This is a genomic window from Endozoicomonas sp. PH6C (assembly GCF_059322965.1).
This window is the reverse complement of record NZ_CP185342.1, coordinates 4,043,416-4,274,101: the sequence shown is the minus strand read 5'-3', so window position 1 is coordinate 4,274,101 and position 230,686 is coordinate 4,043,416. Positions and strand designations below refer to the sequence as shown.

General features: G+C 47.4%; 181 protein-coding genes, 10 tRNA genes and 1 other RNA gene (2 of these 192 running past the window's edge). 134 read left to right on the top strand and 58 right to left on the bottom strand.

What is annotated here, in order from left to right; all coding sequences use genetic code 11:
* The 4 genes from ACOMG9_RS16645 to ACOMG9_RS16630 all read right to left on the bottom strand — a co-directional run.
* Positions 1–843, bottom strand: a protein-coding gene (locus ACOMG9_RS16645; RefSeq protein WP_448215008.1) for an IS3 family transposase whose coding sequence is annotated in 2 segments (ribosomal slippage) — positions 1–390 and positions 390–843 — 1,566 coding nt in all; it reaches 722 nt to the left of the window's first position. Because the reading frame shifts where the segments join, the coding sequence is not laid out codon by codon here.
* Between the two features lie 296 nt (positions 844–1,139).
* The gene (locus ACOMG9_RS16640) at positions 1,140–2,399 is read right to left on the bottom strand and encodes a hypothetical protein (protein WP_448217699.1); all 1,260 of its coding nucleotides are present in this window, start codon (positions 2,397–2,399) and stop codon (positions 1,140–1,142) included.
* A gap of 223 nt (positions 2,400–2,622) precedes the next feature.
* Complete coding sequence (locus ACOMG9_RS16635) at positions 2,623–4,866, bottom strand: PABP-interacting PAM2 motif-containing protein (RefSeq protein WP_494529115.1); 2,244 nt, start codon at positions 4,864–4,866, stop codon at positions 2,623–2,625.
* A gap of 54 nt (positions 4,867–4,920) precedes the next feature.
* Positions 4,921–7,158 (bottom strand): hypothetical protein, encoded by a 2,238-nt coding sequence (locus tag ACOMG9_RS16630; RefSeq protein ID WP_448217697.1) that lies wholly within the window; start codon positions 7,156–7,158, stop codon positions 4,921–4,923.
* Between the two features lie 386 nt (positions 7,159–7,544).
* Here ACOMG9_RS16630 and ACOMG9_RS16625 point away from each other — a divergent pair, with 386 nt between their 5' ends.
* Entirely contained in the window at positions 7,545–8,075 is a 531-nt protein-coding gene (locus tag ACOMG9_RS16625; RefSeq protein WP_448217696.1) for a hypothetical protein, read from the top strand.
* Between the two features lie 13 nt (positions 8,076–8,088).
* Here ACOMG9_RS16625 and ACOMG9_RS16620 read toward each other — a convergent pair.
* The 9 genes from ACOMG9_RS16620 to hpaR all read right to left on the bottom strand — a co-directional run bounded on the left by ACOMG9_RS16620 (position 8,089) and on the right by hpaR (position 23,839).
* Positions 8,089–8,165: transfer RNA gene (locus tag ACOMG9_RS16620), tRNA-Pro, on the bottom strand.
* A gap of 126 nt (positions 8,166–8,291) precedes the next feature.
* Positions 8,292–8,630, bottom strand: coding sequence for a hypothetical protein (locus ACOMG9_RS16615; RefSeq protein WP_422134551.1), 339 nt, complete (start codon positions 8,628–8,630; stop codon positions 8,292–8,294).
* Between the two features lie 71 nt (positions 8,631–8,701).
* Positions 8,702–11,998 (bottom strand): PAS domain S-box protein, encoded by a 3,297-nt coding sequence (locus tag ACOMG9_RS16610; RefSeq protein WP_494529114.1) that lies wholly within the window; start codon positions 11,996–11,998, stop codon positions 8,702–8,704.
* An 81-nt stretch (positions 11,999–12,079) separates the two neighbouring features.
* Positions 12,080–17,254 (bottom strand): hypothetical protein, encoded by a 5,175-nt coding sequence (locus ACOMG9_RS16605; RefSeq protein ID WP_494529113.1) that lies wholly within the window; start codon positions 17,252–17,254, stop codon positions 12,080–12,082.
* A 483-nt stretch (positions 17,255–17,737) separates the two neighbouring features.
* Positions 17,738–18,844 (bottom strand): acyl-CoA desaturase, encoded by a 1,107-nt coding sequence (locus ACOMG9_RS16600; protein ID WP_422134548.1) that lies wholly within the window; start codon positions 18,842–18,844, stop codon positions 17,738–17,740.
* A 99-nt stretch (positions 18,845–18,943) separates the two neighbouring features.
* Positions 18,944–19,918, bottom strand: a complete 975-nt coding sequence (gene hutG / locus ACOMG9_RS16595; protein ID WP_448217693.1) for a formimidoylglutamase — start codon at positions 19,916–19,918, stop codon at positions 18,944–18,946.
* Positions 19,919–20,953: 1,035 nt separating this feature from the next.
* Positions 20,954–22,480 carry a Na+/H+ antiporter NhaC family protein gene (locus tag ACOMG9_RS16590; protein ID WP_422134546.1) on the bottom strand — a complete coding sequence of 509 codons (1,527 nt, stop codon included), beginning with the start codon at positions 22,478–22,480 and terminating at the stop codon, positions 20,954–20,956.
* 276 nt (positions 22,481–22,756) lie between these two features.
* Positions 22,757–23,185 (bottom strand): cupin domain-containing protein, encoded by a 429-nt coding sequence (locus ACOMG9_RS16585; protein ID WP_448217692.1) that lies wholly within the window; start codon positions 23,183–23,185, stop codon positions 22,757–22,759.
* A gap of 231 nt (positions 23,186–23,416) precedes the next feature.
* Positions 23,417–23,839, bottom strand: coding sequence for a homoprotocatechuate degradation operon regulator HpaR (gene hpaR, locus ACOMG9_RS16580; RefSeq protein ID WP_422134544.1), 423 nt, complete (start codon positions 23,837–23,839; stop codon positions 23,417–23,419).
* Between the two features lie 421 nt (positions 23,840–24,260).
* On the opposite strand from hpaR, the gene mmsB reads away from it, so the two are divergent.
* Complete coding sequence (gene mmsB / locus ACOMG9_RS16575) at positions 24,261–25,160, top strand: 3-hydroxyisobutyrate dehydrogenase (RefSeq protein ID WP_422138491.1); 900 nt, start codon at positions 24,261–24,263, stop codon at positions 25,158–25,160.
* On the opposite strand, the gene ACOMG9_RS16570 is transcribed toward mmsB, so the two are convergent.
* Together ACOMG9_RS16570 and ACOMG9_RS16565 are read right to left on the bottom strand one after the other, a co-directional pair.
* The gene (locus tag ACOMG9_RS16570) at positions 25,161–26,012 is read right to left on the bottom strand and encodes a CvfB family protein (RefSeq protein ID WP_494529112.1); all 852 of its coding nucleotides are present in this window, start codon (positions 26,010–26,012) and stop codon (positions 25,161–25,163) included.
* A gap of 29 nt (positions 26,013–26,041) precedes the next feature.
* Positions 26,042–26,521 (bottom strand): GNAT family N-acetyltransferase, encoded by a 480-nt coding sequence (locus tag ACOMG9_RS16565; RefSeq protein WP_422138489.1) that lies wholly within the window; start codon positions 26,519–26,521, stop codon positions 26,042–26,044.
* A gap of 211 nt (positions 26,522–26,732) precedes the next feature.
* On the opposite strand from ACOMG9_RS16565, the gene ACOMG9_RS16560 reads away from it, so the two are divergent.
* From ACOMG9_RS16560 to ACOMG9_RS16520, 9 genes are all read left to right on the top strand, one after another.
* Positions 26,733–28,517 (top strand): hypothetical protein, encoded by a 1,785-nt coding sequence (locus ACOMG9_RS16560; RefSeq protein WP_494529111.1) that lies wholly within the window; start codon positions 26,733–26,735, stop codon positions 28,515–28,517.
* A gap of 234 nt (positions 28,518–28,751) precedes the next feature.
* Entirely contained in the window at positions 28,752–29,474 is a 723-nt protein-coding gene (locus ACOMG9_RS16555) for a sulfite exporter TauE/SafE family protein (RefSeq protein ID WP_448217689.1), read from the top strand.
* A 382-nt stretch (positions 29,475–29,856) separates the two neighbouring features.
* Positions 29,857–30,888, top strand: coding sequence for a methionine ABC transporter ATP-binding protein (locus tag ACOMG9_RS16550; protein WP_494530394.1), 1,032 nt, complete (start codon positions 29,857–29,859; stop codon positions 30,886–30,888).
* Entirely contained in the window at positions 30,878–31,534 is a 657-nt protein-coding gene (locus ACOMG9_RS16545; RefSeq protein ID WP_422134538.1) for a methionine ABC transporter permease, read from the top strand. Before ACOMG9_RS16550 ends, ACOMG9_RS16545 begins: the two co-directional genes overlap by 11 nt.
* 79 nt (positions 31,535–31,613) lie before the next feature.
* On the top strand, positions 31,614–32,432 hold the full coding sequence (locus ACOMG9_RS16540) for a MetQ/NlpA family ABC transporter substrate-binding protein (RefSeq protein WP_422138486.1): 819 nt from the start codon (positions 31,614–31,616) through the stop codon (positions 32,430–32,432).
* Between the two features lie 286 nt (positions 32,433–32,718).
* Complete coding sequence (locus ACOMG9_RS16535) at positions 32,719–33,354, top strand: glutathione S-transferase N-terminal domain-containing protein (protein ID WP_422134536.1); 636 nt, start codon at positions 32,719–32,721, stop codon at positions 33,352–33,354.
* A gap of 165 nt (positions 33,355–33,519) precedes the next feature.
* Entirely contained in the window at positions 33,520–33,684 is a 165-nt protein-coding gene (locus ACOMG9_RS16530) for a hypothetical protein (protein WP_494529110.1), read from the top strand.
* The gene (locus tag ACOMG9_RS16525; protein WP_422134535.1) at positions 33,681–34,145 is read left to right on the top strand and encodes a ClpXP protease specificity-enhancing factor; all 465 of its coding nucleotides are present in this window, start codon (positions 33,681–33,683) and stop codon (positions 34,143–34,145) included. The genes ACOMG9_RS16530 and ACOMG9_RS16525 overlap by 4 nt, the downstream gene beginning before the upstream one ends.
* Before the next feature lie 260 nt (positions 34,146–34,405).
* Positions 34,406–35,008 (top strand): NADPH-dependent FMN reductase, encoded by a 603-nt coding sequence (locus tag ACOMG9_RS16520; RefSeq protein WP_448217688.1) that lies wholly within the window; start codon positions 34,406–34,408, stop codon positions 35,006–35,008.
* Between the two features lie 326 nt (positions 35,009–35,334).
* On the opposite strand, the gene ACOMG9_RS16515 is transcribed toward ACOMG9_RS16520, so the two are convergent.
* The 5 genes from ACOMG9_RS16515 to ACOMG9_RS16495 form a co-directional block, all read right to left on the bottom strand.
* Positions 35,335–35,937, bottom strand: a complete 603-nt coding sequence (locus ACOMG9_RS16515) for a glutamine amidotransferase-related protein (protein ID WP_448217687.1) — start codon at positions 35,935–35,937, stop codon at positions 35,335–35,337.
* Positions 35,938–36,074: 137 nt separating this feature from the next.
* Complete coding sequence (locus ACOMG9_RS16510; RefSeq protein ID WP_494529109.1) at positions 36,075–36,647, bottom strand: BON domain-containing protein; 573 nt, start codon at positions 36,645–36,647, stop codon at positions 36,075–36,077.
* A 71-nt stretch (positions 36,648–36,718) separates the two neighbouring features.
* On the bottom strand, positions 36,719–37,303 hold the full coding sequence (locus ACOMG9_RS16505; protein ID WP_448217686.1) for a phosphoheptose isomerase: 585 nt from the start codon (positions 37,301–37,303) through the stop codon (positions 36,719–36,721).
* A gap of 236 nt (positions 37,304–37,539) precedes the next feature.
* Positions 37,540–37,926: a YraN family protein gene (locus ACOMG9_RS16500; RefSeq protein ID WP_422134530.1), complete on the bottom strand. Its 387-nt coding sequence runs from the start codon at positions 37,924–37,926 to the stop codon at positions 37,540–37,542.
* Positions 37,898–39,772, bottom strand: coding sequence for a penicillin-binding protein activator (locus ACOMG9_RS16495; protein ID WP_448217685.1), 1,875 nt, complete (start codon positions 39,770–39,772; stop codon positions 37,898–37,900). Before ACOMG9_RS16495 ends, ACOMG9_RS16500 begins: the two co-directional genes overlap by 29 nt.
* A 210-nt stretch (positions 39,773–39,982) precedes the next feature.
* Between ACOMG9_RS16495 and rsmI the strand changes: the two genes are divergently transcribed.
* The 24 genes from rsmI (at position 39,983) to ACOMG9_RS16375 (ending at position 69,414) form a co-directional block, all read left to right on the top strand.
* A complete protein-coding gene (gene rsmI, locus ACOMG9_RS16490; RefSeq protein ID WP_422409359.1) occupies positions 39,983–40,819 on the top strand; it encodes a 16S rRNA (cytidine(1402)-2'-O)-methyltransferase in 837 nt (278 codons plus the stop codon).
* Positions 40,820–40,898: 79 nt separating this feature from the next.
* An RNA gene (gene rnpB, locus ACOMG9_RS16485) (RNase P RNA component class A) lies at positions 40,899–41,277 on the top strand.
* A gap of 435 nt (positions 41,278–41,712) precedes the next feature.
* The gene (mraZ, locus tag ACOMG9_RS16480; RefSeq protein ID WP_422134527.1) at positions 41,713–42,168 is read left to right on the top strand and encodes a division/cell wall cluster transcriptional repressor MraZ; all 456 of its coding nucleotides are present in this window, start codon (positions 41,713–41,715) and stop codon (positions 42,166–42,168) included.
* 24 nt (positions 42,169–42,192) lie between these two features.
* On the top strand, positions 42,193–43,125 hold the full coding sequence (rsmH, locus tag ACOMG9_RS16475; RefSeq protein WP_422134526.1) for a 16S rRNA (cytosine(1402)-N(4))-methyltransferase RsmH: 933 nt from the start codon (positions 42,193–42,195) through the stop codon (positions 43,123–43,125).
* Positions 43,126–43,138: 13 nt separating this feature from the next.
* Positions 43,139–43,435 (top strand): cell division protein FtsL, encoded by a 297-nt coding sequence (gene ftsL / locus ACOMG9_RS16470; protein WP_448217684.1) that lies wholly within the window; start codon positions 43,139–43,141, stop codon positions 43,433–43,435.
* Complete coding sequence (locus ACOMG9_RS16465) at positions 43,432–45,213, top strand: peptidoglycan D,D-transpeptidase FtsI family protein (protein ID WP_448217683.1); 1,782 nt, start codon at positions 43,432–43,434, stop codon at positions 45,211–45,213. Before ftsL ends, ACOMG9_RS16465 begins: the two co-directional genes overlap by 4 nt.
* Positions 45,210–46,736, top strand: a complete 1,527-nt coding sequence (locus tag ACOMG9_RS16460) for a UDP-N-acetylmuramoyl-L-alanyl-D-glutamate--2,6-diaminopimelate ligase (protein ID WP_494529108.1) — start codon at positions 45,210–45,212, stop codon at positions 46,734–46,736. Before ACOMG9_RS16465 ends, ACOMG9_RS16460 begins: the two co-directional genes overlap by 4 nt.
* The gene (locus tag ACOMG9_RS16455) at positions 46,733–48,190 is read left to right on the top strand and encodes a UDP-N-acetylmuramoyl-tripeptide--D-alanyl-D-alanine ligase (protein ID WP_448217681.1); all 1,458 of its coding nucleotides are present in this window, start codon (positions 46,733–46,735) and stop codon (positions 48,188–48,190) included. Before ACOMG9_RS16460 ends, ACOMG9_RS16455 begins: the two co-directional genes overlap by 4 nt.
* Positions 48,190–49,272 (top strand): phospho-N-acetylmuramoyl-pentapeptide-transferase, encoded by a 1,083-nt coding sequence (mraY, locus tag ACOMG9_RS16450; protein WP_422134521.1) that lies wholly within the window; start codon positions 48,190–48,192, stop codon positions 49,270–49,272. The genes ACOMG9_RS16455 and mraY overlap by 1 nt, the downstream gene beginning before the upstream one ends.
* Positions 49,273–49,298: 26 nt before the next feature.
* On the top strand, positions 49,299–50,654 hold the full coding sequence (gene murD / locus ACOMG9_RS16445) for a UDP-N-acetylmuramoyl-L-alanine--D-glutamate ligase (RefSeq protein WP_494529107.1): 1,356 nt from the start codon (positions 49,299–49,301) through the stop codon (positions 50,652–50,654).
* Complete coding sequence (gene ftsW, locus ACOMG9_RS16440) at positions 50,651–51,838, top strand: putative lipid II flippase FtsW (protein WP_448217679.1); 1,188 nt, start codon at positions 50,651–50,653, stop codon at positions 51,836–51,838. Before murD ends, ftsW begins: the two co-directional genes overlap by 4 nt.
* Entirely contained in the window at positions 51,835–52,923 is a 1,089-nt protein-coding gene (murG, locus tag ACOMG9_RS16435) for an undecaprenyldiphospho-muramoylpentapeptide beta-N-acetylglucosaminyltransferase (protein ID WP_422134518.1), read from the top strand. Before ftsW ends, murG begins: the two co-directional genes overlap by 4 nt.
* Positions 52,913–54,385 (top strand): UDP-N-acetylmuramate--L-alanine ligase, encoded by a 1,473-nt coding sequence (gene murC / locus ACOMG9_RS16430; protein WP_422138480.1) that lies wholly within the window; start codon positions 52,913–52,915, stop codon positions 54,383–54,385. The genes murG and murC overlap by 11 nt, the downstream gene beginning before the upstream one ends.
* A 2-nt stretch (positions 54,386–54,387) precedes the next feature.
* Positions 54,388–55,416 carry a D-alanine--D-alanine ligase gene (locus tag ACOMG9_RS16425; RefSeq protein ID WP_448217677.1) on the top strand — a complete coding sequence of 343 codons (1,029 nt, stop codon included), beginning with the start codon at positions 54,388–54,390 and terminating at the stop codon, positions 55,414–55,416.
* The gene (locus ACOMG9_RS16420; protein ID WP_448217676.1) at positions 55,388–56,161 is read left to right on the top strand and encodes a cell division protein FtsQ/DivIB; all 774 of its coding nucleotides are present in this window, start codon (positions 55,388–55,390) and stop codon (positions 56,159–56,161) included. The genes ACOMG9_RS16425 and ACOMG9_RS16420 overlap by 29 nt, the downstream gene beginning before the upstream one ends.
* A gap of 85 nt (positions 56,162–56,246) precedes the next feature.
* The gene (gene ftsA / locus ACOMG9_RS16415; RefSeq protein ID WP_494529106.1) at positions 56,247–57,497 is read left to right on the top strand and encodes a cell division protein FtsA; all 1,251 of its coding nucleotides are present in this window, start codon (positions 56,247–56,249) and stop codon (positions 57,495–57,497) included.
* 175 nt (positions 57,498–57,672) lie between these two features.
* Entirely contained in the window at positions 57,673–58,866 is a 1,194-nt protein-coding gene (gene ftsZ, locus ACOMG9_RS16410; RefSeq protein ID WP_422134514.1) for a cell division protein FtsZ, read from the top strand.
* Positions 58,867–58,959: 93 nt separating this feature from the next.
* A complete protein-coding gene (gene lpxC, locus ACOMG9_RS16405; protein WP_422138477.1) occupies positions 58,960–59,874 on the top strand; it encodes a UDP-3-O-acyl-N-acetylglucosamine deacetylase in 915 nt (304 codons plus the stop codon).
* A gap of 348 nt (positions 59,875–60,222) precedes the next feature.
* Positions 60,223–61,158 carry a M23 family metallopeptidase gene (locus ACOMG9_RS16400; protein ID WP_422134512.1) on the top strand — a complete coding sequence of 312 codons (936 nt, stop codon included), beginning with the start codon at positions 60,223–60,225 and terminating at the stop codon, positions 61,156–61,158.
* A 446-nt stretch (positions 61,159–61,604) separates the two neighbouring features.
* A complete protein-coding gene (secA, locus tag ACOMG9_RS16395) occupies positions 61,605–64,334 on the top strand; it encodes a preprotein translocase subunit SecA (RefSeq protein WP_448217675.1) in 2,730 nt (909 codons plus the stop codon).
* A 136-nt stretch (positions 64,335–64,470) separates the two neighbouring features.
* Positions 64,471–65,748 (top strand): 3-phosphoshikimate 1-carboxyvinyltransferase, encoded by a 1,278-nt coding sequence (gene aroA / locus ACOMG9_RS16390; protein ID WP_448217674.1) that lies wholly within the window; start codon positions 64,471–64,473, stop codon positions 65,746–65,748.
* 178 nt (positions 65,749–65,926) lie between these two features.
* The gene (argJ, locus tag ACOMG9_RS16385) at positions 65,927–67,144 is read left to right on the top strand and encodes a bifunctional glutamate N-acetyltransferase/amino-acid acetyltransferase ArgJ (protein ID WP_422138474.1); all 1,218 of its coding nucleotides are present in this window, start codon (positions 65,927–65,929) and stop codon (positions 67,142–67,144) included.
* Between the two features lie 17 nt (positions 67,145–67,161).
* On the top strand, positions 67,162–68,142 hold the full coding sequence (locus ACOMG9_RS16380; RefSeq protein WP_422138473.1) for a Nudix family hydrolase: 981 nt from the start codon (positions 67,162–67,164) through the stop codon (positions 68,140–68,142).
* 51 nt (positions 68,143–68,193) lie between these two features.
* Positions 68,194–69,414, top strand: a complete 1,221-nt coding sequence (locus ACOMG9_RS16375; RefSeq protein ID WP_494529105.1) for a hypothetical protein — start codon at positions 68,194–68,196, stop codon at positions 69,412–69,414.
* On the opposite strand, the gene yacG is transcribed toward ACOMG9_RS16375, so the two are convergent.
* Together yacG and ACOMG9_RS16365 are read right to left on the bottom strand one after the other, a co-directional pair.
* A complete protein-coding gene (gene yacG / locus ACOMG9_RS16370; RefSeq protein WP_422134506.1) occupies positions 69,403–69,600 on the bottom strand; it encodes a DNA gyrase inhibitor YacG in 198 nt (65 codons plus the stop codon). The two genes, ACOMG9_RS16375 and yacG, sit on opposite strands and share 12 nt — an antisense overlap.
* Before the next feature lie 52 nt (positions 69,601–69,652).
* Positions 69,653–70,573, bottom strand: a complete 921-nt coding sequence (locus ACOMG9_RS16365) for an outer membrane protein assembly factor BamD (protein ID WP_422134505.1) — start codon at positions 70,571–70,573, stop codon at positions 69,653–69,655.
* Positions 70,574–70,919: 346 nt separating this feature from the next.
* Here ACOMG9_RS16365 and rluD point away from each other — a divergent pair, with 346 nt between their 5' ends.
* Both rluD and pgeF read left to right on the top strand, forming a co-directional pair.
* Positions 70,920–71,876, top strand: a complete 957-nt coding sequence (rluD, locus tag ACOMG9_RS16360; protein ID WP_448217671.1) for a 23S rRNA pseudouridine(1911/1915/1917) synthase RluD — start codon at positions 70,920–70,922, stop codon at positions 71,874–71,876.
* 64 nt (positions 71,877–71,940) lie between these two features.
* The gene (gene pgeF, locus ACOMG9_RS16355) at positions 71,941–72,681 is read left to right on the top strand and encodes a peptidoglycan editing factor PgeF (protein WP_494529104.1); all 741 of its coding nucleotides are present in this window, start codon (positions 71,941–71,943) and stop codon (positions 72,679–72,681) included.
* A 42-nt stretch (positions 72,682–72,723) separates the two neighbouring features.
* Here the strand turns inward: pgeF and ACOMG9_RS16350 are convergent, their stop codons facing one another.
* The gene (locus ACOMG9_RS16350) at positions 72,724–74,364 is read right to left on the bottom strand and encodes an alkaline phosphatase D family protein (protein ID WP_448217669.1); all 1,641 of its coding nucleotides are present in this window, start codon (positions 74,362–74,364) and stop codon (positions 72,724–72,726) included.
* Between the two features lie 216 nt (positions 74,365–74,580).
* Here ACOMG9_RS16350 and ACOMG9_RS16345 point away from each other — a divergent pair, with 216 nt between their 5' ends.
* Positions 74,581–76,347 carry an MOSC domain-containing protein gene (locus ACOMG9_RS16345; RefSeq protein WP_494529103.1) on the top strand — a complete coding sequence of 589 codons (1,767 nt, stop codon included), beginning with the start codon at positions 74,581–74,583 and terminating at the stop codon, positions 76,345–76,347.
* A gap of 39 nt (positions 76,348–76,386) precedes the next feature.
* Here ACOMG9_RS16345 and ACOMG9_RS16340 read toward each other — a convergent pair whose 3' ends face one another.
* The gene (locus tag ACOMG9_RS16340) at positions 76,387–77,139 is read right to left on the bottom strand and encodes a hypothetical protein (protein WP_448217667.1); all 753 of its coding nucleotides are present in this window, start codon (positions 77,137–77,139) and stop codon (positions 76,387–76,389) included.
* A 173-nt stretch (positions 77,140–77,312) separates the two neighbouring features.
* Here ACOMG9_RS16340 and clpB point away from each other — a divergent pair, with 173 nt between their 5' ends.
* The 4 genes from clpB (at position 77,313) to ACOMG9_RS16320 (ending at position 85,010) form a co-directional block, all read left to right on the top strand.
* Complete coding sequence (gene clpB, locus ACOMG9_RS16335) at positions 77,313–79,883, top strand: ATP-dependent chaperone ClpB (protein WP_448217666.1); 2,571 nt, start codon at positions 77,313–77,315, stop codon at positions 79,881–79,883.
* Positions 79,884–80,126: 243 nt separating this feature from the next.
* Complete coding sequence (locus tag ACOMG9_RS16330) at positions 80,127–80,930, top strand: Cof-type HAD-IIB family hydrolase (RefSeq protein WP_422138467.1); 804 nt, start codon at positions 80,127–80,129, stop codon at positions 80,928–80,930.
* Between the two features lie 284 nt (positions 80,931–81,214).
* A complete protein-coding gene (locus ACOMG9_RS16325; protein ID WP_448217665.1) occupies positions 81,215–82,945 on the top strand; it encodes a hypothetical protein in 1,731 nt (576 codons plus the stop codon).
* 535 nt (positions 82,946–83,480) lie between these two features.
* On the top strand, positions 83,481–85,010 hold the full coding sequence (locus ACOMG9_RS16320) for a hypothetical protein (RefSeq protein WP_494529102.1): 1,530 nt from the start codon (positions 83,481–83,483) through the stop codon (positions 85,008–85,010).
* A gap of 127 nt (positions 85,011–85,137) precedes the next feature.
* Here ACOMG9_RS16320 and rnt read toward each other — a convergent pair whose 3' ends face one another.
* Together rnt and pyrC are read right to left on the bottom strand one after the other, a co-directional pair.
* The gene (gene rnt, locus ACOMG9_RS16315; RefSeq protein ID WP_317146564.1) at positions 85,138–85,737 is read right to left on the bottom strand and encodes a ribonuclease T; all 600 of its coding nucleotides are present in this window, start codon (positions 85,735–85,737) and stop codon (positions 85,138–85,140) included.
* 92 nt (positions 85,738–85,829) lie between these two features.
* The gene (gene pyrC, locus ACOMG9_RS16310; protein ID WP_448217663.1) at positions 85,830–86,882 is read right to left on the bottom strand and encodes a dihydroorotase; all 1,053 of its coding nucleotides are present in this window, start codon (positions 86,880–86,882) and stop codon (positions 85,830–85,832) included.
* Between the two features lie 556 nt (positions 86,883–87,438).
* Between pyrC and ACOMG9_RS16305 the strand changes: the two genes are divergently transcribed.
* Positions 87,439–88,653: an argininosuccinate synthase gene (locus ACOMG9_RS16305; RefSeq protein WP_448217662.1), complete on the top strand. Its 1,215-nt coding sequence runs from the start codon at positions 87,439–87,441 to the stop codon at positions 88,651–88,653.
* Between the two features lie 261 nt (positions 88,654–88,914).
* Here ACOMG9_RS16305 and ACOMG9_RS16300 read toward each other — a convergent pair whose 3' ends face one another.
* Complete coding sequence (locus ACOMG9_RS16300; RefSeq protein WP_448217661.1) at positions 88,915–91,371, bottom strand: hypothetical protein; 2,457 nt, start codon at positions 91,369–91,371, stop codon at positions 88,915–88,917.
* Between the two features lie 554 nt (positions 91,372–91,925).
* On the opposite strand from ACOMG9_RS16300, the gene ACOMG9_RS16295 reads away from it, so the two are divergent.
* Entirely contained in the window at positions 91,926–94,484 is a 2,559-nt protein-coding gene (locus tag ACOMG9_RS16295) for a hypothetical protein (protein WP_494529101.1), read from the top strand.
* 210 nt (positions 94,485–94,694) lie between these two features.
* On the opposite strand, the gene ACOMG9_RS16290 is transcribed toward ACOMG9_RS16295, so the two are convergent.
* The 6 genes from ACOMG9_RS16290 to purM all read right to left on the bottom strand — a co-directional run bounded on the left by ACOMG9_RS16290 (position 94,695) and on the right by purM (position 100,502).
* Positions 94,695–95,951 (bottom strand): hypothetical protein, encoded by a 1,257-nt coding sequence (locus ACOMG9_RS16290; RefSeq protein ID WP_448217659.1) that lies wholly within the window; start codon positions 95,949–95,951, stop codon positions 94,695–94,697.
* 98 nt (positions 95,952–96,049) lie between these two features.
* The gene (gene mltC, locus ACOMG9_RS16285; protein ID WP_448217658.1) at positions 96,050–97,225 is read right to left on the bottom strand and encodes a membrane-bound lytic murein transglycosylase MltC; all 1,176 of its coding nucleotides are present in this window, start codon (positions 97,223–97,225) and stop codon (positions 96,050–96,052) included.
* Positions 97,226–97,254: 29 nt separating this feature from the next.
* Positions 97,255–97,662, bottom strand: coding sequence for a lactoylglutathione lyase (gloA, locus tag ACOMG9_RS16280; protein ID WP_448217657.1), 408 nt, complete (start codon positions 97,660–97,662; stop codon positions 97,255–97,257).
* A 162-nt stretch (positions 97,663–97,824) separates the two neighbouring features.
* Positions 97,825–98,577, bottom strand: a complete 753-nt coding sequence (locus tag ACOMG9_RS16275) for a DUF3108 domain-containing protein (RefSeq protein ID WP_448217656.1) — start codon at positions 98,575–98,577, stop codon at positions 97,825–97,827.
* 123 nt (positions 98,578–98,700) lie between these two features.
* Positions 98,701–99,366 carry a phosphoribosylglycinamide formyltransferase gene (gene purN, locus ACOMG9_RS16270; RefSeq protein WP_448217655.1) on the bottom strand — a complete coding sequence of 222 codons (666 nt, stop codon included), beginning with the start codon at positions 99,364–99,366 and terminating at the stop codon, positions 98,701–98,703.
* Positions 99,367–99,446: 80 nt separating this feature from the next.
* Entirely contained in the window at positions 99,447–100,502 is a 1,056-nt protein-coding gene (purM, locus tag ACOMG9_RS16265; protein WP_422475859.1) for a phosphoribosylformylglycinamidine cyclo-ligase, read from the bottom strand.
* A gap of 327 nt (positions 100,503–100,829) precedes the next feature.
* On the opposite strand from purM, the gene ACOMG9_RS16260 reads away from it, so the two are divergent.
* From ACOMG9_RS16260 to ACOMG9_RS16240, 5 genes are all read left to right on the top strand, one after another.
* Positions 100,830–101,903: a DUF2066 domain-containing protein gene (locus tag ACOMG9_RS16260; protein WP_448217654.1), complete on the top strand. Its 1,074-nt coding sequence runs from the start codon at positions 100,830–100,832 to the stop codon at positions 101,901–101,903.
* Positions 101,904–101,980: 77 nt separating this feature from the next.
* The gene (locus ACOMG9_RS16255) at positions 101,981–103,048 is read left to right on the top strand and encodes an AI-2E family transporter (protein WP_448217653.1); all 1,068 of its coding nucleotides are present in this window, start codon (positions 101,981–101,983) and stop codon (positions 103,046–103,048) included.
* 66 nt (positions 103,049–103,114) lie between these two features.
* Entirely contained in the window at positions 103,115–103,255 is a 141-nt protein-coding gene (locus ACOMG9_RS16250) for a hypothetical protein (protein WP_448217652.1), read from the top strand.
* The gene (gene hda, locus ACOMG9_RS16245; protein WP_422134481.1) at positions 103,255–103,971 is read left to right on the top strand and encodes a DnaA regulatory inactivator Hda; all 717 of its coding nucleotides are present in this window, start codon (positions 103,255–103,257) and stop codon (positions 103,969–103,971) included. The genes ACOMG9_RS16250 and hda overlap by 1 nt, the downstream gene beginning before the upstream one ends.
* A gap of 14 nt (positions 103,972–103,985) precedes the next feature.
* A complete protein-coding gene (locus ACOMG9_RS16240) occupies positions 103,986–106,043 on the top strand; it encodes an AsmA family protein (protein ID WP_448217651.1) in 2,058 nt (685 codons plus the stop codon).
* Between the two features lie 82 nt (positions 106,044–106,125).
* Here ACOMG9_RS16240 and ACOMG9_RS16235 read toward each other — a convergent pair whose 3' ends face one another.
* Both ACOMG9_RS16235 and arsC read right to left on the bottom strand, forming a co-directional pair.
* Positions 106,126–106,494: a DUF2069 domain-containing protein gene (locus ACOMG9_RS16235; protein WP_422134479.1), complete on the bottom strand. Its 369-nt coding sequence runs from the start codon at positions 106,492–106,494 to the stop codon at positions 106,126–106,128.
* Between the two features lie 2 nt (positions 106,495–106,496).
* Positions 106,497–106,841 carry an arsenate reductase (glutaredoxin) gene (arsC, locus tag ACOMG9_RS16230; RefSeq protein ID WP_448217650.1) on the bottom strand — a complete coding sequence of 115 codons (345 nt, stop codon included), beginning with the start codon at positions 106,839–106,841 and terminating at the stop codon, positions 106,497–106,499.
* Positions 106,842–107,237: 396 nt separating this feature from the next.
* On the opposite strand from arsC, the gene ACOMG9_RS16225 reads away from it, so the two are divergent.
* The 3 genes from ACOMG9_RS16225 to ACOMG9_RS16215 all read left to right on the top strand — a co-directional run bounded on the left by ACOMG9_RS16225 (position 107,238) and on the right by ACOMG9_RS16215 (position 109,476).
* Positions 107,238–108,494: a YihY family inner membrane protein gene (locus tag ACOMG9_RS16225; protein WP_448217649.1), complete on the top strand. Its 1,257-nt coding sequence runs from the start codon at positions 107,238–107,240 to the stop codon at positions 108,492–108,494.
* Positions 108,495–108,737: 243 nt separating this feature from the next.
* On the top strand, positions 108,738–109,211 hold the full coding sequence (locus ACOMG9_RS16220; protein WP_422134476.1) for a TlpA family protein disulfide reductase: 474 nt from the start codon (positions 108,738–108,740) through the stop codon (positions 109,209–109,211).
* The gene (locus ACOMG9_RS16215; RefSeq protein WP_422134475.1) at positions 109,204–109,476 is read left to right on the top strand and encodes an acylphosphatase; all 273 of its coding nucleotides are present in this window, start codon (positions 109,204–109,206) and stop codon (positions 109,474–109,476) included. Before ACOMG9_RS16220 ends, ACOMG9_RS16215 begins: the two co-directional genes overlap by 8 nt.
* Before the next feature lie 32 nt (positions 109,477–109,508).
* Here the strand turns inward: ACOMG9_RS16215 and ACOMG9_RS16210 are convergent, their stop codons facing one another.
* Together ACOMG9_RS16210 and ACOMG9_RS16205 are read right to left on the bottom strand one after the other, a co-directional pair.
* A complete protein-coding gene (locus ACOMG9_RS16210; RefSeq protein ID WP_494529100.1) occupies positions 109,509–110,009 on the bottom strand; it encodes a lytic transglycosylase domain-containing protein in 501 nt (166 codons plus the stop codon).
* Between the two features lie 103 nt (positions 110,010–110,112).
* Positions 110,113–111,828 (bottom strand): proline--tRNA ligase, encoded by a 1,716-nt coding sequence (locus tag ACOMG9_RS16205; protein WP_422411393.1) that lies wholly within the window; start codon positions 111,826–111,828, stop codon positions 110,113–110,115.
* A 157-nt stretch (positions 111,829–111,985) separates the two neighbouring features.
* Between ACOMG9_RS16205 and ACOMG9_RS16200 the strand changes: the two genes are divergently transcribed.
* Positions 111,986–112,402: an HIT domain-containing protein gene (locus tag ACOMG9_RS16200; RefSeq protein WP_448217646.1), complete on the top strand. Its 417-nt coding sequence runs from the start codon at positions 111,986–111,988 to the stop codon at positions 112,400–112,402.
* Positions 112,399–112,617: a SlyX family protein gene (locus ACOMG9_RS16195; protein WP_494529099.1), complete on the top strand. Its 219-nt coding sequence runs from the start codon at positions 112,399–112,401 to the stop codon at positions 112,615–112,617. The genes ACOMG9_RS16200 and ACOMG9_RS16195 overlap by 4 nt, the downstream gene beginning before the upstream one ends.
* Before the next feature lie 58 nt (positions 112,618–112,675).
* On the opposite strand, the gene ACOMG9_RS16190 is transcribed toward ACOMG9_RS16195, so the two are convergent.
* Entirely contained in the window at positions 112,676–113,269 is a 594-nt protein-coding gene (locus ACOMG9_RS16190) for a cold-shock protein (protein ID WP_422134470.1), read from the bottom strand.
* 532 nt (positions 113,270–113,801) lie between these two features.
* Here ACOMG9_RS16190 and ACOMG9_RS16185 point away from each other — a divergent pair.
* Positions 113,802–114,143 (top strand): HU family DNA-binding protein, encoded by a 342-nt coding sequence (locus ACOMG9_RS16185; protein WP_317142335.1) that lies wholly within the window; start codon positions 113,802–113,804, stop codon positions 114,141–114,143.
* A 198-nt stretch (positions 114,144–114,341) separates the two neighbouring features.
* On the opposite strand, the gene ACOMG9_RS16180 is transcribed toward ACOMG9_RS16185, so the two are convergent.
* A complete protein-coding gene (locus tag ACOMG9_RS16180) occupies positions 114,342–115,565 on the bottom strand; it encodes an OprD family outer membrane porin (protein ID WP_448217644.1) in 1,224 nt (407 codons plus the stop codon).
* Between the two features lie 687 nt (positions 115,566–116,252).
* Between ACOMG9_RS16180 and ACOMG9_RS16175 the strand changes: the two genes are divergently transcribed.
* From ACOMG9_RS16175 to ACOMG9_RS16155, 5 genes are all read left to right on the top strand, one after another.
* Positions 116,253–116,738 carry a hypothetical protein gene (locus ACOMG9_RS16175; RefSeq protein ID WP_422411400.1) on the top strand — a complete coding sequence of 162 codons (486 nt, stop codon included), beginning with the start codon at positions 116,253–116,255 and terminating at the stop codon, positions 116,736–116,738.
* Between the two features lie 2 nt (positions 116,739–116,740).
* Positions 116,741–118,237, top strand: a complete 1,497-nt coding sequence (locus tag ACOMG9_RS16170; protein WP_448217643.1) for a coiled-coil domain-containing protein — start codon at positions 116,741–116,743, stop codon at positions 118,235–118,237.
* A 177-nt stretch (positions 118,238–118,414) separates the two neighbouring features.
* Positions 118,415–118,675 (top strand): FmdB family zinc ribbon protein, encoded by a 261-nt coding sequence (locus tag ACOMG9_RS16165; RefSeq protein ID WP_448217642.1) that lies wholly within the window; start codon positions 118,415–118,417, stop codon positions 118,673–118,675.
* Positions 118,676–118,797: 122 nt separating this feature from the next.
* On the top strand, positions 118,798–120,579 hold the full coding sequence (gene aspS, locus ACOMG9_RS16160) for an aspartate--tRNA ligase (RefSeq protein WP_448217641.1): 1,782 nt from the start codon (positions 118,798–118,800) through the stop codon (positions 120,577–120,579).
* Between the two features lie 98 nt (positions 120,580–120,677).
* Positions 120,678–121,424 (top strand): YebC/PmpR family DNA-binding transcriptional regulator, encoded by a 747-nt coding sequence (locus tag ACOMG9_RS16155; RefSeq protein WP_422134464.1) that lies wholly within the window; start codon positions 120,678–120,680, stop codon positions 121,422–121,424.
* Here ACOMG9_RS16155 and ACOMG9_RS16150 read toward each other — a convergent pair.
* On the bottom strand, positions 121,421–121,678 hold the full coding sequence (locus ACOMG9_RS16150) for a hypothetical protein (protein ID WP_448217640.1): 258 nt from the start codon (positions 121,676–121,678) through the stop codon (positions 121,421–121,423). The genes ACOMG9_RS16155 and ACOMG9_RS16150 overlap by 4 nt on opposite strands.
* Before the next feature lie 267 nt (positions 121,679–121,945).
* On the opposite strand from ACOMG9_RS16150, the gene ruvC reads away from it, so the two are divergent.
* On the top strand, positions 121,946–122,479 hold the full coding sequence (gene ruvC / locus ACOMG9_RS16145; RefSeq protein WP_448217639.1) for a crossover junction endodeoxyribonuclease RuvC: 534 nt from the start codon (positions 121,946–121,948) through the stop codon (positions 122,477–122,479).
* A gap of 152 nt (positions 122,480–122,631) precedes the next feature.
* Here the strand turns inward: ruvC and ACOMG9_RS16140 are convergent, their stop codons facing one another.
* The gene (locus ACOMG9_RS16140; protein ID WP_448217638.1) at positions 122,632–123,177 is read right to left on the bottom strand and encodes a carboxymuconolactone decarboxylase family protein; all 546 of its coding nucleotides are present in this window, start codon (positions 123,175–123,177) and stop codon (positions 122,632–122,634) included.
* Between the two features lie 138 nt (positions 123,178–123,315).
* Here ACOMG9_RS16140 and ruvA point away from each other — a divergent pair, with 138 nt between their 5' ends.
* Positions 123,316–123,927: a Holliday junction branch migration protein RuvA gene (ruvA, locus tag ACOMG9_RS16135; protein WP_448217637.1), complete on the top strand. Its 612-nt coding sequence runs from the start codon at positions 123,316–123,318 to the stop codon at positions 123,925–123,927.
* A gap of 64 nt (positions 123,928–123,991) precedes the next feature.
* Here the strand turns inward: ruvA and rarD are convergent, their stop codons facing one another.
* Positions 123,992–124,867, bottom strand: a complete 876-nt coding sequence (rarD, locus tag ACOMG9_RS16130) for an EamA family transporter RarD (protein ID WP_422134460.1) — start codon at positions 124,865–124,867, stop codon at positions 123,992–123,994.
* Between the two features lie 224 nt (positions 124,868–125,091).
* Here rarD and ruvB point away from each other — a divergent pair, with 224 nt between their 5' ends.
* The 11 genes from ruvB to queC all read left to right on the top strand — a co-directional run bounded on the left by ruvB (position 125,092) and on the right by queC (position 134,187).
* On the top strand, positions 125,092–126,102 hold the full coding sequence (gene ruvB / locus ACOMG9_RS16125) for a Holliday junction branch migration DNA helicase RuvB (protein WP_448217636.1): 1,011 nt from the start codon (positions 125,092–125,094) through the stop codon (positions 126,100–126,102).
* A gap of 60 nt (positions 126,103–126,162) precedes the next feature.
* Positions 126,163–126,627, top strand: coding sequence for a hypothetical protein (locus tag ACOMG9_RS16120; protein WP_494529098.1), 465 nt, complete (start codon positions 126,163–126,165; stop codon positions 126,625–126,627).
* A 63-nt stretch (positions 126,628–126,690) separates the two neighbouring features.
* Positions 126,691–127,104, top strand: coding sequence for a tol-pal system-associated acyl-CoA thioesterase (ybgC, locus tag ACOMG9_RS16115; protein WP_448217634.1), 414 nt, complete (start codon positions 126,691–126,693; stop codon positions 127,102–127,104).
* 142 nt (positions 127,105–127,246) lie between these two features.
* Positions 127,247–127,921, top strand: a complete 675-nt coding sequence (tolQ, locus tag ACOMG9_RS16110) for a protein TolQ (RefSeq protein ID WP_448217633.1) — start codon at positions 127,247–127,249, stop codon at positions 127,919–127,921.
* A gap of 18 nt (positions 127,922–127,939) precedes the next feature.
* Positions 127,940–128,386, top strand: coding sequence for a protein TolR (gene tolR / locus ACOMG9_RS16105; RefSeq protein WP_422134455.1), 447 nt, complete (start codon positions 127,940–127,942; stop codon positions 128,384–128,386).
* A 79-nt stretch (positions 128,387–128,465) separates the two neighbouring features.
* Entirely contained in the window at positions 128,466–129,287 is an 822-nt protein-coding gene (gene tolA / locus ACOMG9_RS16100) for a cell envelope integrity protein TolA (RefSeq protein WP_422134454.1), read from the top strand.
* Positions 129,284–130,753, top strand: a complete 1,470-nt coding sequence (gene tolB / locus ACOMG9_RS16095) for a Tol-Pal system beta propeller repeat protein TolB (RefSeq protein ID WP_422134453.1) — start codon at positions 129,284–129,286, stop codon at positions 130,751–130,753. The genes tolA and tolB overlap by 4 nt, the downstream gene beginning before the upstream one ends.
* Before the next feature lie 288 nt (positions 130,754–131,041).
* Positions 131,042–131,602: an OmpA family protein gene (locus ACOMG9_RS16090; RefSeq protein ID WP_422134452.1), complete on the top strand. Its 561-nt coding sequence runs from the start codon at positions 131,042–131,044 to the stop codon at positions 131,600–131,602.
* A 119-nt stretch (positions 131,603–131,721) separates the two neighbouring features.
* Entirely contained in the window at positions 131,722–132,519 is a 798-nt protein-coding gene (ybgF, locus tag ACOMG9_RS16085; RefSeq protein ID WP_422138446.1) for a tol-pal system protein YbgF, read from the top strand.
* Positions 132,520–132,687: 168 nt separating this feature from the next.
* Complete coding sequence (gene queE / locus ACOMG9_RS16080; RefSeq protein WP_422134450.1) at positions 132,688–133,338, top strand: 7-carboxy-7-deazaguanine synthase QueE; 651 nt, start codon at positions 132,688–132,690, stop codon at positions 133,336–133,338.
* A gap of 171 nt (positions 133,339–133,509) precedes the next feature.
* The gene (gene queC / locus ACOMG9_RS16075; protein WP_422134449.1) at positions 133,510–134,187 is read left to right on the top strand and encodes a 7-cyano-7-deazaguanine synthase QueC; all 678 of its coding nucleotides are present in this window, start codon (positions 133,510–133,512) and stop codon (positions 134,185–134,187) included.
* Between the two features lie 90 nt (positions 134,188–134,277).
* Here the strand turns inward: queC and ACOMG9_RS16070 are convergent, their stop codons facing one another.
* Positions 134,278–135,639 (bottom strand): esterase-like activity of phytase family protein, encoded by a 1,362-nt coding sequence (locus tag ACOMG9_RS16070; protein WP_448217632.1) that lies wholly within the window; start codon positions 135,637–135,639, stop codon positions 134,278–134,280.
* 234 nt (positions 135,640–135,873) lie between these two features.
* Here ACOMG9_RS16070 and ACOMG9_RS16065 point away from each other — a divergent pair.
* Together ACOMG9_RS16065 and nadA are read left to right on the top strand one after the other, a co-directional pair.
* Positions 135,874–135,949 (top strand) — tRNA-Lys (locus ACOMG9_RS16065).
* A 101-nt stretch (positions 135,950–136,050) separates the two neighbouring features.
* The gene (gene nadA / locus ACOMG9_RS16060; protein WP_448217631.1) at positions 136,051–137,097 is read left to right on the top strand and encodes a quinolinate synthase NadA; all 1,047 of its coding nucleotides are present in this window, start codon (positions 136,051–136,053) and stop codon (positions 137,095–137,097) included.
* Between the two features lie 33 nt (positions 137,098–137,130).
* Here nadA and ACOMG9_RS16055 read toward each other — a convergent pair whose 3' ends face one another.
* Positions 137,131–138,585, bottom strand: a complete 1,455-nt coding sequence (locus tag ACOMG9_RS16055) for a M48 family metalloprotease (RefSeq protein WP_422134446.1) — start codon at positions 138,583–138,585, stop codon at positions 137,131–137,133.
* A gap of 387 nt (positions 138,586–138,972) precedes the next feature.
* On the opposite strand from ACOMG9_RS16055, the gene ACOMG9_RS16050 reads away from it, so the two are divergent.
* Both ACOMG9_RS16050 and ACOMG9_RS16045 read left to right on the top strand, forming a co-directional pair.
* Positions 138,973–139,215 carry a sulfurtransferase TusA family protein gene (locus tag ACOMG9_RS16050; RefSeq protein WP_422134445.1) on the top strand — a complete coding sequence of 81 codons (243 nt, stop codon included), beginning with the start codon at positions 138,973–138,975 and terminating at the stop codon, positions 139,213–139,215.
* A gap of 80 nt (positions 139,216–139,295) precedes the next feature.
* Complete coding sequence (locus tag ACOMG9_RS16045; RefSeq protein ID WP_422134444.1) at positions 139,296–140,363, top strand: AI-2E family transporter; 1,068 nt, start codon at positions 139,296–139,298, stop codon at positions 140,361–140,363.
* A 90-nt stretch (positions 140,364–140,453) separates the two neighbouring features.
* Here ACOMG9_RS16045 and ACOMG9_RS16040 read toward each other — a convergent pair whose 3' ends face one another.
* Positions 140,454–140,921 carry a peroxiredoxin gene (locus tag ACOMG9_RS16040; protein WP_422134443.1) on the bottom strand — a complete coding sequence of 156 codons (468 nt, stop codon included), beginning with the start codon at positions 140,919–140,921 and terminating at the stop codon, positions 140,454–140,456.
* 286 nt (positions 140,922–141,207) lie between these two features.
* On the opposite strand from ACOMG9_RS16040, the gene dapA reads away from it, so the two are divergent.
* The 4 genes from dapA (at position 141,208) to ACOMG9_RS16020 (ending at position 145,913) form a co-directional block, all read left to right on the top strand.
* Positions 141,208–142,083: a 4-hydroxy-tetrahydrodipicolinate synthase gene (gene dapA / locus ACOMG9_RS16035; protein WP_422134442.1), complete on the top strand. Its 876-nt coding sequence runs from the start codon at positions 141,208–141,210 to the stop codon at positions 142,081–142,083.
* A 114-nt stretch (positions 142,084–142,197) separates the two neighbouring features.
* Positions 142,198–143,340, top strand: a complete 1,143-nt coding sequence (locus ACOMG9_RS16030; RefSeq protein WP_448217630.1) for an NlpB/DapX family lipoprotein — start codon at positions 142,198–142,200, stop codon at positions 143,338–143,340.
* A 135-nt stretch (positions 143,341–143,475) separates the two neighbouring features.
* Positions 143,476–144,579 carry a phosphoribosylaminoimidazolesuccinocarboxamide synthase gene (locus ACOMG9_RS16025; RefSeq protein ID WP_448217629.1) on the top strand — a complete coding sequence of 368 codons (1,104 nt, stop codon included), beginning with the start codon at positions 143,476–143,478 and terminating at the stop codon, positions 144,577–144,579.
* Positions 144,580–145,052: 473 nt separating this feature from the next.
* Positions 145,053–145,913, top strand: coding sequence for a tetratricopeptide repeat protein (locus ACOMG9_RS16020; RefSeq protein WP_448217628.1), 861 nt, complete (start codon positions 145,053–145,055; stop codon positions 145,911–145,913).
* 78 nt (positions 145,914–145,991) lie between these two features.
* On the opposite strand, the gene rdgC is transcribed toward ACOMG9_RS16020, so the two are convergent.
* A complete protein-coding gene (gene rdgC, locus ACOMG9_RS16015) occupies positions 145,992–146,915 on the bottom strand; it encodes a recombination-associated protein RdgC (RefSeq protein WP_422138438.1) in 924 nt (307 codons plus the stop codon).
* Between the two features lie 254 nt (positions 146,916–147,169).
* Between rdgC and ACOMG9_RS16010 the strand changes: the two genes are divergently transcribed.
* The 8 genes from ACOMG9_RS16010 to ACOMG9_RS15975 all read left to right on the top strand — a co-directional run bounded on the left by ACOMG9_RS16010 (position 147,170) and on the right by ACOMG9_RS15975 (position 148,241).
* Positions 147,170–147,245, top strand: a tRNA-Val gene (locus ACOMG9_RS16010).
* A 47-nt stretch (positions 147,246–147,292) separates the two neighbouring features.
* A tRNA-Asp gene (locus ACOMG9_RS16005) sits at positions 147,293–147,369 on the top strand.
* Between the two features lie 127 nt (positions 147,370–147,496).
* A tRNA-Val gene (locus tag ACOMG9_RS16000) sits at positions 147,497–147,572 on the top strand.
* Between the two features lie 48 nt (positions 147,573–147,620).
* Positions 147,621–147,697 (top strand) — tRNA-Asp (locus ACOMG9_RS15995).
* Between the two features lie 70 nt (positions 147,698–147,767).
* Positions 147,768–147,843 (top strand) — tRNA-Val (locus tag ACOMG9_RS15990).
* A gap of 49 nt (positions 147,844–147,892) precedes the next feature.
* Positions 147,893–147,969, top strand: a tRNA-Asp gene (locus ACOMG9_RS15985).
* A gap of 70 nt (positions 147,970–148,039) precedes the next feature.
* Positions 148,040–148,115, top strand: a tRNA-Val gene (locus tag ACOMG9_RS15980).
* A gap of 49 nt (positions 148,116–148,164) precedes the next feature.
* A tRNA-Asp gene (locus ACOMG9_RS15975) sits at positions 148,165–148,241 on the top strand.
* A gap of 101 nt (positions 148,242–148,342) precedes the next feature.
* Here the strand turns inward: ACOMG9_RS15975 and ACOMG9_RS15970 are convergent.
* On the bottom strand, positions 148,343–148,483 hold the full coding sequence (locus tag ACOMG9_RS15970; protein ID WP_448217626.1) for a type II toxin-antitoxin system RelE family toxin: 141 nt from the start codon (positions 148,481–148,483) through the stop codon (positions 148,343–148,345).
* Positions 148,473–148,727, bottom strand: coding sequence for a type II toxin-antitoxin system Phd/YefM family antitoxin (locus tag ACOMG9_RS15965; RefSeq protein ID WP_422134437.1), 255 nt, complete (start codon positions 148,725–148,727; stop codon positions 148,473–148,475). The genes ACOMG9_RS15970 and ACOMG9_RS15965 overlap by 11 nt, the downstream gene beginning before the upstream one ends.
* A gap of 21 nt (positions 148,728–148,748) precedes the next feature.
* On the opposite strand from ACOMG9_RS15965, the gene ACOMG9_RS15960 reads away from it, so the two are divergent.
* Positions 148,749–149,363: a phage terminase large subunit family protein gene (locus ACOMG9_RS15960; RefSeq protein WP_448218651.1), complete on the top strand. Its 615-nt coding sequence runs from the start codon at positions 148,749–148,751 to the stop codon at positions 149,361–149,363.
* On the opposite strand, the gene ACOMG9_RS15955 is transcribed toward ACOMG9_RS15960, so the two are convergent.
* Entirely contained in the window at positions 149,360–149,743 is a 384-nt protein-coding gene (locus ACOMG9_RS15955) for a DUF2237 family protein (RefSeq protein ID WP_494529097.1), read from the bottom strand. The two genes, ACOMG9_RS15960 and ACOMG9_RS15955, sit on opposite strands and share 4 nt — an antisense overlap.
* A gap of 203 nt (positions 149,744–149,946) precedes the next feature.
* Positions 149,947–150,969: a competence protein CoiA family protein gene (locus ACOMG9_RS15950; RefSeq protein WP_494529096.1), complete on the bottom strand. Its 1,023-nt coding sequence runs from the start codon at positions 150,967–150,969 to the stop codon at positions 149,947–149,949.
* Positions 150,970–151,095: 126 nt separating this feature from the next.
* On the opposite strand from ACOMG9_RS15950, the gene ACOMG9_RS15945 reads away from it, so the two are divergent.
* Positions 151,096–152,112 carry a hypothetical protein gene (locus ACOMG9_RS15945; protein WP_448217623.1) on the top strand — a complete coding sequence of 339 codons (1,017 nt, stop codon included), beginning with the start codon at positions 151,096–151,098 and terminating at the stop codon, positions 152,110–152,112.
* A 332-nt stretch (positions 152,113–152,444) separates the two neighbouring features.
* Positions 152,445–153,809 carry an AAA family ATPase gene (locus tag ACOMG9_RS15940; RefSeq protein WP_494529095.1) on the top strand — a complete coding sequence of 455 codons (1,365 nt, stop codon included), beginning with the start codon at positions 152,445–152,447 and terminating at the stop codon, positions 153,807–153,809.
* Between the two features lie 565 nt (positions 153,810–154,374).
* Here ACOMG9_RS15940 and ACOMG9_RS15935 read toward each other — a convergent pair.
* Positions 154,375–154,809, bottom strand: a complete 435-nt coding sequence (locus ACOMG9_RS15935) for an RNA recognition motif domain-containing protein (RefSeq protein ID WP_422134428.1) — start codon at positions 154,807–154,809, stop codon at positions 154,375–154,377.
* A 127-nt stretch (positions 154,810–154,936) separates the two neighbouring features.
* Here ACOMG9_RS15935 and ACOMG9_RS15930 point away from each other — a divergent pair, with 127 nt between their 5' ends.
* Positions 154,937–155,860, top strand: a complete 924-nt coding sequence (locus tag ACOMG9_RS15930; RefSeq protein ID WP_448217620.1) for a 1-aminocyclopropane-1-carboxylate deaminase/D-cysteine desulfhydrase — start codon at positions 154,937–154,939, stop codon at positions 155,858–155,860.
* Here ACOMG9_RS15930 and ACOMG9_RS15925 read toward each other — a convergent pair.
* Together ACOMG9_RS15925 and ACOMG9_RS15920 are read right to left on the bottom strand one after the other, a co-directional pair.
* Positions 155,853–156,362: a DUF2780 domain-containing protein gene (locus ACOMG9_RS15925; RefSeq protein WP_448217619.1), complete on the bottom strand. Its 510-nt coding sequence runs from the start codon at positions 156,360–156,362 to the stop codon at positions 155,853–155,855. The genes ACOMG9_RS15930 and ACOMG9_RS15925 overlap by 8 nt on opposite strands.
* A gap of 104 nt (positions 156,363–156,466) precedes the next feature.
* Positions 156,467–157,396 (bottom strand): DUF1853 family protein, encoded by a 930-nt coding sequence (locus ACOMG9_RS15920; protein WP_448217618.1) that lies wholly within the window; start codon positions 157,394–157,396, stop codon positions 156,467–156,469.
* 208 nt (positions 157,397–157,604) lie between these two features.
* Here ACOMG9_RS15920 and ACOMG9_RS15915 point away from each other — a divergent pair, with 208 nt between their 5' ends.
* The gene (locus tag ACOMG9_RS15915; protein WP_448217617.1) at positions 157,605–158,489 is read left to right on the top strand and encodes an NAD(+) kinase; all 885 of its coding nucleotides are present in this window, start codon (positions 157,605–157,607) and stop codon (positions 158,487–158,489) included.
* Positions 158,490–158,534: 45 nt separating this feature from the next.
* Positions 158,535–159,404 carry a rhomboid family intramembrane serine protease gene (locus ACOMG9_RS15910; protein WP_448217616.1) on the top strand — a complete coding sequence of 290 codons (870 nt, stop codon included), beginning with the start codon at positions 158,535–158,537 and terminating at the stop codon, positions 159,402–159,404.
* Between the two features lie 297 nt (positions 159,405–159,701).
* Here the strand turns inward: ACOMG9_RS15910 and ACOMG9_RS15905 are convergent, their stop codons facing one another.
* A complete protein-coding gene (locus ACOMG9_RS15905; RefSeq protein ID WP_448217615.1) occupies positions 159,702–160,169 on the bottom strand; it encodes a hypothetical protein in 468 nt (155 codons plus the stop codon).
* Between the two features lie 310 nt (positions 160,170–160,479).
* On the opposite strand from ACOMG9_RS15905, the gene ACOMG9_RS15900 reads away from it, so the two are divergent.
* Positions 160,480–161,181, top strand: a complete 702-nt coding sequence (locus tag ACOMG9_RS15900; protein ID WP_494529094.1) for a virulence RhuM family protein — start codon at positions 160,480–160,482, stop codon at positions 161,179–161,181.
* Positions 161,182–161,195: 14 nt separating this feature from the next.
* On the opposite strand, the gene ACOMG9_RS15895 is transcribed toward ACOMG9_RS15900, so the two are convergent.
* Entirely contained in the window at positions 161,196–162,962 is a 1,767-nt protein-coding gene (locus tag ACOMG9_RS15895) for a trans-sulfuration enzyme family protein (RefSeq protein ID WP_494529093.1), read from the bottom strand.
* A 269-nt stretch (positions 162,963–163,231) separates the two neighbouring features.
* Between ACOMG9_RS15895 and ACOMG9_RS15890 the strand changes: the two genes are divergently transcribed.
* From ACOMG9_RS15890 to ACOMG9_RS15855, 8 genes are all read left to right on the top strand, one after another.
* Positions 163,232–163,486: a DUF1315 family protein gene (locus ACOMG9_RS15890; protein ID WP_494529092.1), complete on the top strand. Its 255-nt coding sequence runs from the start codon at positions 163,232–163,234 to the stop codon at positions 163,484–163,486.
* Between the two features lie 10 nt (positions 163,487–163,496).
* A complete protein-coding gene (locus tag ACOMG9_RS15885) occupies positions 163,497–164,336 on the top strand; it encodes a DUF2797 domain-containing protein (protein ID WP_448217612.1) in 840 nt (279 codons plus the stop codon).
* Between the two features lie 87 nt (positions 164,337–164,423).
* The gene (gene pepN / locus ACOMG9_RS15880; RefSeq protein ID WP_494529091.1) at positions 164,424–167,060 is read left to right on the top strand and encodes an aminopeptidase N; all 2,637 of its coding nucleotides are present in this window, start codon (positions 164,424–164,426) and stop codon (positions 167,058–167,060) included.
* Between the two features lie 204 nt (positions 167,061–167,264).
* Positions 167,265–168,374 carry a hypothetical protein gene (locus ACOMG9_RS15875; protein ID WP_448217610.1) on the top strand — a complete coding sequence of 370 codons (1,110 nt, stop codon included), beginning with the start codon at positions 167,265–167,267 and terminating at the stop codon, positions 168,372–168,374.
* Between the two features lie 280 nt (positions 168,375–168,654).
* On the top strand, positions 168,655–169,884 hold the full coding sequence (locus ACOMG9_RS15870) for a hypothetical protein (RefSeq protein ID WP_448217609.1): 1,230 nt from the start codon (positions 168,655–168,657) through the stop codon (positions 169,882–169,884).
* 89 nt (positions 169,885–169,973) lie between these two features.
* Positions 169,974–171,068, top strand: a complete 1,095-nt coding sequence (locus tag ACOMG9_RS15865; protein WP_448217608.1) for a ShET2/EspL2 family type III secretion system effector toxin — start codon at positions 169,974–169,976, stop codon at positions 171,066–171,068.
* A gap of 272 nt (positions 171,069–171,340) precedes the next feature.
* Entirely contained in the window at positions 171,341–172,135 is a 795-nt protein-coding gene (locus ACOMG9_RS15860; RefSeq protein ID WP_448217607.1) for a hypothetical protein, read from the top strand.
* On the top strand, positions 172,120–172,557 hold the full coding sequence (locus ACOMG9_RS15855) for a hypothetical protein (protein WP_448217606.1): 438 nt from the start codon (positions 172,120–172,122) through the stop codon (positions 172,555–172,557). Before ACOMG9_RS15860 ends, ACOMG9_RS15855 begins: the two co-directional genes overlap by 16 nt.
* Positions 172,558–172,665: 108 nt before the next feature.
* Here ACOMG9_RS15855 and ACOMG9_RS15850 read toward each other — a convergent pair whose 3' ends face one another.
* Positions 172,666–173,118 carry a hypothetical protein gene (locus ACOMG9_RS15850; protein WP_448217605.1) on the bottom strand — a complete coding sequence of 151 codons (453 nt, stop codon included), beginning with the start codon at positions 173,116–173,118 and terminating at the stop codon, positions 172,666–172,668.
* Between the two features lie 527 nt (positions 173,119–173,645).
* On the opposite strand from ACOMG9_RS15850, the gene ACOMG9_RS15845 reads away from it, so the two are divergent.
* From ACOMG9_RS15845 to ACOMG9_RS15820, 6 genes are all read left to right on the top strand, one after another.
* A complete protein-coding gene (locus ACOMG9_RS15845; protein ID WP_448217604.1) occupies positions 173,646–174,668 on the top strand; it encodes a hypothetical protein in 1,023 nt (340 codons plus the stop codon).
* Complete coding sequence (locus ACOMG9_RS15840) at positions 174,665–174,826, top strand: hypothetical protein (RefSeq protein ID WP_494529090.1); 162 nt, start codon at positions 174,665–174,667, stop codon at positions 174,824–174,826. Before ACOMG9_RS15845 ends, ACOMG9_RS15840 begins: the two co-directional genes overlap by 4 nt.
* A 97-nt stretch (positions 174,827–174,923) precedes the next feature.
* On the top strand, positions 174,924–176,063 hold the full coding sequence (locus tag ACOMG9_RS15835; protein ID WP_448217603.1) for a hypothetical protein: 1,140 nt from the start codon (positions 174,924–174,926) through the stop codon (positions 176,061–176,063).
* Entirely contained in the window at positions 176,017–176,148 is a 132-nt protein-coding gene (locus tag ACOMG9_RS15830) for an aminopeptidase N C-terminal domain-containing protein (protein ID WP_448217602.1), read from the top strand. The genes ACOMG9_RS15835 and ACOMG9_RS15830 overlap by 47 nt, the downstream gene beginning before the upstream one ends.
* 207 nt (positions 176,149–176,355) lie before the next feature.
* Positions 176,356–177,411, top strand: coding sequence for a ShET2/EspL2 family type III secretion system effector toxin (locus tag ACOMG9_RS15825; RefSeq protein ID WP_494529089.1), 1,056 nt, complete (start codon positions 176,356–176,358; stop codon positions 177,409–177,411).
* Between the two features lie 64 nt (positions 177,412–177,475).
* Positions 177,476–178,516, top strand: coding sequence for a ShET2/EspL2 family type III secretion system effector toxin (locus tag ACOMG9_RS15820; protein ID WP_494529088.1), 1,041 nt, complete (start codon positions 177,476–177,478; stop codon positions 178,514–178,516).
* 154 nt (positions 178,517–178,670) lie between these two features.
* Here ACOMG9_RS15820 and ACOMG9_RS15815 read toward each other — a convergent pair whose 3' ends face one another.
* Entirely contained in the window at positions 178,671–179,858 is a 1,188-nt protein-coding gene (locus ACOMG9_RS15815) for an RING finger protein (protein WP_448217599.1), read from the bottom strand.
* 459 nt (positions 179,859–180,317) lie between these two features.
* On the opposite strand from ACOMG9_RS15815, the gene ACOMG9_RS15810 reads away from it, so the two are divergent.
* The 10 genes from ACOMG9_RS15810 to ACOMG9_RS15765 all read left to right on the top strand — a co-directional run bounded on the left by ACOMG9_RS15810 (position 180,318) and on the right by ACOMG9_RS15765 (position 201,475).
* Positions 180,318–181,979, top strand: coding sequence for an F-box/WD repeat-containing protein (locus ACOMG9_RS15810; RefSeq protein ID WP_494529087.1), 1,662 nt, complete (start codon positions 180,318–180,320; stop codon positions 181,977–181,979).
* Positions 181,980–182,242: 263 nt separating this feature from the next.
* Positions 182,243–184,054, top strand: a complete 1,812-nt coding sequence (locus tag ACOMG9_RS15805; RefSeq protein ID WP_448217596.1) for an F-box/WD repeat-containing protein — start codon at positions 182,243–182,245, stop codon at positions 184,052–184,054.
* Between the two features lie 1,703 nt (positions 184,055–185,757).
* A complete protein-coding gene (locus tag ACOMG9_RS15800) occupies positions 185,758–187,557 on the top strand; it encodes an F-box/WD repeat-containing protein (protein ID WP_494529086.1) in 1,800 nt (599 codons plus the stop codon).
* A 166-nt stretch (positions 187,558–187,723) separates the two neighbouring features.
* Complete coding sequence (locus tag ACOMG9_RS15795; protein ID WP_494529085.1) at positions 187,724–189,526, top strand: F-box/WD repeat-containing protein; 1,803 nt, start codon at positions 187,724–187,726, stop codon at positions 189,524–189,526.
* Between the two features lie 166 nt (positions 189,527–189,692).
* The gene (locus ACOMG9_RS15790) at positions 189,693–191,498 is read left to right on the top strand and encodes an F-box/WD repeat-containing protein (RefSeq protein ID WP_494529084.1); all 1,806 of its coding nucleotides are present in this window, start codon (positions 189,693–189,695) and stop codon (positions 191,496–191,498) included.
* Between the two features lie 176 nt (positions 191,499–191,674).
* Complete coding sequence (locus tag ACOMG9_RS15785) at positions 191,675–193,492, top strand: F-box/WD repeat-containing protein (protein WP_494529083.1); 1,818 nt, start codon at positions 191,675–191,677, stop codon at positions 193,490–193,492.
* 178 nt (positions 193,493–193,670) lie between these two features.
* Positions 193,671–195,488, top strand: coding sequence for an F-box/WD repeat-containing protein (locus tag ACOMG9_RS15780; RefSeq protein ID WP_448217592.1), 1,818 nt, complete (start codon positions 193,671–193,673; stop codon positions 195,486–195,488).
* 262 nt (positions 195,489–195,750) lie between these two features.
* Positions 195,751–197,571, top strand: a complete 1,821-nt coding sequence (locus ACOMG9_RS15775) for an F-box/WD repeat-containing protein (protein ID WP_448217591.1) — start codon at positions 195,751–195,753, stop codon at positions 197,569–197,571.
* A gap of 103 nt (positions 197,572–197,674) precedes the next feature.
* The gene (locus ACOMG9_RS15770; RefSeq protein WP_448217590.1) at positions 197,675–199,468 is read left to right on the top strand and encodes a WD40 repeat domain-containing protein; all 1,794 of its coding nucleotides are present in this window, start codon (positions 197,675–197,677) and stop codon (positions 199,466–199,468) included.
* A gap of 162 nt (positions 199,469–199,630) precedes the next feature.
* Entirely contained in the window at positions 199,631–201,475 is a 1,845-nt protein-coding gene (locus tag ACOMG9_RS15765; RefSeq protein ID WP_448217589.1) for an F-box/WD repeat-containing protein, read from the top strand.
* Positions 201,476–201,608: 133 nt separating this feature from the next.
* Here the strand turns inward: ACOMG9_RS15765 and ACOMG9_RS15760 are convergent, their stop codons facing one another.
* The gene (locus ACOMG9_RS15760; RefSeq protein WP_448217588.1) at positions 201,609–202,220 is read right to left on the bottom strand and encodes a hypothetical protein; all 612 of its coding nucleotides are present in this window, start codon (positions 202,218–202,220) and stop codon (positions 201,609–201,611) included.
* Positions 202,221–202,814: 594 nt separating this feature from the next.
* Between ACOMG9_RS15760 and ACOMG9_RS15755 the strand changes: the two genes are divergently transcribed.
* From ACOMG9_RS15755 to ACOMG9_RS15690, 14 genes are all read left to right on the top strand, one after another.
* Positions 202,815–204,605: an F-box/WD repeat-containing protein gene (locus ACOMG9_RS15755; protein ID WP_448217586.1), complete on the top strand. Its 1,791-nt coding sequence runs from the start codon at positions 202,815–202,817 to the stop codon at positions 204,603–204,605.
* Positions 204,606–204,771: 166 nt separating this feature from the next.
* Positions 204,772–206,613 carry an F-box/WD repeat-containing protein gene (locus ACOMG9_RS15750; RefSeq protein ID WP_448217585.1) on the top strand — a complete coding sequence of 614 codons (1,842 nt, stop codon included), beginning with the start codon at positions 204,772–204,774 and terminating at the stop codon, positions 206,611–206,613.
* Positions 206,614–206,629: 16 nt separating this feature from the next.
* Positions 206,630–208,438, top strand: coding sequence for an F-box/WD repeat-containing protein (locus tag ACOMG9_RS15745; protein ID WP_448217584.1), 1,809 nt, complete (start codon positions 206,630–206,632; stop codon positions 208,436–208,438).
* Positions 208,439–208,752: 314 nt separating this feature from the next.
* Positions 208,753–210,585 (top strand): F-box/WD repeat-containing protein, encoded by a 1,833-nt coding sequence (locus tag ACOMG9_RS15740; protein WP_494529082.1) that lies wholly within the window; start codon positions 208,753–208,755, stop codon positions 210,583–210,585.
* The gene (locus tag ACOMG9_RS15735) at positions 210,575–212,380 is read left to right on the top strand and encodes an F-box/WD repeat-containing protein (RefSeq protein WP_448217582.1); all 1,806 of its coding nucleotides are present in this window, start codon (positions 210,575–210,577) and stop codon (positions 212,378–212,380) included. The genes ACOMG9_RS15740 and ACOMG9_RS15735 overlap by 11 nt, the downstream gene beginning before the upstream one ends.
* Before the next feature lie 177 nt (positions 212,381–212,557).
* Positions 212,558–214,363, top strand: coding sequence for an F-box/WD repeat-containing protein (locus ACOMG9_RS15730; RefSeq protein ID WP_448217581.1), 1,806 nt, complete (start codon positions 212,558–212,560; stop codon positions 214,361–214,363).
* A 340-nt stretch (positions 214,364–214,703) separates the two neighbouring features.
* Positions 214,704–216,509, top strand: a complete 1,806-nt coding sequence (locus ACOMG9_RS15725) for an F-box/WD repeat-containing protein (protein ID WP_448217580.1) — start codon at positions 214,704–214,706, stop codon at positions 216,507–216,509.
* 178 nt (positions 216,510–216,687) lie between these two features.
* On the top strand, positions 216,688–218,490 hold the full coding sequence (locus ACOMG9_RS15720; RefSeq protein WP_448217579.1) for an F-box/WD repeat-containing protein: 1,803 nt from the start codon (positions 216,688–216,690) through the stop codon (positions 218,488–218,490).
* Positions 218,491–218,668: 178 nt separating this feature from the next.
* On the top strand, positions 218,669–220,471 hold the full coding sequence (locus ACOMG9_RS15715) for an F-box/WD repeat-containing protein (protein ID WP_448217578.1): 1,803 nt from the start codon (positions 218,669–218,671) through the stop codon (positions 220,469–220,471).
* 384 nt (positions 220,472–220,855) lie between these two features.
* A complete protein-coding gene (locus ACOMG9_RS15710) occupies positions 220,856–222,529 on the top strand; it encodes an F-box/WD repeat-containing protein (RefSeq protein ID WP_494529081.1) in 1,674 nt (557 codons plus the stop codon).
* Between the two features lie 386 nt (positions 222,530–222,915).
* Positions 222,916–224,715, top strand: a complete 1,800-nt coding sequence (locus ACOMG9_RS15705) for an F-box/WD repeat-containing protein (protein WP_448217575.1) — start codon at positions 222,916–222,918, stop codon at positions 224,713–224,715.
* Between the two features lie 176 nt (positions 224,716–224,891).
* Entirely contained in the window at positions 224,892–226,691 is a 1,800-nt protein-coding gene (locus tag ACOMG9_RS15700; RefSeq protein WP_448217574.1) for an F-box/WD repeat-containing protein, read from the top strand.
* 501 nt (positions 226,692–227,192) lie between these two features.
* Positions 227,193–228,995, top strand: a complete 1,803-nt coding sequence (locus tag ACOMG9_RS15695) for an F-box/WD repeat-containing protein (protein WP_448217573.1) — start codon at positions 227,193–227,195, stop codon at positions 228,993–228,995.
* A gap of 180 nt (positions 228,996–229,175) precedes the next feature.
* A protein-coding gene (locus tag ACOMG9_RS15690; RefSeq protein WP_448217572.1) for an F-box/WD repeat-containing protein crosses the window boundary here: on the top strand, positions 229,176–230,686 show its 5' portion. The gene runs 301 nt beyond the window's last position; the window shows 1,511 of its 1,812 coding nt (coding positions 1–1,511); it begins with the start codon at positions 229,176–229,178; its stop codon lies beyond the right edge, outside the window.

Genomic DNA, 230,686 nt, shown 5'->3' with positions numbered 1-230,686 from the left:
GACCATACTTTTTCAACACACGGTAAAAGCTAGATTCAGAAGCAACGTATACTCCCTTGTCTGCAAGGGCTGGCACGATCTGCGATGGTGGCAGGCTCGCATACTCATCTTCATTACTGATAGTCAGAATACGTTGCTCCTCTTCCTCAGTCAGTTTGTTAGAGGGTACCGGGCGCAAGGCATCCGGGCGTTTGTCCGTTAACACTGCACCATTGTCATCGCGCCAGCGATTCAGTGTTTTCAGGGATATTTCCAATTGTTCAGCAGCCTTCCAGCGAGAAGCGCCGTTTGCTATAGCCTCATCAAACCATGTCAGCAGTTGGCGGCGCTTATCGACAGGTGTCAGTTGTCCTCGCTGTCTATCCCGTAGAAGGCATCGAGCTTTTTTGATAGCACCAGCAGGGCTGCAGCTTCTGCCAACGCCTTGTCTTTACGGCGAAGCTCTTTTTCAAGGCTCTGATTGCGCTTACGCTCTTGTTTTAATTGCTTGCTTTCCTGGTCTGCACGCTGAGAAGCCTGAACAGCACCTGAAATACAAGCGTGCTTCCACTCCTTGACTTGTTGAGGATAAAGCCCTTTTTTACGGCAGTATTCACTTAACTCTGTTTCTGACAAAGCAGCGGTTTCGACGACCACGGCAAACTTGCTTTCAGCAGACCATTGTTCTGATTTTTGTTCGTTCCCTGGCACAGGTAATCCTTTGTCCCGTAGTTTTTTACGCCAATTATACAGGGTTTGTTCGCTGATACCTTCCTCTCTGGCAACATCCGGCACAGAGCGATTGTGTGGTGGTAACAGTTTTTTCAAAACAGCTGATTTACGTTCCTCTGAAAAACGAGGCATATTCAACGTCCATCGCCCACTGTCTAGCTTTTATTGGTTAATCAGTGAGCGGGACAACTATCCTGACACAGCGGGCTGTTAACCGTACGACCATGGCTAAATGATTGGGCGGTTAGAGCCTCTTAGGAATAAAGCAGCCTGTTGCTACTGGCTATGACGCTTAATTGGCATTGGCTGCTAGTTCGAGAGGTATGAAAAAGTGTTCCCTGTGCCTGCAGGGGTGGACCGCCATGCCTCTCAGAATGACACGTTTATATTTGCTCTCATGTCATGCACCTTAAAAAGGGCTCTGCTGATTAGCCAGGAGATAGCTTCAACTGCTCCAATTCACATTCATCCAACTGATACAATTCACTGCATCGTTTCAGCAGCCTTTCAGCCAGTTCATGTTTACCCATCACTCGCCAGAGATTGATCAGAGCCAGATCAATGTCACGGTTTTCAGAGGGGATGCACAGAATGTCTTCACTGGCACTGAGTTGCTTGCCGCTCATGTTCAGCAGAAGTCTCTCAGTCTGTTGATGTTTGCCCATCAGTGACCAGAGTCTCACCAGAGCCAGATCAGTGTCACTCTGTTCAGAGGGGGTGCACAGAATGTCTTCACTGGCATTGGCTTGCTTGCCGCTCATGTTGAACAGCAGCCTTTCAGCCAGTTGATATTTGCCCACTAGCCCCCAGTGTCGCACCAGTTTCAGATCGATGTCATGATGCCCGGAGGGTTCGCTGTCTTCACTTGCATTTTCGTGCCTGTCACTCATTTTTAGTAGCAGTCTTTCAGCCTGCTCATATTTGCTCATCACTTGCCATATTCGCACCAGAGCCATATTAACGGTAGGGATGTGCTTACTCAGTCTTTGCACAGAGGGAGCGTGTGGTTTTGACCGCAACCTTCTGGTCAGCTCTGAATTTATGTTCAGAAGAAGTGTTTCAGTCAGTGTGTGTTTGTCCATAGACTGCCAAAGTCGTGCAATAGTAATATCTGCGTTGAAATTCCCTGAAGGTTCGCACAGGGTCCTGTCATTGGCATTGGGCTTTATGTTTCTCAATGCTAACAGTCGTGCTTCAGCGTTAAAGTACTCTCCAAGTGCCTCTTCACAACGACTCAGGGTCAGATCAAGGTTATGAATGGTCGAAGCCCCGAACTCAGTGAATGATCCAGTCAACCTGAGTTCTTCCAGAAGAGAGCAGGCTTCTATCTGTTTTTTGCGGGTTTGCTCTTTTAGTGACCTTGCCAGCCCAATGACTATGTTTTGGTAGTGGAACAGACTCAGTATGTCCTGATCTTCGTTTAATATGATCTGGAACACTTTTTCTGCATTTGTGAAATTTTGTTTTTTTAGTTCTTCGAAAGCTTTATCGATCCTCTCTCTGGTGGCTTCAGGGTAGGAGGGCCTGGCACTTTGCTGGACTCTGGTATTTGAGGATCTGTTCGAATGTTCATGAACACGCTCATTAATTGATGAAGATTCCGGGTTTAAATTGGATCGGCTCTTTTTTGTTGTTTTTGTTGCACTACTGGCCGCAGCGCCAGTTTTTGGTTTTATTACATACCTCATATCAATAGAACTTCCATGGAAAAGTTAATCTGTTGGACAGTAAACGGTTGTGAAAGTTCATGTTTATCTATTTATCTTGTCAGATTTTTTTTCTTATGAGCGGGGTAGCGGATTCGTTGCCTGGTCAAAAATCAGCGAGACAAAAGGCGATGAAGCTCGTTATCACCATGAGTCGGAAGAGCTATAAAACTCATACCTCCAGATAATCAGCGGGGACAGAGGTTCATGTTTGCTTTGTGAGACTTTTCATCTTAGCCAGGGCAACGGCTTCTTTGATTCGCCAATGATCGGTTTTATCTTTATGTTGCCGGATGGGTTCAAGGGATCGGGCTCTATTGAACAATGCTTTCCATACTTGCTCACTGGCACCCATCATTCTGAGACAATGCGCTTTTTGTGACACCGCACTTGCATTTGTAGGGCTCTTCGCCAACGCTGATTCTACAAGCTCAAGAGCGTGTTTGAGGCTATCACTTCCTGATTCAGGGCCACTCTTTATTATTTGCTCACGTGCCAGGATGAAATAATGGATCGAAGTCAACAGCAGTGTGTTGGTATTTTCCGGATACCGGGCAATCATGTCCATAAATCCTGCTTGCCCGAGATGAAAGTTCAAGAGTGACAATTCACATTCAGTTGAATGATAGAGTTGACAACAACTCTCAATCAGTCTCATGGCCTGTTGAGATTTGCCCACTATTTCCCAGTGATGTGCCAGAGTAAGATCAATATCATGATGCCCGGAGGGCTTGCACAGCTCTTCCTCACTGGCATCAGGGCACTTGCCACTCATGTTCAGCAGCAGTCTTTCAGCCCATTTATGTTTATTGCCTTCCATCAGCTCCCAGAGTCGTACCAGAGCCAGATCAGTCTCGTTATTTCCAGAGGGTTTGCACAGGACTTCCTCAGTGGCATCAGGGGGCTTGTTACTCATGTTCAGCAGCAGTCTTTCCGCCCATTCATGTTTGCCATCTATCGTCTCCCATAGGCGTGCCAGAGTCAGGTCAACTTTATGATTTCCAGAGGGCTTGCAAAGGACTTCTGTATCGGCATCAGGGTGCTTGCCACTCATGTTCAGCAACAGTTTTTCACAGCATTTATCCTTGTCCATTATTCGCCAGAGTATTGCCAGAGCCATATCAACAAGATATTTTCCAGAGACCTTGCACAGGACTTCCTCACTGGCATCAGGGTGCTTGCCACTCATGTTCAGCAGCAGTTTTTCAGCCAGTTTATATTTGCCCATCACTTCCCAGTGTCGTGCCAGGGTCAGATTGATGTCGTCATTCTCAGAGGGGTTGCACAGGACTTCCTCACTGGCATCAGGGTGTTTGCCACTCATGTTCAGCAGTAGCTTTTCAGCCAGTTTATTTTTGTCCATCAACTGCCAGAGTCGCACCAGTGCCAGATCGGTGTCATGCTTGGTGGTCTGACACAGACTGTCCTCATCGGCATTGATGCGCTTGCCACTCATGTTCAGCAGCAGTTTTTCAGCCAGTTTGTACTTGCCCATTATTTCCCAAATTCGCACCAGGGACAGGTTGGTGACATGATCCTCACAGGGCCTGCACAGAGTGTCTTCACTGGCATTGGGGTGCTTGTTACTCATTTCCAGCAGCAGTTTTTCACTTCGTTCATGTTTGCCCTGCGCCTGTAAGAGTCGCACCAGAGCAATATTGGCGTTATGGAGGAATTTACCCAATTTTTTTTTAGCGTTGGCGGATGGGCACGACCGACGCTTTTGAGTCAGCTCTGCTACGACCTTTAGTAGCAGTCCATCGGCCAGCTTGATTTTGTTCATAGTCTCCCATAGCAGGGCCAGGGCAATATCAACGGTGTAGTTGCCAGAGGGCTCACACAGTGCCCTCTCGTTGGCTTGAGGCTTTTTGTTGCTCAGCATTAAAAGTCGTTTTTCAGCCCTGAGGTGCCTCCCCAGCGCCTGTTCGCATTGGCTCAGGGTCAGCTCAAGGTGGGTAACGGTCGACGCTCCGAATGGATAGAATGTTTCATTTGATCTGAGCTCTTCCAGAAGTGAGCAGGCTTCTAACTGTTTTTCGCGGTTTTGTTCTTTTAGCGACCTTGCAAGCCCCAGCAGTACCTCATGTCGCTGGTATTGATTCAGTGACTTCATACAGTTTTTCAAGATGGTACGAAACGCTTTTTCTGCCGTTGCGTATTTGCGGTCTTTGTATTCTTGGTAAGCATTATCAATCATGTCTGAATAAGGGCCAGAACCTTTCTTCTGACTGAGTTGTTGAGACCTCAGGGAAGAAGGTTTCTGGTTTACCGTTGTATGCCGGTCTCTGATATTTGCGGGTGAATTCCAATGTTGCTCAGCACTCTGAACACGTGGAATGAACGCTGGCGCCTCGGGGTTCAATTTAGATTGTGGCTTTGATGTTATGGAATCTGCAAGGGCCGAACTTGTATTGGCTGTGGCGCTGGTTGGAGTCAGTCCGTGATTCATAGCGATATAACTCTCATGGAAACATGCTTTTTGACTGTTCACAGGGACAGAAGTTCATTTTAACTCTGCGCGACCTCGCACCTTCCGAAGAGCTGCGGTTTCTGCACTTTGCCAATGATCGGTTTTATCTTTATGCTCTCGACTGGGTTCAAGGCGACGGGCTCTTTGGAACAATCCTTTCCATACTTGCTGATCGGCGCTCATCATTCTCAGACAGTGCGCTTTTTGCGACACCGCGCCCGCATTTGTGGGACACTTCTGCAATGCTGATTCTGCGAACTCAAGAGCCGTTTTGAGAGTATCTTTTCCTGATTCCGGGCCACCCTCTGTTATCTGCACACATGCCAGGATGAAATAATGGATCGAAGTCGTCAGCAGTGTATTGGCATTTTTCGGATACCGGGTAATCATTTCCATAAATCCTGCTTGCCCGACATGGAAGTTCAACAGTAACAATTCACATTCAAGCGAATGATAGAGTCCACTGCAACGTTCAATCAGTTTCCTGCCCCGTTGAATTTTGCCCACTGCTTTCCAGTGACGCGCCAGAGCCAGATCAATATCATGATTCCCGGAGGGCTTGCACAGGTCTTCCTCACTGGCATCAGGGCTCTTGTTACTCATGTTCAGCAGCAGTCTTTCAGCCCGTTCATGTGTGCTCTCTGTCAGCTCCCAGAGTCGCGCCAGAGCCAGATCAATTTCTTTATTTCCACAAGGCTTGCACAGGGCTTCCTCAGTGGCGTCAGGGGGCTTGCCACTCATGTTAAGCAGCAGTCTTTCAGCCCATTCATGTTTGCCATCTGTCATCTCCCAGAGTCGCATCAGAGCCAGGTCAATTTTATGATCTCCTGTGGGCCTGCAAAGGACTTCCGCATTGGCATCAGGGTCCTTGCCACTGATGTTCAGCAACAGTTTTTCACTCCATTCAATGTTGCCCATCACTCGCCAGAGTATTGCCAGAGCCAGATCAATAGCAAACTTTCCAGAGATTTTGCAGAGGTGTTTCTCACTGGCATCAGGGTGCTTGCCACTGACGTTCAGCAGCAGTTTTTCAGCCAGTTTATATTTGCCCATCACCTCCCAGTGTCGTGCCAGGGGCAGATTGAGGTTTTCATGCTCACAGGGGCTGCACAGGACTTCCTCACTGGCTTCAGGATCCTTGCCAGCCATTTTCAGCAGCAGTTTTTCAGCCAGTTTATGTTTGTCCATCAACTGCCAGAGTCGTACCAGTACCAGATCAATGTCATGCTTTGTGGGCTGACACAGACGGTCCTCATTGGCATCGGCGCGCTTGCCACTCATATTCAACAGCAGTTTTTCCGCCAGTTTATATTTGCCCATTACCTCCCATATTTGCACCAGGCTCAGGTTGATGTCCAGATGCTCACAGGGCCTGCATAGAATGTCTTCGCTGGCATTGGGGGGCTTGCCACTCATCTCCAGAAGCAGGTTTTCAGCCCCTTGCTGTTTGCCCATCCGCTCCCAGAGTAGTACCAGAGTCATATTTGCGTCGTGGAGGTATTTGCAAAATTTATTGGCAGCGCGAGCGGATAGACGTGACTGAAGTTTTTGAGTCAGTTCTGCCAGGATTTTCAGTAGCAGTGTTTCAGCCAGCTTGCGTTTGTTCATAATCTCCCATAGCCGGGCCAGTGCAATATCAACGGTATAATCCCCGGAAGGCTGACACAGTGCCCACTCGTTGGCATTGGGCTTTTTGTTGCTCAGAATTAAAAGTCGTGTTTCAGCCTTGAGGTACCTTCCCAGCGTCTGTTCGCATTGGCTCAGGGTCAGCTCAAGGTAGGGTATGGTCGAAGCTCCGGATTGAGAGAATGTTCCATTTGATCTGAGTTCTTCCAGAAGAGAACAGGCTTCTAACTGTTTTTCTTGGGTTTGTTCTTTTAGCGACCTTGCAAGCCCCATCAGTACAGAATGGCGCTGAAATTGACTCAGTGTCTCCTCAGAGTTTTTGAGGAGGGTCCGAAATGCTTTTTCTGCCGTTGTGAATTTGTGTTTTCTGAGTTCTTTGTAAGCATCATCAATCATGCCTGAATAAGCGTTATGATGTTTTTTTCTGTGTTGTTGAAACGTCGGCGTAGAAAGGTCCTGGCTTGCAGTTGCTTGCCGGTCTCTGATATTGGCGGGTGGATTCCAATGTTGCTGAGTACTCTGAGTACGTGGAATAAATGCTGGCGCCTCAGGGTTCAATGTAGATTTTGGCTTTGATGTTGTGGAATCTGCAGGGCTCGTGCTTGTATCGGCTGTGGTGTTGATTGGGGTTAAACCGTGACTCATAGCTATAACTTCCATGGAAATCTTTGCTTTTCGACAGTCAATGGACATAAAAGTTCACAGTTATTCAACACGGCTATCTTTCTTGGCATGCTTTCTTTGGCAGCATGAGAAAAGCTGCGCAGCGGTTTGATCACTTGTTGGCGGGATTGAAAGCGGACTGGTCAGGAATAATAAATTATTTGAATCTGAAAATGCAGTGAATGGAACTATCGTTTATTTTTATGGTCTTAATTTATAGGAAGCAAATTTAATTCTTTCGACAGATTATCAATCCCAAATATCCAATGGATTTTGTCAGTTGCACTATCGCAAATGTCAGGGAAACTGATTCTCTTTAAAGATAAAGTAATTTGAACGATTCATAGTTTAAAAAAAGGAGGTATCTTATGAATGTAAATAGTCAAGCAGTCGGTCATCCAACTGTTGAACAAGGCAGACAAGCAGAACCAGAAACGGGTTCAAGTGTTGGTCAATTCCTGACGAGGTCCGTAAAAGAATTATCCATCAGAAATATTCTCTGGGATGTTGATCATTATAATAAATACTCCAATGATGGAAAGTTTTATATACGACAACGAATGGCGGTAGTCCCTCCATTGACTGTTTCCGCTTTCTGTTTTTCTGTTGCGAAATATATGTCATGTAGTAATTTAGGGATTGCGGTAGCAACTGCAGCTGGGTGGTTAGCTGGCTCTCAGATAAGTCACTCGATCGGGAAAGAGTTTTTTAAGGAACTTGATCGATTAGAATCTGAAGCTATTCGAAATGCAGTAGTTGCTTTTCAACCTCAGCGGGACTTCATCGATGAAGACTTAGAGAATCCTCCACCATCCTATGAAGAATGTGTGCCTGATAACACAGTTCGTCAAAGAGTAAATCGCTCTGATGGTTCAAGCTCACAAACAAACGTGGAATAGTGTCCGGAAAAACTGGTCGGAGCGAGAGGATTCGAACCTCCGACCCCCACAACCCCATTGTGGTGCGCTACCAGGCTGCGCTACGCTCCGACTTTCGCTTTGGGGTTTCTGAAAGTGCCCCGCTGACGAAGTCGTATATTAACCTGTCGACCTTATTTTGCAAGGGGTATCTGCGACGGATTCGCTCCAGCCGCGTGTCGGCAGCCCGTCCTCTGCTCAGTGCAGGGTTTCGTCTTTGATGCTATGAAATCTGGCCAGTACTTCGTGCATCATTCTCATTTTCTTCATAATGCCCTCAATCGTGGCTCTCTGGTTTTCAGGTTCCATAATGGGCAGACTTTCAATTTCGTCATTTAATTCGATCAGATAGGGCAGAAAGCGGTTAGCGGAGGCACTGAAGCCTGAGTCCTTCTGAAAAATGGCAGAAAAGTTGCCTTTCTCTTGTTTTTGCAGAATCTCCAGCTGTTCATCGGCATTGAGTGCCAATGTGTAGATGTCTTTCAGGGTGAGAGTCAGTTTGGCCTGAATTTCCTGAATAATTGAAGTTGAATTCATGGGTTACTCGATGGGATTAATAATGGCGCAGTATAGGTTAATACTGAGCTCTGTTGTAGTGATTTGCACCTTCAGACCGGGCTCTCTGAAGACTGGCTCTGCAGTTGCTCGTAGAACTTTTCCAGCTCGTCCACATCACAGGCCTCGGCAATTTGCAGAAGGTACTGGCAATAGGTCTGTAAATGTGCTTCTTTGAACTCATCCGTTATGGACGTCAGTTCTTGTATATCACCGAATTCAAGCACCCGGGAGACCTTTCTCAGCAATGCTTTTTTATGAGTCTCATCCAGTTGCGGCAGTTCAGAAACTTCTGCTTTATCGGCGGCTACGCGAGACTTCCTGATATCCAGATTCAAAAGGCTGGCCACTACTTGTAGCAGGTAATTCACCTTGAAGGGTTTGGCCAGCACGCCGTCAAATCCTGCCTGCTTGAGTCTTGTCTGGATGTCAGAGCCTGCGCTGGCGGTCACAGCGATCACTTTCAGGTTTTTCAGCTCGGGATTCAGACGGATATGTTTGAGTGCTTCCATTCCATCCATTTTGGGCATTCTGATGTCCATCATAACCAGCTCCGGTTTCTGGATTTCCAGGCGAGCCAGAGCTTCCAGTCCATCACTGGCCTGCAGGGTTTTGAAGCCGGCTTCTTCCATGATGACTTTAAGCAGGTCACGGTTTATTTCCAGATCATCAACAATCAGTGCGGTGTAGGTCTGATTGTCAGCCAGTATCAGTTCCACCTGGTCGGAAGAAAAAACATTATCGGTATCCAGCGCCGGAACTTCTTTCAACGGGATCGAAAACCTGAAGCTGCTACCCTGGCCGACATGGCTGGTAACAGTCAGGTCATCTCCCATGGCTTTAACCAGGTGGCGACTAATGGCCAGACCCAATCCGGTGCCTCCTGACTTCAGGCTTTCATCCAACTGTCTGAAGGGGTCAAAGATAATTTCAAAATTATCCGGATCAATGCCTACGCCGGTATCTTTCACTGAAAAGCAGAGTCGTTCATCCACCGCATCAATGCGGATTTCAACGGAGCCTTCTTCGGTATATTTAATGGCGTTGCCCAGAAGGTTGGTCAAAATTTGCCTTAGCTTGACATCATCAACTTCTATCCACTCCGGAACCTGCTCATCAATGGTCAATATTAACTGTAAATCTTTATGCTCTGCCCTTGGGACAAAAAACTCCCGGGTTTCCAACAGCAACCGTCTGAGGTTAATTGATACCGGGTGCAGGTCCACACCCTGAGTCTCAATTTTAGTAAGATCAAGAATGTCGTTAATCAGGGTTAGCAGATGCTGGCCACACCGCTCAAGAATGGCCAGCTTCCGGTGCTGTCCGGGGTTCAGTCCTCCTGACCGCTGTAACACCTGCGCATAGCCAATGACACCATTCAATGGTGTTCGTAACTCATGACTCATGCACGACAGGAACAGGCTTTTTGAGCGACTGGCGGTAATCGCTTCGTCCCTTGCTCTCAGCAGGGCCAGCTCAATCTGTTTGCTTTCCGTGATATCCCGGATGACAACGTATATAAGAATACCGTCGCGGGTAATCAGTGGATTACTGGTTAACTCTGCTGGAAAGGTGCGCCCACGTCGGTCAACGGCTTCTGTCTCCCGACGAAACAGTTGTGTTCGCTTCCAGGCTCTTTCTAGCAGAGGGCTGATCAAAGGATGGTTCTCCCGGGATTGAGGAGGAACAAGCAGAGAAAGGGGCATATTGATAAGGTCATCGCGAAGGAAGCCCAGTAGTTCGACAGCTCTGGTATTGACCATGACGATAATGCCATCCGGATTCAGGATGATCATGGCATCTGGTGCAGAATCCAGCAAAGCCTTGAATTTAAGGGTATCACTAACCCGTTCAGTGACATCATTGGCCAGTCCTTCAATCACTCTTTGCTGTCCGGAAGTCATGGCGTTCCAGAACAGTTCAATCCTTCGGGACTGTCCCTGTTTATTCTGGATATCCAGTTCAAAAGCTTCTACCGGCTCTCCTCTCAGTGCTTTCTCAAAATTGACTTTGTAGTTGCAATTGCCCGGATCGTGACTCAAAAAGTTCTCCAGTGGGCCGGAAAACTCTTCACTGCGATAGCCCAGGACCGATTTCACCGAACGACTGATATGAACAATTTTGCCGTCAGTGTTGAGCTGGAAATAAAAGTAGCGTCCTTTCAACCCCTGAACGATATGCCCCATATTGTTGGCTCTGGCCTGGTGCAGGGCAAGGTCCCTGGCATCAAGCCACTGAGTCAGTTTTACAAATGAACGGGCCAGGGAGCCGGCTTCGTCCCTGGAATGGGTGTCGGGCAGTTCAACAAGCTTATGATGCTCGATAAAGTTATCCATGCAGGATTTCAGGGTAATCAGGGGGTTGGTGATTTTTTTGGAGGCATAGCAGATGCCACCCAGAATCAAGAGCAGGGAGATCAGCATAATAGCAATGTCCAGCAAGGCTATGTCGAGCACTCCCTGGAGAGCATGTTGTCGACTGACTGAGGTATAGAGCCACCACTGGGAAGAAGACACCGGGGCACCGAAGAACCAGTATTCTTTTTGATACTGAGGGTTTGGCAGCCAGGCCCGGAAGGTCTCGGCCCGCCCGGAATCAATCCACTCCTCGATCTTGTTGCCGAACCCTTCGATACCATAAACTTCACCGGTCTGGCGCAGGTTTTTATGGCCAAAGCGGTTCGCCTGAATGCTGTCGCTGTAGAGGTAGTCACCGCTGCGGTCGACCATATTGAATTTCCAGAGGTTGATCCCGATATTGCGTCCTTCAAACAGCTTTGGATTGATGACATCGTGAACCATACGATTGATATCAACATCCAGTTTAAGCAGATGCCCATCGCCCTTTTGAGAGCTCGGGACAATAAAACTGACCAGTCTCTTGCCGGTTTTGGCATCCCGATAGAGCTTGCTCCAGTAGTCATTCTGTTTGAGCAGCTGCAGCCAGTTGCTGCCCAGTTCGGTGGGCGGCATTGCGGGCAGTTGGGTGGGTTCTGCCTTGTTTTTGCGTTTATTGATACACGCTGAAGTCGCTATATTTTTAGTGTCAATCCAGCAGACTCTGGTCAGGAAGGGGCTGGAAGCGAGAATACTGTGTAGCAACGGGTAGGTCGGGTAGCTTTCAGTCTGTAATAAACGAATCTGGGCTTTAGCCTGGGACATGATCTCCTGAGTGTAGGCATCAAGGTTACGGGCAAAGTGCACAATGTTGTTGCGCATCTGTATCTCTATCTCATGGGAGGACTCCTTGAAAGAGGTATAGATGTGCAAGGCACTCAGCAGGTTATAGAAGAGTGTGACGGGCACTACGGTGAAAAGAATGATTTTTTTTCGAATAGAGGGTTTGACCACGCCCTGCCTCAAGCAAAATCTTAGCAACCTGTTCAGAATAGCCAAGGGAGATGAAGTTGGCGGCTAAATGTTTCGTTTCCATCAACCGTCTGAGACGTTATGCACGACCAGAGTCATAATAATCACCAGCCAGCGAACCCAGTAAATTCCTTCAAGTACACTGGGTGCCCTTGTTGCCATCAGACTTCCATAGTCCCCGGGCAGGTAATCTTCAGGGATCTCAATGCCATCATTGTCAGAGTAATCGCTCCTGAATGCGGACAGGGGAGGCGGGGATTCAGGCTCGGTTTTTATGTCAATGAGAGAGATAACAGGCTGTTGTTCAGAAGAGGAGTCCTTCGTTTTAAGGCTTACCGCTGGAGCTAATGTCTTCGGTTGCGGTGTTCGCACAACAGGCTGCCAGTGATTGCCAGCGTTTATGAAATTGTCTGCGATCAGTGGCGCTTGCAGATTGCCATGGAACAGTGTGATGGTGCCCCGATCATCAAGCCATTCTGCGATCTGCGAGGAGTCATGGCTGGGCACCGGCATCGCCCCAAGGGCGGGGTTGCCAGCCATTGCCGGTATAAACATGGCACCCAGCGGGTTTTGAAAGTTGTGAACGGCAGGAGTAACAATCATGACGTTCAGCGGCGTATTCGCTGCGCGTAGCAAAGGCATCAGAAGGTGTTCTACGACATTGTTATCCCCCCACATATGTTGTCCCGGCTGAATAGGCGTAAGACCCTGAAGCATCTGTAAGCCAGCCTGAGTGGGGTTGTCCATGAGATCGTCAAGGGCCTGGGCTCCCAGTCCGAGAAACAAAATATAAGGCGTTAACCTGGAGCCATCCTGATGCCATTGGTTGCTCAGATGCTGAACCAGGTCATTAATCAGTTGTATTTGTTGGGTTTGACCGGCAAAAACCGCTAATTGGTTAATCAGGTCCGCTAACAATAGATCAAGAGCGGTATTGTTACCTGAATGGGTGATCAGCTGATTCAAGAGGGACCATAGTTCATCGCTATCCATGGTGTCGAGTGTGTCCAGGGTCTCCTGGTAGCTCGCAGGCAGATGTTCACGAAGGTGTCTGGGTAAATGGCTCAGGAATCCTTTGAGCGTATTCTTGAGCAGGGGAGTATCATTAAAGAGCAGGTGTCTCAGCTGGAACAGAAGATGATGGCTGATTACATTGTTTTTTAAAGCCAGAAAGATAATGTTTCGAAACAGGCCGTCAATAATTTGAGAATTCATGCCATCAGGTCGGGTTAATACCAGTTTTCTCAGCAGGGCGATGATATGGTCAATGAGCTTACTGGCAGTTTCAGGCCTCATATTCAACAAGTGAACCAGGCTGTTGTAGAGGCAGAAGTGGTCTGGAGCTACGTTTACAGTTTGCCATCGTTGTGATTTCAGGGCATTGATAGCCTCTTGTTCCAGCTGATTCAGGTTCGCCTGTAATGCAGCCTGCCGGGCTCTGAGCCGGGTCAGTTCTGCCAGTGATAATTCCGTGACTCCCCGTTGTTCCAGCTCTATGTATTCATGGGGGGTCAGGGGAAGGTTTTCCGGTTTGGTTCGCTTAAAAGGGTGGAACGACTGCGAAGTCAGGGGGGGGGGTAATTGATCCCGCAACATCTGGTTATCGGTGAGAGTTTTTCTTCTGTCTCTTTTACTTTTGACGGATTCAGGCAGTTTGAGGGTGAACCATCGATCTTCATCGCTAACACTTAAAATCCTGAGGAGATAGTCGTAATTTCTGTTCTCAACAATCCATTGGTTTAATTGTGCAAGGGGGATGCTCACCTGTTTAACCTGACTCAATTTTTCGGACTCGTGAGGACTAGGGCTTGACTGAATCACGATGATTCTGGGCGGTGAGGGTGGAGGTGCGGAGTGATAGGTGGCACCGGATATCGTTTCATCAATAGATGAGGAAAAGTCAATAATCACCAGAGGTTTTGGCTCGCGACTCTGATTTCTATGCTCCATGACTTCCTTGATCGCTTGAATCAGCGTGTCCCTGTGGGTGTAACTTGGAAATTGCACTTTGTCATGGCTGGATATTAGTCTGAGCTCTCTGGCCAGGTAGTGACGTTCATAAACCCGGGGTCTTAAACGCAATCTGACGGTTTCCGGCAGTGGGTAAACCGCAGAAATGGGAAAGGAAGTATTAAGATTATTCAACGCTTTGGCCCAGCTCTGGGATTTCAGTCGGCTATAGGCCTCAGGAAAGGTCGTGGCTTCCGCCTGCACGACGTCCATAGGGTAAACACCCCATTTTTTCATCAGCTCGGCAAGGCCTTTTCGGCTAAGGCTAATGGCCCCGTTTCCTGTTGTCAGTAATTCACTGGCCGGGGACGGCTGTGTCAGCTCTACCCGTTTTGATTGTTGGCTGACAGGAGAACTGCTTCTTTTTACAGGCGCATTGTCCGGTTCATCGATGACCATATAATCCCGTTCCTGCTCTGTGGCAGAAGCGCATTCATCAGTAAACAGAGGAATACGGGGATCGGATAAAATTTCCCGGATGAGTACCTCAAGCAGGGAGTCGTTGGCCAATAGCGGTATTTTATCTTCGAAAGCTTGCTCTCCTAGTGCGCGGTGCAGGGTGGCTTGTATTTTTTCTGAATACTTCTGATTGACCTGTTGTATCCACTCATCTTTTTTGATGGTATCAAGCTGTTTCTGCTCGCCTTTTGACAGGGGTGGCTGGTGACGGTTTACCAGGTGCGACCAAAAAAGTTGTTGTAGTTTGCTGAATCCCTTTTTGAAAGCTTTCAGGCTGTCTTCATAAATTTCATTGGCACGAACCGCTTGTAATTCAAATAATTTATTAGCCGGCAAGCCTGGCCATTGATTCCTATGCAGGCTTTGGAGTCGACTTGAGTAAAAGTGGTTGACTCTTCGAATGAGGTAGTCTCTTTCGATTCTTTTTAACTCGCCTTCATGTTTTTTTCTTTGTTCTTGCTCATGCTCGGGTATCCTGCCGGCCATGATATGCCAGTTGATAAGTCGGCTTAATTTTGCTTCATCGACCAATGTGCGGTCGGCCGCTACCGAATTGACCAGTGTTCTCAGAAAGTCGCTGGCCACCTTACTGGGCTCACTATCATTCGTCTGATTGGCTTCGAGTTCAGAGAAGCGACTTTCCAGCGCTTTTGAAAAATCATCCCGGTATTTTTTGTCCACGATACGCAACCACCAGTCCTGTTGATAGTCAACGGGTAGATAGAGCTGATGATTGAACTGTTCAGGTCGCATCTCTCTGGTCAGTTTTAAAAGGTAATGGTGAAGCTTTAGCTTGAGATTATTTCTCGAGCTATTGTTTCGATACTGAATCACACTCTCAGCCGTAATTTCATCGGGATCAAAGAACAGTCGGTCCAATGGCAGTTTACCGGCATCAAACTGTGGAACGGGGCCCTGACGCAGGTAGTCCATATAACGTCGACTGAGTTCCGGGCTGGATTGCCACTCATCCAGAAGCATCACACGCGTTCGGTCTACCAGCTCTGGCATGATCTCATACGCCATATCGCCGGCGTGATAGGCAATGTTTGCCAGCGATTTAACAATCAGCTGTTTGGCATCAGCCCAGTTTTTAATCTTCTCTTGATACCCCTGGTAGGGGTTGTAGCCCAGGATGTAGGTGAGCAATGCAGCTTCAGGGCCGCCATCGAAAAGCAATTGATCAAATAACACCAGAGAGCAGGGATGAAAATCCGTTAGATCAGCCTGAGTGATCACGTCACGAAGGTATAGGTTGTTTCTTTTCCACTCCTTACGGTATGAAAAGCCAACGGCAAAGTTATCGGGTTTGGCATCGCAGCAGATTCTGTGGGCACAATCTTCGTTGCCCAGTTTAACCAGGTTTTTATAGATGGCGGCGATTACAGCATGCAGAATGCGGCTAACCGCTTCTGCGTATCCCATCTCGTGAACTTCACCAATGCTGCCCTGGGATTTGATTGACATGGCAATTTCATCAGGGCCAAAGTCCAGCAAACCTTCGATGAAATTTTGGGCCAGTTCATCTTTTTTCAGGTGACGCTGGATCATGTAGATGGTAAAACCCTCTCTGGCTCTGATCCTCAGAAGCCGGGTGGGCTCGAGGTTGACACCCAATTCCTTGTAAAGCTTCAGTGCTGCTTCGTGGGTTAGCAGAAAATTGTCAGCGTCCCTCTTGTTCGTGTAACCGGGGAAACGTCGCAAAGCCAGGCCGGGCAGAACATCGAGGGTAAAAACAACAGAAAACTGGCCTCTTCCAATCACTCGGGCATCGGCATGTCCTATAGACTTGTATGCTGATGAAACGTCTACGCTCATTTCGTCCTCGACATTAAGGAATTCAGCATGGATATTTTGTTCAAAGACCTGAAGGAACCTCTGATAGTCAACATCTCTGAGTGTGGAAGTATAGGGAGCGCCTGATAATTCTTGCTCAACAGGATTATTGAAAATGCTTCTCGGGTCATAAAAGTGGCTCGCTGTCCTCAGGTCATGGATGCTCTTTTCGTCTTCCTGAGTCTCAAACTCTACGCAGACCTCACAGGTTGAGTTTTGACTGTTGATGTAGTGACAGAAAAAGGTTTGGTCGGGTTTGTGTTCTGGCTTGAGCATGGCTGCAGTGTGAGTTGCATCATAGGGCACAAGAATAAACGTTCTCTGCTTGGGCCTGGGGTCTCCGGTTCTGTGGTTCTGTACCCTCATTCTGACACTGAGCAAAGTCTCATCGTCCAGATTAAACGTAATGGGACTACCGCTCGCACTCAGTTGCCTGAAGGTAGAAAGTCCCATTCTTTGAAATGGCGGGCCATTGACCAGAGTATGGTTCTGGTAGTCAATGCGCCAGGAAATAAAGTGTTGGCTGCTACCCAAAAATGGGTTGCTTGCAGACAAGGAATGAAGTTCGAAAGCGTCAGGAGACTTGGGTGATCCCAGCAAAGGGCTACCCACAGGAGTAGAACTCAGTTCAGGGTCGATGAGCATATATTCTGTGCGATCAATACGAGAGCGCAGTATATGCACCCGCCAATATTGATTACGGGTGGTAGAGGTCTCTCTCGAGCTCTGGGCAATATCTCCCAGCATTTTGAAATAATGTTCATACTTTTTGACCTGTTCGACATTTTCCAGAAGGCTGCCCGAGGAAGCTGAAGCTAACGTCGAAGAGAAAAGAAGGAAAACTACGAATTTGGTATATTTGTTCCAATAATTACGGGACAGAAACAGGTTAAGGAAGAGCACATAAACCGTGATCTTTCCCAGAATAGCCATGGATCCCGAAAATAATTTAGTCAATTTACCGCAGATAGTTCAGTCGTTATTTATTGATGCCTGGCCTTTAGCTTGCCTTTAGAAAGTTTCCCTTCGGTTCTGCTACCTAATGCCACGTGTATCCTTGAACGGTCAAAAATTTATATTTATGAACACTCCAGATTAGACCAGTCTTTCACCGAATAGGATTGTAAATGTTTAATTTATTTTTTGGTTCGTTACTCAAGTGACTTTTTAGCAAACTTTTAAATACTTTAACGAAACTCACGGAATTCTCCGTCCGTAGCTTCTTATCGGGAGCTTAGCCACCTTTGGCAGTCTGGATGGAAATGGTTTATGGAGGACCGAAGCCTGCAAGGGCTTTGAAGAGAGGTTGGAAAGTGGTGAGGTGTCAGTGCACCGGGCTTGTCGAAGGTTGTGGCACTCTGCTTCAACAAACCTGGCGCGAGCTAACGCCTGGATGGCACTGGTATATTTTGATGATCAGGTTAACAGACCTGCACGAGCCAGTTGCCAGCGTTTTTGCTGTTCCTGCATGGACGATTTCATCTCTTCATATTGCTTATGAAGCTCTGAGCTTTCCCAGTTCTGTTTCAGCTCCCGGGCTTTGTGTTCAACCCACTTCTGACGAAGTTTGTTCCAGTCATGCCAGGTGCTGCTCACCAGTTCATACTGTTCTTCCAGCTTTTGCAGGGCAATCTGGCAGGTCAGTTTCTGGCTGGCATATTTGTACTGCATATCGATCCGGGCTTTTTCAATCCGATAATCACTGACCCGCTTCAGTTTGCCAGTCAGGCCGATTTTCGAGAAGCCGAAGATCAGCCACTTGGTGGGATCAAAATGCCACCAGCGTATGCCGTTGCGGTAATCATACTGAAAAATATGGTGGTAGTTGTGATAACCCTCACCCCAGGTCACCAGAGCCAGGATGCCGTTATCCCGGGCGGTATTTTTATCGGTGTAAGGGCGCTTGCCCCAGATATGAGCCAGAGAGTTGATAAAGAAAGTGAAGTGATGACTCAGCACCAGTCTCAATACCCCGCCCAGAAGAAGCATGGCAATAATATCGCCCATCAGCAATCCTGCCAGTGTTGGTATAAACAGGTTCATCAACAGTACCAGTGGCACATAGTATTTATGCTGCCAGACTACAATGGGGTCTCTTTGCAGGTCCTTGATATTAGAAAAATCACCGGCTTTTGGGTCATAGTCACGAAGCATCCAGCCAATGTGGGAGAACCAGAAACCACGACTTGCAGAGTAAGGGTCTTTGTCGTGATCGTCGACAAAGGCGTGGTGGCGGCGATGACCAGAAGCCCAGTTCATGATGCTGTTCTGAATCGCCATGGCACCCCAGATTGCAAACCAGAGGCGCACTGACCAGTGAGCTTCATAGGCCTTGTGAGACCAGAGGCGATGGTAGCCAGCAGTGATAGCAGTGCCATTAAACATCAGGATTAAGCCGGCAACGATCCATTCACGGAGTTCAAAGCCATGGGTAATACCGTACCAGGGAACAAGGGTGACCATGGCAAAAAACGTTAGCGAAAAAAGTAACGTGGTCACCCAAATGCGACGGGGTTTCTCCATTATGCGCTCATAAAGTCTTTGTCTAGGAGTCTTGATTCTCGCACAATGTTGCCAAGCTGTTAAGGCGTAATAGTCGCTGTGATCCCTGGTGCATACTTTTTATTCGTTGGGTTGATCGGTGAGTTGATTAATCAACCAGGCAGCCAGTCTGGCTGTGCGCAGGTCTTGATCAAATTCAGGGTTGTATTCAGCAATATCCATTACCCTGACTTTTGCGCAGTCCTTGATGGTCTGCAGAAGGGTTGCTGTCAGGTCCAGTGGAATGCCCCTTACAGCCGGAGCACTGACCCCCGGAGCCTGGTAAGAGGGAAAGGCATCCAGATCAATGGTTAAATAAACATGATCCACCATAGAGGTGAAACAAGTGAGTTCTTCGATCAGAAAATCGAGGTTATCCCGATGAATCTGATCATCGGTGATGTAAGCCACATTGAGCGCATCGGCCCGTTCGAACAACGCCTGAATGTTACTGCTGCGGCTGATACCAAGACACAGACAGTGAAAATCGAGATTCTGATGCTCGCAGAACTGAGCCATCTGCCAGAAGGGGGTTCCGGAACTGGCGCCTTTCTCTGGCTTTCTCAGATCAAAGTGGGCATTAAAATTGATCACGCCAATATTCAATCCTTTGGGGGTCTTGTGATCCTGGGTCAGAAAGTCTGCCAGACCTTTAAAGCTTCCCCAGGCTATTTCGTGTCCCCCCCCCAGACCAACAGGCAGCAAGCCTTCCTTGAGGGCTTTCACCAGTGTTTGACTGAATTGATTCTGTGCACCCTCCAGATCGCCATCCTGACAGTGGACGTTACCCAGCTCATAAAGTCCATCGTCCCGGTTCCAGGGGAGATTGGCGAGGCATTTTCGAATCAGGTCCGGGCCATTGGCGGCACCCACCCTGCCATGATTGCGCCTGACGCCTTCATCACAGGCGAGCCCCAGCAATGCCAGGCCGCTGGAGCCTGAGTGTTCTGAGAAGGGTTTAATCTTCTGGTGCCAGCGTTGTGTCTGCTGCGGGTCGCCATCGTAATCTACCCATCCGTTCCAGATTTCGGGTTCTACAGGTTTTAACTCAGACATGAGAAGTAGGCACTCTTACTGTGAAATACCGCCCCTTAGGGCTTCAGCAGCATTCAGTGATCCGGGGAGGCGGTAATACCGGTTCAAAGCTGTTTTTGTCTCAGGCTCCCGGCATCATCTGGTTTCACCGTTACGAAGCGCGAGCGAAAGTTTTTCTCCGAAGAGGCAGGCTACCAGCACCATGGGTATGTCTGACTCTCGAGGTTTTTCAACTGGAGGGAGTCGTGGTTTGTTCAGAAAATAAAAAGCTACTCGCAATAATGTAGCAACTGTGGCGCTGTTCTCCACTGATTTCGTGCCTTCTTCACGGCTCTCACATTAAACAATCTTCAAGAATTGTAACTTCAAACTCATCTGACACACCCGGATTGTCGGAAGGAGACAGTCGTACATTACTACGGTCATTTTGATTCCTGTCCAAGAATTGCAACTTTATACCAAACGGAACCAATACGAATTCGAAGCGTTTGAGCTTCAACATCGAAGCTTTCGATCTTAATCCGTGTGCTCAGATACCTCCCACCACACCTGTGTGCCATAAAATGCAGATCATCCAGTTTAAAAATGGTTGCCGTCTCACAAGAACATGATTCATAAGATAAGGGAGACGTAACTTTGTAGACCTGGTATGCGTATACAGGTAATGATATAAGAAAAACTGATGCCAAAAAGAGCTTTCTTAAACTCATCTAACACACCTGAATTGCTAGCAGCCTGTCGGACTTAAGACGGTCCTACTCGGTAACTGCTCCTGCGTTTCTCTAGCTCCTGCATCCATGCAGTCGTCGGTAACTGCTCCTGCGTTTCTCTAGCTCCTGCATCCATGCAGTCGTCGGTAACTGCTCCTGCGTTTCTCTAGCTCCTGCATCCATGCAGTCGTGCGGTTGCGATAAATTGGTCTAAAAATTTCTCGCAATCCTCGCTACGGTCGCTCAAGTTCGACAGCTAGGTTGATGAGCGCCTGGAATGAACGTTTACCTGCCGGATTTCGACGCATGAGCTCTCTGCAGGGTTGCTTTGCTGACTGTAAAAGACTTATGCAAAAAAATAGGCGGTTGCTGTCCATAAACAAGCCGCTAGTGAAGCAGCAAATATTGCCGGAATGATCTGAGACTTAACATGATCCATCAGGTCACAGCCAGTGGTCATCGAGCTTAATATGGTTGTGTCAGATATAGGTGAACATTGATCTCCGAACACACTTCCGTTCAATACTGTGGCGAAACATACCATCATAAACAGCTTTGGATTTGCTAATGACTGTGATTGCGCGATGGCCCAGGCAAGAGGCATGGTAAGGGGGAAGGTGATTGCATAGGTTCCCCAGCTGGTACCCGTTGAAAAGGCAATGATCATAGTCATCAGCTGTAAAATTACCGGCAATAACCAATAGGGAAGCTGCTCGCCGAGTAGCGACACGACATATGATCCTCCGCCAACTTCCTTGCTGATACTGCCAATGATCACCGCAAGCATCAGGATGACCGAAGCAACCACCACACCTTTTAACCCATCACCAAAACCTTCAACGACATGGGTTAATGACATACCTTTAGCGATGGCAATGGAAGCAGAGAGCAATAAAGCGACTCCGAAGGCCCAGTTAACTTTTGGAGTGCCCAGGTAGATGAACGTTAAGACAGCGATAGCAATCAGACTGACCAGAGGAATAATGAATTCCAGAACATTCGGCCTGTAATTTTCGGGGACTTTCGGTGTTTGTAGTTCGGTGGTGCTGAGGGGGGTTGCACCTGGAGCGTCCAGCTGACCGGTTTCCAGAGCCCTTCTATGTGCCTTTTTCATGAGGGAACCGGAAAAACAAGTAATATTCAGACACAGTAAAAGTGTTCCGGTAACGGCCAAAATACTATAAAAGCTGAAAGGCACACTGCTAAAGAAAAAAGCTAAACGATCCGCTTCCGTTGCCAGAAATGATACACCGGGCACAAAAATTAATGCCTGCACGTAAGTAGGCCACGCGTTGAATGCCAGTACAGAAGCAATGGGAGAAGCCGTTGAGTCGACAATGTAACTCATTTCTTCATGGCTGACTTTCGCTTTATCAGCAATCGGACGTATAGTAGTACCTACCAGTACGGTACTTATTGTCCCCCCCTGGAAAAAGAGAACACCCAGTAGCCAGGCGACTATTTTTGCGGAACGTTCACCCTTTACAAAGTGTTTGGTCATAAAGGTGGCAAATGCCTGTGCAGCGCCCGTTTTGGACCAAACCCCCAAGAGGCCGCCAAGAAGCCATAAATACAGCAATAGTATTGATGCAGTGCCTTTTTTAGCCAGGTTGGGAATAATCACTTTGTCAGTCAAATCGTATTGACCGAGCATAATTGCACCAACAATGATGCCACCCAATAAGGCTGTTAGTGGCTCTCTGGTGATCAGGCACAAGGCTATTGTTACTAATCCGGGAAGAAGCGACCAAAAGCCATAATGAAAAGTCGGCTCGAGCAATTCGTGATTGCCTTCATATTTGTGGCTAACATTAACTGCAGCCAAAACCCCTAACACAAAGATTATCAACGCAAAAACATTATAATTCTTCATTGACTATACCTTTTTTGCTAAAAGAGCTCAGATGGATTCAAGCAATAAGTGCAATAGCCTGCTCAGTTTAGACCTTAGCCGGGTTCGTCTATCGAGAAACTTTTCTGGCATAATTTCTGGTGTGGCTCTTGTGTTCAGCTTACAGGGGGCGGCAGAAGCGATCGCTCTAGCCGGTTGCGGAATCGGGTCAATCAGTGCAAGAAACGTCGCGCTGCCGGAGGATCGTCATTTGAGTGGTTTGCAGGCAGCGGCTGCTTCAGCGCGAGAACTCACAGGTTATTGTTCTTCTTCTTTAAACACCGTTATAGCCTGGCCTTCATCACCGGCATAAACAACAACGATTTCTGCAGGCTCATCCGATGTGTTCACTCCGTAATGCCACTCATCTACCATCTCAACCAGCGCATCACCGGCTTTCAAGTTCAGTTGCTTGCCATCAGACAATCGAATCACCGTTAATTCACCTTTAACCAGGTAGCCTGCATTGATAACAGGGTGCTTGTGAATGGGCAGTCTTGAGCGTGGGGCGATGGTAATACGCAGTACACGGACTTCAGGGTTCTCAAGGGTGACACTTTTCAGAAGGGTACCATCCCAGCTGGTTGTGCTGTGAGCCAGCACTTCAGTAGAAGACTTGCCAGCAGAAAAAGTGAAAGAACTACTAAGAGTCAGAAATAGAACCGCGCTTCTGAAAACGGTTTTCATTATGATTTTACTCTGGGGAAGTTTAATAATTTTACATCAAATAAAGATGAATTCTGACCTGTTCAGGTGCAGGGGGGTTGGCAATTTTAATTATCCTTATGCAGGCACAGTAGTCTATTTGTTGGTATTGATCAGTGCGGTATCGACAGGGGGGATTTGTAGCCCTAAGGACATAACTGACAGGCTTATTCAGCCGATATCCTGCCGATCACAAAATTAAAATAACAGATCTCAGTTGGTCAACAGACTGACTTCATCAAGCAGTTCTTTCAGTCGCTCCATTTTTTCCTGACTTAAACCCTCGGTTAGACGGCTATAACTGTTTTCCACCATAGGGGTCATCTCGTCCAACAGTTTCCTGGCTTTAGGAGTAGCTTTGACCAAAATACGTCTATGGTCTTCTGATGATTTGCGGCGGCTGACATAATCCTGTTGCTCAAGACGCTGGATAATGCCTGTCAGACTCGGGCTCAGAATGCAGCAGGCATCAGCCAGCTGTTTGGTCTCCATCTCGTCGGTGTCGTTCAGAACCCGCATCACGCGCCATTGCTGTTCGGTAATGGAGTGTTCTTGCAGCATGGGACGGAAGAAGCTCATGGCAGCCTCTCTGGCCTTAAGCAATTTGAGTGGTAGAGAATCTTCGTACTTGCGCATCGTGTTCAGTTTACAGCTAATAACTATGATTGGCGGATTGTGTGCATCTTGTTCAGGATAATCAAGACAATGATGTAATTAATTACACCGTATTTATCCGTACTCGAAAAAATCTACAGGTAATCATAGTCGTTTCTCTAAAGGGGGATGTGGCCGGAGTGTTCGCTTTCATGGGGGGTGTCGGAAATATACAGGATTGTACACGTGCGGATGAGTATATTCTGAAGTACAGGCTCCTGGCCTGATAATGTGAAAAATAATCAATGGGTGTGCAGTTCTGGACGATACTGATATATTGAAGCAGACTTCAGGTCGTTAAATACCTGGGTTTTAGTTTCAATCGGAATCCTGCATATTATATGGGTATCACTCTTTTTGATTGCGCTGACATGACAACAACAAACACTCGGGAGTGCTGATCATGGCAACGGTAGCCTTTATCGGTCTTGGTAATATGGGAGCGCCCATGGCGGCTAATCTGATCAGGGGCGGTCACGATGTGAGTGTATTTGACCTTGTTCCCGAGGCAGTGAGTTCTCTGGCCACTCTGGGAGCAAGAGCAGCAGCCAGTGCAGAGCAGGCATGTTCCGGAGCCGGGTTTGTTATTTCTATGTTGCCCGCCAGTAAGCATGTAGAAAGTCTCTACCTGGATCAGGGTTTGCTGGATTCCGCTCCCACTTCTGCCATTCTTGTCGACACCAGTACCATTGATGCGGACACCGCCAGAAAGTTATCGGCTGCTGCTGCCGGGAGAGGGAGGTCAATGATTGATGCGCCTGTGTCCGGTGGCGTTGCTGGTGCGACTGAAGGTACTCTGTCGTTTATGTGCGGAGCCGCCGACCCTGAAGTGTTTGAAAAGGTGAAACCGATACTTCTGGACATGGGTAAGAATGTTTTTCTGGCCGGTGGACCAGGAGCTGGTCAAGTGGCCAAAGCCTGCAATAACATGTTGTTGTCCATCTCAATGATTGGTACCTCGGAGGCGCTTAATCTTGGAACCAAAAATGGCCTTGACCCAGAGGTACTTTCTAACATCATGCTGGCCAGTTCAGGAAAAAACTGGGTACTGGAGGTTTATAATCCATGTCCTGGTCTGATGGAAAACGCTCCGGCCTCCAGGAATTATGAGCCGGGATTTATGAGCGAGCTGATGTTGAAAGATCTTGGGTTGGCAATGGCGGCTGCCACTAGCAGTGAGGCTATGACCCCTTTGGGTGGCCTTGCTTATGAGCTGTATAACCGCCATGTTTCCGGGGGAATGGGCAAGAAAGATTTTTCCAGTATCTTCCGGGCCATAGAAAGCTTGCAGCCAGAAAGTTAATCACTGGCTGCTGCGGATACCGGATGTTTCAATTTTAATAAGACGCTGCTTGTACAGCCCACCCAGTGCCATTTTAAAGGCACGTTTGCTGGCTCCGAAGACCCGTTTGATTTCAGCAGGATCGGTTTTATCGTTCAGAGGAAGAAAACCTCCGGCAACTGCCAGTTTGTCCATAATCTGTTGACTGAGAGAGTCCAGCGCCTGTTGATCAAAGTCGGGCTTTTTCAGACAGAGGTCTATTTTTCCATCCGGTCTGATACGCTTGATATAACCCTGTACTTTATCACCCGGTTTGACTGAGTCGTTTGCTTCCTGGCTGAAAAGCAGTCCCTGGTGTCTGTTATTAATAATGGCCATATAGCCAAGGTCGGTTTTATCGTAAATCAAAAGGGATACAGGTTGGCTGTTCTGGTACTCTCCTGCTGAGCGATCAATGAACTTATGCAGCCTTGAGGATCCTACGATGCGTCTTGTTTCTTCGTCCTGGTAGAGATAGACAATATAGTGTCCACCTTCGCGCATACGGGTTTTTTGTTCACGAAAGGGGACCAGCAGATCCTTGCCCAGATTCCAGTCCAGAAAGGCTCCAATCGGATTGACTTCTTTGACTTTCAGCGCTGCAAACTCACCAACACAGGCCAGTGGTGTTTCTGTCGTTGCGATCAAATGGTCGTCGGAGTCAAGGTAGACAAAGACATCCAGTTCATCTCCAATATTGCAGTCTGCAGGGACATGCCTTTTGGGTAGCAGGATTTCATCAAACTGTCTGCCATCCAGAAATACGCCGAAGCCTGCTTTACCGACGACTTTCAGGCGATTTTTCTGGCCAACTTTAACGTATTTTCCGGACATATCTGTGCCTTTGAGCGAAAGGTGAGAAGTCAGAGTTTTTTCTCCCAGAACAGGGCGTGTCCGAGCTGTTCATCCAGTTCGAAACCCGAGAAGCCAAGCTTTCGGTAAGCAGCCTGTGCTACATGATTCCCTTCCACAACTTCCAGCGTGATTTTGCAGCACTCTTTTTCTCTGGCGATCTGTTCAATTTTTTCGAAAAGTTTTCTGCAAAGGCTTTGACCTCTGAATGACTCATTAACGACCACATCATGGATATTGATCAGAGGTTTGCAGGCGAAAGTAGAAAATCCTTCCAGACAGTTGGCCAGAGCGGCTGGTTGTCCATCAACCAGACAAAGCACCGAAAATGTGAAAGGACGTTTTGACAGTTCCTGAATCAGATGTTCTCTGGTGAAGCTGCTTAGTGGCATTCCTCCACCCATGGGGTCTCTGGCGTAGTGGTCGAGCAATTCAATAATGGCCTGACCATGATCAGGGTTTGAATAATCGGCTACGAAAATATCGGGCATGAAAATGACTTCTGGTAGATAAAGCTAAACAATCAGGAAAAGTATTCTTGCATAACGGGCCTTGAATGGATAGCAGTCTGACAGGGTTCCGAGTCATCTTATCAAGTAACAGTGAAGAGTAACTTCTGTGGCTTATGGCCCGGAACTTTTTATTCTCTACCGGGTCAAAATTATAACGATTAGCGAGAAATCTAACATGGAGGTTAGAATTATGAACCCTTCCTGTGTAGCCGGGGCAAGCGGATACCCGGTGTCTTTAAGGCCTGAAAATACTGCGCCAAGTCGCGTTGGTGCTATCTGGTGCACCATCACCGGCGCATTCAGATGTGTTGGCTGCACGAGTGATGATGCTGTGTTGCCCGGTAACCAGAGATATTCAGCAGGTCCTCCAACGGATTTGAAGGACAGAGACGTTAAGGGAATATCTTCAAACCCCCTGGATTTACCAGGCACTGATGACCATGCAAAGGCGTTTAAAGAAGTTGTTCGCAGAATTAAGACAGACCAACAATCATTGATCATGGAAAAGGTTAATGCCATTACCAAAGATCATCTCAAACAAATTGTCCAGTGTTGTCGCAAGCCAGAACAAATCACTGATGAACACCTCAGCTTTTTTAAAACTGATACCTTTGCCTATGCAGCGCTCCGTGCATTTCGGGAAAAGAAAATCAGCGGCAATGATTTTGCAACCCTGGTCACCCTGCAGGGCGTTTACCTGGAAGGTATCCGGAATATAAAATCATTTGAAATTGTTCATCACAAGCTGTTTGACGGTAACAGAAACGCTAATGAAGCCAACTGGGGCATCATTGCGCTTTCACTAGAAAGGTCAAAGTGGTTTTTTAACGGTTCTTCTTTTGATGTGAGTTCCATCATCGAGAAAATGAAGCGTTTGCTTGAAAAAGCACCTCCGGTTGAGGCAAGTTTCTGGAGCTGCACGTATCCGGATTCCTCAGATAAAGACAAAGGGCTGCGTACGATGTATAAAGTCCTGTCAAACAGAAACTTCAACGTTTTATTAGTTGACTGGTGGTGGACTGGTTGGGTGATATGCCCATCCATCACGTTGCGACAGGCTTTTATTGACAGTTTTTGTCAGGAAGAAGCCCATAAAATCAATCCAGTGATCGGGGCCAGTTCGCTTGAAGATATCAGAACCGGCGGGCTGAAAGGATTCAGAGACATGGCTATTCCGTTTCCTGGTCACCCTTTGCCAAAAACTGCTGACCACATAGTTGCTCGATGGATTCTCGAGTTTATGCAGCATGATTTTTATCATGCAGTGCGAGCCAGCATGTTAAAAAATGTGGATATCCATTTAATCATTGCTATTGCCGATGTTGTGAAAAAGATCAAAGCATCCTTCAACAATGAGTACCACAGGGTAACCCGGCTTTTTCAGCAGCGGGAAGAAGAATTTGAACACTCTATTTCCAACCAGCTACAGAAACAACGGGGCAGAATGAGAAAAGATTGGCAGAAGAGTGAAGAGGTGGTCAGTATAAAAAATACACTCGAATATCTGAAACGGACCAGAAAAGCCCTGGGCCAGTTTGCATTTAACCTTGAAGATCTGGATACCCATAAACCAACGTGGGATATAAGTTCGTATAATTATGATAAAGAACGATGCAGAGAGCACTTGTCAAATATTCTGCTTCAATTGAACAGCGGTTCGGGAAAACCCTGGAGTGAGTTACTGAGTGAAACCGATGCTGGTATTGTCGGTCAGTGCATTATTCCGATGATTTCCGGTAATTTGTCTAATCCCCTGGAGTTGTATAATCATTTCTGCCGCAAGATTGATTCGGAAATAAGTTCTGGTTCCAAAAAGCATCTCTCAAAAGAAGAGAAACAGAAATACCTGGCCAGAAGTAAAAAGTTGATTGAACCGCTGAATCCATCGGTTAAACTGGATCAGTCGCAATGGCCAGTTTTTCTTCGGGAAACAATGAAAAATGGAGTGCATATTCCAGACTCTGAGCTTGATTAATGAATAAATGAAATTATGCAATTTGTTGATTTTTTTTGATTGAACATACAATCAATTAAAACATCTGGTACGGTCAGCGCCTGACCCAGTGACTTTCATACAGGCAGTTGTTTGGATAGTAAACGTCTAATGTCGTGCTAAACCCCTTATGGGTATAAATGACAGTGGATTCTGCACATAACAAACGGTTATATTTATATCCCCTATCGGTATATTTGATATTTCTGTGATGTTATGGATCTGAGCCTGTACCCGCAATTAATAGCCATGGCCGTTGTTTTCCTGGGAGCTTTGATCCAGGGCATGATTGGTTTTGGTATGGCAGTGGTAGCCGCTCCCATTCTCTTTGTTGTTGCGCCATCTCTGGTGCCGGGCACTCTGATCTGCATGGCAATGTTGCTGTCTCTGTTGACGGTCAGAAAGTATCGGGGGGCACTGGATCTGGCAGAGATGAAGTATGCTGTGGCTGGCAGGGTTCCGGGCTCACTGCTGGGAGCTTATCTTCTGGTAGTGGCCTCCAGAGAGCATATGAGCCTTTTTATAGGTGTGGCTGTTCTTATGGCTGTCATTGTGAGTCTGTTTTCTGTAAAAGTTCGGGCAAGCAGGTCCAGTTTGTTTGTTGCCGGTGTTATTTCTGGCATCACAGGTACAACATCATCTATTGGCGGACCTCCGATAGCTCTGGTCATGCAGAATGAAACCGGGGACAAAATTCGGGCCAGCATGTCCATTTATTTTGTTTTTAGCAGTGCGATCTCACTGATATTTCTATCAGCGGGTGGCATGGTGGGGCTCGATGACTTTAAGGATGCCCTGATGCTGGTTCCACCCGTATTGTTGGGGAGTAAAATTGCTTCCCATCTATCTCACCGGATTGATCAAAGAATGATTCGCCATGCCTTGCTGGTTCTTTGCAGCATTGCCGGTGTCAGTGCTATTGCTTCCGGTGTTCGATAATCGATCTTTTCAGGTCGTGCAGAGCCTGCGTGTTCTGCTGGTAGCGGCTGGTTGACTTTAGTTTTGGTGTCTATTACGATTCTGAGGATGCGCTGATTTGTCTTGGCTTGCGGGCGCTATAGAAATACCGCTAAAAGAAGGGTTTATGAACGAATTCATGAAAAACCACTCTGTTTAGCACAGGGTGGTTTTTTTTTGCCCTTGAAAAAGAGGTCGTTTAATCGATCTGAAGGCTGAAACTTTCGAGTGGGCAGTAGATACCTGATCAGGTATTTATAACCAGCTCTCACGCAACCCGCCAAGGCAGAAGAACTGATTGAACTGACTGAGTATAACTCAGGCAGTCATGCACTGATTGTATCTGAATCAGGCAGGAGTGATGATGATAGAACTGAAAAACCTTACCAAGGTGTTTAAAGCAGGAGGCAAGGAGGTCAGGGCTCTGGATGACATTAATCTCAGTGTCTCGGAAGGGTCAATCTACGGTGTGATTGGCTCAAGTGGTGCTGGCAAGAGTACGCTGATTCGCTGTGTCAATATGTTGGAGCACCCCAGCTCGGGTCAGGTCATAGTGGACGGTCAGGATCTTACTCATCTGGCCGGAAAGGGCCTGCGCCTGGCTCGTCACAATATAGGGATGATTTTCCAGCACTTCAATCTACTGTCGAGCCGAACGGTTTATCAGAATATTGCTCTGCCACTGGAACTGGCCGGTGCCAGTAAGCCTGAAATAGAAACGGCGGTGGCTCCTCTGCTGGATTTGACCGGTTTGAAAGAAAAGCGGGACAGCTATCCATCCCAGCTTTCAGGAGGGCAGAAACAGAGGGTGGCTATTGCCCGTGCCCTGGCCAGTAAGCCCAGAGTTCTCCTGTGTGATGAAGCTACCTCGGCACTGGATCCTCAGACTACGCGATCGATTCTGGCACTTTTGAAGGATATTAATCGTGAGTTGAAAATCACTGTGTTGATTATTACTCACGAGATGGATGTTGTTAAAACCATTTGTGATCGGGTTGCGATACTAAGCCATGGTCAGCTGATTGAAGAAAATGATGTCGAATCTTTTTTCCTGAATCCAGAAACGGAACTGGCGAGAGAGTTTGTCCGCAGTGCTATCCACGAAAAGCCGGCGGCTGAAGTGGAAAGTCGTTTTCAATCAGAGCCAAAAGAAGGCTCAAGGCCGGTTGTGCGGATTACCTTTGTCGGGCAGCGGGTAGTGGAGCCTCTGATTACCCGGGCGGCGAAGCAGTTTGGTACTGATTTTGTCATTCTGCAAGCTGACATTGAAACCGTTCATGGTAAGTCCATGGGGTTTCTGATGGTAGAAATTATGGGCGAGGAGTCAGACGTTGAGGCTTCCATGCAATTTCTTAAAGACAATGTGCAGGTGGAGGTAGTGGGCTATGTCAGCTGATTCCTGGCTTCTCCTGGGGAAGGCGCTTTGGGAAACCCTTTACATGACAGTAGTTTCTGGCGGACTCAGTTTCCTCTTTGGTATTCCGTTGGGTGTGTTGCTATATATTACCAAGCCCGGACGTATTAAAGAAAATGCAGCTTTAAACTCAGTGCTGGGTGCCGTCGTTAACGCTACACGTTCTGTGCCGTTTATTATACTGCTGGTAGCGATTATTCCTCTGACTCGCCTGCTGGTAGGAACCTCTATCGGGACAACGGCCGCGATTGTGCCGCTGACCCTGGCAGCTATCCCTTTTGTTGCCCGTATTGCTGAAGGTGCTATCAATGAGGTGCCTTCTGGACTGGTGGAGGCAGCCCAATCCATGGGCGCAACGCCTTTGCAGATTGTCAGTCGGGTATTGTTGCCCGAAGCACGTCCCGGGCTGATTAATGGTATGACCATTACTCTGGTGACCCTGGTCAGTTATTCGGCCATGGCGGGAGCCATTGGCGGTGGTGGTCTTGGTGACCTGGGTATCCGCTATGGCTACCAGCGTTTTGATGGCGTCATCATGCTCGCCACTGTGGTGGTGCTTATTGTGCTGGTTCAGTTGATACAGAGCATTGGCGACCGTTTGCAAAATTATTACGACAGAACTCGCTGAGTGTTTGTGAATTAAACCATTGAATGGGACAGGTTGTTTCAGTGCTTTGTCCCGAACTGGTTGAATGGAGAAGTGAAGAATGTTTGCAGTCAATAAATTAAAAGCACTTGCAGGCGCAGTGCTTATGGTCGCCAGTGTTCTGCTGGCGGGGTGTGGCTCTGAGAATTCCCCGGAAGGTCCTTTGAAGGTAGGCGTTATGGCAGGTCCGGAGGCTGACGTTATGAAAGTGGCCGCTGACATTGCTAAAAAAGATCATGGAGTGGATGTTGAATTGGTCGAATTTTCTGATTACGTCTCTCCCAATGTGGCTCTGGCAGATGGTTCTATTGATGCTAATGCCTTCCAGCACAAACCTTATCTGGACAGCATGATTCGTGATCGTGGTTTCAAGCTGGCGGCTGTAGGTAATACTTTTGTGTATCCGATTGGCGCATACTCCAGAAAAATCAAGGATATCAGCGAGCTCAAAGATGGAGCCAAAGTGGCTATTCCAAACGATCCAAGTAATGAAGGCCGTACACTGATCCTGCTGGATAACAAGGGCTTCATTAAACTCAAAGACGTCAGTAATCTTGAGGCGACACCGGCTGATATTGTTGAAAATCCTAAAAACCTTCAGTTCATTGAGTTGGATGCTGCCCAACTGCCTCGCTCTCTGGATGATGTTGACCTGGCTTTCATCAATTCAACCTACTCTGTGCCTGCAGGTCTGCTGCCAGGGCGAGATGCACTGCTGGTTGAAGGTAAGGACTCACCTTATGTCAATCTGATTGTGGCACGTGAGGATAATAAAGGGGATCCTCGCATTCAGACTCTGGTTGAGTCTTACCATACTCCGGCAGTGGAAGAAAAAGCCAGGGAGTTGTTTAAAGGCAGTGCAGTTCCTGGCTGGAAGTAATTTGTTTTCCTCAAAAGATCTTGAGTAGCTTGTGAGAAAGCCCGCTGATTTCAGAGGGCTTTAGCTTGTTTGTTCGGATTTTTAGGGTTGTTCTCTGGGTTATTTGCTCTTGTTTTACGAAAGTTTCCGTGGTGCCTATTCCGCAGGGCGTAAAGTTTGCTAAGATAACCCGTTATTTTCTTGTGTCGGCCCGTCAAGTCAGCGCTGCTCATCCGAATTATGGGATCGAATGAGTAAGCTGGCTCGCTCGGGAGCTCTTTTCCTTTGCATGAGGCGGGGGTACTTCATGGCTGTAGTTGCCAAAAAGTCATCCATGATTTTTTTCTCGGATCCATCTGACCACTACTGTCACAGGGTTCGTATTGTTCTGGCCGAAAAAGGGGTCGCGGTAGATATTCAGGATGTGAACCCTGAAAATCTGCCTCAGGAACTGTCTGATCTCAACCCGTATAATAGCCTTCCAACTCTGGTTGATCGTGAGCTGGTGCTTTATGAGCCGAGCGTCATGATGGAGTATCTGGATGAGCGTTTTCCTCATCCACCACTGTTGCCGGTTTATCCGGTCAGCCGTGCCCAGAGCCGTCTGATGATGCACCGCATCCAGAAAGATTGGTGCAGCCTGGTAGATGCTATTACGGATCCAAAAACCAAAGAGACGCCTGCGGCCCGTGCTCGTAAAGAGCTTCGTGAAAGCCTGTTGTCCGTAGCGCCTATTTTTGCTGAAAAGCCATTCTTTATGAGTGATGAGTTCACCCTGGTGGACTGCTGTGTAGCCCCAATTCTCTGGAGGCTCCCCGCGATGGGCATTGAACTGCCCAAGCAGGGGCAGGCGATCCTGGATTATGCTGAACGTTTGTTCGAGCGCGAATCCTTCAAAGAAAGCCTGTCTGAAATTGAAAAAGAGATGCGTGAAACTCTTTGATTTAAACTAGACCCTGGCAGTCTGGCTGCCAGGGCTAAATAATCTGGCCAAGCAGTCATGAGCTGAGAGTATGTTCGAATCTTTGACTGTCAGACGATTGTTCCAGGCAGCCGATGCTCTTGGCAGATTAGAAGTGTTTTCTCTGTTTCAGGGGCTGTCGCAAAAATGGTGCACTTCGCCGATACGGTGTTAAAAAGTGACCTGCTTTGCTTGCTGCTTTTCGAAACCCTTATCCACGGAGAGGGTCAGGGGACTTCTTCTATAGTGGCTATTGATGGCTCCTGGGTCAGACAGTTGTCCGGAGTTAGTCTGGATGGAGACATATTATGACAATGACCAGCAGTCGCCCTTATATTGCCAGAGCAATCTACGACTGGATTCTTGAAAATGACTGCACCCCATACATTCTGGTGGATACTGCCCGTAAAGGGGTAGAGGTGCCCAGAGAGTATGTTAAGGATAATCAAATAGTCCTCAATATTTCCCCGGCAGCAGTGCGTGCCATGCATATGGGAAATGATGTTATTACCTTTGATGGTCGCTTTGGTGGTGAGGCATTGACCATAGTGGTTCCTGTTGAATCGTTGATGGCCATCTATGCCCGTGAGAACGGTCAGGGTATGGTATTTGAAGTTGAGCCTGTTGCCGAGTCGGAAGAGCATGTGTCTCCTCATTTTGAGCTGGAGGCTGTGTCGGGTCCGGAGTCTCAGGAAGCCTCCGTTGAAAAAGAAGAGCGGTCCGAAAAAACTCCCCGTAAGCCTGGCAAGCCGAATCTGAAAGTTGTTAAGTAAGTCGGGGCTTAAAACTCTGCGGTTTATTTTTTGGTTTGGTTTTTCTGACCAGGCTGGCTTCGCTTTAGCAGGGTGTTCTGGTTATTATTTCCCGGTGTTTGGTAATCGGAATAGTTATACCAGTCGTGCTTTCTAACTCCCGTGATGAGCGTGAGGCGTCATAGCCTTAGCTATGGCGACGTCGCCAACGCAGGATTAAGGCTCAAATCTTCAGCGCAACAGGGAGTTAGAAAGTTCGATTGGTATTAGAAGAGGTGTTGATGAACCTGACTATTATTAGCGGAAGCCACCGTAAGGAATCCCAGAGTGCTCGTATCAGTCATGTGCTCAAACTGCGTGCACAGGCACTGGCGCTGTTTGATCAGGTAGATATTCTTGATCTGGCAGAAAATCCTCTGCCATTGTGGGATGAGTCCATCTTTTCTGGCAATAAAGAGTGGAAGTCCCTTTTGGCTCCCTGGAAAGCCAGATTAAACGACAGTGATGCGATTATAGTGGTGTCGCCGGAGTGGAATGGCATGGTTCCTTCAGGTCTGAAAAACTTTTTCCTGATCTTCGGGGCGCAGCAGTTAGGACATAAGCCAGGCCTGATCACAGCTGTGTCTGCTGAGCAGGGCGGTTCTTATCCCGTTATGGAGTTGCGCTCAAGCAGCTATAAAAATTGTCGTCTCTGCTACATTCCAGATCACCTTATTGTACGAAATGTGGCTTCTGTTATGACGGGTGAAGATGCAGAAGCTGATCGCCAAATGCAAGAGCGTATGGATTACAGTCTTGTTGTCCTGAAAGAGTATGCTCTTGCGTTGAAAGGTGTGCGTGAAAGCGGTGTTATTGATCACAAGACTTTCCGGAACGGTATGTGAGTTTCATTCAGAGTGCGTTCATTGCGCTCTTCCCCCTCCTCTTCGGTGGTTATTCTCTCGTCTGAAAATGTGCGCTTGATAGGCTGAGAAATCCCGGATTTTTGGTTGCAGGTCTGAAATCCTTTTCTAAGCTATGGTCATGGTTATGCAGGAGTGTTTTATGAAGCGCAGCAGTCTGCTTCTCATTCTGGCTATCATCGTTCTCCTGATCGGACGATCAAGCCCTGTTACCAAAGATAGTCGTTCAATTACGACGAAAGACGCTCCTCGTATGAATCTTATGGATTCTTTTTCGGAACTCTGCAGTAGTCTCTTGGTTGAACTCACTAGCCTTTATTCTGCTTGGACGCCCATCTCATAAAGTTTAAAAAAAGCTGCTTGCCGTTATCGCCGGACACTTCAGGGTGAAACTGTACGCCAAGTATCGGGCGGTCATTGATGCTGATCGCTTCTACGTCGTAAAACTCCGACTCTGCCAGGATCCTTGTGTTCGCTCCTGCCTGAATGCCCTCGCAATGATCCTCTTTAAAGAGAGGGGGTGCTGGAAGGTCTTCAAAAAGGCCATGCTTTTCAAGAATAATGATGCTGTCTTGATCTCGTCTTTCCTGTCCCCTGAAGACTTGGCCACCATGTATCAGGGCGATTGCCTGATGACCAAGGCATATACCGAGGGTGGGTGGGAGAGGTTCCCGAAGGAATTCAAATTGTTGCATTAACGCCTCTGTTTTCTCAGGGCTGTCAGTAAACAGGAATGGACCGCCGGAAATAATGACGGCTGTTGCCTGTTTGAAATTGAATTGATTGGCGCTTTTCAAAGCAATAGTTTTGGAAGCTGTGCCCAGACTGGAAAGGGTCTTTTTTATCTCGGGAGTTGTGTTACTGCCGCAATCAATAACGATGACCTGGTTGGTTTTGATCTGATTCATCATACTCTCGGGAAATAAGGATGAGCGTTTATCAGGGGCTTTATACCAATTGAACTTTCTGACTCCCTATTGCGCTGAAGATGTCACTGGGAAGAAATAAAGGAAGAGGGAGCAAGGCGCAAGGCTTTCCCCTCATTCGATTACTGAATATATTCAAAGACTTTGACTATTTTCTGAACACCGCCAGTGTTTCTGGCAATATCCACTGCTGCCTGTGCCTGTCTGGGAGTAGTCAGTCCCATCAGGTAGACAGTGCCTTTTTCTGTATTGATCTTGATGCGGTCTGCAGAAACTTCTTCACTCTGGATCAGGTTCGCTTTCACCTTGGTGGTCAGCCAGGAGTCATTGCTCTGTTCAAGCAGGCTGGCATTACTGCCCAGAGTGAGTTCGTTGTAGACCTTGTCAACTTCTTTCACATTCCCGGCGGTTTCTTCTGCGAGGCGCTTAAGTTCATTACTGGATACCTGTCCGATTAAAAGCACTGTGCCATTGAAGCTGATGATTTTAATCCGGCTGTCTTTAAACCGTTCATCGGCTTTATTAATGTTAACGGCGGCTATGGTTTCGATGGTCTGGTCGTCTATCAAGTTGCCCCATGAGCGTTCAGTGGGGTCTGTTCGGATGGGGTCTTCATTGACGCTGCCGACAATGGTCGCACAGCCCCCCAGCAGAAAGAGTGAGCTAGTTAAAATCAGAGCGTTTAAACGCTTCACCTTGTTACCTCCTGGTGGGGGATGAATTAAACGTAGTCAGTCTTATAGTCAAAATAGTCTTTCATCGAGACTTACTCTCCGGAAAACAGGAACTCATCGATCAGGTCACACAGGCAATGAACGACCAGTTTATGAACTTCCCGAATACGTGGAGAGCTATTATCCGGAACCCGGATTTCAATATCTTCCGGATGCAGTAATCTCGCCATATCGCCACCGCTTTTACCCGTCAGGGCAATGACCTGGATATCGCGATCATGAGCGGCCTGAATAGCTTGAACGATATTGGGACAATTGCCCGATGTCGAGATCGCTAAAAGAATGTCGCCTTGTTGCCCCAATGCCCTGATTTGTTTTGAGAAAACTTCGTGAAAGCTGGTGTCATTAGCGATTGAGCTTAATATCAAATTGTCGGCGCACAGAGACATGGCTGGTAATGAAGGTCTTTCTCGTTCATAACGATTGAGCAGCGCGGAAACAAAATGCTGGGCATCTCCTGCGGAGCCGCCGTTTCCGCAGGCCAGGATTTTTCCTTCGTTAAGAAGGGTTTGCACCATAAGCTCGGATGCCTGGGCGATCAGGGGAGGTAAACAGTCAGCGGCACGAATTTTGGCGTCAATGCTGTCTGAAAAATGTTGTGTAATGCGCTCATGCATGTCTCAAAATCCCGAATAGTTCGACGCCGTGCGTTTCGCAACTGGCATTTTCTTTCGCTATGGGCATTAGAAAACCGTGAAAGCCTCATGAGTTCATGGCTAGCCAGGTACTTAATAGATCAGTTAGTTTACCGTGATTTTTTTTTCATTACCCCTTTTAAATACCATCATCCATTGGGGAAGTTAAGAGCGAGTGATGTTTACGCATTTTATCAGTTGTCAGGTTGCATACAGGTTTAAAAAATACCTTTGATCCATTCTATAGGCTTTTCGGAGTTTGCGTCATCATGGATGGATGCATTTTTGAGCAAAAGTGCATCGAAGCGGCAAAGCCTGTGCTGGTGGTTCGAGTGCAGGGCGAGAAAGTGATTGGCTGCTTTTCTGATTTTATTTTGCTTGCGGTAGGTAATGGACTCGGCAGCTGAACCAAATTGTGACTGTGATCTGAATCGGACTTCTACAAAAACCAGTGTTTCTTTTTCGAGCATGATCAGATCTATCTCTCCTGCTTTGCAGGCATAGTTTCTATTGACCAGCTTCATGCCCCGGGCTTTGAGGTATTCCAAAGCCCGGTTTTCTGCGCAAAGCCCCTTATTATTGAGAAGCTTTAATTGCCAGAACATCAGCTTTCCTTTGAATCGAAACAGGCAGTGCTCTCAGTCGACCATCCCGGAAGATTTGCCAGGAAAGCTCCCTCACCACATGGTGTTTGTTGTTAATGCTAAGCATGCCTGTCAGTCCTTCCAGACGACTGCCTGGCAGACTGGCAAGTTGTTGCAGGCGGGGATACAACTTAAAAGCGTCAGCTCCCATGGCGTAAAGACTGCCATACTGGCCTTTTGAGCTGCTCCAGGTGGCTTTTATATTGGACTCGAGACTGCTTTTCTGGCCAGGCAGGTACCAGGTCATTACAGGGATTCTGAGGTTGTTCAGATCCTGATCTCTGCCAGGGTCGACTCTACCGGAGTATGCGCTGGAAGTGGCATAAACAGGCAGCTTGCCAGCGAACTGGTAAGAGAGGGCAGGCTTGAGCTGGCGAGCTTCCTTGGGGTGGGAAGGCATGTAGATCATGTCAATATCGTGTCTTCTGCGGGGAGTAAAGCCCAGTGGCTCTCTCAGAACTCTGCTCAACTCTTTGGCACGTTTCTGGCTTTCGTCAACCAGCAGCGCCTGACCAGCCAGTTGGCTGAATTCGGTCTTGTTGTTGAATTTAGTAACACCGGCCACCTCGCCACCGAGTTTTGTCCATTCGGACACAAAGCTGTTGGAGGCTCTGTCACCCCATGAAGTCTCCGGGCGAAGTATCAGTACACGATGGTGTCCATCCAGAATGCCGCGACGGGCCACAGCTCTGCCTTCATCTTCGATGGATAGACCGTACTCGAAGAAGCTGTTGTTTTGTCCGGGGTTGCTCCTGCTGTCTTCGAGGTTGTTCAGTGCAAGAATTGTAAGGTTGTCGGGCGTATTTTCTTTTAACAGGCCGACGTTAGTTTTATCCAAAGGACCGATGATCAGTTTGGCACCTTCATTTTTGGCTTGGTTAGCCAGCTCGACAACGTTCTTGCCGTGAGTGTCCAGTATGCTCACTTCGGGTAGGGTCTCATCAGCAAGATTCTGGTGATAAGCAGCGAGAAAGCCGTCGCGAATGGCTCTGCCTGCAGAGGCCAGTGGGCCGCTGACAGGAAGAAGAAGAGCAATTTTGTCGGGCTGCTGAGTGCTGGCTGTCTGAAGCGCACTGATGTCTTTCGGCAGGTAGGTTGTTGCAGGGTGGCCAGGCCAGCGAGTTCGCCAGTGGCTCAAGTCGGCCAGTTGCTCGCTCACGGATTTGCCCGGGCGGTAAATCAGGGCAAGTTGCAGCCAGCCTTTCATGGTTCTGTTGTTAGTCTGACTGTCCAGGCTGATCAGGCGCTCTTCAGGTGCGTTAAGCAGGGTTTCCCAGAAGGCGTTGCGGCTCTTGGGTTGTTGGTCGAGTTCACTTATGTTGGACAGCATGCTCCATTCATCCAGCGCTGCAACGTACTCCCCGAAGCGGTTATACGCGCGTGCTTTGAGGATATGGCTTTGATCCAGAAGCCCGGTATTGCTGCTGTTAATGACGACAGCTCGATCCAGCCAGACAAATATTTCCCGGTTCTGCCCTGCCTGCTCAGCAATGCGGGCTCTTGCCACGGCCATTTCTGCTTTCAGAGTCTCGGGTAGCTCTTCATAATTCAGGCTGTTCAGAATGGTTTTTGCCCTGCCCATCTGGTTGTTGATCAATTGCCCGGCGGCCTTGATTTTGAGTCTTGCACTCTCCGGAAATGAGCTGCGTTCGGCTCGTTCCAGCAGTTGGTCTGCTCCTTCCGGGGCCAGTTCGTGGGTGGGTGCAGGCAGTTCAGCAACTTTGCTGGGCTGTAATGAGCACCCCGTAAGCACTGCGCTGATCAGCAGTGTATTGATGAGAATGCGTTTGGAAAGGTTCTGGCTCATAAAATCGGAGTCAACGACCGAACTGTTTTTGATCTCCCTATTCTACCTCAACAGGGTCATTGCGTCAGCCTGATGGACGTGGTTTGAGAAATCAGTTAGCTAAGGATTCTGTCAACGACGATATGATAAGAGTAAACTCATGGTCGTTTGATTCTTAATACTTCCCTTGCTATGAACGACCTTCATACTGGATAAATTGGCTGGCAGGATATGTCTGAAAGTGCACTTTTTGTTGTTTCGACCCCCATTGGTAATCTCGATGATATGACACCAAGAGCCATTGAGGTGCTGAAGCAGGTGTCAGTGATTGCGGCGGAAGATACCCGACACAGTCGCAAGTTACTCAATCACTTCGGGATCGATACCCCCATGATTCCCTGTCATGAGCATAATGAACGGCATCAGGCAGAGGTGTTGCTGGCTCGATTGCAGCAGGGTGATTCTGTGGCATTAATCAGTGATGCCGGAACGCCCCTGATTTCAGACCCGGGTTTTGTATTGGTGCGAATGGTCAGGGAGCAGGGTATTAAAGTGGTGCCTGTGCCAGGTGCCTGTGCGCTTGTGGCGGCTCTCTCGGTCAGTGGTTTGCCAACAGACAGGTTCTACTTTGAAGGCTTTCTACCGGCCAAATCCTCTGGTAGGAAGAAAAGGCTCGAAGCGCTGGGTGCGATGACCAATACCTGGGCTGTGTACGAATCTACACACCGAATTCTCGATAGCCTTGCTGATTTTCGGGAAGTGTTGGGTGGAGACCGGTACGTTGTGTTGGCCAGGGAGTTGACCAAAACATTTGAGACGGTGCTGGCGGGCAAGGTAGAAGCGTTGGAGAAAATACTGCAGGAAGACTCCAATCAGTGTCGTGGCGAGTTTGTGGTTTTGGTAGAGGGGGCTGAGGAGCAGAAGCAAGAGGCTGTTGATCCTGAAACCGCTAAATTACTGCAACGGCTGCTGCAGGAGTTGCCCGCTAAAAAAGCCGCTGCCGTGATTGCAGATGTTTCCGGGTATCGCAAGAAGCAGCTCTATGAGCTGTCACTCGCAATGAAATAAGTTGTAATTGATTCAGATAATAAGTTTGTGAAATGAACGAATTGCAGTGAGGGGAATCATTCGGTAGTATTCGCCGCCTCGAGTTGGCCGGGCAGTCGCTGTCAGTTACTGTTTCAGTATCTGGTGGAGGAAAGTCCGGGCTCCAAAGGGTACGGCGCCAGGTAACGCCTGGGGGGCGAGAGCCTACGGAAAGTGCAGCAGAGAGCAGACCGCCTAAGTCACCATGCGGTGACCGGTAAGGGTGAAAGGGTGTGGTAAGAGCGCACCGCGTGACTGGTAACAGTTCACGGCATGGTAAACCCCGCCTGGAGCAAGACCAAATAGGAATCCTGAAGGTGTGACCCGCACTGGATTCGGGTAGGTTGCTTGAGGTGTCTGGTGACAGGCATCCCAGATGAATGATTGCCCAGACCTGTCTTCAGGTTGGACAGAACCCGGCTTACAGGCCAACTCGAGATTTACTTTTTCTTCCGCTATCCATTACCCGAATCTAACCGGAAACGGCTTTTTCAGGTGTCACTGACCGGTCAGCAGATCGCTGGTGCTTTGGGTATCAAAATCGTCAATTGTCTGAAATTTTTACAATTTTTTTCGGGCGCTTTTCCTGCTTCATGGGCTTAAACAGCTCTCCTCTTCAAGCTGCTCATTTTTATGCACTTTTTTAATGCAGGGCACTGTGTGTGAGGTCTCTGGAGGAGTCAATTATTTGACCCATCAGACAGATTCTGACCTTGACGTGGGTTTTTCAGGTTTCTATAGTGTGCTTCAGTGGAGTAAAGTGGATAAATGTGGAGTTAAGTGTGCATTACGTGGAGAAAAGGGATGTCGGTTAACACGTTTTCTCTTCGGACTGTGGCCTGCCATTCTGGCTGAATTGACTAGAGGGAAGCGGTTTGTTTCGTGGGGTTAATGCCATCAACCTCGATGCCAAAGGGCGTCTTGCAATACCTACCCGTTATCGGCAGGTGTTGAAAGATCGTTGTGAGGGCAGTCTGGTGGCGACCATTGATACCGATGAGCCCTGTCTCCTGATTTATCCACAGGATGAGTGGGAGGCTATTCAGGCAAAGATTGAAGCCCTGCCCAGTTTTCATCCGATGACACGCCGAATACAAAGACTTCTTATTGGTCACGCTACCGACATTGATATGGATGGCAGTGGACGAGTTTTAGTGCCTCCCTTGCTCAGGGATTATGCGGGTATGGATAAGCGCTGCATTTTGCTGGGACAAGGCAAAAAATTTGAACTGTGGGATGAAGCCTGCTGGAACCAGAGACGAGATGATTATCTTCACGAAGCCAGTGGGTCCGCTGAAGTGCCCGCTGAGCTCCAGTCTTTGTCCCTCTGATGGGTATTTGCCCGGACAAGATAGATGACATTGCAAGAGCAATCAGATCAGCATATTACTGTGCTGCTAGAAGAAGCGGTTGAAGCTTTGGTTACAGATCCTGACGGGCTCTATGTCGACGGGACATTTGGTCGTGGCGGTCACAGTCGTGCAGTCCTGGAAAAGCTGTCTGACAGAGGCAGGCTGGTAGGCATCGACAAGGACCCGAGAGCGATCGCTGCAGCCCGGGAGCTGGCTGAAACGGATAGCCGTTTTTCCATTTATCATGGCTCTTTTGCTGATTTGGAAGAGGCCCTTGATGGTCAGAAAGTAGAAGGTGTTCTGCTTGATCTGGGGGTTTCTTCGCCGCAGTTGGACAACGCCGAGCGAGGTTTCAGCTTCATGCAGGATGGTCCGTTGGATATGCGGATGAATACCACGCAGGGAGAAAGTGCAGCTGACTGGATTAATCGTGCGCAAGAGCAAGAAATCAGCAAGGTGATCTGGGAACTCGGCGAAGATCGTTTTTCGCGCAGAATTGCTCGGGCCATCGTCAGGGAAAGGGAAGGAGAGCCTATTACGACCACGAAACGTCTGGCAGGAATTATTGCTTCTGCCAGCCCTTCCAGAGAGAAGAACAAGCATCCGGCTACCCGTGCTTTTCAGGCCATTCGCATCCATATCAATCGCGAACTGGATGATCTGGTGGATTGTCTGGATGCTGCATTGGAAGAGCTCAAACCAGGTGGGCGTCTGGTGGTTATCAGTTTTCACTCACTGGAAGACAGGATTGCCAAAAGGTTTATCAGAAAGCAGTCCAGAGGCGATGAGTTGCCGCGCTGGATTCCGGTGACGGAAGATCAGCTTAACAAACGAATGCGGCCCGTCGGTAAAGCGATCAAGCCCGGCGAGCAAGAGGTCAAAGCTAATCCAAGAGCGAGGAGTGCCGTCATGCGAATTGCTGAGAAGCTAATCTGACAAGGCTGTAAAAATGGACAGACAACCGCTGCAGGCTTTGTTTCGCAAATCTGGTTTAGTCAGTGTGATGTTGCTGGCCGGTGTTCTTGTGTCGGGGGTGGCTGTGAGCTTTGTCAAGCATGAAAACAGACTGCTTCACAATGAACTTCAACAGGCGTTTGAGCAGAGAAACAAAGCCCAGGTTGAATGGGGGAAGTTGCTTCTGGAGCACAGTTCCCTGACCAGTCCGGGGCGAGTGGAAAGAATTGCAAGGGATGAATTGAACATGGAAGTGCCTGATGCTGGAAGTATAAAAATGGTGATGCCGTGAAGACTGCAGCAAGACCGGCCAGTGCCAGCAGGAAAAAACAGGCTGGCGAGGAAAAGGCTCTGCCTTACCGCTGGCGAGTAAAGCTTTTGCAGATCTTGTTTATAATGGCTGGCCTGGTGATTGGTTATCGTCTCGTAGATCTTCAGGTTTTAAATCGTCATTTTCTTCAGAGCGAAGGTGATAAACGCGCTGTTCGCCATGAGTCCATACCGGCTCATCGGGGCGTCATATTTGATCGAAACGGTAAGATTTTGGCGGTAAGTGCCCCTGTGATGACCGTATGGGCTGACCCTCAGGACTTGATCAAGGCACCAGAGCACTGGCATAAGCTGGCATTTGCGCTCAAGGTTGATGAAAGCTGGCTGGCAAAAAAGATAACAAGCAACGCAGCAAAGGAATTTATCTATCTTAAACGTCAGATGACACCGGAGCAGAGTGAGAAAGTCGAAGCTCTGAAAGTGCCCGGCGTGCATATTCTTGACGAACAGCGACGTTACTACCCTATGGGTGAAGTGACATCGCATCTGGTGGGCATTACCGGTATTGATGATAAAGGTCAGGAAGGGCTGGAGCTGGGATATGATCATTGGTTAACCGGCTCCGAGGGAACTCGCAGGCTGCTGAAAGATCGCCGGGGTCGCCTTGCCAGAGAGGCCGAACTCGTGAAAAGCGCCCAACCCGGTAAGGAATTGATGCTCAGTATTGATTCCAGGCTCCAGTATATGGCTTATCGTGAGCTGAAAAGTGCTGTAGAAAAGGCCAAAGCCACAGCGGGCTCGCTGGTGATGATGGATGTCCAGACCGGAGAGATTCTGGCTATGGTCAATCAGCCGTCCTACAACCCGAATAATCGTACCGGGCTTCAGCCTTACCGAATGAGAAACCGGGTGATGACTGACCTGGTGGAGCCGGGCTCTACTCTCAAGCCTTTTACTGTCGCGGCAGCCATGGAGACCGGCAAGTATGATCGCTATACCCGGATTAAAACCGGCGTTGGCTACATGCGTGTTGGACAAAATGCGGTTAAGGATGTCAGGGGGTTTGGAACCATTGATGTCGAAACTGTTTTGAAAAAGTCCAGCAATATCGGCGTGAGCAAGATGGCACTGGATATCGGTGTCGATAAGGTTGTAGATCTGCTGCGCCGCGTGGGTATCGGGCAGAGCCCGGGAACGGGTTTTCCCGGAGAGAGGGCTGGGTTTCTCCCTTACAAGGATCGCTGGAGCGACATTGAAGTGGCTACCCTGTCCTTTGGTTATGGCTTGACAGTCACGCCATTACAGCTGGCGCAAGCCTATTCTGTGCTGGGGTCTGGTGGCTTACTCAGGCCAGCATCACTGATCAAGCGTGATGTGGCACCTGATGGTGTTCGGGTTATGGATGAAGATGTAGCACACGATGTTATGGAAATGCTTGGCAAAGTGGTGGGTAAAGGAGGGACTGGTTGGCGCGGTGCCGTCAAGTCCTACAATGTGGGTGGCAAAACGGGAACGGTTAAAAAAGTGGGTGGCAGTGGCTACCTTGAAGATCGTTACGTGGGTCTCTTTGCCGGTGTGGCTCCTGTGGGAAATCCTCGCATTGCTACTGTTGTCATTATTGATGACCCGGCTGGTCAGGATTACTACGGTGGCGTCATAGCCGGTCCGGTGTTTTCCAGGGTCAATGGTCAGGCTTTGCGGATGCTGGGTGTCAGACCCAGTGAAGAAAAGGTACTGACAGCTAAAAGACCCGGTCTGGAGCAGACCGGAGTTATGAAAATGAAACAGGATGGAACATGACCTCGTGTCAAATGACGTCTTTAAATGAAGTGCTGGCGGAGCTGAATCATCCTCCACTGGATGAAGACAAGACCCTCACAGGACTGACCCTCGACAGCCGCAAGCTGATCGGGGGTGAGCTGTTTCTGGCTGTGCCAGGGCTGAGTTCTGACGGTCGGGCGTTTATTGGTGCGGCCTTGGAGGCGGGCGCCTCTGCAGTGCTGGTTGATTCAAGTGGGGAGTCATTTTCTGAGACTGAATTTCTGGTCGGTAAACCTGTTATTTTTATCGAAAACTTAAAAACGCACATTAGCTTTCTTGCCGATCGATTCTATCGACAGCCGTCCACAAAGCTGAAGCTGATTGGCGTGACAGGAACCAATGGCAAAACCTCAACCTGTTGGTATGCAGCGCAGCTACTCTCTCTTCTGGGTGAGCCTTGTGCGGTGATGGGAACCCTGGGTAAAGGTCTTCCAACTGAGCTGGAACCCTGTCTGAATACTACTTCAGACCCTGTATCGACACAGGGCTTTATGGCTGAACTGGTGAGCAGAGATGTGTCTTCCATGGCCATGGAGGTTTCTTCTCATGGGCTGCATCAGGGGCGCGCAGATCAATTAGCGTTTGAAGTAGGCGTTTTTACAAATATCAGTCGTGATCATCTTGATTATCACAAAACGATGGACGCTTATGCAAAAGCCAAGGCTCTGCTTTTTGCCAACGGTCGTGTCAAAAAAGCGGTGATTAATCGGGATGATGACTATAGCGAACTGATGCTGTCCAGTTGTTCCGGTGTTACTGAAGTGTTTACTTTCTCTATGACCTCTGATCAGGCAGATATTACGGCTCGAAATATCCTCCTGGATTCAGGTGGAGTCAAGGCTGACCTTTATACGCCATGGGGTAAGGGACAGTTGAGGACGACTCAGCTGGGTCGTTTCAGTCTCGAAAATCTTTTGGCTGTTATCGGGGCGGTATGCTGTCAGGGTTATTCCCTGGAGCGAGTGCTTGAAAAGGTCCCTCAACTGAGCACTGTACCGGGAAGAATGCAAAGGTTGGGTGGTGGTCAGAAACCGGTGGTAGTGGTGGATTATGCTCATACTCCGGATGCCCTGGTGAGTGTCCTGAAAGCGTTGAGAGAGCACGGCGCTGCAAAATTAATCTGTGTCTTTGGGTGCGGTGGTGATCGTGATCGGGGTAAGAGGCCTCTCATGGCCCTAGCTGCTATGGAGGGTGCAGATGAAGTGATCGTGACCAGTGATAATCCCAGAAGTGAAGATCCTGAAGAAATAATCAGAGATACACTGACGGGAGTAGATCTGGCAGGTAGGCCAGTGACATCTGTCATCAATCGCGCAGAGGCTATTCGACAGGCTGTCAACAAGGCTGCTGTCGGCGATATTGTTGTTATCGCAGGCAAAGGACACGAGGATTATCAGGAGGTTAACGGCGTCAGGCATCACTTTGATGACAGTGAAGAAGCTGCAAAAGCCTTGAATCTCTGGCCGTCATCAACGTGTTCAGCCGGTGAGAGGGTAATATGATTCGTCCATTTACCCTTTCTGAAATAACCCATGAGCTTCAGGGGATTCTTCTGAGGGGGGATTCTGGTGCTGATACCACTATAACCGGTATAAGCATTGATACCAGAACCCTCGAGCAAGGTGATCTTTTTGTCGCCATCAAGGGCCCTCGGTTTGATGGTCATGCCTATGCGGATCAGGCTGAGGTTGCAGGCGCTGCGGCGGTCGTGGTTCAGGTGCCAGTTCCAGGTCTGGGAATTCCCCAGATTCAGGTCCAGGACACTGATCAGGCACTGGGACGACTGGGGCAGTTTAATCGTGAGTGTTTTCATGGCCCTGTCGTGGCAGTAACAGGAACCTGTGGCAAGACATCGGTCAAAGAGATGCTGGCCTCTGTCTTCGAGCAGGTTGGTAAGGTTCTGGCCACCCGGGGGAATTTAAATAACGCTTATGGTGTGCCTCTGACCCTGTTCAGGCTGGAAGCAGATCAGCAGCATGCAGTGATTGAGTTAGGAACCAGTTCCCCTGGAGAGATTGATTACATCACTCGCCTGACCGAACCGGATGTTGCCATCATTACCAATGCCTCAGAGAACCATCTCAAAGATTTGTTAACGCTTGAGGGCGTTATTCATGAGAAGGGTTTTATTCTCGACGGTCTCAAAAAAAATGGTATTGCCGTACTGAATTTAGATGATCCCAGCTTTCAACGCTGGAAACAGAGAGCTTTGAGACAGCCTGATCGAAAAGTGTTGTCCTTCAGTCTGAATAAGCGAGAAGCCGATGTGTTTGCCTCAGAGGTGTCTTCAACGTCTGAAGGTATGAGCTTCAGGTTGCATGTTGTTCAGGGAGGCATCGAAAAAGAGGCAAACGTGAAGCTGTCTTTCTGGGGGAAACATCAGGTTCAGAATGCCTGTTGTGTGGCCGCAGCGGCGTCTGCTGTCGGACTAGGGCTGGACATTATTGTCAGTGGATTGGAAAATGCCCGGCCTTATCAACAAAGAGGGACTCGTTACCCCCTGTCGGAGGGCCTTCTGGTCATCGACGAAAGTTATAACGCCAGTCCGATTGCCACTCTTGCTGCCATCGACCAGCTGGCAGACTGCGAGGGTAAAACCATCATGGTACTGGGAGACATGCTGGATCTTGGTGAGGTGAGTGAAGCCCGGCATGTTGATGTAGGTGAGTATGCTGCTACCCGGCATATTGATTGTTTTGCTGCCTATGGTGAGGCGACTGTCGCCTCTGTTGATGCATTCAGTCGTGAACTTCGCGGGGCTCAACGAGGCATGAAGGCAAAACATTTAAATGATAAAGAGGCTCTCTCGAACTGGGTAAAAAGTCGGATACAGGCGTTCAGAGAGCAACAGGCGGATTGTCCCATCACGGTTCTCGTCAAGGGATCGAATGGAATGAAAATGTTGGATGTAGTCAGATCCCTGGTGGGATCAGAATTTAAGGGAGAGCGCTGCTGATGCTGCTCTGGCTTGCGGAATTTCTAACGCAATACTATCACGGCTTTGCCGTTTTTAAATACCTCACACTCAGAGCTATTCTGGGTGTGCTTACTGCATTGGGAATGGGGCTCTGTCTCGGGCCCTATATGATTCGTCGGCTGAGCTACCACCAGATTGGTCAGGCAGTGCGTGATGATGGTCCACAATCTCACCTCAGCAAGGCTGGAACCCCGACTATGGGTGGGGCATTGATTCTGGTTTGTATTGCAGTCAGTACGCTACTATGGGCCAATCTGAGCAATCGCTATATCTGGGTAGTTTTGCTGGTAACAGCGGTATTCGGAATTGTTGGCTGGGTGGACGACTACCGTAAGGTGGTGGAAAAAAATTCAAGGGGCCTGCCAGCGCGCTGGAAGTTTTTCTGGCAGTCGGTCGCTGGATTGGGAGCAGCTGTCTTCCTCTACGCTACGGCTAATTCACCGGTAGAGACCAGTCTGATTGTACCTTTCTTCAAAAATATCGTCATTGATCTTGGGCCCTTTTTTATTGTACTGGCTTACCTGACCATTGTCGGTTGCAGTAATGCTGTGAATCTGACAGATGGTCTGGATGGTCTGGCGATCATGCCTACCGTTCTGGTGGCTTCTGCACTGGCAGTTTTTGCTTATGCCAGCGGTCATGTGAATTTTGCCCAGTACCTGCTCATTCCTTTTGTGCCTGGCTCGGGAGAGTTGGTGGTTTTTTGTGCCGCTATCGGTGGCGCGGGTCTGGCGTTTCTCTGGTTTAATACCTATCCCGCACAGGTTTTTATGGGGGATGTAGGTGCTTTGGCTCTCGGAGCAGCATTAGGTGTACTGGCGGTCATTGTGCGTCAGGAAATTGTGCTGGTCATTATGGGGGGGGTTTTTGTGATGGAGACGGTATCGGTGATTCTCCAGGTGGCTTCGTTCAAGCTCACCGGGCGCAGAATATTCCGTATGGCTCCACTGCACCATCATTTTGAATTGAAGGGTTGGCCTGAGCCCCGGGTGATTGTCCGCTTCTGGATTATTACCCTGATTCTGGTCCTGATTGGTCTTGCGTCACTGAAGATTCGTTAACACACTTTGCTCGGGAAAAAATCCGCGTGTCAGCACTGATAAGCTCAAATCGTACAAGGGTAGTCGTAGGACTCGGCAAGACCGGAATGTCCTGTGTGCGATATCTTGCTGAAAGACAACGCCCATTTAAAGTGATGGATACCCGGAATAACCCGCCAGGCATAGACGAACTCAAAACTGCTTTTCCGAATGTTCCTGTCCATCTGGGTGGATTGAACACTCAGTGGCTGAATGGAGCCGATGAGTTGATTCTCAGTCCCGGTATTGCTCTGGCTACTCCTGAGATTGCTGAGGCTGTAAGTAGAGGTGTTGAAGCCGTTGGTGATATTGAGCTGTTCTGTCGCGAGGTGAATAAACCTGTCGTTGCCATAACTGGCTCTAACGGCAAGAGCACGGTCACAACTCTGCTGGGAGAGATGGCTCAAGAGGCCGGTTTGGGTGTTGCTGTGGGTGGCAATATTGGTACTCCAGCTCTTGAGCTTCTTGAGAAAGAAAATGTCGATCTCTATATCCTGGAATTGTCCAGCTTCCAGCTGGAAACCACTCATTCTTTACGTGCAGCCGCCGCGACGGTACTGAATATCAGTCCTGATCATATGGATCGTTATGAGACCATGATGGACTACCATAAGGCAAAGCAGCGTATATACCGCGGTTGTATGCATGCGGTATACAACAAGCAGGATGCTCTGACTGTGCCTCTTCTTCCCCAGGTTACTCCCGCAACAGCGTTTACTTCCGGCAAGCCTGATTTACACGACTATGGCCTGATCGGGGATGAAGAAGGTATGTGGCTTTGTAAAGGTGTCGAAAGACTCATCAATACAGCGGTCATGAAGTTGCCGGGTCGTCACAATCAATTGAATGCACTGGCTGCACTGGCCCTGGGTGAGTCAGTGGGTATCCCGATGACACCCATGCTGAAGACTCTGAGCCGCTTCACAGGTCTTTCTCATCGATGCCAATGGGTAGCGGAAAAAAACGGTGTGGTCTGGATTAATGATTCCAAAGCCACCAATGTCGGTGCATCGGTTGCGGCCATTGAAGGTCTGGGTGAGACCCTGACCGGAAAAATTGTTCTCATTGCCGGTGGGGACGGCAAGGGGGCGGACTTTAATCAGCTGAAACAGCCATTACAAAAGTTCGGTCGTGAGCTTGTGCTGATAGGGCGTGACGCACCTGATATTGATAAAGCCGTCAATGGCGTTATCCCGGTTCAATATGTTAAGAGTCTGGCTGCTGCAGTAGATCGTGCCTGCGAAGTCAGTGAAAGCGGTGATGCGGTCCTGCTGGCTCCTGCTTGTGCCAGTTTTGATATGTTCGAGAGTTTCGAGCAGCGTGGCGATACCTTTATGACTCTGGTCAGGGAGCGTCTTGCATGACTTTACACCAGAAGTTTCTCAGCGAAATAAGATCGCCTTTTACAGGCCGCCGTGGCAGTGTTCTTGATCTGCCGCTGCTGGGTGCTGTGCTGGGACTTCTTGTGATTGGTTTGATTATGGTCAGTTCCGCTTCTATGGAAGTGGCGGGCAGTCTTTATTCCAATCCGTTTTATATCCTCATCAAGCAGGCTTTTTTTGTTTTCGTCGGACTGTCGCTGATGGGTGTCATTTTGATGGTTCCGGTGACAACTATTGAGAAATACAGCTGGCTTTCACTTTTTGGTGGTCTGGGGCTGCTGCTGGCTGTGTTGGTTGTGGGTCGGGAGGTCAATGGCAGTGTTCGCTGGATTCCTCTGGGCTTTTTCAATCTGCAGGCATCAGAAGCGGCCAAATTGATGATTGTCGTTTACCTTGCGGCCTACCTGGTGCGTCGGTTGGAGGAAGTCAGAACCAGATGGACAGGCTTTTTCAAGCCTATGACTATTCTTTTTGTCTCATCTCTACTGTTGCTGATGGAGCCAGACCTTGGAGCGCTTGTGGTGTTGATGGGCGCTTCCATGGGAATGATTTTTCTGGCAGGCGCCAGACTCTGGCAATTCGTTATTCTGTTCCTGGTGCTGGTTGGGTCTATTGCCGCCCTGATTGTTTTTGAACCTTATCGCATGGCACGCCTGGCTTCTTATATGGACCCCTGGGCTAATGCTTTTGGTAGTGGCTATCAGTTGACTCAGTCCCTGATTGCTTTTGGGCGAGGTGAATGGTTTGGTGAGGGATTGGGTAATAGTCTGCAAAAGCTGTTCTATTTACCGGAAGCTCATACAGATTTTGTCTTTGCCGTTCTGGCTGAAGAGTTTGGTGTCCTTGGAGCAGTCTCTGTCCTGACTCTGATTCTGTTTATTTCCTGGAGAGCGCTGCAAATCGGTTACCGGGCAGAAGCAAAAAAACTTCTGTTTCATGGCTACGTTGCCTATGGAATCGGCTTGTTGTATAGCAGTCAGGCGTTGATCAATATTGCTGTAAATACCGGGTTGCTGCCCACAAAAGGTTTGGCGTTGCCTCTGATCAGTTATGGGGGTAGTAGCCTGTTGATAAACTGCCTGGCTTTTGGATTGTTGCTGCGGATTGATTATGAACGACGGCAGTTTAATGTCAAAACAGATAATAAAAGCAGGGGAGTGTCATGAGTACTACTGACAAACCTACTGTTTTAATAATGGCGGGTGGTACCGGTGGGCATATTTTCCCGGCGCTGGCCACTGCCAGAGAACTTGAGAGGCGTGGCTACACTATTCACTGGTTGGGTACGGCCAACAGTATGGAAGCTGAACTGGTGCCGCGCCACGGATTTGAAATCAGCTTTATCCCGGTCACCGGATTGAGAGGTAAAGGCTTGAGCTTTTTACTAAAAGCGCCCTGGAAGCTCGCTGTTTCACTGTTTCGTGCCTTGAAAGTGATTCGAAGCTGCAAGCCTGTGTGTGTTCTGGGAATGGGTGGCTTTGCAACAGGACCGGGTGGGGTGGCCGCACGTTTGTCGGGTGTTCCCCTGGTGGTTCACGAGCAGAATGCGATTGCAGGCTTCACGAACAAGGTTTTATCAAGAGTTGCCCGCAAAGTATTGTTGGCTTTTCCCGGTGCTTTTGGTCCAGAGAGTGGCTCTGGCAAATTTATTCTGACCGGTAATCCGGTGAGAGCCGATATTGCAAATCCGGATTTACCTTCCCAACTGAATGGCAGGGCTCTAAGGCTGTTGGTGGTTGGTGGCAGTAGTGGCGCTGTAGCCATCAACGAGCTGGTTCCAAAAGTACTCACCCGGTTTAAAGGTCGCTTCGAGGTTTGGCATCAAACTGGCAGAAATAATCTCGATGCTACCCGTGAGTCTTATCGTGCTTTGGGTGTGGAGGGGCGCGTAGAACCCTTTATCGATGATATGGCTGGTGCCTATGAGTGGGCTGATCTGGTGATTTGTCGCTCTGGAGCCCTCACCGTTTCAGAGCTGGCGATGGCCCGAAGAGCGGCCCTGCTGGTGCCTTATCCCCATGCTGTTGATGATCATCAAACGGTCAATGGTCAGTACCTGGTTAATCAGGGGGCCGCCATGATGGTGCAGCAGAAAGAACTGAGCGAAACCTGTCTGATCAATATGTTAGAGAATTTTGTGGGCAATCCTGAGCAGCTGGTGACTATGGCCAGGGCTGCAGGCAGTGTCGCCAGGCCTATGGCGGCTGTGGAAGTAGTTGATCATTGTCTGGAGGTGGCTCATGCCCGCTAATAAGCCTATTTTTCCTGTGGCTCCTATACCTGAAATGCGTCGTATAAAAAATATTCATTTTGTTGGCATAGGTGGTTCGGGCATGTGCGGCATCGCAGAAGTGCTTAAGAACCAGGGGTATCAGATCTCTGGATCAGATATTCAACGCTCACCGGTAACCCAACGTTTGGAAGATCAGGGAATTAAAGTCTTTATTGGTCATCAAGCTGCGAATGTTGAGGGGGCGGATGTAGTGGTCACTTCTACAGCAGTCGCTTCGGAGAATCCGGAAGTGGTTACGGCAAGAGAGCTGCGTGTACCCGTAGTCCCCAGAGCTGAGATGCTGGCGGAACTGATGCGCTACCGTCATGGTATCGCAGTGGCAGGCACCCACGGCAAGACTACCACGACCAGTCTGTTGGCCTCGGTGTTGGGCTATGGTGGTCTGGATCCTACTTTTGTGATTGGCGGTCGTCTGAATTCAGCCGGTACCAATGCCAAGCTGGGAGGCAGTCGCTACCTCGTGGCAGAAGCGGATGAGTCAGATGCATCTTTCCTGCATCTGCAACCGATGGTTTCTATTGTCACCAACATTGATGCAGATCATATGGCTACCTACGAAGGAAGCTTTGACAAGTTAAAGAAAACCTTTGTGAGTTTTCTTCACAACCTGCCATTTTATGGTCTGGCTGTGGTCTGTACAGACTGTCCTGTGGTAAAAGAACTGTTACCATTAATTAAACGACAAGTTATTACTTATGGTGAAAGTGAGGGGGCCGATTTCCGGGCTGTTAATATTCAGCAAAAGGGTATGAAGACCTCTTTTGAGCTGGAGCGGAAATCTAAAGGCAATAAAAAGGTAAAAGTTGAGCTGAATATTCCAGGCCGTCACAATGTTCTCAATGCACTTGCCACTTTTATAGTTGCATCGGATGAAGGAATGCCTGATGAAGTGATCTGTGAAGGACTCAGGCAGTTCCAGGGTGTTGGCAGACGATTCCAGGTGCAGGGGTACTTTCAGACTGAGTCTGCCCAGATGATGCTCGTTGATGATTATGGGCACCACCCGACAGAGGTGGCGGCAACGATCAAGGCTATCCGCGCTGGATGGCCAGACAGGCGGCTGGTTATGGTTTATCAGCCACACCGCTATTCGAGAACCCGGGATCTTTACGAAGATTTCGTTGAGGTGCTGTCCCAGGTGGATGTCTTACTTTTGATGGAAGTCTATCCGGCAGGAGAAGAGCCGATTCCGGGTGCAGATACACGAAGCCTCTGTCGAAGTATTCGTCAAAGAGGCCAGCTGGAGCCTATCTTTATCTCCAGTCCTGATGAAGTTAGTACTGTTTTGCAAGGTGTTGTTGAAGACAATGACCTGGTTTTGACCCAGGGGGCCGGAGATATCGGTGCTTTGGCTGTGAGACTGACAACAGAGCTGGGTGAAAAACTGGACGATATAATTCAGGACGGAAAGGTAGCTTAAAGATGTATAGCCAGGACCAGGGTCAAGTTGCCATTGATGCAGACAGTGATGAGCTAAAAAGAGTATTCGGTAAAGTCGCGGTATTACTGGGTGGTTGTTCAGCTGAGCGGGAAGTAAGTCTTGCATCTGGTAAACGAATCTTTGAAGCCCTGAAAACCAGTGGCATAGATTGTTGTCTTATTGATCCAATCGAGGGGCTGGTCTCACAGCTGGTGGAACAGAAGCCTGATCGCGTTTTTATTGCTTTGCATGGTCCCCGCGGTGAGGATGGTACGGTGCAGGGACTGCTTGATCAAATGGATATTCCTTATGCGGGCAGTGACATTATGTCTTCAGCATTGGCCATGGACAAATACAGAAGCAAACTGCTCTGGCAAGCGGTTGGTTTACCCACCCCGGACTTTATGCTGATTGAGCAGGCTGAAAGCCTTGATTGCTGTGCAGAAATATTGCCGGCTTTCGTAAAGCCCAGTTTGGAAGGCTCCAGTGTAGGGATTACAAGGGTTGATCGGGAGCAGGATCTGTTGCCAGCCTGGGAGCAGGCTTCAAAATACGGTGGTTCTGTGCTGGTGGAGCAGTTTATTGATGGTCCTGAATATACGGTTTCGATTCTCAATGGTCAGCCTTTGCCTGCTATTCGAATCGAATCGGCAGAGTCTTTTTATGATTATGACGCTAAATATGTTTCAGGAAATACTCAATACCACTTACCCAGTGGTCTGTCTGAAAGCAAGGAGCAAGAACTTCAGGCTCTGGCACTGACCGCTTTCGAAACACTGGGTTGCTCTGGTTGGGGTCGAGTCGACTTTATGCAGGACGAAAGAGGACGCTTCTGGCTGCTTGAGGCAAATACTGTACCTGGTATGACTGAAACGAGTCTTGTTCCTATGGCCGGAAAGTCAGTGGGTTTGAGCTTTGAAATATTGGTTCTGGAGATTCTGAAGTCGTCCCTGTTACCGGCTCGTCAGAAAGAGGGTGGAGGAATAAAGGGAAGCAAAGAGCTTGTTCAAACTGAATCAGAAGCCACTTGACGACTCTGGCAGGCGCGGTCGTGGGGCGAGTCGGGGAATAGAGAAAAAGCTGGCTCGGCCCGGATTGTGGAGACGCTGGTTAGGATTGACTGTCATCTGTGTTCTGGCCGTGTCTTTGCTCTGGATTTGGCCGACATTGATGATGTGGGTTAATCAGCCGATAGCACGGGTGGAAGTGCGTTCTACGTTCAATTATCTGGAACGTGGTGATGTTGAAAAACAGCTGGCCCCCTGGTTGGTCAATCGGTTTTTTTACCTTGACCTGGAAGAGATGAGAAGGGCTGTCCTGGATATGCCCTGGGTAAGGGAAGCCAGTCTGCGACGTGAGTGGCCGGATACTCTGATCGTCAGTCTGGAAGAGCGAAAACCGATTGCCCGTTGGCAGGATGACGGTTTGATTGATGAAGACGGAGAAGTTTTCAGACCCGGATCTCTGGAGGCCTTCAGTAAGCTGCCAAAGCTGGCAGGGGTGGAGGATCGTTCTCAGGATATAATGCAGCAATACCTGGCGTTTAGTCAGGTGATCAGGCCCCTGGGAGTTGCCGTTAGAGAGTTGCGGCTCAGTACAACGGATTCCTGGTGGCTGAAAGTAGATCACGTTGATGTCAATCTCGGGCGTGATCGCAGAATGGAAAGATTGCAGCGTTTTATCAGGTTGTATTATGCAAGGCTCGATGATCGCTGGCAGGATGTAAAGCGCGTTGACTTGCGCTATTTGAATGGGGCTTCGGTGGCCTGGAAATAGTCATGAAAACGTCATTATGCGTTTTCGTGGCAACACTGGAGTAGTGGGTTCGGCGCACTGACTATTTTGGTCAGAGTGGTTTGGGATGATAGATGCCATGACAGCGGCAGATAACGGAAATTTAATAGTCGGACTCGACATTGGAACTTCCAAAGTTGTAGCGATCGTCGGTGAGATAACCGCAGATGGCCAGCTGGAAGTGATCGGGATCGGCTCACATACCTCACGGGGTCTGAAGCGTGGTGTTGTTGTCAATATTGACTCTACAGTCCATGCCATAAAAAGGGCTGTGGAAGAGGCTGAGTTGATGGCCGGTTGTCAGATTCACTCCGTTTACGCCGGCATCGCAGGTAATCATATACGCAGCCTGAACTCCCACGGAATTGTTGCTATCAGGGAGAGAGAGGTTACCAGTGCCGATATTGACAGGGTGATTGATGCCGCCCAGGCTGTTGCCATTCCGGCAGATCAGCGAATTCTTCATATTTTGCCTCAGGAATATGTGATTGATACCCAGGAAGGTGTGAAGGAACCATTGGGCATGTCAGGAGTGCGTCTGGAAGCGAAAGTGCATCTGGTGACCTGTGCTGTCAATGCAGCGCAGAATATTGAGAACTGTATTAAACGATGTGGTCTTGAAGTAGACGACATTATTCTGGAGCAGTTGGCTTCGAGCTATTCAGTGCTTTCAGAAGATGAGAAAGAGCTCGGTGTGTGCATGGTTGATATTGGAGGTGGCACCACCGATATTGCTATCTTCACTGAGGGAGCCATACGACATACGGCAGTTATTCCTATAGCGGGTGATCAGGTCACCAATGATATTGCCATGGCTCTGAGAACACCCACTCAGCATGCTGAAGAACTTAAGATCAAATATGCCTGCGCTCTTACCCAACTGGCGCGTGCTGAAGATATGATCAAGGTTCCGAGTGTTGGAGACAGGGCAGCCAGAGAGCTATCTCGACAGTCGCTGGCAGAGGTGGTTGAGCCAAGATACGACGAGCTGTTTACACTGATTCAGGCGGAATTGAGACGAAGTGGTTTTGAAGATCTCATTCCGGCCGGTATCGTGCTGACGGGTGGTACGTCCAAAATGGAGGGTGCCGTAGATCTGGCAGAAGAAATTTTTCACATGCCGGTCAGGCTCGGCATGCCTCAGGCCATTCAGGGGTTGACAGATGTCGTTTGTAATCCTATTTATGCAACAGGTGTCGGCCTGCTTCACTATGGTTTGAAAGCTCAACAGGAAGGGCGAAGGGAAACGGCCAGTTTCAGCAGACAGGAAGAAAGTCTGTTCAATCGGCTTAAAAAATGGTTTCAAGGTCAATTCTGATTGAGGGTTGGGTAGCAATCAACAGAATTAATCCTGCAGAAGGCAATGGCTTGATTGTCATTGGCTAAACAGGGGCACACTGTATGCAGGGTGTTCCTGCAGGAAAGTGATTGAAGTTTAATGGCATTTAATATTCAGAAAATATCCTGTTTACGGTGACAGAAAGGAGAGAGCCATGTTTGAACTGGTGGATAATGTTCCGCAGGAAGCGGTGATAAAGGTTGTAGGCGTAGGTGGCGGTGGCGGTAATGCAGTCTGCCACATGTTGAACAGTCGGCTGGAAGGTGTTGAGTTTATCTGTGCTAATACGGATGCCCAGGCTCTGAAAAAACAGCACCTTCAGGCTCATACCCATCTGCAACTGGGAGCCAATATTACTCGTGGCCTCGGGGCTGGAGCAAATCCGGAGGTCGGTCGTGATGCAGCGATGGAAGACAGAGACCGTATTTCTGAAGTGTTGGCGGGCTCTGACATGGTTTTCATCACTGCCGGTATGGGAGGAGGTACAGGTACCGGTGCTGCTCCGGTTGTGGCTGAAATTGCCAGAGAGATGGGGGCTCTGACCGTAGCGGTGGTGACCAAGCCGTTTTCTTTTGAAGGTCGCCGCAGAATGACAGTGGCTGAAGAGGGGCTGAATCAGTTAAAAGAGAGCGTAGACTCCCTGGTCTGTATTCCTAATGAGAATCTTCTGCCTGTTTTGGGTCGTGATGTCAGTTTGCTGAACGCTTTTGGTGCAGCAAATGACGTACTGCTGGGCGCAGTTCAGGGTATTTCAGAATTGATTACCCGTGACGGCCTGATTAATGTTGACTTTGCTGACGTCCGGACTGTTATGTCTGAAATGGGCATGGCTATGATGGGTACAGGTTCAGCCACAGGCAGCAACAGAGCGATTGAAGCGGCCGAGCGAGCTATCCGAAGTCCTCTCCTGGAAGACGTCAACCTTCAGGGGGCTCGCGGAGTGTTGGTTAATATTACTGCTGGTCTCGATCTTTCTGTGGGTGAATTTCATGAAGTGGGTGACACTGTTCGTGAATTTGCTTCCGATAATGCCACCACTGTAGTAGGTACAGTTATCGATCCGGAAATGACGGATGAATTAAGAGTGACTGTTGTTGCCACTGGTCTGGGAGACAGTGACGAAAAGCAGGAACAGTCCCTTAAGGTGGTTGATGGTTCCAAGCCAAGGGCGACCCGTCCAGACGGTACCCTGAACCTCAAGGAGCTTGATATTCCTCCTCATGTTCGCAAGAAAGCAGCTGAACAGCCCGAGGTAGAGGAAGCTGAAAAGCCCCGCAGGCAAGCACCATCAACTGACAATGTGGATTACCTGGATGTACCGGCGTTTTTGCGCCGACAGGCTGATTGAATCAATGACCGGTTGTGTCATGTGTAACTTTTGTTACAATAAGTCGTTGAATTCAAATAACAGGGGCCTTTGAGGTCGCGGAATAGCGTTATCATGATCAGACAGCGTACCCTGAAAAATATTATTCGAGCTACGGGAGTGGGGTTACATTCCGGTGAGAAGGTCTATTTGACTCTTAAGCCGGCTCCCGTCGATACCGGCATTATCTTCTGTCGCACAGATCTTGATCCTGTGGTGGAAATTCCTGCTCGTGCAGAAAATGTCGGAGAAACTACCCTGTGTACCTCTTTGCAGAAAGACGGTGTTCGGGTAGACACCGTTGAACACCTGCTTTCGGCAATGGCTGGTCTGGGAATCGACAATGCTTATGTCGAATTGAGCGCCCATGAAGTTCCGATCATGGACGGTAGCGCGGGACCTTTTGTTTTCCTTATCCAGTCTGCTGGTATTCAGGAGCAGGAGGCAGCCAAGAAATTTATCCGTATCAAGAAAGAAGTGACCGTCACTGATGGTGAGAAAACAGCTACTTTCAAGCCTTATGACGGCTTCAAAGTCAGTTTTACTATCTATTTTGACCACCCTGTTTTCAAAGGTCGTTCACAGACCTCTGAGATTGATTTTTCCAGTACTTCTTTCGTAAAAGAAGTCAGCCGTGCCCGTACCTTCGGATTCATGCGTGACGTTGAGTATCTGCGTTCACAGAATCTGGCTTTGGGAGGCAGTGTTGACAACGTTGTAGTGGTTGATGACTACCGTATTCTGAACGAAGACGGATTGCGCTACCATGATGAGCTGGTTAAACACAAGATTCTGGACGCCATCGGTGATCTGTACCTATTAGGTAATAGTCTGGTTGGCCAGTTCGTTGGCTACAAGTCCGGACACGAATTAAACAATAAGCTGGTCCGTTCTCTGCTGGAGAATGAAAAAGCCTGGGAAGTAGTGACATTTGAGGATACTGAAGTGGCACCGATTTCCTACCTTAAGCCGGCTGCGGTTACTGCTTAACTCATATAGTCACCTTTCATTGAAGGTCGCAGAAGCGACCTTTTTTGGAATCTATACTGGTTAAATGAGGCATCTGGTTTTTAAAGATTTACCTGAATCTGAAAACCATCAAGAGTGAAGAAAACAAGAATGTGGGAGAACGACAGCAAAGTGACTTTTTTACCAGGGTCAAATATTGCTGACATGGTTGTGTCGATTCTCCATGACTGAATAGCGCTATCCTGTTTCAAGACAGGATGTGGATATGACGCTCTATCGCCTTTTGCATTGAAGCCCGGGTGATGAGCAGTGATTTCCATGATAATGAGTTAATAAGGTTGAATCATTGGGAGTACAGGGCTTCCTAGAATGAAAGTCATTGTTGTAAAGCAAGATCACTCTCGAACACAATCGTTCAGAGTCACAAGCAAGCGGCTGGCACTGGCTGCTTTTTCCGCGGTTTTTCTCTGCATGATGCTGGGTGGAGGTATTACCTATCTTTTCCTCAATTCGAAATCTGGCGTTGTCCTGACTGAAGAGGGCCTGCAAGAATGGCGGACAGTCCTGAGCGGACAGAGAAAAGAAGTTGAAAATGTTCGTCTTGCTGCAGAACGTCAAATTGATGCCCTGACCATTCGTCTGGCAGAGTTACAAGGGCGGATTACCCGACTGGATGCTGTTGGCGAGAGACTAACCATTGCTGCGAAACTGGATGATGGCGAGTTTTTCTTCGATGAAGTGCCGGCTATTGGTGGCCCGGAAGCGCTGCCTTCCAATGAATCTATCTATTCAATGCCCCCGCTTATTGATGCTATTGATCAACTTTCTGAGCAGATAGACAGCAGAGAGCAGCAGTTTGATATTCTGACCAGCCTGGTCTCTAACAGGACCATGAGTAATGATGTCTTTGTGGCAGGGCTTCCTGTCAAGAAAGGTTGGCTTTCTTCTCGTTTTGGTCAGAGAGCAGATCCTTTTACCGGAAAATTATCCTGGCATTCAGGTATTGATATGGCCGCTGTAAATGGTTCTGACATTATTGCTGTGGCTGCCGGTGTCGTGACCTGGTCAGGTGATCGCTCTGGCTATGGGCTTATGGTTGAGGTTAACCATGTTAATGGCTATGTGACACGATATGCGCACAATTATTCCAACGAAGTCAAGGTGGGCGACATCGTTACTCGAGGTCAGGTTATTGCTAAAGTAGGAAGCACAGGTCGTTCAACAGGGCCGCATGTTCACTTTGAAGTGATTCGCAATGGTAAGCATGTGGATCCACAGCGCTACATTTATCGGGCAAGCAAGTGATCTTTCCTGACAAGAACAAAGCGCTCCTCATATTGCTGGTATTTCCGATCCTTTTTCATGACTTGTTTTTCGATGAATCTCACTGCCCGATTATTCAGTGCTGATCCTGCGAGTTGTCAGCGAAAAAGTAGCGCTCTTCCCTTGAAAGACTTCTTTCCAGTCCCTATATCCTTTACTGATGAGTGTAAATGTCTGTAAGGTTTGGATTTTTCTGCCTTTAATCCAGATTGTTGCAAACGTCTGGCGTTGACGTCAGTCAATAAAAAACCATCTTAAGCTTTACGTTTATGGCTTATAAAACATTAAGGGCCAGATTTATAGCTAATATGGATGAGACTTTTGTGTGATTGTCATAGAATATTTGGCTGTTCTTAAGCTTGTCTGCCCACCCGGGATTGTCGGCAAGAGAGGCAGCCCCGGAATCAGAGTGAGACTGTAACCAATCTATGTTAGCTTCGTTAGTCAAAAAAATTATCGGCAGCCGGAATGATCGCCAGCTGAAACGCATGGGCAAGCTGGTCAAACAGATCAATGCTCTGGAAGATCAACTGTCTGGTCTCAATGATGAAGAGCTCAGGGGGCGGACTCAGTCCCTCAAGGATCGCTATCAGCAAGGCGAAAATCTTGATGACTTGCTGCCCGAGGCCTTTGCTGTCGTCAGAGAGGGCAGTAAACGCAGCATGGGCATGAGACATTTTGATGTCCAGCTGATCGGTGGCATTACTCTTCACGAAGGTCGCATCGCCGAGATGAGAACCGGTGAAGGTAAGACACTGATGGCGACACTGCCTGTTTACCTGAATGCCATCACAGGTAAGGGTGTTCATGTTGTTACCGTTAATGACTATCTTGCTCGTCGAGACGCCCAGTGGATGAGTGCTCTTTATGAGTTTCTTGGCCTGACAGTCGGAGTAGTTGTTCCCCAGCAGTCTCCTGAAGAGAAAAGGGCTGCTTATCAAGCTGACATTACCTACGGAACCAACAATGAGTTTGGCTTCGATTATCTTCGTGACAATATGGCGTTTCGCAAGGAAGATAAGTTTCAGCGTGAATTGCACTATGCTGTTGTCGACGAAGTGGACTCCATCCTGATTGATGAAGCCCGAACGCCACTCATTATTTCCGGTCCGGCGGAAGATTCCTCTGAACTCTACAAACAGATGAACAAACTGGCTCCTCAGCTGAAAAAACAGGAAGAAGAACTCGGAGAAGGTGAAGAGCCAACCGGTCATTACCTGCTGGATGAAAAGACCCGTCAGGTTGAGCTGACCGAGATCGGCCATTTGTTTATTGAAGAGCAATTGCAGAAGCTGGGACTCCTGCCTGAAGGAGAGAGTCTCTATTCTGCCCATAACCTGAATATGCTTCATCATGTGAATGCAGCGTTGAAAGCTCATGTCCTGTTCATGCGAAATGTTGAGTACATTGTGGCCGACGGCGAAGTGCTGCTGGTTGATGAGCACACGGGAAGAACCATGCCGGGCCGTCGTCTCTCTGAAGGTCTGCATCAGGCACTGGAGGCTAAGGAAGGACTGAATATTCAGGCTGAGAGTCAGACCCTTGCCTCGACAACCTTCCAGAACTACTTCCGACTCTACGAAAAGCTTTCTGGTATGACCGGTACAGCGGATACAGAAGCTTTCGAGCTTCGCCAGATTTATGGTCTGGACGTTATTGTTGTCCCGACCCATAAACCAATGGTACGTGAGGATGGTAACGATCTGGTTTATCTGACCATTGAAGAAAAGTACGAAGCGATCATTGCAGACATCAAGGAAACCGTTCAGCAGGGGCGTCCTGTTTTGGTGGGTACTGCATCTATTGACGCTTCCGAACTCCTGTCCAATGCCTTGAATAAGGCCAGGATCCCTCACAATGTTCTTAACGCCAAATTTCACGAGAAGGAGGCCGAGATCATTGCCCAGGCGGGGCGTCCGGGTGCTATTACCATTGCTACCAACATGGCGGGTCGTGGAACTGACATAACCTTGGGTGGTAGCTGGGAGGCCGAGCTATCAGCCGTTAAAAATCCAGATCAGCAGCAGGAAGACCAGATCAAGTCTGAATGGCAGAAGCGCCACAAGGCCGTTCTGGCAGCCGGTGGTCTGCATATTATCGGTACTGAGCGTCATGAATCCCGCCGTATCGATAATCAGCTGCGTGGCCGGTCCGGTCGTCAGGGGGACCCAGGTTCTTCCCGTTTTTACCTGTCTCTGGAAGATAACCTGATGCGTATCTTTGCCTCTGACCGGGTGAAGAACTTTATGAAAGCACTGGGTATGGAAAAAGGTGAAGCTATCGAGCACCGAATGGTGACCAATGCGATTGAAAAAGCCCAGCGCAAGGTTGAGGGTCGTAACTTCGATATTCGAAAGCAGTTGCTGGAATATGATGACGTCGCCAATGATCAGCGCAGAGTGGTCTACAAACAGCGTGATGAGCTTCTGAATTCTGAAAACGTGCAATCCAGCATTGATAGCATGAGATCTGAAGTGGTCAGCGATGTCATTTCCCAGCACATCCCACGCGAGAGTCTTGAAGAGCAATGGGATGTGAAAGGTCTCGAGCAGAAGCTTGGGGCTGAACTGGCTATCCATTTGCCGATCCAGAAGTGGCTGGATGAAGATGACAAGCTGGAAGAAGAAGGTCTGAGAGAGAAGATTCTGGCTGAGGTCATCTCCAACTACAAGCAGAAAGAAGAACTGGCGGGTGGCGAGTCCCTGAGGAACTTCGAGAAACATATCCTGTTGCGTGTACTGGATGACAAGTGGAAAGAACACCTTGCGACCATGGATCACCTGCGTCAGGGCATCCACTTAAGAGGTTATGCCCAGAAGAACCCCAAGCAGGAATACAAACGTGAAGCCTTTGAGTTGTTCCAGTCCATGCTGGAAGATATCAAAACGGACACCATTCGTATCCTTTCTCATGTTCAGGTTCAGCAGGATGACAAAACCGAGGAAATGGAGGAGCAGCGTCGTCAGGAACTGATTCGTCGTATGCAGTTTCAGCATGAGCAGGCGCATGTTATGGAAGATCATTCAGGGAAAGAAGGTGAACTGCCAGAAGGTGTAACCGAACCTTTCGTTCGAGAAAGTCGCAAAGTCGGCCGAAATGAACCCTGTCCCTGTGGCTCCGGCAAGAAGTATAAACAGTGTCACGGTAAAATAGTTTGATATTGACCCGTTATTTTAAAGAAAACAGGCCGCTTTGCGGCCTGTTTTCTTTTATGGACTGTTTTAAACCGGCTGATTTATCGAGGCATTGGGGTATAATTAATTTTTACTATCATTCGGCCAGTTAAGAAGTCCAATGGAGCAACTTGTTTTAAAGCCCATTTCCCGCGTGCAAGGGGAAGTCTCTATTCCTGGCTCAAAAAGCCTGTCCAACCGTATTTTACTGCTTGCTGCACTGGCAGAAGGTACAACCACCATCACCAATCTTCTGGATAGCGATGACGTTCGCTATATGCTGAAGGCTCTGAAAGCAATGGGTGTCCAGTATCGACTGTCAGATAACAATACAGTTTGCAAAGTCATCGGACTGGCTGGCCCGCTCGGTTCTGGTGAAAGCCTGACTCTGTTTTTGGGAAACGCCGGCACTGCCATGAGGCCATTGACGGCAGCCTTGTGCCTGGGGCAAGGAGAATACACCCTGACGGGTGAACCCCGAATGTATGAGCGACCTATCGGCGATCTGACTTCCTGTCTTGAGCAGGCCGGTGCAAACATCGAGTACCTGGGTGAGAAAAACTTTCCACCTCTGAAAGTCCTTGGTTCGGGCCTGAAGGGAGGAGAAGTCAGCATCAGGGGAGATATCTCCAGTCAGTTTCTGACAGCAATGCTCATGGCAGCACCATTAGCATCAGATAAAACGTTCATCACGATTGAAGGTGAACTGGTTTCCAAACCCTATATCGATATCACTCTCTCGGTTATGGAGCGCTTTGGTGTTAATGTCCAGAATAATGAATACCAGAACTTTGTCGTAGAAGGGGGGCAGGCTTACCGATCCCCGGGTGAAATTATGGTAGAAGGAGATGCTTCCTCGGCTTCTTACTTTCTGGCAGCTGCAGCAATCGGAGGTAAGCTGAAAGTTCATGGAACCGGTAATGCCAGTGTGCAGGGCGATGCCCGATTTGCTGAAGTACTGGAGCAAATGGGCGCTAAAGTCACCTGGAGTGACAACTGGATTGAAGTAGAAAAAGGTGAGCTTAAAGGTGTGGATATTGATCTGAACCATATCCCAGACGCAGCCATGACCATTGCTACTACTGCTCTGTTTGCCAGGGGCCAGACGGCTATTCGAAATATTTACAACTGGCGGGTCAAAGAGACTGACCGGCTTTCAGCGATGGCGACCGAGCTTCGTAAAGTGGGAGCTGAAGTTGAAGAAGGTGAAGATTACATTGTGATTAATCCCCCTGAGCAGATTCAGTCTGCAGTCATTGATACCTATGATGATCACAGAATGGCCATGTGTTTTTCCCTGGCGGCATTCGGTGGCAGTCCAATTACCATCAATGATCCTGGGTGCACCTCAAAGACCTTCCCGACTTATTTTGAGATATTTGAAAAAATCGTTGGATAATGAATAACAAAATGTAAATGGTTAGCTATAAGTGTATTTCGCATAGGTCAGTTGAATCAATGCTCTCTGGCCCGATTCTCTGTGTCCGTTATCAGGATTATTGAACCCGGGAGGTAGCCGGGTTGAAGGGATGGCGTGGGCAGCGAATTGGAATGAAAAAAGAGGAGATGGAGAAACCATGGCAGTAGGATCAGGAAGCTGGCCGGAAATGCATCCAGTAAAAGGCTTTCGTCTGGGGACAGCAGAGGCAGGTATCAGGAAGCAGGATCGTAAGGATCTTGTGATTATGAACTGGGATCAGGGTGCTTCTGTTGCCGGTGTTTTCACTCTAAACCGTTTTTGTGCTGCTCCTGTCCATCTGGCCAGGCGTCGCATTAACCGTTTGCCTGAGTATTTTGTTATTAATACTGGCAATGCTAATGCGGGTACCGGTGAACAGGGAATGGCGGATGCCACCGAGGTCTGTCGTGCATTGGCTGAATTTGCCAGGGTGCAGGAAGATCAGGTGCTGCCTTTTTCAACCGGTGTGATTGGCGAGCCTCTCCCCGTTGGCAAAATTGTTTCTGGCCTGCCCACTGCTTTCTCGGATTTGAGTGAAGATGGCTGGCACAGAGCCGGAGAAGGCATACTGACGACCGATACCCGCCCCAAAGGTGCCAGCCGACAGTTTGAAGTTGACGGTAAACGTTACACGGTAACGGGAATCAGCAAAGGGTCGGGCATGATCAAGCCGAATATGGCCACCATGCTGGCTTTTATGGCCACAGATGTTTCCGTAGATGAGACTGTTTTACAAAGCCTTCTGTCTGATGCTGTTAATTTGTCGTTCAATAGAATTTCAGTAGATGGTGATACTTCCACCAATGATTGCTGCATGCTGGTAGCCACGGGCAAGGCCGGAAATGAATCCATAATGCAGTCTCAGGGGCCTTTGTACCAAGCTCTGAAAGAGGCTGTTGAAGAGGTAGCTATGACACTCGCACAGGCTATTGTCAGAGATGGAGAAGGCGCTACCAAGTTTGTAACCATTCAGGTTGAACAGGCGAGCAGTGTCGTTGATGCCCTTGAAGTTGCTTATACCATTGCCCACTCTCCACTCGTCAAGACTGCATTATTTGCCAGTGATCCGAACTGGGGCAGGATTCTTGCTGCTGTGGGAAGAGCTGAGATCGAAGAGCTAAAGATTGATAAGGTTTCCATCTGGCTAGACGACGTTTGCATTGTGCAAGATGGGGGTGTTGCCTGCTCTTACACCGAAGCGGAAGGTGAGCGTGTAATGAATCAGGAAGAGATACTGATCCGTGTTCAGCTGGGGGCAGGTACTATCACGGAAACACTCTGGACTACTGATCTTTCCCATGAGTATGTTCGAATCAATGCTGAATATCGAACTTGAAAACAGGGCAGTAGGTGATGTCTTCAGAAAATCAGGCGAGTGTCAGGAAGGTGGTGCATGTTGCGGTGGCAGTTATTCGCGGGGATGATGGACGAATTCTTATAGCACGGCGACCGAATGATAAGCACATGGGTGGCTACTGGGAGTTTCCGGGTGGCAAGGTGGAAGAGGGAGAGTTCGTTACGGCAGCCTTGAATCGTGAACTTAAGGAAGAACTGGATGTTGAGGCAAATCAGTTCCGAAAGTTGATTTCGATTCGGCATGATTACCCGGACAGGTCTGTCTGTCTCGATACCTGGTGGGCGAACGATATCATTGGCCAGCCTCGTGGTAATGAGGGTCAGGAGATCCGATGGGTCGATCTGAAAGAGTTACCCGAGCTGAACTTTCCTCCGGCTAATGGTCCCATCGTTACGGCAGTCCTGTTACCAAATCGCTATATGATCACCGGTAAGTTTGATGTGGCTGCTGAGCTTCTGGAAAAAGTGAGTTACCAGCTTGAGCAGGGAGTAGAGCTGATACAGTTTCGGGCTCCATGGCTGGATAAAGGAACCTATCAGCATTTAGCCAGAGAGCTGCATCACCTTTGTCGGGAAACCGGGGCCAGCTTGCTTCTTAAAGGTGAGCCTGAACTACTGGCCAATAGCTGGTGTGACGGTATCCATCTTACCTCGAAACAGCTTCAGCAGGAGGGTGTTGATTGGCGAAGTGCTTCTCGTTCTGGTCAGTGGCTGGCAGCTTCCTGTCATAATCAGGAACAAATCGATCGGGCGGTATCACTGGGTGTCGATTTTGTAACACTCTCTCCGGTTATGTCGACACAGACGCATCCGGGCTGTGAAACCTTAGGAATGGAAAAAGCTGCAGAGCTGACAGAGCGTTGCCCATTGCCTGTGTTCTGGTTGGGGGGGATGCAGCTTGCTGATCAGGAGCAGTTCATAGACCGGGGAGCCCAGGGGTTGGCTGCCATCGGTGCTTTCTGGTCGCAAACTTATTGAGGCCGTATACTAGTCTTAATTTAAGATTAAAGACTTCTTGCAGGGAAGCAAATGTCTCACTCTAATATCGGACCTGGTGGCAACAAATCAACATCAGTTTTGCCCGCTGATTCAACATTCCAATCCCCGTCAACTGCTGGCAGTGACTCACTGGGTAGAACAGTAGGTTCACTGGGGAATCTGCCTGGTACCGAAGGGCTGGATGAAGAGGCCTCAATGCTGGGGCAGCGTCCTGTTCAGGATCGGGCGGTTGCTTATTTCGAAGAGACCGGGCAGGTTGGCAGAAATATTCTTCCATCCATTAATGACAGGCCCTTTGGTGAATATTGGGAGGAGCTCCCCGGACAGATTCACCGGGGAGTTGTTGCTCACCGGTTCATGCGGATCAAAACAGATTCGAGAGGGGCCGGGAGAGAATCAGATTCTACTAAAGCTGAAAAAAAGGAAGAGTTTTGGCATGTCAAAACACTCGGGTATGAATCGGGTGCTGAAAAGTTTAAACGGTTGCTGCAAAAAGTGATCCACCTGATCACTGGAAAATCTTACAAAGCCCGTTTTTATGATGATCGAAAAGTGTTGGCCCAGAGGGAGTGCCTTGCTGCCGCAGCCTACAAACAAGTCATGGGTTACGGGCAAGAGTACATTCATCGCTACAGTCTGGACGAAAAAAATCAGGATCATTGTGTAGCTTCTAAAGACCTGAAAGGCTTCTACCCTGGCAATACCTTCTTTCAACAAACATTATTCCCTTCTATTTGTCAGTTTACTGATGATCATAACCCGGTTACCAATCTTGTCATGAGGCGATTTCTTCTGGGCGATCAGGACTATCTGAAACTTGATAATTACCTCTTCAAGCATGCCGAAGATGACGAGCTGCTGACTGGTAAGTTAGTCAGTATTGATTTCGGTATGTCCTTTTATAATCGATTTTCCCTCCCCAGGAACTGTTCCATTGATGAATTTAGCCAGAGTCTTTTGCGTCCTTCAAAATTGCACAGGTTTCAATATCGAGGTAAGAAGACACTATTGACAATGGTTGAGCAGATGCCGCCAGAGCAAGTGGGACGATCGATAAAGTTAGCTTTGGAGAGAATTACCAGACTGTCGGATCAGCAGTTGAGCGAGCTGGCTGAACATATGCACCAGCCAGAGCTTCGTGAGGTAATGTATCAAGTCCTCAAGTTCAAACGTTCTCAGGCAGAAGCCCTGTTGAACCTGAGATCCTGGCCTGTGAAACCAGGAGCTGGTGGGGGCTTATCAGTGCTTTAAATGGTCATCAATGTCGCTGGTCATCAGATCATCGAAAGCAGGGTTTCCGGGTATCGAACGCTCTTCATTCGCCCAGGCTCCAAGATCAATCAGCTTGCATCGTTGGGAGCAGAAGGGTCGAAACCCGTTTTCTTTCTTCCATTCTACTTTTTTGCCGCATTTCGGGCACTTCACAGTTGTTGGCATTGAATTACTAAACCAGAAGGTGGAGTGGCCTCCTGCTGGAAGCCACAGGGAATTACTGTTTGTTCCCGGGAGGTTGGGGAGCAACCGGGGTCTGCGCTTTCTGCTTTTCAATACCTGAATCACCCAGCAGGCCAAAGGTCACGGTATAAAGCAGCGAGGGATCGACATCACCGAAGGACTGGTAGCCGATGAATTCACCCTGTTCATTGAGTAGATTCGAATTCGGGAAATTCAGCTTTAAGACCTCAAGGGTTTCATTCGCGGGCTCTATCAGGCCCAGTCGCTGATAACCTTCCACCATGATACCCAGTGCGGGTTCTACCGCCGGGGTCTTCTGCATATTTTCAACAACATACTTGCCACGGTTCACAGCCGCTACATAGGCTTTGCGTTTCAGGTAGTAATTGGCTGCATGAATCTCATAATCAGCCAGACGATTTCTCAGGGCTACCATCCGCTGACGGGCATCTGGTGCGTATTTGCTGTCCGGGTAGCGCGTCAGCAATTCACGAAACTCATTGAAGGATTGGCGAGCCTGACCAGGATCACGCTTTGTGTTGTCTAATGGCAGGTAGCGCTCGATGAGACCCATGGAGGCCGTGTTAGAAGCCAGACCTTTCATATAATAGGCATAGTCTGCATTGGGGTGCTGCGGGTGCAGGCGAAGGAAACGATCCGCTGCTGCTCTGGCGGCTTCAGGCTCTACATTCATGAAATAGGCATAAACCAGGTCCAGCTGAGCCTGTTCTGCAAAAGAGCCGAAGGGGTAGCGTGACTCCAGTGTCCGCAGATACTCTACAGCCTTTGTATAACTCTGGTTATTCAGGGACTGGTTGGCCATCTGGTAGAGTTCGGCCTCAGTCAGGGATTCCGGAAGCGTCTTTTTTTCGGGGCTTGATGAGCATCCTGCCAGAACCACCGCAGCAAGGATCAGAAATATCAGGCGCGAATATGTGGTTTTCAGTATTGTCATGGTATTTACAGTTTCCGTACTCCGGCATGATTGTGAGGAAATAGGGCGTACAGGCCTCCCCTGAACTTATAACAGGGAGGCAGGCCGATAAAGTTTTGAGCATAGCTCAGCCAGACCTGATGATGTGATAAACTACCCGCCTTTGATCAACTAATTTAAACACAGTCCGCTGTAAAACGAAAAGAAACTGGTTCTATTAATAATCATTCAACTGCTTTCGGGAGGTTGGAAATTTTTATTAACCTGTTCCGGTGCAGCATCTGGCCTTCGGCGGCTGAGATTTTTTGTCCGGGAGCAGGGTCGGGAATAATGCCCGCTCAGGCTCCTGTTACTTGAGAAGTAGTTAATGAGTGAGCGGATCAATCAGCAGGTCGTCGTACCTGATGAACTGGGGAGCAAGAGACTGGACCAGATTGCAGCCAGCTGCTTTCCGGACTTTTCCAGGGCACGCCTTCAGGAGTGGATCAAGAATGGCGATCTGCGAGTGGATGGCCAGAAGAAAAAGCCTAAAGACAAGCTGGTCGGTGGCGAGAAGCTGACTCTCAGCGTTGAAGTCGATGATGAAGAACGTTGGGAACCTGAAGATATTCCATTGAATATCATTTACGAAGATGATGTCATCCTGGTCATTAATAAACCGGTGGGACTGGTTGTTCATCCTGCGGCAGGAAATTACTCAGGTACCTTGTTGAATGGCTTGTTATATCATTATCCGGAGATAGCCTCTGTACCCAGGGCCGGAATCGTGCACCGTCTGGATAAAGATACTTCAGGACTGATGGTGGTAGCCAAAACTCTGGCCGCTCATACCGATCTGGTGGCTCAGCTTCAGGACCGAAGTGTAAGTCGAGAGTATGAGGCCGTGACTCAAGGTGTTATGACGGCGGGCGGGACGGTTAATGAACCCATTGCCCGTCACCCGACCCATCGTCTTCGTATGGCGGTGATGCCCGGTGGCAAAGCCTCTGTAACTCATTACCGGGTTCTGAAGAAGTTTAATGCTCATACCCATGTCCGCTGTAAACTGGAAACGGGCAGAACTCACCAGATCAGAGTGCATATGAGCTATATTCGCTTCCCGCTGGTAGGGGATGATCTGTATGCTGGCCGTCTGAGAATTCCCAAGGGGTGTTCTGCCATCCTGGAAGAGACTCTGAGGAGCTTCAAACATCAGGCGCTTCACGCCAGAAAGCTGGGTCTTATGCACCCGGTGTCCGATGACTACATGGAGTGGGAAGCGCCCTTACCGGATGACTTTTCAGCGCTTCTGGAAGTATTAAAAGAAGATGTTAAAGAGTCCTGAGCAGGATTTGCTGTTTTATGAGTGAACTCATGCTCCCAGGGCGTTGCAATAGAGAGAACTGAACATGTCTGAAGATCGTTACCTGCTCCCGGACTGGTCTGCGCCAGAAGGTGTCAGGGCTTTTGTCACCCTCAGAACCGGCGGGTACAGTCAGGGAGCTTTCAGCAGCTTCAATCTGGGGCTGCGGTCTGGTGATGATCCTGATGTGGTAGCAAAAAACAGAGCATTGCTCGACGACCATTATCAATGGCGGTACAGGCCGCAGTGGCTCAAACAGGTTCATGGTACTGATGTAATAACGGCCCAGCCGGATAACTCAGAAAGAGAAGGTGATGCGGTTTGGACAGATAAGCAGGGGTTACCCTGTGCCGTCTTAACTGCAGATTGTCTTCCGGTTATTTTTTGCAACTCGTCCGGCACCCGTGTTGCCGTTTCTCACGCCGGTTGGAAAGGGCTTCAGGCTGGTGTACTGGAAGCCACAGTTAAAGCTATGGGCGATGAGCCTGGCCAGGTGATGGCCTGGTTGGGTCCAGCTATCAGTCAGTCTCATTTTGAAGTGGGACCTGAAGTTCGCGACGCTTTCCTGAATTCTGATCCGCAAATGGAAACGGCTTTTATTCCCGGTCAGGGTGATCGCTGGTATGGGGATCTCTATGAACTGGCAAGGCTTCGGTTACATAAATTGGGTGTAACAGAAGTCAGTGGCGGCAATTTCTGTACTTATAAGGAAAATGACCGTTGGTTCTCTTACCGAAGGGATGGCGTCCAGTCCGGACGTTTAGCCACAGTGGTCTGGATTGAATAGGCAGGAAGAGCTCTCAATGAGAGTTCTTCCTGTCATTGACTGCTAGCTGTAATAGCGCTGCCTCAGTCCTTCAAATAAATTGGCCAGATCAGGTGCTGGAGCAGGTGACTCTGCGGGAGCGCTTTCTGACCAGGATCTGTGGATATGATTGGCATCATCATTCTGCTTATAAACTCTCTTCAGGTAGTGGTTGTAGTTTCTGCTGGCAACAGTGTCTACATGATACCAGTGGGCTTTCGTTCGACTATGAGTGATATCCAGCAGCACATAGCCTTTCTCGCTCTGGTTGGTCCATTTAAGGTTTGGCAGAGCACCGTCAAGGGCCGCTGACGCTATTTTGGCAAGACCCGTCTTTTCAGAAAATCCGGATGTAACTGCGGGGGTTCCAAATTCTCCACCCAGTGCGCCAAAACCTGAAATCCGTCCGTAGTGAGGGAAGCGCGGTTCAGGTGCCAGATCAAATGCCCACGAGCTGTGAGTATCGCCGGTCAGTACCATCAAGTTATTGATGCCCTGATTTTGAATATGATCAAACAGACGCTGTCGGGATGCCTGATAACCATCCCATTGATCCATAAGGATAGGAAGGTCCGGATTGAGAGTGAGCTGTGACATCATGACCTGCTGTCCCAGTGCCCGCCAGCGAACCCCTTCATTCATGGATTGACTTAAGCCATTATGCAACCATTGTTCCTGATCTGCTCCCAACAGGCTTCTTGATGGATCTTTAGCGGCTTTGGCATTCAATGGCAGAGCCTGCCGGTCTCTGCCAGTCAGTCGGGTATCCAGCATAAAGAGATCCATCAGGTCACCAAAGCGGAACCTTCGATAAATGGTTCTTTGTCCAAACTGGTCAACAATGCCACTCTCTCTGATAGGCATCCATTCAAAGTAAGCCTGAACTGAATCATTGCGGCGTGATTCCCAGGCTCCTTCACCCAGGTTATGGTTTTGAGCTCCACCTTGCCATGAGTCATTGGCGGATTCATGATCGTCCCAGACGCAGATGAAAGGATGCTGACGGTGAACTTCCTGCAAATCCGGATCGGATCGATACTGGGCGTAGCGTTGTCGGTAGTCCTGAAGTACTGTTATTTCTTTCGCAGGAATCGGGTTCCGGCCAAGGCCGTTGTTTGTCCCATAACCACCAGGACCGTACTCATAGATGTAGTCTCCAAGGTGCAGTACGGCATCCAAATCAGGTCTCCGGGCTATTTCCCGGTAGACGTTAAAGTAGCCCGCCGGGTAGTTGGAGCAGGAGCAGAATGCCAGTCGCAGACTGTTCAGGTGGCCTTCTGGCAAGGTTCGTGTTCTGGCCACCGGCGAAGGTTTTCCATTGGAAAAGAATCGGTAGTAGTAAACAGTGCCAGACACCAGACCGTCTGCATCAACCTTAACGGTGTAGTCAACATGTGGTCCGGTAACGCCTTCGCCGGACCGGACTATCTGGTTCATCTGTGGGTCAAGGGCCATTTCCCAGGAATAGGGAACGATAGCCTGTTGAAAGTCCGGGTCTGCATCGGGTGTGATCCGGGTCCAGAGGATCACTCTATCAGCCAGAGGATCGCCACTGGCTACTCCGTGCTGAAAAGGTTGGTGGCTGCTCGCAAACGTCTTGAGCAACGGCAATGTAGCAATCCCCAGGGCGGCTCCCTGAAAGAAACGTCTTCTTGTTATAGCCATATTCAATCCATGACAGGTGTTTTTTAAAATTGTCATGGCAGGATAAAAGCGCAATGTGTCAGTATGAAGAAGGTTTTTTGACAAAGTCTGAGAAAGAGCAAAAATCAAAATGGGTTATTAATCAAAAATCAAAGCCGTCGATCTGATCTGTTGTCGAATATCTGTTTCGAGTGATTCATGGCTTACGAGGTTTTGAAGCAGGGCTGGCTAAAAAAAATGAAACTTACTGCGATCTGCATTGGTAAAACAAAGCGTCATAACATACGTGGCCATGATGTCACAACGGCTTACCTTAAGTCTGAAGTGCGGGGTCCGGTAAAGATTCATGCCAGTGGTATTGAGGGCAATGAGGTGGCTGTTCATAATGACCACATCTATGCCGTTTCAACAACCACTTATGATTACTGGAAAGATCGTCTGGGTGGCAACGATGAAGACTGGCCAAAGGGTCGTTTTGCCGAAAATCTTATCATAGACGGACTGGACGAGGTCGCTCTGGCAGTGGGTGATGTCTTGCGCATTGGCGATGAAGTGGTGCTATCCGTGTCAGGACCTCGTATTCCATGCTTCAAAGTGTGCTGGCGGTTGGGGCAACCAGACAGCTTTATTCCGGAGTTTGCCATCTCAGGCCACAGTGGCATTTACCTGAATGTAGTCAAAACAGGCACTATCACTCCCGGCGATCACGTTAAGGTCGAAGCCAAATCAGAGCCTCGCACTCTGGTGCTGAACATCTCCAAAGCGCTCTTTGCCGACGCTGCCAGTTTGGATCAGATGCAGGCGATGTCCGAACTTGAAGGTCTGAGCCCGATGTCTGCTTTTTTCTTAACCTCAAAAATCGCTGCGGAGCGGGAGCGCTGTCAGCTATCAAAAGGTCGGTGGTCAGGTTCCCGGGCATTGAGGGTTAAAGAGATCCGTCAGGAGACACCAGACACAAAATCTGTCTGGCTTGAAGCTCCGGATGGAACAGCGCCATTGGCAGGAGCGCTGGCAGGTCAGTTTCTGGCCGTGAAGATTCCGCAGGCAGAAGAAGAAATTACCCGACTCTGGAGCCTTAGTGACTATCAGGATGGCCCTGACCACTACCGCATAACGATTAAACGCTCGCCCAGCGGACCCGGAAGTGCCTATATGCACGAGACTCTGGTGGTCGGAGACGGCTTGCGCGTGTCTTCTCCCCTGGGCCAGTTTACCCTTGCTCGTGGCAATCCAAAACCCGTCGTTTTGTTTGCGGGCGGGATTGGCTTGACCCCGCTTCTGGCCATGCTGAAAGCACACACCTCTGTCAAAAACTACCCACCTGTATTATTCTTTCACGCCGTTCAGGATGGCCTTCATCAGGCGCACCGGGACGAGCTTGATCAGCTTGGGACGCTTCCCAATGTGACCGTTATTCATATTTTTTCACGGCCCAACGAAAACGACATTTCGTCTGGCCGTTTCGATTATCAGGGCTATATTACGAAGGACATAATTGCCAGGAAGCTCGATGGGCTATACATCATGGATGGAGATAAACGGATCGATATGCCACCCTGTGAATTGCTGTATTTTCTCTGTGGTCCACAAGCTTTTCAAACTCATGTTCGAGAATCTCTGCTGGCACTGGAAGCCAACGCTCATCAGATCTACACCGAAAGCTTTGGAACAGAGCCGGGAGCACCGCCTCCAGCCATAGTGGAAACTGCTGAGGTCACTTTCTTACCCGATGGGGTTGTTGCAAAGTGGGATGCAGGTTCCAATCTTTCGATGCTGGAACTGGCTGAAGTTTACGGGCTGACACCGCCAAACGCCTGTCGTATGGGTGTATGCCATACTTGCACCTCCCGGCTGGTAGCGGGACGTACTTACTACGACCGCGAGATTGCCATTGCACCTCCTGAAGGTGACTTCCTGCTTTGCTGTTCAAGACCCGGTTCTGAAAAAGTCACAATCATGCTGCCCTCAAACACAGACAATGGTTTTGATCCTGTTGAAGACTGATGGCGACCCGTCTTGACGTCCAGCTATACCGGTTTGGATTCAGCGATAGAGCTCTTGATAGTTTTTAAGTATTCCTGATCGATAGTCAACCGAGTATACCCTGAACTTATCTGAAGAAGTGCTGTAGGCGGCCTCAGGACAATAGGAAAAGCCTGCCAGTGCGCCATCCTGGTCAAATATTGCAACAGTGTTATTGAAGTACCAGTGCCGCAAACTTGCAGGCAGGTGATTGTTCAGGGAGAGTACGTAGGATTGTCTGGTGACGTTAGGTTTTAACCAATGCTTTTGCCATTGCCAGTGAACATCATTCCAGTCTCCGGTCATTGCAAGACACTTCCAGAGAGGCGTCCACCAGATTGGGGTTGCCTGTTTGGAAACTTTGGCAATGCTTTTATTTTCCGGGTGCTCTTCTAAAATGATCGTTACTATCTGTTTCTCATCAATGTTTTTTTTTGGGCTTCTACCTGATTGCCAGTCATGTTGATTGAAACCTTCCCAATAACTGAGTTCCTGCGGGCTTCTGTAGATGGTGTAATTGCCAAATCCACCGTGTTTTGCGCAAGGAACTGTAGTGGTGACCTCTTTCTCTCCTGTCACAACGCCAAGACAAAAGCCGGTCGAAGACAAGCCATCGTAAATGATAACGAGACTATCTTCCGGGTTGGGGGAGGTCGCCATTGCCTGAAAAGAAAGGGCAAATAGAAATGAAAATGTCAGAAAAAACCTTGCATACAACGGATTAGATGGGACTGGCTGACGTTCTTTATTGTTTGGGTTCCATAACTTTTTCATAATATTGAAGATTATCCCGGATTAAATCAAAACCTCTCAATCTAGCAGACATCAAGAGATTAGCTAGTTCACGAGGGGCAGGAAAGCCAGCTCTTGAAAAGATCGATTCTGCCGCAATATAGGATTACAGAAGCAGCCCTATCGGCAAGTAATAAAACGCGGGAGAACTCACTATGCGAGCAGACAGACTGACCAGTAAGCTGCAGTCCGCATTGTCAGATGCTCAGTCACTGGCTGTGGGTAAGGATCACAATCAGATAGAACCTGTCCACCTGTTAATGGCGCTGCTTAATCAGCGGGGTGGTTCTATCAAGCCTCTTTTGAGTCAAGTGGGCTTTAATATGCAACAGCTGGCTGATGAGCTCGAGAAGCTGCTTGATCAGGTTTCAGTCATTAATAATCCAACCGGCGATATTCAACCGTCACAGGAAACCATTCGCTTGCTTAATCTGGCCGATAAACAGGCTCAGAAAAGGGGGGATCAGTTTATTTCCAGTGAAACTGTCCTTCTGGTGATGATGGACGGGAGTTCGTCAGTTTCCCGTGTCCTGAAAGGGCAGGGGGTGAGTCAGCAGGCTCTGGAAAATGCCATCAACAATCTCAGGGGAGGCGAATCCGTCAATGATCCCAATGCTGAAGATAATCGCAATGCTCTGGCCACCTACACCATTGATCTAACTGAGCGTGCTGAAGCAGGCAAGCTGGACCCTGTCATTGGCCGGGACGATGAGATAAGACGCATTGTTCAGGTGCTGCAACGCCGTACCAAAAATAATCCGGTGATTATTGGCGAGCCCGGTATTGGTAAAACTGCCATTGTGGAAGGGCTGGCTCAAAGAATTATCAATGGTGAAGTGCCTGACGGTATCAAGGGTAAAAGGCTTTTGTCGCTTGATATGGGGTCGTTGATTGCCGGGGCCAAATTCAGGGGTGAATTCGAGGAGCGCCTGAAGTCGGTACTCAATGAGCTGTCCAAACAGGAAGGGCAGATCATCCTGTTTATTGATGAGCTCCACACTATGGTAGGTGCCGGTAAGGCAGAAGGTGCCATGGACGCCGGTAATATGCTTAAACCCGCTCTGGCCCGGGGTGAACTCCATTGTGTTGGAGCAACGACACTGGATGAATACCGGCAATATATCGAAAAAGACGCAGCGCTGGAGCGTCGATTCCAGAAAGTACTGGTGGATGAGCCTACAGAAGAAGACACTATTGCTATCTTGCGTGGTCTGAAAGAGCGTTATGAGGCCCACCACGGTGTTGACATTACCGACCCGGCCATTGTCGCTGCCGTAAAACTCTCCCAGCGCTACATCACTGACAGGCAACTGCCCGATAAGGCCATCGATCTGATTGATGAGTCAGCCAGTCGTATACGGATGGAGATGGATTCCAAGCCAGAAGAAATGGATCGCCTGGAGCGTCGTCTGATTCAACTGAAAATCGAACGGGAAGCACTTAAAAAAGAAGACGACAACGCATCCAAAGAGAGGCTGGTACTCTTGGATACAGAAGTGGGCCGCCTTGAGAGAGAGTACTCAGACCTTGAAGACATTTGGAAGGCCGAGAAAGTCGTCCTTCAGGGGTCTCAGAAGTTACGGGAGGAGCGTGAGCAATTACTCATTGCCCTGGAAGCTGCACAGCGTTCTGGTGATCTCGCCAAAATGTCAGAAATTCAGTATGGCCAGCTTCCCGAGCTGGAAAAGAAGCTGGCTGAAGCGGATGCTGCCAAGTCAGGTGGAGAAACCAAGCTGCTTCGCAACCGGGTCACGGATGAAGAAATTGCTGAAGTGGTCTCTCGCTGGACTGGAATACCTGTTTCCAAAATGCTGGAAGGTGAGCGTGAAAAGCTCTTGAAGATGGAAGACGCACTTCATGGTCGTGTAATTGGTCAAGACGAAGCAGTAGTTGCTGTTTCTAACGCTGTACGCCGCTCAAGAGCAGGCCTGGCCGATCCCAACCGACCTAATGGCTCCTTCATGTTTCTTGGGCCAACCGGTGTGGGTAAGACAGAACTTTGCAAAGCGCTGGCAGCATTTCTGTTTGATACCGAAGACGCTATTGTTCGCATCGATATGTCCGAGTTTATGGAAAAACACTCTGTTGCCCGCCTGCTGGGAGCGCCTCCCGGCTACGTGGGGTATGAAGAAGGGGGTTATCTGACAGAGGCTGTTCGCCGTAAACCCTATTCGGTGGTGTTGATGGATGAAGTAGAAAAGGCTCACCCGGACGTTTTCAATATTCTCTTGCAGGTATTGGAGGATGGTCGTTTAACTGATGGCCAGGGAAGAACGGTAGACTTTAAAAATACTGTGATTGTCATGACTTCCAACCTCGGCTCTGATGTTATTCAGACCATGCAGGGTGAAGATTTTGAAGCATTGAAATCAACGCTTATAGATGTAGTGGGAGCTCACTTCAGGCCTGAATTTGTCAACCGTGTCGATGAGCTGGTGGTCTTTCATCCCCTGACAGAGAGGCAGATAGAAGGCATTGCGGCTATTCAGTTGAGCCGACTGAACAAACGTCTTGCGGAAAATAGTCTGTCCCTGGAAGTTTCTGATGAAGCAATGAAAAAACTGGCTGAAGTGGGCTTTGATCCTGTGTACGGAGCCCGTCCGTTGAAACGGGCCATACAGCGCAGTATCGAGAATCCTCTGGCAGAATCCATACTGTCAGGTCAGTACTCTCCCGGTGATGTCATCAAGGCAATACTTACAGAGGGTGAGATTACGTTTGAGTAATGCTCTTCAGTCGAGGCCGCTATCCAGCGGCTTCCTTTTTTTGTTATTCCTTCAGGGTTAACCCCTCTGCGTGTAGCAGTCTGGGGATAGTTAGCTCATTAACTTTCGTAGATGCGCCTATTGCCATAAAGTGAGACAAGTGTGCATAATTACAGGGGCTAAGCCACCTGTTTTGTCTGTTCATCACTGTGTCATGAAATAGCATCAGGATACAGATAAAACGTACTCTCTTATGAGGTATACATGTATCCCGTTGTTGTCTCAGACCTTGATGGTACCCTTCTTAATGACCAGCACCAGCTGGCACCTCGCACCAAAGAAGTTATTCGTCGTTTAAGCAATCAGGGAATCCGTTTTGTTTTTGCCACGGGCAGACATTACCTGGATGTTGAAGAGATAAGAGCACAGCTGGACATCGATATGTTCACCATTACTTCTAATGGCGCACGAGCACACAACCCCAAGGGAGAGACGATTGTCAGTCATGATCTTAATCCCAGGTTTATTCAGCCCTTAATTGCGCTTGGCCGTCAATACAGTGATACCGTTTTTTTGAGTGTGTACAGCGAAGATAAGTGGTATGTCGAGCAGCATCATGAAAGCTTGTTGGAGTTTCATAAAGACACAGGCTTCAGCTACACTGTGCAGGATCTGGATACGATTCCTGTCGACAAGATTATCAAAGTGTTCTTTGTAGCCAAAAAGCATGATGAGTTGCTTGATCTTGAGCGGGATATTCATGAGACCTTTGGTGACTCCGTGAATATGGCTTTCTCTCTGGATACCTGCCTTGAAATCATGGCGCCAGCGGTGAGCAAAGGTGCAGCTCTGGAAGAAGTCATGAAACTCAAAGGTCTGGAGCCCAAAGACGCAGTAGCTTTTGGTGACGGCATGAACGACGTTGAGATGTTACAGGTGGTAGGCAAAGGACTGGTTATGGGGAATGCGACAGAGCGTTTGAAAGCGAAACTGCCTGATCATCAGGTGATTGGCCAATGCAATGATGATGCTGTGGCTCAATACCTCGAAAATCATTACCTGAATTGAGTTGCGAACAAGCTCACCGGTGTCCCGGTGAGCATTAATCAATGCCTTTACGAAATTCTTTCGAAACAGCCAAAAAACACTGAAAATCAGTATCAAAAGTCATGTTTTGGCTAGCTCTGACTGGAATCTCAAGTTCCACTTGTGATATTGCGGTAAATGCTCAAATTGTGTTCATTTCTAATGCGAGCAAATTTCTCGAACGATTTAAATATCCCGGAGTCAGGTAAATTTGAGTTTCTTGTCTAGAATAATTTCTTCATTTCTATTTCAAGCTCAGGTATCTCATGACTTTTGTTTTTATTGTGCCTATCCTGCTTTTGTCGTGTAGTAGTCAGGCTTCAGTTCCTCTCGCTTCATCTTTCGTTTCCGGCGACAGTGTCGAAGCAATTCTTGCTTCTTTCTTACCTGATCCCATTCGTCTACCAAAATCTAACGTTGCTCCGCTGTTGCTGTTACAAAAGGGTAAAAAAGGCTCGATAATCAGTTTGCCTGTCTCTGAAAGGGATCGGCTGCAGCCGAATAAAGGTACGACGTTTACTGGCTATCCATTCGAATTAAACCGTTATGGCAACGAAAACAAGGAACAGTCTAAAACCGACGGTAAATCTTCGCCACCGCAGCAAGAGCAACAAAGCAAAAAGCAAAGCGATAAAGGGCTGGGCTCTTCTGGCTCCTCAGGCTCTGGTGCTGCATCAGCATCAGCTTCCGGTAACGATGAGAGTCGTGCCAGGCATCTTGAAAAACTGAAAGAAATCCTCAAAGCCGCTGAAAAGTCATTGAAAACAATGGATCAGAAAAAAAATATTGATGAGTTTCATGCAGAATTGAAAAGATTGTATGCGGAATCCCCCGATATTTTGAAGGAGAAGGGCTCCCTGGAGAGTGGTGAACACCGTTGGAAAGCGATTTTGAGGCTGCTTAAGCTTCATTTTCCCAACAAGATGGAAAAAGGTGAAATGTCACACGTTTTACTTGAATATCCTGGTCTAGCGAGCCTGCCAGAAGAAGTGATCAGATTTTTTGCCAGACAGAAGCTGACAGAACCTGCATTAGCTGAAAGTTTGCCCAAACAGTTGTTAGTTGACAGCATTGTGGATGCTGCCAGCCCGTCAATCCTGAGGTATATTCAAGCTCATCTGGGCTACCCCTATTGTCTTCAGCAGTTGATTGGGCTATTTATAACCCAGCTGTCTTTAGTGGCAACGGGTGAATCTAAAGAGTTTATTTTTCAGGATCATACAGGGGGGCAAGTTAGTGTTTTTTCTATCCGGAAAAATGCTAAAGGACGTTATCGTGTTTTTGTCGTTGATGGTTTAAGTGTTGTTAAGCGTTGCTACGAAGATCAGGTCTATTCATCTCTGCCACATTTTGTCATTTTCGCTTTGGCACTGGCTTTAAAATATCATGGCTTTACTGATTCCCGATTTTACTTCCTGTCTCAACGTCAGGCTGGTGACTTTGGCTCTGAATCATTCATGCTGCACGACCTGGAAACATTGTTGCAATCCCCTATGGTGACTGGTAACGGTTATTATGCGGATAAAGAACCTATTCCTAATGACAAAGTAGCCATGTTTTCGTTGCAAATAACATTTGACGAGAGTGCTGAGCAACTCGGTCGATTGCGAGTCAATGGGGAGATTAAGTATTTTACGGACACAGCAGATAAACCTGAACTTAATGCACATGACCTAAGCACCCTTATTATTATGTCGTTGCAAACCTGGGTTACAATGGGGCTGGAACCAGATTTGTTTAAATTTTATCAGTTGCGTCAGTTTCCTCAGAGGTTTGCACATCTGACCCAAGGGCAGCAGCGACTAAAGCGATTGCTTGAGAAATTCCCTGAAGAACGGCAAAAAGAGGTGGAACAGGTCGTTGATGAAACACGGGGCTTGTTGTCCGGCGATGATGGAGTCTGCAATAACAATGCTAATCTGGCTGCTACCCTGCTGTGGATGAAAATGAATATTGAGTTGCTGGAAATGAACAACCGTCCCGGGCAGGAAGAATAAACAAGATATCCGTAAGTTCACCATCATCGGTTATGATCAATTTCATAGCATGAAATTAACTCAACCTTCGTGATTTGTTCAAGTAGTTGCCATAAGCAGCTCTCACAAAAAATCCGGTACCGCTTCACCTGCCACTCAGGTGTCCAAAGTCGTCTTTTAGCTAACTCTGAGACTGGACATCTCAGATTCTGCTTGTGATAGTGGGATAAATACTCAAATTGTACTCATTTTTAACCTGAGTGAATTTTTCGAACGATTTAAATATCATGGAGTCAGCAAAATCTGAGTTTCTTTTCTAGAATGATCTTTTTATCTTTACTTGAAGCTCCAGTATTTTATGACTATCGTCTTTATTCTGCCTGTCCTGCTTTTGTCGTGTAGTAGTCAGGCTTCAGTTCCTCTCACTTCATCATTCGTTTCCGGCTACAGTATCGATGCAATTCTTTCTTCTTTCTTACCTCCCATTCGTCTACCAAAATCTAACGTTGCCCCGCTGTTGCTGTTACATAAGAGGAAAAAAGGTTCGATAATCAGTTTGCCTGTCTCAGAAAGGGGGTGGCTGCAGCCGAATAAAGGTACGACGTTTACTGGCTATCCATTCCAATTAAACCGTTATGGCAACGAAAACAAGGAACAGTCTAAAACCGATGGTAAATCTTCGCCACCGCAGCAAAAGCAACAAAGCAAAAAGCAAAGCGATAAAGGGCAGTGCTCTTCTGGCTCCTCAGGCTCCGGTGCTGCATCAGCATCAGCATCAGCTTCCGGTAACGATGAGAGTCGTGCCAGGCATCTTGAAAAACTGAAAGAAATCCTCAAAGCCGCTGAAAAGTCATTGAAAACAATGGATCAGAAAAAAAATATTGATGGCTTTATTGCAGAATTGAAAAGATTGTATTCGGCATTCCCTGATCTTCTCGAGGAAAAGGGCTCACTGGTGAACAGAGAATACAGCTGGAAAGCGATTCTGAGGTTGCTTAAGCATCATTTTTCCGACAAGCTGGAAGAAGGTGAAATGTCGCACGTTTTACTCGAATATCCCGGTATTGAGGGCCAGCCAGAAGAATTAATCAGATTACTTGCCAGAGAAGTGCTCCCGGAAACTGTATTACCTCAGGGGGTGCCCAAAGAGACGTTAGTTCACTTCATTGTGAATTCTGTCAATCCGATAACTCTATGGTATATGCAAACTCATCTGGGCCATCCTCAGTGTCTTCAACAGCTGCTTAGGTTATTTATAACCCAGCTACCGCTAATGGCAAAAGGTGAATCTAAAAAGTTTATTTTTCAGGACCATACGAGTCACATTAACGTTTTTTTTATCCGGAAAAATGCTAAAGGGCGTTATCGTGTTTTTGTCGTTGATAGTTTAAGTGTTTTTAAGCGCTACGACGAAGGTCAAATTTATTCGCCCCTGGCACATTTTGTCACTTCAGCTTTGGCACTGGCGTTAAAATATCATGGCTTTACTGATTCCCGGTTTTACTTCCTGCCTGAACGTCAAGGTCCTAACCTTGGCAGTGAGTCATTCATGTTGCACGACCTGAAAACGTTGTTGGAATTCCCAATGTTGGCTGGTAACGGTTATTATTCGGACAAAGAACCTCTTACTAATGACAATATGTTCAGGTTTTTTTTGAACATAACGTATGATCCGGAAGGTGAGCAACTCGGTCGATTGCGAATCAATGGGGAGATTAAGTCATTTACGGACACTGCAGATAAACCTGCACTTGCTACACATGACCTGAACACCCTTATTCTTATGTCGCTCCATACCTGGACTACAACGGGTCTGGAACCGGATTTGTTTAAATTTTATCAGTTGCTTCAGTTTCCCCAGAGGTTTGCACATCTGACCCAAGGGCAGGAGCGACTGAAGCGATTGCTTGAAAAATTCCCTGAAGAACGACAAAAAGAGGTTGACCAGGTAGTTGATGAAACACGGGGCTTGTTGTCCGGCAATGGGGGAGTCTGCAATAGCAACATTAACCTGGCTGCTACTCTGCTGTGGATGAAAATGAATATTGAGTTGCTGGAAATCAACCAGCCCGGGCAGGAAGAGTAAACGGAATATCCGGAATTTCGCCATCAATGACTATTCACATCATGAGATTAACTCAGCCCTGATAATTTGGTCGAGTGGTTGCCATAAGCCACTCTCTCAAAATTCCGGAAACGATTTATAAGCCTCTTTATAACCAGCCGCCCAGATCCTTCCAGCGGTTGACGATAGAGCAAAATAGCTCGGCAGTTTTCTCTGTGTCATAACGGGCAGAGTGGGCTTCACCCTTGTCGAAATGAATCTCTGCGGCCTCGCAGGCTCTGGCCAGCACGGTCTGCCCGTATGCCAGTCCGGACAGGGTGGCTGTATCAAAGCAGGAGAAGGGATGAAAAGGGTTGCGTTTGATATCACAGCGCTCTGCTGCGGCCATCAGAAAGCCAAGGTCAAATGATGCATTGTGACCCACCAGCACTGCCCGGTTACAACCCTGTTTTTTAACTTCCTTGCGCACTGTTTTGAAGATACCGTTCAGTGCCTGCTCTTCTTCTGTGGCAATGCGAAGCGGGTGGAAGGGATCAATACCGATAAACTCTATCGCCGCCTGTTCAATATTGGCGCCTTCAAATGGTTTGATATGGAAAGACTGAGGCTTACCGGGGTGCACATAGCCGCTTTCATCCATTTCAATGACCACAGCTGCAATTTCCAGCAGGGCATCGGTGGCGGAATTGAAACCTCCGGTTTCTACATCCACCACAACAGGCAAAAAACCACGAAAGCGGTTGGCCATCAAATGGCTATCATCGACCACGGAATCTCCTTAATTCATTCAGAGTCAATGGAAAGTCAGCCTTCTGAGGGCTGACTTTCCGGTCTTCAGTGTTAGTTCTGGGTTTGTAAACGCCAGTTCAGGGTTTCGCCTGCACGCAGAGGAATCACCTGATTGTCGCCCAGGGGGATAGACTCTGGCAATTGCCATTCTTCTTTAATCAGGGTGACAGAAGCCTGGTTTCTGGGTAGACCGTAAAAATCCGGACCAAAGTGGCTGGCAAATCCTTCCAGTTTATCCAGTGCATTCATGCTCTCAAAGGCTTCAGCATACAATTCCAGAGCTGCCGGTGCGGTATAGCAACCTGCACAGCCACAGGAGGTTTCTTTTGCATCTACCGTATGAGGTGCAGAGTCGGTGCCAAGGAAAAATTTCGGATTGCCACTGGTTGCGGCTTCCAGTAAGGCCTGCTGGTGGCTATTACGCTTCAGGATTGGCAGGCAGTAATAATGGGGGCGAATGCCTCCTGCCAGCATATCGTTGCGATTGTAAAGCAGGTGGTGTGCAGTAATCGTGGCGGCGACATTGCTGTGGCTGCTTTTGACAAATTCGACCGCATCAGCGGTGGTGATGTGTTCCATGACCACTTTCAGGTCAGGGTGCCGAAGAGTAATGTCTCGCAGGTAACGATCAATGAAAACTTTTTCACGATCGAAGATATCAATGTCTTTGTCAGTGACTTCAGCATGTACCAGCAGCAGCAGGCCAACCTCAGCCATGGTCTTCAGACTTTCCTCAATATTGTTGATATCAGTGACACCTGAGTCAGAGTTGGTGGTCGCTCCGGCTGGATAGAGCTTCAGAGCTTTGACATCGCCTCTGGCCTTGGCTTCACGAACCATTTCGGGGGTGGTGTTATCCGTCAGGTAAAGTGTCATCAGTGGTTCAAACTGACTACCAGCAGGCGCATGCTCAAGGATTCGGGCCTTGTAAGCGGCAGCATCATCGGCGTCCAGTACCGGTGGACGCAGATTAGGCATGACAATAGCCCGGGTAAAGTTTCTGGCTGCTGAACGCACTGTTTCAGCCAGGGCTGCGTCGTCTCTCAGGTGGATATGCCAGTCATCAGGACGTGTCAGGGAGAGCTTTTCTTTCGCTATGGGCATTTGCGTCATCTTCTGAAGAGTACCTGTTCCGGAAAAGAAAGGTTGACTGCTAAATAGCAACAGTTTAATCGCGTTTTTATCTTGAGTCCGCTAAATACAGCACGGGATGATCAAAAAAGCACGTGAATAAAATGGAGTAGATTGGAGAGTTCAGGAGACCCCCTTCACCGGGCTAGCATCGTATCTAAAATCATGCAGGCTTGGTAGTAATATTTGCCGTTCAGAGCATGCCCTTCGATCAATTTGCAGGACTTCAAAGGCGTTGATTTTCAGTTGTTTGCACATTTTCGGTCTTTATCAGTTCAGGTGAAGTGCTTTTGAGATTCCCCGGTCTGGAAAATAGGGAAGCATTCGAGAATAATGGTGTCCGCTCTGTGGCTATCGGAAGTCGGTTGGGTAATTTCCACATCGGGCTTTCAGAGTTAAGAGGTAGCCATAAAAAATGGGAATATTGAATTAATATGTAGGTTTTTTGAATAAATATTGATTTTCAATTTTGGATCATCAATACTCTTCAATCAATCAGGTTTACCGTATCGGGAATTGGGAGTGCACGGTGAAAGAGATCAAAAAAGTGGTACTGGCCTATTCGGGTGGACTGGATACCTCAGTCATTGCCAAATGGCTGGAAGATACTTATCAGTGCGAAGTTGTTACATTTACCGCAGATCTGGGTCAGGGTGAAGAAGTTGAGCCTGCCAGGGCCAAAGCAGAGGCACTGGGCATCAAAGAGATCTATATCGAAGATTTGCGTGAAGAGTTTGTTCGGGATTTTGTGTTTCCGATGTTCCGGGCCAATACCATCTATGAAGGCGAGTACCTGCTGGGTACTTCTATTGCCCGTCCTCTTATTTCCAAGCGATTGATTGAAATTGCCAATGAGACGGGAGCCGATGCTATCTCCCACGGTGCTACCGGCAAGGGTAATGACCAGGTGCGTTTTGAACTGGGCGCTTATGCTCTGAAGCCAGGTGTACAGGTAATAGCTCCGTGGCGTGAGTGGGATCTGAATTCCCGTGAAAAACTGCTGGCCTATTGTGAAGAGCACGGTATTCAGGTTGAGAAGAAGAAAGGTAAGTCTCCTTATTCTATGGATGCTAACTTGCTGCACATTTCATACGAAGGCGGAGTCCTGGAAGATCCATGGGCTGAAGCCGAAGAGGATATGTGGCGCTGGAGTGTATCTCCGGAAAATGCCCCGGATCAGCCACTGTATCTTGAGCTGACCTATAAGAAAGGTGATATCGTTGCCATCGATGGTCAGGAAATGACACCCGCAACCGTTTTGACTTACCTGAACAAGGTGGGTGGAGAGAATGGTGTGGGTCGTCTGGACATCGTTGAGAATCGTTATGTCGGTATGAAGTCCCGTGGTTGCTACGAGACTCCGGGTGGAACCATTATGCTGAAAGCGCACAGGGCGATTGAGTCCATTACTCTTGATCGTGAAGTGGCACACCTGAAAGACGAACTGATGCCCAGGTATGCGAAACTGATTTACAACGGTTACTGGTGGTCTCCCGAGCGTGAGATGCTTCAGAGGATGATTGATGAAAGTCAGGATTACGTGAATGGTGTCGTACGTCTGAAGCTCTATAAAGGTAATGTAACGGTTGTTGGTCGTCAGTCTGATGACTCCCTGTTTGATGAGAATATTGCCACCTTTGAAGATGATGCCGGTGCTTATGATCAGGCAGATGCTGAAGGCTTTATCAAGCTGAATGCATTGAGGCTGAGAATTGCTGCCAATAAGGGGCGTAATCCTGGTTAATTGAGTGAGTAAAATGTTGCTTTTTGAACTCAGTTCATCATCCGCCCCCTACTTCGGGTGTCCTAAAGCTTTGGTTCCCATGCTTCAGAGGCTATCGCAAAAGTGCAAGCAAAGCTGAGACAAAGCAATAAGTGGCGAAAAAGCGCAGTTTACAGCGAGTAAATGAGCATTTTTAGCCACTTTTTAACGCAGTATCAGCGAAACACAGCACTTTTGCCGTAGCACTTTTACGACAGCCTCGAAGGGGCGGAGATCAGGCCGTTACTTGTGCACTTTACCTTCTGGATTGCTGAATTCATCGTTCTTGAACACATCAACATTTTTGCGCTTTCGATGTATTCTTTTATGACAACAAAGTGCTTGAGCATTGTCACAGATCTTTCCGCATGGCCGCAGTTGGCCATCTTTCCCAACCACCTTTTCGTAACAGGTTTGTTGCCCGGTGTGCTCTCTTCTTTTATGATCCGACAGGGCTTTAGGATTCTTGCAGACCGTCCCGCATGGCTGAGGCTGGCCATCCTTCCTGATCATTTTTACGTCACAGGTTTTTTGCCCGGTGTGTTTTATTTTTTTGTGATCCATGAGGGCTATAGCATTCCTGCAGACCGTTGCACATGGCTGCAGCTGACCATCCTCCCCGGGCACTGCTACGTTACAGGTTTTTTGTCCGGTGTGATATCCGGCTTTGTGGTCTGACAGGGCTTTACCGTTCTTATAGATCCTTCCGCATGGTCGCGTCTGGCCATCCTCTCCGACCAGGATTTCGGCACAGGTTTTTTGCCCGGTATGGTGTCTTCTTTTGTGTTCTGACAAGACTTTAACACTTTTACAGAGCATCCCGCATGGCTGCGGCTGGCCATCTTCCCCGACCGTGGTTACGTCACAGATTTTTTGCATGCCGTGGTTTCTTTTTTTGTGATCCCGCAGGGTGCGAGCATGTAAGCAGACCTTACCGCATGGTAGCGGCTGACCATCTTTTCCAGCCACGATCGCGTCACAGATTTTTTGCTGATAGTCGTATCTGTTTCTGTGACCCGATGAGTCTTGAGGGTTTTTGCAGACCGTCCCACAGGAATCAGGCTGGCCGTTCTCTCCGACCAGGGTTTCGCCACAGGTTTGTTGCCCGGTATGGTGACTTCTTTTGTGATCTGACAAGACTTGAACACTTTTACAGAGCGTCCCGCACGGCTGCGGCTGGCCATCTTCCCCGACCAGGGTTACGTCACAGGTTTTTTCCACGCTGTGGTATGTTCTTTTGTGTTGCCGCAGGGAGCGAGCATGTAAGAAGACTCTTCCGCATGGCTGCAGCTGACCATCCTCTACGGCCACGATCGTGTCACAGATTTGTTGCCCAGAGTGGCATCTGTTTTTGTGTTCCGACAGGTCTTGAGCGTTCTTGCAGACCGTCCCGCATGGACCAGACTGGCCATCCTCCCTGACCAGGGTCACGTCACAGGTTTTTTGCCCGGTGTGAACTTTGCTTTTGTGAGTCGACAGAGTTGGAGAGTTTTTGAAGATCTTTGCGCATGGCCGCAGATAACAATCCTCTGAGGCCACGATCTTGTTACAGATGAATTGCCTGTGGTGGTGCTTGCTTTTGTGACCCGACAGAGCCTTTTGGCAATGGGCAGTGGCTTCGAGAGCAAGGCAATCATTCTCTGGTATTGCCAGATCATCACTGACTGGTCCGGTAGATGCATTTGTATAGGCGGCCCCTGCGCTCATTGAGTCTAAAGCGAACCCATCCAGGGCGACCTCGTCCAGGGCGACCCCGTCTATAGGGTTGCAGCTATTAGCCGGGTTGACATCAATGTCATGCGCCTCTGCCTTAAATACTTTATAAGAATCAAATACTGGAGTGTAAGGGCAATTACTCAATAACCTGAAAATTGAGTTGTTTTGAGAATATGTAGTGTTTGGAGGATCAAAATAGTCCATGCAAATAAAACAGTATCCATTGACCAAATGAGAGCAAAAGCTATTTCCGGCTATCGAAACTTCTTCGATATCCAGCGTCCGTTCTGCGCGCCCCCCGGGATCGGATAATGGTCGGAATTGACAAACGCCATGACAGGGATGGATGAAACAATTTAAACCCAAAGTATGTGAGTCTTGATGAGGGCCTTGGTTACCGCCCCGATGGTCAGTATTCTGAGGAGCAATAAAAGAGCCTGCAGTGCGGGTGTTGGCTTGCGGAGCTTGCTGGTCGGACGATTCTGACGGCTGGTATTGATGTTGGTCGTGTCCGGAGCCAAACATTACAGTAATGGCCTGATGCGGGTGATAATGACTCGGAGCTTGTTGTTCTCTGGCGTTAAACAGAGGTGAATCAGGGTTCCAATAGCTTTGCAAAAGCCAACCGACTAATGCAAGCACTTCTGGAGATAGTCGTGAAAAAGGGGATCTCAAGGGAGCCTTTTTGATGGTCAGGATCAGTTTGTAATCAACCAACATATGAGTGGCGAAAAGCAATGGCCAGGAAATCGACTCAATAAGGGGCGTTTTTACCCCATCAGCATCGGGTCTCTGTGGTTTGTCATCGGGCGGTGAACCTGCTTCTGCATAGCCGCTTGAGTCGGTGATGTCTGATGATCGGCTACCCGGCTGTTTGTGCCGGTCAAGCTTTATAGAGAGGCTCTGTTTTTGAAAGCCTGTATGCTGTTCAAACTCCACCACCAAACGTTTTGTCAGCGGTTTGGCCTGACAGATGGCGGACAATGACAGGAACAGCAGAAACGCTACTACAAAGAGTGGGTGTTTAATAATTCTATCCTTGCTATCTGGTTTACAGGAAGAAAGGATAGATCACCCAATGAAGCAGGCAAAGCTAAGCCACTTAATGCCGTATTGATAAAGTGGAGTACTTTTGCGATAGCCTCTGCAGCGAAGAAATGTGTTGAACTGCCTTTTGTTATTCATCAGATTAATGTTTTTGACCCAATAGGATTAATGCAGAATATTTAGCTTCTTATTGAGTTAGATTTTTTTGTTAATGGGCTGAAATATTGAGTAACAAAAGAAAACCGAGGCTCTTTAATAAGATGACCTGAATCAATGAATTGTTTTTTTATGGTCTTATGGGTTAAGACAATTGTTTTAATTCAATATCCTTTCTGCTGTAAATTGATCCTCTTATCGCTCTTGTTCGTTTCCTTTCTTTAAAGATGTAAGTGCGAACAGTCATGGGCGAACTGAGATGAATAATTTTTGTTGATAAAACTTATTTTAAATCCCCCTCGCAGAGAATGATGCAAAATAATTACAAGGAAAAAATGATGCAATACACACGTTTAGCCAGGGCTATTTCATTGACTCTACCCGTGATATTGCTGGCAGGCTGTGATGACGTTCTGAACGACGATGTTGAAGAAGTGACACTGCAACCCCAGACGTTAAAGTTTGATCCGGCCAATGGTGTTATTCCTTACCCCAATGATATTGTCGGATTTGATGAAGATGGCACGCTGAAAGTACCCGGGGAGACGGACTGGGTTCATAATCCGAAAGATAGCCCCAATACATATTGGAACTACTACGGCACTCAGCAGGGCTGGGGAACATCCGTACCTATAGTTCTGGAATTTGACAAGGCTCCTGAAGAGTCAGGCGGCTCGCCCAGTATCGATCCGGCTACGTTCGAGGGAAGCATTAAAATGTTCAGGGAAAAGAATGGTACCCTTAAAGAGTTGATTTGGAACAAAGATTTCCGGGCAATTCTGGCAAAAGCTGGCAGTATCAATATCGAGCCTCTAAAGCCCTTTGATGAAGCCAGCCGCTATTTTATCGCTCTGACAACGGGCGTTCAGGACGTTCATGGTAAACCCTTGCAGGCTTCATCTGCTTATAAGCAGCTATTAAGCAGTAATGATGAAATGGGGCTGCATTTGCAAGAAGTCATAGATCAGTTGGAAGGCGCTGGTATCTCTGATAGCAGCATTATTTATGCAGCTGATTTTACTACGGGCAGTAATGTCAGTGTGATTCGACAGGTTGTTGAAAGTTACCTTAGTGAGTACTCTGCAGAAACCAAAATCACAAATTTAGTACCAGAGGCTGTTCCAACAAGTACTGAGAAAAATACGCTGGTTACTGAGTTTTCTGATCTGCTGGAGAAGGAAGGCGTATCAATTCCAGAGCCAGAGTCGACAGAAGCGCCTGAATATCGGGTCTTCTCAGCGACCATCAACTTGCCAGCTTATCTGGACACACCTGAGATGGGGGTGAACTGTGATTACAATGAATATGTTGACAGTATGCAGGAAGGTGGCAGCCATGACAGTCATCCTGAAAACTTCAATGAATACAGGGTAGCACCACAGGAATTCTGCTCAGGTGCATTCAGCTATTTTCAGACAAACGACGGTACGCCTATAAATGTCAGCAATGCTGCTGATATCCGGGTGTTTAAAGAGTCTGATCAAAATTCCATAAATGCCAGAATCTATTTACCTGTTGGTGAAGTTCCCGAGGCTGGATTTAAAGTAGTTATGCATAGCCATGGCTTCGGTAGCTCAAAAGATGAGGCTGAGCTGTTTGCTGAACAACTCTTAGGGTCCGGTTACGCTGTGATTGCCATCGACCATCCCCTGCACGGTGACAGAGTGGTGGATATTGATGGTGACGGTGTCGCTGATCTGGATGCTTCGGTGCGTCGGACTGACTATGCCAGCCCTGAAAATCTGTTAACTACCCGTGGTTTTATGTGGCAGTCTGCCCTGGATTATTTGGGTATTCGAATGGCGATAGCCAATGGTGTGGAGGACGATCAGGGAAATATACTTCTTGATACCAATAATGTGCACATGCTAGGGGGGTCACTGGGGGGGATTCACAGCACGATTATTTCTGGAATGATCAAAGATGCTCAGGAGAATATTCCCGGTTACAAAGAGCAGCTGGATCTCAAGACAACAACTTTGAATGTACCCGGTGCAGGTGTAGCCACTGTATTGATGCAGTCTCCCGTTCTACTGCCAGAATTGAAAGAAGACATTCTGCACTCTGCTGCTTTCCGTTTATTTATGGCTGAAAAACTGGGTTTATATGATCCTGTAACACAGCTTTCGAAAGATGAGAAAGTGACTGCTCTGAATAAAACCGATGAGTATCGCAATGGCTTGGAAGATGTTGATCTGACCCAGCCTGAGCAGATTACCGATGAACAGATCCGTCAACTGGCTAATGAAGTGCTGGCTGCCAGTACAGTCATGGGCAACTCGGCACCGGCTGACTTTGCTGAATTTGAAGAGCAAGTCTGGGTAGCCTACGAAACCCCGGCCGAGATTGCTTATCAGGCGATTACTGACCCTTCCGATCCAATCAGTTACGCCAGGGTGCTGGCTCAATATCCCGATGAGCCCATTCTGCTGACAGAGGCTGTCGGTGATGGTTCAAATGATCTGAATATACTGGGTCTTGGTATTGCTCTGGCGACAGAGGGTAATGAATACAATCCGGGTGACTTTGTGATTGTAAACCAGAGTGATGAAATGCCTCTGGGTGGTACAGACCCTTTGATTAGAGCCCTGGGTCTGGATCTGCTGGTCGGCGGTGAAAATGGTGAAGAGGATGTAACTACTATCCGTGGCGCTGCCCGTTATGGTTATGGCACTCATGTGTCCAGCTTTGTGCCAATGCCTGTGGCTATGATCGATCCGGATCTGCTACCAAATGACATGCAGGTTCATAGCAGCATTGTTGGGGCTTCTATTTCATTTATGGACTCAAACGGGTCTTTTGTGAAGGTTAAAAATCGTGGCTTTACCAATGGTGATGATCTGTTGTTGCTTGAGGAGGATTTTGCAGATCAGCCTGAATATAAGAGGAGATAATCCTCGTTTCAAGGTCGGTGTTTAAAGCTCTGGTTCCCATGCTGCTGCGTGGGAGCCCATACCTTAGCTCAAGTAGTAGAGTCCATTTTTCACGGCGTATCGATTCCCATTGGGAGCGTAAGAAAGAGTTGAGGAAGAGCTGTCTTGATCATCAGCCTTCTTATGCACCTGAACATTCACAGGAGTTGTTTTCCAGTTTACCTGACTGCTCTATTTTTTCCTTTGTTCCTCAAATTCCCTTTTTGCAGATTGGTAACCCGGGCCATCAGGCGCATAATATAATTCATTAAATAAGACTTCGGTTTTAATGCTTACTGAAATCCCACATGTCAGAGGAGATGCAAAGCTTGTTTTATTTGCAGTGCGTATTATAGCGAACAGCTTCTTGCCTTTATAATAGACGTGATAATAAGCATAGTCATCGATATCGTCATCGCTATCGCTATCACCACAGGCATGATTGAGGTGATAGGCATCATAGAAATCAATCTCTGGATAGAGACTAAACGGTTCCAAGTCTGTTGAAATATCGGAAGGGTCAAGTAATTCAAGTAACTCGATGGCATTCCAGAATACCTGAATATCCGGACATGGGGAATTCGCGTTGGCATGCACATCGTTTAAGGTGTGAGTATATATTAATCGATTAACGTGCGTTATGATTTCTGAGACAAGGACATTAGCTTTGCCTGCGTCTTTTGCGACAGCCTCATGGGTCTCTGGTTTAAGGGGATGTTCAGCTAGCTCACTACTATTGGATGATTGTCGGATTTTACAAATGCCACGACAGGAGTCGACGTAACAATCTAAACCCAACGTATGCTGGTCTTGTTCAGGACCTTCATTACCATCGTCAGAGCCAGACGACAGGGTTTTGGTGATAGAGCCGCTGATATGGCTGGTTGCCCCTGAGGCTTGCTTGCCAGATGATTCTGATGGCGGATTTTGTTTGTTGCTTTGTTGTTGGTCACTTTGTTGTTTGTTTTCTCCGGGGAGCGTCATAGTGTTGATCGTAAACGGATCATCCCGACTCAGTTGATCCCTCGGGTTAAACAGCAATGAATCGGGGTTCCAGTAACTTTTTACAAGCCAGCCGACAGCCACAAACACTTCTTCAGTTATCCATGAATAAGGTTTGCATTTCATGGCAGGGTCCCTGCTGGTCAGGATCAGTTCGTATGCAGCCAGCACGTTGGAGGTGTAAATAGACTCAATAAAGGTCATTGGTAGACTGTAACCGCCAGATTTATGTGGTTTGTCATCAGGCGGCAAAAAAACTGCGTAGCCGTTTGTGTCGGCAGGGTACATCGGATTGTTCAACAATGGATTCAGGCTGCGCTTAACAGAAAAGCTCTGAGTAGTCTGTTTATGTTCGACAACAAAACGTCTTGTTAACGAGTCTGCCTGACAGATGGTAGACAAAGACAAAAGCAGCAACAGGGGTTTCGCAAAAAACGATCGTTTCATTATTCGATTCATAGGTTACTAATTGTGGCGTAAGGAAAGGTAGAGCAGGGCGGTGGTAATTCAAGAAAGTAAGCGTGTTTTGCTGTCAAAAAATAAATTCAGACATCGCCTTTATAAAAGTCTTTCTGAGCTTTGGTGACTTTTTTCAGATAGTTTCTTGATTCCTGTCTGGGGTGTTTGCGGGTGAGAGACCAATACGCTTCTTCTGGTTCCATCTCATTGAGGATTTCTATAGCCCGGGTGCGATTGGAATGGAAGGTTTTCAAAACATTCCCTGTTCCACCGTTGTAAGCAGAGATAATAGCGTAATGCTTTACCAGTGGATCTCTGACATTTTTCAGATAGCGGGTTTCAAGAAGGTGCAGATAAGCGGTGCCTGCATCAATATTGTTAAACGGGTTGAAAAGATAGTGTCTGCTGGGCTGTCCACTGCGACGTTTGACCAGCTTGAAAACATCTCTTCCTGCCGTTGATGGGATAATCTGCATAAGACCGTAGGCATTAGCATGGCTCACCGCGTAGGGGTTGAAACTGCTCTCTGTCCTCATGATCGCATAGATCAAACTTTCCTTAATCTTGTATCTTTGCGACATCTGTCGAACGATACCGGCGTATTGATACTGTCTTTTGATCATATGGTCGCCAACCAGATCAAGATCAACAGAGTAAACGGTACCCTTGCTGCTGGCACGAGTGGTTAACTGATGGTCGATCAGGTAGTCGGCAAACCGACTGGCTCGCCACTCCCAGCGTATGGGCTGCCCCTGATGGTCCACAACCTGTCCATAAAGCATGGGCTCTTCCCCGATGGGGACGGCTTTGTCGCTGAACAGGTCAACTTCATCAGGATTGTAAGGCGTCAGCAGGGTGACAATAATCGCCTGTTTCAGGTCTTCTCTATCCAGCGTTTCAACGTGAACCTTGCCCTGTTCGAAGTTAACAAATACCCGGGTGCGGTAATGGTTGGTGTATTTGACGTATTCCTTCCTGCTGGCACTTTTTTCGTCACCCCAGTTAACACGGGCCTCTGTTGACAGAATCCGAACCAGGGCTTCAAAGGCGATTACATCTTTCTGGACACTCTTGACGGCCTTAACCGTTGAGTAGACTTCAGCTGCTGGTCCACCCAACTCTCGAACCACAACATCAGTCGCATAGTTAAGGGCTGAATGACTGGAGCAGCTTGAAAGCAGAGGGATCATCAGACAGAGGGCAGCTATTTTCTGAGTCTTTTTGATAGAGGTATCGGAGGGTTTTTCAGAATTGTCTGGCATTGACTGGTTCACTTCCCTGTGTTTTTTCCTTATCCCTGAAGTCCCCGGGATGCATTTTTGTTCTGGATCATTTCGATTTTGTAGCCGTCGGGGTCTTCTACAAAGGCGATCTCTGTCGTTCCACCCTTGACCGGACCCGGTTCACGGGTGATATTGCCGCCGTTGGCACGGATGGTCTCACAGGTTGCATAGATATCATCAAAGCCAATGGCTATATGACCAAAACCTGTACCAGGCTCATACTCACTGGTACCCCAGTTATACGTCAGTTCAATAACGGCCTGTTCTGATTCATCGGCATAGCCAACAAAAGCCAGAGTGTATTTGTATTGCTCGTTATCGTGCTTGCGAAGCAGTTTCATACCCAGGATATCAGTATAAAAAGCAATGGAGCGATCAAGGTCGCCCACTCGAAGCATAGTGTGGAGAAGTCTCACGGAAAGCTCCTGACATTGAGGTAAAGGACTGTTGCAACAGAAACTGCCATTTTATCGGAAACCCGAAGCAACAGACAGCGGGTTCGTTATATCCGTAACACAAAACCAGATAGTCTTTTATGAAGCCTTTGTATCGGGACTGGCTGAGATCCCCCGCAAGATCTATTTGGATGGCTTGGGAGTAATTCCTTTAATCGTTTTGCCGTCCAGTTCACCACCTTTGAACTGAATCAGATAGTCTGAGCCGTTTTCTTTCTGATGGAGTTGCACAAGAACGTAATCCCAGTCTTTGGCAAACCAGATCCAGGTCTCGCGGTCGTTATCTTCGCGAACCACTTTTACGCGGGTCGTATTGAGTGGGCCGACGGGTGTTTTCAGCATTTCATCGGCTTCAATCACGAACCGTCTCTCGTAGACTTCATCATCCTCAACAATCGGGTAGACCAACTCTTTTTTTCCAGCCTTCAAGTCCAGCCGAAGTTGAAGCTGGTATGAGAGTGGGTCCTGGGCGCCAGATTTAAATGGTATCTTTGATTGTTTCTCAGCCTGCTGCCAGGAAGCTTCCATAGATTTCCAGTCAAATCGGGCAGTTTTAGCCGGTTTGCTGCCTACCCCCTTTCGCTCGTATTGGTAATCCACGGGAAGTGCCTGACCCTTTTGTAAATTGAAGCGGCTGGTTTCATCCAGACTGATGGAGGCAATGATGACCGATGCACTGGCCCCAAAATCCAGAACCCACTGGTCGCCCTCTTTTTTCAGACTGCGTGTACCTGAGCCACTGATACCGGAAACTTCCGCTTTATACTCCGCTGTGAATGGCTTTAACGTAGCTTCTGTGGGTTGTGCAATGGAAGGAGTGCTGGCGATCAAAAGGCCAGAAGCCAAAATGGCTGAGACGGTCTTGAAAGGGGTCATCAGGATAATTCCTTTTTAAGGGAATACCTCCTGCCAGGAACAGCGAGGTATTCACAGCTTATGGCCACTCATCAATGAAACCGTTTTTAATGCTCGAATCAACAAGAAAAGTCTAAAACGGAATCAGTTTGCCGTGGCGATACTTTTTTCAGATATACGATATCCTTGAGGGCCAAGCGGCTTTTTGTCAAGTAATATGGCATCGTTCTGGATTGTTATCCGGCCAGAAACAATCCAGTCTATAGCCTTGGGATAAAGGTGGTGTTCCATGACCTTGACTCTCTGTTCAAGCGTCTTCGCTGTATCAACATCAGTGATATCCAGCGTCGCCTGCATCACAACAGAACCACTGTCCAGCTCTTCCGTGACATAGTGAACCGATGTTCCATGCTCTTTGTCACCGGCATCCAGTGCTGACTGATAGGTATTCAAACCTTTATGCCTGGGGAGCAGGGAAGGGTGTATATTGATCAGTTTTCCCTGATAGCGCTTAACAAAAGCACGGCTGAGTATGCGCATATAGCCTGCAAGTACAACCAGGTCAGGTTTAAAATCATCAATACGTTGCACCAGCTCAAGATCAAATGATTCCCGGCTTGAGAAACCTTTGTGGTCAAGGCTAAAGGTGTCAAGCCCCGCTTTCCGGGCTCTCTCCAGGCCATAGGCATCAGGACGGTTGCTGAGCACCCCGACCACCTGATAGCAATACTGTTTCTGCTGATCAAGAATGGCCTGTAAAGTGGTACCACTGCCCGATAGCAATACGACGACTCGATGGTTATCCGTCATTTCCGCTCTCAAGATTTTTATCTGCTTTGGTAAAAGGCTTGAAGAACACCAGGAAAATGTTGACCAAGCCTTTTTTTAACTTAACGGTAAACGACTTTGTCACCAGAACCTGATTCCATATGACCGATGATGAAGGCCTCTTCACCCAGTTCATTCAGTCTGGCTACGGCCTGTTCAGCCTGTAATTGAGGAACACAGACCACCATGCCAACACCGCAGTTGAAGGTCAGGTACATTTCCGACTGGGCAATGTTGCCCGCTTGCTGCAGATGTTTGAAAACTTCCGGGATTTCCCAGCTTTTGGTGTTAATGACGGCGACACAGCCTTCAGGAATAACCCTTGGCAGGTTTTCAGTCAGACCGCCGCCGGTAATATGTGCCATGGCATGGACTGGCAGTTCTTTCTGGAGCTGCAGTAAGGGTTTGACGTAGATTCGGGTTGGAGCCATCAGGGCTTCAGTCAGTGGCTTGCCATCAACTTCACTGCTCAGGTCTGACTGGCTGACTTCCAGAACCTTGCGGATCAGGGAGTATCCGTTAGAGTGCGGGCCGCTGGATTTCAGGCCAATCAGAGCATCGCCGGCGGCAACTTTGCTGCCATCAATGATATTGGACTTTTCAACGACACCAGTGCAGAAGCCCGCCAGGTCATAGTCTTCGCCCTGATACATACCGGGCATTTCTGCGGTCTCACCACCAATAAGTGCGCAGCCAGCTTGTTCACAGCCTGCACCAATACCGGTAACGACCTGCTCAGCAACGTCAACATTGAGTTTTCCGGTTGCGTAGTAATCCAGGAAAAACAGGGGCTCGGCACCAGAAACCAGCAGGTCGTTGACGCACATGGCCACCAGATCAATACCAATGGTATCGTGCCTGCCCAGATCCATAGCCAGTTTCAGCTTGGTGCCTACACCATCAGTGCCGGCAACCAGAACCGGCTCTTTATAACCTGATGGTATCTGGCACAGGGCACCGAAGCCTCCCAGGCCGCCCATGACTTCGGGACGTGAGGTGGCTTTGGCTACATGCTTGATGCGATCTACCAGGGCGTTGCCTGCCTGGATGTCGACACCTGCGTCTTTATAGCTCAGGGAAGAAACAGGGGAATTTGTATCGCGGTCGCTTTTGCTCATCGGAGATGTATCCGCACCGTGGAATCTAAAGTGGATTGATCAGAGCGCGCATTCTAACGTAACCCGAAAAAATCATAAAGCCGCCTGCTATTGCTCAGGTTTTATGGTTGGCCTCCTGTTGTTTTAGAAAGATTTTCTACAAAACCAGAAAGTTATGGCAAAATGAAGGGATAATCGGCTCCGGGCGTTTCGTCTGGGTAATTAGTACTCTTTACAAAGATAAGCAGTCTTGTCGGAAGTCGCTGACATCTGTAAACCGGCCTTTGGCTGTATTGATGTTTATGACGGTTTGTTCACGAAGAGTGCCTGTTTTTGATTCCGGACATTATGTATAAAACATGCAAGCTGGAACGATTGTTCCCCCTTTCCAGACTGATATTCACCCTTCTTTTGGCCCTGTTGTCTTTTCAGCTGCCTGCTGCAGAGATGAGCGGACTTTATCGTGTCGGCGTACCTGTCACCAGTCAGGGTAATGAGGAAAGGGAAACAGCCATTAAGCGGGCTCTGTCTGAGGTCCTGGTTAAAGTAACCGGGCAGCGCAGTACCCTCAGTAATGAGGGGGTGTTACAGTCACTTAAGAATGCCTCTGCGCTGGTTCGGAGTTTTGGTTATGAACGCCGTGATACCGAGTCAGGACGGCAACTTTTTCTTCAGGTGCGTTTTAATGAAGCGGCAGTTAATCGACTGCTGCGAGAAAATGATTTGGGGATCTGGGGTTCCAACCGACCAGATACCATTGTCTGGTTAGCCATTGAAAAGCAGGGAGGCAGGCAGATTCTGAGAGAATTGGCAGACTCACCTTTGGTGAATAATCTGGAGCATGTTATGGCTGCCCGCTCATTGCCAGTGACTCTCCCTCTTATGGACTTTGAAGACAGTGCCGCGATTTCTGATGTTGATGTCTGGGGACTGTTTTCGGACAAGTTGGCTCAGGCGTCAAGAAGATATGGCTCTGAGGCTGTATTAGGGGGGCGTCTGAGTGAAGTGCGCGGACGCTATAATGGCCGCCTGGTTCTTCTCTTCAAAAATCAGCAGTTTGATGCCACAGTCCAGGACCTCTCTGCAGAAGGACTGGCTCTGGCTATTGCTGATCTTATTGGTAATTCCCTCTCCCGGCACTATGCAGTCATCTCTAGTGGCAGCAGTGTCAATCCGATGCTTGAAGTGGAGGGTATTGACAGCACACAGGACTATGCAGGATTAATTAAATACCTGAAAGGTTTGACGGCGGTGAGGGATGTGATGGCAGTCAAGGTCGGCGGTAATAAAATTCAATTGGAGCTGTTAATTGATGGTACGCTTAGTCAATTATCGGATGCTATTGCCCTGGGACGAAAGATGAGAGCGACTGGTACTGATGAGGCCAACCAGACGTTGCAATACCGTTGGCTGGGAGGCTGACAGGAAGTCAGATATTAAATTCCGGAGTGCGTTTTTTGCATGCACCCTGCAAGGCGAGTTGCAATAGAAGGAAGAAAATGACCAGACAGCAACAGTGGATGCTAGCAGGCATCGTATTGGTTGGCGTAGTGCTGATTAATTTTGTCGGGGCGGTCATGACACCCTTTGCGATCAGTGCTGTGCTTGCCTATTTAGGCGATCCGCTGGTTGATCGTTTGGAAAGGCTGAAGCTCTCCCGGTCACTTTCGGTGGCACTGGTTTTTTTGGTAATTTTTACTTTTCTGGTACTGATGCTGCTCATTCTGGTACCGGCATTATTCCAGCAAGTTAAAACCCTTATGCAGTTGCTTCCGGTCTGGGAAGAGTGGGTCAGAATCAATGCCATCCCAAAACTGGTTGAATACACTGGTCTGGACCCTGAGTGGTTTGATATCAGTCATCTGGTCAAGGCGATGGCGGGTGAGTGGCAAAAAGCTGGTGGGCTTCTGGCTCAGCTGGGTCGTTCAGTCACCAGCTCGAGTCTGGCAGTAATAGGTTTTCTTGTGAATCTGTTCCTGGTTCCGGTTGTGACTTTTTACCTCTTGCGCGACTGGGATCATATGATGGAACATATCCGCTTAATGCTACCTGTCAACCTTGAACCTATTGTGGTTGAACTGGCCAGTGAATGCGATGAAGTCTTGGGTGCTTTCCTCAAGGGTCAACTTATGGTCATGCTGGCCCTGGGGTTGATCTACGGTATAGGACTCTGGGCGGTAGGCCTGCAGTTTGCGTTGTTGATCGGACTACTGGCGGGGCTGGTCAGTATCATTCCTTATATGGGGTTTGTGGTCGGCTTCACCACAGCCATCATGGTGGCTATTTTTCAATTTGACAGCTACCTGCCGTTACTTTTGGTGACCGGTGTGTTTGCCCTGGGACAGGCTCTTGAGGGTTGGGTGTTGACACCTTATCTGGTGGGTGACCGGATTGGTCTGCATCCGGTGGCTGTAATCTTTGCGCTGATGGCAGGTGGGCAGATTCTGGGCTTCGTCGGGATGCTAATAGCACTGCCATTAGCAGCCATTATTATGGTACTCTTGCGTCATCTGCATCGAAATTATAAGGCGAGCCACCTGTATAATGCTGGTGAGCCGAGGGAGTAAGGTGATCTATGCCCGCAGCGAACAGAAATCCATTTTGCCATGCCATTCAGACGAGGGGTAAGTGAAATGATTTTGTTGCAGCTGTCTCTTGCAGATTCAATCAACCCGCTGAAGCTGGCATTTTTCAATACAAATGCCGCAACAGAGGGTTCGGAATGTCTATCCATTGTTAAGGTTGAGCGGCATTTCCCGCTCAAGGCTGTTTAATGTCGTATATGAGCCAGCCTGTGCAATTACCGCTCAGTGTTCAGATCAGGGACGATGCCACCTTTGAAAATTTTTTCAGCGGAGATAATGCTGCGCTGGTCAACATGCTGGATATGGATCAGCAGGTCAGTGGGATAGACTCAGAACAGTTTATCTATCTCTATGGAGCTCCCGGCGTTGGTTGCAGTCATCTTCTTCAGGCTGCCTGTCACCAGGTTGATCGCAGAAAAGGTCGTAGTATCTATCTGCCTATGAAAGAGCTTGTTCACTATCCTTCAAAGCTGCTGGAGGGCATGGAAAGACTGCAACTGGTGTGTGTTGATGATGTGAATGCTGTAGCAGGCATACCAGAGTGGGAAGAAGGTCTTTTTGATCTGTTCAATCGCCTCAGGGATTCCCGGACTCGCCTGCTGGTGGCGGCTGATTGCCCACCCAAAAGACTTTCTATCCTGTTGCCTGACCTGGTCTCGAGACTAAGCTGGGGCCTGGTGTTTCAGGTTCAGCCTCTCAGCGACAGGGACAAAGTGTCGGCATTGCAGCTTCGGGCTCACCTGCGCGGGCTGGATATGAATGAAGATGTGGCCCGGTATATCATATACCGCAGTAACAGGGATATGGGGCATTTATTCAAGATGCTGCAGAAGCTGGACAGTGCTTCATTGAGGGCCAAAAGGAAGTTGACCATACCCTTCGTCAAACAAGTCATGAATTGGTAATCAAGAGAAGAAGTATGCAAACCCAGAAGCCGGCTATCCGGTTTGTGCTCTTTGTCGTTGTTATTCTGGCCATTCTGCTGTTTCTGATTTCAGTGATGCTAATGGTACCTGGTCGGTATACAGACCAGCTGCTCCAGCAAATAGAAAATCAAACCGGGGTTGAAGTCCTTCCCGTTAAGAAAGAGTACTCTTTCTTATCCGGTAAATTCCTGCTCACCAATCCGGAGCTCAGAATCTCGCCCGGAATTACTCTTAAGTCAGAATCTATGGTTGTCAATGTTGCCTGGACTTCCCTGTGGAAACAAGCCATTGACCTGGATCGAATCGACTTTAAAAAGCCCGGAATTTTTATTGATCTGGCGATCATCGGTCAGAAACCACCCATGCCCAACCTTTATCAATTTCTCAGGGAAACGGAGCAGTTTGTCTTCGAAGACGGATCGATGAGAGTAGTGAACTCCGAACAGACCGGTTCCAGTAAAGTGGTCAGTATTGATTTCAGTAAAATGGAGCTGAAAACCTATCGTCCTGATCAAATAGATGTTGAAGTTGTCAGGGATTCAAGTCACATCAAGTGGTCACTGGGTGGTATTATTGATTTAAAGAAACTGGCACTGTCTGGTCAGTTATCCATTGATGAGCTTCCACTGGCTGATGTTGTCAGCCAGAACTTTCTTGAATGTTCAAATTGTTCGCTGGAAGGCCGCCTTTCGACAGACTTATCTGTTGAATGGTCCGAGGATCACGGGGTGGAACTGACTGGCACGGCGAAAGTGCTGGAGGGTGAATATCGTGATTTGAACTCCGGTCTTGATCTGGGCTGGAAAGAATTATTTGCAGAGGGTTTCCAATTCAGATCCCGGAAAGCTTTTGTCGAAGACCTTTCATTCAGGGGTGGCTTGTTGACGATCAATGGCAGTCCTTTGGAGCAAGTCGCAAAAACGCTTAATCGTTCATTATCCGCTGATGGTTCTGTACCATTCACCGTAAAAAATATCGAATTCAATGGCGCTGTCCAGTCATCCCAAAAGCAGAATCGTAAACTATTCAGTAACAGTCGGGTGGAGCTGGCAGTGATGAATCCGGAACAATTCACCTTTCAGCTCAATGGGCAATGGCTTGAGCGTGTTCCACTCTCTATGAAAGGCAGTGTCGATCTGAAGAATGCAGTAACCTCGAGACTTAACATTGCTGCCAGGGATGTGGATTTGTCTTTGCTGCCTGTTTCAGATCGGTCTGTTGCCGGATATGATCTGGCCGGAAGTCGTGTAAACCTTAATCTTACTTCCTCTGCAGGAGGAGGCAGCAAGGGCAAGTTGACTTTTTCAAAGCTTACAGGCAAGCCTGTCAAGCCTGAGCTGGATATCAATCACGTGAAAGCTTTGATGGCTAACCCTCAGTCCATCATTTCCATAGACGTTACGAATCGCGACGAGCTGTCGCCGCAGGTTGCGGCAGCGGAAGCTACGAGGGAGGCATGGGAGCGTGTGCTGGAACAGCCCCTGCAGTACCTTTCCAGCCAGGCCGGTATCAAGCCAATTTTATCCGGTGATATACAGATGCCGTCGGGTAAGGCTGTGTTGACAGAAAACGACAAAACACAATTGAAGGGCTGGGGTCGAGTGCTCAGAATAAGGCCTGAACTCAGTCTGTCTCTGAAAGCAATAGCCAGCAAGAATAAAGATTGGCCCAGTCTCTCCAGGTCAGAGCTTGAGTCCGATCTGGTTGAACTCTATTCGGCCATCCATCAAACAAAGCCGGGAGAGGTGACAGAGATTCCGGCTGACGTCAGAGGGCATTTGATTGAGCAAATGTATCTCAGGGCCCACAATCGAAAATTACCCGAAGTGGGTGATGCCAGTCAGAGCAAGCGTATCAAAGAGGCAGAGCAATGGCTGTTGATAAACTGGCCAGCGAATCAGGAAAAAATGAATAAGCTGGCCACTGACCGTCTTAATCTGGTTTATGATTTTCTGCGGAATGAAGGTGTCAGCGAGAAACGTATCATCAGCAGTCCACCCTCAACGGTGGAAGAGGCCGGTTCAGCCATCGAAGTTCAGCTGTCCTATTAGAATCGGTTGACGAAAAATAAAGCTCTTGCCAACGCAGGAGCTTTTTTTTGAGAAGAAAAAGGTCGGTCTTTCTGAGAAAGGTTCAGTCAGCGGGCTGATTGTTTAACTGCCCCTGCCAGCGGGTAAACATCATGGCAGATACAAACAGCGCACTGCTGAATGCGGTAATCAGCCATCCATGTATGGAGTTTTTGATAAACCAGGCGTCAAGCACACCGCTGATAAAGTAAAAACAGAGAATGAAGCATAACCAGGCCGATGCCCTTGGCTGTCGCCTGATCAACCCGTAAAGAGGTAGCAACAGTGGAACAATCGTGAAAGACGCAATCATCCATAGCGAATTTTGAGGTGGGTGCAGCCAGAGCACTTTTGCGATCTGCGAAGCTAGCAGGCAGAAGTAGAGTAGCAGGCTCAGCCGATAGCATAGCCTGGCTTTTTGATTCAGGTCCACGATTAAAGGATCTCCAGAACGGATTCTGGCGGGCGACCGACACGCGCCCGACCGTTGCTTACGACGATGGGTCTTTCAATCATTTTGGGGTAGGTAATCATTTTTGCAATTTGCTGCTGCTCTGAAAGTTCCTGGCCTTTGATGTGGTCCTTGTACTCCTGTTCGCCCTTGCGCATCAGTTCTTCGGGGCTCTTACCGAGTTGTTTCAGAATGTCAGTCAAAGCGGCTTCGCTGGGCGGGGTATCCAGGTAAAGCACTACCTCAGGGCTGATACCTTTTGCTTCGATCAGGGCCAAAGTCTGTCTGGACTTTGAGCAGCGGGGGTTATGGTAAATCGTAACGCTCATATGGCTTTGCTCTCGAACTATTTTCATAACAGGCAGTTGTTTCGACAGGCTGATGCCTGAAGTATTATTTCTGTGATGGGAAGATTATCGTTGAATGGGGTTCGGTGCAATTGAAGTCATGTAGCCCGCAAATATTCTGTAAATTCACACACTTCTAACCAAATCAACCCTATAATTCTCCACCGATTACTGTCAGAGCTGGCTGGTGGACGCAGATCTAACAATAAACCCTTTCCAACAGTGCCACACCCGAAGAGCGGAGTGAAAAAATTAATGCCGCAGTTGAGGGGATACTGAATGGCTTTCCTCCGGGGCATAAGAACTGATACGCTTCTCTGAGTTGGAGCCTGGCTGAAAATCCTCGGGTCAGGCTCTTTTCAATATCAGGGATTCGTTATGCCAGACTCGCTTTTTTCCACTTCTTCACAGGCTCAATATGTTCAGTGGCTCCGTGCCTATTTCCTGTCTGTCTCTGATACTTTCTTTAAGCACCGTTGCCTCAATAACGCCGCTGCTCTGACTTATACGACACTGTTTGCTGTGGTGCCGATGATGACGGTTACTTATAGTATGTTATCGGCTATTCCTTCTTTCCAGGGGGTTGGCGAGATAGTTCAGAGTTTTATATTCAGTCACTTTGTTCCGACAGCGGGCGAGCAGATCCAATCTTATCTTTCCAGCTTTTCCCAGCAGGCCCGAAAGTTGACTGGCTTGGGCGTTGCCTTCCTGGTGGTCACGGCATTCATGATGCTCAGGACCATTGATGGTGCCATTAATCAGATCTGGCAGGTAGACAGGGTTCGCCGGGGAATTGTCGGCTTCCTGCTCTACTGGGCGATTCTGAGCATGGGGCCCTTCCTGCTCGGTGTTGGTTTTGTGCTGACATCTTATCTGGCGTCCCTTAAGCTGATAGCTGATACCACTGCCTATCTTGGGGTTGATCAGTGGCTCTTAGGTTTAACTCCCATTCTGTTGAGCAGCATTGTTTTTACTTTACTCTATATGGCTGTACCCAATCGATATGTACCTTTTCGTCACGCTTTTACAGGAGCGCTGATCGTAGCTTTTTTGCTTGAAATGGCAAAGAGTGGCTTTGCTCTGTTTATTACTCTGTCACCGTCGTATAAATTGATCTATGGTGCTTTTGCGGCCGTTCCCGTGTTCCTGCTTTGGATTTATTTAAGTTGGATACTGGTTCTTTTTGGTGCCGTACTGGTCAGGAGTTTCGCTTTATCCAACCAGACCCGGAACGAGGCGCTTCCACCTTTAATGGGTGTTCTGGTGATCCTGAACGGATTTAATGAGCAGTTTCAAAAAGGATTGAGTTTCAAGCTCGAACAGCTGCACCAGTCGGGATGGAATCTCTCTCTTGAGGATTGGGAGCTTTACACCAGCTGCCTGTTGGAGGAGGGAGTGGTCAGTAAAAATGATCTGGGTGAAATGATACTGGCCAGGGATCTCAGACATCTGGAACTCAATAACCTTTGCCAGCAGCTCCCCTGGTCATATCCATCGGATCAGCAGCTGGAGTCTGTTGTGACTCAGGATAAGCCTGTATGGTATGGTCAACTGGTTGATCGACTGAAACAGTTGAATGAACAGCAGCGGGTTGTACTCGATTGCCCTTTGGATGACCTCTTTACTGAATCCTGAAAATACTGACCTCAGTCAAAATTTCATTTAATGAATGTGATCGGTTAGGTTTCATGCACAGCCGCAAGCTGATCATCAGGCTTTCGTAACAGGTGTTACCAGTCATTGCCCGTTGTTTTGAATCCTTGATGCCTGTTATTGCCATTATTTTTGTGTTGCAGTCTCGCTCCAACAGGCTTCCGTGCGACTTTATGAGATATTCCAGCTAGAATCAGAACAAACTCATCACAGGGTCTGAGGCTAATGCGACAATTTTTTTTCCGCTTCTTTCCGTTGGTACTGACCACTCTGTTTCTGTCTGCCTGCTCTAAACCGGATTTGACAGATACTCAGGGAAAAGGCGTTTTTCTCAAAGATGATAAGGGTCGGTGGACTGCTATAAACATCTGGGCTCACTGGTGTGGGCCCTGTCGTGAAGAGATTCCGGAGCTGAATGCCCTGGCCAGTGACGGAAAGGTTCAGGTTCTGGGGTATGATTTTGATGACAGTCAGGGAAAAGAACTGATAAAAAAAGCCAGAAATATGGGTATTCGGTTTCCTGTTATTACCGAGAGTCCATTGGTGTTGCTGGAGACCAGAAGTCCTCAGGTATTGCCTGCGACCATGATTGTTAATCCACAGGGAAAACTGATAGAAATATTGTATGGGCCTCAGACAAAGGAAAGCCTTGAAGAGAGCATCCGGGTATTGATGAATATGGTTGATGAAAATGGCTAATCAGTGCAGACGTGCAATGGTTGAGGGGAGGGTGCAGGGCGTCTGGTATCGCGGCTCAACCCAGCAAGAGGCCAGAAAGCTGGGGATTACCGGATGGGCAAAGAATTTGCCAGACGGGAGGGTTGAAGTTTTAATGTGTGGTGAAGAGAGAGAGCTGGACAAGCTGGAAGCCTGGCTGCAAAGCGGTCCTCCCATGGCTCGAGTTACTGGCGTTAGTGTTTCCCTCGAACCTGAACAGGAGTTTTCCGAATTTACTACGGGCTGATCAGGTGCCGACATAGTTTTATGAAGTACATCTCAGTCATTGCGCCAGTGACGATCCCAGTTTTTATACACTCGCTCCGGGTACCAGGTTTTGCCAAGGCTGCCATTGTAACGGGCTAATGCCCGGGTCAGGTTGCCTTTTTCCTTTTCCAGATAATAACTGAGAATATGGCTACCATATTTCAGGTTGGTCTCTACGTCGGTCAGGTTATCTTGTGGGCGGCCAATGACGTCTTTCCAGAATGGCATAACCTGCATAAGGCCCTGGGCTCCGGCAGAAGAAACAGCAAATCGGTCAAAAGAGGATTCTGTCTGAATTAATGCCAGCACCAGTTCGGGGGAGAGTTTAGCGGCAGTGGCCTTTTTGTGAATTTTTTTGAGCAGCTCCAGGCGCTGTCGAGGACTCTGATGTTTCATGAACGGCGTTAGCCGGCTGGACATATCGACCAGCCAGACTTCTGCCTCGAAACGATCTGAAAAGCTCTCAGTGGTGCTGAGAGCCTCTTCAAGATAGATCCGAAGCCCTTCATCCACTTTTTGCTGACTCCAGCCGGTTGTCGGAGTCAACAAAAGTGCGAGGGTGAAACCTGTAATCAGGCTGTTTTTATTATAAAACGACGGCCGTTTGATAAACGGTTCAGGCCAGACGTTCCTTAAGAAAGTCGGAAATTTCACTGAGTGCCACGTCTTCGCGATCTGCTGCCCTGCGATATTTGTATTCTACCTGACCGTTTGCCAGCCCTCTATCACTCAGGACCACCCGGTGTGGAATACCGATCAGTTCCATGTCGGCAAACTTGACGCCCGGACTGGCTTTACGATCATCCAGAAGGACGTCGTAGCCCGCTTCAGTCAGTTCCTTATAGAGGTTCTCGGCGGCTTCCCGAACGGCTTCAGACTTCTCAATCTTCAGACCAATAATGGCGATCTGGAAAGGCGCAATGCTTGCGGGCCAGATGATTCCCCGATCGTCATGATTTTGCTCAATGGCGGCTGCGACGACCCGGGAAACGCCCAGCCCGTAGCAACCCATTGCCATAGTCACGGCTTTTCCGTTTTCATCCAGAACGGTCGCGTTCATTGACTCAGAGTATTTGGTGCCCAGCTGGAAAATATGGCCCACTTCGATGCCGCGCTTGATTTCCAGGGTGCCCTTACCGCATGGGCTGGGATCGCCTTCTACAATATTTCTCAAATCGGCGATGCGGTCGAAAGATGCGTCTCTCTCCCAGTTGATACCTAATTGATGTTTGCCATCTGTGTTGGCGCCAGCCCCAAAGTCAGACATGACCGCAACTGTGCGGTCAACAATACATGGGATACTGATGCCAACAGGGCCCAGAGAGCCGGGTCCGGCTCCCATGACGGGCTTGATCTCTTCTTCTGTTGCAAAGCGCAGAGGTGCTGCAACTTCAGGCAGTTTTTCCGCTTTTATTTCATTCAGTTCATGATCGCCACGAACCATCAGGGCAACAAAGTCCGCTTCTGATTCTTCGTCTGCTGCAACAATCAGAGTCTTGACCGTCTTCTCAATGGGTAGATCAAATTGCGCAACCAGGTCTGCAATGGTTTTTGCTTCGGGGGTATCAACCAGGCGTATTTCTTCAGACGGAGCTGCTCTCTCGTGAGCAGGTGCCAGAGCTTCTGCTTTTTCAATGTTGGCTGCGTATTCGCTCTGGTTGCTGAAGACGATGGCGTCTTCTCCAGATTCGGCCAGGACATGAATTTCGTGTGAGGCGCTGCCACCGATGGAGCCCGTATCCGCTTCTACAGCCCTGAAATTGAGGCCCAGACGAGTAAAGATACGGTTGTAGGTATCGTGCATGTTTTCGTATTCACGACCGAGGCATTGGTCATTGGAATGGAATGAATAGGCATCCTTCATAATGAACTCTCGACCACGCATCAGGCCAAAACGGGGGCGGATTTCATCACGGAATTTGGTTTGGATCTGGTACAAATTCATGGGCAGCTGTTTGTAGCTGCTGATAGTGTCTCGAACCATATCGGTGATGACTTCTTCATGAGTAGGACCAATGACGAAATCGCGCTGATGACGGTCTTTAAATCTAAGCAGTTCGGGGCCAAATTGATCCCAACGTCCGGTTTCCTGCCAGAGTTCAGCCGGTTGCACGGCAGGCAGCAGGACTTCCTGCGCGCCAGAGCGGTTCATCTCTTCACGAACAATGTTCTCTACCTTCTGGAGAACGCGCAGACCCATCGGCATCCAGCTGTAGAGACCGGATGCCAGTTTACGGATCATGCCTGCTCGCAGCATCAGCTGGTGGCTGACGACGACGGCATCAGAAGGTGTTTCCTTGAGGGTGGAGATCAAGGATTGACTAGTACGCATGTGCTCAGTTATCCGATTATCAAAACGCAAAAGCTGCATATTACTACGGTTGTGCAGAGACGTCATGGCTACTGAGTGAAACACAGTCGAATTTCACCGGCAGGTTAGCTATAGTGCTGCAAATTATTACTGGCAACTCGGCTTAATCGGAGTAATTATGAGCGAATTTCAGCTGGATAACAGACTGGATAAGGACTGCTTTGTCATGGGGGATCTGCCCCTCTGCCGGGTTTTGCTGATGAATGACAGTCAGTATCCCTGGTTTATTCTGGTGCCCAGGGTGGCAGGGGTTTATGAGTCTTTTCATCTTGATGAAGAGCAGCAGCTACAGCTGGCCTGTGAGTCGTCATTGACGGCAGCCATTCTGAATGATGTCTTTGAGGCGGATAAAATGAATGTGGCGGCTCTGGGTAATATTGTGAAACAGTTGCATGTTCATCATATTGTCCGTTATGAAAGTGATGTTGCCTGGCCAAACCCTGTTTGGGGCAGGTTGCCAGCCAAGCCATACGGGCAGGCGCAGGTCGCTGAGATCAAAAAGAAGCTGGAATCATTGTTCAGCTGCTTTGAATGAGTGGGGGGAGTGAAATGAAAGAGGAATTGATTGAGCTGCAGACCCAGCTCAGTTTTCAGGAAGATACCGTTGCCCAGCTTAATGAGGTGGTCACCCGTCAGCAGCAGGAGATTGATCGTTTGAAGCAGGAAATGATTCAGCTGAAGAAGCAATTAATGGCTATGTCCAGCTCTCGGTTGGAAGAACAGAAGGAGACTGCTCCTCCTCATTATTAATAAGGGTCAGAAGCCTTAACGGGGCCGGAAAGAGCCCCATTCATTAAAAGTATTGATGTTAGCGGCCTTTGGGTGCAGCAATCACGTCTTCTGCCTGCAGTCCCTTATCTTTTTCCACCACGATAAATTCTACCCTTTGCCCTTCAGACAGTGTCCGGTGACCCTCTCCACGTATCGTGCGGTAGTGGACGAAGACATCTTCACCACTATCCCGGGTAATAAAGCCGAAGCCTTTTGAAACGTTGAACCACTTGACGGTGCCTGTTTCTCTATCGGAATCTACGATTTCCATTGGGCTTGTGGGGTTGAAGGATCTCAGGTTGATTACGACGTGCAGCAGAACCCCGGCAACAAGGAGTAGTGAGGATGGAATCTCAGGTGTCTGGTGAGAAAATATTGCCCAGCCACTGAGTGCAGTCGCTGCAATCAGCATAACTGAAGCCATTGCCTGCAAAAAGGATTTCTTGCCACGATAGACTGTCAGATAGCAGCCAAGGCAGAGGTGAATCAGTGCGGCAGTGAGCAGCAGCATGGTAGCTGAGGCGATAGCCAGTGCGCCACCCAGCAGCACATTGAGGACAGACCCCTCCACAATTAATGCTGCCAGTGAAAGGATGCCTAAGATCATGTGGATAAATTTAAGATGTTTCAAGTGCTGAGTCCTTTTGGTTGTTATGTGTGTGACTGTAAAAATATGCCGATTTCAGGCATTACTGCATTAAAAAGCGCCTTAAACCGGTTAAACATCAATAAAGCTCCTTGCTGCAAGCTCTCTATGAAGTGACTGCCTCCCGAAATTATGGGAATGCTTTGAAATCAGTAATGCGGTCAATTCAGCGCGCAAACAAACGGGCAACAAAAAGCCACAGCGTAACACTGCTGTAAGGATTAATGTAACGTCATTGTGCCTCTATCTCAAACTCTTTCTATGCCCCTTATATAGTGGGCTATTGCAATGCTTAAAAGGGTGTAAAAAAGACTACCACTGTAAAAAATCACTTGTTATAGTGATTTCAGATGTTTCAAAAGTCTGGTTTTGCAGGCTCTCTGAGGTTAGGGAAGTTTAATGTCCGATTTTTCGGACTTGCCTCGTGAAACATTAAATCAGCCTGGTGAAGTGGCAGATCACAATCCGTTGGTGCGGAAGGTAACCTACAGGGAAAATCCATCAGGAGAGTAATTGTATGGCAGCGAAGAAAGCCACAGCTATCAAGGATAAGTACAGTAAAACCCAGATTCTTGCTGATATTTCAGAGAGTACCGGTTTGAGTCGGAAAGAAGTGGGCGCTGTGCTGGAAGAGTTGGGAATACTGGTAGAACGTCATATCAAGAAGCGGGGCTGTGGCGAGTTCACTCTTCCGGGACTGCTCAAGATCGTGACCAGGAAAAAACCTGCTCAGAAAGCCAAGAAAGGCGTACCCAATCCATTCAAGCCTGGCGAGTTAATGGATGTGCCCGCCAAGCCGGCCAGTATTCAGGTCAAGGTGCGTCCTTTGAAAAAGCTTAAGGAATACGCCGCTTCGTGATGACGCTGGTGTTGACTCTTTGAGTTCTTCTCAGTCCTTCAAGGGAGGTATTCAGCCTCCCTTTTTAGTGTCTGGTGTATTTGTTTAGCAATGATTGCCTTTTGATGGGGTGCTGTTTAAGTCGGTTTGCTGCTTTCGGCAATAAAAAAGCCCCTGCATGTGCAGAGGCTTCATAAGATTGCTCTTCTGATGGTTAGATCAGAATACAGCGACGTTGTACTTCAGGATGACACGTGTGTCGGTCTTGACAACATCGTCTGCACCTTTGGCTTCAACAGTATTATTTGCGTATCTCAGGCGGGCAGTCAGACCCTCAACCTGAGGAATTGCATAATTGATGTCCAGGTTGTATTCAGTTTCGTCCTCAGACTTAACTTCACCCATGACGTAAATACCCTTGACACTCAGGCCGTCAACGACGCCTTCAAAATCATATCCTGCAGAGAAGCCCCAGGCTTTTTGGCCATTGCTGTTGAAGTCAGAGATCTGGATAGAGTTATAGCCAAAGTAACCGGTGTCATCGTCACCGCCAGCCCAGCCAATTTTGTATGGGCCCAAGTCTGTGCTTTCAACTTTTGTGTACGCAATGCCAAAGTCGGCATGGCCTACACCAGCGGCCACTTTCAGGCCATAAGTGTACTGACTCTTGTCTCCAGTCGCTGGCTTGCTGTCGCCAGTAAGTTCGACTTGCCCGTACTGACCAGCCACACCCACTTCAACACCTTCAACTTCTGTAGAGAAGCTGGCTTCGCCCAAGTATTTCTTGGCATAGTTGCTCTGGCTGGCATAGTCTGCGCTTAATTCCAGACCGTTACCAAAGTCGTAGGCACCACCCAGTGTCATTACTGCTTCACTGTCGTCGCCTACCTCGTAATCTTCAAAGCCTGACTCGGTTTTACCATTGCCTTTTGTAATCCAGGCTGTATGAGCAGACAAGCCGGATAAGGTGATGTCTGCATAGAAGCCTTCGCTCAGGCTTGGCAGAACACGGCTGTCAGAGTCGTTGACCAGAGGTGTATCCAGGAACATGCGTCCGTATTTCGCTACACCCATGTCAGCAAGATTGAATTTAATTGCGTAGGATGTTTTGCCGTAGCTGTGGGAATCGCCGTCGCTATCCACTCTGAGCAAGCCAGGGTTGCCAACAAAATCGTCAATATCGGAAGCGCCAAGCTTCAGAGAGTAGTAACCACCCAAGTCCAGTCCGACTATATTCTGAAAGTAGCCAGAGGAGAAGTCAAGACGAACGCCTTGAGCCCACTGAGAGTTGGAGGAGTCGGTCGAGCCGTCATCCTTGGTTTTGGTTTGATAGAAGTTGCGCAACTCCAGATTCAGGCTTGATTCGTCCAGGAAGGCGTTAGCCTGAGCAGAGGTAGCCATAAAAATGGCAGCACTCAGTGCACTGATTTGTGCGAGTTTCATTAGTGTTCAGCTCCTTGCTGCATTCGATGTGTGTTCTAGCCCTGGTTTCAAAAATCCTTGTACTGCTCGGACGGAATGTACTGCGAAACCTCCCCATAGGGCTAAGAGTGATTCTTATACAATCCTTAACAGGATGCAACAGGGTTTAGAAAAATCTCACATCTTTTGTACAAGCGTTTAGCGGGGCCGCATCCTTGTATGATAAAGCTATCCAGCAATCCCGCCCCTAAAGGCACCGACTGTATAACCGACATCGAGGTGAATAACAGTCATGTCCTCGTACTCATAGAAGTGCCGCAGAACCGAACATGAACAGTGTCTTGCTCAATTCTGGCAACGCCTATGATATTTTCCAGACCTAATATGCCACAACTATCTCCATCAGCCGACTTGCCAGCTAAACGAATGCCAACATTAGAGCAGCACTCATCGTAGTTATAACGACAAGTTTCAAACGTAAGAAGACATGAAACTTGAAATTATCAGGCCCAGCCCTTTTTGATTAAGTGTTTAGGCAATATGAGTACTTGAGTAAAACAGCGATCTGATATTTTGCAAATTATCTTAATGAATAAAAATTAGTTCTTTTAATTTCTTTTTGTTGGTTTGACAGGATTAATGAATGAAAGTCAGAAAAAAATGAATGTTTATAATGAATTGAGATCATTTATTTTTCAGGGATGAAATATGAACAGCTTGCAGCAAAATGCTGAAGCAGGAAAAGACCTTTGGCTGACTTATTTAAGACGGGGCGGAACGATACGTGAATTAAGAGGGCTGGATCAGGGCCAGATGGAAGCCATCTATCAGCTCGGATTCAGTCATTTTGGTATTGGTCACTATGCAGAAGCTCTTAAAGTCTTCCGTTATCTGGCTCTTCTGGATCATCGCAGTTCTCGTTACTATCTGGGAATAGGGCTGGCACTTCATCATTTAAACCAGGATGCAGCTGCAATCCCCGCACTGAGTTATGCCGAAAGGTTGGATAATGAAGATCCTCGTCCTTCAATTTGTATGACGGAGTGCTTTATTCGTCTGAAAAATCGAAAATTGGCGGTGAAAGCACTGTCAAATGCAGCGAAAATTCTGAAATCATCCAAAGGGTGGGAAGAAGAGCGAAAACAGGCCAAACAACTAAAGCACTATCTTATAGAACCTTCAGGGAGGAAGTGACTATGAATCCAGTCGATCCCAATTCCGGAATATCCCAGACTCCTGTGCAACAGAGTGGGCAGGTATCTCAAACTCCAGCACAGGCGCAGGTGAGCCAGGGATTCAGTCATTCGAATTCGATTTCCAGCTCGCAAAATAGCAATAGCGGACAGGCGGTCAGTGTCAGTCCAGATCAGCCAGGCGTCTCCAATGCCGACAGCCGTGACTTTCTCCAAAGAGCTTTTGACGCCAGACTGGATGGCTTCAGGGCAGCAGTGCATGAATTCAATCGTCGCTTCAATGCTGAGGATATAGATATTAGTGACACTCAGTCACTCATTCTTATTGTTAAAGGGATGATCAGTGATGCTCAGGCTATGGTGAGTGCTGCTTCTATCGATCAGAATTTCAGCAATCGGCTCTATCAGCAAAGCAGGAGGGAGGATAGTGCAGTCAATGCCCTTAATCTAAGAGAAACTATTCGATCCAGAACCAGGGATTTAAATGACATAGCGGCTCAGCGGGACGTCTATGTAGAACTCCTGGCCAGCAAAAATCTTCATAAAACCCTGAAAGAGGCTGAATTGGCCAGTGCTCAGTCTAATCAAGCCGGTAACAATAGCAGCGGTGGTCAAATAAACCGGTTGATGAATGAAATTACAGCGCTCGAGTATCAAATTGCAGGTGTTGCCACAGAAATCAGTGCTCTGAGCCAGCAGATGAAGACATTGGAAGCCAGTAATACCGCAGATCATGCCGCATTACTCAAAGCTAACAGGCAGCTGAATACAGTGACCTCAGAGTTTGTGCGTGTTAACAGTCTGCTGGGGCGAATTCGTCAGCGGTTCGATCCTGCTGCTATGAAAACCGGTGAAGAAGGTGTGCAAGCCGTAAAAGAGCTCGAACAGAGGGCTCAGAAAGAGCAGGTAAGGGAGTTCAGAAGAAGGGAGCAGAACGAGGACGGAGTAAAGTCGCTGGATAAAGAGCACAAAGAAGGTGAAATCCGGTCAGAGGATGACCGGATTGAGCTTGAGGAGGGTGCTAACCAGTTTCTTGCCACTGAGGATCTGGAGACTCTGCAACAGGTATTCTCTCCCTCTGACCCTGCAGAGCTGAGAAGTGCTGTTCAGCTCCTTGACGATAAACCTCAGGCAAGAAACTCTCCTGCAGTGGAAGAAGGGTTCGCTATTGCTTTGCATAGCGTCCCCTCAGAAAAGGCGCTGGAGGATGCAGTCAACCCTGCAGCGGAGACTCACCGGGGTGATAATCTCAGTTTTGAAGGTGCAAGCAGTCCTCAGGTTTTTGCCCGCCTCTGGATGGAATCAAAGCTGGAAGAAGGTCAGGAAACTCAGGATGTGAAAGAAGATCACCTCGATGAAGTGGCTGAGAATGTGGATGCTCAACGCAAGAGTGTTGCTGAGCATTTGCAGGATTTTGAGTCGATTCTACTGGAAGTCGCTGAGTCGCTGGAAAAGCAGCAGGAGGCAGCTGTTCAAATCAGCAAAAGTAATCGAGTTTGAGAGCAGCGGGGAGGGGCTCCCTTCCTCGTCTTTCGTAAAGTCTGCACAGTCATCGAAAATATCCCTGATCCCGTCTCTATTTTCTGATTATTGGTCTGGACACTATCTGGTGAAAATCAAGGGTTCAGGTATAATGCCCCAGTTCTGACAATGGCAAACAAAGGATAGACAGATTCAATGCCGATCTACGAATATCAGTGCGGAAGTTGCGGTGGTGTGCAGGAAGTGATTCAAGCGTTCAGCGATGCACCTCTGACTGACTGTGGTGTCTGTGGTGAGCCTGAATTGAAAAAAATGTTGAGTGCCCCGGCCTTCAGGCTGAAAGGTGGCGGCTGGTATGAAACAGACTTCAAGAGTGGCAATAAGAAGAATCTGTCCTGCAATGATAATCAGGGCCCTGCCAAGGGCTCGGGCGGCGCTGCAGCCGCCAGTGAATAATTCGGTCATTTGAGCGCTGAGGTTGTGCTTCACCCGGAGTGACTCAAAACCATAAATTCAGGCACAAAATTTCAGATAATTCTGTGCTGAACCTGAACAGCCCCCCAGTTTCGAGGTATGTTATGCGCAGCCATTATTGCGGCGAACTGAATCTCTCCCATGACGGGCATGAGGTTACCCTGTGTGGATGGGTACACCGACGTCGCGACCATGGTGGTGTGATCTTCCTGGATATGCGAGACCGTGAAGGTATCGCCCAGGTTGTTATTGATCCTGACACCGAAGAGGCGTTTGCTCTCGCTGATAAAGCACGCAGTGAATATGTGCTGAAAATCACCGGATTTGTACGCCCCCGTCCCCAAGGCACTGTAAACACCAATATGGGCACCGGTGAAATTGAGGTGTTGGGTAAGCAGGTAGAAATCCTGAATGAAGCCCAGACACCGCCTTTCCAGATCGAAGGCTACACCGATGTAGGTGAAGAAGTTCGTCTGAAAAACCGTGTTATTGACCTGCGTCGTCCGGAAATGCAGGAAAAAATGATCCTTCGCAGCAAGCTGACCAGTGCTGTTCGCAGCTTTATGGATGAGCAGGGTTATCTGGATGTTGAAACCCCTGTTCTGACCCGTGCGACCCCGGAAGGTGCCCGCGATTACCTGGTACCCAGTCGAACTCACGAAGGTAAGTTCTTTGCGCTGCCACAGTCTCCCCAGCTGTTCAAGCAAATGCTGATGGTGGCAGGTTTTGATCGTTACTATCAAATTGTAAAATGCTTCCGTGACGAAGATCTGCGTGCTGACCGTCAACCAGAATTTACTCAGATCGATATCGAAACCTCCTTCATGGACGAGTCCCGGATCATGGGTATGGCTGAAGACCTGGTTAAGACCACTTTTAAAAAGGTAGGTGGTGTTGAGCTGGGTGAATTCCCGCACATGACTTTTGCACAAGCCATGAACCTTTATGGTTCTGACAAGCCAGACCTGCGTATCCCTCTGGAGCTGGTGGACGTTGCTGATCTGATGGCCGGAGTTGAATTCAAGGTCTTCAAAGGACCGGCTGAAGATCCGAAGGGGCGTGTAGCCGCGCTGAAAGTACCCGGTGGAGCTGAACTTTCCCGTAAGCAGATTGATGACTACACCCGGTTTGTCAGCATCTACGGTGCCAAGGGTCTGGCCTGGATCAAGGTCAACGAAATCGAAAACGGCGCAAACGGTCTACAGTCTCCGATCATCAAGTTCCTGGGCGACGATGTCACCATGAAGATTATGAAGCGTCTGGATGCCAGCAATGGCGATATCGTCTTCTTTGGTGCAGACAAAGAGAAGGTAGTCAACGAAGCTCTGGGTGCATTGCGTTGTAAAGTCGGTGCTGACCTGAATTTGTATACGAAAGAGTGGGCGCCACTGTGGGTTGTTGACTTTCCAATGTTTGAAGAAACAGACGACGGTGAACTGACCGCACTGCACCATCCATTCACAGCGCCAACGACCTCACCTGAAGAGCTTGAAGCAAATCCTGCTGAAGCACTTTCCCGTGCCTATGACATGGTTATCAATGGTTATGAAGTTGGTGGTGGTTCTGTTCGTATTCACAACCAGGAAATGCAGCAGACAGTATTTCGTATCCTGAAAATTGAGGAAGCAGAGCAGCAGGAAAAGTTTGGCTTCCTGCTGGACGCTCTTAAATACGGTGCACCTCCCCATGGTGGTCTGGCGTTTGGGCTTGACCGTCTGGTTATGCTGCTGTGCAGGACCGATAATATTCGTGACGTTATTGCCTTCCCGAAAACTCAGTCCGCAGCCTGTCTGCTGACTCAGGCTCCGGGCGAAGTGGATGCTACCCAGCTACGCGATCTGAATATCCGTATTCGTCGTGATCCGGCGTCTGCAACCAGTCACTGAGCGTCTGCGGCTGTTCCAGAAAACGTCTGCGACCATTTTATAAATTGCTGAGGCCGGTTTTTACCGGCCTGTTCAAGAAGAGATAAAGGGTATTTTCTATGGCAGGTCATAGTAAATGGGCCAATATCAAACACCGTAAGGCGGCTCAGGACGCCAAGCGTGGCAAAATCTTCACCAAGATCATTCGTGAGTTGGTGGTGGCGGCCAAGCAGGGCGGTGGGAATATCGAGGATAACCCCAAGCTGCGTCAGGTGGTTGACAAGGCTCTGGGTGCCAATATGACCCGTGACACCATCAACAGGGCGATTGCTCGTGGTGCCGGTGGTGATGACGATTCCAACATGGAAGAAGTGACCTACGAAGGTTATGGTGCTGGCGGTATCGCGGTGCTGGTGGAATGTCTGACAGACAACCGTAACCGTACCGTTGCAGAAGTACGCCATGCTTTCTCCAAGCATGGTGGTAATCTGGGTACTGACGGTTCTGTAGCCTACCTGTTTGAGCGTAAGGGGCAAATCTTCTTCGAACCGGGTCTGGATGAAGACACTGTCATGGAAGCTGCTCTGGAAGCCGGTGCTGAAGATGTACTGACTAACGACGATGGCTCCATTGAAGTGGTCACTGAGTGGACTGAGTTCATGGCGGTAAAAGAAGCTATTGAAGCTGCAGGTTTGAAACCAGCGGGCGGCGAAGTAGCGATGATCGCTTCTACCCGGACTGAACTGGACAAAGACGGTGCGGAAAAAATCATGAAGCTGGTGGATCGTCTCGAAGACCTGGACGATGTGCAAAATGTTTACACTAACGCTGACATTCCTGCCGAAGTGATGGCGCAGCTGGACTAAGTTGTTCTGTCGGTGTGAAGAGCCTCGATAACGAAAGTGTCGGGGTTTTTTGTTTCTGTTCCGGAGATACCAGCCCGGCTGGAACATCTGTGAACGCCCAGACATTGAAGCCTACCAGCAGCATAAACAATAGAATAATGATGCCTGTGATAATCATTAATGTTTTTAGCAGGTCGGACATTAATCGTTTCCGGATCATCTTGTGGAGTAAAACAGTCTTGAGCAAGAACAATGATCTTTGCGGTTCTCGCCACGAAAGTATTACCAGAGAAATACTAAGCTGCTTCTATCGTTACTCACAGGCAAATTTGGTAATTCAGTGTTCTTGAATTGTAAGTTTCTGATACCCACCGGCACCGCTGGTATATTGTATGGGTGTACAGTATCCTTTTGACATAACCATGACTTTGAACCCTCGCCTGTCAGATTTTTTTGGCAGAAGCTGTCACACTCATTGACCCCGGGGGGCATCAAACGCTGTCATTGAAAATAGCGATATCTGACTTGAGAATACATTCTGAATGGCCATCCTGATGGGGATAGATCCGGGCTCAAGAATTACCGGCTATGGATTAATTGAAGAAGTAGGCAATAAAACACATTATGTGGCGTCCGGTTGTATTCGCATCCGGGAGGCGCCTCTACCTGAGCGGTTGCAGCAGATTTATGAAGGCATCAGCACTTTGATCGAACGTTACATCCCGCAGTCCGTCGGTGTGGAGCAAGTGTTCATGTCCAGAAATGCTGATTCGGCACTGAAACTGGGTCAGGCCAGGGCTGCGGCCATTGTGGCTGTGGTTAATCACAATATTGAAGTGTCGGAATACTCTGCCCGGCAGGTCAAGCAGGCTGTGGTTGGTAAAGGCTCTGCGGATAAGTACCAGGTAAAGCACATGGTGAAGTCGATCCTTGACTTGAATGATACCCCTCAGGGCGATGCTGCGGACGCTCTGGCGGTTGCTCTTTGTCATGCTCATACTCGTTCCAGTCTGGTCAGGATGGCGGGTGCTACGGGTACTCGACGTCGTCGTCTTACGGGGCAGTCAGGAGGCTGACCGAGAATAGCGCCCGTAGCGAGGACGGCAGAAAATTGAGGATGAAAATTCGGTTTTGTGAGGAGAATAGCGAGCTATTTGACGAACAAAAGCGGATTTTTAGACCAATTTGCTGCCGCCGCAGTAGGGCAGTCTATTCCCGGTCAGCCTCCTTAGTTTGGGTGGACACAAAGGTGAAAGGAAGCAATGCAAAACACCAGATCCAGGATCTGTTGTGGCGTGTAGATTTTCTTCAGTTCTTTCCAGTTCTCCGGACTTATGATCTGTTCTTTGTAGAGTTCTTCAGTGGTTTTCAGTAACAGGCGTTGTTTGTTGTCCCAGCCCGGTGCCAGATGGCCACGGGAAACCATTTGTACATCACTGGCTTTCAGTCCCGTATCCAGTGCGCATTGAGCAATATCCGGGATCAGGTGTCTGGTATTGCAAATGTACGCACTTCTCAGGGCAACCAGAGCGCGATCTCTCATCGGGAGGCTGCTGTAGCCTTGTATATAACTGATGAAGCTGCGAGCAGGCTTATCAAGCTCAGGTGAGTTTGCCGGGCGTCCCGGGAAATCTTCCTTTAACAAAGATTTTTGTGACTTGATGAAAGGGATGGGAATAGGGCCACCGGGTACAGCTGGGTGGTATTCACTGGCCAGGCCAGCCTCGGGCAGGATCTGCCAGAGTGATCCCAGAAATGTGCGAAGTTTCTTCAAGGGGGCAGCTCCTTCAGATCATCGAATTGAACTTCTCTTAGTGATTAGAGAGTGACAATTCTCAGGAGTTCTACGCCCTCGTCGTATTGTTAGGCGTTCTGACCTTATAGTCAGAAAATAAAAGATTTGGAAAACAGGATGATTGGAAGAATTCGGGGCCTTCTGGCTGACAAACAGCCCCCTCATTTGCTGATAGAGACCCATGGTATCGGGTATGAAGTGGAAGCTCCGATGTCGGTTTTTTATAAACTGCCGGACGTTGGTCAGGAGGTCGTGTTATATACCCACTTTGTAGTGCGCGAAGATGCTCAGCTCCTATACGGTTTTAGCAATCGTGATGAGCGGGAGTTGTTTAGAACTCTGATCAAGGTCAATGGGGTTGGTCCCAAGCTCGGACTGACCCTGTTGTCCGGTATAGAAGCTGATGCTTTTGTGCGCTGTGTGCAGGAAGGTGATAGTGCCACTTTGGTGAAGTTGCCGGGTGTGGGTAAAAAAACAGCCGAGCGGCTGATTGTTGAAATGAAAGATAAGCTGGATCGTTGGCAGTCAGCACCTCTGCTGGAAGGTAAGCCTCTGGTTGTCGGTGGCGAAATGGCTGCCGGAGCAAAAGATATTGAACAGGAAGCCGTCAGTGCTCTGGTGGCCCTGGGTTATAAGCCCCAGGAAGCCGGCAAAGTCATTGGTAAGTTGCTCAAGGATGGCATGACCAGTGAAGAGCTGATTCGTCAGGCTCTGAAAAGTATGATCTGATAACACCGCGTCTTACTTTAAAAGGTGAGATGATTGAGTCTCACCTGCTTGTCTGCTTTGTAGTTTACCGGATGAACTTCCTGACCGAGTCGACGCAGATGGCTGCCGTTGCCAGCCAGATAAAGCTATAGCTGAGCCACTGCTGTAAGGTGAAGACTTCTCCGAGAACGGTGACAGCCACCACAAATATCAAAGCAGGCTCCAGGTAGCTCAACAGGCCAAACAAACTGACAGACAGATGCCTGGAGGCGTTGATGTAGCAGATCAGTGACAGGCTGCAGAGAAGCCCCAGACCTGGCAGCAGATACCAAAGAGTGACGGAATGGGTCAGGTTTTGCATAAAACTCTGATCACTCATCAGTATGAAAATACCAGCCGGAAGGAACAACAGGTGCTCAAAAAGCAGGGCTGGCAAGGTATCGACCTGCAAAGGTTTACGGATGATGAAATACACCGGATAAAGTCCGGCCACTGCCAGACTGACCCAGGGTAATGAGCCCTGTTGCCAAATCATGGCAAGCACGCCCAATGACGCAGACCCCATGGCAAAGTAATGAGCCTTGTTCAGTCTCTCGTTAAATACCAGCTTGCCGGTTAATGCCAGGGTGAGTGGCAGCAAAAAGTAGCCAAGGGAGAGATCCTGTGTTTTATCATTCACGGGGCCCCAGACAAACAGCCACCACTGAAAGCCAACAATCAAACCACCCAGGGATAGCATCAGCACAGTTTTCCGGCAGAGAAAAACCGCCCTGAAGCCCCGAAGCCGGTCCATGCGATAGCAGACCATTGTCAGGCAGAGAGCGCTGAAAATGACCCTGTTCCAGAACAGGGTATTTCCGGACAGCTTAATAAACTGTACATAAATGGGCACAAGCCCGAACATCACGGAGGCCATGACCGAGTTAGTCAGGCCTTTTCCAGAAACCAAATGTGTATTCATTCTGAGTACTTCCTTTAATCAGAATTTAAAACAGAGAGTGTAGGAGTCCGATGACTCCGAAGTTTAAAAGGTAATGCACCCCCGGGCAGCTAAGTGCTCGCAAGTGCTCTTTTTACGTTCAGAGTGCTTGGACGATTAAATGTAGCGTTTTGTTCCCAAAGCTGGATTATTTTTTTAACAGACTGGAGATGGTACGCTGAGAGTAATGGTAGACGAGCTAGAACATGATTGAAGCAGATCGATTGATATCCTCCTCAGAACGCCCTCTGGAAGAGGTGCTGGATCGGGCTATTCGCCCGGTAAAACTGGCTGATTATGTGGGACAGCCAAAAGTCAGGGAGCAGATGGAAATTTTTATCCAGGCTGCAAGACTTCGTAATGATGCCCTTGATCATACCCTTATATTCGGACCTCCGGGGCTGGGTAAAACCACGCTTTCCCACATCCTTGCCAATGAGATGGGCAGCAATATTCGAACGACTTCTGGCCCGGTGCTGGAAAAAGCGGGTGACCTGGCAGCTCTTCTGACCAATCTTGAGCCCAATGACATTCTGTTTATTGATGAAATTCACCGCCTCAGTCCGGTAGTTGAAGAAGTATTGTATCCGGCGATGGAAGATTATCAGCTGGACATCATGATCGGTGAAGGCCCTGCTGCGCGATCTATCAAGCTGGACCTGCCTCCCTTTACCCTGGTGGGAGCTACAACCAGGGCGGGTCTGCTGACGTCTCCGCTCCGGGATCGTTTTGGTATTGTACAGAGGCTGGAGTTTTATAATATTGAGGACCTGACTCATATCGTAGAACGTTCTGCCGGAATTCTCGGGGTGGGGATTGATAAGGAAGGTGCAGGAGAGATTGCCCGACGCTCCAGAGGAACGCCCAGAATTGCCAACCGATTGCTGAGAAGGGTGCGTGATTTTGCCGAAGTAAAGGGGAATGGTGTGATCCACAAGGAGACGGCCGATGCCGCATTGAATATGCTGGATGTTGATGCCAGCGGTTTTGATCATATGGACAGACGGCTGCTGTTAGCCATGATCGAAAAGTTTGATGGTGGGCCGGTCGGGGTAGACAGTCTGGCGGCTGCCATCAGTGAGGAGAGGGATACCATCGAAGATGTCCTGGAGCCTTATCTTATTCAACAGGGCTATATGATGAGAACCCCCAGAGGGCGGATGGTCACCAAGCACGCATACTTGCATTTTGGGCTTGACTACCGGATAGAAGAATAAGTCTTTCCGGTTTAATATCTGGATCGTTCTTTTGAAAAACGAGTGGCTAAGGAAACGCTGATGCTCATGAGAATTTTAGGAATCTACTGTCTATTTGTTCTGTCGCTCACTCCTCTGAGTGGTTGTCAGACTATTACTACGGAAGCGACGCCAATGCGTCCAGGGTTCTACTCTGCACCTTTCTCTGTCTCGGCAGCAAGTTGCTCGCAGGTGCTTCATGGTTCCAGCCAGCTGCCGATTGATCTGTATCATGCCGGAGTCTGCTTCGAGCAGGGAGTGGGTACAACAGCTTCCTTAGCCCAGGCTGTTGAGCGTTACTCCATGGCGGCTCGATGGGGGATTCCGGAAGCCACCCAAGCCTTGAAACGTTTGCACAAACCCGTTCCAGCTCCTGATTTGCTGCAACGCAGAACAGAGCAGGAGCAACGCCTGAACAAGCAGAGACTGGATGAGGAAAAACTCAATAAAGGCTCCTATCCTCCGCCTCATAATTTCCCTCATTGTGGTCGTTCATCGTGTTATTAACTTGCCAGGGTATCGGCGTCTCTGGCAGTCTCTGATCTGGTTTAATGTTATGTGAACTGCTCTGTGACTGATACCTTTTCTATTTCCATTCGAGTCTATTATGAAGATACCGATGCCGGCGGCATCGTATATCACGTCAATTACCTGAAGTTTATGGAGCGAGCCAGAACCGAATATCTGCGAACTACCGGTTATGACCACCAGAAGTTGTTGAAGGAAAAGAAGCAGCTGGTAGTGGTTGATGCTTCTGTTCAGTTCAAACACATTGCCCGGTTGGATGACTCTCTTAACGTGACTGTCGCAGTTGAAAGTATGGGTAAAGCCAGGATGGTTTTTCTGCAACAGTGTTTTCGTGAAGGTCTTTTGATATGTGAAGGTCGGTTTGTGGTGGCTTGCCTGAACAGTCAGAGCAGAAAACCCACAGCGATTACAGAATCCTTACGGAATAAATTAAGTCCTGACAGCAATTCGCCCTGAGATTGGTGGTACTATCCATAACTGCCTGTTTATCATGAAAATGCAGTCACAGCGTCTGGCCCGATTCCAGAATGATTGTCGATGATCATTTCTCTAACAAGTATTAATCAAATTAAAAGCGAGGTTTTCAGTGGCAGATAGCATGTCCATTTGGTCACTGGTAGGCAATGCCAGTTGGATCGTTTTACTGGTGCTGATACTGCTGGTGGTGGCATCTGTTGTTTCCTGGGTGATGATCGTTCAGCGTGGCGTACTCATTCGTTCCGCTCAACGCAATATGATGGCCTTTGAAGATCGCTTCTGGTCGGGGATGGATCTGACCCAGCTCTATAAAGAGCTGGACAAAGAAGAAGACCTGGGTGGTCTGGAATTGGTTTTCCGTTCAGGCTTTAGTGAGTTTTCCCGCATGCGTTCTCAGGGTACTGGAGAGGCTGATGCTGTCATGGAAGCCACACAGAGAGCCATGAGAGTGGCCATCTCCCGTGAGCAGGAAAAACTGGAAACGCATCTGCCCTTTCTGGCCAGTGTCGGTTCGACCTGTCCTTATGTTGGCCTGTTCGGTACCGTAGTCGGCATTATGAACTCTTTCCGTGGGCTGGCAAATGTGCAGCAGGCCACTCTGGCATCGGTTGCTCCTGGTATTGCTGAAGCTCTGATGACGACAGCGGTTGGTCTGGTAGCTGCGATTCCTGCGGTGGTAGCTTATAACCGTTACGCATCCAGAGTGGAAGCCCTGCTGTCGAACTACGAGACCTTTGCGGATGAATTTTCCAGTATTCTTCATCGCAAGGTTCACAGTCGTCACAGTGCAGGCTAAGGGAGCGAGTAAAAAATCATGGCTCGATCCAGAACCCGGCGCAAGCCGATGTCAGAAATCAACATGGTGCCGTTTATCGACATCATGATGGTCATGCTGGTGGCCTTTATGGTCAGTGCCCCGATGCTGACTCAGGGGGTAAAGGTAGAACTTCCGAAGGCAACCAGTAATCCGATGCCACTGCCTGATGATGCCAAGACTCTGATTATCTCTGTCCAGTCCGATGGCAAGTTCTTTATTGATCTGGGCGGTCATCAGGAAAGTGCCAAAGGAATGGATGAAATCAGTGAGAAGGTAGGTAAGGTTCTTTCTGCCAGTCCCGAGACCCGGGTGTTGATAAAGGGGGATCGTAAAGTTGACTATGGCTCAGTGGTTGAGCTGATGGCCAGATTACAGGGAGTGGGTGTTAATGATGTGGGATTGATTACAGATCCTGCGTTGCTCAATGAACGGACGAAGCGCTGATGATAGAAAGTGTTATCCGCTGGTTTGACTGTCAGTCAGAACAAATCATGATCATGGTGTTGTGGAACGCAGGGCTGTAATGAAGAAAATTCCATTGATCGGTGCTTTATTGAATCATAAGCTTTTTCAGGGTTACGGGTTTGCAGTGGTGTTTTCCTTACTGCTGCACGTTCTGATACTGGGTCTGGTGTCCTGGGACTGGTCAACTGCAGATGAGTTGAGGATTGTAGCGCCAAAAAGTATCAAAGCCAGTGTCGTTGAAATTGCCCAGCCAAAGCCAATACCGCCAGCGCCCAAGCCTGTTGTAGACAACTCGGCACAAAAAGCTCGTGAGCTTGCTGCTCAGAAGCGCAAAGAAGAAGCCCGCCGACAGGCAGAAATTAAAAAACAGAAAGAGCTGGCTCTGAAAAAAGAGCATGCAGCCAAAGAGAAAGCAAAAAAGGAAAAAGCAGCTCGTAAAGAGCAAGAGCGACAGCAGCGTCTGGCTGAAGAAAACAGGAAGAAAAAGCAACAGGAAGCGTTACTCAGACAGCTTGAGCAGGAGCGGGTTGCCCGCGAACAGGCTCAGGCAGTTGCTGCCGAGCAGGCAGAACAAGAGGCTGGAGAAGTAGCTTACTACTCCGAACTGCTGAAAAACCTTATTGCCCGGAACTGGAACCGACCGCCCAGTGCCCGTAACAATATGGTGGCTCTGGTTCAGCTCAGTCTGTCGCCTTTTGGTGACTTGCTGGAAGTAAGGTTGCTTGAAGGCAGTGGTAATGATGCCTATGATCGTTCTGTCGTACAGGCGATACAGAGGGCGGCGCCTTTTCCTGAATTGAAAAAGCTGGAACGGCGTGTGTTCGATAATAAATTCAAGCGCATTAACTTTAGGTTCAGGCCAGAGGATCTGGTGAGATGAAGCAACAACTGCAATGGTTTTCTGCCGGATTGTCGGGCAGCTTTAAAAGTAAGCAGACTGTCTTCAGGGAAGACACCTGTCGTCGTGTTTACCTATTAATCTCTTCTGCAATATTTTCATGGTTCCGAAGTAGGAGCGTTTTGGTCTCATCTCTGTTTGTTGCCCTGCTGTTATCAATGCAGAGTGCTCAGGCCATTCTCACAATCGAAGTAACCCAGGGTAATGACAAGGCCGTCAAGGTGGCAGTACCACCCTTCAGCTGGAATGGTAAGAAAATTCTGCCCGAAGATATGGCTTCTGTTGTAGAAGATAACCTTCATTTCAGCGGCCTGTTTGCAGCTTTGCCCAGAAAGGATATGCTCAGCTTTCCATCCAGTGCCAAAGATGTTGTTTACCGTGACTGGAATATACTGGGTGCTTCCTACCTGGTTACCGGAGAGGTTAAACAGGAAGGCAATACGTTTGAAGTGGACTATCAGCTGTTTGATATTGTTCGCCAGAAAAGCATTATGAAAGGCAGGGTTCGAGGCGATGAAAGTCAGCTGCGCGGGTTGGCTCATCATATCAGTGATGCGATATACGAAAAGATCACCGGTATTCCCGGCGATTTCTCGACCCGAATCATGTATGTCACTGCTGATCGTAAAAGTGCTGAACATACGGATTACAGTCTAAACTATGCCGATGCCGATGGTCAGCGCCAGCGCGAGATACTTCGTTCAAGAGAGCCTATACTGTCACCGAGCTGGTCACCCGACGGCAGTCGTGTTGCCTATGCTTCTTTTGAAACCGGTCGTCCGGCTATCTATATTCAGGAACTGGCTACCGGTAAACGTCAGAAGATAACTGACTTCAAAGGGTTGAACAGCTCTCCGGTATTTTCTCCTGATGGCAGGCAGTTGGCACTGGTTCTGTCCAAGGAGCAGAATCCGGACATTTATGTGATGGATCTGGCCACTGACAAACTCAGTCAGATTACATCACATTTCTCGATTGATACTGAGCCAGACTGGATGCCAGATGGGAAAAGTCTGATCTTTACATCTAACCGGGGAGGCAGTGCCCAGATTTATCAGATCGGGCTTGACAGGTTGTCGAACGGTACTGTGGTTGCTGAAGGCAAACCTAAACGGCTGACGTTTACTGGTAAATTCAATGCCCGTGCTAAAGTATTCCCTGATGGTAAATCTCTGGCACTAGTCCATAAAGGTCAGGGAGCCACAGAATTTAACATCGCCATTCTGGATCTTGATACTGGACGACTGCGTCAGCTTACGTCTGCCCGGTTGGAAGATTCGCCCAGTGTTTCCCCTGGGGGCCGTCGTCTAATCTATGCGGTATCGGGAGGCAAAAACGGGGAGCTTGGCATTGTTACAGCGGATGGTCGGGTAAAATATCGCTTGCCATCGGCCGAGGGTGATGTCAGAGAGCCGGTTTGGGGACCATCAATAGCTACACAGCGCTAAATCGGGTTGGATTGGTTCGCTGGAGTCAGTCGAACTTGGCATTCGAGCATAAAATTCAGTAGAGTGAGCCAGCTCTTCAAATGGTCTTGTGCGAATAGTTAATTTATTCAATCAAATTCATCTGTAGCGCTGGACGCTCTTTCCGGATTTCAGGCCGAAGAAGTTGCAAGTTCAGCTGACCCCCTTGGTATTCGGGCTAGTCCGGAGTCTGCAGTTCTGATACTGTACTGCATCAATCAATACATTGATTTTGATTTACCAACATTGAACGAACAATTGGAGCTTGTCATGCGTTTTGCCAATTTTGTCAAAGCCACCGCACTCACTGCCACTGCACTCTGGCTGGCTGGTTGTGCCTCTACAGGTGGTCAGAGTACTTCTGATGTTGAATCTAACACTGACTTCGCGACTGAAGAAGTTGTGATTGAAACCTTCCCTGCTTATAGCCCTGCTGTTCAAGCCGTAATTGATAGCGGTGAGATTCAGGCTACCCCTGAAGAGATCGAACAATTGCTGGCGCATAAAACTTATCACTTTGCTTTTGACAGCTCCAAGCTGAAAGAGAGCGATTATAAGGCTCTGGACGTACAGGCTATTTATCTGAATTCCTCTGAAGGCCGTGGCAAGAAAATCACCATTCAGGGTAATACGGATGAGCGCGGAACTCGCACATATAACCTGGCTCTGGGCGAGCGTCGTGCTAATGCAGTTAAGAACTACCTGGTTAGCAAGGGTGTATCTCCAAGCCGTATTGAAGTGATTAGCTTTGGTTTTGAGAAGCCTCTGGACCCGGCTCACAATGCAACTGCCTGGGCTATGAATCGTCGTGCTCACATTGTGATCAACTGATGCCCATAGTTTTAGAAAAATATTGATTTCATAATGCAGCCATGGCCCATTCACTGGTGCAAAGCCCTTGGGTGGGCAGCATTTCAGACTCATGGCTGCCCGACAGGGAATGAGACTGAATGCCTCTGAAACGATCTGTTTGCTCTGCTTTTGTTGTTGTCGGCCTGGCCTCTTATGTTCAGGCAGAGGTGCCGGTGGTGGACTCCCAGCCTTCTGGAAATGCTTATTCTGTCAAGAGTTCACAAACTCGTGAATCGACTTCAGTGGCATCATCGGCAGGAGGTACTGCCCACTTATTGAACCTGGTGGATGAGCTTCGTCAGGAGACCATGACCCTCAGAGGGCAGTTGGAAGAGCAGGCTTATCAGATCAGGCAGCTGCAGAAAGAGAACCGGGAGCGTTACCTGGATCTTGATCAGCGCATTTCTCGTCTGGGTGACTCTTCTGGTGAGGCGCCTGCTGCCGCAGGAGGCGCTTCAAACTCCCCGGTGACTTTACCTGCTATCGGTAACAAGCCTTCAGTGTCTGAGACTGGTGCCCGCGAGGAAGCTGCTTATCAGGCTGCTTTCTCCCTGATCAAGGACAAGCGTTTTGATGAGGCTATTACGGCCTTGAAAAAGTTGTTGAAAGACTATCCCAAAGGTCAGTTTTCGGATAATGCCCAATACTGGTTAGGTGAAGTTCAGATGGCTCAGGGCAAATACAAGGAAGCTCTGGGCGACTTTCAGTCTCTGATTGACAATTATCCGGACAGTCCGAAAGTATCTGACGCTACCTACAAGCTGGGTCGTATTCTTGATTTGCAAGGCGAAAAAGACGCTGCCAGGAAACACCTTGAATCAGTGATCAGTCAATACCCCGGCAGTGCTGCTGCCCGATTGTCAGATACCTATCTCAGGAATATGTCCGATTCCTGATTAATTCTGCCTGCCTCCGGGTGGGCGTCGACTCTGTTTGGGTATTTCATCCATTTCCTGTTTTCTCCCTTGAGGGGATCTTGCATTCTGCTCGGGCAGTTAAACCAAAATTGACTTAAGTAGGATGGGCTCCTAGTATTGCCGACCTGAATGTCTGGTGAGAGCTCAATGACTGCTGATACCCTCAGAATTACTGAAATTTTTCACTCCCTGCAGGGAGAGTCCCGTACCTCGGGCCTGCCTACAGTGTTTGTCCGGCTGACGGGCTGTCCACTTCGTTGTGTCTGGTGTGATACCGAGTACTCATTTCACGGTGGCACCCGTATGTCTCTCGACGAGATCATAAAGGAGGTAGACGACTATGGCGCTAAATATGTCTGTGTAACAGGCGGTGAACCTCTTGGGCAGCCAAATTGTCTGCCTCTGCTTGAGCAGCTGGTAGACAAAGGCTATGAAGTATCACTGGAAACCAGTGGTGCTCTGGATGTTTCCCTGGTGGATGAGCGAGTGGTCAAAGTGCTCGACCTCAAGCCACCGGCATCTGGTGAAAGTCACAGGAATCTGTACGAGAATATTGAACACCTTACCGCTAATGACCAGGTTAAGTTCGTCATTGCCAATCGGGAAGATTATGAGTGGTCGGTCAGTAAAATGTTGCAGTACAACCTTGCGGGCCGGGTGTCAGATGTACTGTTTTCTCCCGTCAACGACCAGTTGGCTCCTGATCGGCTGGCTGACTGGATCATCTCAGACAAGCTTCCGGTTCGGTTTCAGGTGCAATTACATCGCGTGATCTGGGGCGACAAAGCCGGTGTTTGAGTCAAAATCCTAATCAGGTAGGCTGCAAGCTATTTAAGTTAACTCGTAAGCGTTTTATAACAGTCTGGTCAGCGCTGGATCGTCGATTGTCGCGAGCGTCGCTGTAACCCTCGACTTGGCCGCATTTATAGAAAAGCAGGCCATGAGCGAAGAAAAATAGGAATAAAGAGCATGACAAAAAAAGCAGTCATTTTACTGTCCGGTGGTCTGGATTCTTCCACAGTACTCGCCATTGCCAGAGATCAGGGATATGAGTGCTATACCGTCAGCTTTGATTACGGTCAGCGACACAGAGCAGAACTCGAAGCCTCTATTCGTGTTTCTGAGGCATTGGGTGCCAGGGATCATAAAACCCTGAAACTGGACTTGCGTGATCTTGGTGGCTCTGCTTTGACAGATGATGATATTGATGTCCCTGAGGATCTGGGCGAGGGTATCCCTGTAACTTATGTACCAGCACGAAATACTGTATTTCTTTCACTGGCACTGGGTTGGGCTGAAATTCTCGGTGCCCGGGACATTTTCATTGGCGCTAATGATGTAGATTATTCCGGCTATCCGGATTGTCGTCCTGAGTACCTCGAGGCTTTCGAGAAAATGGCTAACCTGGCCACCAAAGCGGGAGTTGAAGGGGATCACTTTCATATCCGCGCTCCACTGCTGGAGCTGACCAAGGCTGAGATCATAAAGGAAGGCAGTCGTCTGGGGGTTGATTACGGGATGACCGTTTCTTGTTATCAGGCTGACGAACAAGGTCGCGCCTGTGGTGTCTGTGACAGCTGCCGCTATCGTAAAAAGGGCTTTGCCGAAGCCTCTGTCGCCGACCCAACGCCTTATGTAGAATCTTGAGTGATCCAACCTGACCGCTGAACGTTTGCAGGTCTGTTCAAGTTCATACTGTCGTTCTCAAGCCAGTCCTGAGTACGGCAGTCAGGAGATCTATTGCATCTTGAACAGTTTTTCAGGCACTCTGAAGAAGATAACATCAGTGCTTCTTGGCTTGGGAAAATTGGCACCATTATCGCCAACCAGAACCAGTAGCCTGCTGTCGTCAGTCCCGTGAGGTCCAATCGTCACCCCTTCGATATTGATTCTTTTAAAGTCCGGGAAGGTTTTTTCAAAGTCCCGGGTGCTCAGCAGACGCTTCTTTCTCAGTAAAGGCAGAGACGTATTAGCAGTCTCTTTCGGTTGCTCTTCTGGACAGGTGCATTTATTGCCTTGGGTTGGGGGAAGAGGGTTATCCAGATCAACCAGATAAACTTCCGTGTATGTATAGTTTACGGTTTTTCTGTCGGCTTTCCTGATGAAATTTTTTTCGATGACAAGAAACTGGTGATTGTTGACGGCCTGGGCGTCGCTGATGCTCTGTACAATGACGTCTACCTCGGGGTTGTAAAGCTCTGCAGGAACAGAAGTGGGCTGATAGTGGTATTGAATGTCTGGTTTCACAGAAGCTGAAACCTGATGGACCGCTTCAGCCATTGAGAAACGCAATACCCGACCAGGTACAGGGCCTTTATGATGTTGTTCATCCTGAAGAATCCCCTGTTCAGATATAGCAAGATAATCAGGGGTTCCCGGAAGGTGGATGACAGTTTCGAAGCCCCGGTTTCGCTTGACCCCCTTTTTATTGGGGTCTTCACTGTGCCAGTTGAACTGAGTGTCATAGATGCCGGGTACCCAGTGAGGTATCTTCCAGTCAAAGCGCCAGCCGATATTGGAAAATTCTCTGGGGTATTGGTATGCGCCCAGAAGAGATCCGTCTCTTCCTACTTTCAGAAGAGAGCTGTGAATATTCCATCCAGGGAATCGAATCCAGGGGCAGACCAGGTTGAACAGAAAGGTCGCGTTTTGTTCCGAAGCGACCAGAAAAGCACTGTCGCCAAGAAAGTCAAAGCCTTCTGTATCAATATGCCCATGGGTTGTCCAAAAAACAGAGTCATTAGGTTCAATGACAACTTCTCTGACCCGTCTGCCAGACTCTTGCAGGAAAGTACCTTTGCTTTTTGGAATGCCTTTCCTGGTAATCAGGGTTTCTTCCGGGATGAGATAGTATCGGGGCAAGCCGTTTTTGTTGTAATAGTTGGGAATGGCCCCGGTATCATCTGAAAGCAGAATGAATTGATTGTAGGCTTTGTCGTAACGGATGGAAGAAATTCCCAGGATTGGCTGATCTTCACTGTAATCCAGCTTTTTACTGCCGAGAAGCATTACTCCGTTCTGGCTGGCAATGGCAGCTTCAGAGGATAACAAAGCGTAGGTAAAAAAAAGGGAGAGAGGCCATAATCCTTTGGATGACATGAGGCTACCTTAGTTAAAGGAGGTTTATAGAAACTGGTATAATCCTAGTCTAAATTCAGGACGTTACCGGAGGGTCAACTGGTCAGTTTTAGTGGAATACTTCAGGGTTGGAATCATTCGCAGATGAGTATTCAGTGACTAAACAGATGCGTTAGCGCCTGATACCTGACAGGCAGGGAAGGCTGAAGAAAAAACTTGCAAGATTTAACCGACTGAGTAATATGGCGCCGCGTCGGGTCGTTAGCTCAGTTGGTAGAGCAGTTGGCTTTTAACCAATTGGTCGTAGGTTCGAATCCTACACGACCCACCAACTCCACTTCTCTTTTTCCCGGCTGTCTGAATCTTTCATTTGTGTTAAAATCGCGTGGATTTGCCTAATAATGTCTTCTAGAGACTTTCAGAACAATTTTTATGAGTGTACTTAGTGATAGAGCATTTGTTCAGGAGCATCTCGGTAGCGCACCCGTTCAGGGCCTGGACGAAGCAAAAGAGCAAGCACTGAAGCAGAAAGTGCGAGAGCTTCTGGAACAGGAAAACGCTGTTCTTGTTGCTCATTATTACACTGACCCTGTCGTTCAGGCGCTGGCCGAAGAAACCGGTGGTTATGTAGCGGACTCCCTGGAAATGGCTCGCTTTGGACGTGATCACTTTGCGGATACTCTGGTCGTTGCTGGCGTTCGCTTTATGGGTGAGACTTCCAAGATTCTCAGCCCTCAAAAACGTGTTCTGATGCCAACGCTGGAGGCAGAGTGCTCTCTTGATCTTGGTTGTCCGGTCGATGAGTTTTCGGCTTTTTGTGATCAGCACCCCGATCGTGAAGTGGTTGTCTATGCCAATACATCTGCGGCGGTGAAAGCACGGGCTGACTGGGTTGTGACTTCCAGTTGTGCTGTGGACATCGTTGAGCATCTGATGGATCAGGGCAAAAAAATCATCTGGGGGCCGGATAAATATCTGGGCAGTTACATCCAAAAGAACACCGGGGCAGACATGCTGCTCTGGAACAGTAGCTGTATCGTTCATGAAGAGTTCAAGGCCAGGGGTATTGAAGACCTCAAACGGGTTTACCCGGATGCTGCGATTCTTGTGCACCCTGAATCACCAGACTCTGTTGTCCAGGTGGCAGACGTCGTTGGTTCTACCAGCCAATTGCTGAAAGCTTCTCAGGAAATGCCAAACTCAACCTTTATCGTGGCAACGGATCGAGGTATTTTCTACAAAATGCAACAGGCTTCCCCAGACAAGTCTTTTGTAGAAGCTCCAACTGCGGGTAGCGGTGCTACCTGCAAGAGTTGTGCCCATTGTCCGTGGATGGCAATGAACTCTCTGGAAGCACTGGTTCAGTGTCTGGAAAAACCAGGCAAGTTGAATCTGGTGAATGTCGATGATGAGTTGCGAAAGAAGTCTCTGATTCCTCTGAATCGTATGCTCGACTTCACGGCATCACTATCAGCCTGAGGTATGGCCGCCGACAATGACGGCCTTTTCTGATCAGCTTTTTTCAAGTTTCTTACGATATTCGAATATGTCGTTTAGCTTTTTGTCGATCTTGGCTCTCAGGGCGTAATTATCTCCCACCATTTTTCGAGCAAACTGAAGGTGCTTGATGGCATCGTCAAGATTGCCTGTTAAGAAGAAGTACTCTGCCCGAGCCTGATGTAAGCCCAGAATGTCATCGGACTGACCCTGGGCTTCCGCCAGTTCATACCAGATATCCGGGTCGTCGGGTCGACTGCGACTCAGTTTCAGAAGAAGGTCTCTGGCTTCGCTGAATTTTTTTGCCTGAATCAGAATATCCGCTTTGGTCGCCATCAACGGATAGTTATCCAGATGAATTGAAAGCGCCGCATCCAGTCGTTTAATCGCTTCATCGGATTTTCCGGTAACTGATTCGAGTCTGGCCTGAGCCATAATCAAATGCAGGTTGCGAGGGTGTTTCTTCAGCAGCGCAGTCAGTTCTTTTTCTGCTGTTTTGTAATCTCGTGCTTCAATGCTCGCCAGTGCAAGACCATAGCGGGTAATGTCTTCCGAGCTGGTATGACTGGACTCCAGCTCCTTCTGTAACTGATGTGCGTAACGGGCCGGATCTTCGGTGCTGAGTACGAACAGTCTCATTCGAATTAAAGAATAATCAAGGCTGCTGCCCTGGGAACCCTTGGAAGGCAATTGTGCAGCTCTGGCTCTGGAGTCTGAAATACGGTTGTCGGTAACAGGGTGCGTCAATAGAAACTCCGGAGGTCTGCTTTGATAACGCCTGGACTTGTTCATGTTCTCAAATATTTCAGGCATGGCTTGAGGATCAAAGCCCGCCCTGGCAAGAGTCAGAATGCCAATATTGTCTGCCTCGCGCTCAAATTGTCTGCTGAAGCGTAAACGACTGGACTGGATGCCGGCCATCGTTGTTGATAGTGCTGCGGCACCTACTTCAGTTCCTGCTGTTGCCATCAGGACAACCGATGCAAGAACAGCGGCAGCGGTCGGCAGGCTCTTGTTTTTGGCGTCTTCAACATTTCGGGCGTAATGGCGCTGGCTCAGGTGTGCTAATTCGTGAGCGAGTACGGCAGCAAATTGAGCTTCTGTGTCCGCGTTGAAGAACAGTCCGGAGTTGACGCCGATGATTCCGCCCGGTGCTGCAAAAGCGTTCAATACGCTACTGTCTATCACTATGGTGTTTAATCGGTGATCTTTAATCTCACTGAATTCAGCCAGGCGATAGGTGAGTCTTTCGAGGTATTCCTTGACCTCGGGGTCACTCACCGTACGGGTTCGGCTACGTATATATTTCAGATAAGTCTGTCCCAGCTCATACTCCTGTTGAGGCGAGACGACTGCGGAGGTGCTGTCCCCCAGTCTGGGCAGTTCAATTGGGGCCGCGCTTACCACTGCGGAAGAAGTTCCGAGCCAGGTGCTTAGCAGGGCTGCCATCAGGAAACCCGGTTGCTTCATAGAATATCCATACTCGTATAATCTGCGGTACACTGTATCGTCATAGAGGTGCTGGCTCAAACAGCCGTGAAAAAAAACACAGCATTTTACGGCCTCCTTACCTTTCGGGTGAGGCCGGTAGTGCGTTTATCATGACTGGCAACTTCTGGCGATGGAAAGAGCAGTCATCTCTCTATTCTACAGGTCAGCGACGTTTGCACCAGAGCCTTTTAGTGAGAGTCGGGTGTGGTAACAACTTGCCTGCCGTTTTTGGGCAAGTGTATGCATGGCACTTGGAAACATTTTTACACTGTAAGCGCTTTACTGGTTTATTAATTATCAGTCAGTGCAGCATAACATTGGCAGCAGAGTTCCTGTACAGCTGAATTTCAGCTTCGCTGAGGGAGAATGAGTTTCATTATGATAGAAGTGGATGTTGAACTGGATCTGAAGGGAATGAGTTGTCCGCTCCCTCTGCTCAAAGCCAAGCAGGCGCTCAGTAAAATGGATCAGGGCGAAGTGTTGCGGATTCAGGCCACAGATCCGGGCTCGGTTCGGGATTTTGCCAGCTTTGCCTGCATCAGTGGGCATAAACTGTTGGCCAGTGATGAAGCTTCAGGGGTATTTATCTTTACTCTCGAGCATAAATAAGATCGGATTGTTAATATCCCGAGCCTGACTGACAATAGACAACCTGGTCAGTTTTCTGAGTAAGTCATAAGGAAGAAAATATGCTGGATATCATCAGGGATTGGCTGAACCGTTACCTGTCAGATCATGAGGCTCTGGTGCTGCTGTTGATGCTGGTGACCGGGTTTTTGGTCATCATCTTTATGGGGAATATGTTGGCCCCGCTGCTGGCGGCAATGGTATTGGCATTTTTGATGCAAGGTGTGGTGAACTTACTCGAAAAATGGGGGGTACCCCATCTCCTGGCCGTCAGCCTCATTTTCACTCTCTTTATGGCGGTTCTGCTTATTTCAATATTCCTGTTGATTCCATTGATCTGGCAGCAAGTCACCGGCTTACTGAATGAGCTGCCGAATATGGTGAGGCAGGGACAGATGATTCTGAAAGAATTGCCAGAGCTCTATCCAGCCTTTATTTCGGAATCCCAGACAGCGGCTCTCAGTAGTGCTATCAATATGCATCTGGCCAAGTTCGGACCCTGGGCGTTGTCGTTCTCTATCTCCAGGTTGCCTGGTGCCCTGGGTATCCTGGTTTATCTGATTCTGGTGCCCATCCTGGTATTCTTTTTTCTTAAGGATAAAACTGAACTGCTCGGCTGGATTGGTAACCGCTTACCTATGCGACGTCGCCTGATTATTCAGGTGGCGGACGAAATGAATGACCAGATTGCCAACTACATACGGGGTAAGGTTATTGAAATTTTGATTGTTGGTGGAGTCAGTTTTGTGGCTTTTGCCTGGCTGGGGTTGAACTATGCCGTTCTGCTGTCTGTACTGGTGGGCTTTTCAGTAGTGGTTCCCTATATCGGTGCCACTGTGGTTACCATTCCTATTGCCCTGATTGGTCTGTTTCAATGGGGTGTGGGACATGAGTTCATGATGCTGATGATTGTGTACGGCATCATTCAGGCTCTGGATGGCAATGTTCTGGTTCCCCTGCTGTTTTCCGAGGCGGTTAACCTGCACCCGGTTGCTATTATTGTTGCGGTTCTGGTGTTTGGGGGAGTCTGGGGCTTCTGGGGAATATTCTTTGCTATTCCGCTGGCGACCCTGCTAAAGGCAGTGATGAATGCCTGGCCCAGTGTGCATGATGTGGAAAAGGTCAGCTAGCCTTTCATCAATACAACGAAACCGGTCCATCTGATTATCATTGGAATATTTCTTTGAGGGCCATCACGGATAGATGGCCCGTTTGGATGATTAACCCAGTGCCTGAGTAGCCTGTAGAACGTCTTCTACATGGTTTTTGATCCGTACCTTACGCCACTCGTGTTGCAGGGTGCCCTCACGATCAATGAGGAACGTGCTGCGCTCAATTCCCATGTACTCTTTGCCGTACATATTCTTTAACTTGATGACATCAAACAGTTTGCAGAGTTCTTCGTCCGGATCGGAGATCAGCTCGAACGGGAACTCATGTTTAGCCTTGAAATTTTCGTGAGATTTCAGGCTGTCACGGGAGACACCGAAAATCAGGGTGTCAGCTTCCTGAAATTCCTGGAACAGATCCCGGAAAGTCTGGCCTTCACTGATGCAGCCCGGAGTGTTGTCTTTGGGGTAGAAATAGATGACGACCTTCTTGCCTTTCAGTTCGGACAGGGTGACGGTGGTGTTATTGGTTGCCTGGGCGGTGAATTCCGTAACGGGTTGGCCTAGGGTAAAACTCATTGTTCTTCCTTCGATTCTCTTGTCTTTGATAGTAAGTCTGAATAGTAAACGGTTGTTTCTGCTTCAGCTGGCTTTAATAGATGTCAGAATTTTATATTCAGCCACAAAAACGGCCAGATCAACAGATTGTTTTCAGATGCAGCGAACCTGTAGCATAGTGCGAATGACTGACAATGGTCTATAAAGCTGGACTGAGTCGGGCAGAATGTCAACGCTGCTCTTGTTAATGCCGGTGCGCGTCAGTAACATTATGCACAGCTTATGACTGATCTCTTGGAGTGGATAGATGATTACCGGTAGCCTTGTAGCGCTTGTGACCCCGATGCAGGACGATGGAGAGCCGGACTGGGAACGTCTCCAGAAACTGGTTGAATTTCATATAGAGGAAGGTACTGATGGCATCGTGGCAGTGGGTACTACCGGAGAATCTGCTACTCTGACCGTGCAGGAACACTGCGAAGTGATTAAACGGATTGTCAGACAGGTTAGTGGCCGTATTCCGGTGATTGCCGGTACCGGAGGAAATTCTACCCAGGAAGCTGTTTTATTGACAGCAGAGGCAAAAATCCTGGGGGCTGATGCCTGCCTGCTGGTGACTCCTTATTACAACAAGCCAACCCAGGAAGGTTTGTACCTGCATTACAAAACCATTGCTGACTCTGTGGCCATTCCTCAGATTCTCTATAATGTACCCGGTCGTACCGCCGTGGATATGTTGCCTGAAACTGTGGCGCGTCTTTCCGGTCACGAAAATATCGTGGGTATAAAAGAAGCCACCGGCATTGTCGAGCGTGGCATCCAGATTCGTGAACTGTGCGGTAATGACTTTGCTATATACTCCGGTGATGACGCTACTGGCATGGAGATGATGTTGCAGGGCGCTAACGGTGTTATTTCTGTAACCAATAATCTGGCTCCTCGGAAAATGCATGAAATGTGTGTAGCGGCTCTTAATGGAGATCGCGCTACAGCCGAGGCGATTAACGCTAAACTGGACGGATTGCATCAGAATCTGTTTGTTGAGGCGAATCCGATTCCTGTGAAATGGGCGCTGTCGGAAATGGGACTGATTGGAGAGGGTATACGCCTGCCACTGACGCCCTTGTCCGAAGGTTGCCACCCGGTTCTGCGTGAAGCCTTGAAGCAGGCTGAACTGATTTAATTATTCAAGGGACCAGGCGTTGAGCCTGATCCCGGCACCTGATTATGACTGAACCCGGGAAACGAAAGGTATCATCCGGGGGATTGTTATGGCACTTTTCAGAATGGAGATCGTATGTCGCGAGCGATGAAAACCTTGCCGGTTATGGCCTGTGCTTTGGCACTGGCAGGTTGTTCCAATCCATTCGGCAAGGAGGGTTATTTCCGGGATAAATCCGGTGATTATACTCAGGCACGGGTGACCAGGTCGCTGGAAATACCTGAGCAGATGAATGCAGAGCCCATGGTGGAATCCTTGTCTATTCCGCCCATTTCTGCGGACCACTCGCAACTGGAATCCGATTTTGATGTGCCCAGACCTGACCAGCGCCTGACTCAGGAAGCAGGTGGCGTCTATACCATCGAAAGGGCAGGTGATGAAGAGTGGTTGCTGGTAGGGCATTCGCCCGGTGAAGTCTGGCCAAAAGTTCTGGCTTTCCTGGAAGAAAACAACATTCCGGCCAGATCCCGGGATGTCAAACAGGGCGTTCTTGAAACAGAGTGGACTGATCTGGGCAAAGACCCGGAAAAAGGTTATGTCTCCCGTGCCTTCAGTAAGTTGATGGGTGCTGAGGTGACCGGTCCTGTTGAAGATCGTTTCCAGTTCGAAGTGCGCCAGGGTGTGAAACCAGATTCCTCTGAGGTGCGTTTGAAGATCAAGTCTCGCGCCGTTCCTGAAGAAGGCCAGAGAATCACCACTGAGCCAGGGTGGAACAACTTTGCTGGGCGCAGTCAGAAGATGGTTGACAGTATATTGAATGAACTGCTGCTGTTTATGGTGCGTGATGGCAGTGAAAAATCCGTCTCTTATCTGGCTCAGGATCTGAATCTGGGCAACCTGGCTGTTATGGAGCAGGACGGTGCTGGTAATCCGCTACTGAGAATGGATCAGCTCTCCTATGCCCGTAGCTGGTCTGCTGTTGATGCTGCACTGCAACAGGCTGGGGTGGATGTCACCGATAAGAACCGCACCGCAGGTATTTTCTACCTGCAGGTAGATCCTGAAGGAGTGGTCAAAAAAGACAAAGAATCCAGTGGCTGGTTCAGTGGTTGGTTTGGCGGCGATGAAAAGAAAGAGGCACCCAAGGATGTTCTGTTAATGAGAGTTTCAGAATTGAATGGGGTCGTCAGGGTCTCGGTAGAAAAGGATGCCAATACCTCAGCACCTGCCGAGATCAGTCGTAAGTTGCTGAATCTTGTGAAGGAAAACCTCAAATAGGGTAGAATCGCATTGTAAAAGCCAGTCTCCATGACTGGCTTTTTTGTTTTGTTTGCCAGGCAACGAAACAGTTCCATGGAGCGGCTCCTATTCGCTTCAGTTGATTGTCCATTAGTAGAATGCAGGATGTTGGCAATGAGCTTTGCTGATAAAGTACTGGCCGTAAATAACGACCTTCCTATTCGAACAGAGCTTCCCGTGCACTCAGGTAAGGTCCGTTCTGTTTATTGGTTGACAGAGGCGGACAGCCGTCGTCTGATCAGGGAAAAGGGCTATGATGTAGCCGGTGATACGCCTCTGGCTATCATGGTGATTTCTGACCGGATGAGTGCCTTTGACTGCATCTGGAAGGGTGAAAGAAACATGCAGGGTGTACCCGGAAAAGGGGCTGCCCTGAATGCGATCTCCAATCACTGGTTCAAATTGTTCAGGGAATCGGGGCTGGCTGACAGCCACATACTGGATATTCCCCATCCCTTCGTCTGGATCGTTCAAAAAGCCCGGCCAGTGATGATTGAAGCGATCTGTCGTCAATACATTACAGGATCCATGTGGCGTGCCTACAGCAAGGGTGAGCGTGATTTCTGTGGTATCCGGCTTCCGGATGGTCTTGAGAAGGATCAGAAATTACCGGAGTTGCTGATAACACCTTCCACCAAGGGTATTCTGAAAGGGATTCCCGGTGTGCCGGAAGTGGATGATGTTAATATCACTCGTGCTGACCTTGAGGCAAATTACAGGTCTTTTAACTTTCACAAGCCTGAAGATATTGATCGTTATGAAAGGCTTCTTAAAGAAGGCTTTGATGTCATTTCCGAAGCCCTTGGCAAGCTGGATCAGGTGTTTGTGGATACCAAGTTTGAGTTTGGGTATGTCACCACTGCCAGTGGTCAGGACAGGCTAATTTACATGGATGAAGTAGGAACACCGGATTCATCCAGAATCTGGGACGGCGCGTCATACAGAGTGGGTAAGGTGGTGGAAAACTCCAAGGAAGGTTTTCGCCAACAGTTGCTGAATTATTTTCCTGACCCTGACATTCTGCTCAACAAGGACAGAATGGACGAGCGACGGGCCTTGGCCGAAGAAAACGAGCTGCCTCAATCCATTATGATGGCTGTATCCAGAACCTATCTGGATATTGCTGAGCGCATTACAGGCGAGCCTGTTCAACTCTCAGACAGCCCCAAAGCTGAAATTGTAGCCATTCTCAAGGATCAATATGGTTTGATTGATTAAGGGTTTTAGTCGGGCGTTCTTCAGTCGTTTGAGCCGGTTGACGGGGGGGTGGCCGCTTAATAGCGATTGGTTATTAGCGAAAACCTGCGGCATGACGGTAATTTGCCCTCTTTTTTCAATAGATGATCTGAATAAGGCTTACGTCATCTGTTTTTTATGCACAAATGTCAAGCCCTTGACGTCAAAAAAACGCATCGGGTCTAAGTAATTGATTTTATAAGGATGAGTTGTAACTTATTGAAAATTAAAGAAAAATAATTGATCAAAAAGTGATCGATTTGTATGTGAGGCAGTAAGAATCAGTCTTTCTGAATGATTTGGCAGGTTCTTCCACAAAGTTATCCACAGATTTTGTGGGTAAGATTGCAGTAATGCTTCACTAACAAGTCATATGAGCTGCCTTTAACGCCCTTTATGACAACTTTTTATTAAAGAATGCTGCGCTCCTGACGAGGCGGCTAGAGAATCTGAGTATGAACGAATTGCCGAATATTGTTGATCTGACAGAAGAAAATGTTCGAGAAGTATTAGTTGAACAGTCGGCCCAGCGACCGGTGCTACTGGATATCTGGGCTGAGTGGTGTGAGCCCTGCAAAAGTCAGCTACCGATTCTGGCCAATCTGGTAGAGAGCTATCAGGGTAAGTTTTTGTTGGCCAAACTGGATGCAGATCAACCTCTGGGTCAGCAGTTAATGGCTCAGCTGGGTGTCCGCAGTGTCCCGACACTGGTTTTCTTCCATCAGGGACAACCTGTGCAGGTGTTGTCCGGTTTACAGACTGAGGTGGCTCTGAAAGAAGTGCTGGATCCTTTGACAATGAGCCCTGTGGAGCGTATCCGTTTGCAGGTCGATCAGTTGATTGACGAAGGGCAGCACGAGCAGGCGCTGCTGCTGTTGCAGCAGATTTTACAGGAAGAGCCGGAAAATCAGGCGCTTCAGGTACTTCAGGTTAACCTTCTGCTGGAACTGGATCGTGTTGACGATGCCAAAGCCTTGATGGCTGCACTGCCTGCCGATGCCGCAGGCATTGCCCAGCCCAGGGCGAAACTGGCTTTCTATGAGATGGTGGTCCGGGCACCGCAAATGGCAGAACTGGAAGTTCGCCTTCATGATGATGAAAACGATCATGAGGCTCGTTATCAGCTTGCTATCCGTCAGGTGATTGCCGATGACAATGAGCAGGCCCTGGAAAACCTTCTGTTGATTGTCAGAACAGACCGTACCTTCCGTGAAGACGGAGCCAGACTGCTAATGCTAAAGGTTTTTGATCAGCTGGGGGCTGGAGACCCACTGGCCAAGCGTTATCGTGGCAAGCTGTTTGGGTTGATGCATTGACGGATTAGTGAGTTGGTATGAGTTGGGCTTCCTGTGAAAGGGAAGCCCGGTGGCGGGTTTTCTTACCTGAACCGTCGCTTAAGATTCAGTTGTCCCTTCTGTAAGTCCGCCTAGCGCCTCTGCCAGGTCATTGATCAGCTTTCTCAGGGAAAGGCTCATGACTGCGAAATCGGCATCGAATTGTTCCGCCGCAGTTTCTGCTTCTACTTCGTCCAGTTGATCCTGGATCACTTCAGTGAACTTCAGCTTTCGTACAATCAGATCATCACTGAGCACAAAAGTTTGTGCTTCATCCCATTGCAGGGACAATTTGCTCACCTGCATGCCGCCCTCCAGGTGAGCCTGAATTTCTTCTGTGATCAATGCCTGCCGACGGACATTGATTTGCCCACCCTCATCACCAGGCTCTCGCAGGTCGCATTCGTCACCCAGAATAAAGGGAGCTGGGACAGCAGGGTTTTCTGAAAGCCATTGTGTCATGGACGCTGAGGGCAGGTTCTTTAAGGGGGGGTTAATAACCGGCAGGCTACCGAGGCATTCTCTCAGACAACTGGTCAGTTCTTCTGCTTTCTTGAAAGAAGAAGCGTCCACAACCAGCCAGCCCTCTCTTGTATCCATGTAAGCGAACGTTTTCTGATGTTTGGTGAAAGCTCTGGGCAGCAGCTCCATCATAATGTCGTCCTTGAGCGCTTTTTTTTCCTTACTGAACACTTCCCGTTGTTCTTCCTGTTCTATCGTTTCTATTTTTTCTTCCAGGGCATCTTTGATAACACTGGCGGGAAGAATCTTTTCCTCTTTCTTGGCGCAGATCATGACAAAATCACCACTGGTGTGAGTCAGCATATCTCCATGGCGACCCAAAGGTGGCACCCAGCCATAAGAGCTGATGTCCTGACTGTTGCAGCCACGAAAGCGTTTTTCAGAGAGCTTTTCTTCCAGCTCTTCGCTGTTCCATGCAATGGGTTTGGTGAAACGATAGAAAATCAGGTTTTTAAACCACATGATTGAGTCCATGCAAAATTGAGTGTCTGCATTATACGCATCAGGCTTACGCTAAGTGAGAGAATGTGTGTTGTTTCCGGTATTGAGTATTCATAAAGCTGCTTTAACCGGGAAGGTTTCTTGTAGCCTGAATATCCTTTTGCAATGCTATGTTATCGATACTTATAAAAAAAGTGTCTAAAGGCGGTTGCGTGAGGTTCGGTTCGCTGCTTATAATGCGCCGCGTTGTTGAGAGACACACGGCCATGACCGAAGGGTGATTAGCTCAGCTGGGAGAGCATCTGCCTTACAAGCAGAGGGTCGGCGGTTCGATCCCGTCATCACCCACCACTTTGAATGTTAAGACGCAAAGTGGCAGGTTAATTGAGCTGTATAGCGGACCGGTAGTTCAGTTGGTTAGAATGCCGGCCTGTCACGCCGGAGGTCGCGGGTTCGAGTCCCGTCCGGTCCGCCATCTGATTCAGGATGCAGTAGTCGATGATTTCTTTTTCATTACTTCTCTCAATCAGGACTTGAACGACAAATGTCTTCATGTATAGTCGGTACCGACTCGTCAGCCAGGGGTCGTTAAAAAATACTTTGGGTGATTAGCTCAGCTGGGAGAGCATCTGCCTTACAAGCAGAGGGTCGGCGGTTCGATCCCGTCATCACCCACCAGTTTTTATAGAGAGCAGTGATTAAATGTGCTCTTTATTAAATGAATGCGGACCGGTAGTTCAGTTGGTTAGAATGCCGGCCTGTCACGCCGGAGGTCGCGGGTTCGAGTCCCGTCCGGTCCGCCAGGTTTCTTGATTGAAAGCAAAGATTGTACGACAGGCGCAATCGATCTCTGAAGCGAAAAGCTTCAGATCAGGGTGATTAGCTCAGCTGGGAGAGCATCTGCCTTACAAGCAGAGGGTCGGCGGTTCGATCCCGTCATCACCCACCAGATTTATAGAGAACAGTGATTAAATACTGTTCTTTATTAAAAAGAATGCGGACCGGTAGTTCAGTTGGTTAGAATGCCGGCCTGTCACGCCGGAGGTCGCGGGTTCGAGTCCCGTCCGGTCCGCCAGGTTTCTTGATTGAAAGCAAAGATTGCACGACAGGCGCAATCGATTTCTGAAGCCAAAAGCTTCAGATCAGGGTGATTAGCTCAGCTGGGAGAGCTTCTGCCTTACAAGCAGAGGGTCGGCGGTTCGATCCCGTCATCACCCACCAGATTTATAGAGAGCAGTGATTAAATACTGTTCTTTATTAAAAAGAACGCGGACCGGTAGTTCAGTTGGTTAGAATGCCGGCCTGTCACGCCGGAGGTCGCGGGTTCGAGTCCCGTCCGGTCCGCCATACATCAAAAACCTGGTGATTTCTGTCGCTAGGTTTTTTTTGTTGTTCAGCCTTAAAAAATACGGTTTTTTCACTCCTGCCCGAGTTTTCATACCCCACCTTTAGCCGGACAGCTTATCTTTGGGGACTCTGGAGTTCTCCAAGCGTTTATGCAGCTTGGCTTTGAACTGTTCTCTCATCGTGGAGTTGAGTTTCTGCCATTCTTTCCACGCCAGTGCAGAAAAATCCAGCTCATAGGTCATCAATATTTACCCGAATCCGCTCATCATTTTTGCGTTCTTCGACGATGGCAGCGAGTTCCAGGTCGTCCAAAGCATCGAGCATGGCTTCATAAAGATGGGCTGGTACTGCATAAAACACGGGTTGATTGCGATTCAGGATGGCCACGGTTTCACCATTGGCTTCTTTCAGAACGGCCATCGGGTTCTTTTTTAGTTCGGATATCCCGGCACTGACGTCAGCGAGAATAGGATGGACTGATGCCATAGCAAGCTCCTTTTACGGTTCATTGAAAGATCAAACAATAGACCTATTAATAGATTTCTTCAAAGGCTGAGACCAGACACTCGCCTGACCGTTTCCGAATGGGCTGATCAAAAGCGGATTCTTCCAGCAAAAGCCACCAAAGAAGCAGGACGCTGGCGAACTTCCCGCACACCGTATCTGAAAGAGATCATGGATTGTCTCTCACCATCGTCACCTGTTGAGCAGGTGGTATTTATGAAAGGTGCTCAGGTAGACGGCACTGAATGTGGCAATAACTGGCTTGGCTATGTGATTGACCATACGTCGGGTCCGATGATGTATGTGCTGCCCACGCTGGATATGGAAAAGCGAGCCTCCAAGCAGCGCATTGCTCCGATGATCGATGAAATGCCAGTTAAGGGTTCATCTCAGGCAGGCAAACCTATCGCCACATTTCCCAAAACCAAAAACATGAAAGGGGTCTACCTGACATTGGTTGGCACCAATACTGCTATCCGTGAGCTATTCACCACCGGGCAACGCTTCACTCCAGAAGCCCGAAATATCAGCTTCAGTGAAACCCGGTTTGATATTGCCCCAAGCAATGCCCATTTTTCGTTTGCTGACTTGCAGCTACATATTGAAGTCGTCGTTTAATAGCAATCCAATGCCATCTGCTCCAGCGTCGCCAAGTCAACCATTTCAAGCGCTGCCATATTGGTCGCGGCCAGGTAAACCGGCGGAGCAACACCTGCCTTATGAGCCTCCACCCAGCGACTTACACACAGACACCAACGGTCACCGGCTTTCAGGCCGGGAAAGCCAAACGCAGGATTAGGTGTGATGAGGTCGTTACCTTTGGACAGGGAAAATTGCAGGAACTCATCGGTCATCCGGGCACAGACTGTATGACTGCCGGCGTCCTGTGGACAGGTATGGCAATATCCGTTCCGAAAGAAGCCAGTCATTGGACTCTGACAACAAACCTCTAACTCTCTACCAAGCACATTGAGCTGTTCAAACAGCATTTCTAACATGTAAAACCCTCCCATGATTAACCCATGGCCTACAAGATAGGAGAACGAAAATAATAGGACACCCTTATATTTGACACGGTAGCTTGGGAGACTGATTGTAAGCTCAATAGATGATTGAATTTAAACGTGAATAAATTTAGTTATGTTTGCGGATCAGAGTGAGTGGGCGTTAGTAGCCCCTGAGATAACAGGGGCCTTGCGCGTCAGCGGGCTTTTACATCCAGGACTACGGGCACAAATTTCCTACCCTGAAGTTTACTACCCATAGTCAAGCTCACCTCAACGGGGTAGTCGAGGCTTTCCAACTTTCTGATACAGCTTTCATCCAGATCAAACTCTTCCATCTCGTAACCGCCTGAGCCAGTTACAGTGAAATTACGGGTATTAGTCGAAACCACCTGTCGTACAGTATAAAGCTTGGAAAGTTCGAAGTTCTTCTGATATCTGGGTGAATAGCCGTGGCCTGTCTTATAGCCGAGCAAGATAAAGTGATCTGGATGGCTCGGGGTTAAGGGGGCATCATTCTGTCGTTCATGTTCTTCCATTGCCTGATTTGCCTCCATCATCATAAAGTCGGCTTTTTGTTGTAGCTGTTTTTGGAGCTGCAGGTGGACAGGGTTGTGAATCCATTTCCTGGGCGCTTCTGAGATTACAGCTATTGCAATGGCCTCTGGAGATGCGTCCCTGTCCAGACCAGAGAGATCAATTTCCATCATGCAGGTATTGGCTTCCTGCACTTTTTGTTTTTTGATGCCATCTACCTCATGGGTGACCCGGATTTCTATATCCAGATCCTGTTGTTCATAGGGATAGCCGGTTGCATCAGATCGGTAACCGGGTTTCAGTACCTCGAGTCCTACCTCTTCAAAATCGATCATTTCACTGGTGACCCGTTCTCTGGCTGTGTGAATTTTTCCCGCTTTATCCACTGAACTGGCAGAAATATGATCTTCAGGTATGCGAACTTTTTTATGAGATGCAATGACCTGTTTGGCAAAGCGGTGAAGGGTGGTTTCTATGCAGCTTTCGCTCTCCTGACCCTGGTGGTGAGCAAAATGGTGCGTCCTGACTTCACCTTTTCTGGCAATCAGGGGCGTTTTGCAGCCCGGGCAAATGCAGTCACAGTCCAGTCCGCTTTTAACTTCTGAAATGTGGAGAAGCTGGCCGTTTTGTTCTCCGAATTTTAACTCAGCCTGGTGCTTGTTCAGTGTGCTTTCGATATCCATGATCCAATCCTCTTGTATCTATTCTGATCATTGAGCCAGCGAGTGCTGGTGAGGTTAATACTGGTATGGCATAGTCGTCCCAAACAGAGATAAACCCCACTTAAAGGGGTTGGTAGGGGTAAGGAAATGGTTACGGATACTGTCTGTCAGGCTAGTCTTCATGCGGCTGAGAGTGTTTTGCTGTTTATTGCAGAGAGGGAGGAGAGAAGGAGCCTTTCACTGCCTTTGTTGTTTTTTAAATCGCTGGCCACGCTCACGAAAGAGCAGGCCCTGAAAGGCATATCTCACGATAAGTTGATCTACGAAGCAAAGGAGCTGATCCATTGGATGCAGGACAATATTGAAAGGGATATACAACCAGAGAATGAGACTCAATACATCAGCAAGCAATATCGAGATTTGATGAAAAAAACGCTCCAGGATGATGTTCGCCTTGAAACAATTGCTTTGAAGCACGAGCTGCAAGGCTATGGTTTTCCCTGCAAGGTTGAAGGGGGTGGGCAATACAACAAGAATCAATATTATCTGGAGCTAAGGCCTATTTCTGAGGAAGCTAGACAAAGCCGTCAATTGGAGCAGCATGCAGAAATACCAGAGGCTTACATCTGTTATAAGGAGCAGAAAAGGAAGAAAGGTCCATTTCTGGCGCGAGTACTCGATGGTGTCGGTATGAAAGGCTGGCGACTTTTCTTATTTCTGTCAATGGTCATCCTCCCATTGCTGATATTCTCTGGTTTGATGCTCACGCCATTGCTTTCAATTTTCTTTCCCTCTCTTAAAGAGATCATGTTTACTTTTTCGATTTGGGGAGCCATGTTTCTTGGGGCATTTTTCGCTTTTTTTGGTTTTATATTCAGGCTGGTGGATAAACGAGTGGCCATGCTACCAGATTGGATTTCACTGAGTCCGGAATATTGGTTGTTGGAATACCGGCCAACGAAAAATGATGCTGGAGAATACAGTCACCGAAAAATAGCGCTGGTTCATTATATTGCAGACTGTAAGGTGTGTTCAGGTGAAGTCACGGTTGGAAAGGGTGGCTGGCATTTTCCCGGACGACTGGTGGGACGCTGCAATGAAAACCCGGTGGAGCACGTTTATACCTTTGATCATGTGACTCGGGTAGGCAAGCCGCTCCGGTGAGGGAGCGATGGCCTTAATTGGCTACTACCGGTAAGCAAGGCTATCGGTAATAGTGGTGAAGCTGTGCCAATTTTTGAGGAGTCTGCAGGCTCCTCAAATCAAAAGACTTTATGGAGCCTATATCGATTCTGTGCTCCACAAGCTGTTTTGTGGCTTGCATGCGACACAGCTCCTCGCTGTTAAGCAGGAAGTATCAGAGAGATGTTCCAATTTCTGATGGTTTTGTTTGGTATGTTTTTTTGTGCGAAAATCAGTCTTATAAAGCTCAAAAAACTATTTTTTTATGATAGTCGTGCTAATCTTGGGAGAAAATATCACCTAAAGAACTTATTATGCTCTTGCGATTCTCTGTTGAAAACTATCGATCCTTCAGGGATAGGGTGGAGCTATCCATGGTTCCAAGCCGGGTACGCACCCATCCTGGTCATGTTATCCCCCCTGGCAGCTCAAAAGATATCGGTGCTCTCAAAGCCGCTGTTATCTATGGGGCCAATGCGTCAGGCAAATCCAATCTGATTAAGGCGATGCATTTTGCCCGGCTAATGATTACCCAGGGCAGCCCACAGGGAAAAAATCTACACTATGACCCATTCCTGCTGGATAAGGCGTGCTCTCAACAGCCATCGCGCTTTGAGTTTGAGATCAAATGTGGCAAGAATAATTATGCCTATGGTTTTATGGCAGATAGCAAATCCATTCAGGAGGAATGGCTGTACAAAATCGATAAAAAGGGTGAGTCCCCTGTGTTTGTTCGAACGAATGAACAGCGGATTTCATTTCCTGCCCTTAAGTTCGAGAGTAAGGAAGATAAGCAGTTTTTATCATTTACTGCCAAAGCAACTCCGCAGCATCGCCTGTTTCTGTTTGAATGCCAGGATCGTAATGTAACCAAGTCATTAGATTATATTAAGCCATTGACGGAGGTTAATGATTGGTTTCATCACAGGCTTAATATTGTGTTTCCTAATTCAAAGTATCATGGACTGGAAATGGCGGTTCATTCCGATGATACCGTTAGCAACCTTCTGGCCAGTATACTTAGAAGCTTCGATACAGGTATCAATGATCTGTCGTTAAAGCAGGTCGATTTGATGAAAGATGTTTATGATGTTCCTGACCACATTAAACAGGATATTGTGTCAACCATAGAAGCAGGTGAGGCTTCTTTGGTGTCAACGCCTGATAGTACCCGTTACCAGATTTTGAAAAATCAAGAAGGTGAAATCAGTACTTTTAAACTGATGACATCTCATAAAAATCACCAGGGTGACTCCGTCGATTTTGATATCAATCAGGAGTCCGATGGCAGCCAACGTATTTTGGATATTGCTCCCGGATTATTAGAGCTTTTTTCGCAAGACAAGGTTTATGTAATCGATGAAATAGATAGAAGTTTACACTCAGAAATAACAATGGCGATTCTGAGCCACTTTCTATCGTTAACTACCGGAAAACATAGCCAGCTAATTGTCACAACTCATGAGTCCAACCTTCTGGATGTGAACCTTATACGGCGGGATGAGATATGGTTCGCGCAAAAAAATGCAGAAGGCGTATCCAGTTTTTACTCGCTGGAAGAGTACCAGTCCAGACCGGATAAAGACATTCGAAAAGGTTACCTGATAGGGCGTTTTGGTGGTGTCCCTGTGATTAAAGATGGCTTGAATAATCTGGTTAAAGGGCTAAGCAATGGCTAGAGAATCCCGCTCTTTTACACGCATTAGCGGTGTTCGTGATCCCTCTTTAATTGTCATCGCCTGCGAATGTGCAGCAACTGAGCCGGTCTATTTCCGGGGAGTTGCGGATAAGTCTGATGCCTTGGGTTCGCGTCTCAAACTGAAGGTTTTACCCCCTCGGGAGGCTAATCTCAGTGCTCCTAAATACGTCTTGCAACAGATGAATACCTACAAGAAGGAATTCGGTAGATGATTTTTGGGTTTTGACAGAGCAGGCAATTGATCACGCGAAAAAGCTGGATAAAGACCCAGCATCTCGCTGGCCTAACGAACTGGGTACGCGAGTTTATTTGATTCTAGAAAAGATCCTATCCGCCAAGGAAAATGATATAGCATGATGGTTTTGAGATAGCGGATAGGGTGGTAAGTTATCAAAAAATCCCGCTATGGATTCCCGCCCCACCGCCATACATAAAAACGATTATCTTTGGGTAGTCGTTTTTTTTTATTGACAGATGGCCAGGTTTCAGGCGAAAAAAAAGCTAGTACTGAACCAGCTTTTTTGGAAGCGGAACGTGCTTTTTTGTCAGAAGCGACGACCGCCTTCACGATTACCACCAAAGCCACGACGAGCGCCGCCGTTGTTGTTGCGGGGACGTTCGGTTGCGATACTGACGCGGATGCTGCGACCCGCTACATCCTGACCATCCAGAGCAAGAGCTGCTTCTGCAGCATCTGCGGAACTGAAAGTTACGAAAGCAAAGCCACGAGAACGACCGGTTTCACGATCAAGGATGATTTTCGCCTCCTCGATTTCGCCGAAGGCACCAAAAGCCTCTTCCAGATCTTGTTCTGTTGCGGCGAAGGCCAGGTTACCAACGAACAGTTTGTTTGCCATTTTTCCTCTATCTCCGGGGACGCTGTAGCTGCTTTTCTGCGACCTTTCAAAGCACCAAGTGTCGTTAGAGACACTGTCTTTTCGGGTATCAGGTAAGAGTACAATGTTTAAGTGAGATTCCATTGTAGCACGTAGATCAGTGGAATGAAGGCTTGTTATATTTATTATTTATTACTGATATCGTTTGTATCACTGGCATATTGCGCCATCTTCGTTTACTCAGAGTTAAACCAGAAGAGCAAACAGGGTTATGTGTTTTTTAAATTTTATTGGTAATAGTGTACCTGTTGAAAGAATAAATACTTATCTCGTAGGTAATTGCCCTATTGCTGTTGATATCCTTCGCCTTGATCAAGTTGATCCGCTAATCAGCGGTAACAAGTGGTTCAAGCTTAAATACTTTCTCATTGAGGCGCATTCAAGAAAGATCAGAACACTTTTAAGTTTTGGTGGCGCCTGGTCTAATCATCTTCATGCTATGGCGGCGGCAGGTCATCGTTTTGGCTTTCAGACAATAGGCATTATTCGCGGTGAGAAACCGGCTAAACCTTCTGCCATGTTGCAGGATGCAGAACGCTGGGGTATGAGACTGATCTATGTCAGTCGTGCTGACTATAAGAAGCGATACGAGACTGAATATCAGCAGGCGCTTTTAAAACAACTGTCGCTCTCCCTGGATCAGCTGATGATTGTTCCCGAAGGAGGCTCGGGCGAAGAGGGTGTCAGGGGATGTGAGGATATTCTTGACGCAGGCTCCATCCGGGCTTCGGAATATGATGAGATCTGGCTCGCCTGTGGTACCGGAGCCACCATGGCCGGCATTATTCGCAGTGCAGGCAGTGACACCCGCGTGAGGGGGGTTGCCGTGCTCAGGGGAGCAGGCTTTCTGAAGGATGATATTCAGCAGTATCTCTCCCCGGCCGCAACACGATGGAATCTTGAACTCGATTACCATTGTGGCGGCTATGGCAAAACCACCCCCGGTCTTATTCAGTTTATTCTGGAATTCGAGCGGGAAACCGGAGTCCCTCTGGACCCTGTTTATACGGGTAAACTATTTTTCGCTCTGAAAAAGATGGCCCGGTCGGGAGGACTGTCGGGGATCAGCAGGCTGCTGCTCATTCATACCGGCGGCCTCCAGGGGCGTCGTGGCTTCAGGGAGTGGGCTACTTGAATTTATTAATCAGCGAGCCCACGGTATCGGTTAACCCTGAAGGAAGAGCCGAACTTAACAGCCCGGCGGCTTCGCCACTGGGGCTAGCCTTGAGATAATCGATCAGTATGGTTGAAAACTTTGAAATCATCTCGTCCTTCAGACCCAGTTTTGTAAACTGCTGACTCAGGGTGTCGAAATGGCCCAGTAAACTGGTACTGCCTAAAAGCGACGATGAGTTTTTGTCAGGGGTCAATTGCGGAGCTGCCTTTAATAAGTCCGATGTTTCCGGTAGAGCTTCCTTGATTACACTGAAGTCTTCTTTTGATAATTGGGCGTTGGCTAACTGCAGAAGGGCGCCTGCACCTCCTTCGGCCTGGATCTTGCTGACATTGAGTTGGCTGGTCAGGGTATCAATCAACCCCATGGCATGACCGGCCGGTGATTGCAGAATAAAAAGAGTGGCAAGAAGAAAGAACAGTCTACTGCAGAAACGGTTAATGAAAAAGCTCCGGCGTTTCATAAAACAATACCCTATTAGCAAAAGTAATCCTTTAATTATTTATCAATGCCGATAAATAGTTGTTACAAATTGTTATATAAAAATGATTGTTTAACAAGAGTCGTTTATATTTCAGCGGCTATTCTTGCCCTGGCTTCCCAGTCATCGGGCACCACAAAAAAACGACTGTTTTCACACAATTCACCCTCTTTTTCATGGCATCGAACCACCATTTGAGGGCGGGCACTGTTGGATAGTTGCAGTTGCATGCGCTTGATCAGTTCGTCTCCGGAGAGATGAGTCGCTGCATCAGACAGGCCTCTGTAGGACGATAGCCAGAGCGATTTTGGCAGAGGCAGGTAGCAGACTTCGCCTTCCTCGAGTTCCAGCCAGGACGACAGCTGATTAAAGGGTAGCCAGTGTCCTCTCGGATGATAAACAGAGCAATCTTCAGGGGGTGGGCAGATGCCTGTGACCGGATAAAAAAGGTATCCCTGAAAAAGTATTTCCGTCTCTATCCCTGAGATATCCAGAGCGTTGAGTGCACGTTGTCCAGCCAGCGTCTGTGAAAGCCTGATCTGATGGTGCAACATATGGTTGAGCTTCTTGTCCATGCGGTCGTGCAGACCTGGTCCAATCCAATGGTGCCACGGGCTGGCCGAGTGAGTGTGGGAGGGAAGACCCAGGTAGTACTTGACGGCGAGTTCCCGGTGAATAAAAACCTCGTCCTTGAGGGACTTGAGAATCAGGTCGAACTCACCCAGTGTCTGGTGATTATTCTGAATCTGAAGATTGCAGGCAATCAGCTGATAGTTTTCTGAATGTCTGAGGATGTATTGCCAGAGTGATTCATAATAGATACCCAGCAGATGACTCCGTCGCTGACGCAGAATCTCTACTAGCTCTGAATAGCCAGAGCCTGTAATCTGGGCATTATGCACCGGGCAGGTTGCCGGGCAGATAAACCTCGCATCATAATCAGGGTTAATGATGGAAGGGCTGCTGAGTAACCATTGCACATCCCGGGCTATCTGCTGATGAGAGAGGCGAATCATTTTTGGCAGTTCATGGTGTCCGAACGATGGCTTTGAATAATAAAATGATGGCTGATCATTGCCGACTGTGAGAAGCCGACAGGTGATGACTAAGAGTAACAGATTCAAATCGGTGTGTTTACATTCAAAGGATAACAACGGTCACCCAATTCTGGGTGTGGTGTCATCCGGGCAGGATAAATTCACCAACGATAAGTGATTTAGACCGATGGAAGAATTCAAGCAGGTTGGGATTACCGGGCGTCAGGGTAAGGCCCATATCGAAGACACCTTGAAGCGTCTGACCGATTTTCTGCAGTTGCAGGGAGTGACTGTTTCTCTGGATGAGCAATTGTCGGATCTTTTGCCGGGGCATGGTTTTCAGATCTGCGACCGGGCGAGCATGGGTAAAACCTGTGATCTGGTGGTAGTCATCGGAGGTGACGGCAGTTTATTAGGGGCAGGCAGAGAGCTTTCTGTCCATGATGTTCCGGTAGTGGGTGTCAACCTTGGACGTTTGGGCTTTCTGACCGATGTTTCACCCGATGAGCTGGAAACCTGTATTGGCGAAATGCTCAATGGCCATTACCGAATGGAGAAGCGGTTTCTGCTGGAAGCCAAGGTTGAGCGCCAGGGTCAAACCATTGGTTGTGGCGATGCTCTCAATGATGTGGTGCTGCATCCGGGGGTGTCCACCAAGATCATAGAGTTTGAATTGTTTATTGAAGACCAGTTTGTCTATCGCCAGCGTTCTGACGGTCTGATTATGGCAACGCCTACAGGCTCAACAGCTTATGCTCTGTCGGGTGGTGGACCCATCATGCATCCAAAGCTGGATGCTATTGTGCTGGTCCCCATGTATCCTCATATGTTGACTAACCGGCCCCTGGTTGTGGATGGTAACAGTCAGTTGAAGCTTGTGATTCATGAAGGCAATGAAATCCATCCACGCATCAGCTTTGACGGGCAGGTGGATATCGAGCTGATGCCTGATGATGTCATCCTGATTCGTAAAAAGAAGCAAAGTCTGAGATTGTTGCATCCTTTAAATCACAATTTTTACGAAGCCTGTCGATCCAAATTAAGATGGTATCCCAATGAGGATGCAGAGTGACATTTTTGTCTACAATTACTCGTTTGAGTATTACAAGAGTTGACTATGTATAGGGCGCTTGAGCTTTCTGCACATAAGGATTTGAGTGCATTGTCCCACTTTCTTTACCGGCAGGGAGTGCCCCACAGAATTACCGAGGAATCCGGGAAGCAGGTACTGTGGACCCAGAATGAGCAGCAGGGAGAAGCGGTAGAAAAGTTTTACCGGGACTGGCAGTCCGGAGAACTTGAGCTGGAAGTGGCGCCTCCCCGAAGAGGACCTGAAGTGGGAAACTTTTTCAAAAACATTCCCTGGAAACGCTTTCCCTTCACCTTCCTGATTCTTGCGGTTTGTCTGCTGGTGGCTGTCCTGACTCATCTGGGCGAGAATATTCAGGCTATTTCCAGTTTCACCTTCGTAGACTTCAAGCTAGCTAATGGCTACATCTATTATGCCACTCTGGAACATACTCTGGAGAGTCATCAATACTGGCGTCTGATCACTCCGATCTTCATTCATTTCGGGATTCTACACCTGGTGTTCAATGCCCTGATGTTCTACGTGCTGGGTGGCAGAATCGAAATGCATCAGGGTGGTATCCATTTGCTGGGGCTGGTTTTGCTGACCGGGGTTCTGTCAAATTTTGCCCAATATGCCATGTCAGAGGGTTCTGTGCTGTTTGGTGGTCTTTCCGGTGTGGTGTACGGTCTGATGGGTTACAGCATGGTACGTGAAAGGCTGGACAAAAGTTTTTATATGGGACTGCCACCGGCGATCTACGGCTTTATGCTTGTCTGGCTGGTGATTGGTTATACCGGTGTTCTGGGGCCATTGCTGGGACAGATGGCAAACGCTGCACACCTCGGAGGACTGGTATCCGGGGCTTTATTGGGCGGGCTGGCCGCTTTGATGTTCAAGTCCAGAATTAAGACTTAATGGTTAAGGAGGGCTGGCCTGGGTGCTGTCGGTTGCCGTCGGCAGAACTCGTATGCAGAAGGCTGGTGAAAGAAGCTGCAGGTTCGATGATTGTTTCTGAGACCTCCCCGAAATAAGTCGTTTGTGAGGAACTGATATCCGGGGCCTCGTTATAAGAATCTGCCAAGTCCTGCTGTGCCTCCATGCCCGCTACAAAATCCGGTGATTGTGCCAATGATGACAGGTCCCCTCTGCAAAGTGGGCAGGACCATCGTGTTTCTGCCGTCCTCGCTAAGGGCGCTATTCTTGGTCAGGCTGCTAGTGATCATAACTGACCCAGACTTTAATCTTGCTGCTATCGCTATTGTCAATCCATAACAATCCGTCTGGATCTGCATCTTCGCCTATCGTTGCATACGGATCCTGATGCAAATCTTTAAACCACAAAAGTTGGGCTGATCTTCCAAAATGATTTTCACTTTTTACCTTGAACAGCACGGAAGCCCAGGACCTGTCACAGATCCCCGTATCAACGTAATGAATATTCATAGTTTGTCCGTTCTCATAACCCGGAACCGTTTGCACAGAGGCCGGTGAGACCCAATCAACGCATGCATCCGATGGATCCTGCACTGGCTTAGCTATGTAAACATCTTTATCGGTCCCGACTTTCTGTAAGAATTCTATGTGCCCGAAACCATCGGAAGAAGCATCCGGGGCAGAGAGCAAGAACACAGCTACCAATAGCGCGTGTAGAAAGCTTTGGCTTGTCTTTTGCTTCAACATAATCGAACCTACTGCCGTATAACGACAGTGAGTATTCTAGGACACTCTGGTGTTTTTGCTAGCAGCCTGACCGGCAATGTATTCAGATTATGCTTTATGGAAAAGACCCGATCCGGGATGGCAGGATACAAACCATTCTTTCCCTGCTTCCATGATCCAGCGTCGGTGTGTGATGATCTGGATAAGCTGATCAGTCAGTAAGCCGAACAGCAAAAGGAAATGGCATAAGTACCTGGCCAGGTACTTAACCTCATGAGCAATTAATGACTATTCTTGATGCAACTCTAACAATCAAAAAAGAGGATAATCAATGAACTCGGACTCTAATGAGGTTCAGATCTTTACCACTGATTCAGGAAGCATCCATGTTCAGCTTGCTCAAAAAAGCGTTTGGCTAACCCAACGTCAAATGGGTGAGGTATTTGGAACAACAGCAGAAAATATTTTAATGCACCTGAAAAATATTTATAAAAATCAGGAGCTTGAGGAGAAATTAACTTCTAAGGATTTCTTAGTTGTTCAAAAGGAGGGCAAAAGAGAGGTACGCCGAAACCTAAAACATTACGATCTTGATGTCATTATTTCTGTTGGTTATCGAGTCAATTCAAAAAGGGCGGTTCAATTCCGTAGATGGGCAACCGGTGTTCTGAATAACCATCTCACTCACGGTTTCTCCATCAACCAGCAACGTTTTGAAGAAAACGCCAAAGAGTTGGAAGCTGCTTTAGCGCTGATTCGCAAAGCAGCAGCAACGCCGGAACTGGAAGCAGAGGCAGGCAGGGGGCTGGTTGAAATCGTCAGTCGTTATACTCAGACCTTTCTCTGGCTGCAACGCTACGATGAGGGCTTGTTGAACGAACCGGCAGGTCAGCCCGGAGGCACCCTGGTCGATGAGCATCAGGCCATGACGTCATGTCAATGCTCCACGCTGCTTCAACAGTTCAGGAACAGGATGAAAAGAATCCATCATCGCCTTTTCATCCAGCATTGTTCTCCGTTCCTTCAGATATAAATGAATCGTCGTCTTTATTCTTTGCTCATGAATTCCAGATGTCTGGAATGCACATCCAGATGGGTCTCCCGTATCGTTTTATCCAGTTCTTCGTCTGACATAAACTGTTCGGAGAATCCCGGCATCACCGGGTCCAGATGAAGTTTTGCACACGCCTTGAACTGTCTTATCAGATCTCTCGGGTTTTCATCGCCCATGGCGACACGAATGGTGGTCAGAAAAATGCCCGCTTCTCTCTGGGCGGATTCGTCCATTTCTGAATGAGACGTTAAGGCCGGACAGAGTACCAAAGTATTGCTCTGACCAAGGCTGACCATATGACCAAAAGCCGGTTCCAGGGCATCAAAGAAACGGATGAAAGCTTCTCTCGGAATCCGGGCTTTCTCCATATCAATACTGAACAGCGGGCTGGGCAGGCCGAGATAGAGCTGCTGTTCCCGCAAGTCTGAGTTAGGGTGGCTGCTCAGGGCATGGCTGTTGACCTGGATCTGATCGTGGGCATTAAGATAGTGACTGAACACCAGAGTATTAATGCACTTGGATAGCATTCGGTTTTCCAGGGTTTTCAGACCATTGATAATGTCCAGAGATTTATCGGCATCCAGGAAAGCGCCCTTGATGTAGTAAACGTCCCAGAACAGGGTTTCATGCCAGCTTACGCCTTCATGCTCAGTGTTCTTGGGCAGGAACATACGACGGCTTTCAGCAACGATACCACCTGCAGTGGCGCTGCCAGAGCCGGAGATGTCTTTGGTGTAACTGTGGATGACCCAGTCAGGTCGCTTGCTCTTGTCCTTATTGCGCAGTGGGCGATGAAGGAAGGGCGTGGCCAGAGTTGAATCGAGAGCCACCAGATAACCTTTCTCATGACTTTTTTTACAGATGCTGGCGACATCAATCACATTGCCGTGGGGATTGCAGGGGGATTCCAGATAAACCAGGATTTTTTTGCCATCTTTCAGGGCTGACTTATATTTCTCTTCGACCTGCTTGAGCTTCTCACTGAATGCTTCGCCAGAAAATCCGTCAAACCATTCCAGCTTGACGGCCATGCGGTCAGGGCGGGCATAGAAATCCTGCATCAGCTGGAAAGTACCGCCATAAACATTGCGGGAACTGAGCAGAATGTCGCCATGCCTGAGTTGGTTTGCCAGCAGGGCATCAATCGCAGCCATACCGCTGTTGAAGTTCCAGGTCATGTATTCACCGGCATTTTCTCCTGCTTCCAGAGCGGTCAGGGTGTTGGCCAGAGAGATCGATGTAGGGTTGAGCAGGCGGCTGTAGATCGGGTGAGTGCTTTCCTTGCCGTGAAAGGCATCTTCGACCCACTCGGTACAGGCATAGAGATAAGTGGCAGTCTTTACTACGGCGGGCGTGGCCGAGAACAGGGCGCCGACATTAGCAAACAGAGGGTAGTCACCTTTGACAACCCGGCTACTGACATCCATTCCCAGGGCATGATAATCCTGCTTCATGCTGGGTTGCAGCATGTCGATCAGCTTGGCCAGCTGGAAACAGAGAAACTTTTTGGCATTAAAATGACTGATTTTGTCCGACTCAGGCAGTGAGGCTATGGCCTGACAAAGGCTCTCGAACTGGCTGATATCGGAACCTGCCTGATAAAGACTGCTGGCGGCGCTGAGTAAGGATTGGCCAAAGGGCGTGTCAGGTTGAATACCAAAATGTTGAAGCTGCTCAGCGGCCAGCGCATCGGCATCCTGAGCCCGGGTAGTGTTGCGAATGGGTGACAAACGCCGCATAACAGGAATCTGGTTAGTCATGAGTGTGTCCTCTTTATTAAGAAAATGCCCCGACTTCGTGATACAGAGCTGGTGGCACCTTCCGCTTAAGGCTTTTTTTATCGGAAATTACAGCAAACATCCCGGTAAGGTGATGCAGACTGCGTTTTTTCGCTTGTGGCGATTTGATAGTATTATCCTTCCATATTTGTTTTGCCTTGTAACGGGCTAAAAAGCCTGAAAGGCAAAATTCTTTTCCTGGATTGCTAACTGTCCACCAGGAACTATTCAGATGAGGATAAGTGGATTTGATGCAGCTTAAAGACTTTCTGGCTCAGATGACGCCAGAAATTTACCAGAACATGAAACAGTCACTGGAGCTGAGCCGCTGGCCCAATGGTGACAAGCTGACACCAGACCAGAGAGAAGGCATCCTGGAGGCTCTGATCGCCTGGGAGCACGATAACCTGCCCGAAGAAGAGCGCATTGGTTACATGCCTGTGAATTGCAAAAGTGCATCCGGACAGGATGAGTCTGAAACCACCATTCTGCGCTTTAAAGACTGAGGTATAGAACTTGACTCAACGTCTGAGTGGCGCACTGCGCAAAATGGAATCGCTACTGAAAGAAGGCCAGCCGGTGGAGTACCAGCTGCCTGTGGGCGATGATCGGCTGCCCCTGAATGAACTGATGGGAAAAAAGCTGACCCTTGAATACCAAGGCGCAATCAACTGCTGCCACTGTGGCCGCAAGACCAGGAAAAGTTTCAGCCAGGGTTTCTGTTATCCCTGTTTCAAAAAGCTGCCCCAGTGTGACAGCTGTATTATGAGTCCCGAAAAGTGCCATTATCACGAAGGCACCTGTCGCGATGCCGCCTGGGGTGAAAAGTTCTGTATGACCGATCATGTCGTCTATCTCGCCAACTCCTCGGGTCTGAAGGTCGGTATCACCCGCGCAACTCAGGTACCCACCCGCTGGGTGGATCAGGGGGCGACCCAGGCCCTGCCTTTTGTCAGAGTCTCTACACGACAGCAGTCCGGTTTGATCGAAACCCTGTTCAAGGCGTTTGTGAATGATCGAACCAACTGGCGTGCCATGTTGAAAGGGACGGCAGAACCTCTGGATCTCAAAACACAGGCCAGTGATCTGCTGGAGATGAACGCTTCACGGCTGGAAGCGCTTCAGGAACAGTTTGGATTACAGGCCATAACACCGGTGGTCGATCCGGAAGTCGTCGATATTCGCTATCCCGTCGAGCAATATCCTGTCAAAGTGACTTCCATGTCCTTTGATAAAAAACCGCTTATTGAAGGCGTACTGATGGGTATCAAGGGGCAATACCTGATCCTTGATACCGGTGTTATCAATATTCGCAAGCACACTTCTTATCAAGTCAACGTATCAGTTGCAGCCTGATCGGCATGGAGAGGAAATATACCTCTCCGCAAATTGAGCCAAAAGCTCTAACAACAAAAGCACGACCATGGTAAAGGAAGGTTGAAAATGAAAGACGCCCAACCCAGAGCTATTTACCTGAAAGATTATCAGGACCCGGATTATTGGATTGATACCACCGACCTGACCTTCGACCTGTTCGAAGATCACGCACTGGTGACCTCGGTACTCGGCTTGCGCCGTAATGAAGATCGTGGACAAGATACCCCCGACCTGACTCTGGTTGGTATCGACCTGGAGCTGGTCAGTGTCTTTATTGACGGTTCCGAACTGACCTCTGATCAGTACATCCTCGGTTCTGAAAGCCTGACTGTACCGGTCACCCGTCTCTCATTCTCTCTGACGGTTGTGACCCGTATTCGTCCTCAGGAAAACACTTCTCTGGAAGGACTGTATAAATCCAACGGCATGTTCTGCACCCAATGCGAAGCAGAAGGCTTCCGCAAAATTACCTACTATCTGGATCGTCCGGATGTTATGTCCAAATTCACTACCAAGGTGATTGCCGACAGAGGCCGTTACCCGGTACTGCTGTCCAATGGTAATGATATTGCCCGTGGCGAGTTTGAAGGTGGACGACACTGGGTGACCTGGGAAGACCCGTTCAAAAAGCCCAGCTATCTGTTTGCCCTGGTAGGCGGTGATCTGGAAATGGTGGAAGATAGTTTCACCACCATGAACGGCAGGGAAGTGGCACTGCGTATTTTCACCGAGTCTCACAATATCGACAAGTGCGACCACGCCATGCTTTCTCTGAAAAAGTCCATGAAGTGGGACGAAGAGGTGTATGGCCGTGAGTACGATCTGGATATCTTCATGATCGTAGCGGTAGATCATTTCAACATGGGGGCGATGGAAAACAAGGGTTTGAACATTTTCAATTCTTCCTGCGTACTGGCAAGCCCTGATACGGCTACTGACGCCAGTTACCAGCGTATAGAAGCGATTGTTGCCCATGAGTATTTCCATAATTGGTCTGGCAACAGAGTCACCTGTCGTGACTGGTTTCAGCTGAGCCTTAAAGAAGGCTTCACTGTATTCCGTGACGCTGAATTCTCAGCAGATATGAATTCACGGGGCGTCAAGCGGATTGCAGACGCTGCGATAATGAAGACGGCACAGTTTGCTGAAGATGCAGGCCCCATGGCTCATCCTATACGTCCGCAGTCATTTATCGAGATCTCCAACTTTTACACCCTGACCATTTACGAAAAGGGTTGTGAAGTGGTTCGGATGATTCAGACCATTGTCGGTAAAGACCATTTCCGCAAAGGTTCAGACCTGTACTTTGACCGTTTTGACGGTGAAGCAGCGACCTGTGAAGACTTTGTAAAAGCCATGGAAGAGGCTTCCGGCGTTGACCTCGGTCAGTTCCGTCATTGGTATAACCAGGCGGGAACGCCGGTTGTTTCTGTGACCGACAGCTTTGATCAGGCGTCAGGTCGGTACACTCTGACAATAGCTCAGAGTTGTCCGGCCACTCCGGGTCAGGAGACTAAGCTGCCTTTTCATATTCCTGTGGCTGTTGCCCTGCTGGACAAGGATGGCAAAGCCCTGCCACTGAACGAAGCCGGTGAGACTGAACGGGTTCTGCATGTTACAGCGGCTGAAGACACCTGGACATTCGAAGGACTGACTGAAAATCCATTGCCGTCTATTCTGAGAAACTTCTCTGCGCCCGTTCGTGTCAAATACGATTACCGTCGTGAAGATCTGGTTTTCCTGATGAAGTACGACAGCGATAGTTACAATCGTTGGGATGCAGGTCAGCGTCTGGCCACTGCGGTTATTGAAGATCTGGTCGACGGACTGCTGAAGGGCAAAGAAACCGGGATTGATTCAAGACTCATTGATGCTTTTGGTGTTGTGCTCGCCGATGAAGAGCTGGACAAAGCGGCTAAAGCAGAAATGTTGAAACTGCCCTCTGAAGCGAGTCTGGCTGAGCAGGCGGAAGAAATTCACCCTCTGCAGATCTGTGAATCCAGAAGTCGTGTTCGTAAAGCCATTGCTGAGGCTCACAAAGATAAACTGCTGGAGCTTTATCAAACTCTGAAGCTGAAGGGTGAGTATCGCCCGGAAGCCGGAGATATTGCCAAACGTACCCTGAGAAATATCTGTCTCGGCTACCTGGTTGAACTGGAAGACGACAGTCTGCAACAACTGGCTGAAGATCAGTACAACAATGCCAGCAATATGACCGACCTGCGTGCAGCCATGGGCGCCGTCATTAATTCCAGTTATCAGAGTCGGGAAACCATTGATTCTCTGCTTAATGACTATCTGGATCGTTATAAAGATGATGCAGTGGTCATGGACAGCTGGTTTATGCTGCAAAGCAGCAGTCCGTCTCTGGGTACTCTGGAGCATCTGAGGTCACTTCAGGAGCATGAATCTTTTGACAGCACCAGCCCGAATAAGCTGAGAGCTTTATTGGGCGGATTTGCCAGCGGGAATATGAAGCAGTTCCACTCTGGCACAGGCGAGGGCTATGAGTTCCTGGCGGACTGGATCATTACCCTGGACAAACAGAACCCGCAAATCGCTTCTCGCCTGATGACGCCATTGACACGCTGGAAGAAATACCAGCCAGTCATAAGGGAACGCATGAGAAAAGCGCTGGAGCGGATCAAGGCAGTGCCTGATCTGTCTGCCGATATTTATGAAGTAGTCACCAAGAGTCTGTAATCTCTGCCTCTTTCTACCCTGCTGTCGTGTTGGAAGCAGGGTAGAAACCATTTAACAGATGCCCTGCTAAAGTATCCTGCCTGCAACAGCAAACTTTACTTTTTCCTGAATAGAGCAACAGCTGTGGAACTTCTTAGTGCTTTAGTGCTCTATAAATATTGAGCAAGTGAATCATGGTAATTAAAAAAAGAGGAAGTAAACGTCATGGATCAAATCAAACTGGGTGCTAAATCGGCGCTTTCACATTCATGGCACAATCATTCAGACTCCTTCATGCCAATCAGGGCAATAACATCCCTTTTTGATGGCATCAAGCCATGTTTTGGTGGTTATTCTGTCAGCATTTTGCACTCTAACACCGCAAACCTGATGAAAGAGCACCCTGATGCACGGTTTACTAAAACACTCCATAAACCATTAAGTGCTTATAACATTAACATCCCGCTAGCCTGCGAGGGATCAACTCACTATGTTAAAAGCAAGGTAAATCAACTGCATGATCAAGGGCGAAGTCTTCAGGTTAAACTTGCTTTCAAGCAGGATGGCAGTATTGTTCAAATCCCCATGTATAACTCCGATAATTCCCGGTTCCCCATAAACCTTAATTGTAAAGTCCGTCGCTCTGATAATGACACCGTAGCACCAGGGAAAGAGATAGCCTGCCGTCATTTCGCTTGTGCTTATGCCAGAAGAGTGTTTGGTCGACGGAAGGATTTTCAAATAATAAGCACCCCTGAAAAAATACAGTCAACGTTTGCAAATACATCTGATCTTCTAAATGATGAATATTTTCGTCCAGATGGATTAGGAGAAGGCTCAATTACTGATAAACCCTATTTTGCTGATGGATATTATTTCCATAAGGGAAATTTTTCTGAGGCTCTTAAGAGGCTGGTAAAAAAGTACTGGAATATGTCAGTTGGCAATGAAAAGAACTTTTATTTTAAATCAAGAGACGATGGAATAACTGGCCACGCAATGGCCATTAGACTAAAGAAGCAGGATGGATGCATGAAAGTAATTCTTTACGATCCTAACGCTACACTCATGCACACAACATTCCTTCTTTCTGAACCAGATCTGGCTGCACACATTACCGGCGAAATTCTTAAAGCTAACAGTTTCTCGTATGGGGGGCTTATTAATATTGATGATGGGAAGAAATCTTCTGATGAATGTGATGTTCAGTGCTTTGGTGCTGCACCCTCCAGGTTTACTGATCGTTCAGTAATAGTAAAGGAGCATGTTAATCATCCTGAAGTGATAGCACGGTGGGACTTTTTTGAAGCAATTATTCAACAATTCCAACTGTAGACCCGCCTTTCACCACCCCTATCAGGAATACATCGACTCGTAAAAAATGCCCAAAATTTGAACGGTCGTCCACTGCCTTTCCTTCAAGCCGATCACATGTTCCTCCTGATTATTGACCGTTAATACACTAAGCCCCTGGAAACAGAAAAAACTCATTTAACAGATACCCTGCTAAAGCATCCTGCCTGCAACAGCAAACTTTACTTTTTCCTGAACAGAGCAACAACTGTGGAACTTATTAGCACTTTAGTACTCTAAATATATAGTGAGCAAATGGATCATGGTAATTAAAAAAGGGGGGGATCGCGCAATGGATCAAATCAAATTAGGTGTTCTGTCGGCACTTTCACATTCGTGGCACAATCATTCAGAATCCTTGATTTCGGTCAGGGCAATAACATCCCTTGTTAATGGCGTCAAGGCATGTTTTGGTGGTTATTCTGTCAGCATTTTGCACTCTACCAACACAAAACTGATGAAAGAACACCCTGATGCATGGTTTACAAAAAGGCTCCATAAACGATTAAGTGCTTATAATATTAACATCCCGCTAGCTTGCAAGAGATTAACAGACTATGTTGTCAACAAGGTAAATCAATTGCATGATCAAGGTCGAAGTCTTCAGGTTAAACTTGCTTTCAAGGAGGATGGCAGTTCTGTTCCAATCCCCATGTATAACTCCGATAATTCCTGGTTCCACAGAAACTTTAATTGTAAAGTCCGTCGCCATGATAATGACACCATAGCACCAGGGAAAAAGATAGCCTGTCATCATTTTGCTTTGGCTTATGCCAGAAGAGTGTTTGGTCGACGGAAGGATTTTGAAATAATAAACACCCGTGAAAAAATACAGTCAACTTTTGCAAATACATCTGATATTCTAAACGATGCAGATAAAGATTTTCGTTCAGATGGTTTAGCAGATGGCTCAATGACTGATAAACCCTATTTTGCTGATGGATACTATTTCCATAGTAATAATTTTTCTGAGGCTTTTACGAGGTTGATAGAAAAGTACTGGAATATGCCGGTTGGCAATGAAAAGAACTTTTATTTTCACACAGAAGGCTATGAAGAACATGGCCACGCAATGGCCATTAGATTAAAGAAGCAGGATGGATGCATGAAAGTGATTTTTTACGAACCTAACGCTACACTCATGCACAGAACGTTCCTTCTCTCGGAACCCGATCTGGCTGCACACACGACCAACGAAATTCTTCAAGCTAACCGTTTCTCATATGGGGCACTTATTAATATTGGTGATTGGAAGGAATCTTCTGATGAATGTGATGTTCAGTGCTTTGGTACCGTACCCTTCAGGTTTAATCATCGTAGTGTAATAGCAGACGGGCATGTTAATCATCCTGAAGTAATAGCACGGTGGGACTGGTTTAAAGCAATAATGCAAATGCAATCCAGCATTAACCTCAAGCTCAAGCAGGGTCAGTTCACCATGAATCTTGGCTTTTTTGATAGTGCGGTTACCCCGGCCACTCCCCGGTCATGACAGCAAACTTTACTTTTTCCTGAACAGAGCAACGGCTGCGGAATTTATTAGCACTTTAGTGCTCTAAATATATAGTGAGCAAATGGATCATGGTAATTAAAAAAGGGGGGGATCACGCAATGGATCAAATCAAACTGGGTGTTCAGTCGGCACTTTCACATTCATGGCACAATCATTCAGAATCCTTGATGTCAGTCAGGGCTATAACATCCCTTGTTAATGGCATCAAGGCATGTTTTGGTGGTTATTCTGTCAGCATTTTGCACTCTACCAACACAAAACTGATGAAAGAGCATCCTGATGCATGGTTTACTAAAGCACTCCATAAACCATTAAGTGCTTATAATATTAACATCCCGCTAGCCTGCGAGGGATCAACTCACTATGTTAAAAACAAGGTAAATCAGCTGCATGATCAAGGGCGAAGTCTTCAGGTTAAACTTGCCTTCCAGGAGGATGGTATTAGTGTTCCAATCCCCATCTATGACTCCGACAATTCCCAGTTCCCCACAAACCTTAATTGTGAAGTCCATCGCTCTGATAATGACACCATAGCACCAGGGAAAGAGATAGCCTGCCGTCATTTCGCTTGGGCTTATGCCAGAAGAGTCTTTGGTCGGCGGAAGGATTTTGAAATAATAAATACCCCAGAAAAAATACAGTTAACCTTTGCAAATACAGCTGATGATCCATTAAGAGAGTCATACTATCTTCCAGTTAGATTGGCAGATGGTCAAATGACTAAGAGATCCTGTTTTGCTGACTTGTATTATTTTCATAAAGGCAAGTTTGCAGAAGCTCTTACAAGGCTGGTAGAAAAGTACTGGAATATGTCGGATGGTGATGAAAAGAATTTTTTTTTCCGTTCCCGAGAACATGGAAGATTTTCTCACTCAATGGCCCTGAGATTAAAGAAGCAGAATGGATGCATGAAGGTTATTTTTTACGACCCTAACGCCACACTCAGGCACAAAACATTCCTTCTCTCGGAACCAGGTTTGGCTGCATATATCGCCGGTGAAGATCTTCAAGCCAGCTTCCTCTCTTATGGAGTGCTTATGAATATTGATGATAGGAAGAAATCTTATGATGAAAGTGATATCCGGAGCTTTGGTGGCTCACTGAAGAGTAATCATTTAATGATAGATCCCGGGCATGAGACTCATGCTGTATTAAGGGGATAGTGGAAATAAGTATTCGGAAAATAGTACTTTTGTTTCAGATAGGCAACTATACAGGCACTTGATATTATCCAAAGATTTATAAGGTAATTATAAATTTTTTGGCGATTTATAGAGGTTTGTTTTGAGTTGGGTTTCTGGTAAACACTGGGTGTTATTTAATTTTTCATTTAATTTGAACTTACTGGCAAGTTTGAACTCTAAGTAACTGGTTAGGTACTTATAGCTTTAAGAAAATTGATTATGATTGTTGATAATGAAAGGAATATCATGAAATGGATCAGATTAATCTTGGTGTTCAGTCGGCACTTTCACATTCCTGGCACAATCATTCAGAATCCTTGATGTCAGTCAGGGCTATAACATCCCTTGTTAATGGCATCAAGGCATGTTTTGGTGGTTATTCTGTCAGCATTTTGCACTCTACCAACACTAAACTGATGAAAGAGCATCCTGATGCATGGTTTACTAAAGCACTCCATAAACCATTAAGTGCTTATAATATTAACATCCCGCTAGCCTGCGAGGGATCAACTCACTATGTTAAAAACAAGGTAAATCAGCTGCATGATCAAGAGCGAAGTCTTCAGGTTAAACTTGCCTTCCAGGAAGATGGTATTAGTGTTCCAATCCCCATCTATGACTCCGACAATTCCCAGTTCCCCACAAACCTTAATTGTGAAGTCCATCGCTCTGATAATGACACCATAGCACCAGGGAAAGAGATAGCCTGCCGTCATTTCGCTTGGGCTTATGCCAGAAGAGTCTTTGGTTGGCAGAAGGATTTTGAAATAATAAACACCCCTGAAAAAATACAGTCAACTTTTGCCAATACATCTGATCTTCTAAATAATGTAGATGAAGATTTTCGTCCAGATGGTTTAGCAGATGACTCAATTACTGATAAAGCCTATTTTGCTGATGGATATTATTTCGATAATGAAAATTTTTCTGAGGCTTTTACGAGATTGATAAAAAAGTACTGGAATATATCGGTTGGCAATGAAAAGAACTTTTATTTTAATACGCGAGACGATGGAGTAACTGGCACGCAATGGCTATTAGATTAAAGAAGCAGGATGGATGCATGAAAGTGATTCTTTACAACCCTAACGCTACACTCATGCACAGAACATTCCTTCTTTCGGAACCTGATCTGGCTACACACACGACCAACGAAATTCTACAAGCTAACAGTTTCTCGTATGGGGCACTTATTAATATTGATGAAGGGAAGAAATCTTCTGATGAGTGTGATGTTCAGTGCTTTGGTGCCGGACCCTTCAGGCATACTCATCGTTGGGTAATAGCAGAGGGGCATGTTAAACATTCCGAAGTAATAGCACATTGGGGCTTGCTTAAAGCGATAATGCAAAGGCTATCCAGTATAAAACTCAAGCAGGGTCAGCCCGCCGAGAACCTTGACCCTTTTGATGGTGAAGCCCCGGCCACTTCCCGTCATGACAGCAAACTGCCTTACCATATAAGGTGACGTTGCTATAGACTCAAAGAACCAAGAAAAAAGAAACATCTGCCAGATAAACGGCAGGTCCTGGTTGGCGACAATTCGACTGATTTTGACACAGCGTTGATATGGCTTTCAATAGTTTAGGGCTATAGTCGTAGAGTAATATCCTCCTCGTGATATATCGTTATCATGATACTCTGAATTCCAGTTTTTAATCAGATGGTTGGGGTCACTTCGTATCCATAAAAAAGGTAAGTAGCCACCTGCGCGCTTGTACCACCTTATTTTTGCCTTATGTCCTTGGGCATCACTGACAACGAAATCGAACCAGGACTGATGCCATCCGCAGTAAAAAATTGACGAGGAATAGTATATATGTGTCACAGCCCAGGCTCTATTTCCCTTGAAACTAATATTATCCATAGGATTATCATCCATACACTTACCGTCATCCGTGTGCTTGGCCCAGTAGCTGTTATCTGTATTGCTTTTAAAATATAAATCAGCGGATTTTGCCTGTGCAGCCGAACAAATTACCAGTGCGACAATCAATACAGCACAGCGTACATATTCTTTCTGTATCATGATGTTGACTCCAAAGAACAAGTCATTGAGGCAATTTAGCATATAGTGATACAGAGGTATCAACCTACTGTGAACGCGGTTAAAAGGCATGTTAAGTCGTTTATGCCAAAAAAGTGTTTGGTCGGTGGAAAGATACTTTTAAAAAAACACCTCAAAAAAAATACACTTAACCGTTGCCAATATATCTGATTGTTGAGGAATCATCTAGCGATGACGCCTGGGCATGAGACTCATACTGTATTAAGAGGACGGAGGGAATGAGTATCGAAAAGTATTATTTTATTTGAACTTATTAGCACCTTTGAACTCTATAGGTTCAAGAAAATTGATCATGATTTTTAAAATGAAAGAGGTATCACGAATTGGATCAGATCAATCTTGGTGTTCTGTCGGCACTTTCACATTCATGGCACAGTCATTCAGACTCCTTACTGCCGGTCAGGGCCATAACATCCCTTGTTAATGGCATCAAGGCATATTTTGGTGGTTATTGTGTCAGCGCTTTGCACTGTATCACCACAAAACTGATGAAAGAACACCCTGATGCTTGGTTTACTAAAGCACTCCATAAACCATTAAGTGCTTATGATATTAACATCCCGCTAGCCTGCGAGAGATCAACTCACTATGTTAAAAACAAGGTAAATCAACTGCATGATCAAGGGCGAAGTCTTCAGGTTAAACTTGCTTTCCAGGAGGATGGCAGCACTGTTCCAATCCCCATGTATAACTCCGACAATTCCCAGTTCCCCATAAACCTTAATTGTAAAGTCCGTCGCTCTGATAATGACACCATAGCACCAGGTGAAGAGATAGCCTGCCGTCATTTCGCTTCGGCTTATGCCAGAAGAGTGTTTGGTCGGCGGAAGGATTTTGAAATAATAAACACCCCTGAAAAAATACAGTCAACATTTGCAAATACACCTGATCTTCCACTTGAAGAAGATGATTTTCGTCCAGATGGATTAGCAGAAGGCGCAATGACTGATAATCCCTATTTTGCTGATGGATATTATTTCCATAAGGAAAATTTTTCTGAGGCTCTTACGAGGCTGGTAAAAAAGTACTGGAATATGTCGGTTGGCAATGAAAAGAATTTTATTTTTAAAACACGAGACGATGGAGCAATTGGTCACTCAATGGCCATTAGACTAAAGAAGCAGGATGGATGCATGAAAGTTATTTTTTACGACCCTAACGCTACACTCATGCACAGAACATTCCTTCTCTCGGAACCCGATCTGGCCGCACACATTAACGGCGAAGATCTTCTAAGTTATTGTTTCTCGGTTGGGGCACTTATTAATATTGATGATGGGAAGAAATCTTCTGATGAATGTGATGTTCAATGCTTTGGTGCCGCACCCATCAAGTTGCCTCATCTTTTAGTAATAGCAACCGCGCATGTTAATCATCCCGAAGTAATAGCACGGTGGGACTGGTTTCAAGCAATGATGCAAAGGCTATCCAGTAAAAACCTCAAGCAGGATCAGACCGCCGAGAACCTTGGCCCTTTTGATAGCGGTTACCCCGGCCCCTCCCGGTCATGACAGCAATCTGTCTTACTATAGCGGGCGAAGGCTATGAATACCTGGCAGACTCGATCATTACCCAGAACAAACAGAACCCGCAAACCGAGACTCCTTTGACACACTGGAAGAAATACCAGCGTATCCTGCCTACAACAGCAAACTTTACTTTTTCCTGAACAGAGCAACAGCTGCGGAACTTATTAGCACTTTAGTGCTCTAAATATATAGTGAGCAAATGGATTATGGTCATTAAAAAAAGAGTGGAGGCACGTAATGGATCAAATCAAACTGGGTGTTCAGTCGGCACTTTCACATTCATGGCACAATCATTCAGAATCCTTGATGCCAGTCAGGGCCATGACATCCCTTGTTAATGGCATCAAGGCATATTTTGGTGGTTATTGTGTCAGCGCTTTGCACTGTATCACCACAAAACTGATGAAAGAACACCCTGATGCCTGGTTTACTAAAGCACTCCATAAACCATTAAGTGCTTATGATATTAACATCCCGCTAGCCTGCGAGAGATCAACTCACTATGTTAAAAACAAGGTAAATCAACTGCATGATCAAGGGCGAAGTCTTCAGGTTAAACTTGCTTTCCAGGAGGATGGCAGCACTGTTCCAATCCCCATGTATAACTCCGATAATTCCCAGTTACCTATAAACCTTAATTGTAAAGTCCGTCGCTCTGATAATGACACCATAGCACCAGGTGAAGAGATAGCCTGCCGTCATTTCACTTTGGCTTATGCCAGAAGAGTGTTTGGTCGACGGAAGGATTTTGAAATAATAAACACCCCTGAAAAAGTACAGTCAACTTTTGCAAATACATCTGATCTTCTACATGAAGAAGATTTTCGTCCAGATGGATTAGCAGAAGGCGAAATGACTGATAATCCCTATTTTGCTGATGGATATTATTTCCATAAGGAAAATTTTTCTGAGGCTCTTACGAGGCTGGTAAAAAAGTACTGGAATATCTCGGTTGGCAATGAAAAGAATTTTCATTTTAAAATACGAGACGATGGAGCAATTGGCCACTCAATGGCCATTAGACTAAAGAAGCAGGATGGATGCATGAAAGTTATTTTTTACGACCCTAACGCTACACTCATGCACAGAACATTCCTTCTCTCGGAACCCGATCTGGCTGCACACATTAACGGCGAAGATCTTCTAACTTATTGTTTCTCGGTTGGGGCACTTATTAATATTGATGATGGGAAGAAATCTTCTGATGAATGTGATGTTCAGTGCTTTGGTGCCGCACCCATCAACTTGCTTCATCTTTTAGTAATAGCAAAAGCGCATGTTGATCATCCCGAAGTAATAGCACGGTGGGACTGGTTTCGCTTCTCGTCTGATGACGCCATTGACACGCTGGAAGAAATGCCAGGCAGTTATAAGTGAGCGCATGAGAAAAGCGCTGAAGCGGATCAAGTCTGTGCCTGATCTGTCTGCCGATATTTATGAAGTAGTCGCCAAGAGTTTGTAATCTCTGCCTCTTTCTACCCTGCTGCCGAGTTGGAAGCAGGGCAAAACCCATTTAACAGATACCCTGTTAAGGCATCCTTCCTGCAAAGCAAACTCTACTTTTTCCTCAAAAGATCAACAGTGGTGGAACTTATTAATACTTTAATACTCTAAATATGTATTCAGCAAATGGAACATGGTAATTAAAAAAAAGACGGGGAATCACATAATGGATCAAATCCAACTAGATGTTCAGTCGGCACTTTCACATTCCTGGCACAGACATTCAGACTCCTGGATGCCAGTCAGGGCCATAACATCCCTTGTTAATGGCATTAAGGCATGTTTTGGTGGTTATTCTGTCAGTGCTTTGGGTTTCACCACAAAGCTGATGAAAGAATACCCTGATGCATGGTTTACTGAAGCACTCCAAAAACCATTAAGTGCTTATAACATTAACATTCCGCTGGCCTGCGAGAGATCAACTTGCTATGTTTTCAACAAGATAAAACAACTGCATGAAATAGGGCGAAGTCTTGAGGTTAAACTCGTTTTCAAGCAGGATGGTTCTATCGTTACAATTCCCATGTATAACTCTGATAATTGCTCGTTTCCAAAAAACCTTAATGGTGAAGTCTGCCGCTCTGACCATGACAAAATAGCACCTGGAGAAAAAATACTCTGTCGACATTTTGCCTGGGCTTATGCCAAAAATGTATTTGGCCGTGGGAAAGATACTTTTGAAAGAATAAATACCTCAGAAAAAATACAGTCAACCTTTGCAAATACATCTAATTTTCCATACGAAGCTGCAGACTATTATCAATATGGAATATTTGCTGATGGATATTATTTCCTTGAGGGAAAGTTTTCTGAGGCTCTTGCAGGGCTGGTAAAAAAGTATTGGAATATGTCGGCTGGCGAAGAAAAGAACTTTTATTTTCATTCACGAGGCGATGGAACATTTGACCACGCAATGGCCTTGAGATTAAAGAAGCAGGATGGATGCATGAAGGTTATTTTTTATGACCCTAACGCTACACTCATGCACAGAACAATCCTTCTCTCGGAACCAGATTTGGCTGCGCACATTACCGGCGAAGATCTTCAAGCCAGTCTCCTCTCTCATGGAGCACTGATTAATATTGATGATGGTAAGGAATTTCCTGATGAATGTGATACTCAGTGCTTTGGTGCCTCACCCAAAGTGATGAGTCATCATATAGTTTTAGCACCTGGGCATTATCCCGAAATAGCACGATGGCAAATGCGTGTCTTTAGATAGATCACCCTGCAGGTAATGGTTGAGTACTTATGGTTAATTAAAAAAAGGATAACAGCAACAGCTAATGGATCAAATAAATCTTGGTGTTCAGTCGGCACTTTCACATTCATGGCACAGTCATTCAAAATCCTTACTGCCAGTCAGGGCCATAACATCCCTTGTTAATGGCATTAAGGCATGTTTTGGTGGTTATTCTGTCAGTGCTTTGCGTTGTCTCACCACAAAGCTGATGAAAGAACACCCTGATGCATGGTTTACTGAAGCACTCCACAAACCATTAAGTGCTTACAACATTAACATCCCGCTAGCCTGCGAGAGATCAACTTGCTATGTTTCCAACAAGATAAAACAACTGCATGAAAAAGGGCGAAGCCTTCAGGTTAAACTTGTTTTCAAGCAGGATGGTTCTATCGTTCCTATTCCTATGTATAACTCCGACAATTCCTGGTTTCGAAAAAACCTCAATGGTCAAGTCTGCCGTTCTGACAATGACATTAGAGCACCTGGAGAAAAAATAGTCTGCCGACATTTTGCCTGGGCTTATGGCAAAAATGTATTTGGCCGTGGGAAAGATACTTTTGAAAGAATAAATACCTCAGAAAAAATACAGTCAACCTTTGCAAATACATCTAATTTTCCATACGAAGTAGTAAATTTTTCTAAATATGGAATATTTGCTGATGGATATTATTTTCTTGAGGGAAGGTTTTCTGAGGCTCTTGCAGGGCTGGTAAAAAAATATTGGAATTTGTCGGCTGGTGATGAAAAGAACTTTTATTTTCGTTCACAAAACGATGGCACAATTGACCACGCAATGGCCTTGAGATTAAAGAAACAGGATGGATGCATGAAGGTTATTTTTTATGACCCTAACGCTACACTCATGCACAGAACAATCCTTCTCTCGGAACCAGATTTGGCTGCACACATTACCGGCGACGATCTTCAAACCAGCTTCCTCTCTCATGGAGCACTGATTAATATTGATGATTTTAAGAGATTTTCTAATCAATGTGATGTTCAGTGCTTTGGTGCTTCGCCCAATGTGATGAGTCGTCATATAAAAATAGCAATTGGGCATTATCCCGAAATACCACGGCGGTAAATGCGTGCCTTTAGGTGAACCATTTAGGTGAAGATTTTGCTGGTTCCCATCGAATTAAGTACAAACGTATTGATGCTTGACTAATACACCTAATCACCTGAGTTAATTCGTGGTGATTGAGTGTCGCCCGGTTGAGTACTTAAGCTTCTTCAGATCAGAATAAGAAACTATCGGTATCCAACTCCCCAGAGGGAATTTCTGACCTGCTTTCACTAACAGGACGTTGATAGCTGGGCGTGATACAATCTGAGACCGCAGTTCCCCCCCGGCTATTGGAATGAAAATCGTCAAAAGAATCAACCTCCGGCCTCTCATAAGCTCCCATCCGAGAAAATTGATTAAAAGCTAAAAATTTTTCAGAAGGGGTTGTTTCGAATAACTTCTTATATTCAAAACCCTTTTTTTCCAGCTCCTGTTTCAATCTATCCCAGCTAAAAGATTTAGTAGATGGATCGAAAATGGTGCGAAGAGGCACGGAGTTATGTTCGTCATTGATGAAAATAGCGTTGTATCTCCATAAATCATGATGGAAGATGTATAGATCTGTGCTTAGGTCAAAAATGGCTGGATGCGTGTTTCTCAGGCTGAGAAATAACAAATCGGTTCGCATGTCTTCCAGAAGATTTTTGAAAGCAGCTTCCGGAGTTTTCGCTTTGTTAATATCTTCAGCCCAATAGGACAATTCTATCTCGGGCTGGTTGGGTTTGAGCTGCACAGAAAGGGCAATCGCTGGTTTCTCGTGAAGGTGTACGAATTGGTCTGTTACGCAATGTTTTTCATCATAATGCACATGAGCGGTTTTGTACTTTTTTTCAGCAAATGACTCACGGAGCCATTCAATAATTGGAGCATGGTTGTTCTCCAGAAAGTTTTCTGCCGCTTGATATGGGAAAGTTGCAAGAGGATAAGGGCAGAGCGCTTTCTTGCCGGAGCTAATGGAGGCATTGTCACCTACCACAGAACAAAGGTTATCAGCGCATTCCAGTGGCAAATTTTCTCTTAATGATGTGCTATTATCGTAAATTTTAATCGTTGAAGGACTGGCAAGATCCCTGCAATCAGGACAGGACTTTTTGTTTAATGTTTTAGTAAGGCATTCTGAGTGGTACACATGGAAGCATGGCAACAAGGATAATGGTTTGATTTCAGTATTGGTGAAAAGATCCAGGCAAATACTGCACTTACCTTGAAGAGCAGCTTCTACTCGCCGAGATGACTTTGTAGCTTGAAGTTGGTGTCCCTTAAAGTTTGCATTATTAGCTGGAGACGTTGATTCCGAAGTATGGGCTTTATTCTCAGGCATAGCGCATTTGGGCTGTGTGCCATTGCTGATGTTATTCATGTTGTACCTCACTTATCTTATTGGTTAATTTCATATCTTTGACTATTTCCACAAGAAAAAGTTCCTAACCGGGCATACAGGAGGTTTCGTTCTAATGGAGGTATCGCCGACTGTTGGGGGTTCATGTAGCCAAAATGCTTCTAACTGGCTGTTTTCGTTGATGAAAAATACAATTTTTCTTTTTTGAGGCAGTGTGTCGAAGAAAAGGTCATCAAACGGTTCCAAAGAACTGTGAACCAGAGGTTATATCGAGGCCCAATGACAATTTTATAGTGGCCTCTCAATGAAAGAGCTTTTTTCTATCATTTTCACAGTTCAGAACTCTTCTTTTCCCTGGTTTCAATGACCTCAATATTTTGAACTTCCGTTATAAACCCCACTCTAACAGATTTAATTAATTTTAAATGTCCTTTCTAAGGGAGGATAAATAATGACTTTGGAGCTGTGGGAAAATCAGGAATGTACCCTATTAAGAGCAATTTCAGCATACACGAACCAGTCTCGCGAACATTTGAGCAAACCCAACGGGAAGAAGCAGCAACGGGTGTCAGTGAAAGCAGGGAGGTTACTCTGGATCACAACAATAACTCTCCATTCTTTGAGTTGCCCGAATTGATACATTCAAAAATTATTCGCTGTCTGGGTTTACGTGATGTTATTCGTTTAGCAAAGGTATGCAGATATTTTCGTCATCGTGTTAAAAAAAATAAAGCGCTGGAAAGAGCATGGAATCGCCGTTTTCCTTCATCACACCAATATCAACTGAAGACCACTATTAAGACAAAAGGTGAGCATCAACTCCGTGATTGGTTGAAGCCGTTTGCAAATAAGGAGACCATTGAGCCGCTCATAAAACAACAAAAGAATATTCATTTTCCTACTCAGTTACTTTTCACCAACAGTAAACTGATGTCTCTATGTAAAAAATTCGAGTTAGTGGAAAAACTGGAAATTACCCATGGTGATAGTGTCCTTGAAGCCAATTTCAGCCCGGATGGCCAGCATCTGGCAACCGCCAGTCGCGATGAAACAGCGAAAATCTATGGTCTGGAGGATGATGGCTCGTGGAAACAAAAAGCCATTATTACACATAATGAATGGGTTAAATCAGCCATTTTTAGCCCCGATGGCCGCTATCTGATAACCGCCAGTCACGATCAAACAGCGAAAATCTATGGTCTCGAGGACGATGGCTCATGGGAAGAAAAAGCCATCATTACCCATAATAATCTCCTCCTTTCAGCCACCTTTATTGGTGACGGTCGCCGCGTAGTGACTGCCGCTCTTGGTGATTCGGTGAAAATCACTGGTCGGGGGAACAATGGATCATGGGAACTAGAGGACGCTTTTCATAAAGATACGACCTACTCGACCCTACTTAGCCCTGATGGCCATCACATGATAATTTTCAATCCTGCGAGTTTCGTTATTGAAATCCTTGGTCAGTCAGCTGCTGGATTATGGGCAGTAACATCTAGCATTCAAACAGAGCAGGGCGGAGTCGGCCCGGCCCAGTTCAGTGCCGATAGCTGCCATCTGGTCATCATCACTTTTGCTAGCACAGCGATAATCTGTGACCTACAGGCTGATGGATCGTGGAAAAAAATGGGCACAATCAAACATGATTTCTGGGTCAAATCAGCCAATTTCAGCGCGGACTGCCTCCATGTGGTGACTGCCAGTGACGATCATAAGGCGAAAATCCATAGCCAGAATGCTGGATCATGGAAAGAAAAAGCCTGCATTGTCCACGATAACAAGGTCTCCTCTGCAAACTTCAGTGCCGATTGCCAGCATGTGGTGACCGTCAGTGATGATGGCACGGCGAAAATCAGTAGCCTGCAGACCGATGGATCATGGAAACTAAAAGCCAACATTGTCCACCAGGATAAGGTTCTCTCGGCCAGCTTCAGTGCCGATGCTTGCCATGTGGTGACCGCCAGTATCGATGGTGTCGTAACAATTTATGGCCTGCAGGCCAATGGCTCATGGCTGCAAAAAGCCGCCATTCAAAAAAAGACAGAATTCACCGCAGCCAGCTTCAGCGCTGATAGCCGCAATGTGGTGACCGTCAGTCGAGATAACAAGGTGAGAATCACTGAACTACGCAAGAAGGATTGATGGTTGAATGAGCGTAGACAACTTTTTCGTATGTAAGGGCAGAATCTTTGTATTGTGTTTCCTTGTATTCTTTATTGGAAAAAACTGTGCTGTTGGATGATAAGCTTCTTGAAAGTAGATTTCCTGATTTTTCTTTGGGATGTGTGGTGATTGTATTTTGAGTTTTTTAATGGAACTTTTATTTCAAAATCGAATCCAATTTACAGCATCAATTTTGAATGCCCTCTTTAAACGGGGAGGTAGTAACTCAGGAGAAACCCAGCATGGACTCTAACGCTAACATTTCCAGCACAGTCGCTTCACTCTCGCTACAGCCTGTGAACACTCCAATAGAGAGAGAGTCGTCGGGTGTTAGTGCGAGCAGATCCATTGCTCTACCTGGTAAGGACATTGAGAAAACAGTTTCATTGCACTCTTTGCCCGAAGAATTACAAATCAAAATTTTTCGTTTGTTGGAGTTTCGGGATATTATCGGTTTACAACAGGTATCTTCTCACTTTAACAGTCTTATTAAAGATAATCATACCTTGGAAAAGGCATGGTATCGCCGGTTTTCTTTACCACACCAGGATCAATTAAAGAAAATCCTTCCGACAAAGGATAAAGAACAACTCCGTAATTGGCTGCGACCCTTTACGAAAGATGAAGCGTTAGTTGAATCACTCATCAATCACCGGGAGAAAGTTTATTTTCCTGCTTTGTTCTATTTCACCAAAGCTAGACTGATGTCTCAATACAAAAAGTATTATTTGGATACAGAAGCTGTCATTGCTCATAATGGCAGTCCGAACCTAATCGACTTTAGCACCGATGGCCGCCATTGGGTCACCAGCAGTATAAATGGCGAGGTGAAAATCATTGCTCAGAAGGGCGATGGGTCTTGGGAGCAAAGACTCACCCTTTCCCATGAAAACGGTCTCATATCAGCCGTCTTTAGTGCCAATGGCAAGCACTTGGTGACCGTCAGTGTGGATAAAACGGCGAAAATCTGTAGTCAGGGTGATGATGGGCGATGGGAAGAAAAACTCACCATTTCCCATTCACATTGCAGTTGGTCCTACTTAGCCACCTTCAGCGCCGATGGTCGTCATTTGGTGGTTGCCAGTAACTTTACTGCGGCGAAAATCTATGGTCAGGAAGTCGATGGATCATGGGTAGAAAAACTGACTCTTGCCCATAATCTGACAATCGCCTCAATCACCTTTAGCGCCGATAGTCGCCGAGTGGTGACGGCCAGTGTTGATAAAACTGCGAAAATCTATGTTCAGAAGAATGATGGTTCATGGGAAGAAGAAACCACTATTCCCCATGATGAATTTGTCGAATCCGCCATCTTTAGTGCTGATGATCAGCATCTGTTGACTGTCAGTCGAGATTACAAGGTAAAAATTCTCAGCCAGAAGCTCAATGGGTTATGGGTAGATAAAGTCACCATTCCCCATGACCGACTGATCAACTCGGCCACTTTCAGCACCGATGGTTACCGAGTGGTAACGGCCAGTGAGGATAATACGGTGAAAATCTATGGTCTGAAGACCGATGGAGCATGGGAAGAAGAAGCTAATATTTTCCATGATCACTGGGTCAACTCAGCCAGCTTTAGCCCTAACGGCCGCCATGTGGTGACCACCGATTGTAATAACACGGTGAAAATCTACGGTCATAAGGACGATGGATCATGGGAAGAAAAGCTCACTATTTTCCATGATAAAAATATTATCTCAGTCATCTTCAGCCCCGATGGTTGCCATGTCCTAAGCTGCTGTAAGTATGGTACCAGCAAAATCTCTGGCAAGAAGGCTGATGGATCATGGGTCGAAAAAGCCATCATTTGCTATAGAGATTCTTTTCGCCCAGCCGTTTTCAGTACCGATGGCCGCCATTTGCTTACTACCCATTTAGATGGAACGGCAAAGATTCATGGTCAGGAGATTGATGGATCATGGGTCGTAAAAGCCATCCTTTCCCATGATTGTTCGATCGAATTAGCCACTTTCAGCGCCGATGGTAACCATGTATTGACTTTCAGTAGTGATAATAGAGTGCGAATTAATAAACTACGGATGAGTGAATGATTGATTACTGTGATAAATAAAAGGGGCGCCATTCTGGTTGTGAAAGACAAAAAGACAAGCCTTCCTACAGAGGATAAAGAATAACTCCGTAATTGGCTGCAACCGCGTACGAAGCCATGAGCAAGACCTTCTTTAAGTCTTCATTCAAACCTTTGTTTTCTTGCAAACCCTGAAGAGTTGTATCAAGTACACCACCTGGCCCGGTCAATGGAGAATCGCTAGCAAAAGTACTTAAAAGATTAGACGGAGTATTGCCAACGCCGGCTTCTACCAAGTTCCATAATTGCCCTAAATATATCTTTCGGATCTGTCGGGTTAGTTTGACCTTCACTTAAAAGCACTGCTCTCATCATTCTAACTGACACAATCATTGTTGAAAGCCTGGATGATTCAAAAGCATTCAAAAGCATTCAAAAGCATTCAAAAGCATTCAAAAGCATTCAAAAGCATTGTATGGCTAGCTTCGATTTTTTTAAATGATATTGTTAAAGCTTTGTCATTCAATGAGATGAGGCGAGTAGCAGTTGAGAGGACTGTTGCCCTTGAATAACAAGGAAGTAAACATATTAATAACACTAAAATCGTATTTGTGAGTCTCATACTAAAGTGGTCTCAAATTTACATTACGATGAAAAAGTAGCATTGGATACCTGGAATAGCAAAGCACCTGAATCAAGTTCACCGTTTGCGTCCTTATCTCGATTTTTAGTAGTTATTGGGCCTTATCCCCAGCCTTTCGAAGCGAAGAATAAAGAATAAATAATAAATAAGGAGATAAATCAAAAATAGAAAAAGTCTGGTCACGCAAAAATTTTATAAATTAGAAACTAATTTATAATTCATCTTGCTTAAGATTCACCGCAACGGCTCAAACTTTTACTTTGGTAATAGCGGCAAACTCAATAAAGCGTTGAAAAACGACTGCATAGGTTTTAAAAGACACACAATGTCATCTCACCAAAGTTATTCAGTAAAAATGATGAAGTATAAGACCAAAAAAATGAATCAAACAGTCAAAATAAACGACTACAATAATTTAACTCACAAAACCATAATTGAACTGTACTTATGAGCCTTCAAAGCCTTGATTCGCCCAACAGCACGATAGAATCGATTATTGCAACTCATGATTCTTAGTCATTCGTCTGCATCGATTGCAAGCCTTTTCAGAACAGGAGTATGCATTCTGATATAGAGCCTTTTCCGTCTTTTCTTACCGCTCTTCCACTCCAGTTGACCGTTTCCGGGTAATCATGAAGAATTTAACATCCTTCTCCATCTGAATACGGTGTTCCAAAACCCGGTTCCCACGCTGAAACATGGGAGCCAGAATTTTGCGACAGCCTCGATTCAGGTGGGGGAGAATGGCAATCAGCACTTAACTCCAATTAATGAACTTTTATTTCGAAATCTACTCTTAAGTACTCAACCATACGAAATCATATTTTCTGACTCATTGTTCAGGCACTCGCGGCAACTGCTCCTGCGTTGCTCTAGCTCCTGCATCCATGCAGTCGTGATGCGTTGCAACTCTGGTCACATAGCTTGCTATGTTCCCGTCGTTGCGCCTTGCAGAGCACCTGCCCAATAAGCCAGAAATATTCGATTCCGTATGGCTGAGTACTTATTAATTGCATCAGTTTTGAAAGCTCTTTTTTAATTGATTGAAAGTTCTAACATAGGAGAAACCAGGTTTGGATTCTATGAATAGTGAATCCGGCGTAGCCGGTTCAGTCTTGCTGTCAGATGGTTACGCTCGATTGGAGGGAAAATCATCAGGTGTCAGTAAAGTTAGATCCATCGCTGTACCCGACAAAGAAATACAGAAAACAGCCTCATTGCACGATTTGCCCGAGGAATTAACCATCAAAATTATTCGTTTGTTGGAACTTCGGGATATTGTCCGCTTGCAACAGGTGTCGACACACTTACACAGGGTAATTAAAGATAATCATGTTCTGGCAAAGGCATGGTTTCAGCGGTTTTCTTTACCGCACCAATATCAATTAAAGACAAGCCTTCCTGCAGAAGATAAAAAACAACTCCGTCTTTGGTTGAGGCCGTTTACGAAGGATGAAGCGTTAGTCGAATCACTCATAAAATGCCGAAAGAAAGTTTATTTTCCTGCTTTGTTTTATTTCGCCAAAACTGGGCTAATGTCTCAATGTAAAATATTTGATTTAGAGAAAAAAGCTACCATTGCCCACTATGACCGTGTCAGATCGGCCAACTTCAGCGCGGATAGCCGTCATGTGGTGACCGCCAGTAACGACAAAAAGGCGATAATCTATGGCCAGAATGACAATAAGCGATTATGGGTAAAAGAAGCCACCATTTCCCACGATGGTCACGTCAACTCAGCCATATTCAGTGCCGATGGCCGCCACGTGTTGACGATCAGTAAGGATCGCACGGCGAAAATCTATGGGCAGGGAGTCGGTGGGTCATGGGTACATAAACTCACCATTTCCCATAATGGTTTCGTCATCTCAGCCTCTTTCAGCCCGGATGGTCTGCACTTGATAACCGGCAGTATCGACCGCACGGCAAAAATTATTAGCCAGAAGGATGATGGATCATGGGAAGAAAAGCTCATCATTTCCCATAATGACCGGGTCGACTCTGTCACATTCAGCTCTGACAGCCGTCGTGTGATGACCGGCAGTTTCGATAACACGGCGAAAATTTATGGTGAGAGGACTGATGGATCATGGGAGGAAGAAGCCTTCATTATCCATGATTACTGGATCCAGTTAGTCGCTTTTAGCGCTGATGGTAGCCATGCGCTAACCGCCGGTGATGATCACAAGGTGAAAATCCACCATCTGGAAGAGAATGGATCATGGTTAGAAAAAGTGACCATTTCCCATGATAACTACGTGGAGTCAGCTACCTTCAGCGTCAATGGCCATCATCTGGTGACGGCCAGTTTGGATAACACGGCGAAAATCTATGGTGAGAAGACTGATGGCTCATGGGAACAAGAAGCCATTATTTCCCATAATCACTGGGTTACATCAGCCAACTTAACTGGCAATGGCCGCCATGTGGTGACTGTCGGTAGAGATTACAAGGTCAAAATCCATAACCGGCAGGTCAATGGATCATGGGTAGAAAAGCTCACCCTGTCCCATAATGATTGGATCAACTCAGCCACCTTCAGCCCTGATGACCGCCATGTGGTGACCGCCAGTATGGATGGCACGGTGAAAATCTGTGGCCTTAAGATCAATGGATCATGGGAAGAGAAACGCACCTTTTTCTGTAATGATTGGGTCAACTCTGCCACCTTTAGCCCCGATGGTTGCCATGTGGTAACCGCCAGTGATGACTGCACGGTGAGAATCATTGGCCAGCAAACTGATGGATCATGGGTCGTAAAAGCCATCCTTTCTCATAAACGTTCAATCAAATCAGCCACTTTCAGCGCCGATGGTAACCATGTATTAACTATCAGTAGGGATAATAAAGTGCGAATTATTAAACTACGGATGAGTGAGTGATGGTTTCCTGTGACAAATAAAAGGGGCGCCATTCTGCATGTGCTTAAAGACAGAAACTTTTAAGTCCATGTTTTGAACTTTTATTTCAAATCCAACTCTAATTTTCTCCATCAATTTTGAACCTCCTTGTTTATCGACGGCAAGACTAGTCCAGGGAAAATCAGGTATGCATAGCGCAAATAACAACTCCGGCGTCGTTGGATCTTCCTTGCCTCCAACCAAGCTCACACGATCGGGCGGAGAACCCTCTGGTGACGGAGCGGGCAGGTCTATCGCCGTCATTGAAAAAGAAATAAAGAAATCACTCTCATTGCACGATTTGCCCGAGGAATTAACCGTCAAAATTATTCGTTTGTTGGAACTTCGGGATATTGTTCGCTTGCAACAGGTATCGACTCACTTACACAGGGTAATTAACGACAATCATGCTCTGGCAAAGGCATGGTTTCAGCGGTTTTCTTCACCTCACCAATATCAATTAAAGACAAGCCTTCCTTCAGAAGATAAAAAACAACTCCGTCTTTGGCTGAGGCCGTTTACGGAGGATGAAGCGTTAGTCGAATCGCTCATAAAATACCGAAAGAAAGCTTATTTTCCTGCTTTGTTTCATTTCGCCAAAACTGGACTTATGTCTCAATGTAAAATATTTAATTCAGAGAAAAAAACGACCATTGCCCATCGTGATATTGTCAGATCAGCCAACTTCAGCGCCGATAGTCGTCATGTGGTGACTGCCAGTGACGACAGAAAGGCGAAAATCTATAGCCAGAATGACAAGGGAAAATGGGTAGAAAAAGCAACTATTGCTCACAATTTTGATGTCAACTCAGCCACCTTCAGTGTCGATAGTCGTCATGTGGTGACTCTCAGTTTCGATCATACGTCGAAAATCTATGGTCAGGGAGTCGATGGGTCATGGGTACATAAACTCACCATTTCCCATAATAATTTCATCAACTCAGCTTTCTTCAGCCCTGATGGTCGTCATGTGGTAACCGCCAGTAACGACCACACAGCGAAAATTATCAGTCAGAAGGATGATGGATCCTGGGAAGAAAAGCTCACCCTATCCCATAATGATTGGGTCAACTATGCCACCTTCAGCGCCGATAGCCGTCATGTGTTGACCGTCAGTGCCGATCACACTGCGAAAATCCTCCACCTGCGGGACGATGGATCATGGGAAGAAAAAGTCACCATCTCCCATGATCATTGGATCAGATCAGCCACCTTTAGTGCTGATGGTAGCTATGCGGTGACCGTCGGTGATGATCGCAAGGCGAAAATCCACCACCTGGAAGAGAATGGATCATGGTTAGAAAAAGTGACCATTTCCCATGATGACTTTGTGCAGTCAGCTACCTTCAGCGACGATGGTCATCATTTGGTGACGGCCAGTTTGGATAACACGGCGAAAATCTATGGTGAGAAGACTGATGGCTCATGGGAACGAGAAGCTACTATTTCCCATGTTTACTGGGTCACTTCAGCCGCCTTCAGTTCTGATGTCTGCCATGTGGTGACCGCCAGTGAAGATAAGAAGGTCAAAATCCATAGCCAGCAGGACAATGGATCATGGAAAGAAAATGTCACCATTTCCCATGATGGCACTGTCAACTCAGCCACCTTCAGCCCTGATGACCGCCATCTGCTAACCGCCAGCAACGATGGCGCGGTGAGAATCTTCGGCCTGAAGGACGGATCTTGGGAAGAAAAACGTACCTTTTACCACAATGATTCTGTCAACTCAGCCACCTTTAGCCCTGATGGCCGCCATGTGGTAACTGCCAGTGACGATTGCACTGCGAGAATCATTGGCCAGCACACTGATGGATCATGGGTCGTAAAAGCCATCCTTTCCCATAAATGTCCGATCATATCAGCCACTTTCAGCGCCGATGGTAACCATGTATTGACTATCAGTAGGTATAATAAAGTGCGAATTATTAAACTATGGATGAGTGAATGATTCTTTGCTGTGATAAATAAACGGGGCGCCATTCTGCATGTACTCAAAGACAGAAACTCAGGACACTACTTTTTGAACTTTTATTTCAAAACCGACTCTAATTTGCTTCATCAATTTTGAGCCTCCTTATCAATCGTCGGTTACTCTAATTCAGGGAAAATCAGTGATGGATGCTGCAAATAATAAATCCAGCATGGTCGGTTATTCCTCGCCCACAATCAAGTTTGCGCGATCGGCATTAGAACTATCGGGTTACAGTGTGGGCAGGTCTGTCGCTGTCGCTGAAAAAGAAATAAAAAAAACACCCTCATTGCACGATTTGCCCGAGGAATTAACCCTCAAAATTATTCGCTTGTTGGAGCTCAGGGATATTGCCCGTTTGCAACAGGTATCTACCCATTTACACAGGGTTATTAAAGACAACCATGCCCTTGCAAAGGCATGGTATCAGAGGTTTTCTTTGCCACACCAATATCAATTAAAGACGAGCCTTCCTTCAGAAGATAAAAAACAACTTCGTCTTTGGCTGAGGCCGTTTACGGAGGATGAAGCGTTAGTCGAATCACTCATAAAATACCGAAAGAAAGTTTATTTTCCTGCTTTGTTCTATTTCACCAGAGCTGGACTGATGTCTCGATGTAAAACATTTGATTTAGAGAATAAAGCAACCATTGCCAACCGTAACCGTATCAGATCAGCCAACTTCAGCGCCGATAGCCGTCATCTGGTGACCGCCAGTAACGACAGAAAGGCGAAAATCTATGGTCAGAATGATAATAAGCGATTATGGGTAAAAGAAGCCGTCATTTCCCACCATGGTCACGTCACCTCAGCCACATTCAGTGCCGATGGCCACCATGTGGTGACCGTCAGTGTGGATAACACGTCGAAAATCTATGGTCAGGAAGTCGGTGGGGTATGGTTGCATAAACTCACCCTTTCCCATAATGGTTTTATCGGCTTAGCCTCCTTCAGTCCTGATGGTCGCCATTTGGTAACTTGCAGCGACGACTTCACGGCAAAAATTATTAGCCAGGAGGATGATGGATCATGGGAAGAAAAACTCATCCTTTCCCATAATAATTGGGTCACATCTGTCGCATTCAGCTCGGATAGTCGTCATTTGATCACTGCCAGTTTTGATAACACGGCAAAAATTTATGGTGAGAAGACTGATGGTTCATGGCAAGAAGAAGCCTCCATTACCCATGATCACTGGGTCTTATCAGCCACCTTCTCTGCCAATGGCCGCCATGCGGTGACCGTCGGTGGTGATTACAAGGCGAAAATCCACCATCTGGAAGAGAACGGATCATGGTTAGAAAAAGTGACCATCTTCCATGATTACCGTTTGAATTCAGCTACTTTCAGCGTTGATGGCCACCGTGTGGCGACGGCAAGTGTTGATAACACGGCGCAAATCTATGGTGAGAAGACTGATGGATTATGGGAACATGAAGCCACCATTACCCATAATCACTGGGTCGAATCAGCCAGGTTAACGGCCAATGGCCACCATGTGGTGACCGTCGGTAGAAATGACAAGGTCAAAATTCACAGTCGGCAGGCCAATGGATCATGGAAAGAAAATGTCACCATTTCCCATGATGGCAGTGTCAACTCTGCCACCTTCAGCCCTGATGATCGTCATTTGCTGACCGCCAGTAACGATGGCACCGTGAGAATCTTCGGCCTGAAGGGCGAATTATGGGAAGAAAAACGTACCTTTTACCATAATCATTCTGTCAACACTGCCACCTTTAGCCCTGATGGTCGCCATGTGGTCACAGCCAGTGATGACTGCACGGCGAGAATTATTGGCCAGCACACTGATGGATCATGGGTCGTAAAAGCCATACTTTCCCACAAACGCTCGATCAAATCAGCCACTTTCAGCGCCGATGGTAACCATGTATTGACCATCAGCAGCGATAATGAAGTGCGAATTAATAAACTGCGGACGAGTGAATGATGGTTGACTGTGGCAAATAAAAGGGACTCAATCCTGCCTGTGCTGAAAGACTGAAAGTTTATTAGTTGCACTTAAGACCCTCTAATGAACTTTTACTTCAAAACCGAGTCTGATCAACCGTATCAATCTTTAATGATCTTTTTACAGGAAGAATATTAACAAAGGAGAAATCAGATTTGGATCCTACGAATAATAAATCCAGTATGGCCGGTTCGCTCTCGCTGTTAACCAATCGCACTCAGTTGGGGGAAGAACTATCTGGTATTAGTGCGGATAGAACCGTCACTATACCTGAAAAAGAAAAAAACAAAAAATCTTTATTGCTCTATTTTCCTTTCGAAATAACAATCAAAATTATTCGTTTGCTGGAGTTTCGAGATGTTACCCGCTTACAGCAAGTTTGTACTCACTTTAACAATGTCATTAAAAACGATTATGCTCTGGAAAAGGCATGGTATCGTCGGCTTTCTTCACCACATCAATATCAATTAAAGAAGATTCTTCCTATAAAGGATAAAGAGCAACTCTGTAATTGGTTGCGACCGTTTACGAAGGATCAAGCGTTAGTCAATTCACTTGTAGAACAGCGAGAGAGAGCTTATTTTCCTGCTCTCTGCCATTTCACCAAAGCTCGACTGATGTCTCAATACAAAAAGTATTATTTAGTTACAGAGGCTGTCTTTGCTCACCATAGCCATGTGTACTTTGACACCAGCAGCGTCGATGGTCGCCATTTGTTGACCGCCAGTAGAGATGGTGAGGTGAAGATCATTAGTCAGAAGGTTAATGGGTCATGGCAGTGTACGCTCTCCTGTTTCCATGGAGACGATATCAGATTAGCCAGCTTTAGTGCCGATGGCAGCCATTTGGTGTTTGGCAATTACAGAGATGATAGGTTGAAAATCTTTGGTCAGGGAGACGATGGATCATGGAAAGAAAAGCTCACCATTTCCCATGATGATTGGTTCCAATTTGCCGTCTTAAGTGCCGATGGTAGTCATTTGGTGACTGATGTTTTCGGAAAGGGGGTAAAAATCTATAGTCAGGAAGACGATGGATCATGGTCAGAAAAAGTCACTATCTGCAACTCATTGATCAAAGCAGCCACCTTCAGCGCCGATGGTCGCTTACTGTTGACGGCCAACTATGATAAAACCGCGAAAATCTATTGTCAGAAGACCGATGGCTCATGGGAAGAACAAACCACCATTCGCCATCATGACTTTCTCAAGTCGGCCATTTTTAGTGCTGATGACCGCCACGTGTTGACCCTCAGTGGTCATTGCAAGGCGAAAATCCATGGCCAGAAGGTCGATGGATCATGGGTAGAAAAAGTCACCATTTCCCATAAACGATTGGTCAACTCAGCCACCTTTAGCGCCGATGGTTGCCGAGTGGTGACGGCCAGTGACGATGACACTGCGAAAATCTTCGGTCAGAAGACCGATGGCTCATGGGAAGAGGAAGCCTCAATTTCCCATGATTGCGGCGTCAGATCAGCCACTTTTAGCCACAATGGCCGCCATGTGGTGACCATCAGTCTTAACAAGGCGAAAATCTGCGGCCAGAAGGACGGTGGATCTTGGGAAGAAAAACTCACCATTTCCCATGATAGCAATATTATCTCAGCCATCTTCAGCCCGGATGGTTGCCATGTGTTAACCAGATGCAGAGATGGTACCAAGAAAATATCTGGCAAGAAGGTTGATGGATCATGGGTCGAAAAAGCCATCATTTCCCGTGATAATCCGTATAACCCAGCTATCTTCAGCCCCGATGGCCGCTTAGTGCTGACCACCCACAAAGATAGAACAGCAAGGATCTATGGTCAGGAAATTGATGGATCATGGAGCGAAAAAGTTATTATTTCCCATAATGATTGGATCACAAGAGTCGGCTTTATGGCTGGTGGCGACTACGTGGTGACGATCACTAGCGATCACATAGTGCGAATTAATAAGTTAAGAATGAAGTTGGATTCAAGCAATAATTGATCGTTGACTGTGGCAAATAAAAGGGACGCCATTCTGCATGCGGCGAAAGACAGAAACTTCGTTAATTGTACGTAAGACCCTGTTTTGAACTTTTATTTCGCACCCGACTCTAATTTACTCCATCAATTTAAAAAGTCCTTGTTAATCGAGGGGGGGACTCATTAAGGAGAAACCAGATATGGATATCAAGACTAGCAACTCAGGCATGACCGGTTCGCCATTGCCCTCAACCAAGGTGGCACGGTTCGGCGGAGAACGATCTGATTTTGGTGCTCGCAGGTCCATCGTTGCAGCTGACAAAGAATTAAAGGAAACAGCTTCATTGCTCGATTTGCCCGAGGAGTTAACCATCAAAATTATTCGCTTGCTGGAGTTTCGGGATATTGTACGTTTACGGAAGGTCAGTACTTACTTTAACAGGGTTATTAAAAATGATCATGCTTTGGAGAAAGCATGGTATCAGCGGTTTACTGCTCAAGATCAAGATAAATTAAAGACAATCCTTTCTGTAGAGGATAAAAAACAACTTTGTCTTTGGCTACCGCTGCAGCCCTTTACAAGTAATAAAGCATTAGTCAACTCACTTATAAAGAAACGAAAGATTTCTTATTTTCCTGCTCTGTTTTATTTCACCAAAGCTCGACTGATGTCTGAATGTAAAACATTTAAAACAGTTACAAAAGCGATTATTAACCATGATGACTTGCTCGCGTCAATCCGCGTCAGCCCTGATGGTTCCCACATTGTGACAGCCAGCTACGATAATACGGCGAAAATTTATAGTCAGAAGACCAATGGATCATGGGTAGAAAAAGCCATTATTTCCCATGATGGCTATGTCAACTCAGCCATCTTCAGCCCCGATAGCTGCCAGGTAGTGACCGCCGGATGGGATAATCAGGCAAAAATCCATGATCTGAAGGCTGATGGGTCATGTGTACATAAACACACTATTTTCCATAATGATTCGATCAGCACAGTTGCCATCAGTCCCGATAGTCGTCACCTGCTGGTGGTCGGCAGTTGGGATCAAACTGCGAAAATTTGCAGTCAGAATGACGATGGATCCTGGGAAGAAAAACTGACCATTTTGCATGATCATATGGTCTTCCTGACCACCTTCAGTGCCGATTGCCGTCATGTAATGACCGTCAGTTCGGATAAAAAGGCGAAAATCTGTGGTCTGAAGACCGATGGATCATGGCAGGAAGAAGCTACCATTTCTCATAAAGATCATATCTACCAGGCCAGCTTTAGCAACGATAGCCGTCTTGTGGTGACTGCAGGCGATGGCAAGAAGGTAAAAATCCATAGCCAGAAGGCTGATGGTCAATGGGAAAAAGAAGTCTGCATTTTGCATGATAAATGGGTCTACTCAGCCAACTTCAGCGGCGATTCTCGCCGCGTGGTGACCGGCAGCGGAGACGGCACAGCAAAAATTTTTCGTCGGAAGGACAATGGCTCGTGGGAACAAGAAGCCACCATTTTCCACGATCGTTGTATCGAGTCGGCCATCTTTAGCCCTGATGACCACCATGTAGTGACCGCCAGTCACGATAAGACCGCAAAAATCTTTAGTCTGAGGGACGATGATGAATCATGGGAAAATAAGCTCACCATTTGCCATGATAAAGCTGTTACCTCAGCCATCTTCAGCCCCGATAGCCGTCATGTGGTGACCGCCAGTAAAGACGGCAAGGCGAAAATCTGTGGTCAGAAGGCTGACGGATCATGGGTCGAAAAAACCACCATTTTCCATGAATCTCTGGTCGATTCAGTCAGCTTCAGCGCCGATGGCTGCCAAGTGCTGACTACCAGTGAAGATGGAGCGGCAAAAGTCTATGGTCTCAGGAAGAATGGGTCATGGGTCGAAAAAGTCATCATCTCTGGCAAACGTCCGATCAAATCAGCCAAATTCAGCGTCGATGGACATCACCTTGTGACCAATTCGTACGATAATAAGGTGCGAATTATTAAACTACAGAAAAATAAATGATTGTCTGTGTGCTGTGACAAATAAAAGGGGCGTCATTCTGCATGTATTGAAATACAGAAACTTTTTAAGAGCATTTTTTGAACTTTTATTTCAAAATCGATTCTAAGCTACTTCATCAACTTTGAGCGTCCTTGTTTTTGCGGCGTTACTAACTTTGGAAAAACCAGATATGCTTTATGATGTTAATAAATCAGGCATAGTCGGTTCCTCCTCGACTCCAACCAAGCTCGCGCGATTAGAGGGAGAGTCACCTGGTGTCAGTGTGGCTAGATCCGTCACTATACCTGACAGAGAAATTAAGAAAACAGTTTTATTGCACGATTTGCCCGAGGAATTAACCATCAAAATTATTCGCTTGTTGGAACTTCGGGATGTTGCCCGTTTACAACAGGTATCGACTCAAATAAACAGGGTTATTAAAAGCGATCATTCTCTGGCAAAGGCATGGTATGAAAGGTTTCCTTCTTTACATCAATATCAACTTAAGAAAATCCTTCCTGCCAATGATAAAGAACAACTTCGTAGTTGGCTGCGACCATTTACGAAGGATGAAACGTTAATTGAATCACTCATAAAAAGCCGTAAGAGCGTTTATTTTTCTGCTTTGTTCCATTTCACCAGAACTGGACTTATGTCTCGATGTAAAACATTTAATTTAGGTACAAAAGACACCATTTCAAATAATTGGGTCATTTCAGAAACCATCAGCGCGGATGGCCGCCATTTGGTAGCGTTCTTCGACTGTGATCATAAAAAGGTACAAATATATGGTCAGGAGGTCGATGGGTCATGGCTAGGAAAAGTGACCATTTCCCATGATGACTGGATCGACTCAGTCACCTTCAGTGAAGACGGTAGCCATGTGGTGACCCTCAGCAGTTTGGCTAAAAAGGTGAAAATCCACGGTCAGAAAGCCGGTGGTTCATGGGAAGAAAAAGCCACCATTGCTCATGATGAATACATCAACTCAGCCTCTTTCAGCCCGGATGTCTGCTATCTGGTAACCGCCAGTAACGATAACACGGCAAAAGTCTATGGTCAGAGCGGCGATGGCTCATGGCAACAAAAACTCACCATTTCCCACAACGATTGGATCAACTCAGCCTGTTTCAGTGCAGATAGCCACCATCTGGTGACCGTTAGTTGCGATAACACGGCAAAAATTTATGGTCTGAAGGTCGATGGGTCATGGGGAGAAGTAGCCATCATTTCCCATACTGGTTGGGTCTCTTTAGCCACCTTTAGCCCCGATAACCGCCATCTGGTGACCGTCGGCGATGATTTTATGGCCAAAATTCACTGTTTGAAGGACGATGGATCATGGGAAGAAAAAGCTATCATTTCCCACGATACCTGGGTCAACTCGGTCACTTTCAGTGCTGATGGTTGCAAAGTGGTGACCACCAGTAACGATTACACAGCGAAAATCTTTGGTCTCAAGACGGGCGGGTCATGGGAAGAAGAAGTTACCGTTAACCACGATCACGAGGTCACCTCAGCCACCTTCAGCCCCAATGGCTGCTATGTAATTACCATCAGTAACGATCACATGGTGAAAATCTGTGGTCTGAAGGTTGATGCTGTATGGGAAGAAAAAGCCACCATTTCCCATGATGACTTTATCAAGTCAGCGATCTTCAGCGCCGATGGACGCAGTGTGGTGACCGCCAGTATAGATGGAACGGCAAAAATCTATGGTTTAAAGGCCGATGGATCATGGTGGGAAGAAGTCACCATTTTCCATACCTCTTCGGTCAACTCAGTCGCCTTTAGCCCTGATGGCCGTCATGTGGTGACCGCCAGTAAAGATCGAACAGCAAAAATCTATGGTCAGGAAATTGATGGATCATGGGTCAAAAAAGCCATCATTACAGAGAATGGTTCGATTGACTCAGCCACTTTTAGCGCTGACAGTCACCATGTAATGACTACCCGTTCTTTTGCACCCGTTGACCAGCTGTTGAAGAAGTATACGTTCACTGCTTTTCCAGGATCCATAAGCCCGCCCTGTAGGGGACAATTTCGGGACGTTACAAATAAAAGGGACGCCATTGTGCATGCGCTGAACTTTAATGGCACTTAAGACAATGTCATGAACTTTTATTTAAAAACCGAGTCTGATTTGCTGACTTAATTTTTAACGCCCTTTTTAATCCGGGGAAAATGCTTACCAGGAGTCACAAGGTTTGGAAGCTACCGATAATAAATCCACCAGGTTTGGTTCACTCTCGCCGTCAACTAATCGTGATCAACCGGAGGGGGAGGGATTATCCGGTGTCAGCGCAGGCAGGTCCGTCGCTATACCTGATAAGAGAAAAACGAAAAAATCTTTATTTTTCGATTTACCTATTGAAACAACCAATAAAATTATTGGTTTGTTGGAGTTTCGAGATGTTACCCGCTTACAGCAGGTTTGTAATTACTTTAACTGGGCTGTTAAAAACGATCATGCACTGGAAAGGGCCTGGTACCGCCGGTTTCCTATACCACACCAGGATCAATTAAAGAAAATCCTTGCTACAAAGACTAAAGAACAACTCCGTCATTGGCTGCGACCGTTTACCAGGGATGAAGCGTTCGTTGAATCACTCGTAAATGATCGAGAGAAAGTTTATTTTCCCGCTCTCTTTTATTTCACCAAAGCCCGGCTGATGTCTGAATGCAAAACCTATAATGCAGTCGGAGAAGTCGAGATTACCCATGAAATCGGTGTGTATTCAGTCACCTTCAGTGCCGATGGCAGCCGCCTGATGACCGAGGGAGGCGATGGCGTGAAAATCTACGGCCAAAGGGCCAATGGATCATGGGAAAGAGAAATCTTCATTCCCCACGAAGACAATGTTGAATTGGCCATCTTATGCGACGATGGCCGCCACCTGGCGATCGCCACTTTTGATTATAGGGTGAAAATCTATGGTCAAGTCGATGGGATATGGGCACAGAAACTCGCCATTTCCCACGATAACGATTGCTCCGATCTTGTCTTCAGTGCCGATGGCCACCATTTAGTGACCGCCAGCCGCGATAACACGGCGAAAATTTGTGTTCAGGGAGACGATGGGACATGGGAAGAAAAACTCACTATTTCCCATGATGAATGGGTTGTCTCAGCCACCTTCAGTGCCGATAGTCGCCATTTGGTGACCGCCAGTTTGGACAAGTCTGCAAAAATCTATGGGCAGAAGGACGATGGATCCTGGGAAGAAGAAGTCACCATTTTCCATGACGCTAGTATCATATCAGCCGACTTCAGCCCCGATAACTGCCATGTTGTGACTGTCGGTGTCGATCACAAGGTGAAAATCGTTTACGGATCATGGGGAACAGAAGCCTCCATTGAACATGATGGCAACGTCGAGGCGACCTTTAGTGCCGATAGCCGACATTTGGCAACGGCCAGTTGCGATAAAACGGCAAAAATCTGTGGTCAAAAGGATGATGGGTCATGGCAAGAAGAAGTCATCATTGCCCATGATTGCTATGTCAACTCAGCCGTCTTTAGCCCCAATGGCCGCCATGTGGTAACCGCCAGTTGGGACAAGACTGCAAAAATCTACGGTCAGAGGGGTGACGGATCATGGGAACAAAAGCGCACTATCCGCCATAATGACCGTGTCCTCTCAGCCATCTTCAGCCCCGATGGCCGCCATCTGGTGACAGCCAGTCTCGATCGCACGGCGAAAATCTACGGTCTGAAGACTGACGGATCCTGGGTCGAAAAGGCCACTATTTCCCATCAGGGTGATGTCAAATCAGCCATCTTCAGCGCCGATGGGTGCCTTGTGGTGACCACCAGTTCCGATGGTAAGGCAAAAATCTATGGTCAGGATACTTTTGGATCCTGGGTAGAAAAAGCCATGGTTACCCATAGACATAAAGAATCGACCCAAATAAATCGCCTTAGCGCCAGTGGCCACCATCTGGTGGCACCTCTTAACGATAGCTGTGTGATCATTTATAAACTGTCGATGAATGCTTGACTGTTTGCTTTCAGAAGTAAAAGGGGCGCCATTCTGCATGTGCTGAAATACAGAAACTTTTTAAGACCCTGTTTTGAACTTTTATTTCAAAATTGATTCTAATCTCTTTCATCCATTTTGAACGTCCTTGTTTTTCGGGGCGGTAATAAGGAAAAGCCAGGTATGCTTTATGCTGCTAAAGAATCAGGCATAGTCGGTTCATCCTCGACCCCAACCAAGCTCGCACGATTAAAGGCAGAGTCGCCTGGTGTCAGTGTGGGTAGATCCGTCACTATACCTGACAGAGAAATCAAGCAAACAGTTTTATTGCACGATTTGCCCGAGGAATTAACCATTAAAATTATTCGCTTGTTGGAACTTCGGGATATTGCCCGTTTACAACAGGTATCGACTCACATAAACAGGGTTATTAAAAACGATCATGCTCTGGCTAAGGCATGGTATGAAAGGTTTCCTTCATTACATCAAGATCAATTTAAGAAAATCCTTCCCGCCAATGATAAAGAACAACTTCGCAGTTGGCTGCGACCATTTACGAAGGATGAAACGTTAATTGAATCACTCATAAAAAGGCGGAAGAGCGTTTATTTTTCTGCTTTGTTCCATTTCACCAGAACTGGACTCATGTCTCGCTGTAGAACATTTAATTTAGTTACAAAAAACACCACTTCAAATAGTTGGGTCATTTCAGAAGCCTTTAGCGCCAGTGGCTGTCATCTGGTGGCGTACGGCTGTGATCATAAAAAGGTGAGAGTCTATAGCCGGGAGGTCGATGGGTCTTGGGTAAGAAAAGTAACCATTTCCCATGATGACTTGATCGACTCAGTCTCCTTCAGTGCAGATGGCAGCCATGTGATGACCCTCAGCAGTTCCGATGGCAAGGTGAAAATACATGGTCATAAAGCCGATGGCTCATGGGAAGAAAAAACGACCATTTCCCATGATGACTACACCAACTCAGCCTCTTTCAGCCCGGATGGTTGCTATCTGGTAACCGCCAGTAACGATAACACGGCAAAAGTCTATGGTCAGAGCGGCGATGGCTCATGGGAACAAAAACTCACCATTTCCCATAATGATTGGATCTACTCAGTTTGTTTCAGTGCCGATAGTCAACATTTGGCGACTATCAGTTGCGATAACACAGCAAAAATTTATGGTCAGAAGACAGATGGATCATGGGGAAAAGAAGCCACCATTTCCCATGGTAAATGGGTCACCTCTGCCAGCTTTAGCCCCGATGACCGCCATGTGGTGACCGTCGGCGATGATAACATTGCGAAAATCTTCAGCTTTCAGCTCGATGGATCATGGGAAGAAAAGGTCGCAGTTTCCCACGATCTCTGGATCAGCTCGGTCACATTCAGTGCTGATAGTCGCAGAATGGTGACCACCAGTAACGATTGCACAGCGAAAATCTTTGGTCTCAAGACGGGTGAGACATGGGAAGAAGAAGTTACCATCAACCACGATCACAGGGTTAACTCAGCCAGCTTCAGCCCCAATGGCTGCCATGTAATCACCGTCAGTAACGATAACAAGGTGAAAATCTGTGGTTTGAAGGTTGATGGATTATGGGAAGAAAAAGCCATCATTTCTCATGATGACTTAATCAACTCAGCCACCTTTAGCGCCGATGGACGCAGTGTGGTGACCGCCAGTAAAGATGGAACGGCAAAAATCTATGGTCTGAAGGCCGATGGGTCATGGAGGGAAGAAGTCACTATTTTCCATGCTTCCTCGGTCAACTCAGCCTCCTTTAGCCCCGATAGTCGCCACGTGGTGACCGCCAGTAAAGATCGGGCAGCAACAATCTATGGTCAGCAGATTGATGGATCATGGGTCAAAAAAGCCATCATTGTACAGAATGGTTCAATTGACTCAGCTGCTTTTAGCGCTGACGGTCACCATGTAGTGACTACCCGTTCTTTTGCACCTGTTGACCAGCTGCTGAAGAAGTATACGTTCAGTGCTTTTCCGGGATCCATAAGCCCGCCACCTTTATAGGGGACAATTTCGGGACAAAGCTTGATATGAAAGGCTGAATAGGTGGCCGATAGCAGGTACTATGCAAGCCCGGTACCTTAAGCAGTCACCTTTCGTGCAATACACCCATTTACTGGCAATTTTGTTCAGGCTGTTAATGTAACGCTGCGCTCATTAAATCCAACGTTATTTTGTGCTCACTTTCCAAGCCAGAATTAGTACACTTTGTTAAAAAAAGCTCATCATTTTTCAACAAATTGTAGAATTTTGATAAAAAATCTTTTGCCTTTTCGCTGATTTCTTTATCTTCCAGCTTATCTATGTCAGAAAAAGTTACAGTTTGGCAGTCATCATATACTTCTCCTCTTTCATGAAATGGAAAGTAACCCACTCCTTCACAACGAGATATTAACTGATCTAAATTCTGCTCCTCATGTTGCAAAGAACATTCAGGCACACGGCGAAGCAGTCGTTCTTTCATTTTTCTTGCATAGAACTTTTTTGAAGAAACTGCTCCTGGCTGCTCTCTGGCAAGTAATGAAGCGCGGTATAGATCTAGCATCTCGAGATTTCTATTCAACACGGAATGAGAAAAAGTGTATAAGACCTGTCCAGTTAGTCGAAACTCTTTTAAATGTAACTCATCAATGAGGGTGGCCAGACTGTTGAACGCATTATAGAGCGGTGATGCATTGGCATTATATGTGTAAAAAACAGAAATAATAAAAATAATTCGAGTGATTGCAATGGCTCTGTGATTTTTCATGTGCTTCAGGTTTCTTTACTTTGAAAACTAACCCTGAAGGTAGCACTTTTTTATTATTCTGCAGGAAGACAATAGCGCTGAAGTCAGCACTAAGTACTCAGCCATACGGAATCGAATATTTCTGGCTTATTGGGCAGGTGCTCTGCAAGGCGCAACGACGGGAACATAGCAAGCTATGTGACCAGAGTTGCAACGCATCACGACTGCATGGATGCAGGAGCTAGAGCAACGCAGGAGCAGTTGCCGTGAGTGCCTGAACAATAAGTCAGAAAATATGATTTCGTATGGTTGAGTACTTATTATCCTGTCAAAAGTTGCATGCATCAAAAAGCCGCTATCATTTTCACCAAAGCCCGACTGATGTCTGAATGTGAAACGCCAAGAGCAGTCAGAAAAGTCACCATTGCCTTGCATCTCTGAGTCAACTCGGCCAGCTTCAGCGCCGATGGAGACAACATTGTGCATGCGCTGAACGACTGAAGCCTCTTTAAGACAATGTCAGGAACTTTTATTTCAAAACCGAGTCTGATTTACTGTCTTAATCTTTAACACCCTTTTTAATCCGGGGAGAATGCTTACCAGGAGGAATAAGGTTTGGAAGCTACGGATAATATATCCACCATGATCGGTTCACTTTCGCCGTCAACCAGTCGCGCTCAATCGAAGGCAGAATTGTCGGGTGTCAGTGCAGGTAGATCCGCCATACCTGTAAAGGAAGAAGCGGAACAAAGTTTATTTTTTAATTTACCTTTAGAAGTAACAACACGAATTATTCGCTCGTTGGAGGTTCGGGATGTTGCCTGCTTACAGCAGGTTTGTCATTACTTTAACGGTATTATTAAAAACGATCATGAACTGGAAAGAGCATGGTATCGACAGTTTTCCTCACCACACCGATATCAATTAAACAAAATTCTTCCTGCAAAGGATAAAGAACAACTTCGTAATTGGCTGAGACCGTTTACGAAGGATGAAGCGTTAGTCGAATCAGTCATAACACAACGAGAGCAAGTTTATTTTCCTGATCTATTCTATTTCACCAAAGTTCGACTGGTGTCTGAATGCGCAAGGTTTAAAGTAGATAGAGAAATCTTCATTGGCCATGATGAAGATGTATTCTCAGCCATCTTTAGCGCCAATGGAACCCGACTGGTGACTGCCGGTAGCCATGGGGCGAAAATCTGTGGTCAGAAGGCCAATGGGTTTTGGGAAGAAGAAATCTTTATTTCCCATGTCACCAATGTCAGATCAGCCACCTTCAGTACAGATGGTCGCCATGTGGCGACCGCCAGCAAAGATCGAACGGCAAAAATCTATAGTCAGGTCGATGGGTCATGGGAAGCGAAACTTACCATTTCCCATGATGATTGGGTTAACTCAGCCACCTTCAGCGCCGATAGTCGCCATTTGGTGACCGCCAGTATGGATACAACGGCGAAAATCTGCGTTCAGGGAGCCGATGGATCATGGGAAGAAAAACTCACCATCTCCCATGATGGTTCTGTCAACACAGCCAGCTTCAGTCCGGTTGGCTGCTATGTGGTGACGGCCAGTGACGATAACACGGCCAAAATCTATTGTCAGAGGACTGATGGATCATGGGTAGAAAGAGCCAACATTTTCCATGATAAATTTGTCCTCTCAGCCACCTTCAGCCCCGATAGCCGCCATGTGGTGACTGTTGGTTACGATCACAAGGTGAAAATCGTCTATGGATCATGGGCGTCAGAAGTCTCCATTGATCATGATGATACGGTCACATCAGCCACTTTTAGTGCTGATAGCCGCCATCTGGTAACGGCCAGTTACGATAAGACGGCGAAAATCTTTGGTCAGAAGATCGATGGCTCATGGGAAGAAGAAACCGTTATTTTCCATGATGACCGTGTTAACTCAGCCGCGTTCAGTCCTAAAGGCCACTATGTAGTCACGGCAAGTGACGACAAAACAGCGAAAATTCATGGTCAGAAGGGCGACGGATCATGGGAAGAAAAGCGCATTATTTATCATGATGACCGTGTCCTCTCGGCTATTTTCAGCCCCGATGGCCGCCATGTGGTGACGGCCAGTCTCGATTACACGGCGAAAATCTATGGTCTGAAGACTGACGGATCCTGGGTCGAAAAGGCCATCATTCCCCATCTAAGTTTTGTCGAATCAGCCACTTTCAGTGCTGATGGCTGCCTTGTGGTGACCACCAGTTCGGATGGGAAGGCAAAAATCTATGGTCAGGATACTTTTGGATTCTGGGTAGAAAAAGCCATCGTTACCCATAGACATAGAGATTCGACCAAAGTAAATCGCCTTAGCCCCAATGGCCACCATCTGGTGGCGCCCTTTGACGATAACAGCGTGATGATTTATAAGCTTTCGATGAATGATTGACTGTTTGCTTTTAGAAATAAAAGGAACGCCATTCTGCATGTGCTGAAATACAGAAACTTTTTAAGACCCTGTTTTGAACTTTTATTTCAAATTAGATTCTAATTTTCTTTATCAATTTTGAACGTCTTTATTTATCGGGGCGGTACTAACTCAGGAAACTTCAGAGATGCTTTCTGATGCTAATAACTCAGGCTCAGTCGATTCATTCTCGACCCCAAACAATCTCGCACAAATAGAGAGAGAGTCATCGGGTGTCAGTGTGGGTAGAACCGTGGCTGTAGCAGATACAAACATTAAGAAAACCGTTTTATTGCACGATTTGCCCGAGGAACTCACCATAAAAATTATTTGCTTGTTGGAGTTTCGGGATATTGCCCGTTTACAACAGGTGTCGACTCACTTAAACAGGGTTATTAAAAACGATCATGCTCTGGCAAAGGAATGGTATCAACGGTTTCCTTCAGCACATCAATATCAACTTAAGAAAATCCTTCTAAACACAGATAAAGAACAACTTCGTAACTGGCTGCGACCGTTTACGAAGGATGAAGCGTTAATTGAATCAATCATAGAAAAGCGAGAGAACGTTCATTTTTCTGCTTTGTTCCATTTCACCAAAACTGTACTGATGTCTCAATGTAAGACATTCAATTTAGATACAAAGGCGACCATTTCAAACAATTGTGTTTTTTCAAAAGCCTTCAGCGACGATCGCCGCCATGTGTTGACAACCAATTGTAATCATAAGAACGCGAAATTGTATGGGCAGGAGGTCGACGGTTCATGGGCTGAAAAAGTGAACTTTCCCCAAGATTACTGGATCATGTCAGCCACCTTTAGCAGAGATGGTAGTCATCTGGTGACCTTCAGTGGTTTTGAAAATATAGTGAAAATCCATGGACAGATAGCCGATGGCTCATGGGAAGAAAAAGCTACCTTTTCCCATGATGAATGGGTCAACTCAGCCTCCTTCAGCCCAGACGGTTGCTATGTGGTAACCGCCAGCAAGGATAACACGGCAAAAATCTACGGTCAGAGCGGCGATGGCTCATGGGAACATAAACTCACTCTTTCTCATAGTGGTAGGGTCATCTCAGCCTGTTTCAGCGCCGATAGCCAACATCTTGTGACCGTTGGTTGCGATAACATGGCAAAAATTTATGGTCAGAAGACCGATGGAACCTGGAGAGAAGAAACCACCATTTTCCATAATAATTGGGTCACTTCAGCCACCTTTAGTCCCGATGACCGCCATTTGGTGACCGTCAGCAATGATAGCAGGGCCAAAATTCTCAGCTTTGAGGTCGATGGATCATGGGAAGAAAAAGTCACCATTTCCCACGATCGCTGGATCGGCTCGGTCACTTTCAGTGCTGATAGTCACAGAGTGGTGACCACCAGTAACGATTACACAGCAAAAATCTTTGGTCTCAAGACGGGTGGTTCATGGGAAGAAGAAGTCACCATTTCTCACCATCTCAGGGTCTTATCAGCCAGCTTCAGCCCCGATGGCTGCTACGTAATGACTTTCGGTGACGATAACCTGGTGAAAATCTGTGGTCCGAAGGTTGATGGATCATGGGAAGAAAAAATCACCATCTCCCATAATCACTTTATCGAATCAGCCACCTTCAGTGCCGATGGACGCCGCGTGGTGACCGCCAGTAAAGATGGAACGGCAAAAATCTATGGTCTCAAGATCGATGGATCATGGAGGGAAGAAGCTACCATTTCCTATGATCACTGGATCAGCTCAGCCTCCTTCAGCTCCGATGGCCGCCATGTGATGACCGCCAGTATTAATGGAACAGTCACAATCCATGGTCAGAACCTTGATGGATCATGGGTCGAAAAAGCCATCATTCTACAGAATGCTTCGATTCACTCAGCGACTTTTAGCGCTGACGGTCACCATGTGCTGACCACCAGTTTTTTAGCACCCGTTGATCAGCTGCTGAAGAAGTATACGTTCAGAGCTTTTCCACGATCCATAAGCCCACCACCCTGATCACTGTAAATAAGATATGGATACTGTAAATAATAAATCCGGCATGGTTGGTTCATCCTCGCCCCCAACCAAGCTCCCACGATCGGAGCGAGAACCCTCTGTTATCACTGCGGGCAGGTCTGTTACTGTAGCTGACGAAGCAATAAGGAAAACAGCTTCATTACACGATTTGCCCGAGGAATTAACCATCAAAATTATTCGCTTGTTGGAGTTTCGGGATATTGCCCGTTTGCAACAGGTGTCGACTCACTTACATGGGGTTATTAAACGCAATCATGTTCTGGCAAAGGCTTGGTATCAGGGGTTTTCTTCAGCAGATCAATTTCAATTAAAGACAATCCTGCCTGCAGAGGATAAAAAACGACTCCGTCACCGGCTGCGACCATTTACAAAGGATAAAGCGTTAGTCAAATCGCTCATAAAAAAACGGAAGAAAACTTATTTTCCTGCGCTGTTCTATTTCACCAAAGCCCGACTGATGTCTGAATGCGAAACCTTCAGAGTAGTTAAAAAAGTTACCATTACCCACCATATCTGGGTCAACTCAGCCACTTTCAGCTCCAATGGCCGCCATGTTGTGACGGCCAGCCTTGATAACACGGCGAAAATATATGGCCAGAAGGACGACGGGAAATGGGTAAAAAAAAGGACCATTATGCATGATCACTTTGTCGACTCAGCCACCTTCAGTGCAGATAGCAGTCATCTGGTGACCGTCAGTGGTTGGGATAATAAGTTGAAAATCCATAGCCAGAAGGCCAATGGGTCATGGGAAGAAAAAGCCACCATTTCTCATGGTGACTATATCAACTCAGTGACCTTCAGCCCCGATAGTTGCCATCTGGTGACCAGCAGTCAGGATAATACGGCGAAAATCTGTGGGCAAAAGGACGATGGATCATGGGAAGAAAAAATCACCATTTTGCATGATAACTGGCTCAACCCGCCCACCTTCAGCCCCGATGGCCGTCATCTGGTGACTATGAGTAGAGATAATAAGGCGAAAATCTATGGTCAGAAGACCGATGGATCATGGGTAGAAGAAACCACCCTTTCCCTTGATCACAATGTCTACTTAGCCAGCTTTAGTGCTGATAGCCGTCTAGTGGTGACCGCCGGTACAGGCAACAAGGTACAAATCCATAGCCTGGGGGCTGATGGTTCATGGGAAAAAGAAGTCAATATTTTGCATGATTGCTGGGTCACTTCAGCCAATTTCAGCTCCGATGGTTGCCGTGTGGTGACCGCCAGCAGAGATGGCAAGGCAAAAATCTGTGGTCAGAGATTCAACGGCTCATGGGAAAAAGAAGTCACCATTTTGCATGATAATTGGGTCAACTCAGCCTGCTTTAGTCCCGATGACCGCCATGTGGTGACTGCCAGTAAGGATCGCAAGGCGAAAATCTGTAGTCAGAAGGACGATGGAGTCTGGGAAAAAAAGCTCAGCGTTTCCCATAATGACGATGTCATCTCCGCCACCTTCAGCCCCGATAGCCGCCATGTGGTGACTGCCAGTATGGATGGCAAGGCGAAAATCTGCGGTCAGAAGACTGACGGATCATGGGTCGAAAAAGCCATCATTTCCCATAGAGGTGGGGTCAAATCAGCCACCTTTAGTGACGATGGCTGCCATGTACTGACCGTCAGTCGGGATGGAACAGCAAAAATCTATGGTCACAAGACTGATGGATCATGGGTCGAAAAAGTCATTATTTCCCGCAAAAGCCGGATCAACTCGGTTACTTTCAGTGCCGATGGATACCACTTTGTAACCGTATCTGACGATAACAAAGTGCGAATTAATAAACTCAAGAGGAATAAATGATTGTTTGTTTACTGTGACAAATAAAAGGTATGCCATTCTGCATTCGCTGAAAGATAGAAACTTAAGAGCCTGTCAGGAACTTTTATTTCAAAGCCGTCTCTAATTGTTTTTATCAATTTAGAACCTCTTTGTTAAGAGGGTGTCGCAAAACTCTGGTTCCCATGCTCCAGCGTGGGAACCCATACCCATCTCGCGCTGCAGAGTCCGCTTTTCAGGGGAGGTATGCATTCCCACGCAGAGCGTGGGAACGAGTTGTTAGAGTTTTGCGACAGCCTCTTAATCGAGGGGGGATAATAGCTCAGGGGAAATCAGATATGCATTCTGACTTTAGTCACTCCGGCATATCCGGCTCGTACTCGCTACCGGCCAATCTGGCAAGACCGGAGGGTGAAGAATCTGCTGTCATGGTCTGCAGGACTGTCACTTTACCTGACACAGAAATAAAGAAAACCGCTTCATTGCAAGGTTTGCCCGAGGAAATAACCGTCAAAATTATTCGCTTGTTGGAACTTCGGGATATTGCCCGACTGCAACAGGTGTCGAGTCACTTGTACAGGGTTATTAAAAACGATCATGCTCTGGCAAAGGCATGGTATCAACGGTTTTCTTCACCACATCAATATCAACTAAAGAAAATCCTTCCTGCACAGGATAAAGAACAACTTCGTAATTGGCTGCGGCCGTTTACGAAGGACGAAGCCTTAGTAAAATCACTCATAAAATATCGAAAGACAGTTTGTTTTCCTGCTTTGTTCCATTTCACCAGAACTGGATTGATGTCTCGATGTAAAACATTCCATTTGGATACAAAAGCTACCATTGCACATAATATTGGGGTCTCATCAGCCGTCTTTAGCACCGATGGCCGCCATCTGGTGACGGCCAGTTACGACAACACGGCGAAAATATATGACCAGGAGGACGATGGTAAATGGGTAGAAAGAATCACCATTTTTCATAATCACATTGTCAATTCTGCCACTTTTAGTGCAGATGACCGCCACGTGTTGACCGTCTGCGGTTGGGATAACAAGGTGAAAATCCATGGTAAGAAAGCCGATGGGTCCTGGGAAGAAAAAACCACCATTTCCCATGAAGGCTTCGTCGTGTCAGCTACCTTCAGCCCGGATGGCTGCTATGTAGTGACCGCCAGCAACGATAACACGGCAGAAATCTATGGTCTGGGCGTTGATGGGTCATGGGAGCAAAAACTCACCATTTCCCATAATCACCAGATCAACTCAGCCACCTTCAGCGCTGATAGCTTTCATGTAGTAACCGCCAGCTACGATATGACGTCAAAAATCCTTAGCCGACAGACTGATGGGTCATGGCAAGAAAAAGCCACCATTTCCCATGATAGCTGGATCGAATCAGCCACTTTTAGCGCCGATGACCGTCATTTGGCGACCATGAGTCGCGCTTTCGAGGTGAAAATCCACAGCCAGGAGAACGATGGATTATGGCGAGAAAAACTCACTATTTCCCACGCTCACTGGGTCAGCTCAGTCATATTCAGTCCTGATGCCAGCCGTCTGTTGACCGCCAGTTGGGATAAGACGGCGAAAATCTTTGGTCTGAAGGCCGATGGTTCATGGAGAGAAGAAACCACCATTTCCCACAGTCTCGGTGTCTATTCAGCCGCCTTTAGTCCCGATGGCAGCTACACAGTAACCGTCAGTGCGGATAAAACGGCGAAAATCTGTGGTCCAAAGGATGATGGATCATGGCAAGAAAAAGTCACCATTTCCCATCGTAACTCAATCATCTCAGCCACCTTCAGTGCCGATGGGCGCAGTGTGGTGACAGCCAGCAAAGATGGAACGGCAAAAATCTATGGCCTGAAGACCGATGGATCATGGCAGGAAGAAGTCACCCTTTCCCATGATTCCCGGATCAATACAGCCTCCTTTAGTCCCGATGGTCGCCACGTGTTGACTGCCACTCGCGATGGTTCGGTAAAAATCTATGGTCAGGAGATGGATGGATCATGGGTCGAAAAAGCCATCATTTTCAATGATGGTTCGATTGACTCAGCCAGCTTTAGCTTTGATGGCCATCATGTAGTGACCACCTGTACCGATGGCAGGGTGCAAATTTATAGGCTAGGGGCGTCTGATTCAGGAGAAACCAGACATGCATCCTAATGCTGACAACTTTGGCGTAGTCGATTCAACCTCACTACCACCTGTGAGCACTTCATTGGGGGAAGAGCCATCGGGTGTCAGTGTGGGCAGGTCCGTCGCTGTACCTGAAAAAGAAATAGAGAAAACCGCTTTATTGCACGATTTGCCCGAGGAATTAACCCTCAAAGTTTTTCGCTTTTTGGAGCTTCGGGATATTGCCAGTTTGCAACAGGTCTCTACTCACTTTAACAGGTTTATTAAAAGCGAACATGTTCTGGAAAGGACATGGTATCGCCGGTTTTCTTTACCACACCAATATCAATTGAAGAAAAGCCTTCCTGTAGAGGATAAAGAACAGCTCCGAAATTGGCTGAGACCGTTTACGAAGGATCAAGCGTTAGTCGAATCACTCATAGAACACCGAGAGGCCGTTTATTTTCCTGCCCTTTTCCATTTCGCCAAAGCCCGACTGATGTCTCAATGCGAAAAGTATAATGTCGATACAGAGGCCGTTATTGCTCATGAAGACAGGGTGAACTCAGCCACCTTCAGCGCCAATGGTAGCCACCTGGTGACGGCCAGTGACGATGCAACGGCGATAATCTTTGGCCAGGGGACTGATGGAACATGGGCAAAAAAAGGCGTCATTTCCCATCGAGACATTGTCAAATCTGCCATCTTCAGCGCCGATGGCTGCCATCTGGTGACCGTCAGTTGGGATTGCACGGCAAAAATCTATAGTCAAATCGATGGGACATGGGAAGAGAAGCTCACCATTTCCCATGATGATGATTTCTACTCAGTCACCTTCAGTGCGGGTGGCCGCCATTTGGTGACCGTCAGTAAGGATAACACGGCGAAAATCTGTGTTCTGGGAGACGATGGCACATGGGAAGAAAAACTCACCATTTGCCATGGTGATTGGGTCGAATTTGCCGCCTTCAGCGCCAATAGCAGTCATTTGGTGACCGCCAGTCGCGATAACACAGCAAGAATCTATGGTCAGGAAGTTGATGGATCATGGGTAAAAAAAATCACCATTTTCCACGACCTACGGATCCAATCAGTCAACTTCAGTGCCGATAGTCACCGTGTAGTGACAGCCTCTAAGGATGGCGCAGTGAAAATCTATGGTCAAAAGGACGATGGCTCATGGGAAGAAGAAACCATCATTTCCCATAATTGCCTTGTCAACTCAGCTACCTTTAGTGCCGATAACTGCCATTTGGTAACGGCCAGTGAGGATTACACGGCGAAAATCTGTGGTCTGAAGGACGATGGATCATGGGAAGAAGAAGCCGTCATTTCCCATCATCGCAATGTCATCAACTCAGCCGCCTTCAGCCCCAACAGCTGCCATGTGGTGACGACTGGTTACGATAACACGGCGAAAATCTTTAGTAAGAAAGACGACGAATCATGGGAAGAAAAACGCACTATTTCCCATAATAACTATGTCAGCTCTGCCACCTTCAGCCCCGATAGTCGCCATTTGGTGACGGCCAGTAACGATGGCATGGCGAGAATCTATGGTCTGAAGACTGACGGATCCTGGGTCGAAAAGGCCATCATTTCTCATTTGAGTGTCGTCAAATCAGCCACCTTTAGCGCCGATGGCCGCCATGTGGTGACCACCAGTACAGATGAAACGGCAAAAATTTATGGTCAGGATGTTAATGGATTATGGGTAGAAAAAGCCGTTGTTGCCCATAGAGGTTTGGCCAAAACAACTGCCCTCAGTGCTAATAGCCATCATTTGGTCTCGCCCTTTCTAAATAACAATTTGAGAATTTATAAGCTATCTATGAATACTTGATTATTGGCTTTGATCAATAGAAGGAACATCATTGCGCATCTGCTGAAAGGCAGAAATTTCTTTAGTGGCACTTAACAACCTGTTGTGAACTTTTATTTCAAAACCGACTCTAATTGACTTCATCCATTTTGAATGTCTTTGCTCAGCGGAGAGGTGAAGACTTAAGAGAAACCAGATATGTATTCTGACGTTAATCATTCCGACATAGCCGGTTCACCTTCGCTAGCACCTGTGAGCACTTCATTGGGGGAAGAGCCATCGGGTGTCAGTGCGGGCAGGTCCGTCGCTGTGCCTGAAAAAGAAATAGAGAAAACCGCTTTACTGCACGATTTGCCCGAGGAATTAACCCTCAAAGTTTTTTGCTTTTTGGAGCTTCGGGATATTGTCAGTTTGCAACAGGTATCTACTCGCTTTAACAGGTTTATTAAAAACGAACATGTTCTGGAAAAGACATGGTATCGCCGGTTTTCTTTATCACATCGATATCAATTGAAAAAAAGCCTTCCTCTAGAGGATAAAGAACAGCTCCGAAATTGGCTGAGACCGTTTACGAAGGATCAAGCGTTAGTTGAATCACTCATAAAGCACCGAAAGGCCGTTTATTTTCCTGCCCTTTTCCATTTCGCCAAAGCCCGACTGATGTCTCAATACGAGAAGTATAATGTCGATACAGAGGCCGTTATTGCTCATGAAGACAGGGTGAACTCAGTCACCTTCAGCGACGATAGTCGTCATTTGGTGACTGCCAGTTACGACAATACGGCAAAAATCCTCTGCCTGCGGGACGATGGATCATGGGAAGAAAAAGGCGTCATTTCCCATCAAAACGCTGTCAGATCAGCCCTCTTTAGCGTTGATGGCCGCCATGTGGTGACCGCCAGTTGGGATTGTACGGCAAAAATCTATGGTCAAAAAATCGATGGCTCTTGGGAAGAAGAATCCATCATTTCCCATGATCAATGTGTCAACTCAGCTACCTTTAGTGCTGATAGCCGCCATTTGGTTACGGCCAGTATGGATAAAACGGCGAAAATCTATGTTCGGGGAGACGATGGGGCATGGGAACAAAAACTCACCATTTGCCATGGTAGTTGGGTCCACCTGGCCACCTTCAGCGACGATAGTCGTCATTTGGTGACTGCCAGTTACGACAACACGGCAAAAATTCTCTGCCTGCGGGACGATGGGTCATGGGAAGAAAAAGTCACCATCCCCCATAGTTATTTGATCAGATCAGCCGCCTTCAGCGCTGATGGTAGCTATGTGGTGACGGCCTCTAACGATCACACAGCGAAAATCTATGGTCAAAAGATCGATGGTTCCTGGGAAGAAGAATCCATCATTTCCCATGATCAATGGGTCAACTCAGCTACCTTTAGTGCTGATAGCCACCATTTGGTTACGGCCAGTATGGATAAAACGGCGAAAATCTGTGTTCATAGGGACGATGGATCCTGGGGAGAAGAAGCTGTCATTTTCCATAAGGGCAATGTTGACTCAGCCACCTTCAGCCTCGATAGCCGTCATGTGTTGACAACAAGTGGCGATAAAACGGCGAAAATCTTTAGTAAGAAGGACGACGGATCATGGAAAGAAAAATGCACCATTTCCCATGATTGCGGTATCAGGTCAGCTACCTTCAGCCCCGATGACCGTCATGTGGTGACCGCCGGTTACGATGGCAAGGCGAATATCTATGGTCTGAAGACTGACGGATCCTGGGTCAAAAAGGCCATTATTTCCCATGAAGATTTACTCAAAACAGCTACTTTCAGCGCTGATGGCGGCCTTGTGGTGACCACCAGTATGGATGGAACGGCAAAAATTTATGGTCATGGGGCTAATGGGTTATGGGTAGAAAAAGCCGTTGTTACCCATTCAGGTCCGGCCAAATCAACTGCCCTCAGTGCCAATAGCCACCATTTGGTTTTGCCCTTTCGCCTTAACGCTTTGAGAATTTATAAGCTATCGATGAATCATTGATTGTTTGCTGTGATCAATAAACGAACGCCATTGCGTATGTGCTGAAAGGCAGAAATTTCTTATAGTGGCATCTAACAACACACTGTGAACTTTTATTTCAAAGCCGACTCTAAGTACCTAACCAGTTGGTTTCGCCTATTCTGGACGGCGGCTTTTTCCATCCTTCTGCGTTCCAACTCTGGTTGCGTAGCTATGGCTACGCGCCCGTCGTTGCGCCTTGAAGGATGAAAAAATCCACTCGCCAGAATATGCGAAACCAACTGGCCAGGTACTTAACTGACTTCATCAATTTTGAATGTCTTTGCTTATCGGAGAGGTGAAGACTTAAGAGAAACCAGATATGTATTCTGACGTTAATCATTCCGACATAGTCGGTTCACCTTCGCTACCACCTGTGAGCATTTCATTGGAGGAAGAACCATCGGGTGTCAATGCGGGCAGGTCCGTCACTGTGCCTGAAAAAGAAATAGAGAAAACCGCTTTATTGCACGATTTGCCCGAGGAATTAACCCTCAAAATTTTTCGCTTTTTGGAACTTCGGGATATCATCAGTTTGCAACAGGTATCTACACACTTAAACAGGTTTATTAAAAACGAACATGTTCTGGAAAAGACATGGTATCGCCGGTTTTCTTTATCACACCAATATCAATTGAAAAAAAGCCTTCCTTTAGAGAATAAAGAACAGCTCCGAAATTGGCTGCGACCGTTTACGAGAGATCAAGCGTTAGTCGAATCACTCATAAAACACCGAAAGGCCGTTTATTTTCCTGCCCTGTTTCATTTCGCCAAAGCCCGACTGATGTCTCAATACGAAAAGTATAATGTCGATACAGAGGCCGTTATTGCTCATGAAGACAGGGTGAACTCAGCCACCTTCAGCCCCGATGGTAGCCACCTGGTGACGGCCAGTGAGGATGCAACGGCGATAATCTATGGCCAGGGGACTGATGGAATATGGGCAAAAAAAGGCGCCATTTCTCATCAAGGTGGTGTCAGATCTGCCATCTTCAGTGCTGATGGCCGCCATGTCGTGACCGCCAGTTGGGATCACACAGCAAAAATTTATGGTCAAGTCGATGGGACGTGGGAAGAGATGCTCACCATTTCCCATGATAACGATGTTACTTCAATTATCTTCAGTGCTGATGGCTGCCATTTGGTGACCGCCAGTAAGGATAAAACGGCGAAAATCTTTGTGCTGGAAGACGATGGGTCATGGGAAGAAAAACTCACCATTTGCCATGGTGCTTGGGTCCACCTGGCCACCTTCAGCGACGATAGTCGTTATTTGGTGACTGCCAGTTACGACAACACAGCAAAAATCTTCTGCCTGCGGGACGATGGATCATGGGAAGAAAAAGTCACCATCTCTCATAATTATTTGATCAGATCAGCCGCCTTTAGCGCGGATAGTAGCTGTGTGGTGACGGCCTCTATCGATGAAACAGTGAAAATCTATGGTCAAAAGATCGATAGCTCTTGGGAAGAAGAATCCATCATTTCCCATGACCACTGGGTCAACTCAGCTACCTTCAGTGCTGATAGCCGCCATTTGGTTACGGCCAGTAACGATAAAACGGGTAAAATCTGTGTTCAGAGGGACGATGGATCCTGGGGAGAAGTAGCTGCCATTTCCCATAAGGGCAATGTTGACTCAGCCGCCTTCAGCCCCGATGGCCGTCATGTGGTGACAACAAGTAGCGATAAAACGGCGAAAATCTTAAGTAAGAAGGACGACGGATTATGGGAAGAAAAACGCACCATTTCCCATGGTTACGGTATCAGGTCAGCCACCTTCAGCCCCGATGACCGTCATGTGGTGACTGCCGGTAACGATGGCAAGGCGAAAATCTATGGTCTGAAGACTGACGGATCCTGGGTCGAAAAGGTCATTATTTTCCATGAAAATTCAATCAAAACAGCTACTTTCAGTGCTGATGGCCGCCTTGTGCTAACCATCAGTATGGTTGGAACGGCAAAAATTTATGGTCAGGGGGCTAACGGATCATGGTTAGAAAAAGCGGTTGTTACCTATGGAGGAGGTAAGAACGAATCAAACGCCCTTAGTGCCAATAGCCACCATTTGGTTTTGCCCTTTCGCCGTAACGCTTTGAGAATTTATAAGCTATCGATGAGTCATTGATTGTTTGCTGTGATCAATAAACGAACGCCATTGCGCATGTGCTGAAAGGCAGAAATTTCTTTTAGTGGCATCTAACAACATACTGTGAACTTTTATTTCAAAGCCGACTCTAATCGTTTTCATCAATTTTGAATGTCTTTACTAACCGGGAAGTGTGAAAACTTAAGAGAAACCAGATATGTATTATAACGTTAATAATTCCGACATAGCCGGTTCACCTTCGCTACCACCTGTAAGCACTTCACCAGAGAAAGAACCATCGGGTGTCAATGCGGGCAGGTCTGTCACTGTGCCTGAAAAAGAAATAGAGAAAACAGCTTTATTACACGATTTGCCCGAGGAATTAACCCTCAAAATTTTTCGCTTTTTGGAACTTCGGGATATCATCAGTTTGCAACAGGTATCTACACACTTAAACAGGTTTATTAAAAATGAATATGTTCTGGAAAAGACGTGGTATCGCCGGTTTTCTTTATCACACCAATATCAATTGAAAAAAAGCCTTCCTTTAGAGAATAAAGAACTGCTCCGAAATTGGCTGCGACCGTTTACGAGAGATCAAGCGTTAGTCGAATCACTTATAACACACCGAGAGGCTGTTTACTTTCCTGCCCTTTTCCATTTCACCAAAGCCCGACTGATGTCTCAATGCGAAAAGTATAATGTCGATACAGAGGCCGTCATTGCTCATAAAGACAGCGTGAATTCAGCCACCTTCAGCGCCGATGGTAGCCAACTGGTGACGGCCAGTAACGATGCAACGGCGAAAATCTATGGTCAGAGGGCCAATGGATCATGGGCAAAAAAAGGCGCCATTTATCATCAAGACGGTGTCGGATTTGCCATCTTCAGTGCCGATGGCCGCCATGTGATAACCGTCAGTTGGGATTGTGCGGCAAAAATCCATAGTCAAATCGATGGGACATGGACAGAGAAACTTAGCATTTTCCATGATGGCAGTTTCTCCTCAGTCACCTTCAGTGCCGATGGCCGTCATTTGGTGACCGTCAGTGAGGATAACACGGCGAAAATCTGTGTTCAGGGAGACGATTGGGCATGGGAAGAAAGACTCACCATTTCCCATGATACCTGGGTCCACTTTGTCGCCTTCAGCGCCGATAGTCGTCATTTGGTGATCGCCAGTCACGATAACACAGCAGGAATCTATGGTCAGGAAGCTGATGGATCATGGGTAAAAAAAATCACCATTTCCCATGACCGACTGATCCAATCAGCCACCTTCAGCGTCGATAGTCACCGTTTGGTGACAGCCTCTGACGATGGCAAAGCGAAAATCCATGGTCAAAAGGACGATGGCTTATGGGAAGAAGAAACCATCATTTCCCATGATTGCCTTGTCAACTCAGCTAACTTCAGTGCCGATGACCGCCATTTGGTTATGGCCTGTGTGGATAACACGGCGAAAATCTTTGGTCTGAAGGACGATGGATCATGGGGAGAAGAAGCCATCATTTCCCATAATCGCTATGTCAACTCAGCCGCTTTTAGCCCCAATGGCAGCCATGTGGTGACGACAAGTTTCGATAACACGGCGAAAATCTTTAGTAAGAAGGATGACGAATCATGGGAAGAAAAACGCACTATTTCCCATGATCACTACGTCCGCTCAGCCACCTTCAGCCCCGATAGCCGCCATTTGGTGACGGCCAGTAACGATGGCATGGCGAGAATCTATGGTCTGAAGACTGACGGATCCTGGGGCGAAAAGGCCATTATTTCCCATCTGGGTGTTGTCATTTCAGCCACCTTTAGCGCCGATGGCCGCCTTGTGGTGACCACCAGTACAGATGAAACGGCAAAAATTTATGGCCAGATGACCGATGGATTATGGGTAGAAAAAGCCGTTGTTGCCCATAGAGGTTTGGCCCAATCAACTGTCCTCAGTGCCAATGGCCATCATTTGGTTTCGCCCTTTCGCCATAATAAATTGAGAATTTATAAGCTATCGATGAATCATTGATTGTTTGCTGTGATCTATAAAAGGGGTGCCATTGCGCATGTGCTGAAAGGCAGAAATTTCTTTAGTGGCAAATAGCAACCTATTATGAACATTTATTTCAAAGCCGACTCTAATCGTTTTCATCAATTTTGAATGTCTTTACTAACCGGGAAGTGTGAAAACTTAAGAGAAACCAGATATGTATTATAACGTTAATAATTCCGACATAGCCGGTTCTCCTTCGCTACCACCTGTAAGCACTTCACCAGGGAAAGAACCATCGGGTGTCAGTGCGGGCAGGTCCGTCGCTGTGACTGAAAAAGAAATAGAGAAAACCCCTTTATTACACGATTTGCCCGAGGAATTAACCCTAAAAATTTTTCGCTTTTTGGAGCTTCGCGATATCATCAGTTTGCAACAGGTCTCTGCACACTTAAACAGGTTTATTAAAAACGAATATGTTCTGGAAAAGACATGGTATCGCCGGTTTTCTTTACCTCACCAATATCAATTGAAGAAAAGCCTTCCTGTAGAGGATAAAGAACAGCTCCAAAATTGGCTGCGACCGTTTACGAAGGATCAAGCGTTAGTCGAATCACTCATAAAACACCGAAAGGCCGTTTATTTTCCTGCTCTCTTTCATTTCGCCAAAGCCCGACTGATGTCTCAATACGAAAGGTACAATGTCGATGCAGAAGCCGTTATTGTTCATCAAGACAAGGTGAACACAGCCACCTTCAGCGCTGATGGTAGCCACCTGGTGACGGCCAGTGACGATGCAACGGCGATAATCTACGGCCAGAAGGCCAATGGATCATGGGAAGAAGAAACCATCATTTCCCATAACCGCGATATCGTATCAGCCCTCTTTAGTGCCGATGGCCGCCATGTGGTGACCGAAAGTGTCATTGGAGCGGCAAAAATCTATGGTCAGGTCGAGGGATCATGGGCAGAGAAACTGAGCATTTTCCATGATGGCAGTTTCTCCTCAGTCACCTTCAGTGCCGATGACCGCCATCTGGTGACCGCCAGTTCGGATAACACGGCGAAAATCTGTGCTCAGGGAGACGATGGGTCATGGGAAGAAAAACTCACCATTTCCCATGATGGCTGGGTCGAATTTGCCGTCTTCAGTGCCGATAGTCGTCATTTGGTGACCGCCAGCGACGATAAGACAGCAAGAATCTATGGTCAGGAAGTTGACGGATTATGGGTAAAAAAAATCACCATTTTCCATGACCGACTGATCGAATCAGTCACCTTCAGCGCTGATGGCCGCCGTGTGGTGACGACCTCTACCGATGGCACAGCGAAAATCTATGGTCAAAAGAACGATGGCTCATGGGAAGAAGAAATCATCATTTCCCATGATGACAGGGTCAACTCAGCTACCTTTGGTGCTGATAGCCGCCATTTGGTAACGGCCAGTGAGGATAACACGGCGAAAATCTATGGTCTGAAGGACGATGGATCATGGCGAGAAGAAGCCATCATTTCCCATAATCGCAATGTCGACTCAGCCGCCTTCAGCCCCAATGGCCACCATGTGGTGACGACAAGTTATGATGACACAGCGAAAATCTATGGTAAGAAGGACGACGGATCATGGGAAGAAAAGCGCACCATTTACCACGGTCACGGTGTCATCTCAGCCACCTTCAGCCCCGATGACCGACACCTGGTGACCGCCGGTTTTGATGGCAAAGCGAAAATCTATGGTCTGAAGGCTGACGGATCCTGGGTCGAGAAGGTCATCATTTCCCATGAGGCTTCACTCAAAACAGCCATCTTCAGTGCCGATGGTCGCCTGGTGGTGACCACCAGTAAAGATGGAACGGCAAAAATTTATGGCCAGATGACCAATGGATTATGGGTAGAAAAAGCCACTGTTACCCATGGAGGTACGGCTGAATCAACTGCCCTCAGCGCCAATGGCCACCATCTGGTTTCGCCTTTTCCCGATAATATTTTGACGATTTATAAGCTGTCGATGAAGGATTGATTGTTTGCTGTGATCAATAAAGGGAGGCCATTGCGGGTGTGCTGAAAGGCAGAAATTTCTTTAGTGGCAATTAACAACCTATTATGAACTTTTATTTCAAAGCTGACTCTAAGTACTCAACCATACGAAATCATATTTTCTGACTTATTGTTCAGGCACTCGCGGCAACTGCTCCTGCGTTGCTCTAGCTCCTGCATCCATGCAGTCGTGATGCGTTGCAACTCTGGTCACATAGCTTGCTATGTTCCCGTCGTTGCGCCTTGCAGAGCACCTGCCCAATAAGCCAGAAATATTCGATTCCGTATGGTTGAGTACTTAACAGACTTCATTCATTTTGAATGTCTTTGCCCATCGGGGGAGGTGAAGACTTAAGAGAAACCAGATATGTATTCTGACGTTAATCATTCCGACATAGCCGGTTCACCTTCGCTACCAGCTGTAAGCACTTCATTGGCGCAAGAACCATCGGCTGTCGGTGCGGGCAGGTCCGTCGCTGTTGTTGACAAAGAAATAGAGAAAACAGTTTTATTACACGATTTGCCCGAGGAATTAACCCTCAAAATTTTTCGCTTTTTGGAACTTCGGGATATTGTCAGTTTGCAACAGGTATCTACTCACTTAAACAGGTTTATTAAAAACGAACATGTTCTGGAAAGGACATGGTATGGCCGGTTTTCTTTATCACATCAATATCAATTGAAAAAAAGCCTTCCTGTAGAGGATAAAGAACATCTCCGAAATTGGCTGCGACCGTTTACGAGAGATCAGGCGTTAGTTGAATCACTCATAACACACCGAGAGGCCGTTTATTTTCCTGCCCTTTTCCATTTCGCCAAAGCCCGACTGATGTCTCAATACGAAACGTATAATGTCGATATAGAGGCCGTTATTGCTCACGACGATAAGGTGAACTCAGCCACCTTCAGCGTCGATGGTAGGCACTTGGTGACGGCCAGTGACGACGCAACGGCGATAATCTATGGCCAGAGGACTGATGGAACATGGGAAAAAAAAGGCGTCATTTCCCATGACGATGTTGTCAAATCAGCCCTCTTTAGCGTTGATGGCCGCCAACTGGTGACCGCCAGTAAGGATAACACGGCGAAAATCTGTGTTCAGGGAGACGATGGGTCATGGGAAGAAAAACTCACCATTGTCCATGATGCCTGGGTCCACTTTGCCGCCTTCAGCGCCGATGCCAGCCATTTGGTGACCGCCAGTTTCAATAACACAGCAAGAATCTATGGTCAGGAAGTCGATGGATCATGGGTAAAAAAAATCACCATTTTTCATCACCAACGGATCAACTCAGTCACCTTCAGTGCCAATAGTCGCCGTGTGGTGACAGCCTCCAACGATGGCACAGTGAAAATCTATGGTCAAAAGACCGATGGTTCATGGGAAGAGGAAACCGTCATTTCTCATGATCATAAGGTCAACTCAGCTGCCTTTAGTGCCGATGGCCGCCATTTGGTAACGGCCAGTGAAGATAACACAGCGAAAATCTACGGTCTGAAGGACGATGGATCATGGGGAGAAGAAGCTGTCATTTCCCATGGGAGCTATATCAGCTCAGCTGCCTTAAGCCCCAATGGCAGCCATGTGGTGACGACAAGTTACGATTACACGGCGAAAATCAACAGTAAGAAAGACGACGGATCATGGGAAGAAAAACGGACTATTTCCCATAATGACTACGTCAGCTCAGCCACCTTCAGCCCCGATAGCCGCCATTTGGTGACGGCCAGTGACGATGGCATGGCGAAAATCTATGGTCTGAAGACTGACGGATCCTGGGTCGAAAAGACCATTATTTCCCATCTGGGTGTTGTCACATCAGCCATTTTTAGCGCCGATGGCCAGCTTTTGATGACCGCCAGTTGGGATCGTACGGCAAAAATTTATGGTCAGGATATTAATGGATTATGGGTAGAAAAAGCCGTTGTTGCCCATAGAAGTTTGGCCAAATCAACCGCCCTCAGTGGCAATGGCCACCATTTGGTTTTGCCCTCTCTCCATAACATTTTGATGATTTATAAGCTATCGATGAAGAATTGATTGTTTGCTGTGATCAATAAAAGGGACGCCATTGCGCATGTGCTGAAAGGCAGAAATTTCTTTGGTGATGCTCAACAGCCTATTATGAACTTTTGTTTCAAAGCCGACTCTAAGTACTCAACCATACGGAATCATATTTTCTGACTTATTGTTCAGGCACTCGCGGCAACTGCTCCTGCGTTGCTCTAGCTCCTGCATCCATGCAGTCGTGATGCGTTGCAACTCTGGTCACATAGCTTGCTATGTTCCCGTCGTTGCGCCTTGCAGAGCACCTGCCCAATAAGCCAGAAATATTCGATTCCGTATGGCTGAGTACTTAACAGACTTCATCAATTTTGAATGTCTTTGCTCATCGGGGGGGGGGGAAGACTTAAGAGAAACCAGATATGTATTCTGACATCAATCATTCCGACATAGCCGGTTCACCTTCGCTACCAGCTGTAAGCACTTCATTGGCGCAAGAACCATCGGCTGTCGGTGCGGGCAGGTCCGTCGCTGTTGTTGACAAAGAAATAGAGAAAACAGTTTTATTACACGATTTGCCCGAGGAATTAACCCTCAAAATTTTTCGCTTTTTGGAACTTCGGGATATTGTCAGTTTGCAACAGGTATCTACTCACTTAAACAGGTTTATTAAAAACGAACATGTTCTGGAAAGGACATGGTATGGCCGGTTTTCTTTATCACATCAATATCAATTGAAAAAAAGCCTTCCTGTAGAGGATAAAGAACATCTCCGAAATTGGCTGCGACCGTTTACGAGAGATCAGGCGTTAGTTGAATCACTCATAACACACCGAGAGGCCGTTTATTTTCCTGCCCTTTTCCATTTCGCCAAAGCCCGACTGATGTCTCAATACGAAAAGTATAATGTCGATACAGAAGCCGTTATTGCTCATAATGACTGGGTGAAATCAGCCACCTTCAGCACAGATGGTAGCCACCTGGTGACGGCCAGTAGCGATGCAACTGCGCTTATCTATGGCCAGAGTGCCAATGGATCATGGGAAAAAAAAGGCATCATTTTCCATCAAGAGGGCGTCAGATCTTCCATCTTCAGCCCCGATGGTCGCCATGTGATGACCCTCAGTCGAGACTGTACGGCAAAAATCTATGGTCAAGTCGATGGGACCTGGGTGGAGAAACTCACTATTTCCCATGATCATTGGCTCAACTCAGCCACCTTCAGCGCCGATAGCAGCCACCTGGTGACCGCCAGCAATGATGAATCGGCGAAAATCTGCGTTCAGGGAGACGATGGCACATGGGAAGAAAAGCTTACCATTTCCCATGATGATAGGGTCAAATTTTCTGCCTTTAGCGACGATGGCCGTCATTTGGTGACCGCCAGTCACGATAACACGGCAAGAATCTATGGTAAGGAAGTCGATGGATCATGGGTAAAAAAAATCACCATTTTTCATGACCAACGGATCAACTCAATCACCTTCAGTGCCGAAAGTCGCCGTGTGGTGACAGCCTCTGAGGATGGCACAGTGAAAATCTATGGTCAAAAGACCGATGGCTCATGGGAAGAAGAAACCATCATTTCCCATGATGACTGTGTCAATTCAGCCACCTTTAGTACCGATGGCCGCCATGTGGTGACGGCCAGTAAAGATGACACAGCGAAAATCTTTGGTCTGAAGGACGATGGGTCATGGGGAGAAGAAGCGATCATATCTCACAATTCCTATGTCAACTTGGCCGCCTTCAGCCCCAATGACCGCTATGTAGTGACGGCAAGTTACACTAGAGCGAAAATCTGTATTAAGAAGGACGACGGGACATGGGAAGAAAAACGCACTATTTCCCACCGTAACTATATACGCTCAGCCACCTTCAGCCCCGATAGCCGCCATTTGGTGACGGCCAGTGACGATCGCATGGCAAAAATCTATGGTCTGAAGACTGACGGATCCTGGGTAGAAAAGACCATCATTTCCCATCTGGGTATTGTCATATCAGCCACCTTTAGTGCCGATGGCCGCCTTGTGGTGACCACCAGTACAGACAGAACGGTAAAAATTTATGGTCAGGATATTAATGGATTGTGGGTAGAAAAAGCCGTTGTTGACCAAATAGGGTTGCCCAATTTAACTGCCCTCAGCGCCAATGGTCACCATCTGGTTTTGCCCTTTTCCCATAACGTTTTGACGATTTATAAGCTATCGATGAAGCATTGATTGTTTGCTGTGATCAATAAAAGGGACACCATTGAGTATGTGCTGAAAGGCAGAAATTTCTTTAGTGGTTCTTAACAACCTATTATGAACTTTTATTTCAAAGCCGACTCTAACTGACTTCATCAAAATTGAAATTCCTTGCTAATCGGTGGGAATAATCAACCAAGAGAAACCAGATGTATTCTGATGTTAATTATTCCGACATAGCAGGTTCCCCTTCGATACCAGCTGTAAGCACTTCATTGGCGAAAGAACCGTCGGGAGTCAGTGCGGGCAGGTTCCTTGCTGTGCCTGAAAAAGAAATAGAGAAAACAGCTTTATTACACGATTTGCCTGAGGAAATAACCCTCAAAATTTTTCGTTTTCTGGAGCTTCGGGATATTGTCAGTTTGCAGCGGGTATCTACTTACTTAAACAGGTTTATTAAAAACGAACATGTTCTGGAAAGGACATGGTATCGCCGGTTTTCTTTACCACACCAGTATCAATTGAAAAAAAGCCTTCCTGTTGAGGATAAGGAACATCTTCGAAATTGGCTGCGACCGTTTACGACAGATCAAGCGTTAGTTGAATCACTCATAAAGCACCGAAAGGCCGTTTATTTTCCTGCCCTTTTCCATTTCGCCAAAGCCCGACTGATGTCTCAATACGAAAAGTATAATGTCGATACAGAGGCCGTTATTGCTCATAGTGACCAGGTGAAACCAGCCACCTTCAGCCCCGATGGCAGCCACCTGGTGGCGGCCAGTGAGGACGCAACTGCGCTTATCTATGGCCAGAGTGCCAATGGATCATGGGAAAAAAAAGGCATCATTCCCCATCAAAGGGGTGTCAGATCTGCCATCTTCAGCCCCGATGGTCGCCATGTGATGACCTTCAGTTGGGATTCTACGGCAAAAATCTATGGTCAAGTCGATGGGACTTGGGTGGAGAAACTCACTATTTCCCATGATGATTGGATCAACTCAGCCACCTTCAGCGCCGATAGCAGCTACCTGGTGACGGCCAGTGACGATGCAACGGCGAAAATCTGTGTTCAGGGAGACAATGGGTCATGGGAAGAAAAACTTACCACTTACCATGATGATTGGGTCAACTTTGCTGCCCTCAGCGTCGATGGTCGCCATTTGGTGACCGCCAGTGACGATAACACGGCCAGAATTTATGGTCAGGAAGTTGGTGGATTGTGGGTAAAAAAAATCACCATTTCCTATGACCGGGAGATCAACTCAGTCACCTTCAGCGCCGATGGTCGCCGGGTGGTCACCGCCAGTGATGATGGCACAGCGAAAATCTATGGTCAAAAGACCGATGGCTCATGGGAAGAAGAAACCATCATTTCCCATGATGACTGTGTCAACTCAGCCACCTTTAGTGCCGATGGCCGCCGTGTGGTGACGGCCAGTAAAGATAACACTGCGAAAATCTGTGGTCTGAAGGACGATGGGTCATGGGGAGAAGAAGCCATCATATCTCTTAATTGTTATGTCAACTTAGCCGCTTTCAGCCCCAATGACCGCCATGTAGTTACGGCAAGTTTCACCAGAGCGAAAATCCATAGTAAGACGGACGACGGATCATGGGAGGAAAAACGCACTATTTACCATCGTGACTCTATCTGCTCAGCCACCTTCAGCCCCGATAGCCGCCACTTGGTGACGGCCAGTGACGATCGCATGGCGAAAATCTATGGTCTGAAGACTGACGGATCCTGGGTTGAAAAAACCATCATTTCCCATCTGGATATTGTCTTGTCGGCCACCTTCAGCGCCGATGGTCGCCTTGTGGTGACCAGCAGTACAGATAGAACGGCAAACATTTATGGTCAGGATATTAACGGATTATGGGTAAAAAAAGCCTTTGTTGAGCAGACATGTTTTCCCACATCAACTGCCCTCAGTGCCAATGGCCATCATTTGGTTTCGCGCTTTCGCCATGACAAATATAGAATTTATAAGCTATCGATGAATCATTGATTGTTTGCTGTGGTCAATAAAAGGAACACCATTGCGCATGTGCTGAAAGGCAGAAATTTCTTTGCTGGCATTCAATAACATAGTATGAACTTTTATTTCAAATCCGGGTCAAACTCACTTTATCAATATTGAATATCTTTGCTCATCAGAGGGTGTCGCAAAAGCCCAACAACTCGTTTCCACGCTCTGCGAGGGTGTCGCAAAACTTCAACAGCTCGTTCTCACGCTCTGAAGTCGTCATTCCCGCGAAGGCGGGAATCCAGCGCCAACGGTGGATCTCTGCCTTCTCGGGGATGACAAGGCCAGGGGGACACCGGGCAGTAGGGTTCTGGTGGAGAGTCAGTGTGGATTCCCGCCTTCGCGGGAATGACTAGAATGAAGCCGGCAATGACGGGAGTCAGCGCGTTCCCACGCTGGGACCCACAGGGCCTGAAAGCATGGGAACCAGAGTTTTGCGACAGCCTCATCAGGGGGAGGGTGAAAACTTAGGAGAAACCAGATATGCATTCTGACCTTAATAATTCCGACATAGCCGGTTCGCCTTCACTTCCACCTGTGAGCACTTCATTGGGAGAAGAATCATCAGGTGTCAGTGCAGGCAGGTCCGTCACTGTGCCTGACAAAGAAATAAAAAAAACAACTTCATTGCCCGATTTGCCCGAAGAAATAATTATCAAAATTGCGCGTTTGCTGAAATTTCGGGATATCGTCAGTTTACAACAGGTATCTACTCACACATACACTGCCATTAAAAACGATCCTGTACTGGAAAAGGCATGGTTTCGCCGGTTTTCTTCACTGCACCAATATCAACTAAAGAAAATTCTACCTGTAGAGGATAAAGAACAGCTCCGTAGTTGGCTGCGACCGTTTACGAAGGATGAAACGTTAGTCGAATCAATATTAGAACACCGAAGTTATGATTATTTTCCTGCACTGTTTTATTTCACCAAAGCTCGAGTGATGTCTCAATGCAAGACGTTTAATGTAGATACAAAAGTGATCCTTAACCATTCTGGTTTTTGGGGTGGTGTGTTCTCAGCCACCTTCAGCGCCGATGGCAGCCACCTGATAACGAGGTGCGCAGACGGAAAGGCCAGAATTTACCATAACAATGGATCATGGGATAGAAAAGCCATTATTCCCCATAGAGATGAGATCGTGTCAGCCATCTTCAGCGCTGATGGTCGCTACGCAATGACCGTCAGTTTCGATAAAACGGCAAAAATCTATGGTCAGGTCGATGGGTCATGGGAAGAGAAACTCACTATTTCCCATGATGACTGGCTCAGCTCAGCCACCTTCAGCGCCGAAAGTAGCCATGTTTTGACCGCCAGTAGGGATCAAACGGTGAAAATATGTGTTCAGGGAGATGATGGGGCATGGGAAGAAAAATTTACTATTTCCCATAATGATTGGCTCGACTTAGCCAACTTCAGCCCCGATAGTAGCCATCTGGTGACCACCAGTTACGATTACACGGCAAAAATTTATGGTCGGGGAGTCCATGGATCATGGGAAGAAAAATTCACCATTTTCCATGGCCTGTGGATCAACACAGTCAACTTCAGTGCCGATGGCCGTCATCTGGTGACTGCCAGTGACGATGGCACAGCGATAATTTATGGTCAAAAGGCTGATGGCTCATGGGAAGAAGAAACCATCATTTCCCATGATCACAGGGTCAAGTCAGCCATATTCAGTGACGATGGCCACCATGTGATGACCGCAAGTAAGGATCATACGGCAAAAATCTATGGACAGAAGAGCGACGGCTCATGGGAAGAAAAGTGCACTATTAACCATGGTCGCCATATCCTCTCAGCTAACTTTAGCCCCGATGGCCGCCATGTTTTGACCGCAAGCAAAGATCATACGGCAAAAATCTATGGCCAGAAGAGTGATGGTTCATGGGAAGAAAAGTGCACTATTAACCATGGTCGCCGTGTCCTCTCAGCCAACTTCAGCCCCGATGGCTGCCATCTGGTGACGGCCAGTAAAGATGGTACAGCGAAAATCTATGGTCTGAAGACTGACGGATCCTGGGTCGAAAAGGCCATTATTTCCCATGAAGCTTCACTCAAAACAGCCACCTTTACTGTCGATGGCTGCCTTGTGATTACCACCAGTATGGATGGAACGGCAAAAATTTATGGTCAGTGGGCTAATGGGTCATGGATAGAAAAAGCCGTTGTTACCCATAGAGGTATGGCCGAAACTGTCCTCAGTGCCGATGGCTACCATTTGATTTCACCTTTTCGCTTTGACAATTTGAGAATTTATAAACTATCGATGAAGAACTGATTGTTTGCTGAGATCAATAAAGGGACACCATTCTGAATGTACTGAAAGGCAGAAGTTTTTTTTAGTAGCACTTAACAACCTATTATGAACTTTTATTTCAAAGCCGACTCTAATTGACTTCATCAATTTTGAATATCTTTGCTCATCAGGGGCATGGTGAAGACTTAAGAGAAACCAGATATGTATTCTGACGTTAATCATTCCGACATGGCCGGTTCACCTTCGCTAGCAACTGTGAGCACTTCATTGGGAAAAGAACCATCGGGTGTCAGTGTAGGCAGGTCTGTCACTGTGCCTGACAAAGAAATAAAGAAATCAACTTCATTGCACGATTTACCCGGGGAAATAATCATCAAAATTGCGCGTTTGTTGGAATTTCGGGATATCGTCAGTTTACAACAGGTATCTACTCACACATACACTGCCGTTAAAAACGATCCTGTACTGGAAAAGGCATGGTATTGCCGGTTTTCTTCACCACATCAGTACCAACTAAAGAACATTCTTCCTGTAGAGGATAAAGAACAGCTCCGAAATTGGTTGCGACCTTTTACGAAGGATGAAACGTTAGTCGAATCAATATTAGAACACCGAAGTTATGATTATTTTCCTGCTCTGTTTTATTTCACCAAAGCTCAACTGATGTCTCAATGCAAAACGTTTGATGTAGATACTGAAGTCATCATTGAACATGATGACTCTGTGAAATCAGCCAATTTCAGCGCCGATAGTCGTCATGTCGTGACCGCCAGTTATGACAAAACGGCAAAAATCTTTAGCCAGAAGGCCAATGGATCATGGGAAGAAAAAGTGACCATTCCTCATAATTATTGGGTTAAAGCGGCCATTTTCAGCCCCGATGGCCGCCACGTCGTGACCGTCAGTTGGGATAACACGTCAAAAATCTATGGTCAGGGAGTCGATGGGCTATGGAAACATAAACTCACCATTACCCATGATGGTTTGATCGAATCAGCCACCTTTAGCTCTGATGGTCTCCATGTGGTAACCGCCAGTGACGACTGTACGGCAAAAATTATTAGCCAGATGGCTGATGGATCCTGGGAAGAAAAACTCACCATTTCCCATGATGATTTCGTCAAGTTTGCCATTTTTAGCCCCGGTAGCCGTTTTATGATGACCGTCAGTTACGATCACACGGCGAAAATTTTTTGCCAGGGAGACGATGGAGCATGGAAAGAAAAAATGACTATTTTTCATGATTACTGGATCCGCTTAGCCACTTTTAGCGCCGATGAAGGCCGTTTGGTGATTGTTAGTTGCGATAGCAAGGTGAAAATCTATGACCAGATGGCCGATGGATCATGGGAAGAAAAAGTCACTTTTTTCCATATTCACTATATCAACTCAGCCACCTTCAGCGCCGATGGCCGCCATTTGTTGACGGCCAGTGAAGATAATACAGCGAAAATCTGTGATGAAAAGGCCGACGGCTCTTGGAAAGAAACCATCATTTTCCACGATGACAAAGTCAACTCAGCCACCTTCAGCCCCGCTGGCGATCATCTGCTGACCGCCAGTAGAGATGGCAAGGTGAAAATCTATTGTCTGGAGGCCGATGAATCATGGGAACATAAAACCACCCTTTCCCATGGTAACGATGTCGTCTCAGCCCTCTTCAGTGCCGATGGCCGTCATGTTGTGACCGCCAGTGAAGATGGCACAGCGAA

Bases quoted from the DNA above. Each gene is read 5' to 3' on its own strand.
- ACOMG9_RS16640 (WP_448217699.1), bottom strand. From the start codon at position 2,399: ATGAGGTATGTAATAAAACCAAAAACTGGCGCTGCGGCCAGTAGTGCA.
- ACOMG9_RS16635 (WP_494529115.1), bottom strand. From the start codon at position 4,866: ATGAATCACGGACTGACTCCAACCAGCGCCACAGCCAATACAAGTTCG.
- ACOMG9_RS16630 (WP_448217697.1), bottom strand. From the start codon at position 7,158: ATGAGTCACGGTTTAACCCCAATCAACACCACAGCCGATACAAGCACG.
- ACOMG9_RS16625 (WP_448217696.1), top strand. From the start codon at position 7,545: ATGAATGTAAATAGTCAAGCAGTCGGTCATCCAACTGTTGAACAAGGC.
- ACOMG9_RS16615 (WP_422134551.1), bottom strand. From the start codon at position 8,630: ATGAATTCAACTTCAATTATTCAGGAAATTCAGGCCAAACTGACTCTC.
- ACOMG9_RS16605 (WP_494529113.1), bottom strand. From the start codon at position 17,254: ATGGCTATTCTGGGAAAGATCACGGTTTATGTGCTCTTCCTTAACCTG.
- ACOMG9_RS16600 (WP_422134548.1), bottom strand. From the start codon at position 18,844: ATGGAGAAACCCCGTCGCATTTGGGTGACCACGTTACTTTTTTCGCTA.
- hutG (WP_448217693.1), bottom strand. From the start codon at position 19,918: ATGTCTGAGTTAAAACCTGTAGAACCCGAAATCTGGAACGGATGGGTA.
- ACOMG9_RS16590 (WP_422134546.1), bottom strand. From the start codon at position 22,480: ATGAAGAATTATAATGTTTTTGCGTTGATAATCTTTGTGTTAGGGGTT.
- ACOMG9_RS16585 (WP_448217692.1), bottom strand. From the start codon at position 23,185: ATGAAAACCGTTTTCAGAAGCGCGGTTCTATTTCTGACTCTTAGTAGT.
- hpaR (WP_422134544.1), bottom strand. From the start codon at position 23,839: ATGCGCAAGTACGAAGATTCTCTACCACTCAAATTGCTTAAGGCCAGA.
- mmsB (WP_422138491.1), top strand. From the start codon at position 24,261: ATGGCAACGGTAGCCTTTATCGGTCTTGGTAATATGGGAGCGCCCATG.
- ACOMG9_RS16570 (WP_494529112.1), bottom strand. From the start codon at position 26,012: ATGTCCGGAAAATACGTTAAAGTTGGCCAGAAAAATCGCCTGAAAGTC.
- ACOMG9_RS16565 (WP_422138489.1), bottom strand. From the start codon at position 26,521: ATGCCCGATATTTTCGTAGCCGATTATTCAAACCCTGATCATGGTCAG.
- ACOMG9_RS16560 (WP_494529111.1), top strand. From the start codon at position 26,733: ATGAACCCTTCCTGTGTAGCCGGGGCAAGCGGATACCCGGTGTCTTTA.
- ACOMG9_RS16555 (WP_448217689.1), top strand. From the start codon at position 28,752: ATGGATCTGAGCCTGTACCCGCAATTAATAGCCATGGCCGTTGTTTTC.
- ACOMG9_RS16550 (WP_494530394.1), top strand. From the start codon at position 29,857: ATGATAGAACTGAAAAACCTTACCAAGGTGTTTAAAGCAGGAGGCAAG.
- ACOMG9_RS16545 (WP_422134538.1), top strand. From the start codon at position 30,878: ATGTCAGCTGATTCCTGGCTTCTCCTGGGGAAGGCGCTTTGGGAAACC.
- ACOMG9_RS16540 (WP_422138486.1), top strand. From the start codon at position 31,614: ATGTTTGCAGTCAATAAATTAAAAGCACTTGCAGGCGCAGTGCTTATG.
- ACOMG9_RS16535 (WP_422134536.1), top strand. From the start codon at position 32,719: ATGGCTGTAGTTGCCAAAAAGTCATCCATGATTTTTTTCTCGGATCCA.
- ACOMG9_RS16530 (WP_494529110.1), top strand. From the start codon at position 33,520: ATGGTGCACTTCGCCGATACGGTGTTAAAAAGTGACCTGCTTTGCTTG.
- ACOMG9_RS16525 (WP_422134535.1), top strand. From the start codon at position 33,681: ATGACAATGACCAGCAGTCGCCCTTATATTGCCAGAGCAATCTACGAC.
- ACOMG9_RS16520 (WP_448217688.1), top strand. From the start codon at position 34,406: ATGAACCTGACTATTATTAGCGGAAGCCACCGTAAGGAATCCCAGAGT.
- ACOMG9_RS16515 (WP_448217687.1), bottom strand. From the start codon at position 35,937: ATGATGAATCAGATCAAAACCAACCAGGTCATCGTTATTGATTGCGGC.
- ACOMG9_RS16505 (WP_448217686.1), bottom strand. From the start codon at position 37,303: ATGCATGAGCGCATTACACAACATTTTTCAGACAGCATTGACGCCAAA.
- ACOMG9_RS16500 (WP_422134530.1), bottom strand. From the start codon at position 37,926: ATGTTCTGGCAATTAAAGCTTCTCAATAATAAGGGGCTTTGCGCAGAA.
- ACOMG9_RS16495 (WP_448217685.1), bottom strand. From the start codon at position 39,772: ATGAGCCAGAACCTTTCCAAACGCATTCTCATCAATACACTGCTGATC.
- rsmI (WP_422409359.1), top strand. From the start codon at position 39,983: ATGTCTGAAAGTGCACTTTTTGTTGTTTCGACCCCCATTGGTAATCTC.
- rsmH (WP_422134526.1), top strand. From the start codon at position 42,193: ATGACATTGCAAGAGCAATCAGATCAGCATATTACTGTGCTGCTAGAA.
- ftsL (WP_448217684.1), top strand. From the start codon at position 43,139: ATGGACAGACAACCGCTGCAGGCTTTGTTTCGCAAATCTGGTTTAGTC.
- ACOMG9_RS16460 (WP_494529108.1), top strand. From the start codon at position 45,210: ATGACCTCGTGTCAAATGACGTCTTTAAATGAAGTGCTGGCGGAGCTG.
- ACOMG9_RS16455 (WP_448217681.1), top strand. From the start codon at position 46,733: ATGATTCGTCCATTTACCCTTTCTGAAATAACCCATGAGCTTCAGGGG.
- mraY (WP_422134521.1), top strand. From the start codon at position 48,190: ATGCTGCTCTGGCTTGCGGAATTTCTAACGCAATACTATCACGGCTTT.
- ftsW (WP_448217679.1), top strand. From the start codon at position 50,651: ATGACTTTACACCAGAAGTTTCTCAGCGAAATAAGATCGCCTTTTACA.
- murG (WP_422134518.1), top strand. From the start codon at position 51,835: ATGAGTACTACTGACAAACCTACTGTTTTAATAATGGCGGGTGGTACC.
- murC (WP_422138480.1), top strand. From the start codon at position 52,913: ATGCCCGCTAATAAGCCTATTTTTCCTGTGGCTCCTATACCTGAAATG.
- ACOMG9_RS16425 (WP_448217677.1), top strand. From the start codon at position 54,388: ATGTATAGCCAGGACCAGGGTCAAGTTGCCATTGATGCAGACAGTGAT.
- ftsA (WP_494529106.1), top strand. From the start codon at position 56,247: ATGATAGATGCCATGACAGCGGCAGATAACGGAAATTTAATAGTCGGA.
- ftsZ (WP_422134514.1), top strand. From the start codon at position 57,673: ATGTTTGAACTGGTGGATAATGTTCCGCAGGAAGCGGTGATAAAGGTT.
- lpxC (WP_422138477.1), top strand. From the start codon at position 58,960: ATGATCAGACAGCGTACCCTGAAAAATATTATTCGAGCTACGGGAGTG.
- ACOMG9_RS16400 (WP_422134512.1), top strand. From the start codon at position 60,223: ATGAAAGTCATTGTTGTAAAGCAAGATCACTCTCGAACACAATCGTTC.
- secA (WP_448217675.1), top strand. From the start codon at position 61,605: ATGTTAGCTTCGTTAGTCAAAAAAATTATCGGCAGCCGGAATGATCGC.
- aroA (WP_448217674.1), top strand. From the start codon at position 64,471: ATGGAGCAACTTGTTTTAAAGCCCATTTCCCGCGTGCAAGGGGAAGTC.
- argJ (WP_422138474.1), top strand. From the start codon at position 65,927: ATGGCAGTAGGATCAGGAAGCTGGCCGGAAATGCATCCAGTAAAAGGC.
- ACOMG9_RS16380 (WP_422138473.1), top strand. From the start codon at position 67,162: ATGTCTTCAGAAAATCAGGCGAGTGTCAGGAAGGTGGTGCATGTTGCG.
- ACOMG9_RS16375 (WP_494529105.1), top strand. From the start codon at position 68,194: ATGTCTCACTCTAATATCGGACCTGGTGGCAACAAATCAACATCAGTT.
- yacG (WP_422134506.1), bottom strand. From the start codon at position 69,600: ATGCCAACAACTGTGAAGTGCCCGAAATGCGGCAAAAAAGTAGAATGG.
- ACOMG9_RS16365 (WP_422134505.1), bottom strand. From the start codon at position 70,573: ATGACAATACTGAAAACCACATATTCGCGCCTGATATTTCTGATCCTT.
- rluD (WP_448217671.1), top strand. From the start codon at position 70,920: ATGAGTGAGCGGATCAATCAGCAGGTCGTCGTACCTGATGAACTGGGG.
- pgeF (WP_494529104.1), top strand. From the start codon at position 71,941: ATGTCTGAAGATCGTTACCTGCTCCCGGACTGGTCTGCGCCAGAAGGT.
- ACOMG9_RS16350 (WP_448217669.1), bottom strand. From the start codon at position 74,364: ATGGCTATAACAAGAAGACGTTTCTTTCAGGGAGCCGCCCTGGGGATT.
- ACOMG9_RS16345 (WP_494529103.1), top strand. From the start codon at position 74,581: ATGAAACTTACTGCGATCTGCATTGGTAAAACAAAGCGTCATAACATA.
- ACOMG9_RS16340 (WP_448217667.1), bottom strand. From the start codon at position 77,139: ATGAAAAAGTTATGGAACCCAAACAATAAAGAACGTCAGCCAGTCCCA.
- clpB (WP_448217666.1), top strand. From the start codon at position 77,313: ATGCGAGCAGACAGACTGACCAGTAAGCTGCAGTCCGCATTGTCAGAT.
- ACOMG9_RS16330 (WP_422138467.1), top strand. From the start codon at position 80,127: ATGTATCCCGTTGTTGTCTCAGACCTTGATGGTACCCTTCTTAATGAC.
- ACOMG9_RS16325 (WP_448217665.1), top strand. From the start codon at position 81,215: ATGACTTTTGTTTTTATTGTGCCTATCCTGCTTTTGTCGTGTAGTAGT.
- rnt (WP_317146564.1), bottom strand. From the start codon at position 85,737: ATGGCCAACCGCTTTCGTGGTTTTTTGCCTGTTGTGGTGGATGTAGAA.
- pyrC (WP_448217663.1), bottom strand. From the start codon at position 86,882: ATGCCCATAGCGAAAGAAAAGCTCTCCCTGACACGTCCTGATGACTGG.
- ACOMG9_RS16295 (WP_494529101.1), top strand. From the start codon at position 91,926: ATGATGCAATACACACGTTTAGCCAGGGCTATTTCATTGACTCTACCC.
- ACOMG9_RS16290 (WP_448217659.1), bottom strand. From the start codon at position 95,951: ATGAAACGATCGTTTTTTGCGAAACCCCTGTTGCTGCTTTTGTCTTTG.
- mltC (WP_448217658.1), bottom strand. From the start codon at position 97,225: ATGCCAGACAATTCTGAAAAACCCTCCGATACCTCTATCAAAAAGACT.
- ACOMG9_RS16275 (WP_448217656.1), bottom strand. From the start codon at position 98,577: ATGACCCCTTTCAAGACCGTCTCAGCCATTTTGGCTTCTGGCCTTTTG.
- purN (WP_448217655.1), bottom strand. From the start codon at position 99,366: ATGACGGATAACCATCGAGTCGTCGTATTGCTATCGGGCAGTGGTACC.
- purM (WP_422475859.1), bottom strand. From the start codon at position 100,502: ATGAGCAAAAGCGACCGCGATACAAATTCCCCTGTTTCTTCCCTGAGC.
- ACOMG9_RS16260 (WP_448217654.1), top strand. From the start codon at position 100,830: ATGTATAAAACATGCAAGCTGGAACGATTGTTCCCCCTTTCCAGACTG.
- ACOMG9_RS16255 (WP_448217653.1), top strand. From the start codon at position 101,981: ATGACCAGACAGCAACAGTGGATGCTAGCAGGCATCGTATTGGTTGGC.
- ACOMG9_RS16250 (WP_448217652.1), top strand. From the start codon at position 103,115: ATGATTTTGTTGCAGCTGTCTCTTGCAGATTCAATCAACCCGCTGAAG.
- hda (WP_422134481.1), top strand. From the start codon at position 103,255: ATGTCGTATATGAGCCAGCCTGTGCAATTACCGCTCAGTGTTCAGATC.
- ACOMG9_RS16240 (WP_448217651.1), top strand. From the start codon at position 103,986: ATGCAAACCCAGAAGCCGGCTATCCGGTTTGTGCTCTTTGTCGTTGTT.
- arsC (WP_448217650.1), bottom strand. From the start codon at position 106,841: ATGAGCGTTACGATTTACCATAACCCCCGCTGCTCAAAGTCCAGACAG.
- ACOMG9_RS16225 (WP_448217649.1), top strand. From the start codon at position 107,238: ATGCCAGACTCGCTTTTTTCCACTTCTTCACAGGCTCAATATGTTCAG.
- ACOMG9_RS16220 (WP_422134476.1), top strand. From the start codon at position 108,738: ATGCGACAATTTTTTTTCCGCTTCTTTCCGTTGGTACTGACCACTCTG.
- ACOMG9_RS16215 (WP_422134475.1), top strand. From the start codon at position 109,204: ATGGCTAATCAGTGCAGACGTGCAATGGTTGAGGGGAGGGTGCAGGGC.
- ACOMG9_RS16205 (WP_422411393.1), bottom strand. From the start codon at position 111,828: ATGCGTACTAGTCAATCCTTGATCTCCACCCTCAAGGAAACACCTTCT.
- ACOMG9_RS16200 (WP_448217646.1), top strand. From the start codon at position 111,986: ATGAGCGAATTTCAGCTGGATAACAGACTGGATAAGGACTGCTTTGTC.
- ACOMG9_RS16195 (WP_494529099.1), top strand. From the start codon at position 112,399: ATGAGTGGGGGGAGTGAAATGAAAGAGGAATTGATTGAGCTGCAGACC.
- ACOMG9_RS16185 (WP_317142335.1), top strand. From the start codon at position 113,802: ATGGCAGCGAAGAAAGCCACAGCTATCAAGGATAAGTACAGTAAAACC.
- ACOMG9_RS16180 (WP_448217644.1), bottom strand. From the start codon at position 115,565: ATGAAACTCGCACAAATCAGTGCACTGAGTGCTGCCATTTTTATGGCT.
- ACOMG9_RS16175 (WP_422411400.1), top strand. From the start codon at position 116,253: ATGAACAGCTTGCAGCAAAATGCTGAAGCAGGAAAAGACCTTTGGCTG.
- ACOMG9_RS16170 (WP_448217643.1), top strand. From the start codon at position 116,741: ATGAATCCAGTCGATCCCAATTCCGGAATATCCCAGACTCCTGTGCAA.
- ACOMG9_RS16165 (WP_448217642.1), top strand. From the start codon at position 118,415: ATGCCGATCTACGAATATCAGTGCGGAAGTTGCGGTGGTGTGCAGGAA.
- aspS (WP_448217641.1), top strand. From the start codon at position 118,798: ATGCGCAGCCATTATTGCGGCGAACTGAATCTCTCCCATGACGGGCAT.
- ACOMG9_RS16155 (WP_422134464.1), top strand. From the start codon at position 120,678: ATGGCAGGTCATAGTAAATGGGCCAATATCAAACACCGTAAGGCGGCT.
- ruvC (WP_448217639.1), top strand. From the start codon at position 121,946: ATGGCCATCCTGATGGGGATAGATCCGGGCTCAAGAATTACCGGCTAT.
- ruvA (WP_448217637.1), top strand. From the start codon at position 123,316: ATGATTGGAAGAATTCGGGGCCTTCTGGCTGACAAACAGCCCCCTCAT.
- rarD (WP_422134460.1), bottom strand. From the start codon at position 124,867: ATGAATACACATTTGGTTTCTGGAAAAGGCCTGACTAACTCGGTCATG.
- ruvB (WP_448217636.1), top strand. From the start codon at position 125,092: ATGATTGAAGCAGATCGATTGATATCCTCCTCAGAACGCCCTCTGGAA.
- ACOMG9_RS16120 (WP_494529098.1), top strand. From the start codon at position 126,163: ATGCTCATGAGAATTTTAGGAATCTACTGTCTATTTGTTCTGTCGCTC.
- tolQ (WP_448217633.1), top strand. From the start codon at position 127,247: ATGTCCATTTGGTCACTGGTAGGCAATGCCAGTTGGATCGTTTTACTG.
- tolR (WP_422134455.1), top strand. From the start codon at position 127,940: ATGGCTCGATCCAGAACCCGGCGCAAGCCGATGTCAGAAATCAACATG.
- tolA (WP_422134454.1), top strand. From the start codon at position 128,466: ATGAAGAAAATTCCATTGATCGGTGCTTTATTGAATCATAAGCTTTTT.
- tolB (WP_422134453.1), top strand. From the start codon at position 129,284: ATGAAGCAACAACTGCAATGGTTTTCTGCCGGATTGTCGGGCAGCTTT.
- ACOMG9_RS16090 (WP_422134452.1), top strand. From the start codon at position 131,042: ATGCGTTTTGCCAATTTTGTCAAAGCCACCGCACTCACTGCCACTGCA.
- ybgF (WP_422138446.1), top strand. From the start codon at position 131,722: ATGCCTCTGAAACGATCTGTTTGCTCTGCTTTTGTTGTTGTCGGCCTG.
- queE (WP_422134450.1), top strand. From the start codon at position 132,688: ATGACTGCTGATACCCTCAGAATTACTGAAATTTTTCACTCCCTGCAG.
- queC (WP_422134449.1), top strand. From the start codon at position 133,510: ATGACAAAAAAAGCAGTCATTTTACTGTCCGGTGGTCTGGATTCTTCC.
- ACOMG9_RS16070 (WP_448217632.1), bottom strand. From the start codon at position 135,639: ATGTCATCCAAAGGATTATGGCCTCTCTCCCTTTTTTTTACCTACGCT.
- nadA (WP_448217631.1), top strand. From the start codon at position 136,051: ATGAGTGTACTTAGTGATAGAGCATTTGTTCAGGAGCATCTCGGTAGC.
- ACOMG9_RS16055 (WP_422134446.1), bottom strand. From the start codon at position 138,585: ATGAAGCAACCGGGTTTCCTGATGGCAGCCCTGCTAAGCACCTGGCTC.
- ACOMG9_RS16050 (WP_422134445.1), top strand. From the start codon at position 138,973: ATGAGTTTCATTATGATAGAAGTGGATGTTGAACTGGATCTGAAGGGA.
- ACOMG9_RS16045 (WP_422134444.1), top strand. From the start codon at position 139,296: ATGCTGGATATCATCAGGGATTGGCTGAACCGTTACCTGTCAGATCAT.
- ACOMG9_RS16040 (WP_422134443.1), bottom strand. From the start codon at position 140,921: ATGAGTTTTACCCTAGGCCAACCCGTTACGGAATTCACCGCCCAGGCA.
- dapA (WP_422134442.1), top strand. From the start codon at position 141,208: ATGATTACCGGTAGCCTTGTAGCGCTTGTGACCCCGATGCAGGACGAT.
- ACOMG9_RS16030 (WP_448217630.1), top strand. From the start codon at position 142,198: ATGTCGCGAGCGATGAAAACCTTGCCGGTTATGGCCTGTGCTTTGGCA.
- ACOMG9_RS16025 (WP_448217629.1), top strand. From the start codon at position 143,476: ATGAGCTTTGCTGATAAAGTACTGGCCGTAAATAACGACCTTCCTATT.
- ACOMG9_RS16020 (WP_448217628.1), top strand. From the start codon at position 145,053: ATGAACGAATTGCCGAATATTGTTGATCTGACAGAAGAAAATGTTCGA.
- rdgC (WP_422138438.1), bottom strand. From the start codon at position 146,915: ATGTGGTTTAAAAACCTGATTTTCTATCGTTTCACCAAACCCATTGCA.
- ACOMG9_RS15970 (WP_448217626.1), bottom strand. From the start codon at position 148,483: ATGACCTATGAGCTGGATTTTTCTGCACTGGCGTGGAAAGAATGGCAG.
- ACOMG9_RS15965 (WP_422134437.1), bottom strand. From the start codon at position 148,727: ATGGCATCAGTCCATCCTATTCTCGCTGACGTCAGTGCCGGGATATCC.
- ACOMG9_RS15955 (WP_494529097.1), bottom strand. From the start codon at position 149,743: ATGTTAGAAATGCTGTTTGAACAGCTCAATGTGCTTGGTAGAGAGTTA.
- ACOMG9_RS15950 (WP_494529096.1), bottom strand. From the start codon at position 150,969: ATGGATATCGAAAGCACACTGAACAAGCACCAGGCTGAGTTAAAATTC.
- ACOMG9_RS15945 (WP_448217623.1), top strand. From the start codon at position 151,096: ATGGTTACGGATACTGTCTGTCAGGCTAGTCTTCATGCGGCTGAGAGT.
- ACOMG9_RS15940 (WP_494529095.1), top strand. From the start codon at position 152,445: ATGCTCTTGCGATTCTCTGTTGAAAACTATCGATCCTTCAGGGATAGG.
- ACOMG9_RS15935 (WP_422134428.1), bottom strand. From the start codon at position 154,809: ATGGAATCTCACTTAAACATTGTACTCTTACCTGATACCCGAAAAGAC.
- ACOMG9_RS15930 (WP_448217620.1), top strand. From the start codon at position 154,937: ATGTGTTTTTTAAATTTTATTGGTAATAGTGTACCTGTTGAAAGAATA.
- ACOMG9_RS15925 (WP_448217619.1), bottom strand. From the start codon at position 156,362: ATGAAACGCCGGAGCTTTTTCATTAACCGTTTCTGCAGTAGACTGTTC.
- ACOMG9_RS15920 (WP_448217618.1), bottom strand. From the start codon at position 157,396: ATGATTCGCCTCTCTCATCAGCAGATAGCCCGGGATGTGCAATGGTTA.
- ACOMG9_RS15915 (WP_448217617.1), top strand. From the start codon at position 157,605: ATGGAAGAATTCAAGCAGGTTGGGATTACCGGGCGTCAGGGTAAGGCC.
- ACOMG9_RS15910 (WP_448217616.1), top strand. From the start codon at position 158,535: ATGTATAGGGCGCTTGAGCTTTCTGCACATAAGGATTTGAGTGCATTG.
- ACOMG9_RS15905 (WP_448217615.1), bottom strand. From the start codon at position 160,169: ATGTTGAAGCAAAAGACAAGCCAAAGCTTTCTACACGCGCTATTGGTA.
- ACOMG9_RS15900 (WP_494529094.1), top strand. From the start codon at position 160,480: ATGAACTCGGACTCTAATGAGGTTCAGATCTTTACCACTGATTCAGGA.
- ACOMG9_RS15895 (WP_494529093.1), bottom strand. From the start codon at position 162,962: ATGACTAACCAGATTCCTGTTATGCGGCGTTTGTCACCCATTCGCAAC.
- ACOMG9_RS15890 (WP_494529092.1), top strand. From the start codon at position 163,232: ATGCAGCTTAAAGACTTTCTGGCTCAGATGACGCCAGAAATTTACCAG.
- pepN (WP_494529091.1), top strand. From the start codon at position 164,424: ATGAAAGACGCCCAACCCAGAGCTATTTACCTGAAAGATTATCAGGAC.
- ACOMG9_RS15875 (WP_448217610.1), top strand. From the start codon at position 167,265: ATGGATCAAATCAAACTGGGTGCTAAATCGGCGCTTTCACATTCATGG.
- ACOMG9_RS15870 (WP_448217609.1), top strand. From the start codon at position 168,655: ATGGTAATTAAAAAAGGGGGGGATCGCGCAATGGATCAAATCAAATTA.
- ACOMG9_RS15865 (WP_448217608.1), top strand. From the start codon at position 169,974: ATGGTAATTAAAAAAGGGGGGGATCACGCAATGGATCAAATCAAACTG.
- ACOMG9_RS15860 (WP_448217607.1), top strand. From the start codon at position 171,341: ATGGATCAGATTAATCTTGGTGTTCAGTCGGCACTTTCACATTCCTGG.
- ACOMG9_RS15855 (WP_448217606.1), top strand. From the start codon at position 172,120: ATGGCTATTAGATTAAAGAAGCAGGATGGATGCATGAAAGTGATTCTT.
- ACOMG9_RS15850 (WP_448217605.1), bottom strand. From the start codon at position 173,118: ATGATACAGAAAGAATATGTACGCTGTGCTGTATTGATTGTCGCACTG.
- ACOMG9_RS15845 (WP_448217604.1), top strand. From the start codon at position 173,646: ATGAAAGAACACCCTGATGCTTGGTTTACTAAAGCACTCCATAAACCA.
- ACOMG9_RS15840 (WP_494529090.1), top strand. From the start codon at position 174,665: ATGACAGCAATCTGTCTTACTATAGCGGGCGAAGGCTATGAATACCTG.
- ACOMG9_RS15835 (WP_448217603.1), top strand. From the start codon at position 174,924: ATGGATCAAATCAAACTGGGTGTTCAGTCGGCACTTTCACATTCATGG.
- ACOMG9_RS15830 (WP_448217602.1), top strand. From the start codon at position 176,017: ATGACGCCATTGACACGCTGGAAGAAATGCCAGGCAGTTATAAGTGAG.
- ACOMG9_RS15825 (WP_494529089.1), top strand. From the start codon at position 176,356: ATGGATCAAATCCAACTAGATGTTCAGTCGGCACTTTCACATTCCTGG.
- ACOMG9_RS15820 (WP_494529088.1), top strand. From the start codon at position 177,476: ATGGATCAAATAAATCTTGGTGTTCAGTCGGCACTTTCACATTCATGG.
- ACOMG9_RS15815 (WP_448217599.1), bottom strand. From the start codon at position 179,858: ATGAATAACATCAGCAATGGCACACAGCCCAAATGCGCTATGCCTGAG.
- ACOMG9_RS15810 (WP_494529087.1), top strand. From the start codon at position 180,318: ATGTACCCTATTAAGAGCAATTTCAGCATACACGAACCAGTCTCGCGA.
- ACOMG9_RS15805 (WP_448217596.1), top strand. From the start codon at position 182,243: ATGGACTCTAACGCTAACATTTCCAGCACAGTCGCTTCACTCTCGCTA.
- ACOMG9_RS15800 (WP_494529086.1), top strand. From the start codon at position 185,758: ATGAATAGTGAATCCGGCGTAGCCGGTTCAGTCTTGCTGTCAGATGGT.
- ACOMG9_RS15795 (WP_494529085.1), top strand. From the start codon at position 187,724: ATGCATAGCGCAAATAACAACTCCGGCGTCGTTGGATCTTCCTTGCCT.
- ACOMG9_RS15790 (WP_494529084.1), top strand. From the start codon at position 189,693: ATGGATGCTGCAAATAATAAATCCAGCATGGTCGGTTATTCCTCGCCC.
- ACOMG9_RS15780 (WP_448217592.1), top strand. From the start codon at position 193,671: ATGGATATCAAGACTAGCAACTCAGGCATGACCGGTTCGCCATTGCCC.
- ACOMG9_RS15765 (WP_448217589.1), top strand. From the start codon at position 199,631: ATGCTTTATGCTGCTAAAGAATCAGGCATAGTCGGTTCATCCTCGACC.
- ACOMG9_RS15760 (WP_448217588.1), bottom strand. From the start codon at position 202,220: ATGAAAAATCACAGAGCCATTGCAATCACTCGAATTATTTTTATTATT.
- ACOMG9_RS15750 (WP_448217585.1), top strand. From the start codon at position 204,772: ATGCTTTCTGATGCTAATAACTCAGGCTCAGTCGATTCATTCTCGACC.
- ACOMG9_RS15745 (WP_448217584.1), top strand. From the start codon at position 206,630: ATGGATACTGTAAATAATAAATCCGGCATGGTTGGTTCATCCTCGCCC.
- ACOMG9_RS15740 (WP_494529082.1), top strand. From the start codon at position 208,753: ATGCATTCTGACTTTAGTCACTCCGGCATATCCGGCTCGTACTCGCTA.
- ACOMG9_RS15735 (WP_448217582.1), top strand. From the start codon at position 210,575: ATGCATCCTAATGCTGACAACTTTGGCGTAGTCGATTCAACCTCACTA.
- ACOMG9_RS15730 (WP_448217581.1), top strand. From the start codon at position 212,558: ATGTATTCTGACGTTAATCATTCCGACATAGCCGGTTCACCTTCGCTA.
- ACOMG9_RS15725 (WP_448217580.1), top strand. From the start codon at position 214,704: ATGTATTCTGACGTTAATCATTCCGACATAGTCGGTTCACCTTCGCTA.
- ACOMG9_RS15720 (WP_448217579.1), top strand. From the start codon at position 216,688: ATGTATTATAACGTTAATAATTCCGACATAGCCGGTTCACCTTCGCTA.
- ACOMG9_RS15715 (WP_448217578.1), top strand. From the start codon at position 218,669: ATGTATTATAACGTTAATAATTCCGACATAGCCGGTTCTCCTTCGCTA.
- ACOMG9_RS15710 (WP_494529081.1), top strand. From the start codon at position 220,856: ATGTATTCTGACGTTAATCATTCCGACATAGCCGGTTCACCTTCGCTA.
- ACOMG9_RS15705 (WP_448217575.1), top strand. From the start codon at position 222,916: ATGTATTCTGACATCAATCATTCCGACATAGCCGGTTCACCTTCGCTA.
- ACOMG9_RS15700 (WP_448217574.1), top strand. From the start codon at position 224,892: ATGTATTCTGATGTTAATTATTCCGACATAGCAGGTTCCCCTTCGATA.
- ACOMG9_RS15695 (WP_448217573.1), top strand. From the start codon at position 227,193: ATGCATTCTGACCTTAATAATTCCGACATAGCCGGTTCGCCTTCACTT.